Source organism: Haloterrigena gelatinilytica (assembly GCF_013342145.1).
Classification (GTDB): Archaea; Halobacteriota; Halobacteria; order Halobacteriales; family Natrialbaceae; genus Haloterrigena; species Haloterrigena gelatinilytica.
In genome coordinates this window covers 3,852,421-4,078,690 of the sequence record NZ_JABUQZ010000001.1, presented here as the reverse complement: position 1 = coordinate 4,078,690, position 226,270 = coordinate 3,852,421, and the positions used below count along the sequence as shown (strand labels likewise).

215 protein-coding genes, 1 tRNA gene and 3 pseudogenes (2 of these 219 running past the window's edge) are annotated in these 226,270 nt (G+C 66.5%); 116 read left to right on the top strand and 103 right to left on the bottom strand.

Translation table 11 applies throughout. The features are described 5' to 3' along the window. The 3 genes from HTZ84_RS20180 to HTZ84_RS20170 form a co-directional block, all read right to left on the bottom strand. Positions 1-456, bottom strand: partial view of a hypothetical protein gene (locus tag HTZ84_RS20180; protein WP_174682305.1) — the 5' portion only. 312 nt of this gene lie to the left of the window's left edge; 456 of the gene's 768 nt are visible here — the first part of the coding sequence; its start codon is at positions 454-456; the stop codon falls past the left edge of the window. Positions 457-544: 88 nt separating this feature from the next. Then, positions 545-3,106 carry a dihydropteroate synthase gene (folP, locus tag HTZ84_RS20175; protein ID WP_174682304.1) on the bottom strand — a complete coding sequence of 854 codons (2,562 nt, stop codon included), beginning with the start codon at positions 3,104-3,106 and terminating at the stop codon, positions 545-547. A gap of 212 nt (positions 3,107-3,318) precedes the next feature. Next, entirely contained in the window at positions 3,319-4,410 is a 1,092-nt protein-coding gene (locus HTZ84_RS20170; RefSeq protein ID WP_174682303.1) for an endonuclease/exonuclease/phosphatase family protein, read from the bottom strand. A 315-nt stretch (positions 4,411-4,725) separates the two neighbouring features. On the opposite strand from HTZ84_RS20170, the gene HTZ84_RS20165 reads away from it, so the two are divergent. Continuing rightward, the gene (locus HTZ84_RS20165) at positions 4,726-5,097 is read left to right on the top strand and encodes a cupin domain-containing protein (RefSeq protein ID WP_174682302.1); all 372 of its coding nucleotides are present in this window, start codon (positions 4,726-4,728) and stop codon (positions 5,095-5,097) included. 95 nt (positions 5,098-5,192) lie between these two features. Here the strand turns inward: HTZ84_RS20165 and HTZ84_RS20160 are convergent, their stop codons facing one another. From HTZ84_RS20160 to HTZ84_RS20150, 3 genes are all read right to left on the bottom strand, one after another. After that, on the bottom strand, positions 5,193-6,092 hold the full coding sequence (locus HTZ84_RS20160) for a DUF5518 domain-containing protein (RefSeq protein ID WP_174682301.1): 900 nt from the start codon (positions 6,090-6,092) through the stop codon (positions 5,193-5,195). A 73-nt stretch (positions 6,093-6,165) separates the two neighbouring features. Continuing rightward, positions 6,166-6,951 (bottom strand): ABC transporter ATP-binding protein, encoded by a 786-nt coding sequence (locus HTZ84_RS20155; protein ID WP_174682300.1) that lies wholly within the window; start codon positions 6,949-6,951, stop codon positions 6,166-6,168. Between the two features lie 163 nt (positions 6,952-7,114). Further along, on the bottom strand, positions 7,115-8,275 hold the full coding sequence (locus tag HTZ84_RS20150) for a WD40/YVTN/BNR-like repeat-containing protein (protein WP_174682299.1): 1,161 nt from the start codon (positions 8,273-8,275) through the stop codon (positions 7,115-7,117). Between the two features lie 197 nt (positions 8,276-8,472). Here HTZ84_RS20150 and HTZ84_RS20145 point away from each other — a divergent pair, with 197 nt between their 5' ends. The 5 genes from HTZ84_RS20145 (at position 8,473) to HTZ84_RS20125 (ending at position 13,257) form a co-directional block, all read left to right on the top strand. Further along, positions 8,473-10,131 carry a hypothetical protein gene (locus HTZ84_RS20145; RefSeq protein WP_174682298.1) on the top strand — a complete coding sequence of 553 codons (1,659 nt, stop codon included), beginning with the start codon at positions 8,473-8,475 and terminating at the stop codon, positions 10,129-10,131. A gap of 111 nt (positions 10,132-10,242) precedes the next feature. Next, a complete protein-coding gene (locus HTZ84_RS20140) occupies positions 10,243-10,818 on the top strand; it encodes a GNAT family N-acetyltransferase (RefSeq protein ID WP_174682297.1) in 576 nt (191 codons plus the stop codon). 158 nt (positions 10,819-10,976) lie between these two features. Then, a complete protein-coding gene (locus HTZ84_RS20135) occupies positions 10,977-11,675 on the top strand; it encodes a CDP-alcohol phosphatidyltransferase family protein (protein ID WP_174682296.1) in 699 nt (232 codons plus the stop codon). Continuing rightward, positions 11,672-12,406, top strand: a complete 735-nt coding sequence (locus tag HTZ84_RS20130; protein ID WP_174682295.1) for a CehA/McbA family metallohydrolase — start codon at positions 11,672-11,674, stop codon at positions 12,404-12,406. Before HTZ84_RS20135 ends, HTZ84_RS20130 begins: the two co-directional genes overlap by 4 nt. A 194-nt stretch (positions 12,407-12,600) precedes the next feature. Further along, positions 12,601-13,257 carry a metal-dependent hydrolase gene (locus HTZ84_RS20125; protein ID WP_174682294.1) on the top strand — a complete coding sequence of 219 codons (657 nt, stop codon included), beginning with the start codon at positions 12,601-12,603 and terminating at the stop codon, positions 13,255-13,257. Positions 13,258-13,862: 605 nt separating this feature from the next. On the opposite strand, the gene carB is transcribed toward HTZ84_RS20125, so the two are convergent. Continuing rightward, positions 13,863-17,087 (bottom strand): carbamoyl-phosphate synthase large subunit, encoded by a 3,225-nt coding sequence (gene carB / locus HTZ84_RS20120; RefSeq protein ID WP_174682293.1) that lies wholly within the window; start codon positions 17,085-17,087, stop codon positions 13,863-13,865. A 336-nt stretch (positions 17,088-17,423) separates the two neighbouring features. Here carB and HTZ84_RS20115 point away from each other — a divergent pair, with 336 nt between their 5' ends. Next, on the top strand, positions 17,424-19,766 hold the full coding sequence (locus HTZ84_RS20115) for a hybrid sensor histidine kinase/response regulator (protein ID WP_174682292.1): 2,343 nt from the start codon (positions 17,424-17,426) through the stop codon (positions 19,764-19,766). A 55-nt stretch (positions 19,767-19,821) separates the two neighbouring features. Here the strand turns inward: HTZ84_RS20115 and HTZ84_RS20110 are convergent, their stop codons facing one another. From HTZ84_RS20110 to HTZ84_RS20085, 6 genes are all read right to left on the bottom strand, one after another. Next, positions 19,822-20,358, bottom strand: a complete 537-nt coding sequence (locus HTZ84_RS20110; RefSeq protein WP_174682291.1) for a DUF5815 family protein — start codon at positions 20,356-20,358, stop codon at positions 19,822-19,824. Positions 20,359-20,449: 91 nt separating this feature from the next. After that, positions 20,450-21,208, bottom strand: coding sequence for a class I SAM-dependent methyltransferase (locus HTZ84_RS20105; RefSeq protein ID WP_174682290.1), 759 nt, complete (start codon positions 21,206-21,208; stop codon positions 20,450-20,452). Between the two features lie 43 nt (positions 21,209-21,251). Next, positions 21,252-22,136 carry an aldo/keto reductase gene (locus tag HTZ84_RS20100; protein ID WP_174682289.1) on the bottom strand — a complete coding sequence of 295 codons (885 nt, stop codon included), beginning with the start codon at positions 22,134-22,136 and terminating at the stop codon, positions 21,252-21,254. 110 nt (positions 22,137-22,246) lie between these two features. Beyond that, a complete protein-coding gene (locus HTZ84_RS20095) occupies positions 22,247-22,657 on the bottom strand; it encodes a DUF7124 domain-containing protein (protein WP_174682288.1) in 411 nt (136 codons plus the stop codon). A gap of 86 nt (positions 22,658-22,743) precedes the next feature. Next, on the bottom strand, positions 22,744-22,971 hold the full coding sequence (locus HTZ84_RS20090) for a hypothetical protein (RefSeq protein ID WP_174682287.1): 228 nt from the start codon (positions 22,969-22,971) through the stop codon (positions 22,744-22,746). A gap of 219 nt (positions 22,972-23,190) precedes the next feature. Beyond that, a complete protein-coding gene (locus HTZ84_RS20085; protein ID WP_174682286.1) occupies positions 23,191-24,429 on the bottom strand; it encodes an NAD(P)/FAD-dependent oxidoreductase in 1,239 nt (412 codons plus the stop codon). A gap of 266 nt (positions 24,430-24,695) precedes the next feature. Between HTZ84_RS20085 and HTZ84_RS20080 the strand changes: the two genes are divergently transcribed. The 3 genes from HTZ84_RS20080 to HTZ84_RS20070 all read left to right on the top strand — a co-directional run bounded on the left by HTZ84_RS20080 (position 24,696) and on the right by HTZ84_RS20070 (position 28,036). Continuing rightward, positions 24,696-25,292 (top strand): DUF6149 family protein, encoded by a 597-nt coding sequence (locus tag HTZ84_RS20080; RefSeq protein ID WP_174682285.1) that lies wholly within the window; start codon positions 24,696-24,698, stop codon positions 25,290-25,292. A 134-nt stretch (positions 25,293-25,426) separates the two neighbouring features. Continuing rightward, complete coding sequence (locus HTZ84_RS20075; protein WP_174682284.1) at positions 25,427-26,665, top strand: polysaccharide deacetylase family protein; 1,239 nt, start codon at positions 25,427-25,429, stop codon at positions 26,663-26,665. Positions 26,666-26,764: 99 nt separating this feature from the next. Continuing rightward, positions 26,765-28,036 (top strand): MFS transporter, encoded by a 1,272-nt coding sequence (locus tag HTZ84_RS20070; RefSeq protein ID WP_174682283.1) that lies wholly within the window; start codon positions 26,765-26,767, stop codon positions 28,034-28,036. Between the two features lie 144 nt (positions 28,037-28,180). On the opposite strand, the gene HTZ84_RS20065 is transcribed toward HTZ84_RS20070, so the two are convergent. Further along, positions 28,181-29,518, bottom strand: a complete 1,338-nt coding sequence (locus HTZ84_RS20065; RefSeq protein ID WP_174682282.1) for an ABC transporter substrate-binding protein — start codon at positions 29,516-29,518, stop codon at positions 28,181-28,183. 312 nt (positions 29,519-29,830) lie between these two features. On the opposite strand from HTZ84_RS20065, the gene HTZ84_RS20060 reads away from it, so the two are divergent. Next, positions 29,831-32,971 (top strand): methyl-accepting chemotaxis protein, encoded by a 3,141-nt coding sequence (locus tag HTZ84_RS20060; protein ID WP_174682281.1) that lies wholly within the window; start codon positions 29,831-29,833, stop codon positions 32,969-32,971. A 174-nt stretch (positions 32,972-33,145) separates the two neighbouring features. Here the strand turns inward: HTZ84_RS20060 and HTZ84_RS20055 are convergent, their stop codons facing one another. Next, a complete protein-coding gene (locus tag HTZ84_RS20055) occupies positions 33,146-34,534 on the bottom strand; it encodes an FAD-dependent oxidoreductase (RefSeq protein WP_174682280.1) in 1,389 nt (462 codons plus the stop codon). Positions 34,535-34,644: 110 nt separating this feature from the next. Here HTZ84_RS20055 and HTZ84_RS20050 point away from each other — a divergent pair, with 110 nt between their 5' ends. Next, positions 34,645-35,526, top strand: coding sequence for a homoserine kinase (locus HTZ84_RS20050; RefSeq protein ID WP_174682279.1), 882 nt, complete (start codon positions 34,645-34,647; stop codon positions 35,524-35,526). 42 nt (positions 35,527-35,568) lie between these two features. After that, a complete protein-coding gene (locus HTZ84_RS20045; RefSeq protein ID WP_174682278.1) occupies positions 35,569-35,919 on the top strand; it encodes a hypothetical protein in 351 nt (116 codons plus the stop codon). A 7-nt stretch (positions 35,920-35,926) separates the two neighbouring features. Here HTZ84_RS20045 and HTZ84_RS20040 read toward each other — a convergent pair whose 3' ends face one another. From HTZ84_RS20040 to HTZ84_RS20030, 3 genes are all read right to left on the bottom strand, one after another. After that, positions 35,927-36,703, bottom strand: coding sequence for a hypothetical protein (locus tag HTZ84_RS20040; RefSeq protein WP_174682277.1), 777 nt, complete (start codon positions 36,701-36,703; stop codon positions 35,927-35,929). A gap of 97 nt (positions 36,704-36,800) precedes the next feature. Then, positions 36,801-37,715 (bottom strand): pyridoxal 5'-phosphate synthase lyase subunit PdxS, encoded by a 915-nt coding sequence (pdxS, locus tag HTZ84_RS20035; protein WP_174682276.1) that lies wholly within the window; start codon positions 37,713-37,715, stop codon positions 36,801-36,803. A 101-nt stretch (positions 37,716-37,816) separates the two neighbouring features. Further along, positions 37,817-38,599, bottom strand: coding sequence for an acetoacetate decarboxylase family protein (locus tag HTZ84_RS20030; RefSeq protein ID WP_174682275.1), 783 nt, complete (start codon positions 38,597-38,599; stop codon positions 37,817-37,819). A gap of 384 nt (positions 38,600-38,983) precedes the next feature. On the opposite strand from HTZ84_RS20030, the gene HTZ84_RS20025 reads away from it, so the two are divergent. From HTZ84_RS20025 to HTZ84_RS20015, 3 genes are all read left to right on the top strand, one after another. Then, positions 38,984-40,291, top strand: coding sequence for a hypothetical protein (locus HTZ84_RS20025; RefSeq protein ID WP_174682274.1), 1,308 nt, complete (start codon positions 38,984-38,986; stop codon positions 40,289-40,291). A gap of 714 nt (positions 40,292-41,005) precedes the next feature. Next, complete coding sequence (locus tag HTZ84_RS20020) at positions 41,006-42,640, top strand: outer membrane protein assembly factor BamB family protein (protein ID WP_309138882.1); 1,635 nt, start codon at positions 41,006-41,008, stop codon at positions 42,638-42,640. A 122-nt stretch (positions 42,641-42,762) separates the two neighbouring features. Continuing rightward, positions 42,763-43,473: a DUF1405 domain-containing protein gene (locus HTZ84_RS20015; RefSeq protein ID WP_174682272.1), complete on the top strand. Its 711-nt coding sequence runs from the start codon at positions 42,763-42,765 to the stop codon at positions 43,471-43,473. Between the two features lie 7 nt (positions 43,474-43,480). Here the strand turns inward: HTZ84_RS20015 and HTZ84_RS20010 are convergent, their stop codons facing one another. Together HTZ84_RS20010 and HTZ84_RS20005 are read right to left on the bottom strand one after the other, a co-directional pair. Then, the gene (locus HTZ84_RS20010) at positions 43,481-43,834 is read right to left on the bottom strand and encodes a DUF7344 domain-containing protein (RefSeq protein WP_174682271.1); all 354 of its coding nucleotides are present in this window, start codon (positions 43,832-43,834) and stop codon (positions 43,481-43,483) included. 463 nt (positions 43,835-44,297) lie between these two features. After that, positions 44,298-46,982 (bottom strand): valine--tRNA ligase, encoded by a 2,685-nt coding sequence (locus tag HTZ84_RS20005; protein ID WP_254611790.1) that lies wholly within the window; start codon positions 46,980-46,982, stop codon positions 44,298-44,300. A 373-nt stretch (positions 46,983-47,355) separates the two neighbouring features. Between HTZ84_RS20005 and HTZ84_RS20000 the strand changes: the two genes are divergently transcribed. After that, the gene (locus tag HTZ84_RS20000) at positions 47,356-48,189 is read left to right on the top strand and encodes a DUF4097 family beta strand repeat-containing protein (protein ID WP_174682269.1); all 834 of its coding nucleotides are present in this window, start codon (positions 47,356-47,358) and stop codon (positions 48,187-48,189) included. Positions 48,190-48,307: 118 nt separating this feature from the next. Here the strand turns inward: HTZ84_RS20000 and HTZ84_RS19995 are convergent, their stop codons facing one another. Next, complete coding sequence (locus HTZ84_RS19995) at positions 48,308-48,946, bottom strand: hypothetical protein (protein ID WP_174682268.1); 639 nt, start codon at positions 48,944-48,946, stop codon at positions 48,308-48,310. Between the two features lie 93 nt (positions 48,947-49,039). Here HTZ84_RS19995 and HTZ84_RS19990 point away from each other — a divergent pair, with 93 nt between their 5' ends. Further along, the gene (locus HTZ84_RS19990) at positions 49,040-51,658 is read left to right on the top strand and encodes an efflux RND transporter permease subunit (protein WP_174682267.1); all 2,619 of its coding nucleotides are present in this window, start codon (positions 49,040-49,042) and stop codon (positions 51,656-51,658) included. A gap of 6 nt (positions 51,659-51,664) precedes the next feature. On the opposite strand, the gene HTZ84_RS19985 is transcribed toward HTZ84_RS19990, so the two are convergent. The 4 genes from HTZ84_RS19985 to HTZ84_RS19970 all read right to left on the bottom strand — a co-directional run bounded on the left by HTZ84_RS19985 (position 51,665) and on the right by HTZ84_RS19970 (position 55,018). Then, positions 51,665-52,588, bottom strand: coding sequence for an HFX_2341 family transcriptional regulator (locus tag HTZ84_RS19985; RefSeq protein ID WP_174682266.1), 924 nt, complete (start codon positions 52,586-52,588; stop codon positions 51,665-51,667). 103 nt (positions 52,589-52,691) lie between these two features. Further along, entirely contained in the window at positions 52,692-53,723 is a 1,032-nt protein-coding gene (locus HTZ84_RS19980; RefSeq protein WP_254611789.1) for a sulfatase-like hydrolase/transferase, read from the bottom strand. Between the two features lie 97 nt (positions 53,724-53,820). Beyond that, positions 53,821-54,459, bottom strand: coding sequence for a hypothetical protein (locus HTZ84_RS19975; protein ID WP_174682265.1), 639 nt, complete (start codon positions 54,457-54,459; stop codon positions 53,821-53,823). A gap of 91 nt (positions 54,460-54,550) precedes the next feature. Continuing rightward, positions 54,551-55,018, bottom strand: coding sequence for a Tfx family DNA-binding protein (locus HTZ84_RS19970; RefSeq protein ID WP_174682264.1), 468 nt, complete (start codon positions 55,016-55,018; stop codon positions 54,551-54,553). 133 nt (positions 55,019-55,151) lie between these two features. On the opposite strand from HTZ84_RS19970, the gene HTZ84_RS19965 reads away from it, so the two are divergent. Further along, complete coding sequence (locus HTZ84_RS19965) at positions 55,152-55,367, top strand: hypothetical protein (protein WP_254611788.1); 216 nt, start codon at positions 55,152-55,154, stop codon at positions 55,365-55,367. Positions 55,368-55,592: 225 nt separating this feature from the next. On the opposite strand, the gene HTZ84_RS19960 is transcribed toward HTZ84_RS19965, so the two are convergent. Continuing rightward, on the bottom strand, positions 55,593-56,585 hold the full coding sequence (locus HTZ84_RS19960; protein ID WP_174682263.1) for an MBL fold metallo-hydrolase: 993 nt from the start codon (positions 56,583-56,585) through the stop codon (positions 55,593-55,595). A gap of 211 nt (positions 56,586-56,796) precedes the next feature. Next, positions 56,797-57,306, bottom strand: a complete 510-nt coding sequence (locus HTZ84_RS19955; protein ID WP_174682262.1) for a TRAM domain-containing protein — start codon at positions 57,304-57,306, stop codon at positions 56,797-56,799. Positions 57,307-57,512: 206 nt separating this feature from the next. On the opposite strand from HTZ84_RS19955, the pseudogene HTZ84_RS19950 reads away from it, so the two are divergent. The 5 genes and pseudogenes from HTZ84_RS19950 to HTZ84_RS19930 all read left to right on the top strand — a co-directional run bounded on the left by HTZ84_RS19950 (position 57,513) and on the right by HTZ84_RS19930 (position 64,464). Next, positions 57,513-58,302 (top strand): annotated as a pseudogene (locus tag HTZ84_RS19950) (electron transfer flavoprotein subunit beta/FixA family protein). Continuing rightward, positions 58,299-59,251 (top strand): annotated as a pseudogene (locus HTZ84_RS19945) (electron transfer flavoprotein subunit alpha/FixB family protein). Before HTZ84_RS19950 ends, HTZ84_RS19945 begins: the two co-directional pseudogenes overlap by 4 nt. A gap of 462 nt (positions 59,252-59,713) precedes the next feature. Further along, on the top strand, positions 59,714-60,982 hold the full coding sequence (locus HTZ84_RS19940) for an ABC transporter substrate-binding protein (RefSeq protein ID WP_174682261.1): 1,269 nt from the start codon (positions 59,714-59,716) through the stop codon (positions 60,980-60,982). After that, positions 60,982-63,510 (top strand): methyl-accepting chemotaxis protein, encoded by a 2,529-nt coding sequence (locus tag HTZ84_RS19935; RefSeq protein WP_174682260.1) that lies wholly within the window; start codon positions 60,982-60,984, stop codon positions 63,508-63,510. The genes HTZ84_RS19940 and HTZ84_RS19935 overlap by 1 nt, the downstream gene beginning before the upstream one ends. 111 nt (positions 63,511-63,621) lie before the next feature. After that, positions 63,622-64,464, top strand: coding sequence for a polyprenyl synthetase family protein (locus HTZ84_RS19930; protein WP_174682259.1), 843 nt, complete (start codon positions 63,622-63,624; stop codon positions 64,462-64,464). A 52-nt stretch (positions 64,465-64,516) separates the two neighbouring features. Here the strand turns inward: HTZ84_RS19930 and HTZ84_RS19925 are convergent, their stop codons facing one another. The 3 genes from HTZ84_RS19925 to HTZ84_RS19915 form a co-directional block, all read right to left on the bottom strand. Further along, a complete protein-coding gene (locus HTZ84_RS19925; RefSeq protein ID WP_174682258.1) occupies positions 64,517-65,635 on the bottom strand; it encodes an NAD(P)-dependent alcohol dehydrogenase in 1,119 nt (372 codons plus the stop codon). Between the two features lie 80 nt (positions 65,636-65,715). Then, complete coding sequence (locus HTZ84_RS19920) at positions 65,716-66,837, bottom strand: DUF373 family protein (protein ID WP_174682257.1); 1,122 nt, start codon at positions 66,835-66,837, stop codon at positions 65,716-65,718. Between the two features lie 126 nt (positions 66,838-66,963). After that, positions 66,964-69,021 carry a PAS domain S-box protein gene (locus HTZ84_RS19915; protein WP_174682256.1) on the bottom strand — a complete coding sequence of 686 codons (2,058 nt, stop codon included), beginning with the start codon at positions 69,019-69,021 and terminating at the stop codon, positions 66,964-66,966. A 218-nt stretch (positions 69,022-69,239) separates the two neighbouring features. On the opposite strand from HTZ84_RS19915, the gene HTZ84_RS19910 reads away from it, so the two are divergent. Together HTZ84_RS19910 and HTZ84_RS19905 are read left to right on the top strand one after the other, a co-directional pair. Beyond that, a complete protein-coding gene (locus tag HTZ84_RS19910; RefSeq protein WP_174682255.1) occupies positions 69,240-70,235 on the top strand; it encodes a radical SAM protein in 996 nt (331 codons plus the stop codon). Between the two features lie 386 nt (positions 70,236-70,621). After that, on the top strand, positions 70,622-71,374 hold the full coding sequence (locus tag HTZ84_RS19905) for a hypothetical protein (RefSeq protein ID WP_174682254.1): 753 nt from the start codon (positions 70,622-70,624) through the stop codon (positions 71,372-71,374). Positions 71,375-71,491: 117 nt separating this feature from the next. Here the strand turns inward: HTZ84_RS19905 and HTZ84_RS19900 are convergent, their stop codons facing one another. Continuing rightward, positions 71,492-74,023, bottom strand: coding sequence for a S8 family serine peptidase (locus tag HTZ84_RS19900; protein WP_254611787.1), 2,532 nt, complete (start codon positions 74,021-74,023; stop codon positions 71,492-71,494). A 462-nt stretch (positions 74,024-74,485) separates the two neighbouring features. Beyond that, positions 74,486-75,802: a helix-turn-helix transcriptional regulator gene (locus HTZ84_RS19895; protein ID WP_254611786.1), complete on the bottom strand. Its 1,317-nt coding sequence runs from the start codon at positions 75,800-75,802 to the stop codon at positions 74,486-74,488. A gap of 192 nt (positions 75,803-75,994) precedes the next feature. Here HTZ84_RS19895 and HTZ84_RS19890 point away from each other — a divergent pair, with 192 nt between their 5' ends. After that, complete coding sequence (locus tag HTZ84_RS19890) at positions 75,995-77,281, top strand: DUF7096 domain-containing protein (protein ID WP_217468250.1); 1,287 nt, start codon at positions 75,995-75,997, stop codon at positions 77,279-77,281. A 39-nt stretch (positions 77,282-77,320) separates the two neighbouring features. After that, positions 77,321-77,839, top strand: a complete 519-nt coding sequence (locus HTZ84_RS19885) for a type IV pilin (RefSeq protein WP_309138881.1) — start codon at positions 77,321-77,323, stop codon at positions 77,837-77,839. A 60-nt stretch (positions 77,840-77,899) separates the two neighbouring features. On the opposite strand, the gene HTZ84_RS19880 is transcribed toward HTZ84_RS19885, so the two are convergent. Further along, the gene (locus HTZ84_RS19880; protein ID WP_174682252.1) at positions 77,900-78,523 is read right to left on the bottom strand and encodes a methyltransferase domain-containing protein; all 624 of its coding nucleotides are present in this window, start codon (positions 78,521-78,523) and stop codon (positions 77,900-77,902) included. 157 nt (positions 78,524-78,680) lie between these two features. Here HTZ84_RS19880 and ahaH point away from each other — a divergent pair, with 157 nt between their 5' ends. The 9 genes from ahaH to HTZ84_RS19835 all read left to right on the top strand — a co-directional run bounded on the left by ahaH (position 78,681) and on the right by HTZ84_RS19835 (position 88,616). Continuing rightward, positions 78,681-79,013, top strand: a complete 333-nt coding sequence (gene ahaH, locus HTZ84_RS19875; protein WP_008893757.1) for an ATP synthase archaeal subunit H — start codon at positions 78,681-78,683, stop codon at positions 79,011-79,013. Further along, a complete protein-coding gene (locus tag HTZ84_RS19870; protein WP_174682251.1) occupies positions 79,000-81,249 on the top strand; it encodes a V-type ATP synthase subunit I in 2,250 nt (749 codons plus the stop codon). Before ahaH ends, HTZ84_RS19870 begins: the two co-directional genes overlap by 14 nt. Before the next feature lie 2 nt (positions 81,250-81,251). Further along, on the top strand, positions 81,252-81,521 hold the full coding sequence (locus tag HTZ84_RS19865; protein ID WP_008893755.1) for a hypothetical protein: 270 nt from the start codon (positions 81,252-81,254) through the stop codon (positions 81,519-81,521). 22 nt (positions 81,522-81,543) lie between these two features. Beyond that, a complete protein-coding gene (locus HTZ84_RS19860) occupies positions 81,544-82,125 on the top strand; it encodes a V-type ATP synthase subunit E (RefSeq protein ID WP_174682250.1) in 582 nt (193 codons plus the stop codon). Further along, the gene (locus HTZ84_RS19855) at positions 82,122-83,189 is read left to right on the top strand and encodes a V-type ATP synthase subunit C (RefSeq protein WP_174682249.1); all 1,068 of its coding nucleotides are present in this window, start codon (positions 82,122-82,124) and stop codon (positions 83,187-83,189) included. Before HTZ84_RS19860 ends, HTZ84_RS19855 begins: the two co-directional genes overlap by 4 nt. Then, positions 83,186-83,518: a V-type ATP synthase subunit F gene (locus HTZ84_RS19850; protein WP_174682248.1), complete on the top strand. Its 333-nt coding sequence runs from the start codon at positions 83,186-83,188 to the stop codon at positions 83,516-83,518. The genes HTZ84_RS19855 and HTZ84_RS19850 overlap by 4 nt, the downstream gene beginning before the upstream one ends. Before the next feature lie 3 nt (positions 83,519-83,521). Continuing rightward, positions 83,522-85,285 carry an ATP synthase subunit A gene (locus HTZ84_RS19845; protein WP_174682247.1) on the top strand — a complete coding sequence of 588 codons (1,764 nt, stop codon included), beginning with the start codon at positions 83,522-83,524 and terminating at the stop codon, positions 85,283-85,285. A gap of 2 nt (positions 85,286-85,287) precedes the next feature. Continuing rightward, a complete protein-coding gene (locus tag HTZ84_RS19840) occupies positions 85,288-86,703 on the top strand; it encodes an ATP synthase subunit B (protein ID WP_174682246.1) in 1,416 nt (471 codons plus the stop codon). 254 nt (positions 86,704-86,957) lie between these two features. Further along, the gene (locus HTZ84_RS19835) at positions 86,958-88,616 is read left to right on the top strand and encodes a long-chain-fatty-acid--CoA ligase (protein ID WP_174682245.1); all 1,659 of its coding nucleotides are present in this window, start codon (positions 86,958-86,960) and stop codon (positions 88,614-88,616) included. Between the two features lie 58 nt (positions 88,617-88,674). Here the strand turns inward: HTZ84_RS19835 and HTZ84_RS19830 are convergent, their stop codons facing one another. After that, positions 88,675-88,998 carry a hypothetical protein gene (locus HTZ84_RS19830; protein ID WP_174682244.1) on the bottom strand — a complete coding sequence of 108 codons (324 nt, stop codon included), beginning with the start codon at positions 88,996-88,998 and terminating at the stop codon, positions 88,675-88,677. A 62-nt stretch (positions 88,999-89,060) separates the two neighbouring features. On the opposite strand from HTZ84_RS19830, the gene HTZ84_RS19825 reads away from it, so the two are divergent. The 3 genes from HTZ84_RS19825 to HTZ84_RS19815 all read left to right on the top strand — a co-directional run bounded on the left by HTZ84_RS19825 (position 89,061) and on the right by HTZ84_RS19815 (position 90,576). Then, positions 89,061-89,264 (top strand): zinc ribbon domain-containing protein, encoded by a 204-nt coding sequence (locus HTZ84_RS19825; RefSeq protein ID WP_174682243.1) that lies wholly within the window; start codon positions 89,061-89,063, stop codon positions 89,262-89,264. A gap of 133 nt (positions 89,265-89,397) precedes the next feature. Further along, the gene (locus HTZ84_RS19820; protein WP_174682242.1) at positions 89,398-90,150 is read left to right on the top strand and encodes a V-type ATP synthase subunit D; all 753 of its coding nucleotides are present in this window, start codon (positions 89,398-89,400) and stop codon (positions 90,148-90,150) included. A 30-nt stretch (positions 90,151-90,180) separates the two neighbouring features. After that, on the top strand, positions 90,181-90,576 hold the full coding sequence (locus tag HTZ84_RS19815; protein WP_174682241.1) for a DUF6276 family protein: 396 nt from the start codon (positions 90,181-90,183) through the stop codon (positions 90,574-90,576). 149 nt (positions 90,577-90,725) lie between these two features. Here the strand turns inward: HTZ84_RS19815 and HTZ84_RS19810 are convergent, their stop codons facing one another. From HTZ84_RS19810 to pepF, 6 genes are all read right to left on the bottom strand, one after another. Beyond that, positions 90,726-91,124, bottom strand: coding sequence for a DUF5811 family protein (locus HTZ84_RS19810; protein ID WP_008893744.1), 399 nt, complete (start codon positions 91,122-91,124; stop codon positions 90,726-90,728). Between the two features lie 71 nt (positions 91,125-91,195). Next, on the bottom strand, positions 91,196-91,672 hold the full coding sequence (locus HTZ84_RS19805; RefSeq protein ID WP_174682240.1) for a pyruvoyl-dependent arginine decarboxylase: 477 nt from the start codon (positions 91,670-91,672) through the stop codon (positions 91,196-91,198). Positions 91,673-91,962: 290 nt separating this feature from the next. Next, positions 91,963-93,195 carry a proteasome-activating nucleotidase Pan2 gene (gene pan2 / locus HTZ84_RS19800; protein ID WP_174682239.1) on the bottom strand — a complete coding sequence of 411 codons (1,233 nt, stop codon included), beginning with the start codon at positions 93,193-93,195 and terminating at the stop codon, positions 91,963-91,965. 233 nt (positions 93,196-93,428) lie between these two features. Next, positions 93,429-95,192, bottom strand: coding sequence for a hypothetical protein (locus HTZ84_RS19795; protein WP_174682238.1), 1,764 nt, complete (start codon positions 95,190-95,192; stop codon positions 93,429-93,431). Next, positions 95,185-95,988 carry an ABC transporter ATP-binding protein gene (locus HTZ84_RS19790; RefSeq protein ID WP_174682237.1) on the bottom strand — a complete coding sequence of 268 codons (804 nt, stop codon included), beginning with the start codon at positions 95,986-95,988 and terminating at the stop codon, positions 95,185-95,187. Before HTZ84_RS19790 ends, HTZ84_RS19795 begins: the two co-directional genes overlap by 8 nt. Before the next feature lie 192 nt (positions 95,989-96,180). Continuing rightward, on the bottom strand, positions 96,181-98,043 hold the full coding sequence (gene pepF, locus HTZ84_RS19785; protein ID WP_174682236.1) for an oligoendopeptidase F: 1,863 nt from the start codon (positions 98,041-98,043) through the stop codon (positions 96,181-96,183). Between the two features lie 163 nt (positions 98,044-98,206). Between pepF and HTZ84_RS19780 the strand changes: the two genes are divergently transcribed. Both HTZ84_RS19780 and HTZ84_RS19775 read left to right on the top strand, forming a co-directional pair. After that, positions 98,207-99,322 (top strand): oxidoreductase, encoded by a 1,116-nt coding sequence (locus HTZ84_RS19780; RefSeq protein ID WP_174682235.1) that lies wholly within the window; start codon positions 98,207-98,209, stop codon positions 99,320-99,322. 72 nt (positions 99,323-99,394) lie between these two features. Further along, entirely contained in the window at positions 99,395-100,774 is a 1,380-nt protein-coding gene (locus HTZ84_RS19775) for a M28 family metallopeptidase (RefSeq protein WP_174682234.1), read from the top strand. A gap of 33 nt (positions 100,775-100,807) precedes the next feature. On the opposite strand, the gene HTZ84_RS19770 is transcribed toward HTZ84_RS19775, so the two are convergent. The 3 genes from HTZ84_RS19770 to truA form a co-directional block, all read right to left on the bottom strand. Continuing rightward, positions 100,808-101,122, bottom strand: coding sequence for a NifU family protein (locus HTZ84_RS19770; RefSeq protein WP_126662268.1), 315 nt, complete (start codon positions 101,120-101,122; stop codon positions 100,808-100,810). An 85-nt stretch (positions 101,123-101,207) separates the two neighbouring features. Next, positions 101,208-101,450, bottom strand: coding sequence for a hypothetical protein (locus HTZ84_RS19765; protein WP_012944489.1), 243 nt, complete (start codon positions 101,448-101,450; stop codon positions 101,208-101,210). A 54-nt stretch (positions 101,451-101,504) separates the two neighbouring features. Then, positions 101,505-102,392 (bottom strand): tRNA pseudouridine(38-40) synthase TruA, encoded by an 888-nt coding sequence (gene truA / locus HTZ84_RS19760; protein WP_174682233.1) that lies wholly within the window; start codon positions 102,390-102,392, stop codon positions 101,505-101,507. Positions 102,393-102,516: 124 nt separating this feature from the next. Between truA and HTZ84_RS19755 the strand changes: the two genes are divergently transcribed. From HTZ84_RS19755 to HTZ84_RS19740, 4 genes are all read left to right on the top strand, one after another. Then, positions 102,517-103,272, top strand: a complete 756-nt coding sequence (locus tag HTZ84_RS19755; RefSeq protein ID WP_174682232.1) for a potassium channel family protein — start codon at positions 102,517-102,519, stop codon at positions 103,270-103,272. Positions 103,273-103,358: 86 nt separating this feature from the next. After that, positions 103,359-104,318, top strand: a complete 960-nt coding sequence (locus tag HTZ84_RS19750; protein ID WP_174682231.1) for a nucleoside hydrolase — start codon at positions 103,359-103,361, stop codon at positions 104,316-104,318. Between the two features lie 108 nt (positions 104,319-104,426). Then, positions 104,427-104,987: a hypothetical protein gene (locus HTZ84_RS19745; RefSeq protein ID WP_174682230.1), complete on the top strand. Its 561-nt coding sequence runs from the start codon at positions 104,427-104,429 to the stop codon at positions 104,985-104,987. Positions 104,988-105,163: 176 nt separating this feature from the next. Continuing rightward, on the top strand, positions 105,164-106,246 hold the full coding sequence (locus HTZ84_RS19740; RefSeq protein ID WP_174682229.1) for an RNA-guided endonuclease InsQ/TnpB family protein: 1,083 nt from the start codon (positions 105,164-105,166) through the stop codon (positions 106,244-106,246). 103 nt (positions 106,247-106,349) lie between these two features. On the opposite strand, the gene HTZ84_RS19735 is transcribed toward HTZ84_RS19740, so the two are convergent. Then, positions 106,350-107,741, bottom strand: a complete 1,392-nt coding sequence (locus HTZ84_RS19735) for a sulfatase family protein (protein ID WP_174682228.1) — start codon at positions 107,739-107,741, stop codon at positions 106,350-106,352. Between the two features lie 164 nt (positions 107,742-107,905). Here HTZ84_RS19735 and HTZ84_RS19730 point away from each other — a divergent pair, with 164 nt between their 5' ends. Then, on the top strand, positions 107,906-109,435 hold the full coding sequence (locus HTZ84_RS19730; RefSeq protein ID WP_217468247.1) for a sulfatase: 1,530 nt from the start codon (positions 107,906-107,908) through the stop codon (positions 109,433-109,435). A gap of 540 nt (positions 109,436-109,975) precedes the next feature. Further along, the gene (locus tag HTZ84_RS19725) at positions 109,976-110,926 is read left to right on the top strand and encodes a halocin C8-like domain-containing protein (protein ID WP_174682227.1); all 951 of its coding nucleotides are present in this window, start codon (positions 109,976-109,978) and stop codon (positions 110,924-110,926) included. 127 nt (positions 110,927-111,053) lie between these two features. On the opposite strand, the gene HTZ84_RS19720 is transcribed toward HTZ84_RS19725, so the two are convergent. Both HTZ84_RS19720 and HTZ84_RS19715 read right to left on the bottom strand, forming a co-directional pair. Then, positions 111,054-111,254 carry a hypothetical protein gene (locus HTZ84_RS19720; RefSeq protein WP_174682226.1) on the bottom strand — a complete coding sequence of 67 codons (201 nt, stop codon included), beginning with the start codon at positions 111,252-111,254 and terminating at the stop codon, positions 111,054-111,056. Positions 111,255-111,824: 570 nt separating this feature from the next. Continuing rightward, positions 111,825-112,049 carry a hypothetical protein gene (locus HTZ84_RS19715; RefSeq protein ID WP_174682225.1) on the bottom strand — a complete coding sequence of 75 codons (225 nt, stop codon included), beginning with the start codon at positions 112,047-112,049 and terminating at the stop codon, positions 111,825-111,827. A gap of 305 nt (positions 112,050-112,354) precedes the next feature. Here HTZ84_RS19715 and HTZ84_RS19710 point away from each other — a divergent pair, with 305 nt between their 5' ends. From HTZ84_RS19710 to HTZ84_RS19695, 4 genes are all read left to right on the top strand, one after another. Beyond that, a complete protein-coding gene (locus tag HTZ84_RS19710) occupies positions 112,355-112,663 on the top strand; it encodes an Hsp20/alpha crystallin family protein (protein ID WP_174682224.1) in 309 nt (102 codons plus the stop codon). Between the two features lie 132 nt (positions 112,664-112,795). Then, complete coding sequence (locus HTZ84_RS19705; protein WP_174682223.1) at positions 112,796-113,461, top strand: LUD domain-containing protein; 666 nt, start codon at positions 112,796-112,798, stop codon at positions 113,459-113,461. A 134-nt stretch (positions 113,462-113,595) separates the two neighbouring features. Beyond that, the gene (locus tag HTZ84_RS19700) at positions 113,596-114,987 is read left to right on the top strand and encodes a putative sodium/potassium/calcium exchanger (protein WP_174682222.1); all 1,392 of its coding nucleotides are present in this window, start codon (positions 113,596-113,598) and stop codon (positions 114,985-114,987) included. A gap of 63 nt (positions 114,988-115,050) precedes the next feature. Then, entirely contained in the window at positions 115,051-117,588 is a 2,538-nt protein-coding gene (locus HTZ84_RS19695; protein ID WP_174682221.1) for a heavy metal translocating P-type ATPase, read from the top strand. 65 nt (positions 117,589-117,653) lie between these two features. Here the strand turns inward: HTZ84_RS19695 and HTZ84_RS19690 are convergent, their stop codons facing one another. Further along, positions 117,654-119,015: a restriction endonuclease gene (locus tag HTZ84_RS19690; RefSeq protein ID WP_174682220.1), complete on the bottom strand. Its 1,362-nt coding sequence runs from the start codon at positions 119,013-119,015 to the stop codon at positions 117,654-117,656. A gap of 116 nt (positions 119,016-119,131) precedes the next feature. Here HTZ84_RS19690 and HTZ84_RS19685 point away from each other — a divergent pair, with 116 nt between their 5' ends. Then, on the top strand, positions 119,132-119,533 hold the full coding sequence (locus tag HTZ84_RS19685) for a hypothetical protein (RefSeq protein ID WP_174682219.1): 402 nt from the start codon (positions 119,132-119,134) through the stop codon (positions 119,531-119,533). A gap of 25 nt (positions 119,534-119,558) precedes the next feature. Here HTZ84_RS19685 and HTZ84_RS19680 read toward each other — a convergent pair whose 3' ends face one another. The 5 genes from HTZ84_RS19680 to HTZ84_RS19665 form a co-directional block, all read right to left on the bottom strand. Further along, positions 119,559-121,133 carry a DUF5305 domain-containing protein gene (locus tag HTZ84_RS19680; RefSeq protein WP_174682218.1) on the bottom strand — a complete coding sequence of 525 codons (1,575 nt, stop codon included), beginning with the start codon at positions 121,131-121,133 and terminating at the stop codon, positions 119,559-119,561. Between the two features lie 3 nt (positions 121,134-121,136). Continuing rightward, on the bottom strand, positions 121,137-122,297 hold the full coding sequence (locus HTZ84_RS19675; RefSeq protein WP_174682217.1) for a signal peptidase I: 1,161 nt from the start codon (positions 122,295-122,297) through the stop codon (positions 121,137-121,139). A 116-nt stretch (positions 122,298-122,413) separates the two neighbouring features. After that, positions 122,414-122,539, bottom strand: a complete 126-nt coding sequence (locus HTZ84_RS23060) for a hypothetical protein (protein WP_256403184.1) — start codon at positions 122,537-122,539, stop codon at positions 122,414-122,416. Positions 122,540-122,542: 3 nt separating this feature from the next. Further along, the gene (locus tag HTZ84_RS19670; protein ID WP_174682216.1) at positions 122,543-123,139 is read right to left on the bottom strand and encodes a hypothetical protein; all 597 of its coding nucleotides are present in this window, start codon (positions 123,137-123,139) and stop codon (positions 122,543-122,545) included. A 15-nt stretch (positions 123,140-123,154) separates the two neighbouring features. After that, the gene (locus HTZ84_RS19665) at positions 123,155-123,694 is read right to left on the bottom strand and encodes a DUF1102 domain-containing protein (protein WP_254611785.1); all 540 of its coding nucleotides are present in this window, start codon (positions 123,692-123,694) and stop codon (positions 123,155-123,157) included. A gap of 514 nt (positions 123,695-124,208) precedes the next feature. On the opposite strand from HTZ84_RS19665, the gene HTZ84_RS19660 reads away from it, so the two are divergent. Together HTZ84_RS19660 and HTZ84_RS19655 are read left to right on the top strand one after the other, a co-directional pair. Beyond that, positions 124,209-124,832, top strand: a complete 624-nt coding sequence (locus HTZ84_RS19660) for a DUF7344 domain-containing protein (RefSeq protein WP_174682215.1) — start codon at positions 124,209-124,211, stop codon at positions 124,830-124,832. A 1-nt stretch (position 124,833) separates the two neighbouring features. Then, entirely contained in the window at positions 124,834-125,763 is a 930-nt protein-coding gene (locus HTZ84_RS19655; protein WP_174682214.1) for a hypothetical protein, read from the top strand. A gap of 33 nt (positions 125,764-125,796) precedes the next feature. Here HTZ84_RS19655 and HTZ84_RS19650 read toward each other — a convergent pair whose 3' ends face one another. Both HTZ84_RS19650 and HTZ84_RS19645 read right to left on the bottom strand, forming a co-directional pair. After that, complete coding sequence (locus HTZ84_RS19650; protein WP_174682213.1) at positions 125,797-126,720, bottom strand: TIGR03571 family LLM class oxidoreductase; 924 nt, start codon at positions 126,718-126,720, stop codon at positions 125,797-125,799. A gap of 159 nt (positions 126,721-126,879) precedes the next feature. Next, the gene (locus tag HTZ84_RS19645) at positions 126,880-128,853 is read right to left on the bottom strand and encodes an aconitate hydratase (RefSeq protein WP_174682212.1); all 1,974 of its coding nucleotides are present in this window, start codon (positions 128,851-128,853) and stop codon (positions 126,880-126,882) included. A 241-nt stretch (positions 128,854-129,094) separates the two neighbouring features. Between HTZ84_RS19645 and HTZ84_RS19640 the strand changes: the two genes are divergently transcribed. The 7 genes from HTZ84_RS19640 to HTZ84_RS19610 all read left to right on the top strand — a co-directional run bounded on the left by HTZ84_RS19640 (position 129,095) and on the right by HTZ84_RS19610 (position 134,606). Continuing rightward, positions 129,095-129,577 (top strand): deoxyuridine 5'-triphosphate nucleotidohydrolase, encoded by a 483-nt coding sequence (locus tag HTZ84_RS19640; RefSeq protein WP_174682211.1) that lies wholly within the window; start codon positions 129,095-129,097, stop codon positions 129,575-129,577. 66 nt (positions 129,578-129,643) lie between these two features. After that, on the top strand, positions 129,644-130,198 hold the full coding sequence (locus HTZ84_RS19635; RefSeq protein WP_174682210.1) for a metal-dependent hydrolase: 555 nt from the start codon (positions 129,644-129,646) through the stop codon (positions 130,196-130,198). A gap of 79 nt (positions 130,199-130,277) precedes the next feature. After that, positions 130,278-130,742, top strand: a complete 465-nt coding sequence (locus tag HTZ84_RS19630; RefSeq protein ID WP_174682209.1) for a copper resistance protein CopD — start codon at positions 130,278-130,280, stop codon at positions 130,740-130,742. A 124-nt stretch (positions 130,743-130,866) separates the two neighbouring features. Next, positions 130,867-131,304: a hypothetical protein gene (locus tag HTZ84_RS19625; RefSeq protein ID WP_174682208.1), complete on the top strand. Its 438-nt coding sequence runs from the start codon at positions 130,867-130,869 to the stop codon at positions 131,302-131,304. A 295-nt stretch (positions 131,305-131,599) separates the two neighbouring features. Further along, positions 131,600-132,499, top strand: a complete 900-nt coding sequence (gnd, locus tag HTZ84_RS19620) for a phosphogluconate dehydrogenase (NAD(+)-dependent, decarboxylating) (RefSeq protein ID WP_174682207.1) — start codon at positions 131,600-131,602, stop codon at positions 132,497-132,499. A gap of 196 nt (positions 132,500-132,695) precedes the next feature. After that, a complete protein-coding gene (locus HTZ84_RS19615) occupies positions 132,696-132,995 on the top strand; it encodes a HalOD1 output domain-containing protein (protein ID WP_174682206.1) in 300 nt (99 codons plus the stop codon). A 120-nt stretch (positions 132,996-133,115) separates the two neighbouring features. Then, positions 133,116-134,606: an HNH endonuclease gene (locus tag HTZ84_RS19610; protein ID WP_174682205.1), complete on the top strand. Its 1,491-nt coding sequence runs from the start codon at positions 133,116-133,118 to the stop codon at positions 134,604-134,606. 26 nt (positions 134,607-134,632) lie between these two features. On the opposite strand, the gene HTZ84_RS19605 is transcribed toward HTZ84_RS19610, so the two are convergent. Continuing rightward, entirely contained in the window at positions 134,633-134,986 is a 354-nt protein-coding gene (locus HTZ84_RS19605) for a hypothetical protein (protein ID WP_174682204.1), read from the bottom strand. Between the two features lie 278 nt (positions 134,987-135,264). On the opposite strand from HTZ84_RS19605, the gene HTZ84_RS19600 reads away from it, so the two are divergent. Continuing rightward, positions 135,265-136,404 carry a hypothetical protein gene (locus HTZ84_RS19600; RefSeq protein WP_174682203.1) on the top strand — a complete coding sequence of 380 codons (1,140 nt, stop codon included), beginning with the start codon at positions 135,265-135,267 and terminating at the stop codon, positions 136,402-136,404. 61 nt (positions 136,405-136,465) lie between these two features. Here HTZ84_RS19600 and HTZ84_RS19595 read toward each other — a convergent pair whose 3' ends face one another. Both HTZ84_RS19595 and HTZ84_RS19590 read right to left on the bottom strand, forming a co-directional pair. Beyond that, entirely contained in the window at positions 136,466-137,710 is a 1,245-nt protein-coding gene (locus HTZ84_RS19595; RefSeq protein WP_174682202.1) for a hypothetical protein, read from the bottom strand. Between the two features lie 162 nt (positions 137,711-137,872). Then, positions 137,873-138,061, bottom strand: coding sequence for a hypothetical protein (locus HTZ84_RS19590; protein WP_174682201.1), 189 nt, complete (start codon positions 138,059-138,061; stop codon positions 137,873-137,875). 117 nt (positions 138,062-138,178) lie between these two features. Here HTZ84_RS19590 and HTZ84_RS19585 point away from each other — a divergent pair, with 117 nt between their 5' ends. Further along, entirely contained in the window at positions 138,179-138,574 is a 396-nt protein-coding gene (locus tag HTZ84_RS19585; protein ID WP_008893706.1) for a thiol-disulfide oxidoreductase DCC family protein, read from the top strand. 59 nt (positions 138,575-138,633) lie between these two features. On the opposite strand, the gene HTZ84_RS19580 is transcribed toward HTZ84_RS19585, so the two are convergent. The 4 genes from HTZ84_RS19580 to HTZ84_RS19565 form a co-directional block, all read right to left on the bottom strand. Further along, complete coding sequence (locus HTZ84_RS19580; RefSeq protein ID WP_174682200.1) at positions 138,634-140,097, bottom strand: lipase maturation factor family protein; 1,464 nt, start codon at positions 140,095-140,097, stop codon at positions 138,634-138,636. Between the two features lie 91 nt (positions 140,098-140,188). Then, a complete protein-coding gene (locus HTZ84_RS19575; protein ID WP_174682631.1) occupies positions 140,189-141,355 on the bottom strand; it encodes a zinc-dependent alcohol dehydrogenase in 1,167 nt (388 codons plus the stop codon). A gap of 11 nt (positions 141,356-141,366) precedes the next feature. Then, the gene (locus HTZ84_RS19570; protein ID WP_174682199.1) at positions 141,367-142,104 is read right to left on the bottom strand and encodes an SRPBCC family protein; all 738 of its coding nucleotides are present in this window, start codon (positions 142,102-142,104) and stop codon (positions 141,367-141,369) included. A 2-nt stretch (positions 142,105-142,106) separates the two neighbouring features. Next, entirely contained in the window at positions 142,107-142,895 is a 789-nt protein-coding gene (locus HTZ84_RS19565; RefSeq protein WP_174682198.1) for an HpcH/HpaI aldolase family protein, read from the bottom strand. A 98-nt stretch (positions 142,896-142,993) separates the two neighbouring features. Between HTZ84_RS19565 and HTZ84_RS19560 the strand changes: the two genes are divergently transcribed. Together HTZ84_RS19560 and HTZ84_RS19555 are read left to right on the top strand one after the other, a co-directional pair. Then, positions 142,994-143,506 carry a cupin domain-containing protein gene (locus HTZ84_RS19560; RefSeq protein ID WP_174682197.1) on the top strand — a complete coding sequence of 171 codons (513 nt, stop codon included), beginning with the start codon at positions 142,994-142,996 and terminating at the stop codon, positions 143,504-143,506. Positions 143,507-143,685: 179 nt separating this feature from the next. Beyond that, positions 143,686-144,129 carry a universal stress protein gene (locus HTZ84_RS19555; RefSeq protein WP_174682196.1) on the top strand — a complete coding sequence of 148 codons (444 nt, stop codon included), beginning with the start codon at positions 143,686-143,688 and terminating at the stop codon, positions 144,127-144,129. A gap of 137 nt (positions 144,130-144,266) precedes the next feature. On the opposite strand, the gene HTZ84_RS19550 is transcribed toward HTZ84_RS19555, so the two are convergent. Continuing rightward, a complete protein-coding gene (locus tag HTZ84_RS19550; protein ID WP_174682195.1) occupies positions 144,267-145,481 on the bottom strand; it encodes an MFS transporter in 1,215 nt (404 codons plus the stop codon). A gap of 113 nt (positions 145,482-145,594) precedes the next feature. Between HTZ84_RS19550 and HTZ84_RS19545 the strand changes: the two genes are divergently transcribed. Next, entirely contained in the window at positions 145,595-146,071 is a 477-nt protein-coding gene (locus tag HTZ84_RS19545; RefSeq protein WP_174682194.1) for a TIGR03668 family PPOX class F420-dependent oxidoreductase, read from the top strand. Between the two features lie 38 nt (positions 146,072-146,109). Here the strand turns inward: HTZ84_RS19545 and HTZ84_RS19540 are convergent, their stop codons facing one another. From HTZ84_RS19540 to HTZ84_RS19520, 5 genes are all read right to left on the bottom strand, one after another. Continuing rightward, positions 146,110-147,399, bottom strand: coding sequence for an MBL fold metallo-hydrolase (locus HTZ84_RS19540; protein WP_174682193.1), 1,290 nt, complete (start codon positions 147,397-147,399; stop codon positions 146,110-146,112). A 133-nt stretch (positions 147,400-147,532) separates the two neighbouring features. Next, complete coding sequence (locus HTZ84_RS19535; protein ID WP_174682192.1) at positions 147,533-147,958, bottom strand: SHOCT domain-containing protein; 426 nt, start codon at positions 147,956-147,958, stop codon at positions 147,533-147,535. 39 nt (positions 147,959-147,997) lie between these two features. Continuing rightward, positions 147,998-148,348: a hypothetical protein gene (locus HTZ84_RS19530; protein WP_174682191.1), complete on the bottom strand. Its 351-nt coding sequence runs from the start codon at positions 148,346-148,348 to the stop codon at positions 147,998-148,000. A gap of 10 nt (positions 148,349-148,358) precedes the next feature. Beyond that, on the bottom strand, positions 148,359-149,357 hold the full coding sequence (locus tag HTZ84_RS19525) for a polyprenyl synthetase family protein (RefSeq protein ID WP_174682190.1): 999 nt from the start codon (positions 149,355-149,357) through the stop codon (positions 148,359-148,361). A gap of 275 nt (positions 149,358-149,632) precedes the next feature. After that, positions 149,633-149,917, bottom strand: coding sequence for a hypothetical protein (locus HTZ84_RS19520; protein ID WP_174682189.1), 285 nt, complete (start codon positions 149,915-149,917; stop codon positions 149,633-149,635). A gap of 345 nt (positions 149,918-150,262) precedes the next feature. Here HTZ84_RS19520 and HTZ84_RS19515 point away from each other — a divergent pair, with 345 nt between their 5' ends. Together HTZ84_RS19515 and HTZ84_RS19510 are read left to right on the top strand one after the other, a co-directional pair. After that, positions 150,263-150,661, top strand: coding sequence for a 30S ribosomal protein S6e (locus HTZ84_RS19515; RefSeq protein WP_008893692.1), 399 nt, complete (start codon positions 150,263-150,265; stop codon positions 150,659-150,661). A gap of 19 nt (positions 150,662-150,680) precedes the next feature. Further along, the gene (locus tag HTZ84_RS19510) at positions 150,681-151,118 is read left to right on the top strand and encodes a DUF7112 family protein (protein WP_174682188.1); all 438 of its coding nucleotides are present in this window, start codon (positions 150,681-150,683) and stop codon (positions 151,116-151,118) included. Between the two features lie 127 nt (positions 151,119-151,245). Here the strand turns inward: HTZ84_RS19510 and HTZ84_RS19505 are convergent, their stop codons facing one another. From HTZ84_RS19505 to HTZ84_RS19470, 8 genes are all read right to left on the bottom strand, one after another. After that, positions 151,246-151,746 (bottom strand): PadR family transcriptional regulator, encoded by a 501-nt coding sequence (locus tag HTZ84_RS19505; RefSeq protein ID WP_174682187.1) that lies wholly within the window; start codon positions 151,744-151,746, stop codon positions 151,246-151,248. 345 nt (positions 151,747-152,091) lie between these two features. Continuing rightward, the gene (locus HTZ84_RS19500; protein WP_008893689.1) at positions 152,092-152,550 is read right to left on the bottom strand and encodes a FlaD/FlaE family flagellar protein; all 459 of its coding nucleotides are present in this window, start codon (positions 152,548-152,550) and stop codon (positions 152,092-152,094) included. Between the two features lie 118 nt (positions 152,551-152,668). Continuing rightward, complete coding sequence (flaJ, locus tag HTZ84_RS19495; protein WP_174682186.1) at positions 152,669-154,390, bottom strand: archaellar assembly protein FlaJ; 1,722 nt, start codon at positions 154,388-154,390, stop codon at positions 152,669-152,671. Positions 154,391-154,414: 24 nt separating this feature from the next. Further along, complete coding sequence (locus HTZ84_RS19490) at positions 154,415-156,094, bottom strand: type II/IV secretion system ATPase subunit (RefSeq protein ID WP_174682185.1); 1,680 nt, start codon at positions 156,092-156,094, stop codon at positions 154,415-154,417. Continuing rightward, on the bottom strand, positions 156,095-156,823 hold the full coding sequence (locus tag HTZ84_RS19485; protein ID WP_008893686.1) for an ATPase domain-containing protein: 729 nt from the start codon (positions 156,821-156,823) through the stop codon (positions 156,095-156,097). Beyond that, on the bottom strand, positions 156,820-157,284 hold the full coding sequence (locus HTZ84_RS19480) for a flagellar protein G (protein WP_174682184.1): 465 nt from the start codon (positions 157,282-157,284) through the stop codon (positions 156,820-156,822). Before HTZ84_RS19480 ends, HTZ84_RS19485 begins: the two co-directional genes overlap by 4 nt. 3 nt (positions 157,285-157,287) lie before the next feature. Next, on the bottom strand, positions 157,288-157,728 hold the full coding sequence (locus HTZ84_RS19475) for a flagellin (RefSeq protein WP_174682183.1): 441 nt from the start codon (positions 157,726-157,728) through the stop codon (positions 157,288-157,290). A 20-nt stretch (positions 157,729-157,748) separates the two neighbouring features. Then, a complete protein-coding gene (locus HTZ84_RS19470) occupies positions 157,749-158,891 on the bottom strand; it encodes a FlaD/FlaE family flagellar protein (RefSeq protein WP_174682182.1) in 1,143 nt (380 codons plus the stop codon). A gap of 476 nt (positions 158,892-159,367) precedes the next feature. Here HTZ84_RS19470 and HTZ84_RS19465 point away from each other — a divergent pair, with 476 nt between their 5' ends. The 6 genes from HTZ84_RS19465 to HTZ84_RS19440 all read left to right on the top strand — a co-directional run bounded on the left by HTZ84_RS19465 (position 159,368) and on the right by HTZ84_RS19440 (position 163,429). After that, positions 159,368-159,967 (top strand): archaellin/type IV pilin N-terminal domain-containing protein, encoded by a 600-nt coding sequence (locus tag HTZ84_RS19465; RefSeq protein WP_174682181.1) that lies wholly within the window; start codon positions 159,368-159,370, stop codon positions 159,965-159,967. Between the two features lie 4 nt (positions 159,968-159,971). Continuing rightward, the gene (locus HTZ84_RS19460; RefSeq protein ID WP_174682180.1) at positions 159,972-160,568 is read left to right on the top strand and encodes an archaellin/type IV pilin N-terminal domain-containing protein; all 597 of its coding nucleotides are present in this window, start codon (positions 159,972-159,974) and stop codon (positions 160,566-160,568) included. 29 nt (positions 160,569-160,597) lie between these two features. Continuing rightward, positions 160,598-161,029: a DUF7500 family protein gene (locus HTZ84_RS19455; protein ID WP_174682179.1), complete on the top strand. Its 432-nt coding sequence runs from the start codon at positions 160,598-160,600 to the stop codon at positions 161,027-161,029. Between the two features lie 296 nt (positions 161,030-161,325). Continuing rightward, positions 161,326-162,027 carry a hypothetical protein gene (locus tag HTZ84_RS19450; protein WP_217468245.1) on the top strand — a complete coding sequence of 234 codons (702 nt, stop codon included), beginning with the start codon at positions 161,326-161,328 and terminating at the stop codon, positions 162,025-162,027. A gap of 195 nt (positions 162,028-162,222) precedes the next feature. Beyond that, a complete protein-coding gene (locus tag HTZ84_RS19445; protein WP_174682177.1) occupies positions 162,223-162,657 on the top strand; it encodes a DUF5807 family protein in 435 nt (144 codons plus the stop codon). Between the two features lie 76 nt (positions 162,658-162,733). Continuing rightward, entirely contained in the window at positions 162,734-163,429 is a 696-nt protein-coding gene (locus HTZ84_RS19440) for a hypothetical protein (RefSeq protein ID WP_174682176.1), read from the top strand. 282 nt (positions 163,430-163,711) lie between these two features. Here the strand turns inward: HTZ84_RS19440 and HTZ84_RS19435 are convergent, their stop codons facing one another. Together HTZ84_RS19435 and HTZ84_RS19430 are read right to left on the bottom strand one after the other, a co-directional pair. Beyond that, a complete protein-coding gene (locus HTZ84_RS19435; RefSeq protein WP_174682175.1) occupies positions 163,712-164,983 on the bottom strand; it encodes a DHH family phosphoesterase in 1,272 nt (423 codons plus the stop codon). 127 nt (positions 164,984-165,110) lie between these two features. Beyond that, positions 165,111-165,581: a universal stress protein gene (locus HTZ84_RS19430; RefSeq protein WP_174682174.1), complete on the bottom strand. Its 471-nt coding sequence runs from the start codon at positions 165,579-165,581 to the stop codon at positions 165,111-165,113. 102 nt (positions 165,582-165,683) lie between these two features. On the opposite strand from HTZ84_RS19430, the gene HTZ84_RS19425 reads away from it, so the two are divergent. After that, complete coding sequence (locus HTZ84_RS19425; RefSeq protein WP_174682173.1) at positions 165,684-166,145, top strand: universal stress protein; 462 nt, start codon at positions 165,684-165,686, stop codon at positions 166,143-166,145. 42 nt (positions 166,146-166,187) lie between these two features. Here the strand turns inward: HTZ84_RS19425 and HTZ84_RS19420 are convergent. From HTZ84_RS19420 to HTZ84_RS19405, 4 genes and pseudogenes are all read right to left on the bottom strand, one after another. Then, a pseudogene (locus HTZ84_RS19420) lies at positions 166,188-166,627 on the bottom strand (zinc ribbon domain-containing protein). A 275-nt stretch (positions 166,628-166,902) separates the two neighbouring features. Next, positions 166,903-166,972 (bottom strand) — tRNA-Gly (locus tag HTZ84_RS19415). A gap of 187 nt (positions 166,973-167,159) precedes the next feature. Continuing rightward, complete coding sequence (locus HTZ84_RS19410; protein WP_174682172.1) at positions 167,160-167,720, bottom strand: GNAT family N-acetyltransferase; 561 nt, start codon at positions 167,718-167,720, stop codon at positions 167,160-167,162. A 2-nt stretch (positions 167,721-167,722) separates the two neighbouring features. Next, entirely contained in the window at positions 167,723-168,091 is a 369-nt protein-coding gene (locus HTZ84_RS19405; RefSeq protein ID WP_174682171.1) for a universal stress protein, read from the bottom strand. A gap of 160 nt (positions 168,092-168,251) precedes the next feature. On the opposite strand from HTZ84_RS19405, the gene HTZ84_RS19400 reads away from it, so the two are divergent. The 8 genes from HTZ84_RS19400 to HTZ84_RS19365 all read left to right on the top strand — a co-directional run bounded on the left by HTZ84_RS19400 (position 168,252) and on the right by HTZ84_RS19365 (position 175,574). Beyond that, complete coding sequence (locus HTZ84_RS19400; RefSeq protein WP_174682170.1) at positions 168,252-169,691, top strand: ATP-binding protein; 1,440 nt, start codon at positions 168,252-168,254, stop codon at positions 169,689-169,691. Positions 169,692-169,835: 144 nt separating this feature from the next. Then, on the top strand, positions 169,836-170,642 hold the full coding sequence (locus HTZ84_RS19395) for a histidinol-phosphatase HisJ family protein (RefSeq protein ID WP_174682169.1): 807 nt from the start codon (positions 169,836-169,838) through the stop codon (positions 170,640-170,642). A 106-nt stretch (positions 170,643-170,748) separates the two neighbouring features. Further along, complete coding sequence (locus tag HTZ84_RS19390) at positions 170,749-171,156, top strand: DUF2237 family protein (RefSeq protein WP_174682168.1); 408 nt, start codon at positions 170,749-170,751, stop codon at positions 171,154-171,156. A 73-nt stretch (positions 171,157-171,229) separates the two neighbouring features. After that, positions 171,230-171,373: a hypothetical protein gene (locus HTZ84_RS19385; protein ID WP_174682167.1), complete on the top strand. Its 144-nt coding sequence runs from the start codon at positions 171,230-171,232 to the stop codon at positions 171,371-171,373. A gap of 2 nt (positions 171,374-171,375) precedes the next feature. Beyond that, positions 171,376-172,200, top strand: a complete 825-nt coding sequence (locus HTZ84_RS19380; protein WP_174682166.1) for an MBL fold metallo-hydrolase — start codon at positions 171,376-171,378, stop codon at positions 172,198-172,200. 123 nt (positions 172,201-172,323) lie between these two features. After that, the gene (locus HTZ84_RS19375) at positions 172,324-173,802 is read left to right on the top strand and encodes an ATPase domain-containing protein (RefSeq protein WP_174682165.1); all 1,479 of its coding nucleotides are present in this window, start codon (positions 172,324-172,326) and stop codon (positions 173,800-173,802) included. Positions 173,803-173,827: 25 nt separating this feature from the next. Beyond that, entirely contained in the window at positions 173,828-174,919 is a 1,092-nt protein-coding gene (locus HTZ84_RS19370; RefSeq protein ID WP_174682164.1) for a sensor histidine kinase, read from the top strand. A gap of 109 nt (positions 174,920-175,028) precedes the next feature. Beyond that, positions 175,029-175,574: a cupredoxin domain-containing protein gene (locus tag HTZ84_RS19365; RefSeq protein ID WP_174682163.1), complete on the top strand. Its 546-nt coding sequence runs from the start codon at positions 175,029-175,031 to the stop codon at positions 175,572-175,574. A 72-nt stretch (positions 175,575-175,646) separates the two neighbouring features. Here HTZ84_RS19365 and HTZ84_RS19360 read toward each other — a convergent pair whose 3' ends face one another. The 3 genes from HTZ84_RS19360 to HTZ84_RS19350 form a co-directional block, all read right to left on the bottom strand. Next, positions 175,647-176,081: a universal stress protein gene (locus HTZ84_RS19360; RefSeq protein ID WP_174682162.1), complete on the bottom strand. Its 435-nt coding sequence runs from the start codon at positions 176,079-176,081 to the stop codon at positions 175,647-175,649. A gap of 90 nt (positions 176,082-176,171) precedes the next feature. Then, on the bottom strand, positions 176,172-177,167 hold the full coding sequence (locus HTZ84_RS19355) for a DUF5787 family protein (RefSeq protein WP_174682161.1): 996 nt from the start codon (positions 177,165-177,167) through the stop codon (positions 176,172-176,174). A 225-nt stretch (positions 177,168-177,392) separates the two neighbouring features. Beyond that, positions 177,393-178,388 (bottom strand): phosphate signaling complex PhoU family protein, encoded by a 996-nt coding sequence (locus HTZ84_RS19350; protein WP_174682160.1) that lies wholly within the window; start codon positions 178,386-178,388, stop codon positions 177,393-177,395. A gap of 205 nt (positions 178,389-178,593) precedes the next feature. On the opposite strand from HTZ84_RS19350, the gene pstB reads away from it, so the two are divergent. Together pstB and phoU are read left to right on the top strand one after the other, a co-directional pair. Continuing rightward, positions 178,594-179,442 (top strand): phosphate ABC transporter ATP-binding protein PstB, encoded by an 849-nt coding sequence (gene pstB / locus HTZ84_RS19345; protein WP_174682159.1) that lies wholly within the window; start codon positions 178,594-178,596, stop codon positions 179,440-179,442. A gap of 6 nt (positions 179,443-179,448) precedes the next feature. Then, a complete protein-coding gene (gene phoU, locus HTZ84_RS19340; RefSeq protein ID WP_174682158.1) occupies positions 179,449-180,126 on the top strand; it encodes a phosphate signaling complex protein PhoU in 678 nt (225 codons plus the stop codon). Here phoU and HTZ84_RS19335 read toward each other — a convergent pair. Next, on the bottom strand, positions 180,120-180,431 hold the full coding sequence (locus tag HTZ84_RS19335; protein WP_174682157.1) for a hypothetical protein: 312 nt from the start codon (positions 180,429-180,431) through the stop codon (positions 180,120-180,122). The two genes, phoU and HTZ84_RS19335, sit on opposite strands and share 7 nt — an antisense overlap. A gap of 129 nt (positions 180,432-180,560) precedes the next feature. Here HTZ84_RS19335 and HTZ84_RS19330 point away from each other — a divergent pair, with 129 nt between their 5' ends. From HTZ84_RS19330 to HTZ84_RS19265, 14 genes are all read left to right on the top strand, one after another. Next, a complete protein-coding gene (locus HTZ84_RS19330; protein WP_174682156.1) occupies positions 180,561-180,959 on the top strand; it encodes an ArsR/SmtB family transcription factor in 399 nt (132 codons plus the stop codon). Next, complete coding sequence (arsB, locus tag HTZ84_RS19325; protein WP_174682155.1) at positions 180,952-182,112, top strand: ACR3 family arsenite efflux transporter; 1,161 nt, start codon at positions 180,952-180,954, stop codon at positions 182,110-182,112. Before HTZ84_RS19330 ends, arsB begins: the two co-directional genes overlap by 8 nt. Positions 182,113-182,127: 15 nt before the next feature. Then, a complete protein-coding gene (locus HTZ84_RS19320; RefSeq protein ID WP_174682154.1) occupies positions 182,128-182,571 on the top strand; it encodes a low molecular weight phosphatase family protein in 444 nt (147 codons plus the stop codon). A gap of 287 nt (positions 182,572-182,858) precedes the next feature. Next, positions 182,859-183,845 (top strand): PstS family phosphate ABC transporter substrate-binding protein, encoded by a 987-nt coding sequence (locus HTZ84_RS19315; protein WP_174682153.1) that lies wholly within the window; start codon positions 182,859-182,861, stop codon positions 183,843-183,845. A 148-nt stretch (positions 183,846-183,993) separates the two neighbouring features. After that, positions 183,994-184,968, top strand: coding sequence for a phosphate ABC transporter permease subunit PstC (gene pstC / locus HTZ84_RS19310; protein ID WP_174682152.1), 975 nt, complete (start codon positions 183,994-183,996; stop codon positions 184,966-184,968). Between the two features lies 1 nt (position 184,969). Then, a complete protein-coding gene (pstA, locus tag HTZ84_RS19305) occupies positions 184,970-186,733 on the top strand; it encodes a phosphate ABC transporter permease PstA (protein WP_174682151.1) in 1,764 nt (587 codons plus the stop codon). 205 nt (positions 186,734-186,938) lie between these two features. Continuing rightward, positions 186,939-187,085 carry a hypothetical protein gene (locus tag HTZ84_RS19300; RefSeq protein WP_012944568.1) on the top strand — a complete coding sequence of 49 codons (147 nt, stop codon included), beginning with the start codon at positions 186,939-186,941 and terminating at the stop codon, positions 187,083-187,085. Positions 187,086-187,428: 343 nt separating this feature from the next. Beyond that, positions 187,429-187,668 (top strand): DUF7511 domain-containing protein, encoded by a 240-nt coding sequence (locus HTZ84_RS19295; RefSeq protein ID WP_174682150.1) that lies wholly within the window; start codon positions 187,429-187,431, stop codon positions 187,666-187,668. A 241-nt stretch (positions 187,669-187,909) separates the two neighbouring features. Continuing rightward, complete coding sequence (locus HTZ84_RS19290; protein WP_008893651.1) at positions 187,910-189,142, top strand: translation initiation factor IF-2 subunit gamma; 1,233 nt, start codon at positions 187,910-187,912, stop codon at positions 189,140-189,142. A 30-nt stretch (positions 189,143-189,172) separates the two neighbouring features. Next, entirely contained in the window at positions 189,173-189,565 is a 393-nt protein-coding gene (locus tag HTZ84_RS19285; protein ID WP_008893650.1) for a PIN domain-containing protein, read from the top strand. 1 nt (position 189,566) lies between these two features. Further along, positions 189,567-190,142, top strand: coding sequence for a DNA-directed RNA polymerase (locus tag HTZ84_RS19280; RefSeq protein ID WP_008893649.1), 576 nt, complete (start codon positions 189,567-189,569; stop codon positions 190,140-190,142). A gap of 2 nt (positions 190,143-190,144) precedes the next feature. Continuing rightward, positions 190,145-190,342, top strand: a complete 198-nt coding sequence (spt4, locus tag HTZ84_RS19275) for a transcription elongation factor subunit Spt4 (protein WP_008893648.1) — start codon at positions 190,145-190,147, stop codon at positions 190,340-190,342. A gap of 7 nt (positions 190,343-190,349) precedes the next feature. After that, positions 190,350-190,985: a GTP-dependent dephospho-CoA kinase family protein gene (locus tag HTZ84_RS19270; protein WP_174682149.1), complete on the top strand. Its 636-nt coding sequence runs from the start codon at positions 190,350-190,352 to the stop codon at positions 190,983-190,985. 117 nt (positions 190,986-191,102) lie between these two features. Beyond that, positions 191,103-191,570, top strand: a complete 468-nt coding sequence (locus tag HTZ84_RS19265; RefSeq protein ID WP_174682148.1) for a DoxX family protein — start codon at positions 191,103-191,105, stop codon at positions 191,568-191,570. 90 nt (positions 191,571-191,660) lie between these two features. On the opposite strand, the gene HTZ84_RS23135 is transcribed toward HTZ84_RS19265, so the two are convergent. Both HTZ84_RS23135 and HTZ84_RS19255 read right to left on the bottom strand, forming a co-directional pair. Further along, positions 191,661-192,656, bottom strand: a complete 996-nt coding sequence (locus HTZ84_RS23135; protein ID WP_174682147.1) for a fumarylacetoacetate hydrolase family protein — start codon at positions 192,654-192,656, stop codon at positions 191,661-191,663. After that, positions 192,653-193,516 (bottom strand): cyclase family protein, encoded by an 864-nt coding sequence (locus tag HTZ84_RS19255; RefSeq protein ID WP_174682146.1) that lies wholly within the window; start codon positions 193,514-193,516, stop codon positions 192,653-192,655. Before HTZ84_RS19255 ends, HTZ84_RS23135 begins: the two co-directional genes overlap by 4 nt. Before the next feature lie 123 nt (positions 193,517-193,639). Here HTZ84_RS19255 and HTZ84_RS19250 point away from each other — a divergent pair, with 123 nt between their 5' ends. Both HTZ84_RS19250 and HTZ84_RS19245 read left to right on the top strand, forming a co-directional pair. Then, on the top strand, positions 193,640-194,728 hold the full coding sequence (locus tag HTZ84_RS19250) for a geranylgeranyl reductase family protein (RefSeq protein ID WP_174682145.1): 1,089 nt from the start codon (positions 193,640-193,642) through the stop codon (positions 194,726-194,728). 150 nt (positions 194,729-194,878) lie between these two features. Then, on the top strand, positions 194,879-196,306 hold the full coding sequence (locus HTZ84_RS19245) for an MATE family efflux transporter (protein WP_174682144.1): 1,428 nt from the start codon (positions 194,879-194,881) through the stop codon (positions 196,304-196,306). Between the two features lie 52 nt (positions 196,307-196,358). Here the strand turns inward: HTZ84_RS19245 and HTZ84_RS19240 are convergent, their stop codons facing one another. Beyond that, positions 196,359-197,792, bottom strand: coding sequence for an FAD-binding oxidoreductase (locus HTZ84_RS19240; protein WP_174682143.1), 1,434 nt, complete (start codon positions 197,790-197,792; stop codon positions 196,359-196,361). 219 nt (positions 197,793-198,011) lie between these two features. Here HTZ84_RS19240 and HTZ84_RS19235 point away from each other — a divergent pair, with 219 nt between their 5' ends. After that, a complete protein-coding gene (locus HTZ84_RS19235) occupies positions 198,012-199,415 on the top strand; it encodes an FAD-binding oxidoreductase (RefSeq protein WP_174682142.1) in 1,404 nt (467 codons plus the stop codon). Between the two features lie 111 nt (positions 199,416-199,526). On the opposite strand, the gene HTZ84_RS19230 is transcribed toward HTZ84_RS19235, so the two are convergent. From HTZ84_RS19230 to HTZ84_RS19205, 6 genes are all read right to left on the bottom strand, one after another. Further along, on the bottom strand, positions 199,527-199,778 hold the full coding sequence (locus HTZ84_RS19230; protein ID WP_174682141.1) for a hypothetical protein: 252 nt from the start codon (positions 199,776-199,778) through the stop codon (positions 199,527-199,529). Positions 199,779-199,982: 204 nt separating this feature from the next. Continuing rightward, positions 199,983-201,332 (bottom strand): TIGR00341 family protein, encoded by a 1,350-nt coding sequence (locus HTZ84_RS19225; RefSeq protein WP_174682140.1) that lies wholly within the window; start codon positions 201,330-201,332, stop codon positions 199,983-199,985. A gap of 84 nt (positions 201,333-201,416) precedes the next feature. After that, complete coding sequence (locus HTZ84_RS19220) at positions 201,417-201,836, bottom strand: hypothetical protein (RefSeq protein WP_174682139.1); 420 nt, start codon at positions 201,834-201,836, stop codon at positions 201,417-201,419. A gap of 83 nt (positions 201,837-201,919) precedes the next feature. Beyond that, positions 201,920-203,107, bottom strand: a complete 1,188-nt coding sequence (locus HTZ84_RS19215; RefSeq protein WP_174682138.1) for an MFS transporter — start codon at positions 203,105-203,107, stop codon at positions 201,920-201,922. Positions 203,108-203,184: 77 nt separating this feature from the next. Continuing rightward, a complete protein-coding gene (gene ygfZ, locus HTZ84_RS19210) occupies positions 203,185-204,303 on the bottom strand; it encodes a CAF17-like 4Fe-4S cluster assembly/insertion protein YgfZ (protein ID WP_174682137.1) in 1,119 nt (372 codons plus the stop codon). A gap of 39 nt (positions 204,304-204,342) precedes the next feature. Next, entirely contained in the window at positions 204,343-204,642 is a 300-nt protein-coding gene (locus HTZ84_RS19205) for a DUF6432 family protein (protein ID WP_174682136.1), read from the bottom strand. A 155-nt stretch (positions 204,643-204,797) separates the two neighbouring features. On the opposite strand from HTZ84_RS19205, the gene HTZ84_RS19200 reads away from it, so the two are divergent. Together HTZ84_RS19200 and HTZ84_RS19195 are read left to right on the top strand one after the other, a co-directional pair. Further along, entirely contained in the window at positions 204,798-205,811 is a 1,014-nt protein-coding gene (locus HTZ84_RS19200) for a DUF7093 family protein (protein ID WP_174682135.1), read from the top strand. A gap of 128 nt (positions 205,812-205,939) precedes the next feature. After that, on the top strand, positions 205,940-206,323 hold the full coding sequence (locus HTZ84_RS19195; RefSeq protein WP_008893631.1) for a DUF5611 family protein: 384 nt from the start codon (positions 205,940-205,942) through the stop codon (positions 206,321-206,323). Positions 206,324-206,394: 71 nt separating this feature from the next. Here HTZ84_RS19195 and HTZ84_RS19190 read toward each other — a convergent pair whose 3' ends face one another. Beyond that, positions 206,395-206,850, bottom strand: coding sequence for a hypothetical protein (locus tag HTZ84_RS19190; protein WP_174682134.1), 456 nt, complete (start codon positions 206,848-206,850; stop codon positions 206,395-206,397). A 98-nt stretch (positions 206,851-206,948) separates the two neighbouring features. On the opposite strand from HTZ84_RS19190, the gene HTZ84_RS19185 reads away from it, so the two are divergent. After that, complete coding sequence (locus HTZ84_RS19185; RefSeq protein ID WP_174682133.1) at positions 206,949-207,116, top strand: hypothetical protein; 168 nt, start codon at positions 206,949-206,951, stop codon at positions 207,114-207,116. 165 nt (positions 207,117-207,281) lie between these two features. Here the strand turns inward: HTZ84_RS19185 and HTZ84_RS19180 are convergent, their stop codons facing one another. Continuing rightward, the gene (locus tag HTZ84_RS19180) at positions 207,282-208,805 is read right to left on the bottom strand and encodes a heme-binding protein (protein ID WP_174682132.1); all 1,524 of its coding nucleotides are present in this window, start codon (positions 208,803-208,805) and stop codon (positions 207,282-207,284) included. Between the two features lie 207 nt (positions 208,806-209,012). Between HTZ84_RS19180 and HTZ84_RS19175 the strand changes: the two genes are divergently transcribed. Continuing rightward, positions 209,013-209,588, top strand: coding sequence for a PadR family transcriptional regulator (locus tag HTZ84_RS19175; protein ID WP_174682131.1), 576 nt, complete (start codon positions 209,013-209,015; stop codon positions 209,586-209,588). Between the two features lie 94 nt (positions 209,589-209,682). Here HTZ84_RS19175 and HTZ84_RS19170 read toward each other — a convergent pair whose 3' ends face one another. From HTZ84_RS19170 to HTZ84_RS19155, 4 genes are all read right to left on the bottom strand, one after another. Continuing rightward, the gene (locus tag HTZ84_RS19170; RefSeq protein ID WP_174682130.1) at positions 209,683-211,506 is read right to left on the bottom strand and encodes a site-2 protease family protein; all 1,824 of its coding nucleotides are present in this window, start codon (positions 211,504-211,506) and stop codon (positions 209,683-209,685) included. Between the two features lie 92 nt (positions 211,507-211,598). Beyond that, complete coding sequence (gene lysS / locus HTZ84_RS19165; RefSeq protein ID WP_174682129.1) at positions 211,599-213,257, bottom strand: lysine--tRNA ligase; 1,659 nt, start codon at positions 213,255-213,257, stop codon at positions 211,599-211,601. Then, entirely contained in the window at positions 213,254-213,979 is a 726-nt protein-coding gene (gene pyrH, locus HTZ84_RS19160) for a UMP kinase (RefSeq protein ID WP_174682128.1), read from the bottom strand. Before pyrH ends, lysS begins: the two co-directional genes overlap by 4 nt. 134 nt (positions 213,980-214,113) lie before the next feature. Next, positions 214,114-215,178 carry a CapA family protein gene (locus tag HTZ84_RS19155; RefSeq protein ID WP_174682127.1) on the bottom strand — a complete coding sequence of 355 codons (1,065 nt, stop codon included), beginning with the start codon at positions 215,176-215,178 and terminating at the stop codon, positions 214,114-214,116. Positions 215,179-215,361: 183 nt separating this feature from the next. On the opposite strand from HTZ84_RS19155, the gene HTZ84_RS19150 reads away from it, so the two are divergent. From HTZ84_RS19150 to HTZ84_RS19140, 3 genes are all read left to right on the top strand, one after another. Further along, the gene (locus HTZ84_RS19150; protein ID WP_174682126.1) at positions 215,362-216,189 is read left to right on the top strand and encodes a molybdopterin synthase; all 828 of its coding nucleotides are present in this window, start codon (positions 215,362-215,364) and stop codon (positions 216,187-216,189) included. Between the two features lie 249 nt (positions 216,190-216,438). Continuing rightward, on the top strand, positions 216,439-216,684 hold the full coding sequence (locus HTZ84_RS19145) for a DUF7123 family protein (RefSeq protein ID WP_008893620.1): 246 nt from the start codon (positions 216,439-216,441) through the stop codon (positions 216,682-216,684). Positions 216,685-216,944: 260 nt separating this feature from the next. After that, entirely contained in the window at positions 216,945-218,108 is a 1,164-nt protein-coding gene (locus HTZ84_RS19140) for a site-2 protease family protein (RefSeq protein WP_174682125.1), read from the top strand. A gap of 63 nt (positions 218,109-218,171) precedes the next feature. On the opposite strand, the gene thiL is transcribed toward HTZ84_RS19140, so the two are convergent. Beyond that, positions 218,172-219,095, bottom strand: a complete 924-nt coding sequence (gene thiL, locus HTZ84_RS19135; RefSeq protein WP_174682124.1) for a thiamine-phosphate kinase — start codon at positions 219,093-219,095, stop codon at positions 218,172-218,174. Between the two features lie 162 nt (positions 219,096-219,257). Here thiL and HTZ84_RS19130 point away from each other — a divergent pair, with 162 nt between their 5' ends. From HTZ84_RS19130 to HTZ84_RS19120, 3 genes are all read left to right on the top strand, one after another. After that, complete coding sequence (locus tag HTZ84_RS19130; protein WP_174682123.1) at positions 219,258-219,713, top strand: 30S ribosomal protein S19e; 456 nt, start codon at positions 219,258-219,260, stop codon at positions 219,711-219,713. Positions 219,714-219,818: 105 nt separating this feature from the next. Continuing rightward, complete coding sequence (locus tag HTZ84_RS19125) at positions 219,819-220,166, top strand: DNA-binding protein (RefSeq protein WP_174682122.1); 348 nt, start codon at positions 219,819-219,821, stop codon at positions 220,164-220,166. Next, entirely contained in the window at positions 220,166-220,768 is a 603-nt protein-coding gene (locus tag HTZ84_RS19120) for a DUF7411 family protein (protein WP_174682121.1), read from the top strand. Before HTZ84_RS19125 ends, HTZ84_RS19120 begins: the two co-directional genes overlap by 1 nt. A 51-nt stretch (positions 220,769-220,819) precedes the next feature. Here HTZ84_RS19120 and HTZ84_RS19115 read toward each other — a convergent pair whose 3' ends face one another. Continuing rightward, on the bottom strand, positions 220,820-221,860 hold the full coding sequence (locus HTZ84_RS19115; protein ID WP_174682120.1) for a sensor histidine kinase: 1,041 nt from the start codon (positions 221,858-221,860) through the stop codon (positions 220,820-220,822). A gap of 195 nt (positions 221,861-222,055) precedes the next feature. On the opposite strand from HTZ84_RS19115, the gene hisS reads away from it, so the two are divergent. From hisS to HTZ84_RS19100, 3 genes are all read left to right on the top strand, one after another. After that, positions 222,056-223,360, top strand: coding sequence for a histidine--tRNA ligase (gene hisS / locus HTZ84_RS19110; protein ID WP_174682119.1), 1,305 nt, complete (start codon positions 222,056-222,058; stop codon positions 223,358-223,360). A gap of 222 nt (positions 223,361-223,582) precedes the next feature. Then, complete coding sequence (locus HTZ84_RS19105; RefSeq protein ID WP_174682118.1) at positions 223,583-224,110, top strand: DoxX family protein; 528 nt, start codon at positions 223,583-223,585, stop codon at positions 224,108-224,110. Between the two features lie 102 nt (positions 224,111-224,212). Beyond that, positions 224,213-225,712, top strand: a complete 1,500-nt coding sequence (locus HTZ84_RS19100) for a sulfatase-like hydrolase/transferase (protein ID WP_174682117.1) — start codon at positions 224,213-224,215, stop codon at positions 225,710-225,712. A 173-nt stretch (positions 225,713-225,885) separates the two neighbouring features. On the opposite strand, the gene HTZ84_RS19095 is transcribed toward HTZ84_RS19100, so the two are convergent. After that, positions 225,886-226,270, bottom strand: the 3' portion of a protein-coding gene (locus tag HTZ84_RS19095; RefSeq protein ID WP_174682116.1) for a desampylase. The gene runs 53 nt beyond the window's last position; the window shows 385 of its 438 coding nt (coding positions 54-438); its start codon lies beyond the right edge, outside the window — the gene reads right to left on this strand; the stop codon is at positions 225,886-225,888.

Sequence of the window (226,270 nt, the reverse complement as noted above, 5' to 3'; positions counted from 1 at the left end):
CTCGATCCGCGATCCCGTCTCGCCCTCGTCGCCGAGCTGTGCCGACTCGTGAACGTCTCCGCTGGCGTCGATCTCGGATTCCTGTCCGGAATCGGGGCGCTCGGCGGCCGCGTGGGCCGCGTCGGAGACGTCTTTCCCCTCGGTGCCGCCCTCGATATCGTCTAAGGTCGGCTGGAACGTCTCCGCCTCGTCCCCGCCGCGGTTGCGCAGCCCGTAGCTGAGCAGGCCGGCGGCGACGGCGGCTTTCGGGATCGCCCGGAGTTGGCCCTTGCCGAGCGATCGGAGCGCCGAGAGGAGCGCCACGCCGCCCCCCAACAGCGACACCGCGGCTTTGAGGTCGCCACCGACGACCGACAGCACCGCGCCTATCGGATCGTCGACGTCGTACTCGTCGAGTTTCTCGGTCGCTTCCGTCGGGAGCTCCGTCGACAGATCGTGATCGTGTTCCTCGGACATTGGATGAACCTCCGCGCACGCTGCGCTCGTGGTGGCTACACCCCCCGGACGGTTGAAGCTTGGACCGGCAACTGAAGCGGAACGTCGATCAGCCGCTCCAGTCGAAGCGGTTCGGATCCCGGGCCGCGAGCGCCGTCCGGACCGCGGCGACGTTCTCGGGGACGTCGTGGACCCGGACAATATCGGCGCCGCGATCGGCCGCGATCGCGGTCGCGGCCACGGTCGCCGGGCCGCGCTCGCCGGCCTCGCGGCCGACGCGGCCGTACATCGATTTGTGGGAGTGGCCGATCAGAATCGGACAGCCGAGCGCGCGGAACTCGTCGGTGCGACCGAGGAGTTCGAACTCCTCGCCGGCTGACTTGCCGAAGCCGATCCCCGGATCGACGATGATATCTTCGCGGTCGATGCCGGCCTTCTCCGCGAGCAGAATCCGCTCGGAGAGGCGGTCGATCACGTCCTCGACGACGTCGTCGTACTCGATCTCGCGGCCCGGCACGACCGGTGCGTCGATGCTGTGCATCAGCACTACCATCGCGTCGTGATCGGCGACGACGAAGCGCATCTCGGGATCCTCGAGCCCCGAGACGTCGTTGATGATGTCGGCGCCGGCCTCGAGGGCGGCCTCGGCGACGGCGGCTTTTCGAGTGTCGATCGAGACGAGGGCGTCGAGGTCGGCGATCTCCTCGACGACGGGCACGACGCGGTCGATCTCCTCCTCGATCGGAACCGGGTCGGCGCCGGGCCGGGTCGACTCGCCGCCGACGTCGATCACGTCGGCGCCGGCCTCGATCATCGCCTCGGCGCGGGCGACGGCGGCCTCGAGGGCGTCGTACTCGCCGCCGTCGTGGAAGCTGTCCGGCGTGACGTTCAGGATGCCCATGACGGCGGTGCGGTCGGCCCAGGGATAGCCCGCGTCGGCGGCGTCGGCGCCGTCGGCGCCGGTGGTCGATCCCTCCGCCTCCGTTCCAGAGGGGCCGACACTCGAGTCCGCCGCCGGATCGATACCGAGGCTCTCCCGAAGCTCCCGGGCGACCTCGAGCAAGCCGTGGGCGGTCGCGTCGGCGTCCGAGCCCGCCGGTCCGGAGTCGGACTCGAGGCGCTCGACGAGGCGTTCGAACTGGGAGACGGTGCCCATCAGGACGGCCTCGACCGACTCCTCGTCGCGCTGGAGCCCCGAGAGGGCGCACTCGCCGCCGAGTCGCAGCAGCTCCCGTTCGACGGCCGTGGCCCGTCGATAGCCGAGCGAGAGCGAGACGACGCGGTGGACGGCGTCGCCCTGCAGCGTCGTATCGCCCGCGGCGGGAACGTTCGCCGTCGCGAGCGTTTCACGGGCGTCCTCGCGGTCGCGAATCCGCTTCGGTACGCCGGCGTTCGTCCAGCGCGAGCGGGCCTCGGCGACGGCGAACAGCGAGCCCGTCACGAGCACGCAGTCGCCGGCGTCGGCCTCGCGGAGGGCGGTCTCGAGGGCGTCCTGGACGGCGGTCGACGTTCGGACGTCGGTGACGCCGGCGTCTTCGAACACGCTCGCGAGGACGTCGCGGTCCTCGGCGCGGTCGAGGGGCGGCTCGGTCGCGACGACCGCGTCGGGCGTCGGCAGCGTCGCGGCCATCTCGCGGTGGTTCTTGTCGTGCATCGCCCCGAAGACGAGGTGGAGGTCGTCGTAGTCGTAGGTGCCGAGCGTCGCCGCGAGCGTCGCGCAGGCGCCGGGGTTGTGCGCGCCGTCTAAGACGACCAGCGGCTCGGTCTCCATCACCTCGAACCGGCCGGGCCAGTGGGCGCTTCGCAGCCCGCGCGCGAGGTCGTCGTCCGAGACGTCGGCGACCTGCCGGGCCAGGACGGCGGCGATCCCCGCGTTTTCGGCCTGGTGGGCCCCCAGCAGCGAGAGCCGCGTCTCGAGGGTCCAGTCGCCGCGTTCGACGGTGACGGCGGCTTCGGTGTGGTTCACGCGGCCGCCGTACTCGACGCGGACGTCGGGTTCGTCGTCGCGGTCGGCGTCCGCGGCCCCGACGGTGATCACGTCGCCCGCGACCTCGCGGACCCCCTCGAGGGCGTCGCCGGTGGTCCCGGTCACCAGCGGCGCGTCGGCGGGCGCGACGTGGGCCTTGTCGCGGGCGATCTCGCCGACCGTGTCGCCGAGGATGCCCGTGTGCTCTAACGTGACGCTCGTGACCGCGCTCGCGACGGGGTCGACGACGCTCGTGGCGTCGTACTTACCGCCGATGCCGACCTCGAGGACGGCGACGTCGACGTCCTCGCGGCCGAACTGCCAGACGGCCATGGCGGTCATCGTCTCGAAGAACGTCGGCGACTCGCCGTCGGCGCCCCGGTCGGTGATGTACTCGCGGGTCGCCTCGACGAACTCGCCGACCGCCGAGCGAGGGATCTTCCGGCCGTCGACGCGGATCCGCTCGCGTAAGTCCTCGAGGTGGGGCGAGGTGTAGAGGCCGACCGAGAGCCCGGCTTCCCGGAGGCTTCGCTCGACCATCCGCGCCGTGCTCCCCTTGCCGTTGGAGCCGGCGATCTGCACGAACGCGACCCCGTCGTGGGGGTCGCCGAGGTGGGCGAGCAGCCGCGCCGTCGACTCCGTCCCGGGTTTGGGGCGGAACCGCCGCAGATCGAATAAGAAATCCGCCGCCTCGTAATACTCCATACCCGAACCACAGAGTCCGCGCGCTTAGGAATGTCGGACTCCGCTCTCGAGTCGCGGTCGCGTCTCGGTCGGATCGCGATCGGAGCTCGAGAGCGATCGATAGTCGGTCCCGTTCGGGCGAGCGCGTTCCGTGATTCGCGGACGCCGAAGACTTCGCTCAGTGTGTGCTGTCTCCGCGAGGCGGAGACGCCGATTGCAGACCGGACAGCGACTCACGCGTCGGTCGCCGTCAGCGACAGGTCGAGTCCGACGTGATCGGCCAGGTAGTTCGGCACCTCGCCGTTATCGTCCGCGTAAAACTGGTCCGGCGGCGCGAGTTCCCGCCAGAACACGCGGCGCTCGAGCGCGTCGACGCGCAGGTCCAGCTCGTGGTCGGCCGTCGGCTCCTCGAGGAAGACGTAGTCGATTCGCTCGCCCGCGTCGTCGGCGGGACAGTACGCCGGCGGCGCGCCGCTCGGATCGAAGGCGCAGCCGTCGACGATCGCGTCGTCGTTCGTGCCGCCCGGTCCGCGCCCGTGGTCGAGCCACGCGTCGTATAGCCCGGCGGTCGACGCGAACGACTCGAGGGCGTCGGCCGCCGCGCCGTCCGGTGCGATGTTGAAATCGCCCGCGACGAGGGTCACGTTCTCCGGGCTGGCCCGCTCGGCGACGAACGCGCCCAGTTCCTCGAGTTGCCGGCTTCGGAGCGCCGGGATGTCCTCGTCGCCGCCGTCGGTCCACGGCAGGAGCGAACCGGACACCAGGTGCGTCGTAAACAGGTCGACCTTCCCGGGGCCGAGGTCGAGTTCGACGTAGTTCGCCCCCTTCCCGACGTGGGCGTCGACGTAGGTCAGATGGTCGCTCGGTTCGGCGTCGTACTCGAGCGTCGCGTGGTCGGTCACGGTGACGCCCGCGACCAGATCCAGCAGTCCCGCACCCTTCTCGCCGCCGTCCGGTTCGGGGCCCGGGATCGCCGTCCCGGTTCCGGCGCCGTCGGCGTACTCGGCTTCGACCGTCTCCTGTTCGTCGTTGAACACTTCGCAGAGGCCGACGACGTCGTAGCCCTCCTCGCCGAGTCGTCTGCCGAGTTCGCTCGCCCGCTCCTGGTACTGCGGTTTCGCCGCGACGGTAAAGGGAAGGCCCGCGACGCCCTCCAAGCCGTCGGCGAGCCACGCGTTCACCCAGAGGAACCGGTAGGACTCGGAGGCCGCCCGGACGGACTTCGAAGCGCCCGCCGCGCCGAGAAGTGCGCCGCCGAGACCGGTCGCGCCGGCTTTCAGTGCCGTTCGCCGTCGAAACGTCGGAGAGTCCGCGCTGTCAGTCATGCGTCAACGACTGATCACCCGACGAGAAATTTTACATTTGATATTTTATCTATATCTACTAAAATTTGTGTCCGTATGGGTACGTTACTGGAATAGCCGGCCGCGAGAGATCGGTGCGCCGGTTCTCTCGCGGCGGAGACGCCAGCGGATGCGAACGGCGTCCCCCCGCGCCTCGTCCGGACGAGACGGCCGACGATCGACCGAGTGTCCCGTTCCGATCGCGACGGACTAACACGTTCGGGAGAAAAGCGACCCGTTCAGCCCGCTTACGCTCCCGTACCCGTAATTTCGGGAGCCGCCGGAGGACGATCACCGATGCCAGCAACGGACTTCGAAACCGAACGGACGTACGACGAGGAGCGATTCAGCACCGCGCCGGCCTTCCGGAGCGATCGGATGAAGGTCGTCCTCGGCTACTTCGGGCCGGGGCAGTTCATTCCGGTCCACGCGCCGGGTAGCGACGTGGCGATCTGCGTCCGGTCCGGACGCGGAATCGTCCGCGAGGGCGACGCCGAACACGACGTCGAACCGGGCGACGTCGTCGTCGTTCCGGCCGACGTCGACCGCGGCGTGCGCGCCGCCGACGAGGGCCGACTCGAGGCGCTGTTAGTTACGGCGCCGCCGCCGACGGACGAGGAACACGAGCCCGTTCGCGAGGGGCTTCAACGGGGCATCTTCGACCCCTAACTCCGACGGTCACGTCGTCATCGCAGCGTCATCGCCGCCGTTACCGCAGCAGTCGCCGCTTGGACCACCGAAACGTCGCGTCGACCGCTCCCGGTTCATCCCAGTTGGCGGACCGCCGAGCCACCGGCGTCGAAGTACCGATGTCGATTGAAGAGGTAGACGACGGCCGCGATCCAGAGAACGCCGATGAACGCGTAGATGGCGTAGCCGTCCGGATGACCCGATCCGCGGAGCGCCGCCACCGCGTAGACGAGCGCGTACGTCCCGATCGGGGCGCCGACGTACGCCAGCGCGTTCGGCACACAGTCCGTTTTCGAACTCCGGGGGGCGGTCGCATCGGCGAAAAGCGCACCGAGGGCGACTACCGACAGGGGAACCAGAACCAGGAGCCCGAGCACCGAGAAGACGAATCCGGCACCGCCGGCGGGAATCTCGAGGAGCACGGAGCCCACCACGGGCGGTGCGACGAGAACGTACGCAGCGAGGATCGTCCGCCACTTCGGATCGGGGACGGTCGACCCGCCGTCGTCCGATACGTCCGGGGCTCGGTGCGCTCGCCGGAGTCTCGTCGTCACCCAGTCGGCAAACTGCGCGGCGACCATCGAGAACAGAACGACCACTCCGACGCCGAGAGCGAGGACGAACGGCGTCCCGATCACGGCGACGACAGCCCATTGCGACGGTTCGGAGACGATCGTCGCGACCGTGTTAGCGACGACGACCAGTACCGCCGCGATCGAGGCGGCGAGACCGGTCCAGATACCTGCGCGACGACTCTCCGTTTCCCGATCGCTGTAGTAGTAGCCGACGAGCAATCCGGCCAGCAAGAGCGGCGCACCCGAAACGGAGCCGCCGGCGACGAGATCGTCCGCAATCGGATCCCAAGAGAGGGCGACGGTGAACGGGACCGTCGCGAGGCCGACGAGAATCGCGACCCGCAGCGAGTCGTCGGTCACGCCGTCGCGGAGAGCGTGGAGGGCGCGGAGTGGGCGCATGGTGTCATTGGAATTATACCACTTCCAAACCCATTAATGTATTGACGGATGGAGCCGGAACGTCCGCACGGGACTACTCGATCGACGGCTCCGCCGACCGCTCCTCGGCCTCGGGCGTCTCCTGGGTCACCTCGAGGAACGCCTCCTCGAGACTCCGGGCCTCGCCGGTCTCCGCGCGGGATTTCAGCTCTTCGGGATCGCCCTGTGCGACCAGTTTGCCCTCGTGGAGGACGCCGATCTCGTCGGCCAGTTCGTCGACGACGGGGAGGATGTGCGTCGAGAGGAAGATCGTCATCTCCTGGTCGGCCAGATCGGCGATCGTCTCCCGCATCGTCCGGGCCGCGCGGGGATCGAGTCCGCTGGTCGGTTCGTCGAGGAAGGCGACGGCCGGTTGGTGCAACACGGCCTGAATGACGCCGACCTTCTGGCGCATCCCCTTCGAGTAGCCCTCGATCCGCCGACCGGCGTCCTCGCGCAGGTCGAACCGCTCGAGCATCGATTCGATCCGTTCGGACGACTCGGCTTCCGGCAGATCGCGGAGTCCGGCGGCGTACTCGAGTTGCTCGCGGCCGGTGAGTTCGTCGTAGATCGGCGGCTCCTCGGGGAGGTAGCCGATGTGGGGCGTAACGGCGTTGCGATCGGTGATCGGCTGGCCGGCGACGCGGGCCGTCCCCGACGTCGGTCTGGTGAGCGTCGTCAACATCCGCATCGTCGTCGTCTTCCCGGCCCCGTTCGGGCCGAGGAAGCCGTAGACCGTCCCGCGGTCGACGTCCATCGTCAGGTCGGAGACGGCGGTCGTCTCCCCGTATCGTTTGGTTAACCCGTCGGTCTCGATCGCGGGAACGTCAGCGGGGTTCATGCGCGATTCTTCGTCCGGATAGGGTTAAAGGTATGTCATTTCGAACGGTCCGCTCACCGACCTTTCCTCCCGGTCAGTTCGCCGCGGGAATGGCCGGTCGGCGCTCGCGAGCCGAGCGCCGCTGTTCGCGGACGGATCGCGTGGCGCCGGCGGAGCGACGAGCCTACCGGTCCGGTGTCGTCCAGACTCCCTCGACGTAGTTCTCGACCGAAAGCGGCTCGACGGCGTCGAGCGAGACGGTCGCAGCGTCGAGCGCCGCCGAGTCGCTCTCGTTTGCCGTCGCGTTCGTCTCGGTCTCGTTGCCGTCGGTCCCGTCGTCTCCACCGGTCTCCGATCCGACGGCCCGTCGCTCGAGGATCGTCCCGTCGTCGCCGACCGCGACGTCGTACGACGACCCCGTCGCGACGCCGTCGAGTTTCGATTCGACGCCCGTTTCGTGCCGGCGCCACTGGCCGGCGGACCGGCGCTCGTAGACCGTCCCGCCGTCGCCGGCCGCGAGTCCGTCGGTTCCGTCGCGATCGACGGCCCGGATCGCCCGTCGCCTGTCGTCGACGACGTGGGGCGTCCAGCGGAAGCCGTCGTAGCGATACACGATCCCGGAGCCGGCGGCGACGTTCACGTCGCGCCGGTCCCGACTCGCCAAATCGAAGAACGCGCCGCCCGCGAAGTCGATGCCGATCTGCTCCCACGTCTCGCCGCCGTCGGCAGTCTCCCCGACGAACTGGCTCGTGGTACAGACGTGGCCCGCCTCCCGGGCGTGGAAGTCGATCCCCGGAATCGTCGAGCCGCCGCCGGGTTTGATCACCTCCTCGTACTGCATCGCGCCGCTGTCCTGTCGGACGCCGACGAGGAGTTCGCCGGAGCCGTTGACGAAGTATACCCGCTCGTTCTCGCCGGCGGTCCCCCGCACGGCGCAGTCCTCCCAGGTGCTGGTCTTCCCCTTCGGCGCGGAGTAGTTGGTCAACGTCTGCGTCTCGACGTCGTACTCGCCGATGACGCCGCTGCCGCCGACGAACCAGACCGCTCGGCCGTCGTCGGTGGCGTCGATTCCGGTCAAACGACGGCTCCGGGCCTGCGGGCCGTACGCCACGACCGTCTGCCAGCCGTCCTCGCGACGAGCGATGACGTTTCCGTCGGCGCCGGCCGCGAACGGTCCCGCCGCGGTATCGACGGCGTCGTTCAACGCCTTTCCGGTCGGCGAGTCGACCCGTTCCCACTCGCTGTCGTCCGATTGCGCGGCGGCCGTCGAACCGAGCCCGAGGACGCCGGCGGTCGTCGATACGGTCGCGAGCCGAAGCACATCGCGTCTGGTCTGTCGGGGCATCACGACCCGGAGTAGCGCTCGAGGGCCTATAAGGACCCGAGACGTTCCAACTCGGTAGACTAAACGAGGGCGGCGACGCGCTCGATCGACGTCCGGCCGAATGACAATATCCGAACTATTTACTGGGTACGGCGCGCGTTTCCGACCATGATCCCCGAATCGACGGCACGTCGAGACGAGAACGGAGGCGATCACTGATGGCGGGAATTCCCGTGCTCGTCGCCAAAACGGAGTTTCGGCGGACGGTGCGAACGGTCGCGTCCGATACGACGAAACTCCTCGTAACGGGATTTCTGGCGTTGGTTTTTGGCGGATCGATCCTTCTGACGGGCGGCTATATGCTCCCGCGGCTGGGAGCGGAACTCGCCGACGGGGTGACGTCGGACACCGCCGCGTTCGCGACGGACCTCGTCACCGGCGGCGTCGGCGTCGTCTGGTTCTTCCTGGTTTTCTTCACGACGCTCCGCGCGTTCTCGACGGCCGCGGATCCGGACGAACCGGAGTTCCTCCTGACGTCGACGTCGCTTCGAAACGCCGTGATCGGCGTCATCGGCGCCGAAATCCTGCTGTTCGGGAGCTGGCTTCTGCCCGCATCGCTCGTGCTCTCGGGCGCGTTCGCCTACGGCTCGGGAACGATCTGGCCCGTTCTGGCCGGTCCGCTGCTCGTCTGTCTCGCCCTCGCAACCGCCGTCCCGATCGGTTTCGTGATCGGCATCAGCGTCCGACACCTCGTCACCGTCTACGAACCGATCGCCCGCTTCCGCATCGCGGTGTTCGCCGCGTTCTGGGTCGCGTACCTGTGGGTGTTCGCGACGGGCCGCATCGACGGGCTCACGAGCTGGTTGTTCTCCCTCCTCCAGGACACGCCGCTCGGCTGGCCCGGCCACATCCTGCTCGCCGCCGTCCCGAACGTCGACGCCTCGAGCACGGCGATCCTGGGCGGCGTCGTCGGCGCCGTCGCCGTCAGCGCCGCCGCGTTTGCCGCCGCGATCGCCATCGCCGGCGTTCACTGGTTCGCCAATCCGGCCCGGTTCGAGGAGGAAGAAGCGACCGCGACGGAGTCGTCGAACCGGCTCGCGGCCCTGCTCGGTCGCGGCCTCTCGCGGCCGGTCCGAACGGTGGCCGTCACCGCGATCCGGCGGACGAAGCGAGCGCCGATCCGGCTGGCGTACGCCGCCTACCCGCTGTTCGGCTCGATCGCGTTCTTCCAGGAGATCGTCCAGACCGGACGCGTACCCGCGTACATCGCCGTGATCCTCTCGGTGTACCTCGCCTGGGCCGCCGGCGCGCTGTTCACGCTCAACCCGTTGGGCGATCTGGGCCGCGGGCTGCCCGCCGTCGTGGCGTCGCCGCTGTCGGGTCGGCAGGCGATCACCGGGCTAGTCGTCGCCGGCGCGCTCGTCGCCGGCCCGATCGGCCTCGTCGGTTCGCTCGCCCTCGGCCTCGCCAGCCCGCTCTCGCTCGAGCGGACGGCCGCGCTGGCCGCGGGCACCACCGTCGGCGCCGTCGTGACGCCCGCGCTCGCGACGGGTATCGGGACGGCGGCGCCCCGCTTCGGCAGCGTCAAGGTCACGAACAACCGCGAGGCGGTGATGCCGAGCAAGACCGCCTTCGTCGTCTACTCCCTGGCGATCGTCCTCCCGGCGATCGCCGCGGTCGTGCTCTACGCCGACGCCCCCGAACTGATCGCCGAGACCGTGGTCGCCGTCTCGTCGTGGGCCCCCGGGCCGACGGTGTCGGTCTCCGCACGCGGGATCACGATCGCCGCGTGGGCCGTCCTCGTGACCGGCCTGATCGCGCCCGTGGTCTCGTACCTGTACGCCGTCGAGCGGTTCGACTGGTACACGCTCGACTGAATCTCCGACCCCCTTCGAGCGCGGTTGAATCGTCGTCGGCGCCGGCGACCGTCTGCGCCCCGGTGTCGGCGACCCAATACTTATCTCGCGGGCCGAGAAACCGCTCGCGCAATGCCACGGCTGTGGCGGCTGACACGGAATCGGTACGGTCGCGCCGTCTACGACGCGCTCGCACGGCGCGGAATCACGGCGACGGAGATGATCGAGTACGTCGCCGACCTCGAGGACGCGCCGGCCGCCGACGGCGGGAGCCGGCGCAGTGCGTACGCGGTCGAGACCTGCGACCCATCGACCGTCGCACCGCTGGAGGCTCCGGTCGAGGAACTCCAGTCCGACGAACTCGTCGTCGCCGCGCTCGAGGACGGCCGTCCCCGCGGCTACCTGTTTTGCTCCGTCGACGCGACCCACGAGATCCATCCTCTCGAGCGGGAACTGCACTTCGAGGGGGCGTACATCAGGCGCGTCTTCGTCGATCCGGACCACCGCAACCGCGGCATCGCGACGGCGCTGGTCGGCGAGACCTGCCGGCTGGCCCGGGAACGGGGTGCGGAGCGCGCGACGGCGCTGGTCGCGCTCGACAACGGCCCCTCGCGAGCCCTGTTCGAGCGCCGCGGCTTCGATCCGCGGCGGCGCCGCCGCTACGTCAGGGTCGGGCCCCTCTCCCATCGGTCGGTGCGCCCGTCCTGACCGGAACGCGCCTCGAGAACGGTGCGTTCGCCGCTTCGCGCCGATTGCCTGGAGGTCCGTACCGGTACGTAGCGACCAAGAACTATATAGATACGTACTAAGTAAATAGTTCTCGGAGCAGCTTTATTCCGGTTCGGGTGGAGGTGTCACTCGAGCGGATGACCAACGAACTGCGAGAGGCGATACGGGGCGTCAGGAACCGACTGGATCTCGCCGATCGACGGGTCGGGACGGCGGCGGACCGAACGAACGTGCTCGAACAGTTGACGGGCGCCGACTACATCAGTCTCGGGGCGCTGTTCGTCGGCTGGGCCAGCGCCCTGCTGTTCGTCGGTGGCGAACCCAACTGGGCGCTGCTGGCCATGTTCGGTGCGTTCCTGCTGGACAAGGCCGACGGCTGGTACGCCCGCCGCACGGGGACGTCGTCGCCGTTCGGCCGGCAGGTGGACTCCTTCATCGACATCTTCGCCTACCTGGTGCCGGCGGTGCTGCTCTATCACTTCGTCCTCGCGCCGCACGTGCTCGCCAGCCTCGTCGTCGGCTTCCTCGTGCTCGCCTTCGGCGGCCTGCGACTGGTCCGGCACAACGAGGAAGGGTTCGGCTCCGACGGCGGCGCCAGTTACTACCACGGGACCACCGTCGTCCACACGAACCTCCTCGTGGTCGCGAACTACTTCGTCGCCGCCCTCGTCTCCCCGTGGAACGGCTGGATCGCGGGACTGCTCGTCGCCGCCGCCTGCCCGCTGATGGTCTCGGACTACAAGGCCTACAAGACCGACGGCACCCACGTGCTGGCCGGCCTCGCCGCGGTCGCGGCCGTCGGACTGGCGCTGGGCCTCGAGTTCGGCTACCTATGACGAGTCGGGCCGAGTACGCCGCGGTCGATCCGGGGCCGCAAACGCTTCGAATCGATCCCCACGTACACACCGCGGCGTCCTACGACGGGACGACGACGCCGACGGAACTGGTCGACGCGGCCCGCCGCGCCGGCCTCGACGGCATCGCGGTCACCGACCACGACACGATCGAGGGCGCCCGCGAAGTCGCGCGGCTGGCGCCCGACGACCTCCTCGTCGTCGTCGGCTGCGAGGTCTCGACCGCCGACGGCCACCTGCTCGCGCTCGGCGTCGACGCCGCGCCGGAACCCGGCCGCCCACTCCCCCAAACGGCTCGAGCGGTGCGAGACGCCGGCGGCGTCGCGATCGTCGCCCACCCGTTCCAGCGCTCGCGCCACGGGGCCCGCGAGGCCGCGATCGAGGACGTCGACGGCATCGAGGTCTACAACGCCCACGCCGTCACGAACGTCCGCAACCGGCAGGCAGACCGGTTCGCGACCCGCCGCGACTACCCCCGATTCGGCGCCAGCGACGCCCACCGGCCCGGGAACGTCGGCCGCGCCGCCACCGACGTTCGACTCCCCGCTGACGCCGCCCCTTCCACCGCCGACGCGCCCCCGACGGAGACGGTCCTCGAGGCGATGCGCGCCGGCCGAACCGAGCCCGTCGGCGACCGGACGACGACCTGGCAGTACCTGACCAAGGTCGTCGGCAACGCCCGACGGAAGACCACGTCACTCTCGCTGTTCTGACCCTGTGACCCTGTCTCGCCGCGGCGAACGCGGCCGGCGATACGGTCGCGACGTTCCTCTCGTCGCGCTGTCGTCATGATTTGAGGGCCCTCGCTCGAGTGCGGTTTGATCGACTGTCATCGCTCGAGTCCATCCCGACCGTCAAAAGGGACTTCTTTATCAGGATTGAGAGCTACGTACCGAACAGTATCGCTATGATGGCGCTCACCCACGGGTTCGTGGCCCTCGCGGCCGCCGTGTTCCTCCTGCCGGCCGTCGGCGAGTACGCCGGACCGGCCGTGCTCGCGGCCGCGTTCCTCGGCGGCCTCGCGCCCGACGCCGATCTGGTGGCGCGCCACCGGAAGACGCTGCACTTCCCGGTCTGGTTCTCGGTCGCGACGCTCGCGCTCTCGGCGCTCGCCGTCCTGACGGGGTCGGCTGCGCTCCTGGTGCTGACGGTCGCCGTCGGGGCCGCCGCCCTCCACTCGCTCTCGGACGTCCTCGGCGGCAGCGCCGAGCGCGAGCCGTGGAATCCCACGACCGAGAACGGCGTCTACAACCACGTCCTCGGGCGCTGGCACCGGCCCCGCCGGTACGTTCGCTACTCGGGCGCGCCGGAGGACTTCCTCGTCTGCTTGGCGTTCGCGGCCGTCGCGATCGACTCCGGGCTGACCGCGCCGGCCGCCGACCGCGTCCTGCTCGGACTGGTCGCGTTCGCGGGCGGCTACGCGCTGTGTCGGAAGCGACTCGCGACGATCGGCGCGGTCGCCGGCGGGCTCGTCCCGACGCGACTGCGCGCGATCCTCCCCGCGGTGCGCGTCGAGGAGTCGGAAACCGACGGGACGACGGTGGATATTCGGTTCGGTCGCTGAAGGTACGCACGACAAACGTGATCGGATATCGGGCCCGTCAGCCCAGCCACGAACGATTACGCGGTGGTAGAGAGGGAGTCATTAAGCGCTTCGTCCGGCGGTTCGACTCTTGGGGAGGAATTCACGGTAGTGTTCGTTCAGACCGAACTAGGAACTCACTCGCGATAGTCACTTCAAGTCAATTGTAGCCGTCCTTCGTGGATCTATGCCGCCAATAGAGTTTGAGAAGGACCTTTGTCGAAAGTGCACCGACGATAGCACTGATGACGATTCTTGTAGCACTTTTGGCGCTTATACTGCTGACTCTCCAGATAATTGCTCCAAAGATGATCGGAAAGAGAACCCAAACAATTACGAAGTCACAGTCAATTTCGGACATCCTCTGCCGTCTCATTTAACAGTGACTACCCTATATTATGGATTTTTCTATGATATCTATTGTTGACACGGGCCCAATATACAGATTGGTTAGGTATAATACAACAATTAATTAAGTAGTGGGGGACGAGTACCGTCTTCAGTGGACGAATAGCGCTATCCCCGAACAAAATAAAGAAAGTGAATTGCAGGCAACCAGCGCTTAGATTGACTTGGTTACGGCCTGGTCAGTCCGAGCGGCCCCACTCGGCCGTGCGCTTCGGGCGGTCGGTGATCGCCTGCACGTCGATCGGTTCGTCCTTCGCCTCGAGCGCCTCGAGCGCGGCCGAGGCGCTGGCGGGCGTCGAGAAGTAGGTGATCTCCTCCTCGACGGCGACCTCGAGCAGGTCGCGGTCGCGGGAGACGATGAGGTCGACCTTCCCCTCGCGGACGGCCTGTGCGAGGTCGACTTCCTCGCAGAGGTCGAAGTGCTGGGTGAAGCCGTCGACCAGTGCCTCGCCGTCCTCGGTCTCCGGATCCGGGAACTTGTCGGCCGAGAGGTCGATGATCGCGGTGCCCGACTCGGGGATCGGCTTGCCCGTCGCGTCCTGGGCCTTGTCGTAGGCCTTGCCGAAGGTGTCGGCGCTGCCCATGACCTCGCCGGTGGACTTCATCTCCGGGCCGAGACGCGGGTCCGAGCCCGGCAGGCGGTCGAACGGCAGGACGACCTCCTTGATCGAGGTCTGCTCGGGGATCTGCTCCTCGATCGCGAGGTCCTCGAGCGTGTTGCCGGCCATGACCTTGGCGGCGATCTTGGCGATCGGGACGCCCGTGGCCTTCGAGATGAAGGGGACGGTACGCGAGGAGCGCGGGTTCGCCTCGAGGACGTAGACCTCGCCGTCGCGGACCGCGAGCTGGACGTTGAGCAGCCCGACGGTGTCGAGCGCGGTCGCGATGTCCTCGGTGACCTCGCGGACGCGCTCGAGCGTATCGTCGTCGAGCGAGCGCGGCGGGATCATACAGGCCGAGTCGCCGGAGTGGACCCCCGCGGCCTCGACGTGTTCCATCACGCCGCCGATGAGCACGTCCTCGCCGTCGGCGACGGCGTCGACGTCCAGTTCCACGGCGTCGGCGAGGAAGTCGTCCACGAGAATCGGCTTGTCCGGGGAGACGCGGACGGCCTCCTCGATGTAGGTCTCGAGTTCCGCGTCGTCGTAGACGACGTCCATCGCGCGGCCGCCCAGCACGTAGGAGGGGCGCACGAGGACCGGGTAGCCGATCTCGTGGGCGAGTTCCATCGCTTCCTCCTCGCTGTGAGCGGCGCCGCCCTCGGGCTGGGCGATTCCCAGTTCGTCCATGAGCGCGTTGAAGCGGTCGCGGTCCTCCGCTAAGTCCATCGCTTCGACGCTCGTACCCATGACCTCGCAGTCGAGTCCGCGGCGCTCGAGTTCGTCCTCGAGCGGTTCGCCGATGTTGACGGAGGTCTGGCCGCCGAACTGGACCATCACGCCGTCGGCGCCGGTCGCCTCGGCGACGTCGGCGACCTCCTCGGCGGTGATCGGTTCGAAGAAGAGGCCGTCGGAGGTGTCGTAGTCGGTCGAGACGGTCTCGGGGTTGTTGTTGACGACGTGGGCCTCGATGCCCATGTCACGGAGCGCCTGGACCGCGTGGACCGAACAGTAGTCGAACTCGACGCCCTGCCCGATACGGATCGGCCCGCCGCCGACGACGATCACGCTCTCGATGTCGCGGTCGACCTCGAGTTCGCCGGCCGCGGCGTCGCCCTTCAGCGGCCCCGACTCGAACTCGTTCTTGCGCGCGGAGTAGTAGTACGGCGTCTCGGCCTCGAACTCGCCGGCGCAGGTGTCGACCTGCTTGTAGGTGCGACCCGGCACTTCCTGTTCGACGGCGCCGACGTCGGCGCCCGCCGCGGCGGCGATCGTCGCGTTCGTGTGACCGGCGATCGCGGCCTCGGTGAAGTCGCCCTCTTGGGCGGCGACCGTGGCGTCGGCGATGCGCTTGAAGCGCTCGGTGTACCACTCGTAGATGTCCGTCAGCTCGCAGATCTCGTCGACCGTGTAGCCGCGTTCGAACGCCTCGAACATGGCGTAGGGACGGTCCGGCGACGGACGAGCCAGATACCGCTCCTCGAGTTCCTCGTCGCCGACCTCGTCCCAGTCGACGTCGGGTTCGTACTCGGAAGAGCGCAGCGCCTTGAGCAGCGACTCCTCGAAGCTGCGGCCGATGGCCATCGCCTCGCCGGTCGACTTCATCGCCGTCGTCAGTTCGAAGTCGACGTCGTCGAACTTGTCTTTGGGCCAGCGCGGGACCTTGGTGACGACGTAGTCGATCGCGGGTTCGAAGGCGGCGGTCGTCTCGCCGGTGATCTCGTTTTCGATCTCGTGGAGGCGCTTGCCGAGCGCGACCTTCGCGGTCACGCGGGCGATCGGGTAGCCCGTCGCCTTCGAGGCCAGCGCGGAGGAGCGGGAGACGCGCGGGTTGACCTCGACGACGCGGTACTCGCCGCCGGGGGTGCCGTCGTCGCGCCAGGCGAACTGGATGTTACAGCCGCCCTGAATGCCGAGTTCGCGGATGACCTCGAGCGCGGCGGTGCGCATCTCCTGGTGGCCCTCGTCGGGGACGACCTGCGAGGGGGTGACGACCGTCGACTCCCCGGTGTGGATGCCCATCGGGTCGATGTTCTCCATGTTGCAGATGATGATACAGGAGTCGTCGGCGTCGCGCATGACCTCGTACTCGTACTCGACCCAGCCCGCGATGGACTCGGTGATCAGCACCTCGCTGTTACGCGAGAGGCGCAGGCCCTTGCGAACGCGGCGCAGCAGTTCGTCCATCTCGTGGACGACGCCCGAGCCGGAGCCGCCCAGCGTGTACGTCGTACGGGCGATGACCGGCAGTCCGCCGACCTCGTCGACGGCGGCCTGGACGCGCTCTTTCAAGCCCTCCTCGGTCATCTCCGAGACCTCCTCGTCCTCCTCGAGCGAGATGGTCGTCGACCGCGGAACGGGCTGGCCGATCTTCTCCATGCGCTGGCGGAAGAGGTCGCGGTCCTCCGTGGCGTAGATGGTGTCCAGCGGCGTTCCCATGATCTCGACGTCGTACTCCTCGAGAACGCCTTCCTCGGCCAGTTCGGCCGTGACGTTCAGGCCCGTCTGGCCGCCCAGGCCGGCGATGACGCCGTCGGGCTGCTCCTTGCGGATGATCTCGGAGATGGCCTCGGTCGTGATCGGCTCGATGTAGACCTCGTCTGCCATCTCCGGATCCGTCATGATGGTCGCGGGGTTGGAGTTGACGAGCACGACGCGGGCGCCCTCCTCCTGCAGCGCCCGGCAGGCCTGCGCGCCGGAGTAGTCGAATTCGGCTGCCTGTCCGATCTGGATCGGGCCGCTCCCGATCAGCAGAATCGTGCGTCCGTCCCCTGTCTCGCCCTCGCTTGGCTGGTCCGTACTCATTTCTCTTGTTCGTCCGGAGTTCGCACATCGTAATAAGCCCCACGATACAGTACGAATCTCGAAACGGCTTTTCGAAATTCGAACCCAACCCTCGATACGGGTCGTCGACGACGCGACCCGTCGTGCCGTTTCGACGGAAATTACCCATATTTTATCTCATCTCCGGCGCGATCCGCCCTGCCGTTTCACGGATCGGCGTCCGTCCGCGCCCTCCGTCTCGAGGTCGACAGTTCGGCGATCGAGCGGGCGAGTCCGCTTGCGCCGGCCGAATCGCTTATCGTGGCCGCGTTACTGTTCGGACGCAACGAGATGGTCGACGCCGGACGCACACGTTCGATGCCGTCGAAAGCCGTGCTGTACGTCGATCCCGACGAGACGGCTCGGCGACGGCTGTCGCGCGACCTCGCGGCCGACGCCGCGATCGAACTCGAGGCGGTGGCGACCGCGGCCGCCCTCCGCGACGCGCTCGCGGACGGGTCGAGCGCGTACGCCTGCGTCGTCACCGAATACCGCCTCGACGGTCCAGAGACGGACGCGCTCGCGCTGTACGATTCGCTGCGAGCCGACGGCCTCGCGACCGCCCCGTTTCTCCTCTACACCGCCGACGGAAGCGAGACGCTCGCCAGCGAGGCGATCACGGCCGGATTCTCGGGCTACGTTCCGAAGGGACGGACGGATTCGGTCGAGCGACTCCGCGAGCAGTTGCAAACCGTGGGCGGACCGGACGCGAACCGAGCGGGCCGCGCTCGGACGGACCAGCGGGCGGCGCCGCGGGACCCGAACCGAGACCGCGAGCACGAGCAGGACCTCGAGCGGTACCGAACGCTCGTGGAGACGGTCGGGGACTCCATGTACGTCCTCGACGCGGACGGCCGCATCGAGATGGCCAACGAGGCCATGGCCGACGTCCTCGAGACGACGCGCGACGAACTCCTCGGACGGCCGGTGGACGACTTCGTCGCCGACGGAGACGCCGGCCGCATCCGCTCGACGCTCGACGAGCTTCGGACGGCCGGCGATCGGGCGTGGGAGACCACCGACGTCACCGTCGAGTTCACCGACGGAGCGATTTGCGACGCCGAAGCCAACGTCGCGCCGCTGATCGAGGACGACGGCGCGTTGGCGGGAAGCGTCGGCGTGGTCCGCGACGTTTCGGACCGTAAGGAGCGCGAACGGCGGATCCGGAAGCTACACGACGGAACGCGCCGGCTGATGGCGGCGACGGAGACCGACGAGATCGCCCGCGTCGTGACCGAGATTGCCGCCGACGCGCTCGATTTCGATCTCAACTCCGTTCACCTGTACGAACCGGACGTGCTGACGCGATCGACGGCCGACTCCCCCGGAGACGGATCGGCCGACGAACCAGCGGCAGCGGACGGGACGGCGGATCCGACGGATCCGGCGGCATCGGACGGCGCGGATCGGGGCGGGCTCGTTCCCGTCGCGATGAGCGACCGCGTGCTCGAGCTGTTCGACGGGATCCCGTCGAACATCGAACCCGGCGGCGGGATCGCCTGGGACGCCTACGAGGCCGGCGAGGCGATCGTCCACGGCGACGTCCGGCAGGCGCCGAACGTTCGCAACCCCGAGACGCCGATCCGCAGCGAGGCCCACGTTCCGCTCGGCGATCACGGGGTCTTCATCGTGAGTTCGCTCGAGACCAACGACTTCGATCCGGAAGCGCTGACGCTGGCGCGGATCCTCGCGGCCAACGCCGAAGCCGCCCTCGACCGCGCCGAGCGCGAGGGCGAACTCGCGGAGCACGGCCGCGAACTCGAGCGCCAGAACGAACGGCTCGAGGCCTTCGCCAGTACGGTTTCACACGACCTCCGAAATCCGCTGACGCTCGCGACGGGCCACCTCGAACTCCTCGCGGGCCGGATCGACGGCGACGACGAGACCGATCGTCACGTCGACGAACTCGAGTGGGCCCTCACCCGAATGGACGAACTCGTCGAGAACGTCCTGACCTTAGCCCGGAGCGGCCGGCGGTTGACCGAGACCGAGCCGGTCGACCTCGCCGCCGTCGTCGAGCGCGCCGAGCGGACGGTCGAGGGCGACCTCGAGGTGGTGTGCGACGGATCGCTGCCGACGGTCGACGGCGACGAGGAGCGGCTTCGGGTCCTCTTCGAGAACGTGTTTCGTAACGCCGTCGAACACGGTTCGACGAGCCCTCCTTCGCACGCTCAGGAGGACGCTGTGGAGCACGGCTCCACGAGCCCTGACTCGCACGCTCGTCAGGACGACGGAAGACACACCGCGTCTTCCGAGTCCTCGGTCGCTGATGCTCCCGAGGACGCCGTCGAACACGGTTCGACGAGCCCTCCTTCACACGCTCAGGAGGACGCCGTCGAACACGGCTCCGCGACCCTCGGCTTCCAGGGGACCCAGGAGGACCTCGACGAAGAGACGACGAACCGCGGCGAACGCGACGGGGAGACCGTGACCGTCACGGTCGAGCCGACCCTCGAGGGGTTCGCGATCGCCGACGACGGGCCCGGAATCCCGCCCGGCGAACGCGACCGCGTCCTCGAGTGGGGTTACAGTACGGACACCGAGGGAACCGGCTTCGGGCTGGCGATCGTCGCCGAGGTCGTCGAGGCCCACGGCTGGTCGGTCGCGGTCGAAGAAAGCGACGCGGGCGGGTTGCGGTTGGCCGTCTCGATCCCGTCGTGACGGATCGTGCGGGCCGCCATCGGACGCGGCTCGCCAGAAAACGGGCCCGGAGCCGTTACAGCGCGCGGTCGTGTTCGCTCTCGAACTCGCGCTGGCGGCGGTACTGGTCGACGAACTCCTCGACGTCGAACTCGAGCATCTGGGTCTCGAACTCGGAGATTGCGGCGTCGTCGGCGGCGTGGCTGACCGCGTGTTCCATCAGTTCGACCACCAGTTCGACGACGATCTCGTGGAGCCGCCGGGAGTCGAAGTCGGTCACCCACAGCATCGCGTAGCCGACGGCGCCGTCGTCGCTGGCGTCGTAGGTGCGGACCTTCTCGGGGAACTCCTCCATGACGACGCCCAGCAGGTGGGGCGTGCCGAACTCCTCGAACTCGTCGGCCGGCTCGATCGTCTCCCGCAGGACGGCGACGAGCGATTCGGGGAAGAACCGCGAGGGCGGGTGGACGTCCGTGACGACGGCGTGGGACGCGCCGCAGGGACAGGAGTACTCGCGCATCCCCAGATCGATCTCGTGGGGGTCGATCGAGTTGCCGCAGGGAAGCTCGAGGTGCCGGTCGCCGCCGGATCCCGGGACGCGGGGCTCTGCCATTGCCCCTCGTTGGGGGGGACGAGCCAAAAGGGCGACGACTCGAGACGTGTGCCGACGGCCGCAGTCGTCGCTCGAGGCGCGCCGACGGCGCTCACTCGGGCCGGCGCAGGGCGAGGCCGTACATCTCGCCGGCCGACTCCGAGCCGATCGCTTCGACGAGGGTATCGGCCCGTCCGAGCAACGCGGCCCTCAGTTCCGACTCCGCGGGGAGCGCGTCGACCCTCGAGCGGACCACCTCGGCGTGGGCCTCGAGGTGGCTTTCGGTCCACGGGACGGGGTCCAACAGCGTTCGGTGCCGATCGACGGTCCATCCGTAGCCGGTGAACAGCCGACCGAGCGCGTCCGCCGGGTAGAAGGTCAGCATCGGCTCCCCGTCGGCGAGCTGTGCGGCCGCGTTCTCGAGGGCGAAGAGGTCGCGAACGGCGGCGTCGTCGGGCGGCGGCTCGTAGTCGTCGACGAGGAGATGACAGCCCGGCGCGGCGACGCGAGTCAGCTCGCGGGCGATCGCGTCGAGGTCGGCGGGTGGAACAACGTTGAACAGCCCGTGTGCGGTGATGACCTCGACGGCGTCGTCGGGAAGGGGGATCGCCCGCAGGTCGGCCTCGAGGACGGCGAGTCGGCCGCGCGCTCGTCTCGGATCGTCGGTGTCATCGTCGTCGGTGGGCGATCGGACCCGTTCGAGCGCGGTCTCCGCGTGCGTTCGGTCGTCGGTCACGGCGTAGACGCGCGCCGCGCCGCTCGCGAGCAGCCCCGCCGTCGCGTTGCCGACGCCGGCGCCGGCTTCCAGACAGACCGCGCCCTCGATCGGGCGATCCTCGAGGGCGGTCGTGACGGTGCGTGGGACGTCCATGTGGTCTCGCGGGTCGGCTCGCCGTCGCGGGCGGTTCAGGGATTCAGTGGTGGAGCTGTTCGGGGACCGGGCTGTCGTCGTGGCGCGCTTCCTCGACGAGCGAACGCTGTTCGCTCTCGGCCATCCCGTCGTACCGGGTGGCGGCGTCGAGCACCATCGCGACGAGCTTCGGATCGCCGGGCGTGACGACGGTCGAGAGCCCTTGCGACGCGGCGAAGTCGAACCGTTCGCGGATCTCGTCGGGCGTATCCACCGGCTCGTACCAGTTGGCGTACGGCCGATCAGCTTCGGGCAACTCCTCGGTCGAGGGCCACGATCCCTTCGCGAAGGCCTTGATCCCGAGCGTGCCGATTCCTTCCTCCTCCGCGCGCTCGAGGACGGCCTCGTAATCGTGGTCGTCGTCGCCCTTCGCGGCGACGACCGGATTCAGGGGGAACATCACCGTCGCGAGGTCGTCGATCCGATCCATCGCGTCGAGGATGAGTTGGGGGTTCCCGTGGCTCGTGAGGCCGATATCACCGATCAGACCCTCCTCCTTGGCGTCGCGAAACGCCGCGAGCGCGCCGTCGTCGCCCGTGATCTCCTCGAGTTCCGCCTCGTACTCGAGGCCGTGGACCTGATAGAGGTCGATGTGATCGACGCCGAGCCGATCGAGCGAGCGCTCGAGTTTGCGGCGCGCGCCGTCGTAATCCCGTTCCTGGGTCTTGCAGCCGAGGTAGATCTCCTCGCGGTGCTGGCGGAGTTTGGGACCGAGCTTGCGTTCGGCGTCGCCGTAGGTCGGCGCGACGTCGACGTGGTTGACGCCGCGGTCGAGGACGAGTTCGACCATCTGGTTCGCGCCCTCCTGCTCGAGCCAGTTGAGCGCGATCGCACCGAAGGTCGCGACCGTGCTTTCGTGGCCGGTCGAGCCCAAGTCACGTGTTTCCATACCGGCCCATTGGCGAGGCTGCACATAAGTCACGGGCCATCGGCAGCACGGTCCGACCCGCGTGAGTAGAACGAGTGAACGAAGCGAGACGCCGCGATCGGACCGAATCCTCAGGGCCAGTCGTCGCGGACCGGTTCGGCGTCGTCGTCGCCCGTCTCGGTGTTCGCGGCGATGATCCAGTCGGCCGCCTCGGCGGCGTCCTCGACGTCTAAGTACTCCCAGTCGACATCGTCGGCGAGCTGTTCGTCCTCCTCGGTCGAACCGATGAAGACGTACCGGTCGGTGTCGAACTGGTCTTTGACGCCCTCGAGGCTCTCGGCTTTGCCCCGCGGTCCGGAGAAGAAGTCCTGGCGGATGCGGTTCTTCCGGGTGAAGTTCGTCACGACGTACGTGGGTTTCTCGGAGACGACGCCGATGTACTCCGTCCAGCCTCTGGCGTCTTCGAAGACGCTCTCGGGCGAGGCGAGCTCTTTCAGCGCCTCGAGCTCGAACGCCAGGGTCATGTCGCTGTCGCCGTTCATAGGTCACCGAAGGCGCGCACGCGGGAAAACGACTTCGATACTTTCGACGGAGCGGGAGCCGACGAACCAAAGCGGCGGCGAGCGGCCTAGGCGCAGACGACCCGATAGTACTCGGTGAAGACGATGATATCGCCGGCCTCGAGATCGACGTCCGATTCCGCTAGCGGGCGATTCGCCTCGAGACTTTCGTAGAACGCCTCCAGCGTGTCGGTGTCGAGCTGGTCGACGTGGCGGACGGTCGCGCCCGTCGAGACGGAGTCGGCGCGCTCGAGTCGGAGCTGTCGTTGGAGAAGTTCGCCGGAAGCCATGTTCATCGTTACCAAATGTCGTGGTGCTACTTAACGATTCCGCCGAATCGACCGGAAATCAAAAGCGCAGCCACGAGTCGGAGCCGACGAAGCGGTGACGAACGCGGGGGTGACCCTCGGTACGACGGCGTTGGTACCCGAGCGCAGGGGAGCAAAAGACGCGTAAACGGACGAACGAGCGCCTCGAGTGCCGGCCGTCGGTCGGCCGGCTCCCGTCGGCGGCCGTTACTGTTCCTGTGCCGGCGCGAGTTCGTCGAGATCGACCTGCTGTTGGAGGAGGACCTCGGCCTGGTCGGCGACCTCGCGCTGTTCGCGCATCAGCTGTTTGAACTTGCTCTGGGGCGAGAGGTCGCCGATGAGGACGCCGCCGACGATCTTGCCGTCCTTGAAGGCGATGCGGCGCCACTCGGTGTCGCTGTACTTGCGCTCGGCGTGTTCGTCGCCGAGCGTCGGGTGACCGAACGAAAGGAACGGGAAGTCGAAGTGCGTGATGGAGTACGAGGAGACCCACTCGAACTCCTCTTCCTCGGCGTCGTTGGCCATGTTGACCGCGGCGACGCGACCCTGCTCCTTGGCCGAGCCCCACGAACCGTTCTGGGCCTGATCGCCCAGCAGGACGTCGTAGAAGCGCGTGATGTCGCCGGCGGCGTAGACGTCGTCGACGTTGGTCTGCATGTACTCGTCGACGACGAGTCCGTTGTTCTGCTCGAGGCCGGCTCCGCGGAGGAACTCCGTGTTGAAGGTGAGGCCGATGGCGACGCCGGCGAAGTCGCAGTCGTAGCGGTCGCCGTTGGGGTCGACCGCGGCGGTGACGTGGCCGTCGTCGTCGACTTCGAAGCGGTCGACGCCGCTGTCGAAGACCGGTTCGACGCCGACCTCGCGCATGCCCTCGTGCATGATCTCGGCGCCGTCGTCCGAGAGCGCGTAGCGCCACCAGCGGCCGCCGCGCATCAGGTAGTCGGCCTCGATGCCCTGCGCGCCGCAGACGGCCGCGAAGTCGATGCCCAGCAGGCCGGCGCCGACGATGACCCCGCGGTCGGACTGCTCGGCGTGCTCGCGAATCCCGCGAGCGTCCTGAAACGTCCAGAAGTGGTGGATCCCGTCGGCGTCGCTGTTTTCGACCGGGAGCTGCGTCGGCGTTCCGCCGGTCGCGACCAGGAGCTTGTCGTACTCGATATCGCCGTTGTCGTGAGTGTGGACGACCCGCTCGTCCGTGTCGACGCTCGTGACGTGAGTGTTCAGCGAGAGGTCGATATCGCGCTCGTCGTACCACCCTTCGTCGTGAATCGAGATGGGAGCTTCCGGCAGTTTGCCCTTCGCGTGTTCCTTGATGAGAATGCGGTTATACAGTGGCTCCCCCTCATCGGTGATGACGGTAATCGTCGCCTCCGGATCCTCCTCCCGGAGGGTCTCGGCAGCCGAGCTGCCGGAGATTCCGTCACCGATGATCACGTAATGGGTCATATTCGGACCGTTCGTAATGCGGGTTAAAGTGGGTTGCTATCTCGTCTATTTTACCCAACGGGAGTTTCCCTGCAACAGTTGTATGCTGAAATTGGATGTGAACCTTCAAAGCGGTAATCACACGTCGAGCTTTCGTTTCCGATAGTTGACTTCGCAAGGTTTGCTGTTATCTCTGACGCACCTCGTCCGAGCGAGCCGTCGGTATCGCGGCCGGCCCTTCATAGTTGTCCGAACCGTTCTTTAGGCGCTGCTCCCTACATCGTCGCATGAAACTCCGCCAAAACGCGAAACACTTCGCCTATCGGAAGGCCCTCGAGACGCCGGGCGTCCGTTCGGTCGCCAACGCGGGCCTGGTCAGACTGCACACGAAGATCTTCACTGGGAAGGCAGATCCCGCCCACGCCGAGGAGCGAACGGCCCACCTCGACGGCCTCTTCGACGCGACGATGGACAGCTACCTGCGAGCGCTGCAGGAAGGGTTCTCCGAGGCCGAAGCCCGCGAGATCACCCACATTCAGGCCAACTTCGACTTCTACAACCACGGCTGGACCGAGATGATGGAGATTCCGGTCGACGAACTCGAGGCCCACCACGAGCGCTACGGCGACTTCTTCGAGCGATGGGATATCACGATCGACGACCCGCTCGGCCAGTTCGAACCGCCGGAGGGACTGCCCGAGGCGCCCTCGACGCCCGAAAAACTCGACGACCCCGAACACCCCCACGCGGAGGGCGGGTTCGCCGACGACGTCTACGTCGAGACCGAGGACGGTGACCTCGTCGTGGGCGGCCAGGACGAGCCGGACGACGCCGACGTCTCGTCGGCGGTCGATCTCGAGGACGAGGATATCGAAGCCGACTGACCGACTTCCGGTCAAAGCTCCGTCGCACCCGCTCGCGATCGAGGCGTTTCGCACCGACGTTTTCGCCGTTTGTTTTCGTCTACTGGATAGTAATTCAATCGTAACAATATCGCTTGCAGATTTGTTCTCCGTCGATGAACCGACGAACGTATCTCGCGGCAGCAGCGTCGGCGGCGGGACTCGGGCTGGCGGGCTGTACCGACTCGCCCGCGCTCGACGATGACGCCGGGAACGGCGACGACTCGTCGCCGCCGGCGAGCGATCCCCCCGCGGATCTCCCCGACGCCGCCGGAACCGTCGACGACTTCGAGGACCTCGAGGCGTGGACGGTCGCCGGCGGGACGCTGACGGCGGATCCGGACCGCGCCGCCGTCGGCTCGCAGAGCGCCCGACTGACGGTCGGCGAGACCGAGCAAATGGCCAGACTCACGAAGACGTTCGCCGACCCGCGCGATCTCACCGACGTCGTTCCCGGCGTCGCCGTCGCGGCGGACGAACTCGTCGTCCCGTGGCTCCGACTGGTCGACGACGAGGGCGCCGCGATCGAGTACCGTCGCGGGATCGTCGGCGACCTCCCCCTCGATCGGTACAACTTCGGCGTCAGCGAGATCGATCCGGCGTTCGACGCGGCGAACGTCCGGACGGTGTCCCTGCGCCTCTGGACGGCCGAAGGGGAGCGACGGACGGTCTGGTTCGACGACCTTCACTTCACCCCGCGGCCGGAGACGGGGCAGGTGATGATCCAGTTCGACGACGCACACGTCACCGACTACACGGAAGCGTTGCCGCGCCTCGAGTCGTACGACTATCCCGCGACGACGTTCGTCAACTCAGGGTACATCGGCGGCGGCGACGTCGGCGGCGATCCCCGATTGACGGTCGACCAGCTCCGCGAACTCCGGGACGCCGGCTGGTGCGTCGCGAACCACGCGAAGAACCACCCGAAACTGCCCGAACTCGACGCCGACGAACAGGAGTCCCAGATCCGGGCGGGCAAGGAGTGGCTCGTCGAACGCGGATTCGAGGACGGCGCCGACTACTTCGCCTACCCGTTCGGCCAGTACGACGCGACGTCGATCGAACTCGTCGACGAGTACCACTCGATCGGCTTCGGCGGCGGTCCGCCGGCGCAGGGGTATACGACGAATACGAAACTGGCCTCCAGAATCGGCAACCCCAGCGCCGAACGCGTCCGAACCGCGCTCGAGCACACCGTCGAACGGCGCGGGATCACCGGTCTCTTCTTCCACCGCCTCGAGGACGACCACCTCGAGGCCTTCGAGACGATGATCGAGACGATCCGCGAGTACGAGTCGAAGGGCAAACTCGAGGTGATTCTTCCCCGGGACCTCGAGGAGCGGTTCCTGTTCTAAGGGCGGTCGACCTCCCGCCCGTCGGCGAGCGTTCGGGCGGTGTCGGGATCCAAGCCGCTAAGTGTCCGGAGAGACCCGTTTCAACAACGAGACGATTCGATGGCACTCGATAGCAATGACCGATCGATCGCCGGCTTCACCATGGCCGGCCACGCGCTCGTCCACTGGTTCGAGACGTCGATCCCGATCTTCCTGGTGGTCTGGCTCGATACGTTCGACACCGGCGTCGCCCTGTTCGGACAGGTCGTCGCGCTCGGCTACGCGCTCTTCGGGATCGGCGCGCTGCCGAGCGGCATCCTCTCGGATCGATACGAGACCAAGCGACTCATCCTGTACTGTCTCGCGGGGATGAGCGGGGCCTTCCTCGTCCTCTCGTTCGCGAGGTCGGTCTACGCGATCGCCGTCGCCCTCGTCCTGTGGGGGGTCGCCGCCAGTATCTACCACCCCGCCGGGCTGGCGCTCATCAGCACCGGCGTCGAGGAGCGCGGGACGGTCTTCGCCTGGCACGGGATCGCCGGGAACGCCGGCATCGCTCTGGGCCCGTTCGTCACGGCGACGCTGCTCGTCGTCCTCGAGTGGGAGCTCGTCGCGGCAATTCTGGCCGTCCCCGGCGTTCTCGCGGTGCTGTACGGCCTCAGCGCGTCGTTCGATCCGACGGCAGCCGTCGACGACGACGTCGACGCCAGCACCGACGAGGCGCTGTCGGTCTCGGAACTGTTCGCGGAGACGCGGACGCTGTTCGCGAGCGCCTTCGCCGTCGTCTTCGCCATCGTGATGTTCGAAGGGCTGTACTACCGCGGGATGTTGACCTACCTGCCCGAGATCCTCCACGGCCTCGAGGCGATGGCCGGCTTCGCCGTCCCCGCGAGCCTCGAGGGGATCGAGCCGGCCGATTACATCTACGTGGGGCTGCTGGTCGTCGGGATGGCGGGGCAGTACGCCGGCGGGAAACTGACCGACCGCGTGGCGCCGGCCCGCGGGATGATCGCCATCTTCGCCGTCCTCGCGGTGCTTGCCGTCGCCTTCGTTCCCGTCACCGGCATGGGGATCGGCGCGATCGCGGCGCTCTGTGGCGCCTTCGGGTTCTTCCTGTTCGCGATCCAGCCGTTCTATCAGAACGCCGTCGCGGTCTACACGCCCGCGGACAGTCGCGGGCTCTCCTACGGCTACACCTACCTCGGCGAGTTCGGCCTCGGCTCGGCGAGCATCGCCATCGGCGGCTTCGTCCTCGGCGGCTTCCCGCTCGCGGCGTTTTTCCTCCTGGTCGCCAGTTTCGCCCTCGTCGGACTCCTGCTCTCGGCGGCCCTGCTCGCCGGCCTCGACAGGTTCGTCGATCTCGATCGAACGGTCGATACCCGGGCAGACGACTGAGGGGACGTCGTCGACGGAACACTCGGGCCGACCGGGCTCGACCGAATCGACGGCCGACCGGAGTCGCCCGAAACCGTCTCGATCAGTCGTCCGCAGAAAAACCGTGCCGATCAGTCAACGCTGGTCGCCAGCGGACTTCTCGCGTTAGGCCTCGGTCTCGAGCCACGGCGGCGTAACGTAGTCCCCGGTCTTCTTATCCGGCGGCCAGATGGCCTCCTGGACGCCCTCGCCGTCCTCGTTTTCCTGCCACTGGAAGTAGACCGTCTCGCCGTAGTTGTAGACGAGGTCGTGGGGCGTCTCGGAGTCGTTGTCGTAGAACTCGACCGTCGCGGCGTAGCCGGGATGGGACGCGTTCTCGAGGGCGCCGACCATATCGTCGGAGTCGAGCGAGTTCGATTCCTCGGCGGCGTAGGCGATGGCTCGGACGCCGTCGTACGTGTGGTACCCCGTGTAGATCGGGTTCTGCCCGCCGTACTCGTCCTGATAAGCGGTCACGAACTCCTGCGTGTTTTCGGTAATCGACGTCTTCGCCGTCGAACTGGTCTGCGTGACGGCGTACCGGCACTGCCCGCCGACCAGGTCGTAGTACGCCGGCAGCTGCATGGGGACGTGGACGCCGCCGAACCCGAACGATCGCTTGGCGGGTAACTTCCAGTCCATGAGCGCAGGGGTTCCGGTGTGTGCGGTCGTGATGAACACCGCGTCTGCGTCCGCCTCTTCGGCCTGGTTGTACTGTTCCGTGAAGTCATTGCTCGCCGCCGGATACCGCTCCTCGTAGACGACGTCGATATCCGTGTCGGCGAGTCGGTCCTGGTAGACCTCCCACGGTTTCTCGGTCCAGTCGTAGTCCTCGGCCAGCAGCGCGATCGAGTTCCAGCCGAGGTCCTCGTACATCTCGGTCAGGAAGTCCATCTGGATCCGCCCGAGGTCGATGTCGTTGTTCGGGCCGATCCGGAAGTGGTACTTGTACCGCTCGTAGTCGTCGCGGACCATCCGACTCACTTCGCTCGTCGCCGCCGCGCTCGTGAGGTGGAGCGTCTCCTGTTCGGCGACGTCGTCGATGATGCTCAACAGCGCCTCGCTCGAGAAGACGCCGGTCGTCGCGTCGACGCCCTCCTCGAGGATCAGTCGCTGGTACTGGCGCCTGGCCTCGAGCGGGCTCTCCTTCGTGTTTCCGACGACCAGTTCGACCTCGCGGCCGAGGATCCCACCCTCTTCGTTGAGGTGCGTGACCGCCAGTTCCGCGGCCTGGACCATCGAACGCCCCATCCGGTTGCTGTTCGGATTCGGCGCCAGCACGCCGATCTTGACCGTCTCTTCGTCGCTGTTGCCGCCGAGTACCTGATACTGGCCGAGACAGCCGGTAAGAGAGACGCCGGCACCCACGCCGGCAGTCGCCTTGAGAAATCGTCGCCTGTTCGAGGATATGCGTCGGCTCCCCGCCGTTCCCATCCGCAGTTGCGGCCGATTCGAATCGGTCATCTTGACAGCTGTTGTTACTAATCCGTCTTAATGATTGTTGACGACGCCGATACATCATTCAGATGTGAGATACTGGAGTTTCAGACGTGACACGGACGAATTAGTGCGGTTCGGCCGTCGATCCGCCCGATCTCTGATCGACATCCGCGACGGACCGCCGGTACGAGCGAACGCAGTGCGATTAGGTAGCATCGCTGATGGATCGCCACCTATCTCAAATTAAAAATAACGAAATCTGCCCGACACACGTTATCAGCTTCGATAATAGTGGATCATCATTTATATATCGACACTCAGACGCGTACTGTATCCATGGACGGCCTTCGACGATTGGTACCAACAGCTATTCGCCGCAGATACGCGGTCAAGTTCGGGATCATGTTATTAATACTCGCTCTGGGGGTGGGAGTGGTCGGGATGGCCGCAACCGCCGGGATTACTGGACAGGTCGAAGAGCGGGTCCAGAACGACCAGACGTCCCTCGCAAGCCAAGAGGCACAGAACCTCCAGATGTGGAACGAGCAGAACGAACACACGGTCGGGGTCATCGCCCGCTCCGACGTCGTCGAGAACGGCGACCCGGCTGCTGTCCAGAGCCGGTTCCTCGACTGGGAGGAGCATCTCGACGCGGATATCCACTCGATCAGTTACGTCGACACCGCCAACGACACGGTCCTCGCGAGTACGGATTACGACGGCGAGGAAACGGCGGCCAGCGAGATCGACGGCATCGAATCCGGAACCTACGAACGGGTCCACGAGAACGACGACGTCCCGTGGGTCTCCGACGCCCACCTCGTCGAACGGGAGCTGGGCGACGGCTCCGTCGTCGTCATGACCTACGTCCAGTCCGTCCCGGGCTCGGACGACGAAGCGATCGTCTACACGGCGGACCTCGAGGCGTACGCGGATCGCCTGAACGACGAGTCCGGCGTCACGACGATGCTTCTCGACGGCGACAACGAGGTGATGCTCGATAACGTGGGCTACGGCGAGGACCACGAGACGCTCGGCACCACCTACGCCACGCCCGACGGCGAGCGAAACGAGATCGTCCAGTCGGCCCGCACCGAAAGCGCCGGCACCCACCAGATCGCGGGCTCCTCGCTGGACCTCGGAACCGACGCCTACGGCTTCGAGGACGAGGATTACGTCGTCAGTTCCGCCCGCGTCTTCGGTACCGACTGGGTCGTCGTCACTCACGAACCGGAGAGTCAGGCCTACGGGTTCGTCGACACGGTCGGCCAGTGGGGCGGCATCGCGACGATCGCGGGCGTGCTCATGATCGGCGTGATCGGCGTCGTCCTCGGTCGGAACACCGCCGTTTCGATCGACCGTCTCACCGAGAAGGCCAGCAAGATGGAAGAGGGCGACCTCAGCGTCGACCTCGAGACCGAACGCATCGACAACATCGGCCGGCTCTACGAGGGCTTCGACTCGATGCGCGTCGCCTTGGGCGAACAGATCGAAGAGGCCGAATCCGCACGCGAGGACGCCGAACGCGAGCGCGAACGCATCGCGGAGATCAACGACCAACTCGAGCGGACGGCCGACGAGTACAGCGACGTGATGGAGGCGGCCGCCGACGGCGACCTGACCGCCCGGATGGACGCCGAGACGGACAACGAGGCGATGGCGGAGATCGCCGAGGACTTCAACGACATGCTCGAGGAGATCGAGGAAACCGTCGCCGATCTCAACCGGTTCGCGACCGACGTCGCGACCGCCTCCGAGCAGGTGACCGCCTCCAGCGAGGAGGTTCGCTCCGCCTCCCAGCAGGTCACGGAGTCGATCCAGGAGATTTCCGACGGCGCCGAGCAGCAGAACCAGTCGCTGCAGTCGGTCAACCAGGAGATGAGCGGGCTCTCGACGACCACCGAGGAGATCGCCGCCTCCTCGAACGAGGTCGCGGACATCGCCGAACAGACCGTCGACACCGGTCAGGAAGGACAGGAGGCCGCCCAGGAAGCGGTCACCGCGATGGACCAGATCGAGACCGAGGCGGAGGACGCCGTCAGCGAGATCCGCCGCCTCGAGCAGGAGGTCCAGCAGATCGACGAACTGATCAACACCATTTCCGAGATCGCCCGCCAGACGAACATGCTGGCGCTGAACGCCAACATCGAGGCGTCCCGCTCGGCCGGCGGGAAGGACGACGAAGGGTTCTCCGTCGTCGCCAAGGAGGTCAAGGCGCTCTCCGAGGACGTCGCCGAGGCGGCCGACGAGGCCGAGGACCGCCTCGAGGCGATCCGCGAACGCACCGAGCGGTCCGCGGACGAGGTCGAGGGTACCAGCGACCAGATCGAGGCCGCCAGCGAGCAGGTCACCGAGGCCGTCGAAGCCCTAGAAGAGATCGCCAATCTCGCCCAGGAGACCAACGTGGGCGTCCAGGAGATCTCCGCCGCGACCGAAGAGCAGGCCGCCTCGACGCAGGAAGTCGTCGCGATGGTCGACGACGCCGCGACGATCTCCGAGGAGACGACCACCGAGGCCGAGAACGTCGCCGCCGCCGCCGAAGAGCAGACCACGGCCCTGACCGAAGTGACCCGGTCCGCCTCCGACCTCTCCGGCCAGGCCGCGGAGCTCTCCGAAGCGCTCGACCGCTTCGAGACCGACATCAGCCGCGAGCAGCTCGAGGACGACCGCGATTCGGACGGCGACGGCGCTCCGACCGCCGCGACGAGTACGTCCGAGTTCGACGCCGCGGTCGACGCGGACGGAGACGAGTCACCGTCCGACGAGCAGACGCAGGAGTCCGAGCGCGACCAGCGAGGACAGGGGATCACCCTCTCGACCGACGAAAGCGAGACGTTCGAGTCGCCCGAGACGACCGGCGAGCAGGCGACCGAACGCGACGCGGCACAGCCGACCGAGTCGGTCGAGACCGAGCCGGCGGAGGCCGAGTCCGCAGACGACGTCGAGCCGGCCGCTGAGGCGGCCGATGTCGAACCCGCGCCGGCTCCGGACGCCGACGCGCTCGAGGCCGAATCGGGCGAGCAGGCGTCGATCACGGACAGCGGATCGACGACCGAGAGCGGGATCGACTCTGAGCCGACGCCGGCCCCTGCTCCGGACGATCTCGAGGAGTCTGACCGGTCGAACCAAGAGCGGACGGCCGACGATGAGCCGACCGCCGGCGACGAACTCGGTGCCGAGGAGATCCTCGGGATCGACGACAGCACGGCCGCCGGCGAACCGGCAGCCGACGCCGACCCGACCGACGACTCCGAGGACGCCGCGGCGGACGCGACGGATCCCCTCGCGGACGACGCGGACTCGGCGGTGGCGATCGAGCCGGTCGAAGACGGCGAGTCCGACGCGACCGGCGACGAAGACGCCGAGTCGGATGCCGCTGAGACGGCTGCGACCGACGAGACGGGGACGGCCGATACCGACGACACCGACACCGACGAGAACGACGACGTGTTCACGTTCGGCAACACGGACGAGTAGAGCGAACACGCGACTCGAGTCGTTTCGCGGCGATCGCTTCCGGCGGTGATTCGCCGCCGGGCATCGCTGTCATTTTCTCCACGATCGAAACGGGATCCGCGCTGAGCCGGGGCTCTAGCCGCGGCGAAGCCACTGCTCTCATCGGGGACGTCAGTACCAGTACCTACTCACCGCTCAGTGGTCCGCCGGCTGTCGGACCGAGACGCGACGATTCGGTTCGGAGACCGCCCGCGCACAACGCAGGCCGGCCTCGAGTGCGCCGCCGGCCCGCCGCTGGGGGAACTGCGGCTGCCGGACGACCGTCGCGTCGTAGAGTCCATCGAGAGTGTCGACCGTGCGCGCGTGCGGAGACGTCCCGTCGACGCTCGAGTGAACGCCGTCGGGAACCGGCTGCCGGATCCGCGTCGAGTCGACGGCGACGAGGTCGTTCCGGTCGAACGCCGAGAACCGGGTCGCCAGCGCCTCGAGCCACCGCCGCTCGACCGCCGCGCTCGATCGACCGTCGGCGACCGCTTCGCCGCCGTCGAGCAGGTAGTACTGGTACCGGTGCCCGCCGGGCGCGTCGGGCGAGCGCAGCAGCGTCGGCGCGACGAGTTCGCCGAACGGGGCATCGTCGACCATCGTCACGCGATAGGCGTCGGTCAGCGCCGTCTCGGCGGTCGTCGAGACGCGCAGACAGGTCCGTGTACGGAACGTCACCGACGGAGAGCCGAGCGACGACTCGAAGCCCTCGGGGACGGTCGCCAGCACGATTGCGTCGACGGCGTGGCACTCGCTCGCGCCGTCCCGATCGACGGTGATCGACTCGACGGCGCCGTCCGTCGTCCCGAGTTCGCTCACGCGCGCGTTCGTCGTGATCCGCTCGCGACCGACGGCGTCGACCAACGACTCGACGAGGACGCCCGCGCTCTCGGCGAAATAGCCCCGCTTCTCCCGGCCGAACCGGGTCCGATCCCGCCGCCCGCGGCAGTGCTCGAGCACCCACGCGGCGCTGACGTCCGACGCCGCCGCCCCGAATCGAGCCTCGAGCAGCGGTCCGTAGAACCGCTCGTAGACGGCGTCGCTCGCGTGCTCGCGAACGAACGCCTCGGCAGGGACGTCGCTGTACTCCGACGGTTCGTAGGCGTCGAATCGCGGCCGTCGACGAGGGAGGCCGCGACAATCGATCCCGCTCTGGAGGGTGGCGAGACGCGCGGTATCCGACAGCGACAGCGGCGGGTAGGCCAGAAACTCCCAGGGCGCGTCGACGGGGTGGACGGTGCCGTCGACGTACATCGCCGTCCGGATCGGGCCCCACTCGAGGCGATCGGACAGGCCGAGTTCCGCGAGCAACTCGAGGGCGGTCTCGTCCCCGGGACGGGTAAACGAGACGGGGACGCGCTCGAGCGGCGCAGCGGGGGTTTCGGACGACGAAGACGGATACTGGGATGGTGAAGACGAAGTCGTGGCCGCGATGCCGCCCAGTTCGTCGCCCGGTTCGAAGACGCGAACGTCGTAGCCGCGCTGGCGGAGGCGATAGGCGGCCGCGAGTCCGGACAGCGATCCGCCGACGACGCCGATCATATCGAGTGAACGGGGGTAGCGACCCTTTGCAATTGCGGTCGGCCGGTCGGCGGGCCGGCGGGCCGTCGCGGTCCGCTACCTTTTTGCCTGCCGTCTCGGAAGGAATCGGCATGCTCACCGTGCGGGCACCCGCGACGAGTGCGAACCTCGGGAGTGGCTTCGACGTCTTCGGTGTCGCCCTCGGCACGCCCGCCGACGTGGTCCGAGTCGAACGCGCGCCGGAAACGCGGATCACCGTGACCGGCGCCGGCAGCCAGTACATTCCGGAGGATCCGGCCCAGAACACCGTCGGAGCGGTCGCCGACGCCCTCGACGCGCCGGCCCACATCAAGATCGACAAGGGCATCCGTCCCGCCTCGGGGCTCGGCTCCTCGGCGGCCAGCGCGGCCGCCGCGGCCGTCGCCCTCAACGCGCTCTACGACCGCGGACTCTCCCGGGCGGAGCTCGTCCCCGTCGCCGCCGAGGGCGAGGCGCTCGTCTCCGGCGAAGCCCACGCCGACAACGTCGCCCCCTCGCTGCTAGGTGGCTTCACCGTCGTCACCGACGACGGCGTCACGCAACTCGACGCCTCGATCCCCGTCGTCGCCTGCCTCCCGGAAATGTCCGTTTCCACGCGCGACGCGCGCGAGGTCGTCCCCGATTCGGCCGCCCTCGAGGACGTCGTCGACACCGTCGGCAACGCCGCGACGCTGACCGTCGGGATGACCCGGGACGATCCCGACCTCGTCGGCCGCGGGATGGAAGACGCCATCGTCACCCCCGAACGCACCGCCCTGATCGACGGCTACGACCGCGTTCGAGACGCCGCCCTCGAGGCTGGCGCGACGGGCGTCACCGTCAGCGGCGCCGGGCCGGGCATCCTCGCGGCCTGTCACCGCCCCGACCAGGGCGCGATCGCGGCGGCGATGATCGACGCCTTCGACGCCCTCGGCATCGAGAGTCGCGCCTACCAGACCCGCATCGGCGAGGGCGCGACGCTGTATCGGGACTGATCGTCGATTCCTGTCTCCAGTCCTCTCGAGTCGAACGAACCCATGGGGACCCGAACCGACGCCGCGCTCGCGACACTCGTTCTCGCCGCCGTCGGGATCGCGTTCGTCCTCGTCGACGCGTCGCTATCGCTCCTCGCAGTCGCTCTCGGTGGACTCGGCGCGGTCGTCTTCGAACTCGTGGCCGCTCGGGCGTACGAGACCGTTCGGGACTACTGGGAACGACCGCTCGTGGAGGGACTGTCCCTCGCCGCGGCGCTGATCGTCGTCGCCGTCGGCGCCACCGCCGCACCGGAGGTCGTGCTGTCGCTGTTCTGTGGCGGAGCGGTGACGTATCTCGCGTTTCTCGCGCTCGTCGAAGCGGGGTTCGTTTCACCGCCGGAGACGTGGTGGTAGCCTCGAACTACCGCGGTCTGCGAGCCGTCTTCCAGCGACGTCCGTAGATCCGCGGAAGCGCGTTGACTTTGGCCCCGCGAACGTTCCCCGGCACGGTCGACACGCGCGTGGAGATGCCGGCCGGGAGCGGGCCGTAGGGGACCGACGAGACCGCAGTCGGGTTATTCGACACCGGTTTCCGGCCGGCGTAGCCGGAGCCTCGTTGCTTCGACTCGTACAGGGTCTCGAATTTCGAGTGTCCCTCGATGACCCCGTTCCGCGCCGTTTTGGCGGCCTTTTTCGCCTTCTGCTGGATCGCCGCGTCCGCCGCGTCGGGTTTTATCTCGTCGACGAACGACCTCACTTCCGCTGCTGCCTCGGAGTCGCCCGAGGAGTCAAGCGCGTCGGGACCGACGACGTCCTCGAGTTCAGCCTCGAGTTGTCGTAGCTCCCTCTGGAAATCGACGAGGTCGACGGTGTTCCAGAGTTCGCGAAGGTTGACGGCGCGTCGAATCGTGCTGAGATCCAGCACCTGGTCCAGATCCTGCTCGCGAATCGCGTCGGAAAGTTCGTCTAGCTCGAGGAGATCCGGTAACGCCGACGTCTCGACGACGTCCGGCAGATTCTCGAGATCGATCGTCTCGATGAGGTCGTCGACTTCCGCGACGACGTCCCATAGTTCGGCCGCCGTCGCCGACAGCGAATCGGACGGCTCGCCGTCGGTGGTTTCCCGGATCAACCGTGTGGTTCCCGCTTCGAGCCGGTCCGACAGCTGCTCGCCGGTAGATGGAGACATCTGACTCATACGGAATAGAGGCGCTAGACGGAGATAACGGAGTCGCTTGCCGATCGGTCGCACGTCGGGACCGTCCGTACCGAAAACGGGGTTCGCCGCCGGTCGGTTAGACGCCGCGACCCTGCAGCTTCTCCTCTTCGGGGAGATCGGCGTTCGCGTCGCCTTTCATCCCCTTGCCGAGGTTCTTCGAGATTTCGGCGAGTCGCTCGGGGTCGTCCCAGTTGTTCGTCGCCTCGACGATCGCTTCGGCCATCGCGGGCGGGTTCTCGGCGCCGAAGATGCCGCTGCCGACGAAGATGCCGTCGCACTCGTGGTGCATCATGAGCGCGGCGTCGGCCGGCGTCGCGATGCCGCCCGCCGCGAAGTTGACGACCGGCAGCCGGCCCATCTCGGCGGTCTCGTGGACCAGTTCCGCGGGCGCCTCGATCTCGCGGGCGTAGGCCTCGCGCTCCTCGTGTTTCATGCCCTCGAGTTCGCGGATCGCGCCCTTGATCGTCCGCTGGTGGTGGACGGCCTGGTTGACGTCGCCGGTGCCGGCCTCGCCCTTGGTGCGGATCATCGCCGCGCCCTCGTCGATCCGGCGCAGCGCCTCGCCTAAGTCGCGGGCGCCGCAGACGAACGGTGCGGTGAAGTCGCGCTTGTCGATGTGGTAGGCGTCGTCGGCGGGCGTGAGCACCTCGGACTCGTCGATCATGTCGACGCCGACGGCCTCTAAGATCTGGGCCTCCTTCGTGTGGCCGATCCGCGATTTGCCCATCACCGGGATCGACACTTCGTTCACGATCTCCTCGACGTCGGCGGGGTCGGCCATCCGGGCGACGCCGCCGCGTTTGCGGATGTCCGCCGGGACCGCTTCCAGCGCCATCACGGCGACCGCGCCGGCGTCCTCGGCGATGCGAGCCTGCTCTTTGTTGACGACGTCCATGATGACGCCGCCCTTCTGCATCTGAGCGAAGCCGCGCTTGACGAGGTCGGTCCCGCGTCGGAGTTCGTCGAGATCGGTCTCGGTTTCGTCAGTCATAGTACGCAGTTGTGAGCCACTGCACTTACGCGTGTCCGTTCGCGTCCGAGCCACAACGTGACGGATCTCCGACACCGTATTCGCGGATCGAACGCCGCCGGTCACACGTCGCCGACCGGTTCGCCCGGATGCAGCCGTGCACGCACTCGAGACCCGGACAGTCGCGCGATCGGTCGAGGCCGACAGCCCAGTTCCGCGCGCAGTTCGGGATCGACCTCGAGCGTCGCGCCGATCGGGGTTCCGAGCGCGATTTCGCCCCAGATCTCGGCCCGCGTCCGCAGGAGGTCGCCGTCCTTGGTCGTGTAGCTCCACAGCGTCCGCTCGCGGTGATCAGTGCCGACTCGAGTGCGGGGCGGAGCGACCGCGAGTCGAACCCGTTCCCGCCCTCGACCGTCGTCGGAATCCTCGGCGACGACGCACTGGAACCGCTGGGACCCGTCGTCGATTTCGATGTCGGCTCGCTCCTTCGGATACCCCCAGATCTCGCGGCCGAGCGCGACCGAAGCATCGGTCGTGACCGGCAGCCAGTGGACGTAACCGCCGACCTCGCCGCCGGCCAGTTGTGCGATCGGGGCGTCGGTCCGCCCGTTCCGGACCGCGGGGACGATGACCGCGAACTCGTCGTAGGGCTCGAGCGCGCCGTCGCCCTCGGTATCGTCGAACCGACCGCCGACGCGGTGATACCGGATTCCGACGAACGTCACGCAACTGAGTCCGGGTGCGACCGCGAGCGCGGAGAGGCCGTCCGGCAGGAGCGCCTCGAGTCGGTCGCGTCGGGCCGGCACGGTCACGCCGCCCATCGCGAACTCGAGCTCGAGCGGGAGATCGATCTCGTGGCCGGTCGAGAGCGCGACTCGAGTTCGGCCGGCAGTTCCGGGGTGCATGCGACGATCGACATCGTCTACCCGCTAAAGGGCGATGGTCGGTCGGAGTCGTTTCCCTCTCCCTCGACGCTTCGGACCGATACTCCCCCGGCAGCGAGACTATCGATCCGAGTCGTGTACGACACGGCAACCGGGGGCGTCTTTTCGGACACCCGTATTCCGCCGGCTCGCGGCTCGTCGCCCCGCCTGGAACAGTTGTTAGATTAAAAACTATTCTCTACCAACTGGATAGTGATGGCAATTGCCCTCCTCACCGACGAGTGCATGGCAAAATGGCATCGCCGTTCGGTGCTGGCGACAGGTGCAGCGCTTTCGGCCAGCGGACTCGCTTCGATCGGAGTCAGTGCAGCAGATTCCGATGATAACGTCCAGAGGAAAGGGACTGTGGACAGGCCCGCTGACACGCGAGTCACGCCCGACACGACCACCCCGAGTGGCGTTCGAATCGCAGTCAAAGAAGACCTCGTCGGACTCGAGTTGACGATCTCCGAGCAGACCACGGGCGCGGATACCGCAGAGCTCGCCGACGGGCTCGGCAGCACGCTCACGACGACGGACGTCTCCGGTCTCGGTCCCGGCGACACGTTCCAGATCGAGCACGATTTTCAGGCCGGCGAGGAGTACCTCGTCCTCATCAACGCCGATGGAGAGTACGACCGCGGCGCCTACAACGAGAATCCCGACTGGCCCTACGACGGCGGCTCCTTCGAAGTCCTCGAGGGTATCTGGGCCCGCGACAGGAGTTCGACCCAGAACTTCTACGCCTACACCGAGCTAACCGCGATCGCGGAGAGCGACGGCGACGGAGACGGAGACGGAGACGTCACAGGGACCGTCGACAGGCCCGCGGACACGCGAGTGACGCCCGACACGACCACTCCGAGCGGCGTCCGGATCTCGGTCGAAGAAGACCTCATGGGCCTCGAACTCACAATCTCCGATCAGACAACGGGTGCGGACAGAGCCGAGCTCGCCGACGGGCTCGGCAACACGCTCACGACGGTCGACATCTCGGATCTCGGTCCCGGCGACAGCTTCCGGATTGAGCACGACCTCCGGGCCGGTCAGGAGTACCTCGTCCTCATCAATGCCGACGAAACGTACGACCGCGGTGCCTACAACGAGGACCCCGACTGGCCGTACGACGGCGGTTCCTTCCAAGTCCTCGAGGGCATCTGGGCCCGCGATAGATCCTCGACCGCTAACTTCTACGCCTACGCCGAGCTAACTGCGCTCCCGGACGACGGCAACGATGATGACGATAACGAGGGCGTCGCAGGGAGCGTCGACAGGCCCGCGGACACGCGGGTGACGCCCGACACGACCACTCCCAGCGGGGTTCGGATCGCGGTCGAAGACGACCTCGCAGGCCTCGAGTTGACGATCTCCGAGCAGACCACGGGCGCGGATACCGCGGAGCTCGCCGACGGGCTCGGCAACACGCTCACGACGACGGACGTCTCCGGTCTCGGTCCCGGTGATACCTTCCAGATCGAGCACGATCTTCAGGCCGGTGAGGAGTACATCGTCCTCATCAACGCCGATGGAGAGTACGACCGCGGCGCCTACAACGAGGACCCCGACTGGCCCTACGACGGCGGTTCGTTCCAGGTTCTCGAGGGCATCTGGGCCCGCGATAGATCCTCGACCGCCAACTTCTACGCCTACGCCGAGCTGACCGCGCTCCGATAGCCACGGAAACGAGACGCGCTCGAGGCGTCGAGTGAGACTGCGGCGCGAGAGCAGAACGCGTCGGCCGCGTTCGTCCGCCGTACGCGGCCGACCGGCCGTATCGAAACCGGTTGATCGTTATCGATCGGACCCGTCCGCCGTCCGAGCGACACACGGGCTCACCTGACGGTACATCGGTATAACGATCGTGGCGGATAGTCGCGGCTCACTACTGTTTTGCGCGTTTCGAACGTCACGCCGGTGAAACGATTCCGTGACATGCCGGCCGTCCGACCGCGATCCGTTGCCGAGCTATCGCCGGATTCGCTGCCGCCGCGGCGGTACCGGATGTCGGAACGTCGCACAGCCGACTCGGGTGTGATCACGAACACAGAGAGCGGCCGTTCAGAGGTGTGACCCGACCGACTACGTCGAACCGGGACCGTCATCTCGCCCATCCCGAAGGCGAACTCGAGCGTGAGGACCTCTCGCGGCCAGTCGAGAGGAATACTCGAGATCGGCCGTCGGGACTGCGCTGCATGCGCCGATCGACGAACGCTACCCGCTAAAGTACAAGGGTGTCGTTCGAAACGGTTCCGTGAGCTATAATTATAACTTAGATACCAGATAGTAACGACAGTATCCCGTACGGATAGCGGTATGGAAGAATGGCATCGCCGTTCGGTACTGGCGACAGGTGCAGCGCTCTCGGTCGGTGGGCTCGCGTCGATCGGTGTGGGAGCGTCCGAAACCGACGACCTCCCGAACCCGGAGTTGGATCCGAATCCCGAGATGGCGGACGAAGACTGGGCGTCCTACCGCGGTGACGCCGGTCATGCGAGGTTCATCCCAGACGGCTACGAGTTCGACGGCGACCTCGAGGCCGCTTGGACCGTCGACCACGACGGCTCCGTCGCGGTCGCCGACGACACCGTGTACACGACGACCGCGGACGGTGTCGTCGCCCTCGACGCGGCCGACGGCTCGCTCGTCTGGGAGAACACCGACGTCGACGCGGGTGACCCCGCGGTAGCCGGCGAGATGGTATACCTCAACGGCGGCGATATCGTGGCGATCGATCGAGAAGACGGTAGCGTCCGCTGGGAGAGCGACCTCGACCCCGGGGAGAGGACGAGTAGCCACACGGTGGCGTACGACGGCGTCTTCGTCGTCGTCGACGGGACGCTGTACGCCCTCGAGGCCGACGACGGATCGGTCCGATGGCAGAGAGACACGGCTGTCGTCGAGTCAAGAAATGGTGACGAACAGGAGTCCGAATTCACCCCCGGACCCGCCGCGATGAACGGCGTCGTGTACGCCGAAACGCAGTACGGCGTTCTCGCGTTCGATCCCGCGACCGGAGAGACCATCTGGCAGACATGGCACTGGACAGGAGGAGATGCCCTCTACGCGACTGAGACGGCGGTTCTCGCCGATCTTCCGGGGGAGGAACTCCCCTTCTACGATGCACAAACCGGCAGTGGGTTGGGTCTGGTCGGGCCGTATTCCACAGGGACGCTCGGCAATGAATCCGTGCTTTCAGCAGGCGATTACGGCTACGGCAGTACTTCGATCCACGGCGACGAGTACGACTGGGAGCTCGACGTTACGTACACCTACGGACAGGCCGTTATCAGCGGCGAGACCGTCTACGTCTACTTTTGGGCGGACGCGCACAATTACGGAGACCGGGATTACGATCAGAAACTCGTCGCGCTCGACAAACGCGACGGGAGCGAGAAGTGGACGCTCTCGAAAGACGACGCACCGGTCGGACACATTCGCGCGATCAGCGGCGAGACGATCTACGTCGATCACGACGGCGAACTCGTCGCGCTCCGCGAAGAAACGGACGCCGACGAGGATGGGGCCGATGAAGACGGTGCGAACGGAGACGACGAACAGGACGACGGTACCGAGGACGGAGACGCGGACGAGAGCGACGACTCCGACAGCGATGATGACGGCCGTGGAGACGCTGACGACGACGGGAGCAGTGGCGATGAAAACACCAGTGACAACGAGAGCAGCAACGATGGGGGTGCTGACGACGAGAGCAGTACCGACGACAGCGCTGACGATGGGAGTCGTAACGAAAGCGGAAGCAGTGACGACGGAAACGCCGGCAGCGACGACGACGGCTCTCTCGAGGACGACGGTGACGCGGGCAGCGACGGCGAGAACACCGGTACCGCGGACGAGACGGAAAACGAGACGACCGACGGCGGGGACGGCGACGACGGCGAGGACGGCGACGACGGCGCTGACGACGGTGTTCCGGGCTTCACGACCGGAACGGGGCTCGTCAGCGGCGCGCTCGGTCTCGAGTGGCTGCGCCGACGGGTCGACGCGGACGAACCGGCAGAGTGACGGACGGAGTCGTCGGGATCTCGAGTCCGACGGTGCTGCCGTTGCCCACTCGACCGCGACTCGACTGAGAGTCACCAACCGCTACTGTTTTGCGAGTGTCGACCGTCACGCCGAGTGAACCGATGTTCGCGTCGTCCACGCTGCCCGACCGGGAGCCGCTGCCGACCTATCTCACGCCAGTTCCGAAGACCCTCGAGGACCTCGGGCTGCGGTTCGCGTGGCTGGTCGTGGCGATTAACCTCGCGGGGACGGCCTTCGGCTTCTGGTACTACGGCCCCCAGCTCGGCGAGACGCCGGCGGTGATGTGGCCGTGGGTGCCCGACAGCCCGATGGCGACGCTGCTGATCGCGCTGGCGATCGCCTGCTGGAAGCTGGGGTACGAACAGCCGTGGCTGACGTCGCTGGCGTTCTTCGGCAACGTCATTCTGGGTCTGTGGACGCCGTACACGCTACTCGCGTTCGCCGACGCCTACAGCTATCTCGACCCGCTGATGTACCAGTTCCTCTTCTGGAGTCACCTCGCGATGGTCGTCCAGGCGTTCGTCCTCCACCGAATCTCCGATTTCCCCGTGTGGGGCGTCGCTGTGGCGGTCGCGTGGTACGGCAGCAACCTGATCGTCGATTACTTCGTGCCGATCGTCGGCGGGCCACACCACACGGCCGTCCCCGTCCCGGGGGACGAGCCGATGTTCCTCGGCGCGGACGCGCTCGGCGTCGTCGCCGCCGGCGAGGTGACGTTCGCGCTGCTCGCCGTCTTCCTCGCGCTCGCGATCCGCGTCAAAAAGTGCGAAGCGGCCCGCGGGGGCGTCTCGGCGGATCGCGCGGGTCGATAGCGGGCGATTACGGTTCGTATCGCCGCGCGAGCTGGAGGAACGGATCGAGCGCCGCCGCCTCCGGACGGCGTTCGACCGTCCCCGCGTCCGTGTCGTACCGCACGACCGCCGCGTCGATCAGTTTCGGCAGGTGATTGTGACGGAACCCGGCCGTGATCGCGTCGACTCGCGTCCCCGACGCCTCGCCGTCCCGGAGTGCGACCTGCGCCACGAGGTCCTCCAGGGCGACCGCGCCCACTTTCCCCGACAAGTAATACAGCGCGTCGCGCCGCTGCTCGTCGAGCAACAGCTCGAAGATCGTGTTCGCTTGGAGCGAGTCGGTACCGGTCCGTGATTCCGCGTTCGACGTCTCTGTTGTCATGGTGCTCTGTACTCGGCTTACGCGACTACCCGCGACTCGGCGGCGACGAACGACTTCAGCAGAGCACGATAGACGAATGGGCGATTGGGACGATAAACGTTTCTTTACAACCGTACTTATTTCTTGGACGTTGGGTAATATCGCGTATTCGCACAGGATAGTCGGACATACCTGGAATTGTGATCGGCCAGTTTCGGAGACCATCGGCGGGGCACGTCGGCTGCCGGTCGAAAGCACCCGAGACGGTCGTCCTCGGCACCAGTCCGCTCAGAAGTCGCTCGATCGCCCTCGTTCACGGTCGTCAGCCGTCCGATCGACGGAGAACGCGACGAGAAACTGTTCGCCGACACCCACAGTCACTGACGATTACCGACGCGGTCGGGCGACGCTGTCGGTCGCAAAACGGTGTCTCGAGTCGAACGACGAGAGAAGCGGAGCGACCGGTTCGCCGAGGTCGACGTAGCTACTCGAGGATGACGACCGCCGACTCGGTCTCGATCATCTCGCCCGCGCCGGAGTAGGAGCGCTCGCGTTCGACCTCGAAGAGGTCGGCCTCGAGTTCCTCGCCGGCGACCCGAAGAACGCCCTCGTCCTCGTCGATTTCGTAGTCGCCGCTCTCGATCCCCGAATCGATCTCGCCGACCTTCGAGCCGAACTTCGGCCCGAGCGTCGAGTAGTCGAGGTCGATCGACGCGATCTCGGTGGTGACCTCGGGTTCCTCCTCGAGGACGGTCAGGTCCCGGACGTGCATCACGTTCTGGATGGCGTCCTCGAAGCCCTCGATGGGGCCGTAGACCGACACCGACTCGAGGTCGGCGTTCAGCGGCAGCTGGTTCTCGCTCTTGTAGCGGCGCAGCGCCGAGATGACCTCCATGGCGGCCTCGCCCGCCTCGAGGTCGGCCTCGTGGCCCTGCGGGCTGGGCCAGTCGCGGACGTGGATGCTGCTGTCCTCGAGGTCGCTCCCGTCGTCGGCGTAGACGGCCTGCCAGATCTCCTCGGTCGCGTGGGGCAGGAACGGCGCCCACAGCTCGAGGAAGGTCCGGTGGGCCGTCCGCAGCGCGTACTGCGTCGAGGGCTCGTCCTCGCGGGTCTTGGCGATCTCGAGGTAGTCGTCACAGAACGTGTTCCAGAAGAACGTGCGCAGGCGGTCGCGGGCCTTCGCGAACTCGTACTCCTCGAGGTGGGCGGTGAGGTCCTCGACGGCGTCGTCGAGTTCCGCCAGCAGCCAGCGGTCGATCGCCTCGAGCGCCGCGGGTTCCTCGGGCTCGCGGGGCGCGAGCGTGTCGACGAGCTTCGAGGCGTTCCAGAGCTTGCGCAGGAGTTTTTCACCTGCCGTCAAGTCCTTCTCCTGGTACGGGAAGTCGTCGCCGACCGCCGCGCTCGCGGCCCAGAAGCGGACGGCGTCGACGGGGAAGTCCGCGAGCACCTCGTCGGGTTCGACCACGTTACCGCGGGACTTGGACATCTTCTCGCGGTTCTCGTCTAAGACGTGGCCGTTGATCATCGTCGCGTCGAAGGGCACCTCGCCGGTGTGCTCGTAGCACTTGACGATGGTGTGGAACAGCCAGAACGAGATGATGTCGTGGCCCTGTGGACGGAGGTCGAACGGGTACAGCTCCGGTTTCTCCATCGCGAACTCCTCGGCGTCTTCGTCCCAGTCCCAGCCCGCGTTGATCAGCGGCGTCAGCGAGGAGGTCGCCCAGGTGTCGAAGACGTCCTCTTCGGCGACGAAGTCGTCGTGGCCGCACTCGGGACACGCGTCGACCGACGGCTCGTCCGAGAGCGGGTCGACCGGCAGCTCCTCGCGGTCGGCCATGATCTCGTGGTCGCACTCCGCGCAGTACCAGACCGGGAACGGAATCCCCGAGTCGCGCTGGCGGGAGATCAGCCAGTCCCACTCGAGGCCCTCGATCCAGTGCTTGTAGCGGCTGAACATCTTCTCGGGGTACCAGTCCATCTCCCGGCCGGCCTCGAGGTACTCCTCTTTGTGGTCTAAGATTTCGACGTACCACTGCTTGGAGACGCGGTACTCGACGGGCGTGTCACACCGCTCGTGGACCTGGACCGCGTGGGTGATCTCCCAGCGGTCGCGCAGGTAGCCCTCGTCGTCTAAGTCCTCGACGATGGCCTCGCGGGCCTCCTCGGTCGAGAGCCCCTCGTAGTCGCCGGCGAGGTCGGTCATCGTCGCGGACTCGTCGATGGCCACGCGCAGCGGCAGGTCGTGGGCCTGGTACCACTCGATGTCGTTCTGGTCGCCGAAGGTACAGCACATCACGACGCCGCTGCCCTTCTCCATGTCGACGCGCTCGTCCGCGATGATCGGCACCTCCTGCTCGAAGATCGGGACGCGAGCGGTCTCACCGACCAGATCCTGGTTGTCCTCGTCGTCGGGGTGGACGAAGACGGAGACGCAGGCGGGGATGAGTTCGGGTCGGGTCGTGGAGATGACGAACTCCTCGCGCGGGGCGTCCTCGCCGACGACCTCGAACGCGATGTCGTTGAAATGCGAGCCGCGCTCGTCGTCCTCCATCTCGACCTGCGAGATCGCGGTCTCGCACTCGGGACACCAGATCGCGGGGGCCTTCTTGCGGTACTCGCGGCCCTTCTCGTAGAGGTCGAGGAAGGAGAGCTGCGAGATGCGCTGGACGCGGGGTTCGATCGTCTTGTAGGTGTTGTTCCAGTCGATCGAGGTGCCGAGATCCTGCATCTTCTCCGTGAACTCGGCCTCGTACTCCTGACAGACCTCGCGGCAGAGCTCCTGGAACTCGCGGCGCTCGTAGTCCTGATGGCGGATGTCGAGTTCCGACTCGGTCAGTCGCTCGCTGGCGATCCCGTTGTCGTCGTAGCCGAAGGGAAAGAGCACGTCGCCGTCGTGCATCCGCTGGTATCGTGCGGCGAAGTCCTGCAGGGTCGAGCCGTAGAGGTGGCCCATGTGCAGGCTGCCCGAGACCGTCGGCGGCGGCGTGTCGATCGCGTAGACCGTGTTGGGGTCGCGCTCGGCGTCGCTCTCGTAGGCGTAGACGTCCGCGTCGATCCAGCGCTGCTGCCAGCGTTCCTCGACCGCTTCGGGGTCGTAGCCGCCCTCGAGGGTCGGCTCTCGAGCTGCGGGATCGCTCTCGGCGTCCGTTTCGGGCGCGTCCGTACTCATGCTCTCACCGCCCGCGGGGGGCGTCGGCCGTGCGTCGTCGTCGCGTCGAAGGTGTGCGTACTCATTGCTGATACCGGTCGTTGCTCGGTGAATGCTGGTCGCCGACAATACATCCGTCGAATCGGGGTGGGGAATGCGGGGCTAGGACGCCCCTACGAAAACCGCCTCTCGCGGGCCGTCGAACGCGTCGACCATACCCGCGACCGGACGGAACATACGTATTTCGGAGTTACCGCCCGGGACGGTGTTAGGTTTTTCGTCACGCTGAGATCGACCGGCGACGGATCGATCGGTACACAAAAATCACGGGGGTCGACTGGCCGATCGCCAACCGACCGACCCCTTAACGTCGGACCGGTCCGTGCAATTACGTATGAGCGCCGACACGACTAGGCGGAAACTGCTCGGGAGCGTCGGAACGGCGGGTCTCCTCGGACTCTCCGGCTGTCTCGGAGCGACTCCGGTGGTCAACAACCGCAGCGAGGAGCGCGAGACGATCCCCCTCGAGGACGCCGCGTCGATCGCGATCGTCAGCGAGATCGGACGGATTTCGGTCGCCGGCGCCGATCGGGACGACGTGGGCCTCGAAATCGTCAAGGAATCCGACTCGGTTCGGACCGATCTCGAGGAGCTGACCCTCGAGACCGAGCTCGCCGACGGCCGACTCGAACTCCGATCGGAGTGGGACGGCAGCGAGGGGTGGCTCGCCAGTCGCCCCTCGATGGAGGTCGACGCGGAGATCCCCCGCGAGGTCGCCCTCGAGCGGATCGAAACGAGTACGGGACGGATCACCGTCCGCGACGTCGCGGGCGATCTGCACGCGGACGCGGACACGGGCCGAGTCGATATCGCGGGCGTCGACGGGACGGTCTCCGCCGAGGCGAGCACGGGCCGGGTCGAAATCCGGGACGCGGAGCGACTCGGCGACGTGTCCACCTCGACCGGCCGGATCAACGTCGAAGTGCCGGCGATCGACGGCGAGACGACGATCTCGGCGTCGACTGGTCGGGTAACCGCCGCCGTGAGCGAGGCCGTCGACGCCGACCTGCGCGTGGAGACGAACACGGGGCGGATCGACGTCGACGACCTCCCGCTCGAGGACGTGACCCGAAGCGAGGAGCAAGTAACCGGGCGACTCGGTGACGGCGGGCCGCAGCTTCGAGTCGAAACGGACATCGGACGGATCACGGTTGAACCGCTCGAATAATCCGAATCGCCCTGCTCGTCGGCGGTCGCTGATAGGTCCCGGCGATGACTGGTGGTCGCCGGCGGTCGCAGCCGGTCTCACGTCTCGGCCGGGTACGCGTATCGAAGCGGTACCGGACTCACTCGCCCTCGAGGTCGATGACCGCCCTCGAGTCGGTCACGTACCGTAGTTCGCCGCCGAGATACGTCGCCAACCGCTCGAGAAACCCGTCCCTGAGATCGTCCGCGTCCGCGTCGGCGATTACAACCCGGTCGTGAACCGCCGGATCGCGATCGCCCTGCATGACGACGGTGAAGAGTTCGCGCGGCGTGACCGGCTCGCCGGCCTCGAGCCGCGAAACGACGCCAGACAGGGAGGACTCGACGGTCGTCTCGACGTCGAAGGTCACGTCGACCGAGACGCGCTCGTCGCCGCTCGCCGCGAGGAACTCCTCGCAGCTTCTGACCGCCGGCTCGAGGACGGTTTCGAAGTCGGCGCCCGACTCCTCGAGCCCCAGATAGGCGAACGCGAGCATCGCCCGGAGCCCGGCGCGGAACTCCTCGTCGGTCGCCGCCCCCTCGAACACCTGACGGCGGTCCTTCTCGGCCAGCGTGTGCAAGAACAGATCGAAGTCGAGGATCGCGGCGCGGATGCGCCGTCGAATGCGGGCCTCCGCGTTCCGCTTCGACTGGTCGTGACTCATCTCGCGGTCGCCGAGCAGGTAGGCGCGATCCGCGGGGCTGAGAACCCCCCGTTCGCGGTCGATATCGGTGTTCATAATCGGATACGGATTATACGACACCGATTTCTATCCGAACCGTTATGAGCGGTCCGGTCGGAGCCGGAGACGATGATCGAGCGTGAGTGACGAATGAGCGGCTCCGTCGCGACGAAGTACGCAGAGTGGATCGTTTCTCATAGTCGGCTCGTCGTCGTCCTGGTCCTCTTGCTCACCGCCGTCGTCGCCGCCGGCGCTGCGGTCGGCGACCCCGAGGACGGCGGGATCGGCCAGTTCGAGACCGACTCCGAGGAAACCGACGCGCTCGAGGAGATCGAGGCGACTTACGGCACCGACGACGCGATCGTCGCCCAGCTGGTCGTCCGCGACGAGGGCGGCGACGTGCTCACCCGCGAGTCGCTGCTCGAGGGGCTGCGACTCCAGCGGGCGGTTCGCGACGACGAGGAGCTGAACGCTACGCTCGACGAGCAGGGGTTCGCCGGCCTCGAGAACGTCGCCGGGACGGCCGCCGTCTACGAGGACCGAACGGAAGCGGGGGCGGAGCCACCGGAGACGGGCGCGCCCGCGCTCGAGGAACAGATCGCGGCGCTCGAGTCGCGCTCCGACGAGGAGGTCGAAGCGCTACTGGCCGACGTGCTCGACCCCGATAGCGACGCGGGGCAACAGGGCCAGTCGGGGGGAGCGGGTGCGGAAACGGACCCGTACGAGTTCCTCCCGACCGACTACGAGCCCGGCGAGACGACGGCCGACGCGCGCATCACGTTCGTCTTTCAGGTCGACGGTAGCGGCCCGGAGGAAGAGCCGCGGAACGCCTACGACGCGCAGGTCGAACTCGCCGACCGGGTCGACGAGCGCTTCGACGACGCGTTCGTCTTCGGGCAGGGGATCACCGACGAGGCGTCGTCGAACGCCGTCGGCGACAGCTTCGCGATCATCACGCCCGTCGCGCTCGTCCTCGTGTTGGGCGTGCTGGCGGTCACCTACCGGGACGTCGTCGACGTGCTGATCGGACTCGTCGGGATCGGGGTCGTGATGGCCTGGCTCGCCGGCGTGCAGGGCTGGCTCGAGATCCCCTCGAGCCAACTGCTGATCGCGGTGCCGTTTCTCCTGATCGGGCTCAGTATCGACTACGCCCTCCACGTGGTCATGCGCTACCGGGAGGCCAGAGCCGGGGAACTCGAGGGGGCCGCGGCGCCGGAGCCGACGGCGAGCGCGACCGCGAACGGCGGTCCGGTCGGTCCGCGGGCGGGCATGACCCTCGGACTCGCGGGCGTCGTCCTCGCGCTCGGCGCGGCGACGGTCTCGACGGGCGTCGGCTTCCTCTCGAACGTCGTCAGCCCGCTCGGGGCGGTGCGGGACTTCGCCGTCCTGAGCGCCGGCGGCATCCTCGCGACGTTCGTCGCCTTCGCCGTCTTCGTGCCGGCGCTGAAGGTGGAGATCGACGACGTCCTCGGGTCCCGGTTCGACCGGGACCGCGCGAAGCGCCCGTTCGGCTCGGGACCGGGTGCCACCGGCCGGGCGCTCTCGCGACTGGTCGCGATTCCCCAGCGGCTCCCGCTCGCGGTGATCCTCGCGGCGCTGCTCCTCGCCGCCGGCGGCGCCTACGGCGCGACGGGGATCGATACGGAGTTCAACCAGGCGGATTTCCTCCCCGAGGACGCGCCCGGGTGGGCCAAGTCCCTGCCGGGACCGCTGGCACCCGATACGTACACGATCCGCGGCGACGCCGCGTACCTCGGCGAGCACTTCGCCGAGCGGGGCGAGGGAAGTCGGACGCAGATTCTGATACGCGGGCCCGTCACCGATCCCGACGCGCTCGCGGCGATGGACGAGGCCGGCAGCGCGGTCGGCGAGGGCGACACGGTCGTCGTCGGCCCGGACGGCGAGACCGCGGTCGAGGGGCCGCCGTCGGTCGTCCGCGAGATCGCCGCCGAGAACGCGTCCGTCGCGGCCGCCGTCGCGGAGCGCGATACGGACGGCGACGGGCTCCCCGACGAGGACGTCGCCGGCGTCTACGACGCCCTGTTCGACGCCGACGCGGACCGCGCGGGAGACGTCCTCTACCGGACGGACGAGGGAGCGTACGAATCGGCGCGCCTCCTCGTGACCGTTCGGGGGGACGCCCCCGCCCAGACCGTCGCCGACGACAGTCGCGACGTCGCGGCCGCCGTCGAGCGCGCGGGGCCCGTCGCGGCGATCGCCACCGGCGGACCGGTGACGACGGCGGTCGTTCAGGACGCGCTCCTCGAGACGCTCGTGCAGGCTTTCGCGATCACGCTGGTAGTCATCCTGGTCTTCCTGACGGCCCTCTACTGGGTGCGCCACCGAGCGCTCTCGCTGGGTGCGGTCACGCTCGCTCCGGTCGTGATCGCCCTCGCGTGGCTGCTCGGGACGATGGCGCTGCTCGACCTGCCGTTCAACAGCGAGACGGCCGTCATCACGAGCCTCGCGATCGGGCTGGGCGTCGACTACAGCATCCACGTCGGCGAGCGGTTCGTCGACGAGCGCGACCGCCGGCCGACGCTCGAGGCGGCGCTCGCGGCGACGATCACCGGCACCGGCGGGGCGCTCCTGGGGAGCGCGGCGACGACGGCGGCGGGGTTCGGCGTCCTCGCGCTGGCGCTCGCCCCGCCGCTCCGGCGGTTCGGACTGGTAACGGGCCTGAGCATCGCCTTCGCGTTCGTCGCCTGTCTGACCGTCCTGCCGTGTCTGCTCGTGGTTCGCGAGCGGCTGCTGGCTCGAGTAGGGTAGGTACCGTTACCGCGACTCGTCGTCGGAGTGGGCTCGCACCCAGAGCTCGCCGATCCGGGAGAGCCGCGTCCGGTAGGATTTCCCGTGCTCCTCGCGTTCGATGTATCCCTTACCGCCGGGGCCGAGCCGATCGACGTTGTAGATGACCTTCGACCGGAAGCTGTCGGTGTACTCCTCGTTCAGTTCGCGGGCCAGCGACTCCGCGAGTTCGGAGACCGAATCGAACTCGCCGTCCTCGCCGAGTTTGAACAGGATGAGTTCCTCGAAGGGTTTGACGTTCGAGAAGGAGGCGACGGGCAGTTCGACGATGTGGCGGCCGTCGATCTCCTTGGCGCCGATCGTCGTCCCGCGCTCGTCGAACTCCGAGAGGAGGTCGCGGGCGCTCTCGAGGCGGTCGTCGATCCGGTCGCCGTCGAGGGGGTCGTCAGCCTCTCCCTGCACGCCCGCCCCGGCGTCCAGATCCTCGAGCAGCTCGATCTGCTCGCGGAGTTCCTCGGCCAGTTCCGTCTCGAGGTACTTCTCGGGGGCCGTGTAGTAGGTGTGGATCCCCTCGCGGTCCTCCTGGCGCTCGACCATCAGCGAGTGGGCGGCGTTGGCGAAGGCGAAACTCACCGTGCGGGGCATCGCGGCGACGTTGACCCAGACCTCGTTGCCGTCGTCGAGTTCGGCGGTGATGAGGTCGTAGGCCTGCTCGAAGGCCGCGTCGTAGTCGTAGACGTCTTCGAGGACGAACCGCTCGGTGGTCGCCCCCAGCAGGTTCTTGAAGTCGGTCTCGAGTTTGTCCGAGAGGTGCCGGGAGTACTCGACGTTGGCCTCGCTCCCGACGGCGCCCTCGAGGAGGATGACGCTGTCGACGTCGATCTGATCGCGCACCAGCGGCGCGATCAGCCGGTCGTAGTCGAAGCCGACCGGGACGATGTGGGTTTGCATACGCGGTACGTGGGGGCGGCGCTAATAAAAAGCACCAGTCTCCGGTCCGCCGGTTCGCGCGGCCAGCGGTGCGGTGATGCGTTCCCCGTCCCATCAGCGCCAGTCAGGACTGGTAGCCGAGCGCCCGGAGGTGGTCCTCGACGACCTCGTCGTCGACGTCGCCTCGTCCGACCGGCTCTTCGGCGACGATATCGCGTCGGTCCTCCCAGGGGACGACGAGCCAGGGAACGAGTCGGAGCTCCGGCGTCCAGACGTAGCCCGGATGTTCGTACCGGTCGCCGGTGAGTCGAGAGTAGAGGTTCGACGTCTCGCCGAGCAGTTCGCCGTGATCGGAGCTGATGACGGTCTTTCCGTCGAGTTGGTCGACGAGGCGTTCGACGTGCTCGAGGACCAGCTTCAGGTTTTCGACGTACACCTCCCGGAGTTCGGCCGGAGAAACGTAGCCCGCCTCCGCGGCGTCCATCAGATACACCATCCCCTCCGAGCGACTGGTGACGTCGGCGTCGGACTGCCAGGCGGAGAACTCGAGCCCGTGGTTCGTCCGGAGCCGCTCGCGCAACGCCTCGGCTTTCGGCCCGAAGTACGGGCCGTGGGGCTGCATGAAGTGGACGAGCAGCCGTTTGTCCGGATGGCGTTCGTAGGTCTCGAGGGCCCGCTCGCGAACGATCTCCGGGCGGTAGTTCCGATAGAGTTCGCTGTCGAGCACGTCCCGCTGGGACTCGGGATACGTCGAGACGAACTCGTGGAAGGTGCCCTCCTCGAGGTGGTGGGAGAACCCGTTCGCGGAGACGTAGACCGTGTCGTGGAACGTCTCCCCGGCGAACGTCTTCTCCATGAATTCGTTGCTCGTCGACGCGACGGAGACGGCGGCGTCTAGCTCCCCGTCGATCGTATTGTGGGCGGAGAGGTAGTCGAACCGACAGGCGTCCAGCAACATGAGATTGTCCCAGTCCGCGTCCATGACGTTCGTCGGACGCCCGTGCTCCCGATAGAAGACGTGTTTCTGCACGTCGCCGTACCGCTTTTTGAGTTCGTGTTTGAACGATTCGGGATTCTTACACGCCTCGATAAAATTGGAGAGGGTGTACTTCTCCGGGGAGAGGTCCATCGTCTCGAGGTGCAACTGGACGATCAATCAATTTTAGCATCCGATAGGCTGAAATTCACTATATCAGGAAGGTATCGAACTCGGTCGAGCGGGCGATCCAGACAGTGCAGCGAGTCTCCGAGCGTTAGGAGGCGTCCGACGCGTCGCCGTCGAAGTCGACCGTTCGGATCAGTTGTGCGATCGTCTCCCGGTCGCGCTCGGGATCGATATCCAACCCGCCGTTCGGCGACGGCGAGTCGGCGGTCTCGGTGCGAACGCCGTTCTCGAGCGGGAGCACCCCGCCGGCCATCCCGAACGTCGATTCGAGCGGCCAGACGGCGACGTGGGCCTCGGCGTCGATCCGGTCCGGTTCCTCGTCCGTCTCCCCGTCGACGGGGTACCCCACGTCGAGGACGTACCACGAGCCCCCGTTGCCGTTTGACGCCTCGAATTCGAGGCTGTTCCGGGTGCCCTCGACGGTCAGTCCCTCGGACTCGAGGGTATCGACGAACTGGTCTTTCGCCTTCGGAGCGGCCTTCGAGAAGACGGACGTCGTCGACAGCCCGAGATCGTCGGGCGAGGGGGAGACGGTCACGTCGACGACGAACACCGAGCGGGCCGGAATGTCGCTCGCCTCGAGCGCAGCTACGCCGGCCGCGGGCGTGACGCGCTCGTAGACCGTCGTCTCGGCGGTGATCGAGGCGAGCATGGCGCTCGTCTCGCCGGTTCGCGTTCCCAGCGGTCGCCACGAGTCGGCTACTGCCTCCGGCAGATCGAACGTCATCACCCTCGCGTATGCCGCCGTCGCCTTTCGGTCTTCGGACTGCTGACGCTGCCTGCAATTCGGAGTCGCGCGACGCGGCGTCGAACGGCGATCACTCTCGGCGGTCCTGGTGGCGGACCCGCACCATCCCCTCGGAGGTGACGCCGACGATCAGCGGCGTCGACACCTCGCGTCCGGTCACCGCCGACCCCGCGGCATCGCTGACGACCTTCATCAGGTCCGGCGCGGTGTGATCGACCTTGACGCCCTGCTCGTCGCAGGCGTCGTAGACCAACTGCGGAACGTCGTAGAGGTCGGTCCCCGCCGGCACCCGGACGCGAACCGGCGCCCGCAGCGCCTCCGCGAAGGCCACCGTCTCGCGAGCCTTCGCCAAGTTCTCGCGCGCGCTCGACTCGATCGAGGAGACGTTCGCCCGCGAGGTGCCCAGCGCGTCGGCGATGTCGGCCTGCGAGACGCCGCGTTCGCGGAGCGCGAGCACCTGCGCCTGACGGTGTGTCAGCACGCTCGTCTCGGCGTCGAACCCGATCTCCTCGAGCAGTTCCTCGATCTCGTCGATCACGGCGATCGCCTCCACTCCCGTTCCCGCTCGAGTCCGCTCATATCCCTGTCTAAGACGACGGCAGGGTCAAAGCTTCCCCGGTCCCGTCCCCGTCGGTCGCCGACCGGACGGCGGGAACTCGGCCGAACGTTATATGCCCGAGGACGTCCACGCGGTCGTCCACCCCGCGCTGGCTCATCGGATCGTCCTGACCACCGAGGCGGACGTCCGCGGCGTCGATCCGCGGACGGTCGTCGAGGGCGCGGTCAACAGCGTCCCAGTGCCCTCGATGGACCGCCGAGGGCTCGAGCGAACGGCGCCGTTCGATCAGAACGCCATTGAAATCGACACGTCGATCGATCGGAACTAACCAATAGAGATAACAGTCGGTATGACGGAGTGTATACTGCGCACCGGCTGCGCCACGGCGAGTCCGTGCCTCTGACATCGCCTCTCGCCGTGTCTCACGCGGCTCCCGCGAGGGGAGTGAGAGGTCACCCTAGGGGGGAACTCTTTCGCCGCGTCTTTCGCGTCCCGCTTCGAGCGTGAGCGACTGGTTCTCGCGGGAAATAGCGACCGATGGGTCGCGCCGCCGTCAGTACTCGAGGTGCCAGCGCCGTTCGTCCTTCGCGGCGAGTACTTCCGCGACGCCGTCGGCCAGGCGATACTCGGTCTCCTCCCGGACGACGGTCCCGGCTCGCTCTAAGTGCTCCAAGTGCGCGTACGATTCGCCCGGACCGTGGAGGATGTGGATGTCCTCGAGGTCGCCGAACAGGGCCGCGCTCACGGACCAGGTGTCGCAGGGTCCCTCGCGATCCAGCGCGTCGAGGACCCGCCAGGCGCGTTCCGCGTGGTGGTCGATGATGTGCTGGGCCCGGTCGGCGGGCTCGTCGATCGGATCGCGGTGGCCCGGCCACGCGCGATCGTAGTCGGCCTCGACGATCCCCCGCAGCGCCCGCAGGTAGCGCTCGAGCGGCCGATCGACGCGGACGTCCGCGCCGCCGACGTTGGGCGTGTAGACGGGCAACAGCGCGTCGCCGGAGACGACCTCCCGCCGGCCCTCGAGGGTCGTCTCGAACATGCACAGCCCCGCGGCGTGGCCGGAGGCGTGGACGACCTCGAGTTCGCCGCCGGGGACGGGGAACGTCTCGCCGTCGGCGAACGTCGTGACGGTCGGCGACGCGGCGCCCGTCTCGGCGTCGGCCATCCGCTCCCGGAGGACGGCTCGCTTCTCCTCGGGCATCCCCCACTGCTCGAAGTACTCCTCCTGGAGTTCGTACATCGCGTTCCAGGCGTCCTCGTCGCCCTCGACGAGCGGCGCGTCGGCCTCGTGGACGTAGACCTCGGCTCCGCCTTCGGCCTGAATCGCGCCCGCCAGTCCGGTGTGGTCGCCGTGCCAGTGGGTGAGGAAGACCCGATCGACGTCGGCGAAGGCGAGGTCCCGTTCGGCGAGGGCGGCCTCGAGTTGCTCCCGCGTCGTCGCCGTCCAGTCGCCGGTGTCGACCAGCGCCGCCTCCGACCCGTCCGCGAAGAGGTACGCGTTGTTGTCGCCTTCGAACGCCGAGTTCGACAGGGGAATCCGCTCCATGCCGTTGTGTCGCACAAGCGACGGGAAAACCCTTGCGTCGCGACGGTCGCGGCGCTCTATCCGCGAAGCACCGTATCCGCCGTCCGCTCCCCGAACCGGCTCCCGTCGATTACCGAACAGTTGTTGCAACTGGTACTTCGGTCTTATTGCGGTACGGGTGCTAAACTGCGCGAAAACGGACCGATCGACGACTGTCCACTCGACGGGTCGACTACGAGCCCCAGAAGTTCTCTCGGCTGCCGAGCCGCTCGCGGGCCGGCTTGCCTTTGTCCTCGCCGTCCGTGTCGGCGTCAGACTCCGCCTCCTCATCCTCGCCCTTGCCTTCGCCCTCGTCCTCGTCGTCGGCCGACGTCGTGTCGGCGTCGGACTCCGGGTCCTCGTCGGGATCCATCGGGAGGAGTTCGAGCTCCTCGGCGCGGGCGTGGTTGCTGTGGACCTGGGTCACCTGAACGCGGGCTCGGGCCTCCGGCAGAATGCCGTCGACTAGCACGATAAACCCGTCTTCCGTCCGCCCGACGCCGGCGCCGCTCTCGTGCATGTCGACGACGTCGATAACGATTTCCTCGCCCGCCTTGACGGGCTGGGTCTTCAGATCCTCGATGGGCTGGCTGTAGTGCTTACACCATTCCTTGCCCCCGCGGTCGCCGTAGTGTTGACACCCCATTCCCGAGATCCGCTCGGAAAAGCTCGGGCAGTCGTCGGCAAGTGGACAGTCTGCCATATCGCGTACTACCAGTGGCGTCGTTAAACCGTTTCCGTCTTGCGGATCGATAGCGGCACGATGAGCAACGTTGGTAGTTTTTCCCCTCGCTACCAAATGGTCTGTAATCGATTTTAGAGATTCAATTATGGATTGTTAAATGAACTGGTCCCATAAGAAAGCGCGTTTCGAAAAGGTTTACGGTACGGGCGTGGCAGTGATAAATGATGAAAATCCTCGTTACGGTCAAAGAAGTCGCGACCGTCGAAGACGAGTTCGAAATCGAGGGTACTGGGATCGCCGACCAGTATCTGGGCGCCGACTTGAACGAGTGGGACGACTACGCCATCGAGGAGGCCGTCCAGCTCCAGGAGGCGGGCGTCGCCGACGAAGTCGTGACGGTCACGATCGGTCCGGAGGAGTGCGAACAGACCATCCGGCAGGCGCTGGCGAAAGGCGCCGACCGCGCCGTCCGCATCTGGGACGACTCGCTCGAGGACGTCGACCTGCTGGACGTCGGCGCCAAGACGGAGATCTTGAGCGCCGTCGTCGAGGAGGAAGACCCCGATCTCGTCCTGACGGGCGTCCAGGCCGGCGACGACAGCTTCGGCGCGACGGGCGTCTCCGTCGCCGAGTCTCGGCTACCAGTGGGGCGCCGTCGTCAACCACCTCGAGCACGGCTTCGACGACGACGCGGCCTCCGTGCGACGCGAACTCGAGGGCGGGGTCGAGGAGCTGACCGAGATCGAGCTCCCCGCCGTCCTGACGATTCAGACCGGGATCAACGAGCCCCGCTACGCCAGCCTGCGCGGGATCCGGCAGGCCCAGCGCAAGGAACTCGACGTCAAGGCGCTGGCCGATCTCGGCGTCGACGAGAGCGCCGTCGACTCCGACCTCGAGCTGACGGAGATGTACGAGCCCGAAAGCGAGAGCGACGTGACGACCTGGGAGGGCAGCCCCGAGGAGACGGCCGGAGAGCTCGCTGAACTGCTTCGCGACAAGGGGGTGGCACAATGACGGATATCCTCGCAGTGACGGACCACCGCCGCGGCGAACTGCGCGACGTCAGCTACGAGATCATCACCGCGGGTCGCCAGCTGGCCGACGAGACCGGCGGCGACCTCCATCTGGCGGTCATCAGCGGTACCGTCGACGAGTTCGCGGAGAAGCTCAACCGCGAGGGCGTCGACGCCATCCACACCGTCGACTACGGCGAGGAGTTCAACCACGACGTCTACGCGCAGGCGATTACGCAACTGTACGACGAACTCGCCCCGCAGTACGTCCTCGCGCCCAACAGCGTCAACGGCCTCGACTACGCGCCGGCCGTCGCCACCCAACTCGACCTGCCGATCGTCACCGATACGATCGACCTCGAGACCGACGGCGAGACGCTGATCGCCACCCGCGAAATGTACGGTGGCAAGGTCGAGACGACTAACGAACTCGAGGGGAACGCGGTCGCGACGATCCGCAGCGCCGAGTGGCCCCAAGCTGAGGGCACCGGCGACGCGGCGATCGAGGCCTTCGACGCCGACATCGACGAGGACGCCATCGGCTCGACGGTCAACGGCTTCGAGGAGGTCGCCGGCGGCGACGTCGACATCACCGAGGCGGACGTCCTCGTGAGCGTCGGCCGCGGGATCGAAGAGGAAGACAACCTCCCCTGATCGAGGAGCTCGCGGACGCCCTCGGCGCGACGGTCTCGTCCTCGCGGCCGATCGTCGACAACGGCTGGCTGCCCAAGAACCGGCAGGTCGGCCAGTCCGGGAAGGTCGTCACGCCGGACGTCTACATCGCGATCGGGATCTCCGGGGCCGTCCAGCACGTCGCCGGGATGAAGGGCTCGGATACCATCGTCGCGATCAACACCGACCCCAACGCCCCGATCATGGACATCGCCGACTACGCGATCGTCGACGACCTCTTCGACGTCGTGCCCGCGCTCACCGAAGCGTTCCAGTAAGCGAGACTCGCGCGACGCGAGCGTGCGGCTCTTCTCGGGACGTCGGAGGCGAACGCTCGAGAGGAGATCCGTTTCCGCCGGTTCCGAACGACTAATTCGTTCGAATTCAATTCGCTTCGGTTCCTCACGGGCAAGCGTGGCTACTCGCGGTTCAGCGGTCCGTGTTTCGTATCGATGAGATGGTACGTTCCCGCATCGAACGAATGGGTCCGTATTTCAGATGGATTATATTTGGGCCGCGATAATAATTCGCTACGACCATGACGTGTGAGTTTTCTAGCGATAGCGTATCGATCTCGAGAATTGAGTCCCACAAATACTGGTTGTTAGTCCCTAACAAATGCGACTTCGTATGATAGAATAGTAACCATTCATCGTTATACCGAACCGAATTGTGGTTCATTCTGGTAAGTATGGAAATACAGACAGTATCGTTATATGTGATGAGTGAAATACGCAGGTATGTCCGTTCACTTGAATCGTCGAAAACTACTGACCGGTCTCGGTGGAGCCGGTCTCGGTGGCTTCGCCGGCTGTCTCAGTTCGGTACCCGGGCTCGACTCGAACGACATCGAGGACGGGAGCGACGTCGGCGGAACCGACCGAACGCTCAGACTCGGAATCATGCAACCGGTGAGCGGCGATCTCGAGACCGTCGGGAAGCCGATGCGAAACGCCGCGGAGCTCCCGATTCGGCAAGTCGAAGACGAGATTTCGCTCGACATCGAGTACGAAGTCGTCGACACCGAGACGTCGCCGTCGGCGGGCGTCCAGGGTGCGGCCGCCCTGGTCGACGAAGGATACCCGATGGTCAACGGCCCGGCAGCCTCGGACGTGACGCTGCAGGCGACACAGCAGGTCCTCATTCCGTACCGGACCGTCTGCTGTTCGCCCGGCGCGACCACGCCGACGATCACCTCGCTCAACGACGCCGGGCTGGTCTTCCGGACCGCGGTCTCCGACTCGCTGCAGGCGGTCGTGCTCGCCGACCGGGCGGCGAACGATCTCGGCCACGACAGCGCCGCGACACTCTACGCGAACAACGACTACGGCTGGCAGTTGAGCCAGGCGTTCGCGCGCTCGTTCCGAAGCGATCACGGCGGGACGGTCTCGGAGCAGGTCCCGCTAACGGAAGAGCAGGACACCTACGAAGCGGCTATCGAGCGGGTCAGGAAGAACGACCCCGAACTGCTCGTCGTGATCGGCTACCCGGAAACGGGCGGACAGGTTCTCAGAGATCTCGGAGCCGACGCTCCGGAAGACATCCTCGTCACCGACGGCCTGCAGGACAGCGATCTCCACGACCAGGTCGACTACTCGCTCGACGGCATCCGCGGCACCGCGCCGCTGGTCGACGGACCGGGGACCGAGACGTTCACGGAACTGTTCGAGGACGCCTACGACGCCGAACCGGGCGTCTTCACGCCTCACTCCTACGACGCGAGCGCCGTCCTGTTGCTCGCGAACGCCTACGCCGGACAAAACGACGGGACCGCCATTAGAAACGCTATGCAGGCGGTTGCCACCGGCGACGGCGAGGAAATCACGCCGGAGTCCCTCGCCGACGGGATCGAACTCGCGGCCCGAGGTGATCCCGTCACCTACCAGGGCGCCTCGAGTTCGGTCGGCTTCGACGAGAACGGCGACGTGACCGACGCCGTCTTCCAGTACTGGGAGTTCGACGAAAGCGCGGATGGCGGCATCGCCGAACTGGACAGGGTGAGTTCGTAATGGCGTCGCTTTCCTCCCTGGTGCCGTCGTTCGTCAGGCGGCGGTACCTCGTGAAGTTCGTGGTGTCGATTCTGGCGGTCGTGCTCGTTATCGGGGCCGTCGGGGCGGTCAGCTACGTCGATATCGACGAGACCGTTCGGGCGGACTCGAACGAGCAACTCGAATCGACCGCCGAGATGCAGGCCGACGCGATCAGCAACTGGGTCGAAACGATGCGGGTCCAGACGCGGACCGCCTCCGATTCGCAGATCCTCCAGGCGGGCGATCCGCAGGAAGTCCAGGGCCAGCTCGTCGAAGAGCAAGCCCGGATGGACGTCGACGTGCGCGCGATTCACTACGTCGACACCGAGAACGATGAAATCGTGACGAGTACGAACGCCGCCTACCGCGGCGAGTCGTTCGAAAACCTGACGGAGCCGTGGGCTGCCGACGGCTTCGAGGAGGAGCTCGGGCTCGAGGAGTCCGTCTGGCATTCCCAGGAAGCGTACCAATCGCCGACCCTCGACGACCAGGTCATGGCCTTCGCCAGCCCGGTGACGGAACGCGAAGATCGAGCCGTCGTCATCATCGGCACGCTCGAGTATCAGGTCGAGCAACTCCACCAGGAGAACACGTCGGCGTCGACGGCCATTCTCGATAGCGACGGCTCGGCGGTCTTCCAGGCCGACTCCGCGTCGATCGACGAGGGATCGATCGACGACGAGGCGATGGCTGCCGCCCTGGGCGGCCGACTCACCCGCATTCAGGACGACGACGTGGTGCGGGCGTACGTTCCCGTCGGGAACACGCAGTGGGTCGCCGTCACGACCGTTCCGAACGAGCAGGCGTACGGCGTCGTCTCCGACGTCGAAACGAACGTCATCGCGATGGTGTTGACGAGCCTGGTCGCGCTCGGCGTCGTCGGCGTCGTTCTCGGCCGGCAGACCGTCGTCCCGCTGGCCAGATTGCGCGATCGCACGACCGAGATGGAACGGGGCAACCTCGACGTCGATCTCGAGACGGACCGCGTCGACGAGATCGGACGGCTGTACGACGGCTTCGACAGCATGCGAAACTCGCTGCGCGACCAGATCGAAGCCGCCGAGAGCGCACGCGAGGAGGCCGAAGCGGCCCGGGACGAGACCGAGTCGATAAACCGCCATCTCGAGGCGAAAGCCGAGGAGTTCAGCGACGTGATGGACGACTGTGCGGACGGCGATCTGACCCGCCGGCTCGATCCCGAAAGCGAGAGCCAGGCGATGACGGACATCGCCGAGGCGTTCAACGAGATGATCGCGGACCTCGAAAAGACGACCGCCGACGTCAAAGCCTTCGCCAACGAGGTGGCGGCGGCCAGCGAACAGGTAACCGCATCCAGCGAAGAGGTCCGCTCGGCCTCCCAGCAGGTCTCCGAGTCGGTACAGGAGATTTCCGACGGCACCGACCGACAGAACGAGAACCTCCACTCGGTCAACCGGGAGATGAGCGGTCTCTCCACGACGACCGAAGAGATCGCCGCCTCATCGAACAACGTCGCCGACTTCGCCGAGCAGACGGCCGAAACCGGTCGCCTCGGCCGCGAGGCGGCCCAGGAGGCGATCGACGGGATGCACGAGATCGAAGCGGAGTCGACCGAGGCCGTCGAGGCCATCCGAGAGCTCGAAGCGGAGATGGCGCAGGTCGACGAACTGGTCGAGTTCATCACCGAGGTCGCCCGCGAGACGAACATGCTCGCGTTGAACGCGAACATCGAGGCCTCGCGGGGCGGCGACGGCGAGGGCTCCGGTTTCGGCGCCGTCGCGACGCAGGTCAAAGAGCTCGCCGCGGACACGAAATCGACCGCCGAGGACATCGAGCAGCGACTCGAGCGGATCGACGAACAGACGGCCGAGACCGCGACGGAGGTCCAACAGACCGCCGATCGGATCGCCGAACACGTCGACTCCGTCGAGAACGCCGCCGAAGCGCTCGACGAAATCGCCGACTACGCCGACCGGACCAACGAGGGCGTCCAGGAGATTTCCGCGGCGACCGAAGAGCAGGCGGCCTCGACCCAAGAGGTCGTCGCCATGGTCTCGTCGGCGACCGAGATCTCCGAAACGACCGCCGCCGAGGCCCAGCGCGTCGCCGCGGCCGCGGAGGAACAGACCTCCGCCCTCTCGGAAGTCACCGAGAGCGCGAGTTCGCTCACCGATCAGGCGGCGTACCTGAGCGAGACGCTCGATCACTTCGAGACCGACGAGGTGGCGGCCGTCTCCGTCGACGACTACGACACCGACGGCGAGACGCTCTCGTTCGACGAGGTAGATGTCGACGGCGGCGACGGCGACGGCGACGACGATGATGTCGGCGGTGTCGAGACCGACACGAGCGAGGATCCCGCCGGGAGTACCGGCGGGTTCGAGCCCGAAGCGAACGGCGGGATCACGGACGCGAGCGGCACCGATGGAGACGCCGAACCGACGCCGGACACCGACGCCGACGAGGACGGTACCGTCCCGTCGGACGGCGAGAACGGGTTCACGTTCAGCCAGTTCGACGGCGAGTGAGGCCGCTCCAGGACTGACGTCGCGAATTCGCTCCCGTTTCCCGTGTAAACGGTCTAACTACTACACCGCTGAACCGTCACGTACTTTTCACCCCCGTCCTAAGCGCGTGTGATGGAATTGCTGGAGCGCCGTCGGGCGCTGATCGAGGATCGGCTCGTCGAGGTAGTCGACGGCCTCGAGCCGGACGCGCTCAGAGCGGAAGTCGAACACACGGCCCTCGCCGGAGGCAAGCGCGTCCGGCCGATGGTGACGGTGCTGGCCTGCGAGACGGTGGGCGGAACGGCCGAGGACGCCGTCGACTTCGGCGTCGGAATCGAACTCGTCCACGCGGCCTCGCTGGTCGTCGACGACATCATCGATCGGTCGGAGCTGCGCCGGGGCACGACCAGCGCCTGGGCCGAATTCGGCTACGGCCCGGCGATCGTCTCGAGCGACGGCTTGCTCGGCGAAGCGTTCGCCCTCTTTTCGTCGGATCCCGACGCCACGCGCGTCGTCGCCGAGGCCATGGTCGAACTCGGCATCGGCGAGGCGACGGAGCTGTCGGCCGAACCCGAAACCGAGGCCGAGTACATGACCCTCGCGCGCCGGAAAACCGGCGCACTCTTTCGCGCCGCCGCGGAGCTCGGGGCGATCGCCGCCGGCTCGGACGCGGTCACCGTCGAGGCGCTCGGCGAGTACGCCGAACGGGTCGGGATCGCCTTCCAGATCCGCGACGACGTCCTCGACGCGATCGCCGACGCCGACGAACTCGGCAAGCCGACCGGCCACGACGCCGCCCTGGAACGGCCGTCGGTGGTGCAAGTGACCGACCTCACGCCCGACGAGGCCAACGCCCGCGCTCGAACCGAATCGGATCGCGCGATCGAGGCCCTCGACCGGATCGAGATCGCCGACCCGACGGCGCGAGACTACCTCGTCGAACTGGCGGAGTTCGTCGTCGAACGCGAGCGCTAACGGGGCGGCGAGTCGAGACCGGACTCGAGACGAAACGATGGGGTGGGAGCGTTCAGGGCTCGCTGATCTGCAACACGGGCTTGATCGTCTCCCCGTTCTCGGAGTCCTCGACGGCCTGTTCGATCTCGTCGAAGTCGTAGTAGGTGACGAGTTCGTCGAACGGGAACTTCCCGCGCCGGTAGAGATCGACGAGGTCCGGAATGAACTCCTGGGGATTCGAGTCGCCCTCGACGATGCCCGTGATCGAACGCCCGTTGAGGAGGAGGTCGTTGACGTCGTAGCTCGCTTCGGTTCCCAGCGGCGGCGCGCCGACGATTCCCAGCGTTCCTCGCTGGGTGAGCGTCTGGACGGCCTGTTCGGCCACGTCCGCGACGCCGGTCGTCTCCAGCGCGTAGTCGACACCGCCACCGGTGTACTCGTCGACGGCCGCAATCACGTCGTCGACCGCTTCAGGGTTGACCGTCTCGGTCGCCCCGAATTCGGCGGCGGTCTCGAGTCGGTTCTCCTTCAGGTCGATCGTGATGACCTCCGTACACCCCTTGAGATCGGCGGCCATAACCGCCGAGAGGCCGACGGATCCGGCACCGAAGATCGCGATCGACGATCCGGCCTGGGGGTCCAACGAATTGATGACGGCGCCCGCGCCGGTCTGGATCCCACAGCCGAGCGGCCCGAGCAGTTCCAGCGGGACGTCACCGCCGGTGTCGACGGGAACCACGTTCCGCTCGGTCGCGATGGCGTGGGTCGCGAACGACGATTGGCCGAAGAACCGTCCGCTGAGTCGTTCGCCGTCCCGTGAGAGCGGGGAGGTGCCGTCCTCGGGGCGCTGCCCACCGAAGTTGTGTTCGAAGAACGACTCGCAGTAGGCCGGGTGGCCGTCCCGACAGCTGTGACAGTCGTCGTCGTAGTCGAAGCTCAACACCACGTGATCGCCGGGTTCGACGCGGCTCACGCCGTCACCGACCGCTTCGACCACGCCCGACCCCTCGTGGCCTAAGACCGCGGGTAAGGGCGTTGGATACAGCTGGTCGCGGACGATCATATCGGTATGACAGACGCCGGCCCCGACGACCCGGACCAGCACCTCTCCCGCCTGTGGCGACTCGAGTTCGACGGTTTCGATGTCGAACGAACCGCTCTCCTCCTCGACGACCGCTGCGTCGATCTCCATACTGCAGAGAAACCGAACGGCAAAGTAAAGCTTGGGGCGGATCGTCGACTCGCTGGATCTGAATCGGCCGATATCGGGCGTCAGGCGCGCTCTGCCGAACGCGTGCCGCTCGCCTCGTCGGCATCGTCATCCGCGTACCGCGACTCGATGACGGCGAAGGCGAGGGTGCTCGCGATGCCGAGCAGCGTGCCGACGGTCAGCGCCGTCGCGAGGAAGCTGATCCCGACCTCGTCGAGGAAGAACGCGCTCACCGCGTAGAGGACGACGGCGATCGAGAGCACGTAAAACGGCGCGTTGAGGTAGCGCCACTCGAGGGAGCCGGCGATGTACTCGTCGGTGATCTGGCCGAGGCTGGTGGTGACCCCCGCGGCGGCGATCCACTGGATCGACCCGTAGACGAGCGCGGAGAGCATCACGGGCACGCCGACCTCGCCGGGCGTCGCCTCACGGACGGCCTCGAGTTCGTTCCGGCCGCTGACGCCGCCGAGGGCGAACAGGGCGGCGGCGACGACGTAGGCGAGCAGGGTCGTCCGGCCGGCGTACAGCGACCGGCGGGCGCGCTCGACGGCGGCGTCGAGGCGGTCGCCCAGCCCGAGTCCTCTGGAGATGAGATACAGTCCCAGCAGCGCCGAGGTCGTTCCCAGCACGAACCCGGGCATGTCGAGGACGGTCCCGACCAGGGCGAGCGGGTAGATCAACAGGAGGATCCCCAGCGGGATCAACACCGTCCCTCGCGTCTCCGGATCGTTCAGCACCTGCTTGATCGTGTAGTACATCGACTCTAAGTTCTGGGCCTGCCGAACGACGACGCGACGGACGCCGTCGATGGGCACCCGCGACCGGATGATCGGAATGACGGACTCGTCCTGCGCGCCGTCGGTGACCACGAGCGCGGTGACGTCCTCCGCGGTCGAGAGGCTCGCGAGGACGGTGTCGACCTCGTCGCCGACCTCGCGGTTCGCCTTCACGTCGCCCTCGTCGTTGCCGGTGACGACGGCGACTTCGACGCTCTCGTCGCGATCGGCGAGGTCGTCGTAGACGTGCAACCCCTGGAAGATCACGTTGACGTCGGAGTCCTCCGGGTCTTCGGTCGCCAGCGCAACGGCCGCTTCCTCGACGGGGTCGCGGCCGATCACCGGCGTCGAAAAGCCGGTCTTGCGACCCAGATCGTCGTCGAGGTCGACACAGAGGACGAGCAGCATCTATCGACCGTTCGACCGGGAGGTATTTCCATCTTCTGGGGACGACAGAATTCCCCGGACGTCCGCGAGACGGGCCGCTCGCCGATCGACGGCGCCGAGCGCGAATCGGCCTCTGCGAGCGCGGCGTTACGTCGGCCCCGACCGATCGTCGCGAACGTCGACGCCGCTGATCTCGACGCGCGCGCCGCCGTCGTCGCCGTTTCGCGCGGTCACGGTCCAACCGTGGGCCTCGGCGATTCCCTCGACGATCGCCAGCCCGAACCCGGTGCCGTCCTCGGCGGTCGTGTAACCGAACTCGAACAGGTCGTCGGGCTCCGAGTCGAACCCCGGTCCGTCGTCGGCGACGTAGAACCCCCGTACCGGTCGATCGTCGCCGGCGTCGGTCTCGAGGGGACCGACGGTAACGGTGACGCCGGATCGCTCCTGTTGGGCCCTCGAGTCGGCGTCCGAAGATCCGTGTTCCACGCTGTCCGCGGGAGCGTCAGCGACCGAGGGCTCGGAAGACGCTCCGCGTCTTCCGGTGTCCTGACGAGCGTGCGAGTCAGGGCTCGTGGAGCCGTGCTCCACGGCGTCCTCCTGAGCGTGCGAAGGAGAGCCTGTCGAACCGTGTTCGACAGCGTTCCGAAACAAGTTCTCGAGCAGCGCTTGCAGACGGCCCTCGTCGGCGACGATCGTAGTCTCGACGGCGCACTCGAGGGTGGCGTTCGCGGTATCGACGGCGTTCCAGGCTCTGTGGACGCTGCTCGAGAGCGAGACCGGGGTCTGCTCGCCGATCGTTCGTCCGTGGCGGGCCAGCGACAGGAGCCGGTCGATCAGGTCGTCCATCCGCTGGAGCGACCAGCGGATTCGATCGATCGACTCCCCCGACTGCGGACAGTCCTCGGCGTGGAGGTCGAGCGTGCCCCGCGCCACGTTCAACGGATTGCGCAGGTCGTGGCTGACGACGCTCGCGAACTCCTCCAAGCGATCGTTCTGACGCTCGAGTTCCCGCTGGGAGCGCCGTCGTCGGGTGATGTCGCGGATCGCGTGTATCGTGCCGACGAACTCTCCGTCCTCGAGCGGGAGGAGCTCGGTGTGGACGTCGTGGATCCGCTTCTCGTCGTCGTTCGACCGGAATCGGACCTGGTACTTGGCTCGAGTGCGGTCGACCGACGAAGAGAGGAGCGCTCTGACCTCGTCGGTGTACTTACCGATCACCCGCTCGTCGTAGTAGCCCCGCTCGATGAGCTCCGGAAACGGCGTTCCGATCAGGGCGTCGATCTCCTCGGTGAACGCGTCGGCGAACTCGTCGTTACACCAGGTGATCGTCGCGTTCGCGTCGAGGACGAACAGCGCGATCGGCGCGAGATCGACGATCCGCTCGTACCGGGCGAGTTCGCGTTCCCGACGCTTCCGCGCGGTGATGTCTCGAACGACGGCCGTAGAGCCGGTGAACCGACCGTCGCCGTCCGTGAGGGCGGTCACGTTCGCCTCGCCGACGCGCTCCGTGCCGTCCTCGGTTCCGATGGTGAATTCGAAGCGATCGGACGTCCGGTCGCTCCCGTGGAGGTGATACACCGTCTTGGCGCCGCGCTCGAGCGCCTCCCTGGAGATGAACTCAGAAATCGATTCACCGACGATGCGGTCCCGATCGACGCCGAGCAGTTCGCAGAAGGCCTCGTTGACGATCGTGCAGTTCCCCTCCGCGTCCAGGACGTACATGGGGTCGTCGACCGTTTCGACGAGCGTCCGATACCGCTCGAGTTCGCGTTCGCTCTCGCGTTTGGCCCGCTCCGCGCGGCGTTTCTCGACGGCGTTCTCGATGCGGTTCGCGAGGACGGCGTACCGATCGGTCCCCGTCCCCTTCCGGAGGTAGTCGGTGACGCCGGCCGAAATCGCCTCGCTGGCGATCGCTTCGGATCCCGTTCCGGTGAACAGGAGAAACGGCATCTCCGGGTCGCGCTCGCGAACCGCCGCGAGGAACTCGAGGCCGTCCATTCCGGGCATCTCGTAGTCGCTGACGATACAGTCGATGGCGGGGCGCTCCGGCTCGCTCTCGGTCCCGTCCAATCGCGACAGTCCGTCCCGTCCGGAGGTCGCCGTCGAGACGACGAACTCCGATCGGGCTCGCTCGAGTGTGGCGGCAGTTACCGAACGGACGTCCGGGTCGTCGTCGACACACAGGACGTGGATCCCGGCTGCCATTGATGGCCCATCGTTCGGGCTAATCGTATAATAGCATACTGGGCACCGAGAGGCGACGCGAGACGCAGTTCGGGTCCGCACCGACGGGCCGCCATCCGGCGGTCGCGACCGCGGTGTTCGCGTGACGTCGCCGCGCGACAGCGGCCCACGGTGACGGGGCCCACCCGAGAACCGCGTTTCGCACGGCTTTTGTGAGTCGGGCCAGTACGTTCCCTCGAATGATCTCGAAGGGCTGTGAGCAGTGCGCGAAAGGCGGCAAGATGGTGCTGTTCGTCTACGGTTACTGCGACCAGCGCGACTGCTTCTACTGCCCGCTCGGCGAGAACCGCAAGAACGTCACCGACGTCTACGCCAACGAGCGACTCGTCGAGTCCGACGAGGACGTCATCACGGAGGCAAAGCGGATGGACGCGCTGGGAACGTCGATCACCGGCGGCGAACCCCAAGAGGCCCTCGATCGGACCTGCCACTACCTCGAACTCCTGAAAGACGAGTTCGGCGAGGACCACCACACCCACCTCTATACGGGTATCACGGGCGGTCGCGAGAACATGCGACGGCTCTCCGAGGCCGGCCTCGACGAGATTCGCTTCCATCCGCCCTACGAACAGTGGGGCGACCTCCACGGCACCGAGTGGGAGGAAATCCTTCACATCGCTCGCGAGGAGGGGCTGACCCCCGCGTTCGAGATTCCCGGCATCCGCGCCGAAGAGGAGTTCCTCGAGTTCTTGGACGAGGGCGCAGCGGAGTTCTGCAACGTCAACGAGTTCGAGATGAGCGACGGGAACTACCGCCGGATGCAGGAGCAGGGCTTCGAACTCAAAGAAGACCACATGAGCGCCGTCGAGGGCTCCCGCGAGGAGATCCTCGAGGTGATGGGCGACCACGAGAAGGTCTACTTCTGTACGTCCGTGTTCAAGGACGCGGCCCAGCACCGCCGCCGTCTCAAGCGCATGGCGCGGAACATCCGCCGCGAGTTCGACGACATCACCGACGACGGCACGCTCGTCTACGGCAAGACCCGTGCGGATCCCGAGGAGTTCGAGGCCCTCGGCGTCCCCGAAGAGTTCTACACCGTCAAGACGAACCACGTCGAGGTCGCCTGGTGGCTCTTAGAGGAGATGATCGAAGAGGGCGACCTCGAGGACGGTGAAATCGTCGAGCAGTATCCGACCTACGACGGGCAAGTGGTCGAGCGGACGCCGCTGGCGTAAGTACCGCGAGTGAGCGGAGCGAACGAGCGGTCTTCCTCGTGAACGAAGTGAACGAGGGCTCGGAAGAACGGAGTTCTTCCGGTGTTTTTGGTCGAGATTTTTTGGAGGAGGGTGAACGGAGTGAACCCGACGAGAAAAAGGTCCGCGTAGATCTCGAGCGGACCCCGTTGGCGTGAGTGGTCGGTCCGCCTTGGGTACGAACAGCCAGAAGTTCCGTCGAACACCGCGCTCGTGTCGGTTGGGAAGTGCATAAAGACCGTTCCGCTGCGCTCAAACTTTCGAAAGTATCCGATACGGCCGCGTAGGACCCGTATTACCACCGATTCGGGAAGCGCCGCTTATCAGGGCTGTAATAATGGGTCGTCCCTCGGTACGACCGGTCACTGATGCAATTCCGAACGCTCGCTGTCGTCGCGATTGCACTGCTCGTGGCCCTGTCGGGGTGTGCCGCCCTCGACGGGGTGACGACCGACGAATCGCCGAACGAGACGGACGCCGATAACGGGACGGACATCGCGTCCGAGAACGGTAACGCTCAAGATAACGACCAAAACACCCAAGATAACGACCAAACCGGGACGGACGTAACGGATCCCGCCGACGAAGACGATACGGCGACCGCGGAGTGGCGGCCGCCGGAAGAACCGAACCGGCCGCTGGAGAACAAGCGCGAGGACCGGATCGAAGACGTCTCGGTCGTCGATACGGAGCCCGCCGAGGACGGCGACGGCTACTCGAACTTCAACCTCGAGGTCGTCGCCAACACGAGCATGGAGAACGTCGACCCGCCCGAGCACGGCGACGTGATCGGCGAGCCGTACTTCTTCGTCAAGATCAACGAGGGACCGGACAACCGAAAGATCGTCGAGCGGACGGGTGAGGTCCGGATGGAGGAGAACGGCACGTTCCATATCGACGTTCGACCGGCCGGACTCGAAGAGTTCGGCGAAGGGTCGCTGACCGTCGAAGTCTTCCTGATGGACGAGGACAAGGACTGGGACGACATCTACGACGCCACGGCGACGGAGGTCGAGTTCGACCCGGGGACGGACAGTGACAGTGATGCCGAGTCGGAAACGGACGATGGAAGCGAGAACGAATCGGAGACGAACGACGATACCGACGAAGCGGAAGACTGAGACGAGGTCGAAACTAGCGCGTAACTGACCGCGCTCGCATGGATTGGTCCGTGGTTTGCTGTTTTCCCTTCACAACGCACTACGTGCGGTTCCTCCTCGAGCGACGTTCAGAGCTGTCTATGCCCGCCCCCGCGAAACGCTGACCGCGAGCGTCGCCAGCAGTGCGACGGCCGCGACCGGGACGCCGAACCCGGGGACGCCGTCGACGGTCGCCACGGTCACGGTAACGGATTCAGTCGCCCCGCTCGGGACCGAATCCGTCGAGACGGTCTCGCTCGCGTACCCCTGCGCGTCGACCGTGAGCGCGTAGGCCGTCCCGGACCCAGGAACGGTCGCTTCGAGCGTCCCGTTCGCGTTCGATTCCTCGGTAGCGGTGAACGACGCGCCGTCCGGACGTTCGATCGTAACGGTTGCGTCACCGACCGGTTCATCGGCTTCGTCGACGACGGTCACCAAGAGCGTCGCGTCGCCTTCGAGGACGATCCGGTCGCTCGCCGCTCCGTTCGTCCCGACCGAGACCGTCCGAGCATCGTTGACGTACCCTGCTGCGGTTACGTTAATCGCGTACTCGTCGCCCCCGGGAACGGGTTCGAGGACGTACTCGCCGTTCCCCTCGTGTGTCCCCGAATACGTCCCCCGGTCGCCGGTTGCTTCGACGCTCGCTTCTGTAATCCCGTCGCCGAACTGCGCGTCTTCGAGGGCCACCGCAATGACGGCGTCGCCCTCGAGCGAGACGTTGGCCGTTACGGTCTCCCCGCTGGCGACGGTGACGGTCGCCGTGGCCGTCTCGTACCCGTCGGCAGCGACGCGGACGGTGTACTCGGTGTCGGTTCCCGGAACCGGTGTCGTGAGCACGCCGTCGTCAGCGGTCGACTCGTCGACGTCGAACGCGGTTCCATCGGGCCGTTCGATGGTAACGCTCGCGTTCGAGACGGCGGTTCCCGTCATCGCATCCTCGGCGACTACCTCGAGCGTCGCGTCGCCGGTGAGTTCGAACCGCTCTGTCGCTCGTTGTCCGTCCGTCACCGCGACCGCCCGCCGTTCGCTCTCGTAACCCGGTGCAGTGGCGGTCAGCGTGTACTCGTTCGCGCGTCCGCGACTGGGGACGTGGTCTGCGGTGTAGACGCCATCGCCCTGATAGACTAGCGGATACGTTCCGTACGCAGTCGCGTTGACGGTCCCGTTGGCGAGACCGTTGCCGAACTGGGCGTCCTCGAGGACCGCCTCGAGTTCGCCGTTCCCCGCGAGCGAGACGTCTCGTCTCGTCCTCTCGTCAGCTGGGAGGAACACCGTTTCGCTCGTCGACTCGTAGCCGGGCGCAGTCACGGTCAACGTATACTTCCGATCCCCCGGAACGCCTTTGAGATCGTACCCGCCCCCGAAGTCGGCCGTCGTCTCGTAACTGGTTCCGTCGGGAGCCTCGAGGGAGACGGTCGCGGATTCGATCGGATCGTCCGTTACTGTATCGGACACCGTACCCTCTACCGTCGCGAACGAACCGCCCTCTTCGAGAGCGGCGGTCGCGTCGACGATCCCGTGACCGTAGCGGGTATCCGGTTCGCCGGTCGACCCCGCGGCCGTCTCTCTCAATACCGTTTTGATCTCTTCGGATTCGAGCGATCTGTCGGTCGCCCCCTGAAGCAGTGCGATCACCCCTGCGACGTGGGGTGTCGCCATACTGGTTCCCCGCTTTCGCACGTAGCCGCCGTCGGCGGCGGCACTGAGGACGCGATCGCCGGGCGCGACAATCGTCGGAACGAGATAGCTGTTCGGCCACTCCGAGGGAGCGTCCCGGCCCCATGCATCGGAGGTGTCGATCGTCTCGCCGCTCGAGAACGCCGTGACGCGGCCGTACTCGTCGACAGCACCGACGCTGATCACGTCGTAGACGTTCCCCGGCGACGTGGAGATCCCGTCGCCGCTGTTCCCGGCGCCGGCGACGACGACGGTCCCGCTGGCCTCCGCGTTCCGGACGGCACTGATGTAGCTCGCCGTGTATCCCTCCGATCCGAGGCTCAGACTGATGACGTCGGCGCCGTTGGCGACGGCCCACTCCATGCCGGCGATCACGTCGGATGTCCGGCCGACGCAGCTGCCGTCGCTGCAGTCCGTCAGGACGGCGCCGACGAGTAGCGTCGCCTCGGGTGCGACGCCGATTTGGGTGCCGCTCGCCGACCCGCCGGCGACCGTGCCGGCGACGTGGGTACCGTGCGTGTTGTAGTCAATCGGCGTCGACGAACCACCGGAGAAGTCCCGCCACCCGTCGACCTGTACGTCCGGATGGGTGTCATCGGCGCCCGTGTCGAGGACGGCGACCGTCGCTCCCGCGCCGCGAGCGCCGTACTTCTCGTGGACTTCGGGGATCGACAGCTGCTCGAGACCGTTGGTGTACGAGCCGCCGAGCCGCCTCGCGGCTTCGGCTGGCCCGGCCGTCGACGCAGTCGCATTCGTAGTCGTCGTAAGTTCGACGGCCGCATCGGCGTGGATCTCGACGACCCCGTCGATCGCAGCGACCGATTCGAGGTCGACCCGATCCGTATCGATCCGCACCTGCGCGGCGTTCGTCAGCCAAAATTGCTGCTCGATCTCAAGTCCGGCGGTCGTCTCGGCAGCGCGCTCGAGGGGCGACTGCGAGCGGTTCGCCGTCATCCGCAACGCCGTTGGTTCTGTCTGGTCGGTCGAGATCGGAGTCGGTGCGGTCTCGCCGGCTTCGAAGCGGACGATGGCTTCAACGACACCGTCTGTCCCCTCGAGTGTCGAATCGATCTGCGCTGATCCCGATCGCTCGGGAGAGATTACATCGGTTTCGGTAGCAGTCGAGACGTATCGATCCGTATTCCCTGGTGCAACCGTGTCCGCAACGGAGTCGCCTGCGGCCGCGACGGCGACCGGGAGTAGTAACGAGGTACACAGAAGCGCCACTAGAGAAAGGGCGAAGAGGCGGCGCCTGCCTATCGGAAATTTAGACATTACCTATTACCAGAAAGTCACGGGGCATAAGCAATCTGGCAGCCCGTTCGATCAGCCGCTGTTAGCGGATCGTCTCAGATCGGGAGCCTCGAACGGAGCGAGAAACGGGCAGGTGATCGGTGAATCTCGAAAACCGGGGCGTCAGTCGAGTTCGGTTGGATCGACTTCAGGCAGTGTGATTAGGTTCTCGCGACCGATACGGAGCTTCTCAATCTCGCCATCCTCGTCCATCTGTGAGAGCAACTGCGAAACCTTGGCGTTCGACCAGCCGGTTTCTTTGACGATCGAGGCCTGTTTCATCCGGCCGCCGTTTCGATTGATCATCCGGAGAACGCGCTCTTCGTCGCTCAGCAGTTCGGGATCGATCCCCTCATCGACTTCTTCCTCGAACTCGAGGATCATGTCGTCCACCGATTCGTCCTCGTCCATGGCAGGTGACCGATTCGTGCCGCCGTCGACGCTCGCCCGCGCCGCGGACCGCCGTTCGTCGGTATCCGTCGTTTGCGAGCGAGTCCGATCGAAGAGACCGGCAAAACCGATCGCCGCTGCGATATCGCGAACGCGTCCTCGCCAGGCGGAGAGATCTCTGTCGGAGTTGCGACGCGCGAGGAGATAGCTGCCTATGCCGACACCTACCCCGATCACGAAAAGGAAGAGTCGATCGACTAGCCAATTTGAGGACTCGGGATCAGGAGAGGGACTCTCGCCGCTACCGCTTTGAACGAAGACGATATCGAGTTCCTCCTCGTCGAACTCCTCCGGACCGTCCCATTCGAGTTGGGTCGGCGTCTCGAGTGCATAGTTCTCCGGCGGCGAGAGAACGAGTCGTTGGGTTTCAGTGAGCCGGAACCAGACCCCAGTATCCGTCTTGAAGGCGTCACCGACGCGTAACCGATCGTCGTCGACGGTCGCGAAGTTAGTCCACGTGAACGAGTATCTGATGACACCGACACGGACGTCGTCGTTCTCGACGTTCACTGAGCTGACGACTGAATCGTTTTCGACGGAGTGTACCTGGGAATCGTCCCACCCAGCGTTCTCGATCGACATCTCGCGGCCGGTTCGGTCTGTCGCTTCGTTGGCGTAATATCGGAAGAGTTCCGGATCGTACGCGACGTCTCGCTCCCCGGCTGCGACGGCAGCGGCGTAATCGCGAAACTCTTCGACCTCCTCGTCGTTAGACAGAAGAAATCGACTCTCGATAACCCAATGGCCGGTTCCATCTTCGTCGATAGTTATTCGAAAGACCTGCTTTGGATTGTTCTCTGTGGATTGGATACTAGACGCGAGGTATGGCGATCCGTCGGAAGCCCTGCCTGTCGTCGCAGTAGCTGCGGTTGACTCGGCTGAATCGAGTGAGAGCTGAACGGCGTCCGCCTGCGTGGACTCGGACTCGAGTACAGCGGGGGACGACGTAGTAGCAGCCGCCCCCACGGAAGACGTTATGAGGAGGGCCATGAGGGCGAATGTAGTGGCGGTGAATAACCGCATGCGTACCAACCGGTGGTTTCCCCGGGGAAAAAACACTTTCCATCGAATAATGGGGCGTTAATACCGTTGTGGAATGTAGAGGGAGACGGTTAAACCTCTCTTAGAACGGCATCCGACGGTCCGACCGTCTTTTGTATAAGGAGTCCATACAGTACTCCGATGAAGAGCGCGCCACCCGTCCTCCTCGCAGTGTTGCTCGGAGTCTCGCTCGTCGCGATGCCGGTTATCGCAGCGGGACCGGAAACTACCGAGCCAACGCAGGAGACGATTTCCTCCGCATCTCCTCAGTTACTGTCCCACCAGTCGGGAACGGTCGACGCCGAGAATACGACGAACCGTCTTCCGCTTACCGGTGACGTCACGAACGAATATACTACGTACGGATCCGACATCGGGTTGGCATTCGCAAGCGTGGACGACCAGCTTCGTGTCGATCACGAACAGTACACAGTCATCGACAGCGAGTTCGATGATGCAACACTCGAGGAACGGAAGAATATGGTCCGCGCGGCCTACGATTGTATCAATAACCGAACGGAAGCGATCGAAGAACGGGAACGCGAAGCGATCAGGAAACATGAAACCGGCTATATGACCGACACCGAACTGATCCGAACGCTCCTTCGCAACCAGAACGAAGCGGAAAGGTTGTTGGAGGCATTAAGAGAGCTCCGAGACAGCCGTACGGAGGAAATCCCGGGCTATTCGCTCTCTCCTCAACAGGTTCGCGCTGACGAAGCGTCGCTGGAGCTCTATCAAACCTCGCTCCGATCGGAACTCGAACAGGCGAGCCAATCCTCTCAGCAAGACGCGGGAACCGTCGTCCGGATCCGAACGTTTGCCGACACTGAGACCCCAACTGATTCGAAGGATTGGCACGGTGGCTACAGCTTCTCGGTGATCGATGGAGACACGTATGTCCTCGAGACGACCAGGTTCGATAACCGTCGCGCTGATGCCGTAAATCAGTTCGAAGACTATTCGAACTACGAGACGATTCAGGCCGCAACGGAGTTCTACCCCTGGGCAGGCGAGGAAAAGCGGTGGTCGGAGTTCAACGACTACGGGGAAGAAAACCTCTACTTCGTCAATCTGGAAGTCGATCAGACACAGCTCGAAGTGTACCTCGACGGCGGAACCGGTCAAGTTTACCGCGAGAGACAGGAACTCACACTCGAGTCGTTGCCGAAAGTCGATAACGAAACGTACGCCAATGACAGTCTCAACGTGTCGCTTACGGAGACGCCGGTGAACGGACCGACGAAAGTGGCAGTTACGGACGCGGAGACGAAGGAACCGGTCACCGCAACGGTGACAGTCGATGATACAGAGATCGGTCGGACCGACGACGACGGTACGCTATGGATACTCCCCCCTGTCGATGGATACGACCTGGAGGTCCAATCGAACGCCGGCAGTGTCGACGTGACGGTTAGCGACGACTGAGACGAACCTTTATCCGAGAACGGGCGGCTCAGAACGAGCGTGTCTAAACGCCCGAAAATACGCGATTACCTCCATCACAGTAGCACTCGCCGGATCGACGATCGAGCCGTCAATCCTCTCGTCGGTAGCCTGCTGCTAGTCGCGGTTACCGTTCTGTTGGCGACGGCTGTGACTCTCGGCGCCGGGATGTGGACGCTCGAGTCCGGAGGGCCGATCGCGACGTTCGAACTGACGGCCGACAGTAACGAGTCGGAGATCACGATCGACCACGTTGGCGGCGATCCGATCGACGTGGCGGAGCTTTCGATGACTGTCGCGATAGGTGGCAAAGAGTTGACACACCAGCCGCCCGTTCCGTTCGTCGGTGCGAAGGGATTCAACGGGACGCCGACCGGACCGTTTAACGCGGCGGCCGATTCCGAGTGGCGAGTCGGCGAGCGGGGATCAATAGCGGTTGCGGAGACGAACGATCCCGAACTCGAGCGGGGTGAATCCGTGACCGTCATTCTGGCGGTCGACGAGAGACGGATAGCAACGCTCGAGACGACAGTAAATTAACGGCGGTCGAAAAGCAGCAGCGTATCGGTGTCGGTACGACAGGATCGCAGTACCGTGTACCTATTCGGGCGCGCGACCGATCGTCGTAATCGCGACCTCGGGGTCGTAGGACGGCCCCATGAAGGCGTGCTTGACGTCCTCGAAGCCGGCCCGCTTGAACATGCGGTCGGCCTCGTACTCGTCGTAGAAGAGCATGATCGAGTCGGCGAGCTTCTGGGCGAGGAACGTATCGGGGTAGTTCGGGCCGACGACGAGCACCTGCCCGCCGGGTTTCAGCACGCGGCGGAACTCCCGCAGCGCGAGGATGGGGTTCGGCCAGTACTCGATCGAGCCCGACGACCAGACGACGTCGAACGTGTCGGTCGCGAAGGGGAGGCGTTCGGCGTCCCCGCGGTGGAAGTGGACCGGCGGAGCGCGTTTCCCGAACTTCGCGTAGGCCTGTTCGAGTTGGTGTTCGCTCTGGTCGAGCGCGTACACTTCGTCGACGCGCTCGAGCAGTCCCTCGGTCGCGAAGCCGGTGCCACAGCCGACGTCCAACACCGTCATCTCGGATTCGATGTCCAGCAGGTCGAGCGCCTCGGTCCGCATCTCCTCGTTCCAGATGAAGGGGTTGACCTGGTCGTAGACCTTCGAGAGGTACTTGTAGAACAGTCGCGCCCGAGCCTTGTTCTCGAGGATTCCCATTAACGGCTGCTTTCGCACCGATCGGGATATGTCTACTGTTCGCCCGGTCGCCGCCGTCGAGTAACCGATAACTTCGGGCGATCGAGCCCGAACGAGGGCTGGCGCACTTTCGCAACTACCATATACGCGCTCTCGCAAACTTTCAAGCGCTTAGAGTATGCCGAGGCCAGAGGTTCTCGAACGAATACAGTCGGCGGAGGAAGAGGCCGACGAGATCGTCGCATTGGCAGAGAACGACCGCGACGAGCGAATCGCCGAGGCCCGGGAACGAGCCGAGGAAATTCGCTCGGAAGCGGAACAGGAGGCGCGCGAGCTCAAAGAGCAGCGCCTCGAAGAGGCGCGCGAGGAGATCGACGCCGAGTGTGAACGCATCCTCGAAGAGGGCGAGCAGGAGCGAGAGGCGCTCGCGGAGCTCGCCCGGGATCGGGTCGACGAAGTGACCGATCACGTCGTCGAACTGTTCCAGGAGGACATTCATGCTCAGACCTAAACAGATGAGCAAGGTCTCGGTGACCGGCTCCAAGGGCGTCATGCCCACGGTCATCGAGACGATCCACGGACTGAACCTGGTCCACCTCTCGGACTACGACGGCTCCTGGGCGGGGTTCGATAACGGGAACCCGATCGAGGGCGCCGACGAGGCGTCCGAGAAGCTGGTGACCGTCCGCTCCCTCGAGAGCTCCCTGGAGCTGTCCGACGAGGACGTCGACCCGAGAGCCCTCGAGGACGACTGGGAGCAGCGACTCGAGGAGGTCCGCGAGCGAGTCACCGAACTCGACGACCGCCGCGGAGCGGTCAACGACGACCTGCGATCGGTCACGGAGAAGATCGACCGCGTCGAGCCGTTCGCCGAACTCGGTATCGACCTCGACCTGCTGTCCGGGTACGAGACGGTCGATGTCGTGGTCGGCGAGGGGAACGTCGGCGCGATCGAAGACGCCGTCGCGGCGTCGGACGACATCCGCGCCTTCGAGACGTTCACCGGCGGTGACGTCGTGGCCATCGTGGCCGCGCCGACCGCGGACGCCGACGAGGGCGCCCTCGAGGACGCGCTGGTCGGGATCGAGTTCTCGCGCCACGAGGTGCCCGAGACCGAACAGAGCCCGAGCGCGTACGTCAACGAGCTCGAGGAGCGACAACAAGAACTCGAGTACGAACTCGAGGAGATCGACGCGGAACTCGAGGAGATCGAGGCGAACCACGGCGAGTTCCTCCAGCGCGTCGAGGAGCAACTGACCATCGAGGTTCAGCAGGCGGAAGCGCCCCTGCAGTTCGCGACGACCGACCGCGCGTTCGTCGCGGAGGGGTGGCTCCCGACCGAGGAGTACGACCGCCTCGTCGCCGGCCTGAACGACGCGGTCGGCGACAGCGTCGAGGTCGAAGAACTCGAGCGGGCGGACTACGACCGCCACGGCGCCCACACCCACACGGAAGAAATCCAGAAGGGTGCCGAAAGCGCCGCGGAGGACGAGTCGTCCGCCGCCGCGACCGACGAAGACGAGCAACAGCAAAAGGCCGTCACCGACGGCGGATCGGCGGTCACGATGGGCGACGAGCCCCCGACGGTCCAGGACAACGCGGGGCCGGCGAAACCGTTCGAAGTGCTGGTCCAGGCGGTCAACCGTCCGAAGTACAGCGAGCTCGATCCGACGATCTTCCTGTTCCTGACGTTCCCGGCCTTCTTCGGCTTCATGATCGGCGACGTCGGGTACGGGATCATGTACATGGCCATCGGCGCGTACCTGGTCACGCAGTTCGACAGCGACGGAATCACCAGCCTGGGCGGCGTCGCCATCTGGGCCGGTGCGTTCACCGTCCTGTTCGGGATCATCTACGGGGAGATCTTCGGACTGCACGTGCTCGGAGAAGTGCTCTGGCACGACATGCTCCACTCGGAGCTCTTCCCGCTGAACAAGGGGCTCGAGCCGGCAGCCGCCGACTTCGCGCTCGGCTGGATGGTCGTGAGCGTGCTCGCCGGGATCGTCCACCTGAACATCGGGTACATCCTGGACTTCTACGAGAACCTCAGCCACGGCGTCAAGGACGCCGTCCTGCACAGCGGTACGTGGATCCTGATGCTCAACGGCGTCTGGGTCTGGATCTTCTCTGCACAGGCTGAGTCCTCGAAGCCGGAGTTCCTGTTCACGACGTTCGCCAGCGACGGGCCGTTCCCGATCGGATTTACCGGGTTCCCGGAGTGGGGACTCGTAACGATTCCGCTGGGAATCACCGACTTCCTGCTTACGGCGCCGCTGCTCGTCTTCCTGATCGGGTTCGTCCTGCTGATCGTCAGCGAACCCGTCGAGGCGATCGAGGCGCTCGACGTCGTCGTCAACGTCTTCTCGTACACCCGAATGGGCGCAGTGTTGCTCGCGAAGGCCGGCATGGCGTTCGTGGTCAACCTGCTGTTCTTCGGCGGGTACCGGGACCCCGACGGCGCGTTCCACTTCCTTCGGAACCACGAGCCGAGCTACGTCGCCGAACACTACGGCGAGGGCGCTGAAGTCATCTTCAGCGGCCTCATGCACTCGGGGACCGCGGCGCTCATCGGCGGCCTCGTGATTCTCGTCGTCGGCCACATCGTCGTGCTAGCGCTTGGCGTGACGAGCGCCGGCTTACAGGCTGTGCGCCTCGAGTACGTCGAATTCTTTAACAAGTTTTATGAAGGCGGTGGGAAGAACTACGAACCGTTCGGACACGATCGAACTCACACGGAGGACTACTAACAATGGCAATTGAGAACGCAGCAGTTGACGCTGGTATCGCACTTCAGCAGACCGTCGAAGAAAGTCCGTTCCTGACCGACGCGGGCGCGGCCGCACTCGCCGTCGGCCTCGCCGCACTGGCGTCCGGCTATGCAGAGCGTGGTATCGGTGCGGCTGCCGTCGGCGCGCTCGCCGAGGACGACAGCCTGTTCGTTCAGGGCCTGATCATGACCGTTCTCCCGGAGACGCTCGTGATCCTGGCGCTGGTCGTCGTCTTCATCGTCGGCGCGTAACCGCATTCACCCTTCTTTCACAATGAGTTTGGACACAGTCGTAGAAGACATTCGAGAAGAGGCCCACGCGCGTGCGGAGGACATCCGCGCTGAGGGCGAAGCGCGCGCTGACGAGATCGAATCGGCCGCCGAGGAGGACGCCGAGGAGATTCGCACCGAGGCCGAGCGGGAGGCCGACCGCGAGGTCGAGCAGTTGCGCGAACAGCGTCTCTCCAGCGCGAAACTGGAGGCGAAGCAAAAGCGCCTGGAGGCTCGCCGCGACGTGCTCGGCGACGTCCGCGAGGAGGTCGAAGACGAGCTCGCCGCCCTCGACGGGGACACCCGCGAGGAGCTGACGCGTGCGCTCCTCGAGGGCGCCAGCGACGAGTTCGACGAGGGCGACGACGTCAACGTCTACGGCCGCGCCGACGACGAGGAGCTGATCGAGTCGATCCTCGCCGACTACGACGGCTACGAGTACGCCGGCGAGTACGATTGCCTCGGCGGCGTCGTCGTCGAGAGCGACCAGTCTCGAGTTCGGGTCAACAACACGTTCGACTCGGTGCTCGAGGACGTCTGGGAAGACAACCTCCGGGAGATCAGTAACCGACTCTTCGAGCAATGAGCGCAGGTGCCTCGAATCCGGAATACGTGAACGCTCGCGTGCGGTCCCGACGAGCGTCGCTGTTCGCGGACGAAGACTATCGGAAGCTGGTCCGGATGGGGCCGAGCGAGATCGCGCGGTTCATGGAAGAGACCGAGTACGAGCGCGAGATCAACGCGCTCGGTGCGCGGTTCTCGGGCGTCGACCTGATCGAGTACGCCCTGAACCGCAACCTCGCGAAACACTTCCAGGACCTGCTGGACTGGTCTGAGGGGCGCCTCTACGACCACATCGCACGGTATCTCCGGAAGTTCGACGTCTGGAACCTGAAGACGATCTTCCGCGGGATCTACACCGACACCGATCCCGAGGAGATCCGGACCGACCTGATCCGGGCCGGCGAACTCGAGGACGCGACGATCGAGCGCCTCCTCGAGACCGACTCCATCGAGGACGCGATCGAGTTCCTGCGCGCCACGAGTTACTACGAGCCGCTGACCGTGGCCTACGAGGAGTTCGAGGACCACGGTGCGCTCGTTCCGCTCGAAAACGCCCTCGACCGGGAGTTCTACGAGAACCTGCTCGCGGACGTCTCGCGGGGCCCGGGCGCCGAACCCCAGGAGGGGCCGGAGGCGAAGTACGTCGAGTTCCTGCAGGCGGAAATCGACTTCCGGAACGTCCGGAACGCCCTGCGGCTGGCCCGCAGCGGAGCGGACCTCGACCCCGCCGCCTACTACATCGAGGGCGGCGTCCTGTTCGATCGGGCGGATCTGGGTCGGCTCGTCGGCGATTACGACGCACTCGTCGATCACATCGCCGAGAACAAACGCTACGGCGACCGCCTCTCGGGGGCGCTGGAACGGCTCCGCGACGCTGACAGCCTTATCCAGTTCGAGCACGCACTAGACGCTGCGTTGCTCGAGTACGCCGATACGCTCTCGAGCATCTACCCGACCTCCGTTTCGGCCGTGCTCTCGTACATCCTCGCGAAGGAGCGCGAGGTCGAGAACATCCGTGCGATCGCGCGCGGTCGAGAGGTCGGCCTCGACGAAACCGAGATCGAAGAGGAGCTGGTGATCCTATGAGCCAGGAAATCGCAGTCGTCGGCAGTCCGGAGTTCACGACCGGCTTCCGCCTCGCGGGGGTCCGTCGCTTCGAGAACGTCCCGGACGACGAGAAGGACGATCGACTGGACGAGGCGGCGACGGCGGCCCTCGAGGACGAGGGCGTCGGCATCGTCGTCATGCACGACGACGACCTCGAACACCTGTCGCGCAACGTGCGCCAGGAAGTCGAGACGAGCGTCGAACCGGTCGTCGTCACGATCGGGAGCGGAACCGGTGGCGGCGGACTGCGCGAGCAGATCAAACGCGCGATCGGTATCGACCTGATGGACGAGGACGAACAAGAGTAAACTATGAGCCAGGCAGAAGACATCGAATCCGTCGACGAAGACGGTGTAATCGAAAGCGTGAGCGGTCCGGTCGTAACCGCCACGGACCTCGACGCCCGGATGAACGACGTCGTCTACGTCGGCGACGAAGGACTGATGGGCGAGGTCATCGAGATCGAAGGGAACCTGACCACCATTCAGGTCTACGAGGAAACCTCCGGCGTCGGCCCGGGCGAACCCGTCCAGAACACGGGCGAGCCCCTGAGCGTCGACCTCGGACCCGGCATGCTGGACTCCATCTACGACGGCGTTCAGCGTCCGCTCGACGTTCTCGAGGGGAAGATGGGGACGGCGTTCCTCGACCGCGGGGTCGACGCGCCCGGTATCGACCTCGAGAAGAAGTGGGAGTTCACCCCGGAGGTCGAGGAAGGCGATACGGTCGAACCCGGCGACATCGTCGGCGTCGTCGAGGAGACCGTCACGATCGACCACAAGGTCATGGTCCCGCCGGACTACGAGGGCGGCGAGGTCACGGCCATCGAGGCCGGCGAGTTCACGGTCGAGGAGACCGTCGTCGAACTCGACAACGGCGAGGAGATCCAGATGCACCAGGAGTGGCCGGTCCGAGAGGCCCGTCCCGCCGGTGACAAGGAGACGCCGACCGAGCCGCTGGTGACGGGCCAGCGCGTTCAGGACGGTCTCTTCCCGCTCGCGAAGGGCGGGACGGCGGCGATTCCCGGTCCCTTCGGCTCCGGGAAGACCGTCACCCAGCAGCAACTCGCCAAGTGGTCCGACGCGGACATCGTCGTCTACATCGGCTGTGGCGAGCGCGGCAACGAGATGACCGAGGTCATCGAAGACTTCCCGGAACTGCCCGACCCGCAGACCGGGAACCCGCTGATGGCCCGGACCTGCCTCATCGCCAACACGTCGAACATGCCCGTCGCGGCCCGCGAGTCCTGTATCTACACGGGAATCACGATCGCGGAGTACTACCGCGACATGGGGTACGACGTCGCGCTGATGGCCGACTCCACCTCACGGTGGGCCGAGGCCATGCGCGAAATCTCCTCCCGACTCGAGGAGATGCCCGGCGAGGAGGGCTACCCCGCGTACCTGGCGGCCGCGCTCTCGGAGTTCTACGAGCGCGCCGGCAAGTTCCAGCTGATGAACGGCGGCGAAGGGTCGATTTCGGTCGTCGGCGCGGTCTCGCCGCCGGGCGGCGACTTCTCCGAGCCGGTCACCCAGAACACGCTGCGTATCGTCAAGACGTTCTGGGCGCTCGACGCCGACCTCGCGGAACGTCGGCACTTCCCCTCGATCAACTGGAACGAGTCCTACTCGCTGTACAAGGACCAGCTCGACCCGTGGTGGGAGTCAAACGTCGCCGGCGACTGGTCGGACATCCGCCAGTGGGCGGTCGACGTGTTAGACGAGGAAGACGAGCTCCAGGAGATCGTTCAGCTCGTCGGGAAGGACGCCCTGCCGGAGGACCAGCAGCTGACCCTCGAGGTCGCCCGCTTCCTGCGTGAGGCGTGGCTCCAGCAGAACGCGCTCCACGACGTCGACACCTACTGCGAACCCGAGAAGACCTACCGGATGCTCGAGGCCATCAAGACGTTCAACGACGAGGCCTTCGACGCGCTCGAGGCCGGCGTCCCGGTCGAGGAGATCACCGACGTCGACGCCGCCCCGCGTCTCAACCGGATGGGCACCGCCGAGGAGTGGGAATCGTTCATCGAGGAGATCGAGAACGACCTCCAGGAACAACTGCGAGCACTGTACTAACAATGAAAGAGTACCAGACAATCACGGAAATCAGCGGTCCGCTGGTGTTCGCCGAGGTCGACGAACCGGTCGGTTACGACGAGATCGTCGAGATCGAGACGCCACAGGGCGAGACCCTGCGCGGACAGGTGCTGGAATCGAGCGAGGGACTCGTCTCGATCCAGGTGTTCGAAGGCACTGGCGGTATCGACCGCAACGCCTCCGTTCGCTTCCTGGGCGAGACGATGAAGATGCCCGTCACCGAGGATCTGCTCGGACGGGTGCTGGACGGCTCCGGGAACCCGATCGACGGCGGTCCGGAGATCGTCCCCGAGGACCGCCACGACATCGTCGGCGAAGCGATCAATCCCTACTCCCGGGAGTACCCCGAGGAGTTCATCCAGACCGGCGTCTCCGCCATCGACGGCATGAACACGCTGGTCCGCGGCCAGAAGCTGCCGATCTTCTCCGCGTCGGGGCTGCCCCACAACGACCTCGCACTGCAGATCGCCCGCCAGGCGACCGTGCCGGAGGAAGACGAGGGCGGCGACGACGACGAGGGCTCCGAGTTCGCCGTCATCTTCGGCGCGATGGGGATCACCGCCGAAGAGGCGAACGAGTTCATGGACGACTTCGAGCGCACGGGCGCCCTCGAGCGCTCGGTCGTCTTCATGAACCTCGCGGACGACCCCGCAGTCGAGCGACAGGTCACGCCGCGACTCGCCCTGACCACGGCCGAGTACTTAGCCTTCGAGAAGGACTACCACGTGCTGGTCATCCTGACGGACATGACCAACTACTGCGAGGCGCTGCGCGAGATCGGCGCCGCACGCGAGGAGGTCCCGGGCCGCCGTGGCTACCCCGGATACATGTACACCGACCTGGCGCAGCTCTACGAGCGTGCCGGTCGTATCGAGGGCAAGGAGGGCTCGGTCACGCAGATTCCGATCCTGACCATGCCCGGCGACGACGAGACCCACCCGATTCCGGACCTGACGGGCTACATTACCGAGGGCCAGATCATGATGGATCGGGACTTAAACAGCCAGGGGATCGAGCCGCCGGTCAACGTCCTGCCCAGCCTGTCGCGGCTGATGGACGACGGGATCGGCGAGGGCCTGACCCGCGAGGATCACGGCGACGTCTCCGACCAGATGTACGCCGCCTACGCCGAGGGTGAGGACCTGCGCGACCTCGTCAACATCGTCGGTCGCGAAGCGCTCTCCGAGCGCGACAACAAGTACCTCGACTTCGCCGACCGCTTCGAGGAGGAGTTCGTCCAGCAGGGGTACGACACCAACCGCTCGATCGACGAGACGCTCGAGCTCGGCTGGGACCTGCTCTCGATGCTCCCCAAGGAGGAACTCAACCGGATCGGCGAGGACCTCATCGAGGAGCACTACCGCGAAGAAGAGCCGGAAGCCGTTCAGGCCGACTGAACTCGCGATCGCGGTTGCAGTTTCGATTTTTCGGTCGCTCGAGACGCGAGCCGTCGGTTCGTCGATCCGGACGAGCGGTCGCACGTCGCGCTCGCCGCTTCACTCGACGTGTGACACTGCGTCGGCCACGTACTCAGTAACGAAGCCGGGCGACGCTCGAGCCGAAGCGAAGCCGTAGCCGAACGTATCGATCGAAGCCACAGTTCGGAACGAACCGCAATGAACTTAATTATCGTTAATGTCGTACATCGCGTATGCACAAACCACTGCTCGTGACGGACTTCCTCGATCGGGCGCGCAAGCACTACGGGGACGAGGAAGCCGTCGTCGCGACCACGGGGGAACGGTACACCTACGACGAACTCGGCGAGCGGGCCGATCGGTTTTCGGCGGCGCTGCAGCAACGCGGTATCGAGAAGGGCGACCGCGTCGCGGTGCTCGACCCGAACACGCACTACCACCTCGAGGCGGCCTACGGGAGCATGCAACTCGGCGCGGTGCACACGCCGCTGAACTACCGGCTGACGCCCGAGGACTTCTCCTACATGCTCGAGGACGCGGAGGTCGACGCCATCTACGCCGACTACGACTTCGCCGACGAGATCGAGCCGATCCGCGACGAGGTGCCGACGGAGACGTTCATCACGAACGACGCCGACGCGGTCGAGGGCGACTGGGAGGAATTCGACGCGGTGCTCGAGGACGCGAGCACCGAGTACGACCGCCCCGAGATGAGCGAGGACGAGATCATCACGATGAACTACACCTCGGGGACGACGGGCGATCCGAAGGGGGTCTGCCGGACCCACCGCTCGGAGACGCTTCACGCCTACCTGGTCACGGCCCACCAGGAACTGCGCGACGACGACGTCTACCTCTGGACGCTGCCGATGTTCCACGTCAACGGCTGGGGCCACATCTACGCCGTGACGGGGATCGGTGCGAAACACGTCTGCACGCGCGGCGTCGACGCCGGGGACATCTTCGAGGCCGTTCGGACCGAGGACGTCTCCTACATGTGCGGCGCGCCGACGGTGCTGAACATGCTGATCGACTACTACGAAGAGCGCGGTGCCCCTTCGGGGCAGCGAGGCGAAGGCGGCGAAGCCGCCGGAGCGCCCGAGACGACCGGGGCCAACGACGTCCGCATCGCGACTGCCGGCTCGGCGCCGCCGGAGGCCACCATCCGCACCGTCGAGGACGAGTTCGGCTGGTACCTGAAACACGTCTACGGCGCGACCGAAACGGGGCCGCTGATCACCACCTCCGACGCGCGTCGCACGTTCGACGACGACGATTCGGACCGCTTCGCGATCAAGAAACGCCAGGGACTGGGCTATCTCGGCACCGAGATCCGCGTCGTCGACGAGGACGGTAACGACGTCCCCCGCGACGACGCCTCGATCGGCGAGATCGTCGTCCGCGGCAATCAGGTCATGGAGAAGTACTGGAACAAGCCCGAGGAAACGGAGGAAGCCTTCAACGACCGCGTCGAGGGCTACTACCACACCGGCGACCTCGCAGTCGTCGACGAGCACGGGATGATCTCCATCCAGGACCGCAAGAAGGACATCATCATCTCCGGCGGCGAGAACATCTCGAGCATCGAACTCGAGGACACGCTGTTCGACCATCCCGAGGTCTCGGACGTGGCCGTCATTCCGGCTCCCAGCGAGGAGTGGGGCGAGACGCCGAAGGCCTTCATCGTGCCGGGCAACGGCGACCCGGACGACCCGAGCGTCACCCGCGACGAACTCGTCGAGTTCACCCGCGACAACCTCGCGGGCTACAAGGCCGTCCGGGAGGTCGAGTTCGTCGAGGAACTCCCGACCACCGCGACCGGCAAGATCCAGAAGTACGAACTCCGTCAGGAGGAGTGGGAGGACGAGGATCGGATGGTCGGGCAGGGCTAATCCGGTTCGGTCACACCCTATTCGTTCGGGACCATCCCGACTAGTCGCGCAGAACTACCTACCGCCAGCGATCGTCGCGGTCCGACTCGTCCGAGTGGGTCCCCCACCGTCCGTCTCGCTCCGTCGAAGATCGATCGTCGGTCCGTGACCGCCGGTCGGACTCCGCCTCGCGGTCGTCGGTAGCCGTGTCTGCGCTCGCAGGAGGATCGTCGCTCGAGTCCGTTCGGGACCGACCCCGGCCGCCGCGGTCCTTCGCGATCCGTTCGGCTTCCGCGCGGTCGACGACGGTCGGGTTCGACGTTTCGCTCTCGATCGCGATCCAGAGCGCCAGTGGAACGGCGATCGCGAACAGGAGGAAGACGGTGACGACGGCGCCGAACATCACTGGTCGATCCGACGGGTCGTGAGCACAAAATATCTGTCACCTAACACGAATTCGGCCGTATGAAAGACGACGACCGCGGCTGTCCCAAGTGCGACCACACCGAGACGGAGATCGACGAGATCGCGACCAGCGGGACGGGGCTGTCGAAGCTCTTCGACATACAGAACCGACAGTTCATGGTCGTAAGCTGTACGAACTGCGGCTACTCGGAGCTCTATCGCGGCCAGTCGTCGGGGAACATGGTCGATCTCTTCCTCGGGTAGCGTCAGGTGCCGAGCCGAGTCGGTTCGTCGTTCGGTCGTGAACGGCCCACGCACACTGCAGGGTCCTCCCGTCGGCCGATACCCGCCAAAACTGTAAACAGTTATCCGACTGGGGGCGCAAACCCTCCACAAGATGGCCAAGGACGTCAAGCCCACCCGCAAGAACCTGATGGAGATCGAGGATCGGATCGAACTCTCCGAGCGGGGACACGGGACGCTCGAGAAGAAACGGGACGGGCTGATCATGGAGTTCATGGACATCCTGGACAAGGCCCAGGACGTCCGCGGGGACCTCGCACAGGACTACGAGGACGCCCAGAAGAAGATCAACATGGCCCGAGCCATGGAGGGCGACGTCGCGGTCCGCGGGGCCGCCGCCGCACTCCAGGAACATCCCGAGATCACCACCGAATCGAAGAACATCATGGGCGTGGTCGTGCCCCAGATCGAGTCCTCGCGCGTCTCGAAGAGCCTCGATCAGCGCGGCTACGGGATCATGGGGACCTCCGCACGCATCGACGAGGCCGCCGAGGCCTACGAGGATCTGCTCGAGAGCATCATCCTCGCCGCCGAGGTCGAGACGGCGATGAAGAAGATGCTTCGGGAGATCGAGACCACCAAGCGCCGCGTCAACGCCTTGGAGTTCAAACTCCTGCCCGACCTCTACGAGAGCCAGGAGTACATCGAGCAGAAACTCGAGGAGCAGGAACGCGAGGAGACGTTCCGACTGAAGAAGATCAAGGAGAAGAAAGAGCAGGCCGAGAAGGAAGAGCGGGAGGCCGAAGAAGAAGCAGAAGACGAGGTTGCTCCCGAGGACGAGGGCGGAGACACGGCCGAACCCGACATGGAACAGTCGACCGCGGGCGGCGTTCCGGGCGGCGACTGATCGCATCCGGTCCGCACATCCGATACGACCATGGCCTGTACGGCATGTAGCGCATCGACGGTCGTCTTTTCGATCCCCGAGGAGTACCGCGAGCACGCGCCGGGGGAGTCGCCGGCCGGGACGCTCTGTACCCGCTGTTTGAACGTCGATCCCGAAGGCGGCAGCCCGCTCGAGGAGCCGGACTTCACCCGAGTCAGCGACGCGTATCCGTCCGACCCCGACGCGGCGATTCCGCTGGCGCTCGCCGTGGACCTGTGTTCGTCGCTGGCGACGAACCGGACCGCGATCGAGGCCCTCTTCGACGCCGTCGAGCGCGCGGGGACCGACCCGCTGCTCGTACTCGACCGGCTGATCGACGATCCCGACGTCGAGCCGACGATCGATCTCGAGCGACGACGACACCAACTCGAGCAACTGTTGTACTGATCGCCGCGACCGTGGCGGCGGTGATTCTAGGAACGCTGGATAGTCCGCACTGGGGGAAGGAACGTCAGTTCGACTCGATCAGCGCCGTCGATCGTGAGGGGAGCGACTCTCGGTCTTCGTTCGGTCGAAAACGGCGACGAGGCTCGGCGTTACTTCGCGGTCGGCGTCACGTTGTCGCTGATCGCCTGTTTGACCTGTAGGGCGGCGCTGGCTGCCAGTCCGCGGGCCACTTCGTCGCGTTCGTCGGCGGTGATCACCGCGTCGCCGGCCGCGACCTCCTCTAAGTCGGGCGTGAAGCCGGCGCTGACGGCGTGGCCGATCGGCGGCCGGACGGCGACGGTGACCTGCGGGCCGGTCATGCTCTGGGAAACCTCGGAGTCGACGACGTATTCGTCGGGGAGGAAGTCACGGGTTCGAGCGGCGATTCGGGAGACGTCGCGGTGGAGGGAGCGTTTCTGGGTCCGCGAGAGGTCCGGAACGTCCGCCGCGGCACGCTGACCAGCACCCGTTTCTCCCGGCAGCCCGGCGTACGGCGTATTTCCGTTCATGAGAAGTGTGTACTGGTAGCAACGCACCGACGCGTCAAAAGGATTCGCTTTCGGGAAATTCCGACAGTACGTCAACAGATCGGCTCGCTCTCGCCGTACACCGCGAGGACGACGGCGGTCGTGTGCTCGCCCGGTTCGGCCTGCTCGGACTCGAGAACGACGTTCGGGTCGGCGAACGCCCAGTCGCGGAGTTCCTGCCCGGCAGCCAGTCCCTCGCGAACCCGTCGTTCGACGTCGGCCTGATCCGTCTCGCCGGCCGTCTCGTAGAACAGCCCCGGTCCCTCGGCCGATTGGGCCCACGCCAGCGCCGCGCTGACCTGTCCCGGCCCCGCGGTCGTGGCCCGCGCCTCGACGACGGTCAGTCGGTCACCGACGGGGCCGAGGTCGGGTGCCGTCCCGACGGCCTCGACGTCGACGTCGGCCGGGATCACCGAGGAGACGGAAACCAGATTGTAGTTCTCGACACCGGCCTCGGCGAGCGCGGCGTCGTAGGAGGCCATCTCGGTAGGCGCCGAGGCGGACCCCCAAACGACTCGAATCGTGCTCATATCCGGTCTCGGGGACGAGCGGCGTAAGGGCTTGCGATCCGAGCGCGACTCGAATCGACGAACCGAGAATGAACCCGTGGCCACGAGCGACGCCTGAAGAAGTGAGGGCGTCGCGAGTCGGGGGAGGGCAGGCGATCGCATAACAGTCACCGCGAGTGAGGCCGAAGGCCGAGCGAGCGGGCCGACGACTGATTCGAAGTGAGCAACGCGAACGGAGAAGAAGGAGGAGTGCTTTTCATCGAAGTTTTGCCGAGGGCGCGGCTTCGCCGCGCCCGCAGAGCAAAAGTTCGTTACTGGTAGAAGTACCCGGGCGACGAAATCACGTCGCTCGAGTCGTCCTCCTCGATCTTCTCTAAGGCCTCGACGAAGTCCTGATGGGTGACCTCGTTGCGGTCGTTGCGGATGGCGAACATGCCGGCCTCGGTGGAGAGGCTCTCGATTTCGGCGCCGGAGTAGCCCTCGGTGTCGTCCGCGAGGGCGGCGAAGTCGACGTCGTCGGCGACGTTCATGCCGCGGGTGTGGATCTCGAGGATCTGCTCGCGACCGTCGCGGTCGGGTTCGGGCACCTCGATGAGGCGGTCGAACCGGCCGGGGCGCAAGATTGCGCGGTCGAGCATGTCGAAGCGGTTGGTGGCGGCGATGATGCGGATCTCGCCGCGGGCCTCGAAGCCGTCCATCTCGGAGAGGAGTTGCATCATCGTCCGCTGGACCTCGGCGTCCCCGGAGGTCTTGGACTCGGAGCGGCGGGTCGCGATGGCGTCGATCTCGTCGATGAAGATAATGGCGGGTTCGCGCTCGCGGGCCATCTCGAAGAGATCGCGGACGAGCCGCGAGCCTTCGCCGATGAACTTGCGAACGAGTTCGGAGCCGGCCATCTTGATGAAGGTGGCGTCGGTCTCGTTGGCGACCGCTTTGGCGAGCATCGTCTTGCCCGTCCCCGGCGGGCCGTACAGCAGGACGCCGCTGGGCGGTTCGATCCCGACCTCGTCGAACAGTTCGGGTTCGGCCAGCGGCTGCTCGACGGCCTCGCGGACCTCCCGGACCTGCTCGTCGATGCCGCCGATATCGGCGTAGGTGACTTCGGGCCGCTCGGTGATCTCCATCGACTGAGCCCGCGCGTCGGTCTCGGCGTTTAACACCGTCTGAATCGCGAAGGAGTCGTTGACGGCGACGCGGTCGCCGGGCTCGATCTGCTCGACGATCCGCGGCGAGACGTCGGTCAGCACCTCCTGGTTGTTGCCGTGCTGTTTGACGATGACCTCCTCGTTCTCGAGGACGTCCTCGACGGTGGCGATGTACAGCGAGGAGCTCTTGAGCGTCTCGTTTTCGCGCTCGATGCGGTCGACTCGTTCGCGGAGTTGCTCCCGGCGCTCGTCGGCGTCGTCCAGTTGTTCGGAAAGCTGGTCGTTGACGTCCACGAGGTCCTGGTAGTGATCGCGGAGCGCCTCAAGCCGCTCGTCGTCGGGGAGATCCGGATCGATATCGCGGTGAGGTCGGTCGGGGATAGACGGGCTTCGAGACATCCTGACGTACGCTCGTAAGTCCCCGACGATAAATGTGCCTTTGGGTCCCGGATGGTTTTCGAACCCCACGAACGATGGCTTAGCCCCGCGATATACGGGGACTCAGAGCGAACTGCAGGGCCGACGAGGACGACTCGAGCGGGCGTCTCGAGTCGACTCGAACCATCCGGTTCGAATTCGATCCGCTCGAGCGACCGAGCGACGCGGCAGCCGCTCGGAGTATCCGGCTCCCGTCAGGCCGTCGTGTACCGCTCGAAACGGCCGATCGCGCGGCGGTACGAGAGCACCGCGACGAGGAGGCCGCCGACGAGAACGAGACCGCTACCGCCGAATCGCAGGGCCGCGAGGTCCAGGGTTCCGATCCCGTCGCCGAGCGCGGCGAACCAGTCGGCGGGCGCCGCGACGACGTCGACGGTCGCGGCCGCGAGCAGTTCCAACAGGACCGCCGGAAGGCTTCCGAAGAGGCCGGCCAGCGCCGCGCGCGTCAGTTCCGGGGCGAGGACGAGTCCCGCGAGAACGGTTCCGGGGACGACCGTCAGCGCGGCGTGGAGAGTCACGGCGGTCATCCGCGGCGGGATCACGTCGCGGCTCCGCCCGACGGAGATGGCGCTGAACCGGGGAAACGCCATCCCGATCGCCGGCGCGATCGCGACCGCGACGCAGGTCAAGAAACCGCTTAGCGCGATCAGGCCGACGCGCTCGAGCAGCGCGTACGGCGAGACGAGCGTCGCGAGCCCGGTCGCGAGGGGGACGAGCGGGAGGCCGATCAGCAGGCCCGGCACCAGGAGGCCGCGGACGTACTGGCGGCCCGGAACGGCCGTCAGCGTTACCGGGAGCACCGCGCCCTCGTCGCCGAAGGGGTTCATCGCGAACAGGGAACCGACGGCCCACGGGAGCGCAACGGCACACAGCGGCGCGGCCACCGTCTCGATCGAGCCGGACTGAACGGCCACATTGCCGACTGCGCCGCCGATGGAGAACAGCGGGATCATGAGGAACGTCAGCCGGTTGGGATCGCGTCGCGTTCGAAGGAGCGCCCACTCTGCAACGCGTCGCGTCGGCGTCGACAGCAGGCGTGGAACCGGCAGCGGCGCCGCGGCGGCCGCGAGCGCGTCGCGACGAGCGGTCGGTTCCGCCACGCCGTCCTCGTTGCGGTCCGACTCGTCCGCGACGACGTCCACCGGGTCGATAAACCACAGCGTCACCGTCAGCCGATCGACGGCGAGTCCGCCGACGGACAGCACCGCCGCGCTACTACAGAGGGCGCCGACCCACCGCAGCGGTGCCGATATCAGTCCGGTGCCGGCCAGCGCGAGGTCGGCGAACCACCCGACCGGCAGCCACGCGAGCGACGACTGGTCGAAGGAGAACGGACCGATCCCCATGAAAAGGAGGTAACAACCCATTCCGAGCAGCGACGCGACCGTTCCGAGGACGGTCCGGTGGCGGGCGACGAACGGCGACGTCGCCACGAGCAGGGCCACCGCGTAGCCGGCGGCCGATCCCGTGACGACCACGGTCGCCGCGAAGAGCAACGCCGCCAGCGGCACGAGAACGAGAGCCGCCGGCGAGCCGAACAGCACGACGCAGATTCCGGTTACGAGTATCGCCGGCGGCCCGAGATAGGCGAGCAGCCGGAACGTCTCCGCGACGACCAGCCCGATCGCGGCCGTTCGGGCCGGAACGCTCGTCAGGACGAACGGTTCGGCCTCGATTCGCGTGCGCGCGGAGACGACGCGCTGACCGACGAGAAACGCCCCGAACAGCCAGAAGAGCGCGATCAGTCCTCGGACGTGATCGGGTGCCGGGAGCGCCTCGAGGTCCCCGAGTTGGTCGGCGAACGCGACCGCGACCAGGCCGCCGATCAGCGTCGGAACGAGCGCGCCGAAGCCGATCATGGCTGCCTGAAGCGGATTCCGGCGGAGCGCGCGCACCGATCGCCGAAACTCGAGGACGCCGATACGGAGGCTCGTCCAGGGCCAATTCGAGTCAGTCACGAATCGCCTCCGCATTTTCGGTATCGCCACGGTCTTTGTCACGGCCGGAGTCGGAGGAGTCGGAGGGGTCGACGTCGGTCAGTTCGAGGAAGACGTCCTCGAGCGTGCCCTCGTCGCCGGCTTCGGCCCGTCGGACGAGCGCATCGGGCGCGCCCTCGGCGACCAGTTGCCCGTCCGAGAGGATGCCGACCGCGTCGGCGACCGCCTCGACGACCGGGAGGATGTGCGTCGAGAGAAAGACGGTCGTGCCCCCGTCCGCGAGGCCGCGAATTCGCTCCCGGATCGTCTTGGCCGCTCGCGGGTCCAGCCCGGACGTCGGTTCGTCGAGGAAGACGACGTCGGGGTCGTGGAGCACGGCCTGCACGAAGGCGACCTTCTGACGCATCCCCGTCGAGTAGTCGTCGATGAGCGCGTCGGCGTCGGCCAGCAGGTCGAGGTCCGCGAGCAGCGACTCGATCCGCTCCCGGGCGGCCGCCGGTGAGAGGTCGCGCAGCCCGGCGACGTACTCGAGTTGCTCGAAGCCGGTCGCCTGTTCGTACAGCGGCGGCGTCTCCGGGAGGTAACCGACGCGCGGGCGGAGCGCGGTCCGGTCCGTGATCGGGACGCCGGCGACGGTGCCGCTCCCCTCGGTCGGCCGGGTGAGACTGGTCAACAGCCGCATCGTCGTCGTCTTCCCCGCGCCGTTCGGGCCGAGAAAGCCGTAGACGGATCCCTCGGGAATCGAGAGCTCGAGGTCGTCGACGGCGACCGTCGCTCCGTACCGTTTCGTCAGTCCCGTCGTCTCGATCGCTGCCATTCGTTACGTCGATATACTTATCAATACAAGTAGGTTTTGTGGTTTGGTTACAGCATTTTCATGTCGGTTTAGATAGTAAATTGTCGCGGTACCGAGCACAGCGGCGCGAAAGGTGCATCGCGAAAAGCGAGACGGACGGAAACGAGAGCGTGAGAGCGGGGACCAACCGCTCGAGTCGTCGGCCGACTCGATCTACTCCATCAGCGCTTCCATCTCCTCGAGTCGCCGCCCGTAGGTCTCGAGGGCGCGGTCGATCGGTCCCGAACTGCTCATGTCGACGCCGGCGATCCGCAGGAGTTCGAGCGGGTACTCCCGGGAGCCCCGCCGGAGGAACTCGAGGTAGTCGTCGGCGGCGTCGGCGTTCCGGTCGCCGCCGGCGCCGTCGGGGAGCACGTTGTCGACGATGGCCAGCGCCGCGGAGATGCCGGTCGCGTACTGGTAGACGTAGAACGCGCGGTAGAAGTGGGGGATGCGCATCCACTCGCGGGCGATGCGGTCGTCGACGACCGCGGGCTCGTAGTAGTCCTCTTTCAGCCCGCGGTAGAGTTCGTCCAGTCGGTCGGCCGTCAGCGGTTCGCCCTCCTCCTCCAGGCGGTGGGTCCCGTGTTCGAACTCCGCGAACAGCGTCTGGCGGTAGAGCGTCGAGCGCACGCGCTCCAGGAATTCGTTCAGGACGTGCTTCTTGAACTCGGGGTCGTCGACGGTCTCGAGGAGGTGGCTGGTCAGCAGGGCCTCGTTGACCGTGCTCGCGACCTCGGCGACGAAGATCTCGTAGCTCGAGTAGACGAAGGGCTGTTCCTTCTTGGTGAGTTCGGAGTGCATCGAGTGACCGAGTTCGTGGGCCAGCGTGTACATCGAGGAGATGTCGTCCTGATAGTTCATCAGGATGAACGGCTGGGTGTCGTAGGTGCCCCCCGAGTAGGCGCCCGCTTGCTTGCCCTCGTTCTCGTAGACGTCGACCCAGTTCGACTCCAGTCCCTCGGCGACGCGGGACTGGTACTCCTCGCCCAGCGGCGCCAGCGACTCGACGACGTACTCGGTGGCCTGATCGTACTCGACGTCGGGCCCCTCGTCGCCGGTCAGGGGCATGTAGACGTCCCACATCTGCAGGTCGTCGACGCCCAGCGCCCGCTCCTTCAGCTCGGCGTGGCGGTGGAGTTTGTCGATGTTGTCGTGGACCGTCTCGACGAGGGTGTCGTAGACGTCGACGGGCACGTTGGGGCCGTCGAGGGCGGCCTCGCGGGCGGTGTCGTAGTTGCGGGCTCGCGCGGTCTTGACGTCGGCCTTGACGCTGTTCTTGTAGGCCGACGCGACGGTGTTTCGCATGGCCGACCACTCGTCGTAGTACTCCTCGTGGACCGTTCGACGGAACTCGCGGTCGGGCCGTTTGAGCAGGTTGACGAAGTTGCTCTGGGTGATCTCGACGGCCTCGCCGTCTCGCGGCTCACCGCCGCTCGACTCGTCCGAGGCGCTTCGCGCCTCGCTATCGGGATATTCGACGGTCGGGAACGCCATGTCCGCGTTCGCGAGCATGTTGTAGACCTCGCCCGTGGCGCCGGTCACCTCGCTCAGGTCGGCGAGCAGTTCCTCGACCTCCGCCGAGCGGGTGTGGGGCTTCATCCGGAGGACGTCGTCGACGTAGTGGTCGTAGGTCTCGAGGGCGGGTACCTCGTCGACCATCGCGTCGAACTCCTCGCGGGTCAGCTCCTGGATTTCGGGATCGATGAACGACGCCGCGGACTGGGCGTCGGCCCCCAGCGACTGCGCCCGGGCGGTCAGCGCCTGGTACTGCTGGTTCGTCGTGTCCTCGTCGCGGCGCATGCGGGCGTAGGCGGCGACGGTCGACACCTCGCGCATGATCTCGTCGCGCAACTCGAGGACGTCCCGGAGCGTTTCGGCGTCGTCGGTGACCTGCCCCTCGTAGGCCGCGAGCTCGTCGACGCGCTCGGCGACCGCCTCGTAGGCGGCCTCCCAGTCGTCGTCGGTCGCGTAGATGCTCTCGAGGTCCCAGGTGTATTCCTCGTCGACCTCGGAGCGTTCGGGAACGGAACTCATAGGACGCGTTTCGGAACGTAGGTGGTAAAGCGTATCGGAGAGGGAAACCCGACCGCGGCAGCGCCGGTGAGACGCCGTCAGTCCGCACCGGTTTATGATCGCTATTTCGCGGCCGATACACGACGGCCCGCCGCTTTTAGGCGTCGCCGGTCAACCGTGCTCGATGAACACTTCCGACGACAGCCTGTTCGATTCGGTCGACCTCGGCGACGAAACGCTACCGAATCGGGTCGGTCTCGCACCGATGACCCGAACCAGTGCGACGGCGGACGGCCGCGCGACGACCGAGATGGCGCGCTACTACGCGAAGTTCGCCCGCGGCGGCTTCTCGTTTCTCATCACCGAGGGGACCTATCCCGACGAGGCGTACGGGCAGGGGTACGACGACCAACCGGGAATCGCGAACGACGACCACGTCGAGGCGTGGCGGCGGGTTACCGACGCCGTTCACGACGAGGGCGCGCCGATCTTCGCCCAGTTGATGCACGCCGGCGCGCTCTCGCAGGGGAACCGCTACGCCGACGAGCGGCTCGCACCGTCGGCGGTCCGACCGAAGGGAGAGCAACTCGAGATGTACGGCGGTCGCGGCGAGTTTCCGGAGCCCCGCGCCGCGACTGAGGAGGACATCGATGACGTGATCGAGAACTTCGCTACTGCGGCGGAGCGCGCGGTCGACGCGAACTTCGACGGCGTCGAAGTCCACGGCGCGAACGGCTACCTGCTCGATCAGTTCCTCACGACGTACACCAATGAACGTGACGACGAGTACGGCGGCGACGTCGAGAACCGAATCCGCCTGACGGCGGAGGTCCTCGAGGCGGTCCGGGCCGCGACGCCCGACGGGTTCGTCGTCGGCGTTCGGATCTCCCAGAGCAAGGTCAACGATCCCGACTACCGGTGGCCCGGCGGCGAGGACGATGCAGCAGTCATCTTCGAGAGACTCACCGACGCCGGCGCCGACTACCTCCACGTCACCGAGGAGGACGTGACGACGCCCGCCTTCGAGAGCGGGCCGACGCTCACGGAACTCGCCGACCGATACGGCGACGTCCCGGTGATCGCCAACGGCGCGCTCGAGGATCCCGACGCGGCGCGCGCGACCGTCGACGAGGGCGCCGACCTGATCACCCTCGCGAAGGGCGCACTCGCCAACCCCGATTGGCCCCAGCGCGTCGCGGAGGACCGTCCGCTCGAGGACTTCGACTTCCAGCGCATCCTCCAGCCGGACGCCACCATCGACGAGTCCGAGGTGCCCGAACCGGCGGACGCGGACGACTAGGCGCCCGCGGAAGACGGTCGCTCGATGGAGTGCAGCCCCGCGGCTTTTCTCGCTTACCGACGAAAGGCGGATATGAACGAGAGCGAGCCGACGCTCGAGCGCGCGCTCGGTCGCGCCTGGACCGACGACCGAGCCTGGACGCTGCTGACGCGGCTGACCGAACTGCCACACCGGATGGGCGGCTCGCCCGCCGAGCGCCGCGCGGCCGAGATCGTCCGCGAGACGCTCTCAGACGCGGGCCTCGGGGACGTGCAGGTACAGGAGTTCCCGATGCAGTACTGGGAACGGGGCTCGACCGAGTTCGCCGTGGTCGGCGGCGAACACGGGGGAGACGACGAACCGGACCGCCGCGAAATCCCCGATCGCTCCTTCGAGGCGATCGCGCTCCCGTACTCGCCGGCCGGTGACGTCGAGGGGCCGCTGGTCGACGTCGGCTACGGCACCCCCGAGGAGATCGCGGACGCCGAGTTGCAGGGGGCGATCGCCGTCGCCAGCACCACGACGCCGCGTGACCAGCGGTTCGTCCACCGGATGGAGAAGTTCGGCCACGCGGTCGCCGCGGGCGCGGAGGCCTTCGTCTTCGCCAACCACGTGTCCGGACAGCTGCCGCCGACGGGTGCGCTGACGTTCGACGCCGAGGCCGCCGCCCCCGGCGTCGGCGTCAGCGCCGAAACCCGCGACTGGTTGACCGACTACGCCGAACGGGGCGCTCGAGCCCGGATCCGCGTCGACGCGACGACGACGGACGGCTCGAGTCGGAACGTCCACGGCGTTTTCGGGCCGGAAACGGACGAGGAGGTGCTCGTCGTCGCCCACTACGACGCCCACGACGTCACCGAGGGCGCGCTCGACAACGGCTGCGGGATCGCGACCGTCGCCGGCGCGACGGCGATCCTGTCGGCCCTCGAGGAAGACCTCGACTGCCGGGTCCGGATCGCGGGCGTCGGCTGCGAGGAGATCGGCCTGCTGGGCGCCGAAGCGATGGCCGAGAAACTCGACCTCGAGTCGGTTCGCGCGGTGGTCAACGTCGACGGCGCGGGCCGGTTTCGCAACCTGCGCGCGCTCTCCCACGGCTCAGAGGACCTCGAGGAACTGGCCGAGGACGTGACGTCGACCGCGGGCCAGCCGGTCGTCCACGAGCCGGACCCTCACCCGTTCAGCGACCACTGGCCGTTCCTGCGGGCGGGCGTGCCGGCGCTGCAACTCCACAGCGAACCCCCCGAGGGCGGCGAGCGCGGCCGCGGCTGGACGCACACGACGGCCGATACGCGCGACAAAGTCGATCGGCGAAACCTGCGCGAACACGCCGTGTTGACCGCGCTACTGGTGCGAGAGCTCACCCGAACCGACGTGGCGCGGATCGAGGCGGGCGACCTTCGCGAGCGACTGCGAGAACAGGAGTACGAGCCGGGGATGCGCGCCGCCGATATCTGGCCCGATTCGTGGGACTGACCGAAACGGAGCCTCGAGGCGGAACCGCGAGGATCAGAACGGCACGTCGTCCGAGATATCTCGGGAGGTTCCCTCCGAGAGGCCGTCGAAGCCGGTCGTCACCGAGACGTAGTCGATCTCGTCGATCTCGCCGGGGAGGCGACGCTGGATCGCCTGGGTCGTCATCGGACTGACGCCGCAGCCGCTACAGGCGCCGGTCAGATTGATTTCGACGTGACCGTCCTCGAGGTCGACGGCGGTGATCGACGAGTCGCCGCCGTGGGCCTGAATCTGGGGGAAGTTGCGCTGGAGGAACAGCGAGACGGCTTCGCGAACCTCGTCTTCCGGGGATTGGGCGGACTCGCTCATACCGAGGTCGAGGATCCGAACGGATTTATCTCTGTTCACCGATCGGTTCGGTCGCGGGGGAGCGGGAGCCGAGTCGACCCGACCGTTACCCGCGCATCTCGGCGTCGACGGCGGTCCGGACGACGCGGGCGACGCCGAGCATCGCGACGAACGAGCCCGCGAGGATCAGCGCGGCCAGCAGGAAGACCGCGAGCCCGATCGCGCCGGCGGTCGGCCCCGACAGCAGCGGCGAGACGAGTTGCATGCCGAAGACGACGATACAGACGCCCGCCGCGACGCGGATCGAGCCCCGCCAGTAGGCGCCGTACTCCTCGGGAGACAGTTCCATACGACTGACTGTCGGTCCCGACCGTAAAAAGCGTCCGTCCGCCGGCCGGTCCGCTCACCGGACGCCGTCCGCGATCTGGCCCGCGACTCGAGCCCTCGTCCGGCGCTCGATCCGGCGCTCGCGGAAGATCTCGCGGGCGCTCGCGGCCGCCGTCTCGTCGATCTCGAAGGCGAGATCGGGATAGTCGACGGCGGTCAGGACCAGCGGCTCCGGCGGCGCCGGCGCGACTCCCTCGTGGCCGGGGAGGGGTTCGGGGTCGAACGCGCGGTCGATCTTCTCGAGGGGCGCGTCGCCGGTCCCGACCGCGCGGGCGAGCGAGACCAGCCGGCGGACGAGTTCGCGGGCGAAGCCGCCGGCGGTGACGGTTACGACGAGGAAGTCGCCGTCGCGGGTCGCCTCGAGGGTCGGCGAGCGCTCGGTGTTCCGGTCGTCCGGCGTGAGGTTGTGGAAGTCGTGGCTGCCGGAGAGAGCCTCGCAGGCGGCCCGAAAGCGGTCGTCGTCGACGGCATCTTGGCTGAGGGAGCCTCGACCGCCGGCGCGATCGCTCGCTGGTGCGGCTCGGTCGCGTCGACGCGAGTCCGCCGCCGGCGCGTGCAGGTGATACACGTACTCGCGGCGCTCGGCGCGGTGAGTCGCGTGAAACTCCGGGGACGGGTCGGCGGCGGCCCACGCGCGGATATCGGCGGGGAGTTCGCCGTTCACGGCCCGCGGCGTCAGCCAGTCGGGCGCCTCGAGGGCGACCGTCTGGGCGAGCGCGGAGACGCCGGCGTCGGTCCGCCCCGCGGCGGCGTAGCCGTCGGGTCTGTCGGCGTCCGCGGCGAGGACCCCGAGATCGCGCAGGGCGTCGAAGATCGCGTCCTCGACGGTCGGGACGTCGGGCTGGCGCTGGAAGCCGTGGTAGCCGGTGCCGTCGTAAGCGATCCGGAACGCGCGGGTCGGCATCGACTCGAGGGTGGTCGGCCAGCGTGTTAGGGCCGTCGACCCGCGCCGACCCGCGCGGTGCGGAGTCCTCCCGATAATTGACGCGGTCGTGACGTTCATGATCACCATTTCCGCTATTGCAGGTATGTCCGCCGACGAGGGCGGGGTGCTGTCGAAGCGGCCGCTGTTGCGACGAGCGCTGTTGCCGATGGTCGCGTTCGTCGGAGTGGTCGCGGTGACCATCGCCGGCTTCGTCGCGCTCGCCGGGGTCGATATCGTCGAAGCGGCCTACTGGCTGATCACGCCGGAGAACATCGGGATCCACTTCCGGGGCAACGAAGGGCCGGAGACGGTGACCAAGGGGTTTGCCGTGGTCTCCCGACTGGCCCAGATCGTTACCGGGCTCTGGATCGGCCAGACCGTCGCGTCGGCCCTGTTCGGGGGACAGCTCACGGAGGAACTCAAACGCGTGACCCAAGAGAAGAAGATAGCGACGTTCTCCGACCACGTGGTGATCTGTGGCTACGGCATGTTCGGAGAGACCGTCGCGTACCAGTTGAACGAAGCGGGAACGGACGTCGTCGTCATCGAGCAGGACGACGACAAAGTGAGTCAGGTCGAACGCGACGGCCACCTCGTCGTCGACGGCGACGCGCGCCAGGAGCCGACCCTCGAGCGCGCCGGGATCGAGGACGCGGCGACCGTCGTCGCGGCGATCGACGACTCGAACGTCAACCTCCAGATCAGCGTCCTCGCGAGCCAGCTCGCGCCCGACGCGACGCTCATCGTCCGCGTCGGCGAGCAGACGTACGCGTCGACGGCCCGCCGCGCGGGCGCCGACACCGTGGTCATCCCGGAGATCATGAGCGGGAGCGACATCGCCGGCGAACTGACGGACTGAGCGACGAGGCGCTCTCGCGGAGCGTGCGACTCGTCCGGCGACTGCCATCCGGCCGCTTATCCGCCGGAAGCCCCGACCGTTCCCGCATGAGCCGCCCCGTGCTGATCGATACGGATCCGGGTTGTGACGACGCCGTGGCGCTCCTGGCCACCCTCGAGCACGACGCCCTCGAGGTCGTCGAACTGACGACCGTCCACGGGAACGCGTCGGTCGACGACACGACGCGAAACGCCCGCGCGATCCTCGAGGCGGTCGACCGGACGGACGTCCCCGTCGCGCGGGGCGCCGACCGACCGCTGCTGGTCGACCTCGACACGTCCGAGGAGATCCACGGCGAGGGCGGGCTCCGCGGCGACCTTCCAGATCCGGGGCCGGCGACCGAGCCGGGCGACGTCCACGCCGCACGGCGCATCGTCGAGCAGGCCCGCGCCCACGACGGCGACCTCGCGCTCGCGGCGATCGGCCCGCTGACGAACGTCGCGCTCGCCCACGCGATGGAACCAGCCTTACCCGAGTTGCTCGACGACCTGCTCGTCATGGGCGGCGCGGCCTTTACGTCGGGAAACGTCACGCCGCTGGCGGAGGCGAACTTCCACTCCGACCCCCACGCCGCCCGCCGGGTCGTCCGGGACTGCGAGCCGACGATCGTCGGGCTGGACGTGACGGCGCGAGCCGCGGTCCCGCCCGAACGAATCGCAGGGCTCACTCGAGACGCGCCGCTGGGACGGGCGCTCTCCGAGTGGCTCACCTACTACGACGCCGACCGCCTCGAGCGCTACGGCATCGACGCCGCCGCGATCCACGACGCGCTCGTGCTCGCCGAACTGATCGACGACGGCGTGCTCGAGACCGCGAGCTACCCCATGGAGGTCGGAACGGACGGCGACCTCGCGCGGGGCGCGCTGGTCGTCGACGAGAACGGCGTGACCGGGGACGCGGCCACCGGCGAGGTGGCGGTCGAGGCCGACTACGAACGGTATCGAGAACTGATGAGCGCGTCGCTCGAGCGCGTTCTCGAGCGGGTCGGCGCGGAGCTAAGCGGATGATGTGCGACGAACAATCCGGTTCCAGGCGTTCGAATTACGAGTCGAATTCCGACCGTCTCGAGTGGAGTCACCGGAATGATTATGATATTAGTTAGACATTATTTCGGCGTGATTTGGCCCTCCTCGCGCCGTCGCTTTCTGTCGATGGCGACCGTCGCCGCAGTCGCCGGCTGCCTCGGCCGGTCGTCCAGCGAGAGCCCCGAATCGCCTGACGATGAAACCGAAGACGAGCCTCGAGACGACCGCGCCGACGATACCGACGAGGATTGCGAGATGGAGACGGGCGAGTGGATCGGGGAAGCGGCGCCGATCGAAACCGCGGTCGAACGCGAAACGGTAGACGACGTCGAGAAGGCGTGCGCGGGAGCGGCCGCCGAGGCCGCGTTCGACGAACTGAACGAGCGGACCGATCTCGATCTGACGGACCGGAGCTGGATCGAGCACGGCTGGACGAACGACGGCGCCTACGGCGCCCGCGTGACGGTGGTTTCCGAACGGGACCGCGACGGAACCGTGGTCCGCTGTCCCGACCCCGCGTTCGACGTCGCGGCGGCACGCGCCGCGCTCCCAGCCGAGGTGACCGTTACGCTCCACCTCGATGGTGCGGACGAACCGCACGAGTGCACCCACGAGATCGCGTTCGCCGCTCTGGAAGCCCACCGCGATTGAGATCCGCGTCCGATAACCTCGAGCGCACGCTCGATCGCCTCGCGGTCGGGAATCGCGTACTGGACGCCCTCGGTCTCGGTCTCGGTCGCGAGCGATCCCGCGACGGTCGCGTCGACCGCAACCGCGCGCGATGACGGCCCAACATATAAGTAACATTAAATATGTGTGAAAATATAGTGGAATACCGTCGCACCGCCGTCATCAAACTCGACACTCCCGAAGGTGCCGACGCATCCCTTCGAGAGACTGTCGAGCAGTTCAAACACTGCGCCAACACCGCGAGCGAGTGGTGCTGGCACGGCGACGACGGATACCACGTCACTTCCAAAGCCAAAGCCGAACGCGCCCTCTATGACCGACTCCGCGACGAAACTGACCTAACTGCGAACCTCGTCCAGAAAGGGATTCGCAGGGCGGTCGAAGCCATCAAAAGCGGAGTCGAACGGCTCAAATGTGGCGAGAACACGTCGCAACCGCACTTTTCTGCCGATAGCGCGGTGTACGACAAGCGGAGTGCGACGTTCCACCGTGACCACGTTTCCCTTTCGACTGTGGACGGACGCGTTGAGTGCGACTACATCCTCCCCGACGACTCGGAGACGCCACCCACCAAGTACGTCTCCGAGGACTTCGAGTTTCGGATGGCGCACTTGCAGTACCGCAACGGTGACTGGTATCTCCACGCTTCAATGCGGAACGTCGAGGCAGACGAGGAATCGCCCGAATCCGAGTCCAAGCACAGAACAGTCCTTGGTGTGGATTTGGGCGTGAACAACCTCGCTGTTGCTTCAACGGGACGATTCTGGTCGGCAGACGAGTTCAACCACTGGCGTCGAGAGTATGAGAAGCGTCGTGCATCCCTACAGCAATGCGGGTCTCGCCACGCTCACGAGAACATCGAGTCAGTCGGGCGGAAAGAGTACGGACGCTTTGAGATACACCTGCACACGGTGGCGAACGAGCTTATCGAGGAGGCCGTCGAGAACGACTGTTCGCACATCGTGTTCGAGGACTTGACCCACATTCGGGAGAAGATTCCCGAAGCGAACGACGACAATCGGTCGGGCGAATCATTCGAGTGTCAGCAGTGCGGGTATGAGAACCACGCCGACTACAACGCTTCCAAGAATATTGGCTTGCAGTATCTCCGTCGCAGGCAAAACGCAGGTGACGGAGGCGCACCCGTAGATGTGCGCTTGAATCGCGGGACGTTGAACGTGAGCGGGGAGTACGTGCCTCCTGCCTCTGTTGAGGCATAGAACGGGAGCCCACGCGAAAGCCTCGGGGTCGTTCGGAAGACCGGAGGTCTTCCGTGATGACGAGAGAGCTTTGCTCTCTCGAACCACTTGACCCCGAGGCGATTTACGACCAGATGTCGTCGCGGTCGTCCGCCAGCCGCGGGTGGACCGTCTCCCAGTTGTTCGGCAGGACGGGGCCCTCGAGCAGCGGATCGTCGGTGGCGGCCATCCACTCGAGCAGTTCCTCGCGCAGTTCGTCGCGGACGGTCGCGGTGGCCGGGTCGTCGGGCCCGTCCCCCGCCGCGAGGTTCTCCCGCTCGAGCGGATCGGCCTCGAGGTCGTACAGTTCCTCGTAGGGCCGCTGCCGGCCGTAGTACTCCTCGTGTAGCTCGCGGCCGGCCGCGCTGCAGAAGACGTCCGTCGTCATGTAGACGACGGGTAGGTGCCAGAAGTTCCGGATGTACTTCCAGCGGTCCGTGCGGATCGACCGGATCGGGTTGTATCGATCGTGCCAGGTCATCCCCGAGAAGACCCGATCGCGCGGGTCGTACGCGTCCTCGTCTTCGAACAGCAGCGGCCCGAAACTCCGGCCGGCGATATCGTCGCCGTCGGTGTCGACGCCGGGGATCGGCGCGTCCGCGATATCCAGCAGCGTCGCGAAGACGTCGACGTTGCTCACGAGGTCGTCGACGACCCGCCCCGCCTCGAGGGTTCCCGGTTGGGCCATCAGCAGCGCTGCCTCGAGGCCGGCGTCGAAACAACAGCCCTTCGCTCGCGGCATGGCCAGCCCGTGTTCGGTCGTAAACACGAGGAGAGCGTCCTCGGCCAGTCCCGCGGTCTCGAGGGCGTCGACGATCGTGCCGACGCCGTCGTCGATCGCTCGGACCATGCCGTTCATTTCGGCGATATCCGACCGGATTCCGGGCCGGTCCGGCAGGAACTCGAGCGGGGCGACGTCGTTCGGATCGGGACCCTCGTAGCGCTCGCTCTCGAACCCGAAGCCGCCGTTTTCCTCGACGCGGTGGAGTTCGAAGAAGCCGACCGACGCGAAGAACGGGTCCTCGTAGTCGCCCGACTCGAGGAACGTCGCGACGTCCTCGGAGACTTCGCGTGCACGGGAGGTCTCGTGAACCGACGTCGGGACCTCGTCCGTCAGGGGCTCGTCGCTGTGGCTCCGATCGAAGCCGAGTCGGTCGGGGTGTTCGGTGACGTGCTGGAGACCGAAGCGGTGGGTCTCGTAGCCGGCCTCGCCGAGGAGTTCGGGCAGGAACCGTTCGTGAGGGCCGACCTCCCAGTTGCCGTGGGCGAGCCCGAGCATCCCGTTCTGGTGCGGGTGCCGTCCCGTCATGAGACTCGAGCGACTCGGCGAACACTGCGGGGCGGTCACGAAGTGCCGATCGAACCGAACGCCGCTGGCCGCGAGCGCGTCGATCCTGGGGGTGTCGACGGCCGCGCCGTAACACCCGACGTACCGCCCCAGGTCGTGGCAGTGAACCAGCACGATATGCGGTGGCATGATCGCCGTCTACGGCGACGAGGGGAGTAACCATTTGGACGCGCCCGCTCGGGAGAGCCTCTCTCGATGCAGAGTGTCGATGGGTCGAACGCGTTCCAATATCGTGAACCACCTGCATACTCCGGGCTGATGACCTTCCCTCCGAGGGTGGGAGTAATGGCAGTATGGCTGAGTCAGTCGATTCATCCGATTCTGCAGATGTCGACGCAGCGTCGGCCAACGGACGTGATCCGAAGTCACATCCCACCGTGCGGAACGTCGCGCTCGTCGTCCTCGATACGGCGCGTTCGACGAGCACCGGTCCGGAGACGACGCCGGCGCTGAACCGACTCGCCGACGACGGCACCGTTTTCGATTCCGCCTTCGCGACTGCCCCCTGGACGCTCCCGTCTCACGCCTCGATGTTCACCGGGACCTACCCCTCCGAGCACGGCACCCACGGCGGCCACACCTATCTCGACGACGAGTTGCGGACCCTCCCGGAGTCCTTCGCTGACTCCGGATACGAGACGATCGGCGTCTCGAACAACACCTGGATCACCGAGGAGTTCGGCTTCGACCGGGGCTTCGACGACCTCCGGAAGGGCTGGCAGTACATCCAGTCCGACGCCGACATGGGCGCCGTCGTTCGCGGCGAGGACCTCCGGGAGAAACTGCAGGCGACCCGCAACCGGCTCTTCGACGGCAATCCGCTGGTCAACGCCGCGAACATCCTCTACAGCGAGGCCCTCCAGCCCGCGGGCGACGACGGCTCCGACCGGTCGACGGCCTGGATCGCCGATTGGCTCGACGACCGCGACGACGACCGACCGTTCTTCCTGTTCTGTAACTTCATCGAGCCCCACGTCGAGTACGATCCGCCCCGCGAGTACGCCGAGCGGTTCCTCCCCGACGGCGCGAGCGTCGACGAGGCGCTCGCCATCCGACAGGATCCCCGCGCCTACGACTGCGAGGACTATCACCTCTCCGAACGTGACTTCGACCTGCTTCGCGGGCTCTACCGGGCCGAACTCGCCTACGTCGACGAGCAGCTCGGACGGCTCCGAGAAGCCCTCGAGGACGCCGGCGAGTGGGAGGACACCCTGCTCGTCGTCTGCGGCGACCACGGCGAGCACATCGGCGAACACGGCTTCTTCGGCCACCAGTACAACCTCTACGACACCCTGATCAACGTCCCGCTGGTCTGTCACGGCGGTCCCTTCACCGACGGCGGGCGGCGCGAGGACCTCGTCCAGTTGCTCGACCTCCCCGCCACGCTGCTCGAGACCGCCGGTATCGACGACCCCGAACTGCGTACGCAGTGGTCCAGCCGCTCGTTCCACCCCGCGTCGGACGACGACCCCCGAGACGCCGTCTTCGCGGAGTACGTCGCCCCACAGCCCTCGATCGACCGCCTCGAGGCCCGCTTCGACGACCTTCCCGACCGCGTCTACGAGTACGACCGACGCCTCCGGGCCGTCCGCACGCGCGAGTACAAGTACGTCCGCGGCGACGACGGGTACGACCGACTCCACGACGTCGAGACCGACCCGCTCGAGCGCGAGGATCTCTCTGGCCGCGAGCGCGAGCGGGTCCGAGCGATGCAGCGGCGCCTCGAAGAGCGGTTCGACCCGCTCGCCGAGGCCGGCGCGAGCGGCGAGGTCGAGATGCGCGAGGGGACCAAGGAGCGACTCGCGGATTTGGGCTACCTGTAGCGATCAGCGTTCGTCTCGGTAGCGATTGCGGCGTTCTCGAATCCCACTATCTATCGGCAGTTTGTACTCGAGAAGTCGACGTACAGCGACGCGTGCTGTCGCTCGCTCGAACGGCAGCGTACTGATCGAGACACATCGTACGAGGACCGTTCGAGTGTACCGAGCGAATTGGTTTGGAGAGATGTCGAAGCCGACGGTAGCAACCTTCTAGAACTGCACGACTGAACGGTTTTTGCGAATGTAATCGGTACCGGAGTTGAAGTCCTGAGTTCGGTCTCGACGCGAAAGGGAAATACGTCGAAAGAATGACCGACTCGAGTGAAAGTAACTGTCGTCGAAAACGGTGGTCTCGAGTTAAATAACTATACATATGTATTCGATAGCGGAGTGAATCATCTAATAAATAGTTATTAAATACTGAGTGATTTAAACTGGTTATTCTAACCATAGAATCTTATTTATATATTATTATAATAGACTACTACTAAAATAAATTCAATTAGAAAATATTAAGTTATAGTGTAATAGCTTTATTCATGTATGTCAGAAGACGACATCAATAGGAGGAATGCTCTGAAAAAGATTGCTGGAGGCGCAACAGCAACTGGTGTCCTTTCGACAATGTCGCTTAACGTTGCAGCCGCTGAGGCAGTTGATGGGGATGTCGTTGAGGAAGACCCTGTCGAAATTTTCGAAGGTGACCAGAAACTTTCGCTTGCCAGTGACTTGGCTCGAACGCCAGAATTCGGTGAGTTGCTAAACAAAGCTCAGTCGGAAGGCTATTATCTCGAATGGAGCCTCGATAATATTTATGCTGGACAGACTGAATCTGGATCCTTCCGACGTGAAGTCGCTTCCTATAACTTGGTAGGCAGCGATAGTGATGAGCACGCTGCGATTCATATTGGTCGCGACCTGAACGATAATAGTATAATTTTCGCTAATTTCGATATCGAGCATCTGGACAGGAACGGTATTCCTGAGGAAACTATCCGTTTCGAGGTTGTCGATTCCAGCGCTGAAGCGGGGACAGAAGTGCAGGCGTTTGGAGGACACACAGCGGATGATGCAGAGCAGGAAATCGAGCGAAAAGTAATCGAATCCGATCCCCGTGCTAAGGAACAATTCATTACGGAACTTGATCAGCAGTCGTTATCGGTTCAGGGGATCACCCCTGCCGCCAGCATTCCAGACGATTTCCCGGCTGAGTTGGATATTAGCACGTGTAACGGCTGCTATTATGCTTCGACTCTCGTCTGTCGGAACCTCTGCGGTGCAGGCGGTGGATTCCTCTGTGGTCTCCTCGGAATCTCTATCGTCGGTGGATTTAGTTGCGTAACTTTCGTCGGAGCTGTATGTTGGGTGGCCAGCAAGGCTCCGCAGTGCGCTGAACCCGTCGCTGCGACCATCTGTAAGGGAACTGGACTTGATATCTGTGGGCCTAACGAGAAGCCCGGAAGTCCGCTTGACGTCGACATTCCACAATTCTAGAACCAAAACGAAATTATATATTCTGTTTTTACTGATAATGTGCAGTATATTTGGCCATCTATTACCAGATACAGTGAATCGGTAATCGAACTTCAGTACTTGAAAGAGCAGAACGCATCGTTTTTTCTTATGAGCGTTTTCTGAGACCGAGATAGTACGCAGTCCCCATTACAACACCGCTAAGGATTACTTCGAAGAGGCTCAGGACGGGATTCCGTCCGATTAGGAGAAAAAATGCCAACAATACTGTTGAACTCGCGATCGCGACGATGAGTGCACCGAGTTCAATCGAGACCTCATTCCCGAATCCAGTATCAAGCATTGCCATTATTTCATCTATACACAGACTCTGTATAAAAATTTTTGGGACCTCCGGCCATGGATTTCATTACGGTCCGTGAGGCTTATTTAATACCTCTGTACGTGCCAAGTTTCCAGTTCTCCCATCCTTGGCACCGTTGAGTCTGCCTGTTGTTTTGCCAGTACGGAGTCGCTGGAACGTCGATGGACATAGGTTATCGTAGGTTTGTTCAAACAACAGAGCACAAAGACGTTTCCTTTAGGGATTCATGTTTACTACACCAATGTCTTGGACAGTGCCTTGTTGAGTAGACAGGTAGACCACCTCCGAGGTTGTTCAGAATCTGCTTCGTTCCAGACCAATCTTGCCATAGTATAGAGGCTCTTACAAATTGATGGATAAATTAGATACGCAGGCAATACGATTGTTGGAAGACCATGATCTTAAGCGACGGCGCAATACCACGGCCAAAAAATAGTAGAATTGTTCCGGTTCAACAGAGGACCGATATTTAATTTGAAAGCCCAGTTATTCACGGATATAGTTATAAATTGTGGAATATCAATTCCTATTGACTACTAAATATAATTTAGGCGACTATATCTGCCCCTCGAATACCTTCCTAGCATTTCCTGAGATATCATAGAGAAGAGACAAAATTGCACAGAGATTTATTACAATAATCTCTATAACTAGTCCTACCAGCCCAATTTTGTCCAATATCCACGCCCCATTTATAAACATGCCTGCTGCAATACTACCACTTATTGCAAATGCAACCAAGACTAGAACTGAACCATATGCTTTAATCCTTTCTCCCATATTTACACCATAGTAGAGTTGGATTAAATAATCTATCGATCACTCTCGTACCCATTGCTCGGGTACGAGTTCGAGACTATAACAGCGATCGTTCGCTGCTTTACAGCAAACGGAAATCAGTCGCTGCATCGATAGATGTTCGCTACCTGACGGTTTGGGATAAAGTGATCGGAGTGACGAACGTCGAAGTCACATGACGGTTCATGGATACCCCACGAACTGTCGATCGCTCCGCTCCTCGTAGCCTATCAAACGGCCAGTCGTACACGCGGAGCCATTTGGCGCTCGAGTCGAACCGTCGTCGCATGTCCGCGTTCGGCGCCGCCGAAACGACGCCCCTCCCGTTCCCCGTTCGGATCCTCCACGACCGCACCGCCGACCGCCTCGAGATCGTCGCCGACGTCTCGCCGGCCGAAATTGATGACCTCACCGTCGAGGCGGGCGCGACTCGAGTCCAGATTGCGATCGACCGCGACGACGAGCGCGACGCCTGTGTCCTGTCGCCGCTGACGTCGATCCCCCTGCGGCGGGCCTTCGGCGGGGATCGCAGCGCCGTCTACAACAACGGCGTGCTGACGATTTCGCTCGAGACGACGGGTCGTCGAACGCGATAGTCGCTCGCCGCCACCGAGCCGCGGCGATCGAATCGCGTCCGAGCACGAGAGAGTCAACTGCTCGAGCACCGGGACCGGTATTGCAAGGCAAGGCCGGCGTTTGATCGGTCGGGCGGTCGAACGAGCGAACGGATGAGCGACGACTACTACACGAAGGGCGATTTCGTCGACGACCTCGAGGTGGACGCCTCAAGGTTCGATACAGACCCGGACGAGGAGACGATCGAGACGGTCGTCTCGAACGTCGAGGACCGGAACATCGACGTCCACGTCTTCGACGACGGCGACGCGGCTCGCGAGCACCTCCGCGAGCAGATCCCCGACGGCGCGTCGGTGATGGACGGCCACTCGACGACCTTAGAGGAGCTCGGCTTCACCGACGACCTCGAGGACGGCGACGGGTTCGACTACCTCAGCCACCGGATTCAGGGGACCGACGACGACGACGATCGCGCCGACGCCCGCCGCGAGGCAACCACGGCGGACGTCTTCTTCGACAGCGTCAACGCCATCGCGGAGTCCGGCGAACTGCTCGGCGCCAACGCGCTGGGCAACGGCGTCGGCGCGTGGGCCTTCGGTGCGAAGAACCTCGTGTTGGTCGGCTCGACTAACAAGATCGTCGCGGACTTCGAGGCCGCCGTCGAGCGCGTCCGGGAGTACGCCTATCCGCTCGAGGACGCCCGCGCACAGGAGGTCTACGGGCAAGGCAGCGTCGTCGGGAAACTCGTCTCGATGGAGTACGAGCGGGTCGACGACCGGACGCAACTCGTGTTGCTCGAGGGGGACCACGGCTTCTGAGCGGACGGCATCGAGGACGTCCCGCGAAGCCGTCGTGCGCGTGCCTGCAGCACCCTTTTGCTCGCGAGTCCGATACGGTGGACCTAAGCCGATCGACCGAACGCCGATCCGCCGACACCGCGACCGAACACCCGATGTCATCACAGAACGCTCGTCTCGAGACCGGCGGCTTCGTTCCCTTCTATCGGTCCTACACGAAGACGTGGATCCACGCCGTCGCGACGGCCGGCCTGACCGCGTTCGGGACGCTGACCATCGTCCACCGATGGTTCGCCGCGCTCGCGCTGGCGTCGTACGTCGTGCCGCCGATCGTGCTCTACCTGCGCCACGGCCGGAACGACGACCGGGCGGACGCGGACCGAGGCGCGTCGACGCCCGAACGCGACGAGTCACCGACCGAATCCGAGCCGGAATCCGACACACCGAAATCCGAATCGAACCACGCCGAACCGGAATCCGAACCGTCGGGATCGAGCCGCGCCGAACCGGACGCGACGGACACGAGGGACGCGCTCGAGTCACCGCCCTCGAGCGACGACGATGGCGAATCGATCGCGGCCGATGGGACGGCAGACGCCGCGGTGCGAGACGCTCGAGAGAAACCGGAACCCGAATCCGAGCGGGAGTGGCACGCCGTCGAGGCGCCCACGGACGCGACGCTACGAGACGCCGCGGTCGCCGCAGCCGACGACACGGCAGAGTCGAGCGCCGCCTACGCGGTCGGCGACGGCGGGATCGTCCTCGCCGACGACGGCGACGAGTGGACGACCGTCCTCGAGGACGGCCCCGCCGCGGGGGGCAACGACCTCCGCGGGGTCGACGCGACGGCCGACGGCGCGGCCGTCTGGATCGCGGGCGACAGCGGCGCGGTGGGACGGATCGACGCCGAGACGGGCCGTCACACGGACTTCACGGCCCCCGAGGACATCACCGACAACTGGCTGGGGGTCGCCGTCGGCGGCGCGAGCGGCGCGGAGACGGTCCTCCTGATCAACGGCTCCGGCGCCGTGCTCCGCGGGACGTACGGCGCCGACGGCGACGGCCGCGCTCTCGAGTGGACCGGTCCCGAGAAACCCGGCAGCGGCTCGAGCCTCTCCGGCGTCGCGTTCGCCGACGACGCGGTCGGCTACTGCTGTGACACCAACGACGGCGTCTTCGAGACGACCGACGGCGGCGAGTCGTTCGATCGAGTCGGACTCGAGGGCGCCGACGGGACGCTGACCGACGTCGCGACCGCGGGCCGAGACGACTGTCTGGTGAGCGCAGACGACGGCGTCGTCCACCGCTACGACGGACCGACCTGGACGCCCGAGCGGGTCGCCGACGACGCGCTGACCGGCCTCGCCCGCCGAGAGGAGCGGGCAATGGCGTGTGCGGCCGACGGCGCGGTCCACGAGCGCGCCGGCGGCGCCGCCGGCTGGAAACGCACCGATACCGACGCCGCCGGCGCGCTGTTGGCCGTTTCGCTCGGCGCAGCGCGGGCGGTCGCCGTCGGCGAGGACGGAACGATCGTCGCTCGAGGGTGAAGACGGAACGACCCTCGACCGAGGTTGACAGCGTTATGTCCCTCGAGTCCGACTGTTCGGACAGTGAGCGAAACGCGAACGGACCGGGAGCGGTGTCGCCTCTGTGGAACCGCACTCGAGGAGTCGCCCGGCGAGCCGGTGGCGGACGCGGGAGCCGACGGGCCGTTCTGCTCGACGGGGTGTCGGGATATCGCCGCGGACCTCGGCGTCGGCGAGGGCGGTGCGGACGGGACGGTCGACGCGGACGAGACCCCCGATGACGATCGCTCCGCGGACCTCGAGCGGTCGTTCTTCCGGATCGACGGGATGCACTCGGCCCAGTGCGAGGCGTACCTCGAGTCGGTCGCCGAGGGTCGCGACGGCGTCGCGGACGCGGCGGCCAGTTACGTCACTGAGACGGTCCGCGTCGATCACGATCCAGACCGGATCGCGGCGGAGACACTCGAGGACGCGCTGAGCACGACCGGCTACACGGCCTACCGCCGCGAGGAGGCGGCCGAGGACGACGACGCGGCGAGCGACGAGAGCGCGACCCGCCGGTCGCGCGAGATGCAGGGGGTCCGAAAGCGCCGCTCGGAGAACGTCCTCGAGGTGCGCTACATCGTCGGGATCGTCTTCGGCTCGTTCCTGCTGGTGCCGTACGTCACGACGTTCTACCCGATGTATCTCGCCGCGTTCACCGACTACTGGCTGTTCGAACAGTTCGCACAGCAGTTCGACAGCTACGAGGTCAGCCTCTACGCCCCGCTGTTCATGGGGATGACCGGCGCCATTCTCTACCTGACCGGCCGGCCGCTCCTGCGGGGTGCGTACGTGAGCCTGAAGCTCCGCGAACCGAGCACGCACTTACTGGCGACGCTGACCATCGTGGCCGCCTACGCCGCCGGGGCGGTCGCCTTCGTCCGCGGCGGGCCGGATCTCTACTTCGACCTGACGATCCTCGTCGCCGCGATCGTGATGGGCGCGATCTTCTACGAGGAGACGGTCAAACGCGACGCCTTAAACCGGCTGACCGACCTCACGATCTCGCAGGTCGGCACGGCCCGGGTCCTCGAGTCCGACGGGGCGACTCGGGAGGTGCCGGTCGCGGACGTCGCGGCCGACGACCGCCTGCTCGTTCGCGCGGGCGAGCGCATCCCGGTCGACGGCCGCCTCGCCGAGGGGCTGTGTACCGTCGACGAGGCGGTCGTCACCGGCGAGTCCCTGCCGGTCTCGAAGGCCGACGGCGACCCGGTGATCGGCGGCTCGGTCGTCACCGACGGCGCCGCGGTCGTCGCCGTCGACGACGAGACGACCAGCAGCATCGACCGGCTGACGCGGACCGTCTGGAACCTCCAGAGCGCGGACCACGGCGTCCAGCGCCGGGCCGACGCGCTCGCCGGCACCGCGCTTCCGATCGTCGTCGCCGCGGCCGTCGTCGCGGGACTGGCCGCCCTCGTCCTCGACGGGACCGCAGTCGGCGTCGCGGCGGCCGTCTGCCTGGCGCTCATCGCCGCGAGCCCGTGGGCGTTCGCGTTCGCGACGCCGATCTCGATCGCCTCGAGCATCCGCGACGCCCTCGAGCGCGGGATCGTCGTCTTCGACGAGAGCGTCTTCGAGCGCCTGCGCGAGATCGACGTCGTCGTCTTCGACAAGACGGGGACGCTGACGACCGGGGAGATGACCGTCCTCGAGGCCGACGCGCCCGAGGATCTCCTGCGGGCCGCCGCCGCGGTCGAGCGCCGGGCCTCGCATCCGGCGGCCGCGGCGATCGCGAACGCCTTCGGCGACTCGACGGACGCCGCGTCGGACGCTCGAGCCGACGGCGGCGTCGTGGACGACGCCGAGGACGCCGCGGGCGGCGAGGGCGCCGAACCCGGAACGGTCCGGGAGTTCGAGCGCCACGCCACCGGCGTCGGGGGGGTCGTCGACGGGCGGCGAATCCTCGCCGGCCACCCCGACCTCTTCCGAGAGCGAGGCTGGGACCTCGAGGACGGACTGACGGACCGCATCGCCGAGGCGCGAGAGGCCGGCCACCTGCCCGTCGTCGTCGGCCGGGACGGTCGCGCGGAGGGAGTCATCGTCGTCGGCGACGAGCCTCGAGAGGGGTGGGCGGAGACGGTGACGGCGCTGGCCGACGAGGGCGTCGACGTCGTGGTTCTCACCGGCGACGACGGCTCGGCGGCGGCCGCCTTCCGAGAGCACTCGGGCGTCACGCGGGTCTTCGCGAACGTTCCGCCCGCGGGCAAGACCGCGGCGATCCGTCGGCTGCGCGCCGAGGGGCGCGTGGCGATGGTCGGCGACGGCACCAACGACGCACCGGCGCTGGCGGCGGCGGATCTGGGGCTCTCGCTGGGCGGCGGGACGGCGCTGGCCGCCGACGCGGCCGATCTCGCGATCGTCGAGGACGACCTCGCCGCGGTCGAGCGCGCGTTCGCCCTCGCGCGGGCCGCCCGCCGTCGGGTCGTCCGGAACCTCGGCCTGGCGCTCGGTTACAACGCGATCGTGATTCCCGTCGCGCTGGCGGGCCTGTTGAATCCGGTCGTCACGACCGGCGCGCTGGCCGTCACCGGGCTGGCGATCACCGGCAACTCGCTGCGCGAACTGGTCGGCGACGAGTGAGGCTGTCGCTCGAGGCCGGTTCTCGGCGCCGATCGACGAAAGAGTGACCGGCCGACGGACCCGAGCTAGACGAGCCCGATCGAACTCGCGACGAAGAACGTCGCGAGCAGCGCACAGAGGACGCTTCCGACGGCCAACGGGACGTTCTCCGTGGCCTTCTCGTGGATCGCCATGGCCGCGTACTCCTCGCGGAAGGCCTCGAGGTTCGCCTCGTCGTAGAAGTACTTCGTCTCGAGCGCGAACCGTTCGGTGACGGCACAGCCGGTACAGACGGGGTCGCCCTCGAGTCGCTCCGTTTTCGTGTGCTCCTCGCAGTTGACGCTCCCGCAGTTGTCGCAGTAGGTGTAGGTCTCGCTCGCGCCCGCCGTCTCGCAGTGGACGCACTCCCGGAAGTCGTTTCGCGTGGTCGCCCGCGAGGGGCCGGCGGCGCGGTAGGCGTACCGGTAGTCGTACTCGCCCAGCGAGAGGCGAGACCGGACGTGCGGGACGTAGACGGGGTCGATATCGCGGACCGAGATGTCCGACCGCTTGGGCGTGCAGGTCTTCTCGTAGTCGACGTTGTTGTCGCCCGTGTAGTGGACCGTCGTCGTCTGCGCCTGCCGGAGGCGGTCGACGGCCCACTCCTTGTACTCGGTCTCAGTTTGTCCGAACCGGCGGCGCTCGACGCCGTCGAAGGTCGACTCGAGGTCGGCCGCCTCGAGGTCGATACGGGACGCCGAGCGGTTGGCGGCGAGGTCGCGAACGTCGCCGGTCGCGGCCCGCGGCTCGTCGCGGTCGGCGCGGATCGCGAGGTCGGTCGCCTCGTCGATCCGGTGGATGACGCCGACGGAGGTCTCGAACGTCGCGTCGGTCGTCGCGCGGACGGTGACCACCGGCTCGAGCGCGACCGTCGTCTCGGGCGTCGGAATCGTCGCGGCCTCGAGGTTCTCGATTTCGCGGACGGCCTCGAAGACCGGCGCGTCTCGACCGGCGGTGGGGTGGGTCGGCCGGAGCGCTTCCTCGCAGAGGATCTCGATCCGACCGTTGTAGAGATCCAGACCGATCTCCGCGCCGATCTCCCGGAGGTCCCGTCCGTCGAGGAGTTCGACGCCGCCCTCCCGGTTCGACCCCAGGTTCGCGGCGTACTCGCGTGCGGGCTCGGTGAACCGACCGGTCGTCACGACCGTCCCGCGGACCGGCCCGTCGTAGTCGTAGGTCGCGACCGCCGAGTGGAGTTTCTGGATGACCGGCCGGCTGACGGTCCCCGTGTGCTTGCACTCGACGACGACCGCCCGGCGGCGGCCGTCGACGACTTCCTCCATCAGGATGTCCCGTCCCTCGTCTGCCGTCCGCCGCGACTGGCGGACGTTCTCGTAGCCGCAGTGTCGAAACACGTCCTCCATCAGGTCCTCGAACTCGTAGCCCGAGAGGTCGTCGAGTATCGCCATCGCGTTCACGACTCCTCTCGAGTCGACCGCCGAGAGTGTTGCGGCTCCGGTATCGGCCGCGAGAATCGGACGCTGTTTGGCCCAAGGGCTTTCCTCGCGGTCGGCGTCCGACCGGTATGGAACGCGACCCGGACGACCTCGAGTTGAGCGACGTCGAAGCGGACGCGCTGCACGAACTCCAGCTCGGGATCGAGTACGTCCACCGAGCCTACGGGACCCTCCTCGAGTTCCACCACGAGCTGGGCCACGCGATGGACCGAATGGGCGACGCCGAGGACGCCCTCCGCGAGGCCGGCCACGAGGAGTGGGCCGACGCCCTCAGGGACGACCACCTCCCGGCCGGCGCGGTCAGCGACCAGTGGACCTTCGAACTCGTCGAGGAGTTCTCCGACGAGTTCGTAGCGGAGGTCGACGCCTTCGAGACCGAGGTCCGCGAGGAACTGGCCGACGGCGTCGATCACGTGACCGAACGCCGGCAGAAGCGGCAGCTTCGCGATCGCGCGGACGGCGAGGACTGAGCCGACGGCCGCCCCGACCGTCCCGTCAGTGATCGGGCCCGCCCTCGGATCGATCCGCCCGCTCCTCGTCGCCGTCTCCCGTCGACTCGAACAGGCGGGGCCCCGAAAGGTCCCTGGGCTCGAGTCCGGCGAGTGCGAGCAGGTCCTCGTCGTCGATACCGGCAGTCGAGTCGGACGCCGGCTCCGACGACTCCGACGACGACTCGAGCGGCGGCTCGCGGCTCGTCTCGCTCGACGGGCCGCGGGGCGCTTTCGTCGCCGATTCGACGGCGGGAGCAGTCGGTTCGACAGCGACCTCGGCCGTCTCGCTACGCGCCGATCGGTCGGAGTCCGCGTCGCGGCCGTCGGAAACAGTCACCGGCGCGGACCCGGTATCGGATTCGGTCGCCGACGCGTCGGATCCGTCGGTCTCGCCGACTGCGATCCCCTCGCCGCCGGTGTCGGTATCGTCGTCTGCCGCCGAATCAGTCCCCATCGTCACGGGGGCGAGCAGATCGTCCCCGGTCGGCGGCCGCGGCGGCTCGAAGACGTATCGGACGCCGTCGCCGCGGACGACGTAGCGGTTCTCGTCCGAATCGAAGAGCACCGCCGCCTCGAGATCGATTCCGAGGCGCGCGAGCGCCGCCAGCGAGTCGACCGTCGCACGAGGCTCTGCGAGTCCCGACGCGGGTAGACTGACCGTCGTGATCACCTCCTCGAACTCCGAGCGGTCGGCCCGGTAGGCCAGCCACTCGCGCTCGGTCTCCGTCAGCTCCGGGAACCGGCGCGTTACAACTCCCACGGCACCGATACCGGTCGCGCCCAGCCCCAGCAACAGGGGTCCGCCGACGGATCGAAGCGGCCCCGCCGAGACGGGGACCTCGACGGACTCGTGCTCCTCTCGTGGTTCGTCGTACGAGCCGTCGGCCTCGAGGCGGTACGCCTCCCCGTCCGTCGTGATCGGCACCTCGTAGCTGTGGTTCGCCGAGCGGCGCTCGCCGTCGATCCGGCCGTCGACCGTCCGCTCGAGGTCGAGGACGATCTCGGTCTCGCCGGGGCCGGTCCCGACCTCCCGCTCGATCTCGGCGATCGACTCCCTGACCGCCGTGACGTTGACGGCGAACGACGCGGTGACCGCCTCGCCCGGCGCGACGTCCGTCGCCGTCGCCGACTCGAGTTCCGTTCGTCGGCTCCAGTAGACGCCGTCGCCGTTCGGGTCGACCGATCGATAGACGAGGTCGACCGCGACCGAGACGCGGACGTCCTCGCCGCCGCCGGCGTCGTATCCGCCGGCGAACTCGCCGTCGACCGTCGGCGCGATCCCCTCGTAGTACAGCGACTCGTTCTCGAGGCGCGTCCCCTCGGGATGGACGGGGTTGGACTCGGTGACGACGGCACCGTGAGAGAACTCCCCCGTCGCCGTCCAGCGGTGCTCGAGCTGTTGCTCGGTCGCCGTCTCCGAGGTGGCGTAGGCGCCGTAGCTCAGCCACGCGCCGAGGCCGAGCAGGACGACGAACGCGATCAGTAGCACCGTCCGATACTCCGCGAACAGGGCGCGAAGCCGCAGCCGTCGCTCCCGCCCCGTTTCGTCGCCGTCGGCGTCCGTCAGTAGCGATACCATGTGTCAGTAGCGTCTCCGGATGAGCGAGCGCGTCTTCGTCTGCCGGTCGCGAGCCGCGTCCCGCCGCGAGCGCGGATCGCGGGGGCCACAGAGCCGACGGCCGACACCGTACGTGAGCCCGCCGAGCAGCGAGACGATGACGACGACGGGCGACCACGGATGGACGTCGTGGAGGGCGTCGATCACCGGCAGCGGGAGCACGTGCAGGTACCGGTACTCGGTGACGTAGGCCGGGTAGTGGCCGGTCTCGGCGGGCGCCGAGATCGACAGGGGGACTTCGGCGTCGTCCCGCGGACCGACGGTCGCGGGTCCCTCGTCGACCGCGACGCGGTCGCTCTCCGTTTCGACGTACGAGACGACGGGGACGGCCCCGTCGTTGGCCACGACGTACGGCACCGTCTCGGTGGTTCCCCGTTCGATCACCAGCGCCTGCTCGGAGTCGAACTCCGCGCTGACGACGCCGTACGACTGGGTCCCGGCGGGGACGAGCATCGCACCCGCGGCGGCGACGACGACCAGCAGCGCGAAGGCGCCACAGAGGAGTCGCGGATCGAGCGCCGTCCCGTCGTCGCCGCCCAACCGCGACTCGTCGGACGCGCTGCGGCGCTCGCGGACCGTCTCGATGGCGTAGAGGGCTCCCGATAGCCCGAGACCCAGATACGCCAGCCCCGACGTTCCCCGGATCGATCCGAGCCCGAACGCGACCGACAGTCGACTCTGGGTGGACTCGACGACGTCGCCGACCGTCATCACGGCGGTCCCGAGATGGGGTATCGTGACGACCTCGCCCGTGGGTCGCCAGGCGCTCGCGACGATCTGTCCGTCCTGAACGGGCGGTTCCCCCGAGTCCTGATCCGTAACCGGGTTGGCGTCGCCCCGCGTGACGTACCCCCGCTCGGTCTCCTCGACCACCCGGTGAGTCGTCAGCCCGCCGCCGTCGATCGCCTCGGCCTCGAAGACGATCACGTCGCCGGGCTCCGGATCGTCCGTCACGACGGCCGGAACCGCGACGAACCCGTGGCCGGTCTCGATAGTCGGCTCCATGCTGCCGGTCTCGACGAACCCCAGCAGGATCGGCTGTCCGAGTATCTGCCCCGCGAACAGGGCGAGAATACTCGCGAGTACGAGCCCCTGGAACACCCGCGTCACCCCCCGGTGAATCATTCGTACACCTGAACTAATTTTATAAAATTACTTGTATATTTCGATTTATAACATGTGTTCGAGGTATCGGTGACAGTCGAACGCGGCTCGTTACGGCGAAAATCGGCGTCGCGGCGCTACGCGGAGAAGAGTCGCTCTAGCTCCGCGTTGATCGTCTCCCGGTCGAGTTCCTCGTCGGATAGGTCGAATTCGATACCCGCTACCGTCTCGTAGTCGTCGAGCGTGGGTGTCGTGTCCGTCATCTCTTAGACCTCCTCCGCGGTGATTTCGATCTCGTCGTTGACGGCGACCGAGTCCACCGCCGTTTCCGGGAGGGCGAACGCCGCCAGACTGAACTCGATCTCCTCGCCGGGCGACAGCGTCGAGATCGAGACGAAGTTGCTCTCCCACGGCGGCCACTCGAGGTCGATCCCGACTTCGCCGGCCTGGGGCACGAGCAGGACGCCCAGCACGCCGTCGAAGTCCTGCCAGTCCACGTCGCCGAACGCCAGCGGCGTGACCCGGAGTTCGACCTCCTGAGTGCCCTGGTTCTGGATCTGGAAGATGTCCTCGATTCCCGTGACCGCGTTGGCGTTCAGACCCTGGCCGCCGGCGATGCTGTCACCGACGTTGTCGTTGTCGCCGGTCAGGGTGATCGCGAGCGCGTCGCTGTCGGTCGTGTCCGCGTAATTGCCGTTCGGCCCGTCGCCGGGCTGGACGCCGAGGTACGCGCTGGCGTCCTCGGAGACGGTGACGGCGACGTCGCGCTCGGCCCGGACGCTGCTGAACGCGCCGGTACCGAGGGCGAGTCCGCCGCCCGCCGCGAGCGTACCGATACTCAGGACGAAGTTGCGTCGTTCCATCTGTTATCCACCCAGTTACGCGGTCGCGCTGAAGGTCACCGAGTCGAGCAGTTCGTCGCCGTCGCCGAGGCCGCTGTCTTCGGTATCGATTTCGAGACAGATCGTCGTGCTCTCGCCGGCGCCGAGCGTGACCGCGCTGTCGGTCAGCGAGTCGCCGTCGTAGGCCTCGCCGTCCGGGTAGAACGCGACGAGGTCGGCGTTGTCGCCGTGTTTGGCCACGGTGACGTCGACTTCCTGCGTCCCCTGGTTCTCGATGTCGAACAGGTTCCCGATCTGCGTGACCGCATCGGGGTTGACCCCCTCGCCGCCGCCCGCGACGCCGTCGTTGCTCGGACTGAGGTCGATCGTCAGCGTACCGCCGTTCCCGTCGTCGGTGACGTAGTCCGCGTTGTCGCCGCCGGTACCCTCGAGTCGCAGGTAGGCCGAAGCGTCGTCGGCGACTTCGACGTCGATGTCACGATTCGCGCTCACGCTCGAGAACGCCCCCGTCCCGATCGCGGCGGCGGTTCCGGATGCCAGTGCGCCCATTCCGATGACGAATTTGCGTCGTTGCATGGTTGGTGGTGTGGTGAGCGGAACCTCGCGGACGGTCGTCCGCGAGACCCCGTCGCCCCGCTTCTCGCGGGAACCACGATTCAGCGATGGATAGCAGGGAATATTGTAATACAGTCGTGGAGTTAATTCTGCTACTGGTTTACCTTCTATCAACGAGCGGCGGAGCGAACGTGCTGCGTCGCATGGGGGCGGTTGACTCGAGTCGCGTGCGGGTCAGCGGTCCGTAGACTGCGATCGGCGCATCGGTGGCTTTCGGTCAATCGACCCCTGAGTACGATTCGGAGGCGGTCTCGATCCGATTGACTCTCGGTCAACCGGTGACTGACCCCGCATCGCGAGAGAATCGAGCGACGACGACTGTTCCGGGAAACTCCCGAAAGCGGGTCTGTGACCGTCGATCGGAGGACTATCGAAGCTTATCACGGGAACAAATATATCTACTCCAATATAATTTAATTAGTGAAGTTCAGGATTTCAATAGTTTTATTTCCGGACGCGTCCTACGTCCGATTGAATGGGGGGATGCCACGCGGAACAGACTCGGGACCGGAACGTCCCGCGACGAAACCGAGACGAATTGACCGAAGACGAACTCTTCGAGCTCCTGTCGAACCGACGACGACGACACATCCTTCACACGCTGATGGACGAAGCGGAGACGATCGACATCGGCGACCTCTCGCAGGAGATCGCCGCGGCGGAGGACGGACTCGCCTACGAGGAGGTCTCGAGCACCGATCGAAAGCGAGTCTATACGGCGCTCCAGCAGTCGCATCTACCGAAGCTGGATAAGGCCGGCGTCGTCGAGTTCGACCGCGATCGGGGGGTCGTCGAACCCACCCCGGCGCTCGAGAACGTCGAGATCTACATGGACGTCGTTCGCGGACGAGAGATCCCGTGGAGCGACTACTATCTGGGACTGACGGCGGTGGCCACGCTGTTGCTCGGGGCGACCGTCGCCGGCTTCCCGCCGTTCGCCGACCTCCCGTCGTACGCGTGGGGCGTGTTCGTCGTCGTCGCCTTCGGCGTCTCCGCGCTCGCACACCGCTACTACGCGCGGCGCAACCGGCTCGGGATCGCCGACGAACCGCCGGCCGTGGAACTCGAGTACCGGGACCGAACGGAAGGGGGGCGATGAGATGAAGCGAACCAGACGCGCAGCGCTGCTGTTGATGGCCGCCTCGAGCGGAACCCTTGCCGTCGAGACACTCGGCCTCTCGCGATCGGCGGCCCGGCGAGACGCGGTCGTCGACGCCGCCGGCGATGCCGCCGCCTACCTGGGACTGACCGAGGACGGCGTCGAGGCCGGCGGTACCCTGTTCGAAGACGGCCCCCGGCCGTCGCCCGCGACGTTCTCCGTCGTCAACGGGCTCTCCGCGCCTATCGCGCTCACCCTCGCGTCCGATCAGTTTCGGCTTCGGACGGCCGACGAGGCAGCGGCCGTCGACGGAGACGGACTGCTCGTCGGCGGTGACGCGGGCGATCCGCTGGACCCGGGCGACCGCCTCGCGGAGATTACGGTCGAGCCGACGCCGGCAGCGATCGGATCGTCGGTCGGCTCGACGATAACCGGAACCGTCGACGTCACGGCGACGGGCGCGGAGACGCGGGTCGACGCCGAGCGCGACCTCTCGCTTTCGGTTCCCGGCGTTTCGGTCGAACGGGCGCTGCTGTCGGTGTCCCAGCGAGGCGGCGGCGTCTTCGAACACCGGTGGCTACTGGAGGGCGTCGACACCACGACGCACGGCCTCGAGGCGCTCCGACTCGATTACCGCGACGCCGAGACCGCCGGCGCGATCGACTTCACCGACGCGGACGGGCCGTCGGTCTCGGTCACTGTCGACGGCGCCGACCGTCCGGCGACGATCGAGACGCTGGAGCCGAACCGACTCACCGTCGCGCTCGCGAACCCGCTGGCGCTCGACGGAGCCGCCGTCGAACTCGTACTCGCGGAACTCGGCGGACCGGCGAGTCCGGGCGGTCAACCCGGTAGTCCGACGGGTGCGACGGTCGAACTGTTCGACGCCGGATTCAGCGCCGTCACCGAGGCGACACGGGACCGCCCGTGATCGACCGCTACGTCGCGACTGCGGATCCGGAAGCTACAGCGTCGCCATGATCTCGTCGGCGAACGTCGACAGCGCCGCCTCGCGATCCTCGTTTTCGAACCCGATGATGGCGTGGTCGAGGCCGTACTCCTCGAGTCGCCGGAAGTAATCCCGGAACCACTCGACGCCGGCCCGAAAGCCGAGGTGCAGCGGTTCGGCGTCGGCCGTCGGATCGTCGGCGAACTCGACGCGGACGGCGATGGCGAACGGTTTCTCGCCGGCCGACTCGCGCCACTCGACGAGGTACTCCTCCAGCGTGCGTTCCGGGAGGTGATAGAATAACCAGCCGTCGCCGTGCTCGGCGATCCACTCGCGGGACTGACGGGCGTTGCCCGTCGGGAGGAGCGGGATCGTCTCGGTCGTGGGCTCGGGGACGACCTCAAGGTCGCCCTCTAGGGAGCCCCACTCTCCTTCGACGGTCGGAAAGTCCTCCCGCCAGACTGTGCGGACGGCCTCGAACCGTTCGCGAAACGCCCGGCCCCGCTCCTCGCGGTCGACGCCGAAGGCGGGGTACTCGGGGTCGCGGTCGCCGGAGGCGACGCCGAGGACGAGCCGGCCGTCCGAGAGCCGGTCGACGGTCGCGGCGGACTTGGCGACGTGGATCGGGTGGCGCAGCGTGAGGACGATACTCGAGGTGCCGAGCGCGACGTCGTCGGTGCGGGCCGCGACGTGGGAGAGCCACGGCCACGTGTCGAACGTCTGGCCGGCGTCGCCGAACTTCGGCCAGTAGGTCGGAACGTCCCGCGCCCAGAGGCCGTCGAAGCCGACCCGCTCGGCGTGCTCGGCGAGTCGCAGTTCGGACTCGATATCGGGGGTCGAACGGTTCGCTCCCGTCAACGGGAAGCCGGCGCCGAAGGTCAGGCCGTCGCGGTCGAACAGGCGGCGGTAGCCGGCGTTTTCGTGTCCTGCCGGTGGCATTCGCTCGTGCTATCGGCCGCTCGCTCAAGACGGTGACGCTCGACCCGCGGGGTCGCTCGACTCCGGTAGCGCGGGGAGCGCTCACGCTCGAGCGGCGAGATCGCGCATCGAAAGAAAGAGGAAATCAAACGGCGGTAACGGCCGCGTCGTCGCGTCCGATCAGTCGTCGGCGGGGGCGGCGCCGGAGCCGCTCTCGGCCTGTTCTTTCGTCCAGGCGAGCTTGCCGCCGGCCGCGAGGATGTCGCGTTCGCGCTCGGAGGCGTCCAGCGTCGCGGTGTACTCCTCGTCGCCGTTGACGCGGACCGTGAACTCCTCCTGACCGGAGGTGACGGCGTCGTAGACGTCGTCGACGATCTCGACCTCGTCGCCCTGATCGATGTCGGCGTAGGTGTCCTCGTCGATCGTCAGCGGCACGATGCCGAAGTTGAAGAGGTTCGCGCGGTGGATGCGCGCGAAGCTCTGTGCGAGGACGGCCTCGATACCGAGGTACATCGGACACATCGCGGCGTGCTCTCGCGAGGAGCCCTGACCGTAGTTCTCGCCGGCGACGAGGACGCCGCCGTCGGCCTCTCGAGCGCGCTCGGCGAACGTGTCGTCGACGCGGGAGAGGGTGAACTCGGAGAGCTTGTCGATGTTCGACCGGTACATCAGGATGTCCTGGGTCGCCGGAATGATGTGGTCGGTCGTGATGTTGTCCTCCATCTTCAGGAGGGCCTCACCCGCGATGTCGGAGCCGAGTTGGTCCTTCAGCGGGACGTCGCCGATGTTCGGGCCCTTGACGAGCTCGTCGTCGACGGCCTCGTCGGGCGTGATGAGGTCCGCCTTCGAGCCGTCGTACTCGTCGGGGAGTTCGATGCCGGGCGCCTCGAGGTCGCCTTCTTCCTCGGCGAGGTCGCGCGGGTCGATGATCTCGCCCTTGATCGCCGCGGCGGCGGCGACCTCCGGCGAGCAGAGGAAGACGTTGTCGTCCTCGATACCCGAGCGGCCCTCGAAGTTGCGGTTGAACGTCCGCAGCGAAACGGAGTCGCTGGCGGGGACGTGACCGATGCCGATACAGGCGCCGCAGGTGGCCTCGGAGAAGTTGACGCCGGCGGCCATCATCTCCGCGACCCAGCCCTCGCGGGCGAGCATCTCGGAGGCCTGCTTGGAACCGGGCGCGACGATCATCTCGGTCTTCTTGTTGACCTCGCGGCCCTCGAGCATCTTCGCGGCCGGAAGTATGTCCTCGTAGCCGCCGTTGGTACAGGAGCCGACGATGACCTGGTTGACGTCCTGGCCCTCGACCTCGCGGACGGGGACGACGTTGTCGGGCATCGAGGGCTGGGCGATCAGCGGTTCGAGGTCGGAGAGGTCGACGACGATCTCGTCGTCGTACTCGGCGTCCTCGTCGGGCTGGAGCTCCTCGTACTCGTCGGCGCGGCCGACGCGCTCGAGGTAGTCCTCGGTCTGCTCGTCGGTCGGGAAGATCGACGAGGTCGCGCCGAGCTCCGTGCCCATGTTGGTGATGGTCATGCGCTCGGGCGCGGTCAGGGTCTCGACGCCCGGACCGGTGTACTCGAGGATCTTGCCGACGCCGCCCTTGACGCTGAGGCGACGGAGCAGCTCGAGGATGACGTCCTTCGCGGTGGCCCACTCGGGGAGTTCACCCTCGAGGCGGACGTTGACGATCTCGGGCATCTCGATGTAGTAGGGCGCGCCGCCCATGGCGACGGTGACGTCGATCCCGCCGGCGCCGATGGCGAGTTCGCCGAGCCCGCCGGGCGTCGGGGTGTGGGAGTCGGATCCCAGCAGCGTCTTGCCGGGCGCCGCGAAGTTCTCGCGGTGGACGTTGTGACAGATACCGTTGCCGGGCCGAGAGAAATATGCGCCGTACGTGCCGGCCGCAGAGCGGAGGAAGCGGTGGTCGTCAGTATTCTTAAAGTCGAACTGGTACGTCTGGTGGTCACAGTACTGGGCGGCGATTTCGGTCTGGACCTCGTCCAGTCCCATGGCTTCGAACTGGAGCCAGACCATCGTCCCGGTCGTGTCCTGTGTGAGCACCTGGTCGATCTCGATCCCGATCTCCTCGCCGGTCTCGAGTTCGCCCTCGACGAGGTGGTCGTCGAGAATCTTCTCGGTGAGAGTCTGTCCCATAGCACCCAAAACTCGGCTTTCCGTCGTGATAAATCCAGCGTGTTTCCGCGAGCCAGCGCGGGGATAAGAGCGGCGAACACGACAGTTTTCCCGTAATTATTGCCGGGCAAGCGAACGGACGCCGCGGGGTGCGCGGCCGCGTCTGTCGGGGCCCGATACCGCCCGGCATGTGACGCGTGGTCGTCCCGTACGGGCCGTCCCGAACGGTACGCTTTTCTCCGTCCCGAAGCGTCTGCAGTACATGTTCCGCTCCGGTACGTTCGTCGCCGAGCACGTCTCGCCGACGGCCGCCGATCAGATCCAGCCCAACGGCGTCGACCTCACGCTGGACGTCGTCTTCGAACAGCTCGAGCCGGGTCGAATCGGCCGGGACGGCAAGCAGGTCGGCGACCGCGTCGCCCGCCCCCTCGAGGAACTCGAGCAGAAGGATCCCGACACCTACTACCTGCCACAGGGCGCCTACGTCGCCCGCTACGGCGAGCGGATCGAAATTCCGGAGGGCCACATCGGCTTCGTCTATCCTCGCTCGTCGCTGATGCGCAACTCCTGTATGCTGAACACGGCCGTCTGGGACGCCGGCTACGAGGGCCGCGGCGAGGGCCTGTTGCAGGTCCACCACGACGTCGAGATCGAACGCGGCGCCCGGATCGCCCAGCTGGTCCTCGCGGAAGCCGACCACGAGGGCGTCTACGACGGGAGTTATCAGGGCGAAGGCCTCGAGTGAATCGATGGCGGCGGCGTGCCGGTTCGCGTATCCGTTTGCGATCGTCCGTCTGCGGGAGCCGTACCGATGATGGCGACGACGCACGTGTTCGCGGGACTCGCCGCCGTCGCCCCGGTCGCCTACCTGCTGCCGGAACTGGCGACGCCGCTGGCCGTCGGGGCGATACTCGGCGGACTCGCCCCCGATTTCGACCTCGTCTTCGACCATCGACGGACGTTTCACTTCCCGGTGGCGGGCGCCGCGGTCGCCGTTCTCGCGGTCGGCGTCGCCGTCGCCGCCCCCGGCTCGCTCACGGCCGCGCTCGCTGCCTTCGCCGTCGCCGCGTGGCTCCACGCGGTCAGCGACGCCGCCGGCAGCGGCCCCGAGATGGACCCGTGGAACCACCGACACGACCGGGCCGTCTACGACCACGTCCGCGGCCGGTGGCTCCGACCGCGGCGCTGGATCCGGTACGACGGCGCCCCCGAAGACGCCGCGCTCGCCACCGTCCTCGCGGTGCCCGCGCTGGCGGTCTTCGACGGCCCGATCGCCGTCGTCGTTCTCGTCGGCGTCGTCCTCTCGATCGTCTACGCGCTCCTCCGGCGACGGCTGGTCGCGTGGCTCCCCGACTGGCTCGAGTGACGGGACTCGGCGCCCGAGTCGACATCGCGCTCGACCGCGAGTCGGAACGCTGATACTCCATCCCTCCGAGGCAGTCGGTATGGTTGATGCGTTCCTCGCCCAGACGATTCACCTGATCTTCGCCGGGATCTGGGCCGGCAGCGTCTTCTACGTCGCGTTCGTCGTGTTGCCCCTCGCGCGGGACGGGGCGTTCAACACGACCAAGCCCCTCGAGGCGATCTCCGGAAAACTGACTACGATCTCGCGCGTGAGCGCCCTCGTCTTGCTGCTCTCCGGCGGCCACCTCGCCGGCCAGCGCTACACGTCGGAAACGCTCTTCGAGACGACCAACGGTCACCTGGTGCTCGGAATGGTGATCCTCTGGGCGCTTCTGGCCGGTCTCGTCGAGATCGGCGCGAAGCGACTCGAGACGGGACTCAACGGGAAGAAACTCCGCGAGCCGGCGGCCAACGCGCTCCCCGTGTACCGGGCGGGGGCGGTCGTCGCCATCGGATTGCTCGTCGTCGGCGGCGCGATCACGTCCAACGCCGCGGCGCTTCTCTGAATACCGTCGAACGGCGACCGTCGGCCGAACGGGACAGTTCGCGCCGCAATTCTGTCGTCCGGACGCCAACGAAAGCCGGACATTCTTGCGAAAGATACTTAATCAGTTACTGTAAGGTACTCCCATGATGATCAGGGGCAAAGAAATGGCGCTGTCGCTGCTGGCGGTCGGAACGGCCGCAGTCGCCGGATACGCGCTTCGCTCGGGTCAGCGCACCGATTCGCCGTCGCGATCGAAAGCGAACCTCGGCGCACGAATCATCGGCCGCGACGAGGTTCCCGACGGCGCGACCGTCGTCGACAGCACCTCCCAGCGGCTGGCCGAGATTCCGGGCGCGCGACGCGCCATCGACCGCGCGGTCCGCAACGACGCGCGCGAGGAATGGGAACACGTCACGATCGACCGCGACGGCGCCTGGTCCGTCGTCGACACCGTCCGCGGCTCGCTGCCCTACTACAGCGGCTCCGGCGGGGAGTACAACGGCGTCTACGTCCACTACAACGACCGCATCGTCGTCCTCGACGCGATCGGCTGGGCCCGACTCGAGGAGCCGCTGCACTGATCGGTCGGCTGACTCGGGTCACTGCACCGGTTGCGAGCGAGACGGTATGCTAGCGGTACGTGGCAGTTCGTTCCTTCTCCGTCGATAGCGTCGGCCAGCGACACCAGCGGATCGCACGGAGGCGGTGCCGGCGCGTCTCCACCGGGAGCGACGCCACGTCGCGCGCTCGAGTGAGCGACCGAACAGCAAAACGCGCTCGAACGGGCCGTCGAAACGCGCACGAGTCGACGCGCCGGGTACGGCCGCAGCCCGCGAAATCACAACCACTACCTCGCAGCCCCGCCGAGTGGTCCCCATGCAACTGGGCGTAATCGGACTCGGACGCATGGGACAGATCGTCGTCGACCGCACCCTCGAGGCCGGCCACGACGTCGTCGCCTTCGACCTCGATGCGGAGGCCGTCGCGACGGCCGCCGACGCCGGCGCCGAGCCGGCGGAGTCGATCGCGGACCTGACCGACCGCCTCGGCGACGACAAGCGCATCTGGCTGATGGTTCCCGCCGGGGAGGCCGTCGACGCGACCCTCGAGGAACTCGAGAGCCACCTCGGCGGCGACGACGTCGTCGTCGACGGCGGCAACTCCTACTTCGAGGACTCCGTGCGCCGCGCGGCGTCCTGTCCCGCGGCGTATCTGGACTGTGGCACCTCCGGCGGCCCCGCGGGCGCGGAACTCGGCTTCTCGCTGATGGTCGGCGGCCCCGAGTGGGCCTACGACGAGCTGACGCCCGTCTTCGACGCGGTCGCGACCGGTCCCGACGGCCACGAGCACATGGGGCCCGCCGGCTCGGGCCACTACGTGAAGATGATCCACAACGGCGTCGAGTACGCCCTGATGCAGACGTACGGCGAGGGCTTCGAGTTGCTCCACGAGGGTCGCTACGATCTGGACCTCGAGTCAGTCGCGTCGGTCTGGAACAACGGCGCCGTCATCCGGTCGTGGCTGCTCGAACTCTGCGAGGAGGCGTTCCGCGAGGAGGGGAACGACCTCGGAACCGTCGCCGATCGTATCGAGGGCGGCTCGACAGGGACCTGGACCGTCCAGGAGGCCTTAGAACAGGAGGTGCCGCTCCCCCTGATCTACACGGCGCTCTCCGAACGGTTCGGCTCGCGGGCCGACGACGGACGCTTCTCGCGGCGCCTCGCGAACCGGCTCCGGTACGGGTTCGGCCGTCACGAGGTCCCGCGACGGGATTGACGGACGCGACCGCCCATTGAAAACGGACGCGTCATTCCGAAGTCCATATATGGCCGTTCGAAGAAGTTCGATACGAACGCGTTCGAGAGTAGCGACGGGAGCGACAGTTCGTCCGAGCGAACTGTGATTTTGCCTGTTGGACGCGGGCCGAAAAATTGAGTCATTTTCTTTACTCCCGGTCCCAACAGCGTTAGTTATGAACTCCGAGTATTCGACGACAGTGGCGGCCGACGACGATAACCCGAGTATGGCCGTCATCGAACTCGTTGCCGACGCCTCCGGAATCGATCCGATCGAACTCGATCCGCTCTACAACGTCATCGATCCCGAAGTCATCGACACCCTCTCCTCGAGTTCCGGGTTCTCGTCCCTCGAGTTCGAGTACGCCGGTCACACCGTCGTCGTCGACGGAACGGGCAACGGGATCGAGATTTCGCTCGAACCCGTCACGATCGGCTCCGATCGGTCCTCCGGCGTTTCCGGTCCCTCCCTGTAGGCTGTTTTCGAGGTCGTACGCAACCGTTCGGTCGAACGTCGAGTCGTTATTTTCGTCCTCGTTACTGCCAAGACTGTCCCGTTGATTTATCTCTCGTGGGGCTAACCGATAGCCACGCGAATGGGTGGAGACAAACGGAACATCGCCGTCCGGTTCTTCGGCGGTGCGGGGAACTACACGACCGTCCTCGAGGAGTGCTGTCACTACGTGCTCACCGAGGAACCGGAGTTGCCGGCGCTTCTCGAGTGGGTGAAAGCCAACACGCGAGCGACCAGCGACGCGGGAATCGCCGACCGACTGCGGTTTCTCGAGGCGATCGGGCTGCTCGCACTCGACGAAGCGCAGGTCGAACTCACCGATCGGGGCGTCCAGTGGGTGGCGGAGTCGGACCCCGAGATCCTGTTCGACGCGCTCGCGGAGAACGTCCGCGGGTTCGAGACGCTTCTCGAGGCGCTGTTCGACGGGCCGAAGACGGACGCCGAACTCGGGGCGGCGATCGCAGCCGACCATTCGGAGGTCGAGTGGACCGACCCCTCCGGTCCCGCACAGCACCGCGGCTGGCTGCAGAGCCTCGGCTACGTCGAGCGGTCGGACGGGCTGAACTCGCTGACCGAGAGCGGCGAGCGACTGGCGCAGCGGGTCGCGTCCGGGCTTCCGGCGCTCGAGCGCGGGACCGGTTACTCGCAGTCGGAACTCGAGGCCGCGTTCGACACGAGTTTCGGCTCCTACATCAAGGGGATCAACCCGCGGACGGACGACGACGGAGAACCGGCGTACATCATCGTGAAGGCTCGCGAGGACGGCCCGTACGGCGACGACCTCGAGGGCGAGCGCTTCACCTATATCGGCGAGGGCGTCCCCTCGAAAGGTGACCAGCAGTTGACGCCCGCGAACGGGGCGCTGGTCAATCTCGCCGAAGGGGCCGTGGTGCCGGTTTACTTCCTCTACCAGCCGGCGGACGAGGACCGGCTCCGGTACGAGGGGTTGGTCGACGTCGTCGACGCCGAGTACGTGGCCGACGCCGACGGTGATCGACTGGTCTACCGGTTCACGCTGGAACGACTCGAGATCGACGATCCGGCCGAATTCGCGGCGCTCGCCGACTCGGTGGTCGACGGCGGCGCCGGAATCGAGAACGAGTCGTCCGGAACCGACGCCGGCGACGGAGGCGATGCGGACGAACCCGCGCTCACGGCCGACGAGGCGGAGTTCACCGCGACGCAGCGGCGCGTCCGCTCGAGCGCCTTCGCGAAGCGAGTGACAACCGCCTACGACCGGCGCTGTGCGATCTGCGGCGCGTCACGCGAGTCGCCCGCCGGGACCGTCGACATCGAAGCGGCCCACATCTACCCGAAGAAGGAGAACGGCCGCGATACCGTCCGGAACGGGCTCGCGCTCTGCCGGCTCCACCACTGGGCGTTCGACGCCGGGTGGCTCGCGGTGACCGACGACTACCGCGTACTGGTCGCTGACCGTCCCGACCTCGAGGGGTACGAGGAGTTCGCGCGACTCGAGGGCGAGGAACTAACGCTCCCCGACGAAACGGAGCATCGGCCGCACGCGACGTTCCTGGCCGCCCACCGAGAGCGACACGGGTTCGAATCGCCGTAGGACCGCCGGCGGATACGCTTCCGCGCTCAGTAGCCGTCCCGAACCGCGTCGATCTGACACTGGACGCAGAGATCGTCGGGGAAACAGGAGACGCTGTCGTACGGACAGTCGTGGTCTTCGACCTGCACCGACTGCCGACGTTTCTCCCGTCGCCAGACGCTCTCCCAGTCGTCGATGTCCATCTCGGCGGAGGTGAACACGACGGAGCCGTCGCCGGCGACGATCTTCGCCGCCGTGACCGCGTGCTGGCGTTCCCTGACGCGGTCGATCGCGTCCTCGTAGGACGAACAGCGGATCTCCTCGGTTCCCGACCGGTCGTCTAAGAGCCGCACCGTGATCGAGCCGTCGTACTCCTCCGTCGGCTCCAGCCCGTGGGTCATGGTTGATACTATCCGAACGGGGTGAAAAATGGCGGGGAAGAACGTCCCCGCGGCCATCAGTCGGTGGCTCGCCGTCGTGACACCGTGGGCGTCTACTCTCGTTCGACGGTCGGAGACACGTACGAGTCGCTCGAGGTCTCACGGCTACCCGGTAAAGCGTCTCATCGATCGCACGCCGACCGAGAGACCGTTCTAATGGCCGATCCGATGGAGACTCATCGGGCCACCAATACTTTCACAGATCAATTCGTAGAAGAGTTAACCGAGTTGGGGGAACGATGGGGCGAAACCGACGCAGACGATCGAGGAGTGGACCGACGAGACGCTCGTTTCTCGCCGGCGGCGCGCTTATCGCCGGCGGAGTCGCGATCCGCAGCGACACGGGCGCGTTTTCGCAGGTCAGTGCGGGCCGACTCACACACCTCGCCACTAGCGACGACGATAGCGCGTTGCTCGGCCTCCAGCGGACCGACGCGGTCCGCCCCGGCATCGACGACCAACACCTCGTCGACCTGACGAACAATACCGACGGACTCCTCGAGGTCTCCATCTCACTGTCCAATCCCGGGCAGGGAGAGCTTTCGGACACCGGATTCGCACTCGCCGACGGAGCGACCCGATCGGTCGCTGTCTCCGTCGACCGCGACAGTTCGACCGGGGAGGCGGCGCTGCCGTTCGAGGTCACCGCCTCGGGGGACGCGGTGGAGATCACGCTGACGAGGGCGGTCACGGTCACGGACCCACCGGTCGTCAGCGAACAGATTCGCGATCGCACGCGAAACGGGAACGCGGCGTTTACGATCTCCTATCGGGTGCGGCGGCTTCCCGACTTCAACCGGATCGAAATCGAGGTCGAGAACCTCGATGCAGGCTACATCGGGAAAGAGACGTACGTTCAGACGACGAAAGAGGGGTCCGTTTCATATCCGCGGGGAGGCGGGGGCGACGGCGGCGCCGATGGCGATACCTACGAGTTCCGGTTTCGCGTCTACGACCAGTCGGGTGAGGTCACGGAACTGTATACGGAGACGACGACCACCGCCGACGGTGAGAATCCGCCGGGCGACGATCTCGGGAGCGAGGATGATCCGAAACTCGTCGGATTCTCCGTCACGAACGACGAGCAATACACGAACAACCGGTTTACCGTCGACTACGAGGTAACCCGACTCGAGGAGTTCGACGAGGTACAGGTCGAGTTCGATAACACGGAACGGGACTGGGCAGATCGGACGAAATCGAGCGACGACGCTCCGACCGGAACGGTCGTCTACCCGGCTGAGGGCCAGCGACAGGGCGGAGTCGACGGAAATACGTACGACGTCACGGTCGAGGTCTACAATCAAAGCGGGATCCCCGTCGACAGCGGGACCGTCGAGATCGAGGCCGGATCCGACGAAACCGTCGAGTGGCCGTAACCGAACGCTCGGAGCGGTCTCTCGCCTTCCCTCGGCACGGACGACGGTCGCCCCCTCAGCCTCAGACCGGCTCGCGGAGCGCCCAGACGTCCTCGAGGGGCTCGAGTTCGCTCGGTTCGTCCCCTCGCGTCGTGAGGATGCCAGCGTGATACAACATCGCCTTCAGCTGAAAGACCGTCGGCGAGTGGTACACGTTTCCGTCCTCGAGTTCCGCGAGCCGAAGCTCCCCGTCTTCGGTGAGTACGCGGCTCCGGATATCCTCGTCGCCCCGAATGAACAATTCGACGGTAAACGATGGGTGAAACTCGTGTACCCAGGCAACGACGTCGACGAGCGACGGCGCTTCGATACCGTCCTCGTGCATGTCCTGCAGCTCCCGAACGAGCAATTCCGTCGCCTCGTAGTCGAAAACAACGCGTCGCGCTAGCATTCCCCATTCCGGGGCCAGCTCGCTGAATCGCTTCGGCGATCCGTGCCAGTCTTCGAATTCCTCGAGTGCCCGCTCGACGGTCCCGTAGCGAGCCTTCGCGAAGCGAATCACCTCGTCTCCTAACGACGTCAATTCGATCCTCGTCCCGTCGTCGATCAGACCGAGGAACGCCGCTCCGCGTCGCGCATCCGTAACGGCGTTTACCACCTGGTACTCCGACAGCAGGTCCGCGGTCTCACCGTCGGCGTAGTGGGCCAGCGGGTAGCCGAGGTAGTTCTTCGGATGGTTCAGCCCGAACGACTTGTCCGCTACGCCCTGCGCGCCGGCCTGGAACCGCAGCGCCGTCGCCTCGCTCGAGGTCCGATTCCCGACGATTCGGGGCACCTCGAGCGCCTCGACGTCGCCGGCGGCGTCGACGCCCAGTACGCCGACGTTCAGCTCCCGGGCCAGCGTCCGATCGGTTTCCGAGATCGCCGCCGCCGGCGCCGCGAGGTACGCCGCGTTGGCCTCGTGGAGCCGGTCGTAGGCCTGGACGATGCCGCGTTGCGTGTCCACGCCGCCGCTGGCGTACCCCTTCGCCTCGATGGCGATCAGCGGCGGTTCCTCGCCCAGCCGTTCGACCGCGAGCAGATCCGACTCGAGGTCGCGAACGCCCACGAGATCCGGGTAGCCGCCGCCGACCTGCACGTGGTTGAACGGCGCCAGCCGGTCCCGGATCGCCGGTTCGATGGGGCGTCCGGGCAGCCACTCGTCCTGCGAGAACTGCGTGTCGGCCACGACGTACGAACGCTCCGCGCCGCCCTCGGTCGGAAAGAGCCGCCGCTTGGTGTGGGCCAGCACCTGCGGTTCGGAGAGGGGTCCGGCCGCGCTACTCATGAGTCACGATTCGTCACTGCCGTCAATAATGTTCCGGCGGATCGACGGGTCGACAACCGCGATAGTACTGCCGGTGGACCGCACCGCCGTCGGGCGGGACTGGAAGGGGCGAGGACTCTCGGGGCTTTCGAGGCGTTCCCGCGAACGTACTCGAGTACGCCGCTACTCGACACTGAACGCATCGGACTCGAGTTCGCTGAAGATCCCGGCCATAACGCCGACGAACCCCAGAATCGCGAGCGCGACGCCGACGAGCCACTGCGGCGAGCCCCGCGCGAACAGGTCGACGAGCCAGAGCGCGCCGACGAGGACGAGGCCGCCGGCGACGATCAGTCGGACGAACCGCTCCATACGCCCGTGTTCACGACCCCGGCTCAAGTATCCGACCGTTCGACGGCCCCGCCTCGCGTGCCGTCCCGGCGGCGAATCCGAGTCAGCGGTTTGTGTCTCGAGCCCGTACCGCTAGCCATGCTCGAGCCGACCCTCGTCTACGACGACGACTGCGGCTTCTGTACCTGGTGGGCCGACTACTTCGACGAGCGGACGGACCTCCGCATCGTGGGGTTTAGCGACCTGCCGGACCACCCCGAACTCCGCGAGCGGTTGCCGGAGTACTACGAGGAGTGCTCCCATCTCGTGACCGAAACCCGCGTCTACTCCTGCGGGGCGTCGATCGAGGAGGCGCTGCGCCGGTATGACAGCGGCGGCCCCGTTGCCGAAACGCTCGGCTTCCTGCGGAACTTCGAGGACTACGCGCGGATCCGCGAGTGGGGCTACCGGCAGGTGGCGGACAACCGCGACAAGTGGGGCCAGTTACTGTCGAAGACGCCGCCGGCGCGCCAGCAGTCGGACGACGAGCGGTAAGCCGGCCGATAAGCGCTCGAGCGGGGAGCTTCGATTTCGGCCGCGTGGAGTCCCGCCGCTCACAGCCCCGGCCCGCGGAGCCGCAGTTCCTCGAGCGACGCGGGCGCGACGTAGGTGCCGACGCGCTCGCGTTCCCACCACCGGCCGGTCTCCGCCCGTTCCTCGGGCGTCGTGAACCGATAGCGGTACCGGACCGCGCGAATGTGCGTCGGCGACTCTTCGCGCTCGGCGAACGGGTCCGCGGCCAGCAACGCCCGCGTGTCGTCGTCCTGCTCGAGCAGTTTCGCCAGCAAGCGAGTGAACCACGGGTGGCGGCGCGGGGAGGGCGCCATAGCGGCGAACCAGAGCTGCCAGTCCAGCCGGAGGTGGTAGGGCGCGAGTTGAGGCGGCCGCCGCTCGAGGTCGGTCGGCTTCCCCTCGAACCGGTAGGGCTCCCACTCGGTCTCCTCAGTTATTTCATCGTCGCTGGTCCCCTCGATGACGATCTCGTAGCGATCCCGCGTGATCGAGCCGAACGCGCCGTAGGTGTTGACGAGGTGGAGCGGATCGTAGGCCGTGTTCATCGTCTGGCTCTCCGAGAGCATGTTCTCGATCGGTCGGACGCTCATCGCGACCACGACGATCGCGACCAGAATCGCCGCGCCCTCGAGGGAGAGCGGCGTCGCGACGGTCTCGGGCGCCGTCACCGGCAGCGCCCACTCGAGGGCCCCGTCGCTGAACGTCGCGATCGCCAGTACGATCGTCAGCGCGTTCAGCCATGCGAAGTTGCCGGTGAGCATCAGCCAGCCCATGAAGCCGATCGTCGCCGCGCCCGCCAGCGACGAGGCGGGGTGCGGGGCGAAATACAAGAAGGGGATCAGCAGTTCGACGACGTGATTCCCGAACGTCTCGAACCGGTGGAACCGCTTCGGGAGGTGGTGGGCGAACCAGCTCAGCGGGTTCGGAATCGGCTGGGTCTCGTAGTGGTAGTCCATGCAAGAGAGGTCGCGCCAGCAGTCGTCTCCGCGGAGTTTGATCAGGCCCGCACCGAACATGTTGCGAAAGAGCACCCACTGCAGGAGCAGGAGGATGACGACCGGCGGTGCCACCGCTCCGGCGCCGAGGAAGATCGCGAGAAAGCCCGTCTCGAGCAGCATCGACTCCCAGCCGTAGCCGTAGAAGGTCTGCCCGGCGTTGACGAACGACTGGTAGAGCGCCCACATGAAGGCCCAGAGCACCACCGAGACCGGCGTCGGATACGGCTCCGGCAGCCAGTATGGCAACCCGACCAGCGCCAGCGCCGAGAGGACGACGCCGGACCACGCGACGACGGCGATCGCCCGATCGCTCGGGACGAAGTAGAAGAGGCTCGGCCGCTCGCGGAAGTCGGCGCCCTCGGCGTACCACTCGAGGGGCAACAGGCCGTCCTCGCCGGCCAGCGGCCGGAACTGGAACGCGGCGACGAGAAACGCCAGCAGGTACAGCAACGCCAGCCCCCGCTGGAAGAGGAAGCGAACGAGCCAGAACTCCTCGCCGTGGAACATATCGGGCGTGAATCCGCGCAGCGCAAAAGGGTTGGCGCGTTCGTCGCAGGACGGCGGGGACCGACCCGTTACGCCGCCGGCCCGAATCGCCTCAGGGCGTCATCACGACCTTGATGCAGTCGTCCTCCTTGTCGTTGAACGTCTGGTACATCTCCGGCCCGTCCTCGAGGCCGACCTGGTGGGAGATGATGAAGGAGGGGTCGATCTCGCCCTCCTCGATCTTCCCCAGCAGCGGGTCGAGGTAGCGCTGCATGTGCGTCTGTCCCGTCTTGACCGTCAGCGCCTTGTTCATCAGCGGGCCGAAGGGGACGTTCGCGCGCCCGAGGTAGACGCCGGGCACCGAGAGGGTGCCGCCCTTGCGACAGCACTTGATGGCCTCGCGGAGCACGTACGGGCGATCGTCCTGCAGCTTCGCGCCTTCCTTGACGCGGTCGGAGACGCCGTCGAGACCCGTCCCGTGGGCCTCCGTCCCGACCGCGTCGATACAGCGGTCCGGGCCGCGACCGCCGGTCATCGACATCAACTGGTCGTAGACGTCCGCGTGCTCGTAGTTGATCGTCTCCGCGTCGCCGTGTGTCCCGGCCATCTCGAGGCGTTCGGGGACGCGGTCGATGGCGATCACCTGGTTCGCGCCCATCATCTGTGCGCTCTGGACGGCGAACTGGCCGACCGGGCCACAGCCCCAGACGGCGACGGTGTCCTCCGGCTCGATATCGGCGTTCTCGGCGGCCATGTACCCCGTCGGGAAGACGTCGGAGAGGAACAGCACCTGCTCGTCGGGAACGTCGGACTCGATCTTGATCGGACCGACGTCGGCGTAGGGTACCCGCAGGTACTCCGCCTGGCCGCCGGCGTAGCCGCCCAGCAGGTGGGAGTAGCCGAACAGGCCGGCCGGCGACTGGCCCATCATCTTGCGGGCCATCTCGGCGTTGGGGTTCGAGTTGTCACAGAGCGAGTAGAGGTCCTCCTCGCAGAACCAGCAGGAGCCGCAGCTGATCGTGAAGGGGACGACGACCCGGTCGCCGACCTCGAGGTTCTCGACCTCGTCGCCGGTCTCGACGACCTCGCCCATCGGCTCGTGGCCGAGGACGTCGCCCTCGCGCATTCCCGGCATCCGGTCGTTGTAGAGGTGGAGGTCAGAGCCGCAGATCGCGGTGGCCGTGATCTCGACGATCGCGTCGGTCGGCTCCACGATCTCGGGCCGGGGAACCTCGCTGACTCGAACGTCCTTTTCGCCGTGCCACGTGAGCGCTCGCATCGTTTCGTCGGTCATAGCAGATCACCCCGTCCGCGAGCGGACGGTCGATTCTCGGTCGTCGGCACCGTGCCTGTCTCCGCGAGACTCTTGAAGCGATCCAGCGCCGTCCCGACGAGCGACTCGGGGACGACGTCGAGTCGCTCCACGGCCGCGCTGCCGGCCGTCCCGCCCGGCGGATCGAGGCGGACCTCGAGGGTCACCTCCGTCCCGCGGTCGCCCGGAGCCGAGTCGAACGACAGCGACCAGGCGTCGAACAGCGCGCCGCTCGCGTCGTCGTCGACCGTCTCCCAGCGGAGCCGCTCGCCGGACTCGTCGGTCGTGATCTCCATCTCCCACGACAGCTCCCGGGCGAGCGGGCCGGCCGCGCTCCACCGGTAGCGCTCGTCGCCGACCGCGGAGACGTCGGCGAAGTGGCCGACGATGCGCTCTAAGTTCTCGGGGTCGCGAGCGAGGTCGGACAGTTCGTCCGCCGGTTTGTCGATGGTGATCGACCGTTCGACCGGTTCCGTCCCGCCGGCGTCGGACAGATAGTCGCTGAGCGTTCGGTAGGAGAGCGCGCCGCCGACGAGCGCGAGTACCGTCCCGCCCAGCGAGCGGCGCCGGAGCCCGAACGCGACGAGGGCGCCGCCGAGGGCGACGGTGCCCACTCGTTTCCACCGGGATCGGTTAGATTCCGCTCCCGCGGACGCTCCCGGATGCATCGAGTTCGATACCTCCTCGACCGCCGAATCGAACGAGTGTTCGGACATGATCAGGACCCTCCGTATTCGTTCAGCCACGAGCGCACGGCGCCGCCCAGCGCCCCGGTCGTACTCCCCAGGTTGAGGATCTGGTAGCCCGACTCGGCCTTCTCGTTGACGTCGTCCATTCCGAACCCGAGCCCGCCCAGCGGGACCTCGGCCTCGAGGGCCGCCTCCCGAATCTCCTCGATTCGCTCTTCGACCTCGTCGTGGGTGGGCTCGCCGGGGTGGCCCAGCGAGACGGCCAGATCGAGCGGGCCGGCGAAGACGAACCCCAGCCCCGGCACCTCGAGGATCTCCTCGATGTCGTCGATCGCGGTCGGGTTCTCGATCGTCACGCCGACGACGATCTCGTCGTCCTCGGTGCCGGCGTAGTCGTCGGTCGTCCCCCACCGACTCGCGCGGGGGCTGGCGAAGCCGCGTTTGCCCGGCTCGCCGTCGTACTCGAACCGCGAGGCCTCGATCGCCCGCCGCACCTCGTCGGCGGACTCGATCCGGGAGACGAACAGCGACCGGACGCCGGCATCGAGCGTCTTCCGGACCATTCCGGGGTCGGGTTCCGGTAATCTGACGAGCAGTTCCGTTCCCGTCACGTTCGCGGCCCGAGTCAGCTCCTCGAGTCGGTCCCCGTCGAACGGGCTCGGCCCGGCGTGCTCGAGGTCGATCCAGACGAAATCGAGTCCGAGTTCGCCGTAGAACTCGACCAGCGTCGGATCGTACGCGTTCTCGAGGACGCCGAGCGCGACGTCGCCGTCCGCGAGCGTCTGCTGTAAGAGGTTCGTTCGTGGCGAGGTCGCCATAGGCCTCCGACACGAACCGAATGGATAAAGCTTCGCGCTGAATTAGAAGTCCGCTTCGCTCTCGAACGGTTTTGTGCCGACGCGCCGAACGGAGATCCATGCGACACCTCGCGATCGACGACGTCGACTCCGATCCGTACGACGAGGAGCTCCACACCGATCGCCGCGCCCTCGCCGACCCCCTCGGGACGGACCACCTCGCGATCACGCGCTACGTCCTCGAGCCCGGCGAGCGGTTCAGCGGGTCCGTCCACGCTCACGCGGATCAGGAGGAGGTGTTCCTCGTGCTCGAGGGAGAGGCGACGTTCGAACTCCGAGCGGACGACGGCGACGAGCGAGGCGAGGTGACCGTCGCCGAGGACGAGGCGGTCCGATTCGCGCCCGGCGAGTTCCAGTCGGGGTACAACGCCGGGACTGAGCGCGTGGTCGCGATCGCGCTGGGTGCACCCCGAGAAAGCGACGACGTTCGCATCGCTCGGATACCCGTCCTCGAGGACAGAGACGTCGCCTGTCCCGGCTGCGAGTGCGACCACATGCGGATCTCGCGGACCGACGGCGTCGACTTCGAGTGCCCGGACTGTGACGCGACGCTGGTACTCGAGGACGCGTGATGCCTTTCACTGATCCGTTTTCCGAGTATTCCGTTCTCCCGGTAGCGGAGAGCCGCGATACCGACTCCCGGCCCCAGTTTCAGAGAACGACGAAGAGATCGTAGCGTTTACTCGCATCCGCAATATCGTGGTAGTAAGTAGCACAGACCTAAGTCGCTATTCATCGAAATTAGACCCGTATGCCAATCGTCGCAGCGGTCGATCGGTCGGATCGAGCGAGATCAGTGATCAGACAAGCCCGCGAACTCGCCGACGCGTACGGCGTCGAACTCCACGCCGTCCACGTGCGGGACGCGGCGGAGACCACCAGCAACGAGGCCGCCAGGTACGCCCTCGAGGAGGTCGACGCGATAGTCGAAGACGACCGCGACCAGCGGGCGACCGAAATCGCCCGCGAGATCGTCGAAGGGATCGAAGGATCCGGCGAGTTCACGCCCGTCGGATTGACCGGTGATCCCGCACCGACACTGCTCGATTACGCGAAGGAACGCGACGCCGAGTGTATCGTCGTCAGCGCTCGCAAACGCTCCTCGTTCGACCAGGTCCTGTTCGGCAGCGTCACCCAGTCGCTGCTCTTGAACGCCGATCGGGCCGTGGTCGCTGCACCGCACGAAGCGGCCTGATCTCCGGTCCCTCTCCGGACCGGGCTCACCGGATCGAAGCCGAGCGAACGGCTCTCTGACAATCTCGAACGACCGTCCGAGGCGTCCCGAGAACCGGGGGACGGAGGCCGTTGATCGCTGGTATCCTCGAGTCCACCTTAATTCTCGAGCGAGTGCAACGCCCACCCCGCGAGGACCACGACGAGCGCGCCGGCCGCGAGGACGACCAGTCCGGGGACGAACGAGCCGGTCGCGTCGCGTAACGCTCCGACGAGCATCGGGCCGAAAAAGCCCCCGAGCTCGCCGACGGCGAAGATGAAGCCGACCGCGGTGCCGGTCAGGCGGGCGCCGATTCCCTCGAGGTCCGGCGGGATCGCGCGGACGAGCGGCGAGATGCCACCGACGCCGATCCCGGTGACGACGATGCCGACGAGGACCAGCGGGCCGGTACCGCCGACGATCACGCCGGCGACGCCGACGAACGCGACGGCGCCGCAGGCCATCAGCGCGGGCCGTCGCAGTCCGTATCGGTCGGCCAGTTCCGGGACGGTGAGCACGCCGACAACGTAGGACGCCACCAGTATGCTCGTGGTCTGTCCGGCCGGGCCGGCCGCGAGCCCCCGGGACTCGAGCAGCGTCGGGAGCCACCCCTGCAGCCCGTGGTTCAAGAGCAGGTACATCGTCCCGATGACGACGACCAGTTGCAGTTCCCGGTGAGAAAGGACCAGCCGGAGGTCCTCGAGAATCGACTCGAGGGAGAAGCCGCCGTCGCCGTCCATCCGGTCGTCGATTCCCGCCCGGAGGGTGACGACCAGCCAGACGAGCCCGTAGGCGACGGCGACGACGCCGCTCCAGAAGAACAGCGGCCGCCAGCCGCCGAGCCACGGTCCCAGGATCGGCCGTCCGACGGCGAAGACGAGCGCGGAGCCCGTCGACGCGCCCACGAGGTAGACGGCCGACGGGCGGCCGGTCTTCTCGGGCGGGAACAACACGCCGACCAGTTTCGGGAGGCCGAAGGTGATCGCCGTGGCACCGACGCCGAGCAGCAGCGTCACGACGAACAGCGACGGAAAGCCGGGCGCGAAACTCCGGGCGATCTGTGCCACTCCGTAGATCAGCACGCCCGCCGCGAGGCTCCGGCCGGGCCCGATCCGGTCGACGGCGACGCCGGAGAACAGCGCCAGCGGGATGTAGGTCAGCGGCACCGCGCCCGTGAGAATCCCCGCCTGCGTGCTCGAGAGTCCCACGTCGTCGATGATCACCGACAGGTACGCCGGCAGCGAGAACCAGACGAACATCAGGCAGGTGTAGCTCAGCGCTCCGAACGCGACGAGTCCGTACTCCCGACGATAGCCGGCGCTCGAGCGCCTCATTCGGACGAAGTGAGTGTCGGGCCACTCGAGTAGTTTGCTTTTCCGGTGGATAGCCCCGGGTTCGGGCGACGGGCCCCACCGACCGTTTTCCCCGTCGGCGCCGTTCGTTCGGTATGACGCCCGAAGAGCGAGCCGTCCTCGAGCGCGCCCGCGTCGCGTCGCTGGCGACGGCCGACGGCGACGGTCGCCCCCACGCGGTCCCGATCTGCTACGCGGTGCTCGAGGACGCCGACGGCGACTCGGCGTCCGACTCCGATCGCGACCTCCGACTCGTCTCGGCGATCGACGAGAAACCGAAGTCGACCCGCGACCTCCGGCGCGTCCGCGACGCACGGGCGAACCCGCACGCGACCGTGCTCGTCGACTACTACAGCGAGGACTGGTCGCGGCTCGCGTGGGTGCAGGTCCGGGGCCGCGCCACCGTCATCGAGGCCGAAGACGGAGACAATACCGCCCACGGCGCCGCCGTCGCCGCCCTCGAGTCGAAGTATGACCAGTACGCAGACCACGACCTATCCGAGCGCGCGGTCCTCGAGATTCGCGTGGAGCGGACGCTCTCGTGGGGTGCGCTCGAGGAGTACGCGGAGTGAGGCGAGGACGCGGCGGACGGCCGTAGCGCGGCGGAAGACTACGACGCGGAGCGAGGCGACACCGAGACGGTCTCGCCGCGTTCGGGCGCCGCTGCGTCGAACCCGTCCGCCCGCAGTTCCTCGGCGAACGCCTCGCAGCGGTCGCCGTGGTTGATCAGCACCTCGGCGTCCCGGTAGGACTCGAGGAATCCGAGGATCCCGTCCCGATCCGCGTGGGCTGAGAAGTCGTACTGCTCGACCCGGGCGCTGATCGGCATCCGGCGGCCGTCGATCTCGGCGCTCCCGGTCTCGAGGAGGTCGCGGCCGGGGGTGCCCTCGACCTGATAGCCGGTCATCGCGATCTTGTTCGTCGGGTTCGCGCGGATCTCGGGAATGTAAGTCATCGCCGGACCGCCCGAGAGCATCCCGCTGGTGGTGATGATCGCGGCTTTCTGGTCGGTGATGCGCTTTCGCTGCCCGTTTCGGCCGGTGACGAACCGCGCGTGGGAGATCGCCCGCCGGAACGCGTCGGCGTCGCGGACGAAATCGGGATACCGGCGCAGCATCTCGGTCACTCGCTTGCCCATCCCGTCGACGTAACAGGGGATGTCGTGTGCGTCGCAGACGAGCATCAGCTCCTGCGTGCGGCCGATCGCGAACGCGGGGACGACGACCGTGCCGCCCTCCCAGAGGGTCGTCTGCACGCTCTCGGCGAATCGCTCCTCGACGACGGCCCGGTCGTCGTGTTCGACGTCGGAGTAGGTGCTCTCACAGAGAACGACGTCGGCATCGGGCCGCGCGGTCGTTCCCGGAACGAGCCGCTGGCCGCTCGGGGACGTCGTCTCGGCCGCGTCGCCCCGACGATCGTCGACGTGGAAATCGCCCGTGTAGAGCAGGCGCGTCTCGCCGTCGTCGACGAGGACGTGCGCGCTCCCCGGGATGTGGCCCGCGTTGTAGAACGTCACCTCGTGGCCGGCCGCCTCGAACGTCTCCCGGTAGCCGTGAGTCTGCGAGACCTGCGTGACGCGCTGGACGTCCGTCTCGGTGAACGGACACTGCATCGTTCCGCCGTGGAGGTTCAGCGTGTCCCGAGCGAGCGTCAGCGTCAGTTCGTACGTCGGCGGCGTCCAGTGGATCGGCGGCCGCGCGTCGCCCGAGAGCAGCGCCGGCACGGCGCCGACGTGGTCGAGGTGGCCGTGGGAGACGACGACCGCCTCGGGCGTCGGCGTCTCGACGGGAAACTGCGGCGGGTTCGCCGTCAGCATCCCGAAATCGAGCAGCAGGGCGTCGTTCACGAGGATCGCGCTGCGACCCACCTCGCGAGCGCCGCCGAGAAATCGAAGCTCCATCGTTCGCACTGCGGCCTCGAGTCGAATAAGGGGTTTCAAAATCGACGCGGCGGCAGGGCCACGGCGGACCAACGACGGCAGGGTGTAGTGACCCGACGGGACAGGGCGGCGACGGGACGGCGCGGGACCGCGGCTACCGATCCCAGAGCCGCGTTCGATCGGTCGTCGAGTCGCGCGAGCGCCGCGCGTCGAGACCGTCGGTTCGACCGTTTCCGTCCTCGAGCAGACGGTCGAGTTCCCGTTCGAACTCGGCCTCGCTGAGTTCGCCATCGACGTACTGCGAGCGGAGGCGTTCCTCGCGAACGTCGGTCGACCGGGCGCCGTCGCGTCCGTACTCGGTCTCGAGACCGTCTCCTCCGCCGTCGTCTCGGAGCAGGGAGACGAGTCCGACGGCGGCGAGGACGACGACGGCGAGCATCGCGAGCGTCGCGACGGCCGTCACGACGGTCGCGACGACCGAGAGGACGATACCGACGACCGTCGCGATGACGCTGAGCGCGATGAACGCGAGCAGGAGGGCGCCGGCGCTCTTGAGCAGGAGTGATCCGAGTCGGGGCATACCTGTAATTCGACGCACACGCACAAAAATCTACAGACGCTACGAGCCGTTGGAACGCGGTTCGCCGGAGACGGCCGCGAGCGTGGCCGTTCGCTTCGTGAGCCCGATGAGATAGACGTCGAGCAGGCAGACGATCAGAACGGCGAGGGGTACGGCGACGTCCAAATAGCTGACGGAGTCGAACTGCAACGCCGTGACGAAAAACGGCTCGCTCACGGCGAACGCGCCGGACAGCGTCCGGGCGGAGAGGAAGGCGAGCGAGAGGACGTACAGCCCGAACCAGCTCGCCCCGCGTTTCCACTCGCCCAGATAGCAGTGGCCGAGCCCGGCGACGAACGCCGAGAGCGGGTACGCAGGCCAGATCGGCCGCGAGAGTTCGCCGTCGCTCATCGGTCGTGACTCACCCGGAAAACGGCAGCCGCGTCGCTCGCTCGAGTCGGTCCAGCGGCGTCGAACCGGAGCCGGTCGTCTCGACGGCGTCGGCCAGCGATTCGAGCGCTCCGCGGGCTCGCTCGAGGTGGGACTCGACGGTCGGACCGCCCGACTCGGCCCCGTCGCGCGGCGCCGTTCCCGCGGGCGTCTCGGCCTCGCCGGCGAGGATGCGAGCGGCGCGCGACCGGAGATCGGTGTCGGACGCGACCGAGGTCCGGGACGTGAGTGCGGTCATCACCGCGTGACTATACGTCCGCAGCGCCGTCCGTGTTTCGGTCGGCGCGCCGACGACGGTCGCGCCGAGCGCACCGGCGGTCTCGGCGAGCGTCGCCTCGACGGCCGCGGAGTCGATGGCGCCGCGTCGTTCGTCGACCGGCGCGGCGTCGGACAGGAGCAGGAAGCGGCGCGCGAGCGCCGAGGACCCCTCGGTCAGCAGGCGGTACAGTTCGAGCCGGCGCTCCGCCGGAAGCGGCGCGTCGGCGACCGTCGCGTAGGCGCCGGCGTGGAGGTGATCGCTCGCCAGGAGGACGGCGTCCCGGTCCGCCGGGAACCGAACGTTCTCGAGGAGGACGGACAGCCACTCGGGTGTCGCGTCGGCCGTTTGGACCCGGGCGTCGTGATCGCCGCCGTCGGCGCCCGCCACCAGCGCGAGCCGGAGTCGAACGTAGCCCTCGAGGAGGACGACGGACGTGGCGACGGGTTCGAGGAGGCGACCCAGTCGGTCTGAATCGGGTCGCGTGTGGGAGTCCGCGGCCTCGAGCCCGACCTCGCCGGCGTTCGTACACAGCGTCGCGGGCAGCGATCGGTCCCGGGGCGGCAGCGATGCGGTAGCCAGCGCTCGGATCGGCTCCGCGAGGCCGCCGGTCGGCCCGGCGGGAGGCTGATCTCGGGCGTTCCGAGCCGTCTCATCGGCCTCCCGTCCCGTCACAGATCCGTCGGTAGTGGTGGGGTCGCTGTACCCGGTCATCCGGAGGAACCACCGTCCTGTTCCGGACACAGTGTGCCACTGGCCAGCGAGTCGGAGGGCGCGAACGGCGCGGCCGTGCTGCGATCGGTTCTATCGGCGGCGATCCGGGCAGTGAGGTCGATGTCGGCGACTTCGCAGTGAACTCTGTCGGTCGTACCCATGATCGCATCACGAGCGTCTGTGCTGGTCACTTACCGAATAGTCAGTCAGGACGGAGAAAGTCGTTTCGGTTCACACGAATACCGATGGCGCGGGGGAAACTCCGACGCTGGCCGCTACTCCTCGTTTCGATACCGTCGGATTCCGAACTGACCGTAGCCGCCGTAGGCGATCTCGAGCGACCCGATCCACCAGTTCCACCGGTCGGTCGGCGGCCCGTCGGGCGCGTCCGCGAGTTCGTCGAGGACCACCTCGTTCGTCAGCGGCACCCCGACGTCGTCCTCGTACCGTCCGGCGTCGGCGAGGTCGACGGCCTCTCGAACGACCACGCGGGACTGGCCCATCGTACCGCCGAACTCGTCGCGCAGGCGGACCTCGAGTTTCCCGGGATCGATGAACACGGGTTGTCGTAAGCGTTGCAAGTACTTGACTGTTCGAGCGACGGTGATCGTGACGGTCGACTCGAGGGCGGCTCCGGACTAATTTCCACGGTCGGGAGGACGGCTCGAGCACCGCGAGAGCCGTCCGACTCGGGGAAGGGCAGGCGAATCACGATAACGACCGCGAGTGAGCGCCGCAGGCGCGAACGAGCGGGCCGACGACCGATGTGGAGTGAACGTAGTGAACGGAACGGAGGGAGGAGTGCTTTTCATCGACGTTTTGCCGAGTGCGGTCGCTTCGCGACCGCACGCAGAGCAAAAGGTCGTATCGATGTTCTTTTGACCGACGGTCCTCTTCCGTCGGGTATGGCAAGTTTCACTGTCGTCGTCGGCGACCCCGACTCCGGGTCGTCCTATCAGCTCGAGGCGGAGGAACAGGACGCGAATCGGTTTATCGGCAAGTCGATCGGCGAGGAAGTCGACGGCGGCGCGGTCGGTCTCGACGGCTACACGCTCGAGATCACCGGCGGCTCGGACGACGCCGGGCGACCGCTGAACCCCGAGGTCGCGGGCTCGAACCTCAAGGAAGTCCTGATGAAGGAGCGCCAGACGGGCTACAAGCCGTCTCGCGACGGTGAGCGCCGCCGCATCACGGTTCGCGGCCGCGAGGTCTCCGACGCCGTCGCACAGATCAACGCCTCGATCGTCGACCGCGGCAGCACCGACGTCGACGAGCTGCTCGGCGACGCCGAGGACGGCGAGTAACAGACGAGTTTTTTCGGTTATGGCAGATCGAATTGCGAGCGACCATCCGTCAGTGCAGACGGTTCGGTCGACCTGCGCGGAGACGACGACGGGCGTGCGCCTCGAGATCCCGGCCGACGACCGGGAGGCGTTTCCGACCGACGAGGTCGTCCGGATCGTCATCGAGGGCGAGGAGCTGTTCGGCCGAGTCGAACGGGCGTTGACCGGCGACGACCTGTCGATTCCGGGCGTCTACGAGACGCCGGACGCGGCGCGCGATCCGAGCGAGGCGACGGATCGGCTTATCGAGTGGGTCGACGCGGGAAGCGTCTCGAAGGGCGGCTCGGTACTGATCGACGTCGTCGAGCCCGACTTCCTCTACGGACTGCGTGCACCCGGCGAGACGACCTACTACGACGCGTACGAACCGCCGAGCAACAGCTTGAGCGACATCGCAAAGGATCTCGAAGAGCAGTAACGGCTCGAAGCCGTCGTCAGCGAGCCGATCTCCGAGGGAGCACCACCGGTCGACAAACGGCGTCGCTACTGCGTTCCGGTATCGGTGCGATCGGTAAAAATTCGATAGCGCGGCGGGTAGCCGCCGCTCAGAGCCGCGGCAGGAACGCGTACAGCAACAGTCCGAAGGCCAGATGCTGGACCATCGTTCGCTCGACGGTCGATCTGACGAACTCCTCGTCCGCGATGGAGTACTCCTTGGTTCGAACCTTCGCGTGCATCGACAGCACGCCCTCCTCCTCCAGCGCGTGGAGGCACGGGTAGACGGTGCCGGGACTGAGCTGGGCGCCGAAGAGATGAGTCAGATCCGAGAGGAGTTCCTTGCCGTGGGTCTCCTCGTGTAAGGCGATCAGCATCAGGAGAATCTCGTCCAGGTTCTCCTTGATCAGCGCCTCGTCGAACGTGACGTCGTCGGTCGGCAGCGCCGCGTTGACCTGATCCATTAGCTCGTCGAGCTCGCGCTCGACGTCCTTGGTCGACTCCGCCGTCGTTCCAAGCGAGATATCGTACGATTCCGACTGTGAATCCGCAGTCGCCGCCCTCGACAGTTCGTCGAAGACGGACTCGGTATTGTGGGTTTCCTCACGCATTGACGATCACCAGTGGGGGGTACGTGACTGGAACCGTCAACGCCACGCGTCGGCCACGCACTGCCGCCGGTGACAGCGGCCCCAGTCACGACTACTGTGACCCTGGCACTGATACGTATTAAACGACAGGGAACGGAACAGACAGCGTGTTCGTAATTAGAACATATCCTGAGTTACAAAATAACTGTTTTATCGGCTATTGGATATTACTGCGGCCTGTGCGGACTCAATAACGATGCGTACGACAGTGTATTTTCAGAATAGGTTGTATTGTTCTGATTGTATCTCAAAACGAACTAGTTCTTGCGGATTATGTCAGAAACCGAAGAGGGGAGGAGGGGAGGATCAGTACGTCGACGGACCGTCCCGGATGATGCTCACCATCTCGTCGGGATCTCCGTCCTCGTCGTCCTCGTCGATCTGCCGTTCGACGCGTCGTTCGGCCATCCGGGCGATCATGACGTGTTCCTCGAGATCGTCGCCGCGGATCGTCGCGATGTACTCGAGACTCTGGGCGTGGGTGCTAAACAGCGTTCCGCTGAGCGACTCGAGGGGGTACTCCAGGGTCGTCGGTTCGTCGTACCGTTTGTTGTGGATCTCTCCCAGGGAGAGGCCCCGCAGATAGGAGACCATCTGTTTGCGCACGAGCGGACTGATCCAGCCGAGGTTCTCGTAGTAGCGCAGGCAGTTGAGCGCCCCCGTCGTCCCGAATGTTTCACCGAGAAAGCGGGCCCACTGGATGGTCGCGTCGGTCCGCCCGGCCGATTGTTCGAGCGTCTCGAGGTACGGTTTTGATCCTATCATGATGAGTGGCCGGCGTCTCCGGTCTATACGGTCAGCAGTCGCGGTAGTATCAAGAAGGTTCGGCCGATTACGAGCGGTGAGTCGCCCGTCCCCACGATCGGTCACAGGCCGGCCGAGGTCACATCACGAAGTTGACCACGTACTGCGTGCTGGTCGCGACGAGCGCGCCGAGCCACGTGAGGAAGACGAAGTGGACCAGCCCGCTGAGCAGGTGGCCGCGGTCGGTGATCCGGATCATGACCGCCGACAGCGCGGCGTTGACCAGGACCGTCCCGAGCAGCAGATACTCGATAGTGACGAGGTCGTACTGTTCGGTGTGCATGAGGTCCCCCGCGACTCGGCTCTGCTCGCCCAGATCCATCTCGCCGGTGATGTCCATCATGATCTCGACGACCTCGAGGCCGATGAAAAACGAGAAGACGCTCGCCGCGGTGATCCCGTAGAGGACGCCGATCAGCGTCGTCGTCGCCTGCTGGCGCTTCTCGCGGACCTTGAGCACCTCGTTCTGGTTCTTGCTGATCACGTTCCCCAGCACCTGCGGATCGCCGCCCATCTGTCGGCCGACGACGTACATGTCACCGAACTTCTGGATGAGGTACGACCCGGTCTCCGCGGCGAACAGCCGCCACGAGCGAACGTTGTCGATCCGCATGTTGAGTCGCTTGTAGAGGGCGTCGACGTTCGCGGTCAGCGCCCCGAAGTCCTTCTTGCGTAAGCTCTCGAGGACGCTCCCCGTCGAGGTTTGCTTGACGCTCTCGACGGTCCCCAGCGCCCGGATGAAGCTGGGGAACTCGCTGTCGCGGTCCTTGACCTTGCTCTCTTCTTCGCGGATGCGCCACCCGGGCAGGAGCAGCGGCGTCACGGGGATCGCCGCGAGGATCGGCAGCGGTACTCGATCGGCGACGAACGGGAGGTAGCCGAGGATAACGAGGAGGACGCCGATAGCGAGGACGAGGGTGCCGCCGATACCGATCGCGAGCGCGCGCGGGATTCGTTTCATCGGACCCTCCCCGTCCGTCTCCTCGATGTACCACGTCGGATCGTACGGCGACACCACGTGGATCGCGTAGACGAACCCGACTTGGACGATCGCGAACATGGCGATCGTCCCGGCGATGAGCAGCGTCGGACTCGTCCCGATCAGGATCGGCAGGACGATCGCGAACACGAGCACGAACGCCACCGACAGCATCATCGACATGTACAGTTCCTTCATCACGTCGAGTTTCGCCAGATCGGCCTCGTACCTGGTGACGAACTGCTGGATGATCGTGTCCTGTTCGTCCATCAGGAACTCGCTGATCTGCTGGCCGCCGCCGACCGTGTAGGCGAGTCGCTCGAGGAAGTCCGTCAGGAGCGGACTCGGCGTCTGCTTGGCGCGGATCCGGCAGGCGTCGTCGAGACTCTGGTTCCACGTGTCGACCAGCGCGACGAGGTAGCCCATCTCCTCGGCCAGCGCGTCGTACTCGTCTTCCTCGGCTAAGGTGCGGAAGATTTCGACGCGGTTGATGTTCGTCATCGAAAGGACCGTGATGTGGGTCAGAAAGAGGTGAAACCGCTGGCGGACCTGCTTTCGCTTCCGATCCTGAGAGAGTTTCGGGTAGATGATCGCGACGACCATCGCCAGCAGACTCAACAGGACGACCGGCAGGCCGACGAACAGCGGCAGCCCCAGCGCGATTATCAGCGCTACCCCGCCGATGAAGATCCCGAACGCCGGGGTGATCGCGAGGAGGAGATACCGCCCGGAGGACATCTCCATGGACGCGTACGCCGTGGCGAGCGACTCGAGGAACGATCGAGCGCTGGTGTCCGGCGCGGATTGGGTCTCTGTGGACATGTGCGGTGAGAAGCGGTGCGGTACTCAGGCGAACTGGTTGAGGTTGCGGATCCGAATCGGGAGACCTTCGATGCCGTCGCGCTGGAAGTCGGCGATGGCCTTGTTGACCTCGTGGTAGCCCAGGATGTCGGCGTCGATCAGCTGTCGGATGATCTCGGCGCGCCGGTCGAGTTCGTCGTAGATCTCGCGGGTGTCCTCGTACCCCAGCAGCGTCGCGATCTGTTCCTCCAGGACGTAGGAGTTGTTTCGGCCGGTAAAGGAGACGTCGTCGTCGCGGGGGTCCCACTTGAACGCCTGCCGGGTGACCACGCCGCCCTCGTAATCGGAGTAGCCCTCGATCTCCTGGACCGAGGTAACCCGTCGGAGGACGTCGTCGCCCTGCTTGACCCGGTTCTGGAACAGGGCGACGTCGCAGTTGTCCATGAACGTCTCGGGGACGTTGATCGGGGCGCCGGTAAACCGCTGGATCATCGAGACGATGTCGCTGGCGTGGAAGGTCAGCATGACCGGGTGACCGGTCTGGGCCGCCTGGAACGCCATCTGCCCCTCCGCTCCGCGGACCTCGCCCACGATGATGTAGTCGGGACGTGAACGCAGCGCGGCCGCGACCAGGTCGAACATGTCGACGTCGGCCGACTCGTCGCCCGATCCCTCGCGGGTGAGCAGTTGCTGCCAGGTGTCGTGGGGCGGGATGACCTCGGCGGTGTCCTCCGCGGTGTAGATCTTCGCGTCCCGGGGGATAAAGGAGAGCGCGGCGTTCAGCGTCGTCGTCTTCCCCGACGCCGTCTCGCCGACGACGAACACCGTCTGCTCGTTCTCGAGACAGAGCCAGAGGTACGCGGCCAGTTCCGGCGAGATCGTCCCCCACTTCGTGATCTGGAAGACCGACAGCGGGATCTCCTCGCCCTGACGGATCGTCAGCGAGGGCCCCTGCACGGAGACGTCGTCGGAGTAGATGATGTTGATACGCGAGCCGTCGGGCAGCGTCGCGTCGATCACCGGGTCGGAGTCGCTGACGGGGTGGTTCATCCGCTCGCCCATGTTGCGCAGCCACTGCTCGAACTCCTCGGGCGTGCCGAAGTCGACCGTCGCCTCGATCATGCCGTAGGTGCCGTGATCGAGGTAACACTGCTTGGGTCCGATGACGTGGATGTCCTCGTTCGCCGGGTCGGTCATCACGGGCTCGAGCGGTCCGAGCCCGACGATGTCCCGCTGGAGCTGGTAGCGCAGCCGATCGAACTGGTCCTGCGAGAGGGAGATCTTGCTGGTCCCGAAGGACTTGAGCCGACCGATCGACTGGCCGGTGATCCCCGACGTGACCTCGACGACGTCGTCGAGGAGTTCGTCCAAGTGCTCCTCGAACTCCTCGTTGTCGCCGGGCGCCGGTCGCGTGACGCTCTTGTCGAGGATCCGGCGGCGGATGCGGTCGTACAGCTCCTCGTCCTCGCCCTCGAGGGTCGGTTCGACGCAGTAGTAGGTCGTGCTGATCCCCAGATCGCCGTAGACGTGACAGAAGATCGGTTCCTCGGCCACGTAGATGACGTTGGGCCGGTGGGATTCCCACTCGCTCGAGGGTTCGTCGATGAGTTTCGGGTACTCGTTGTACTCCTCGTAGAACCACTCGAGGTGTTCCCGGAGGTGGGGGTACTCGTCGGCCAGCGCGTCCAGTTTGTTCTCGAGTCGCGCGGTTCCGAAGTCCGACATTTACGCCACCGTCCTACTGACGATCGAGATGCCACGGCCCTGCTGAACGCTGAAACCGATGGAGTCGTCGACCGGGCTCTTCATGTTCTGGAACCGTCGCACCAACACCTTCCGTCGGATCTCCTGGCCGACCGTGTTCGTCTCGATCTCGAAGTAGACGTCGGCCACGTTCCGCAGCGGCCGTAACGCGTCGTCGCCGACGCTCGACGGATCGACCGTCAACACGACCGTCTTGTCCTGCATCGTGACCTGCCGGAGAAACGAGACCAGCCGCTGGATCACGTGGTCCTCGTCACCGTCGTCGATAACCGCCTCGTAGTTGGGGTCGTTGCGCAACAGCGCCGAGAGCGTGTCGACGTAGACCACGTCGGCCTTCCAGAGCGTCTTCGCGCTCGCGAAGCGAGCCAGCAGTTGCCGCTTTTTCCCTTCGTCGTGCGTGTCGACGTTCGCGTGGAGGAACAGCAGCTGTTCCTCTAACAGGAGGTCGACGACGTCGTAGGACAGCGAGTTCATCTGCTGGACGAACTCCCAGGACTCGAGTTCCGTCGAGATGTAGGTGACGTAGGTCCCTTCGGTGGCCATCCCGTAGGAGAAGCGCTGGGAGAGCGCGCTCTTGCCGGCGCCGTCGACGCCCTCGATGAGCACGACGCTGCCCTCGGGGATGCCGCCGCCGATGGCGTTGTTCACGCGGTCCCGCCCTGTCAATCCGATGGAGTGGTAGTCGGTCATGGCACGTAGAATCGGAGCGTTTCCTCGTCGCCGTTGACGATGACGACGATCCGGTGCTCGGTCTCCGGTTCGAGTTTCTGCTCGAGTTCGAGTTCGGCGACCTCGCCGCGCCGCCACGTGTCCGAACTCCCTTCGTGGACGGTGAACGTAGCTGATTCGCTCGAGACGTACTCACCGTCGATCAGTACGTCGAGTGCAGAGCCGTCGCTGGCAAGGGTCTTTTGGCCGGTGTTCTTGATGAGCACGGAGACGTTTTCGCTCGTGTCGTTGTATATCGCATCGCTGCCCGGATCGCTGATGATCTCGACGTCGGTGTCGATCTTCTCTTTGACCTCGCCGCCGTAGGTGTCGATCGAGCCGCTGATCTCGGTGACGTTGGTCACGAGGGTCCCGGCGACGCCGGCCGCGACGAGCATCGCCGCGATAAAGAGGATCAGCGACGAGACGGAGTCACTCGCCATCGATCACACCTCCGTCGTCGTCGCGGCGACGCCGTGTTCGGTCACGAGCTTCACTCTGTCCGGTCGGTCGGCGGTCGAGACGACGATCGACAGCGTTTCGCCGGGCTGCCACAGCTCCCGGCCGGTGGTGCCGTCGACTCGAACCTCGAGCCACTCGCCGTTGGGCTCGTACTCGCCGTCGATCAGCAGATCCGTCTCGGAGACCGACAGCGTCGTCGAGCCGACGTTCGTCGCGTTCACGGTGAGATTGTCGCTCGAATCGTTGTAGGTCGTCTCCTCGAGTTCGAGATCGGTGTTGCGCAGATCGAGCGACCGGTCGTCGCGGTCGTCGATCGCGGCCCGGCGGTCCTCGTGGGCCGTCTGGATAACCGGATACGCGATCCCGACGGCGACGAGCGCGCCGACGAAGAGGATCGCGGCCGCGCCACTGGTACTGAATCCCATTCCTGGTCACCTCCGATCGGTCACGGGGTCGACCCCGCCTCCGTCGGGCCGTCGGTTTCGACCTCCCGTCTCGTCTCGTGGATCTCCTGTAGCTTCATGATGTACGTGTAGCTGTCCGCGTGGTCCTCGGCGGTCAGCTCCTCCGGCGTCGAGCCGGGATCGACGTTCATATCGAGGTCCGGCCCGCTGAGCACGCTCTCGAGGTGCGTCTTGACCTCCTCGTCGATCCAACCGATCTCGGCGTAGTAGGAGATCGCCCGCAGGGTCGCGGCCGATCCACCCGTTCTGACTAACTGGGTAAGCCACTCGAAGACGATGATGTCCGTCGCGTACGTGTCCGCGAGCGTCGTCAGCGTCGCGTCGTCCGGCTCGTCGCCCGTCGACTCGTCGTCGTGCTCGCCGTCCGCGGCCCCGGACGACGCGTCCGAATCGTCGACGCTGTCCGTCGCCCGTACCGCGACGTGCGTATCGTCTCCGTCGACCGCCTCCTCGTCGAACGTGATCGTCTCGCCGTCCGACGGCTGGGCCGCCGCGGCGTCCTCGATCACGCCCTTGAGGTCGTCGAACGAAACCGTCTCGTCGCCGTCGGCGTTCGACTCGATGTTGGCCCGGATCCCGGCTCCGTCCGTCGCCCGCGTCTCGGCGCCCGCTTCGTCCTCGCCGAAGACGCCGAAGCCGTTCTGGGCTTCGCCCTCGCCGGTGAACGGGTTCACGTCGTCCGTAACCTGATCGTAGACGCCCAGCAGCTGCTGGACGCGATCGTTCATCTCCTCGACCTGCTCCGCGACGTGTTGCTGGGAGTCCTGGACCGACCCCAGCTCGTTCTCCTTGTCCTCGAGTTCCTCCTCGAGCTCCTCGATCCGGTAATAGAGGTCGTCGATATCGTCCTCGTCGTCTCCGTCCGCGGAGCCGCGTCCGAACAGGCCGCTCCCACCGCTGCTTTCTTCCTCGGCATCGGACTCGGTGTCGTCGTCGGCAGCTAGATCAGCGGGGGATTCCGCGGATTCGTCGCCGGATTCCGGCGCGCCGGCCGACCCGGCGCCCTCTTCCCCATCGAACTCGTCGCTCTCTCGGTGCTGCTCGCGCTGGCGGCCGCGACGGCCGCCGCTGTTACTGAGGAAGTCTTCGATGAGTTCGCGGAGGGTTGCGAGTCCGAAATTCATAGGCTCCTACACGAAGTCCCGACGCGGCGGGCTCGTCGTCGCGGGCGGCTCGAGCGCGAGCTCCGGCTCGCAGACGCCGGCGGCAACGGACGATGGTTCCCCTGATACACGTCGCAGACTCATACTACTCCTCAGTAGCGGGCACGGTCCTAAAGGTGTACGCTCGAGTTCGCGCCGCGTTTCGAATCGTGAGTCGAGTCTCGATACGCCGACTGAAGTGATACAGAGCTTGATAGTCCGACTATCCGTTGTCACCACCGGGGTGCATCCCCAGATACTGTGATGCCACCGATCTCGCCACACGCCGGCCTTCGACGGGACAGCGATCGAGTCCCGTCGCCACGCCCCTCGAGGGAGCGACGGGCTCGCCCCGTCAGGTCGGCGATCGGCGTCCGCGATGTGGACGGCCGGACGCGTCGCACGCGGTGTAATCGCGACCCGTCGTGGGCGAGCGCGGCACGCAGGGTGTACGCACTATGTTCGAAACTATAACAGAAACCGAAGACCGCGGTCAGGTGGGTATCGGTACCCTCATCGTGTTCATCGCGATGGTCCTGGTCGCAGCGATCGCAGCAGGAGTATTGATCAATACGGCCGGAACGCTACAGAGTCAGGCGTCCGACACCGGTTCCGAGACGCAGGAAGCCGTCGCGAACCAGGTCGAAGTCGTTCACGCGAGCGGTTCTGTCAATGGAGACTATGTTGATCAAGTCAATATGACGATCATGAAATCGGCAGGTTCCGGAGCAATCGACCTGTCCTCAATGACCGTGCAGTATACCAGTGACAAGGACGACGTGACACTTACGTACAACGATAGTGCAACGCCGGCAACTCTGTCCAGTGGGACAGAATTCGCCACCGCAAATATCACTGGCTCTGGTGATGATACTGAACTACTAAACACAAACGACCGCGTCAAACTTTCCATCGACGTTGCGACGATCAACGGCGGTAATGGTCTCGCTGGTGGCGACAGCGCGACAGTTTCGCTCGTCGACCAGTCTGGTGCACAATTCACGTACGGTATCAGCGTGCCGTCGACCTTCGGCGACAAGCAGGTCGTGGAGGTCTAAACTGATGTTCGAGAAAATCACAGAGGCTGAAGACCGCGGTCAAGTGGGTATCGGTACCCTCATCGTGTTCATCGCGATGGTTCTGGTGGCAGCGATTGCAGCGGGCGTATTAATCAACACGGCCGGAACACTGCAGAGCCAGGCCTCCGATACTGGCTCCGAGACTCAGGAAGCCGTCGCGAACCAGGTTGAGGTCGTTCACGCCAGCGGCTCCGTTAACGGCGACTACGTCGAAACGGTCAACATGACAATCATGAAGTCGGCAGGTTCCGGAGCGATCGACCTGTCCGCGATGACCGTACAGTATACCAGTAATGAGGCCGACACGACACTGGTTTACGACGATGGTGGCGATACTGTCGCGGGCGCGAATGCAGACAATTTCGCCACAGCAAACATCACCGGCTCCGGTACCAGTACCGAACTGCTGAACACAGACGACCGCGTAAAACTCTCGATTTCCGTCTCGGACATCCAGACTAATGGTCTCGCGGGCGGAGAGAGCGCGACAATCAAACTCATCGACCAATCCGGTGCACAGTTCAGCTACGGTGTCAGTGTGCCGTCGACCTTCGGTGACAAACAGGTTGTCCAGGTCTAAGCGATTCACAGTAACTGACTAACTGACACATGACCCCGGAACCGACGCAGGACGACAGCGTGCTCACCCCTGACGAGTTGCAGTTAAACGACGACACTGTCGCCGACCTCGGTGAGAACCGCTATCTCGTTCGCTCGGACGAATCGCCCGCCGCGGACGCAGTCACAGGGACTGCCGACGCCGCGAGCACCGACGACTCGAGTCGCCTCACGCAACTCGAGTCCGAATCGTCCGATCACGCACACGATCCACGCGAACGACTGTCCGACGCGTCCGAACCGCACGGGGTCGATATTACGTTAAAAACCGACGGGGAGATCGCACATCACCGCGCGGCGTCCCACGATGTCCGCGAGGTGTTCGTTGATCTCTTAACGTGGTACGCCAGCCAGCTCGACGATGATATGACGCCAAGCGAGGCACTGCAGGTCATGCTGGCCGCATCCGATCTCGAGACCTGACCTCCGTCGGCTCGAGACGGTCATTACAGGGAATACAGCAGACGGCGTGTTTCATTTTCGGCGGTCATCGTAGTCCGCCGCTCTCGTCTCCATAGTGGAGCGCGGTCCAATTCGGTTCTTGCGGACGGATTCGCACAGTACTGCGTCCAACGGCAACGATTCAATACGGCCGCTCGGTTCGTGGGTGCTACGTACTACAGTAGCTGACTCACATGGCAACCGAGTGCACTGCGAGGCACGACTCAGTGTTCGATATCGTCCGCGTCTTTTTGCGGGTGCCGTTGCGACTGAACGGTATGCAACACGAGTCCTCCCCGTCCAGACGACGATTCCTCGGCGCGACCGCCGGGAGCGTCGCGACGGTCGCGACCGCCGGCTGTCTCGGCTCGCTGGTCGGCGGCTCCTCGTCGGCGACCGTAATCGAACCCGTCGAACCCTCCGAACCCCGGGAGGGATCGCCGGGCGAGTTCTACTACTTCCTCGAGGAGAACGGGATCGCGGTCGACGAACTCCTCGAAGACGACGGCGAACTCTACCTGACCTATCGATCAGACGCGGAAACGGTCGACGAATCTAACGAGGAGATCCGGATCATCTACGAGGTCTACAGGCAGGCGCTGATCGACCGCGGCTCGGATATTTCCTTCCTCTACTCCGAGATCGCGAACCCCTTCGACGAACAGGCGCTCGGCTGGGGAATCAATTCCGAGTGGCTCACCCCGGCCGATAGCGGCAATACCGGCGGGAATACGTCGGCCGGCAACGAGACGCCTGACGACTCGGCCGATAACGAGACCGCCGAGAACGAATCGGCCGCTAACGAGCTCGATATGGTCGAGGTGATGATCTGGAGCAACATCATGAACTCGAAGGTATACGAGGAGGATCTCGAGAACGGTAACTCCGACCTCGAAGAGGAAGGGAAGAACGTCGAGAACGGCGACGACCTCGAGAACGAGAGCACTGCTCCCGGCACGAACGAGTCCGACGAGCGCTGACTACGTCGTAGCTGGATCCCCCGAGTCTTTTTCGTCGTCTGGGCCGCCACCGACGGCCGTCGATCGACGGCCGTGGATGAGATCCGTTTCCCGCAGTTATCGCGGCGACCAAATCGGAGTTGGACCCATAGCCTGCGATCCCAGGGCCACCCCGATGACGCGTCCTTTTTCCACCTCGAGCGACAATCCCGGTCTATGACCGACCCACGCGAGGAGTTTCTGGCCGGCGAGCGGCCCGACGACGTCGCACTGTTTCTGGCCGACTCGTACGTCTCCGACGACCGCTTAGCTGAGTTCGGCGAGCGCGTCGAGGACGGCGTCCTGATCGTCGTCGACGGCGAGCGCGGCCGCAACGCCTTCGAGGCGGCGACCGGCACGCAGGCGATGCAGTTCGCCAAGTCCGCGATGGAACTCGAGGGAATCATCGAGGACGACCTCACCGGCGGCCAGTGTCCGGAGGCGCCGACCGACGAGGACCACGCGGTGCAGTTCGTCTTCGCCTTCGCGGAGGAACAGAACGAGGACGTCGGCGGCATCTACGCCGAGGGCGACGTCGTGCACGCGTACGCGAAGTGTACGTGCGGGACGGCGTACTCGGACAAGTGGAACGTTCCCGACGCCGACGCCTGACCCCGGCGGACGGCCCGCACGCGGGTTTCAGCGGTAGGGCGCAGGCTTTTGCGGCCCGCACGGCTAGGGTCGGGCTATGAGTTCGTTCGAAACGCCACACGAGACCGGACGGGGATTCGGTCTCTCGAGTCGCGAGGTGCAGGTGATCGGCGGCGCGAGCGTCCTGATGGCGATCAACGTCGCGGTGATGTACGCCGTCGCGACGACGCCGCTGGCGCAGGTCAACGAGTACCTGTTCGCGGCCCCGATCATCGGCGCGGTCGTCTACGGCGCGGCGATCATGGCCGGCCAGTACGTCGCCCAGCGAGGCGTCGAGGGCGGGGATATGGGCATCGCATTCGTCGGAATGGTACTCCTGCAACTCGCGTTCGGGATCTTCGGCGCGGGCGTGCTCCGTTTCGCTCCGCGGGAGAGTCAGCTGACTATTCTCGGGATAACGGCGGTCGTCGTCGCGCTCATGACGGCGGTGATCTCCGGCTACGTCTACGCGCGCTCGAAGACGTTCGAGAGCTGGGGGACGTACGCGGGTTACGCCTTCATCGGCGGGCTCGTCGCGATCCTGATCGGCACATTCGTCCAGCCCGTCCTGCTGGCCGGGTTCGTCCTGATCTTCCTCGGATTCCTGCTCCGGCTGGGGTACGAGATCTGGCGAGTTCGGGACAATCGCGACGCCTCGGTCGCGCTCCAGACGATCGGCGTCTACGTCGCCGTCGCCGGCGTCTTCGTTCACGTCCTGCAGCTCGTGATGCGGTACGCGCTCTCCCAACGGTGACGGTTCCGCGGTCGTCGGAACGAACGGATGGATAGGAGTGGGAGTCGGAACTGAAGTGACAGTTGACGGGGGTGCGGGCAGGATGCAGGAGCTCGGTTCGACACGGCCAGTGGTGGTTATGAAGTCACTTCCTGCCGCAGTTTTGCAGACCACACTCTCTCCATTAGCGGTGACTCCTAACTGATTTGGATTCCCACCAACTGATGGGTATGCGCGGGACGACGCCGGAGAGCGGGCGGTGTCGGTATTGCTCGACTCGGCAGTGGAACGGAAAAGGACCGCTTACGTTTCGTCGGTGTCCGTGCTGTTCTCGTCTTCGGCCTCGTCCGCGACGACTTCGCGGAACGCGTCGAGAATGACCTGCTTCGTCACGGCGCCGCGGGACGTCCAGTGGTTCGCGTAGTCGAGCATGTCGTCGTAGATGTCGGGTTTGCAGCCGGCGGCCTTGGGGTGGCCCCCGCCGTTTACCTTCCCCGCGACCTCGTGGCAGCGGTCGAACGCGTCGGTGCCGCGGATCGAGGCGGAGCCGGCGGGTTTGACGACGACTGAGGCGTCGGCGCCCTGCTCGCGCATCCCCTCGGCGACCTCGTTTTGCGAACAGCGGCCGTAGGTGACGCCGACCGTGTAGCCGCCGATTTCGCGGAACTCCGCGCGGGCCAGCGCCCGGTCGATCAGCGCCTCCTTCTCCTCGCGGCGCTCGGTGAGGAACTCCCGGACCCACTCGGGGAGGTCGACGCCGTACTCGCGGACGACCTCGACGTACTCCGCCGGATCGGTCCAGTAGGCGTAGTCCGCCAGATCGTCGCTGCGCGGGTCCTCGCGCAGCCAGAGGTCGTGGTCCCGGGTCACGGCGGCCAGTTCCTCGTACATCGGCGAGAAGTCGTACTCGAGCGACCGGTAGACGACGTCGGCCGAACACTCCTCGTCGGAGTCGCCGACGACGAGGTCGACACCGGCGTCGCGGACCGCTTGGGCGACGTCGTCGTTCCACTGGTGGTGGTCGTACCACGAGACGCGGTCGGCGGTCTCGAGCGCCGCATCGAGTTCTTCCTCGACGTACTCGTATCTGTCCGGCGCGAGATCGCAGACGAAGAGGTCGATCCCCTCGTCGCCGAACTCGGCGACGCGGGCCAGCGCGTCCTCGACGTCGTGGGGGCTGGCGGGAATCAGGGCTACCTCGTGGGGCGTGGGCTCGGGGTCCTCGAGCGGATCGACGGTCTCGTCGGCGAGTCCCGCCGCCGCTTCGTCGGCGTCGTCGACGGCGTCGGCCGCGTCCGTCGCCTCGGTCGGCGCGTCGCCGTCGCTCTCGTCCTCCTCGGCGGGTTCCGGGACGTTCCGCACGTCGTCGTAGGCCTCGCGGAGCAGGGCGACGCAGGCCAACCCGTCCGCGTCGGGGTCTGCGATGACGGCGACCCGAGCGCCCTCGAGGGCGGCCGCGGCCTGCTCGTCCTCGACGTCCTCCTCGAGCGCGTCGGGCAGGAAGAAACCGGTTCCCGGGAGCACGGACTTGCGGGCGAGCGGGAGGTCGCCGCTGTCGATGAGTTCTTCGTCCATAGCAACGACTGCGTGGCGGGTCCGGAAGTAATCGCCGGTCTCGGCCGTCGCGGCGCGGCGGAGTCAGCGTCTCCTATTTCGGCCGTTGCGACGCGATGGCGCCCGGCGTCGTTCTGCTGCTCGCCGCTCAGGCGGCGCCGACCGCCTCGTCGTCGGCCCCCTCGCCGGCGGGCTCGAGTTGTCGAACCGTCAGGACGGGGACCGGCGAGGTGCGGACGACTCGCTCGGCGACGCTCCCCAGCAGCAGGCGGTTCTCGCCGTGGCGACCGCGGGTCCCGGTCGCGACCAGATCGGCGTCGATCTCGCGGGCGTACTCGCAGATCTGGGCGGCCGGCCGGCCCTCGCGGACGGCGGTGTCGATCTCGAGGTCCGCGTCGGCTCGCTCCTCGACCGTCGCGAGCGCGGCGTCGGCGGTCGTCTCGAGGGCGGTCCGCAGTTCCTCCCGGAGCTGTTGGGGCGAGGCGTCGACCTCGCTGGCGTCGACGACCGAGAGCGCGTGGACCTCGGCGTCGAAGCGGTCGGCGAGATCGAGCGCGACGTCGACGGCTCGCTTGACGCTCTCGGAGCCGTCGGTGGCGACCACGACCGTATCGAACATGCACGGGGGTTACGGCCGAGACGGCTTAAACACCGGCGGCTCCGCCCCGCGAGCGGGCGGTCGTGGGGTGGCTTTTTTGTGACGGGGGACACACCACCGCGTATGGTCGCCAGTGAGCCGGTTACCGTCGACACCGTACTCGCGCCGGTCGACGGGAGCGAGGAGTCCGCCACCGCCGTCGAGTACGCCGTCGCCGTCGCCGAGCGCTACGACGCCGAAGTCCACGCCCTGTACGTCCTCGGCAGGGGCGTCGTGCAGGGGATGAACGCCGGCACCCTCGAGGAGGACGCCGTCGCGGAGGACACGCAGGGATTCTTCGCGGACATCGGGATCATCGCGGACGAGGCGGACGTCCCGCTCGTGACCTCCGTCGACGACGGCTTCTCGCAGACGCGCAAGACGCGCCACCCCGGCAACGTCGTCCTCGATACCGCCGACGCCGTCGACGCCGACTTCATCGTCCTTCCGAGGGAGCCGGTCACCGAAACCGCGTCGGCCGAAGTCCTCGAGCGGGCCGCCGAGTACGTGCTCTCCTACGCGAGCCAGCCGGTCCTGTCGGTGTAAATCGCCTCGGGGTCAACCGAGGCTTTCGCGTGGACTCCCGTTCTATGCCTCAACAGAGGCAGGGGGGACGTACTCCCCGCTCACGTTCAGCGTCCCGCGATTCAAGCGCACATCTACGGGTGCGCCTCCATCGTCTGCGTTTTGCCGACGACGGAGATACTGCAAACCGATGTTCTTCGCAGCGTTGTAGTCGGCGTGGTTCTCGTACCCGCACTGCTGACACTCGAACGACTCTTGGTGGCGATTGTCGTCGTGGGTAAACCACACGTTGAGCAATGCTTTGACGTGTTTTGAGGGTCAACCTGTACGGCTTCGATGTCGTGTTCTTCGGCCTTGTATTCGACGTACTCGTGGAGTCGTCGGAACGCCCAGATGTGTTGCCACGTCGCCTCGGGAATGTTCTCCCGAATGTAGGTCAAGTCCTCGAACACGATGTGCGAACAGTCGTTCTCGACGGCTTCCTCAATGAGTTCGTTCGCCACCGTATGCAGGTATATCCCGAACCGTCCGTACTCTTTCTGCCCAACGCTCTCGATGTTTTCGTGGGCGCGGCGAGAGCCACACTGCTGGAGCGATGCACGGCGTTTCTCGTACTCCCGACGCCAGTGGTTATTATACGTTTAGGGGGTCGGCCTGCCATCGTGACGTGGTTTGTGTCATCGGGTGTCGGCTTCCTCCCCGGCCCCAAGGGCCGGGGCATCCGCCTTGTACCGCCTGTGAAAGCGTCGGCACTGGACGGGTAACGGACCGAGAAGGATGTGACGGGAAGGATTCGAACCTTCGGCACACCCGTGGAACGGGCGTGTGTTACGCTACACCACCGCCACGCCGACTGCATCCGATACGACACCGGCGTTCTCGATATAAGTGTGGGACGGTTCTCAGCCAGTGATTTCTGGGGAGCGCAACGGGTTCCCGATGGCCGGGTAGCTCGGATCCTCGAGACCGAGTTCGCGAACGAGACCGCGGAGACCTGCGATCCGATCGTCGAGACTGCAGAGAGATGCCCGTTCGCTACAGCCGGATCGCCATCTCCTGTTCGAAGCTCTCCGTGCCGGTCGCCTCGAAGCCGACCCGTTCGTAGAGCGCGATCGCGGGGTTGTTCCAGCGCTCGACGGTCAACCAGACCTGTTCGATCCCGATGTCGGCGGCGTGACCGAGCAGGTGCTCGAGCAGTTTCGTTCCGATGCCGGCCCGCTGGTACTCCTGGAGGACGAAGATGGCGAGTTCCCACTCGACGTCGCTGCGGTCCTCGACCGCCGACGGATCGTCGGTATCGGGGACGAGCATCGCGTGGGCGACGACGTCCGCTTCGTGGTAGGCGACGACGTTGACGCTCTCGTCGGCGATCGTCTCGAGCCAGTTGCGGATGCGCGACTCGCCGGTCGGCGGGATCCCCTGGGCGCGGTCCGTGGGGTCGAACGCGACGTACATCTCGACGACGTCCGCGAGCGTCTCCGCGAAGTCGTTCGTGGCCCGAATCTCGATCGAGCGACCCTCTCGGTCCTCGACCGTCGTCGGCGGCGAGGGGAACGGTCCGGCCGGGTCGTCCGGATACGGTCTCGTTCCGGCCATCGTTATCGCACCAGTTTGACGGTCGTCGGGGCGTTCAGCAGGACGAACTCCGTGATCGGGCCGAGCTGGATCTTGCCCATCGGGCTCAGGGTGCCGCCGCCGATCACGAGCTGGTCGAACTCGCCCTGTTCGGCGTGGTCGACCAGCGCGCTGCCGGGATCGCCCTCGAGGGTGACGATCTCGGCGTCGATGCCGGTCTCGGTCAGCAGCTCCTCGGTCCGCTCGACCATCTCCGCCTGCGAGCGTTTCGACTCGGGCTTTTCGACGACGGCGACGGTGAGGTCGTCCCCGACCTCCCGCGTGCGCTCGATCGTCTGTCGGAGCGTTTTGAGCGATTCGTCGCTCCCGACGAGGCCCACTAAGACGTTCATATCCATGCATGTGCGCCGGTGGACGAAAACCGTTGTGCCGCAGTCGGGTACGCGGCGGCTCGAAACGGCTACTCGAGTGCGAGTGAGACTGTGGCAAACGGTGGCGCAGACCTTGCGCAGGACGACGACGTTAAGAACGTGTGGTGAGTACGTTGACCGAATGAGTGATGCGGCGCTCGATGTCGTGGAGTTCCTGCTCACGACGAGCGTGTATTCGGACGACCGAACGCTGGACGAGAACGATCTGCCGCCGGCGTATCGCCGCGTGTTCTGGACCGGCGGCGTCGAGAGCGACGACGACGATGACGACGAGTCGGGACGCACTCCCGCCGGCATCAGTCGTCCGCTCTCGGTGACGACGACGACGGCCCGGGAGGCGACCGACGTCAGTCGGCCGTGGGAGGCCGTCTCGGAGCTGATGTTCACCGAGCGCGACGAGTTCTCGGGGACGATCACCCTCGCCCAGCAAGGGATGGCCGAGAAATGGTTCGCCGAGCGCGTCGACGACGACCGACTGCGCGAGAACCCGACGCTGGCGAAACACCTCGCCGAACACGAGGAGTTCGGCGAGACGTTCGACGTCACCCACGAGGAAGCGCGAGAGCGGAACCGCCCGATCCAGGCCGATCGGGTCTGGATCGACGGCCTCCTCGAGGAGTACTTCGACGAGGAGGAAGACGAGGAGATGCTGGATCTCGTCGAAGTTCGGGCCCCCGAGGAGGTCGACATGTCCCTCGACGACCTCGTGTTGACCGAGGATCAGGAGAACGAACTCGACAAGATCTCGAAGGCGATCGAACACCGCGACTACCTCTCGAACATCGGGCTGCGCGAGATCGGGAAGCTGCTGTTCGTCGGCCCGCCGGGTACCGGGAAGACCTCCACAGCGCAGGCGCTGGCCCAGGATATGGACCTGCCGTTCGTCGAAGTCAAACTCTCGATGATCACGAGCCAGTATCTCGGCGAGACCGCGAAGAACGTCGACAAGACCTTCGAGGTCGCCAAGCGCCTGTCGCCCTGTATCCTCTTTATCGACGAGTTCGACTTCGTCGCCAAGACCCGCAGCAGCGACGAACACGCCGCGCTCAAACGCGCCGTCAACACCCTGCTCAAGAGCATCGACAACATCTCGCTCATCGAGGACGACGTCCTGCTGATCGGTGCGACCAACCACCCCGACCAGCTCGACGACGCCGCCTGGCGGCGCTTCGACGAGATCATCAACTTCCCCAAGCCCGACAACAACATGCGGGCGGACATCCTCTCGCTGATCACCCGCCGGATGGAGATCGACGAGTTCGATCCCCACCTCATCGCCGAGGCCACGCAGGGGCTGACCGGCAGCGACCTCCGGATGGTGCTCCGCGAGGCCGTCCTCGAGGCCCTGACCGAGGACCGGACGACGCTGACACAGGAGGACTTACTCAACGCCGTCGAGGAGTTCGAGGAGCGGGACACGCTGAAGAACATGGACATGATGGGCGGCGACCACGACGCGCTGGTCGCCGGCGGCGATCTCGGAAAGGCCAGCGACGGTGGCGAGCCGAGCGGTCACTCGCACGACCACGACCACGACCACGACCACGATCACGATCACTGACCGTCTGCCGGCGCTCGACCGACGTACCGGCGTTCATCCGCAGTCGACCGGCGTGGTACCGTCCACCCGCGACGCGTCGCATTCTCGAGTCGCGCGCGGACTCTCCTGCGTAACTGTCAACTGCTCGCTCCGTGTCGTACCCGTATGAGGGATTTCCACGCCCACACGAACTATTCCGACGGGAAGTTTCTGCGCGGGATGGTACAGGCCGCGGCGGCGGCCGGCCTCGAGGGGATCGGGTTCACCGACCACTGCACGGTTTCGTCCCGCGAGAGACCCGCGACCGTCCGGAACGTCTACGGCTTCAATCTGGATCTGACCTACGAGCGCCGCCGTCGAGCGATCGAGACGGAGCGCGAGCGCGAGGACATCTCGATCGAGATCTACGACGGCGTCGAGATGGATTACGACCCGCGAGACGAGCGCCAGATCCGCGAGTTCCTCGCCGAGGCGAATTTCGACTACACGATCGGGAGCGTCCACGGCGTCGACGGGCTGAACGTCCAGGTGCCGAGCAACTTCGCGCAGATGACCGAGGCGGAGCTGGACGGGGTCGTCGACGACTACTTCGCGACTCTCGTCTCGCTCGTCGAGTCGGAGCTGTTCGACGTCGCGGCCCACCTCGATCTGGTCGAGCGGACCGCCCCCCTTCGCGGCCGGGCGACGATGGACCACTACGAACGCGTGGCCGAAGCGCTCGCGGCGTCGCGGACGGTCCCCGAGATCAACGCCGGGCGAGCGGTCTCCGACGCGGCGCTCGTCCACCCGTCCGACCCGTTCCTCGAGACGCTGCGGGCCCACGACGTCTCCGTCACCGTCGGCACGGACTCCCACCGCCCGAACGAGATCGGTGAGCGCGCGGCCTTCCTCGAGGAGTATCTCGCCGAGCGCGGCATCGAGCCGGTGGCGCCGCCGGGGCTGGAACCGGAACCGGGGTCGGACCGCGAGTGAGCGCAGACGACTCGCCGCCGTCACGGCTCGTCCGCCCGCCTTCGTCGGCCCTCCGCGGTCGGCCGCGACGCACACCCTTTTCCCGGCGGCCTCCGACTGCCCGCCTATGACCGACGACCTCGAGGACCGGAACGTCTACGGCACCGAACTCGAGCCCTGCAGCACTGACCCGATGGCGGGCTTCCTGCGGGACGGCTGCTGCCGGCGCGTCGAGGGCGACCGCGGCCGCCACGAGATCTGTGCGGTGATGACCGAGGAGTTCCTGCGGTTCAGCCGAGCGCGGGGCAACGACCTCGTCACGCCGCGTCCGGAGTTCGAGTTCCCCGGCCTCGAGCCCGGCGACCGGTGGTGTCTGTGCGTCGCGCGGTGGCTCGAGGCCGTCGAGGCAGACAGCGCGCCGCCGGTCGTCCTCGAGGCGACCCACGAGGCCGTCCTCCGGGACGTCGAACCGGACCTGCTGCGGGATCACGAGCACGAGGGTCGCGTCGACAGCGAATCCGGAACGGTGGAGTGAGCCAGCCGATTCGACCGACGGGGGCGGGAGATGGGGGAATACCCTTTATGCGACGGCTGCTAATCACACCTCGATGAGCGATGGATCGCCACAGGACGACGCGGCGGCCGACGGCAACGCGATCCGTCCGCACCCGCGGCGACGAGTCGACGGCCTCGAGGACCGGACCGCAACACAGCCCGCGCCCGCCGGAGTCCCCTCATTGAGGTGGGCGTAGCGATGCGCGTAACCCTGCTCGGCGCCGGCGACACCACCGGCACGCCGACCGTCGGCTGCGACTGCGACACCTGCGAGGCCGCCCGCGAGCGCGGCGTCGAGCGCACCCGATTTTCCGTCCACGTCGAGAACGAACGGGTCGACGAGTCGCTGCTGATCGACTTCAGCCCGGACTTTCGGTACCAGTTCCTCCGCGAGGACGTGCCGCTGCCCGACGCCGCCGTCATCACCCACATCCACTTCGACCACCTCGACGGGCTCGGCAACGTCTTCCGGGTCTTCGACTCGCTTTCCGTCTACGCCGCCGACGAGACCGACCCGCAGACGGGAAAGAGCGTCGCGGAAACGGTCCGCGACGACTACCACTACCTCGATCCGCTCGAGGTCCGCCCGACGACGCCCCTCGAGACGATTCACGTCTGCGGGTTCGACGTCACCCTGGTGCCGGTCGAACACCCGCCGCTGGTCTGTTACGGACTCGCGATCGAAGACCCCGTGACCGGATCGAAGCTATCGGTCTCCGGCGATACGAGCTACAACGTTCCCGAAGAGTCCCGCGAGGTATTGGCCGACCCAGACCTGCTGCTGGCCGACGCTATCGTCCCCGCCAACCTCTGCGAGTACCACCCCGCCGGCGGACGCCACGAGACCGACGACGGCGTCCCTCGGACGTTCGGGACGAAGCACATGACCCGGGAGGGCGCCCTCGATCTGGCCGCCGAACTGAACGCCGAGCGGACGCGGCTGGTCCACCTCGCCCACTACTACCCCGCCGACGAGGCGTTCGAGGAGCCGCTGGCGGTCGACGGCGAACGGTACGAACTGTAGCTCGCTCCCGACCGCCGTCCGGATATAATACCGGTGGTAATTCACGCTAAAATACCGGTACGGCCGCTGTCATTCGATTCGCGAAGGAATCCATTCATTACGACCACTCTCGTGAGCGGGTGTATGGATTCTCGCGTTACATCGATACGGAGCGGGGTCGACGGTCTCGACGAACTCCTTTGTGGCGGCCTCGTCACCGGTCGGATGTATCTCGTGCAGGGAAAGCCCGGAACGGGAAAGACCCTGCTCGGGATGCACTTCCTCGAGGAAGGACTACGGAACGACGAGACGGTGCTGTTCATTCACGGCGAGGAGTCGCGCGAGGAGATTCTCGCGAACGGCGAGGCGGTCGGCGTCGATATCTCGGACGCGGCGTTTCTCGATCTGGGGCCGGACTCCGAGTTCTTCACTGAGGATTACTCGTACGATCTGGTCGACCCGAGCGATATCGAGCGGGAGCGGTACACGCAGGATATCCACGACGCGATCCGCGAGATCGATCCGGACCGCGTCGTCATCGATCCGATCACGCAGTTGCGCTACGTCGAGGCGAACGACCACCAGTTTCGCAAGCGGATCCTCTCGTTCATGCGGTTTCTCAAGCAGGGGGAAGTGACCGTCATCACCACCGCGACGCCGTCGCCGGAGCAGGAGTACGACACGGAGATCCGATCGCTCAGCGACGGGATCATCGAACTGGATCGGGGTGCGGGCGGTCGCCGGATACAGGTCTCGAAACACCGCGCGCTCGGCCAGCGAGAGGGCGATCACGGCATGGAGATCCGCGGCGACGGGATCGAGGTCTATCCGCAACTCGTGCCCGAGCGAACCGACCGGCCGTTCGAATCGAACCTGCTCCGGTCCGGCATCGACGGGCTCGACGAGCTGATCGGTCGCGGCTTCGATCAACGGACCGTGACGTTCATCAGCGGGCCGACGGGCGCCGGAAAGACGTCCACCGGGACGCAGTTCCTGGCGAAAGCGGCTGAAAACGGACTCAAGTCGGCGATCTATCTCTTCGAGGAGGACGTCCAAACGTACGAACACCGCTCGGAGTCCATCGGCATTCCCGTCTCGAGGCTCCGCGAGGAAGGGACGCTGTCGACGACCGAAATCGAACCGCGCGCGCTCTCGAGCGAGGAGTTCGCACACATGGTCAAACGGCAGATCGACCGCCAGGAGACGGATATCGTGATGATCGACGGGATCGGCGGCTACACGGTCTCGATTCGCGGCGACGAGACGGAGTTGATCCGGGAACTCCACGGACTCACGCGGTACCTGAAGAGCCGCGGCGTGACGGTGTTGATCACCAACGAGATCACCGAGATCACGGGCATCTCGAGCGCGACGGACAGCAACCTGAGTTACGTCGCCGACAACATCGCGTTCCTGAGTTACGTCGAGATGGACGGCAGCCTCCGGAAGGTCGTCGGCGTCCTGAAAAAGCGCACCGGCAGGTTCGAACACACCCTGCGCGAGTTCGAGATCGCCGAAGACGGGATCCGCGTCGGCGATCCCCTGACCGGGCTCTACGGCATCCTGCAGGGAACGCCTCGAACCGACGATCCGTCCGATATCAGCCGCCTCGAGCGTTCGTAAGCGACCCTCTAGTAACTCACCACACATGAAATCGAGTGAGAGCACCATCCAGTTGCTCATCGGAGAACGGGGGAACCGCGCCGCGGTCCGAGAACTCCTCGGCGACCAGTACGAGGTCATCACGGACCGGTCGGTTAGCGACGCGGACCTCTATCTCGTCGACGACCGCACGTTCCCCGAGTACCACGCCGCGCTCCGCGAACGCGTCGAAGCGACCGATCCCGTCTTCTGTCCGGTGGTCCTCGTTCGCCGCCGGGACAGCACGGTTCGGATCTCGCTACCGGACCCGGAGACCCGCGACTCGCCGCTGCTCGTCGACGACGTCGTCGACGCGCCGATCGATCCGGATCCCCTCTTCCGGCGGATCAACACCCTCCTCGTTCGGCGAAACCAGTCGATGGAGCTGCGCCGCTACATCACGCGCCTCGAGGAGTCCAACAGATCGCTCGAGCAGTTCGCCTACGCCGCCAGCCACGACTTACAGGAGCCCCTGCGGATGGTCTCGAGTTACCTCAAGCTGATCGAGGCCCGATACGGCGACGATCTCGACGGCGACGCCGACGAGTTCCTCGAGTTCGCCATCGGCGGCGCCGACCGCATGCGCAGCATGATCGACGCCCTCCTCGAGTACTCCCGGGTCGACAGCGAGGGGAACCCGCTGGAGCCGACGGATCTGGACGCCGTCCTCGAGGAGGCGCTCGCGGACCTCCAGGTGAAGATCGACGAGCGCGACGCCCGGATCACGGCCGAAACGCTCCCCCGCGTCTCCGGCGATCCCGACCAGCTCCGACAAGTGTTCCAGAACCTGCTGTCGAACGCGATCGAGTTCAGCGGCGACGAGCCGCCGCGGATCCACATCAGGGCGGAACGCGACGGGACGGAGTGGCGGGTGGCCGTCGAGGACGACGGGATCGGGATCGAACCGGCCGATCAGGAGCGGATCTTCGACGTGTTTCAGCGCCTGCACAGCCACGAGGAGTACGAGGGCACCGGGATCGGACTGGCGCTCTGTCAACGGATCGTCGACCGCCACGACGGGCGCATCTGGGTCGAGTCCGAACCGGACGCGGGAGCGACCTTTACGTTCACGCTCCCCGCCGCCGACACCGATTGTTGACGGCAACGGAGCCGAATCGGGCGATTTCGAGAGCTCGTCGACCGTTCCCCGTCGCCGCCGGACCGTTGCCGGCCCGACCCTCAAGGGTCTCGAGGTCGCATCGGTTCCTATGGAGTGGACCAGACGGCGCGTGGTCGGAACGACCGCGGCAGTCGCCGCGATTGCGGGCTGTCTCGGCGAGGACGGGAGCGACGCCGACGATCCCGACAGTTCGGACGGCGCCAACGCTTCCGCCGAATCCGACGACGGCTCGGACGGAGCCGACGAGTCGAACGAGACGACGGAGCGCAGCGCGTCGGCGGCCCTCGAAGAGGCCGATCTCGAGGACCACACCGGCCAAGGGGAGGTGACGATCACCGTCGATCCCGAGGGAGGGGGCTTCGAGCCCGCGGCGTTCGAGATCGATCCGGAGACGCTCCTCGTCTGGGAGTGGGCGGGCTCGAGTACGGAACCCTACCCGATCGACATCCCCGAGCGGTGTATCTGGGACCAGGAGGTCGACGAAGAGACGGTCGAGGAGCGGTCCGACGGCGACGAGTTCGACCGGCTCTTCACCGTCCCGGGCGCGTATCGCTACGGCAGCCGCGACGCCGACGGCGAGGAGTTCACCGGTGGGTTCCGGGTCGTCAAGAGCGGCGAGAGCGACGACGAATGAGCGGCCGGAAACGCGGCCGTAGCGGCCCCCGCCCGCGGGCCCTCACTCGAGTTAGTTCTCGGGGCAGGACGGTCAGCTAGCCTCGTGGACGACGACGACGGTCATCGGAGCGCGTCGAACGACCGATTCCGCGACGCTTCCGAACAGGAGCCGACTGGCGCCTTGCCGTCCGTGACTGCCCATGACGATCTGGTCGACGCCGTTCGCGACGGCGTAGTCGACGATTTCCCGCGACGGATCGCCTCTTTCGATCGTCGTATCGACGGAATGGTCGAAGGAGGATGCGGTGTTCTCGGCCGCTTCCAGGAGCGTGCGAGCGTGCTCCTCCGCTCGCTCGTGTCCGGGGAACTCCGTTTCCGATTCGGCCAGAACCGACCAGTAGCCCTTCGGGAGCCGGATCACGTGGAGGACAGTGATCTCCGCCTCCGGAAACTCTTCCAGCGCGTATCGAAGCGCCGCGTCGGCCTGCGGTGAGCCGTCGACCGGAACGAGTGTCTTCCTCGCCATGTTCAAACATAGCACATCCAACAGCTTAAGCTAGACACTGCGGAGAGTAGAACGACGGATCGCAGCGGGTCTCTCGCCGAACGGTCCGATTTAGCCGAACTGATCGAGTCCGGACTGCCGGCGCTGCGTCCCCTCCGGCCGGGCCACCCAGGGCGTTCGGCGGTCGCGCTCGGCCTCGAGGTCGACGTCGGCGTCCGACGGCCGGGGATCGTACCCCTCACAGGACGGCCCGCACTCCGACCGCGCGTCGACGACGCGCCCCTTCCAGGCGCAGTCGGGCAGCGTCGCGCCGCTCGAGTCGTCGGACCGGCAGGCCCCGCAGTCGGGGAAGCCGTAGGTCCGCCAGCCCTTGCCGTAGGCGCGTTCGGCGAGGCGCCGGCGCGCTCGCGCCTTCGCGTCGGCGTCGACGACGTCGATCTCGGTCCGGCCGGGGTGAGACTCGAGCGGCTCGATTCCCGGCCGATCGACGGGAAGTCGCGTCGGTTCACGGACGACCTCGATCTCGAGCGACGACGCGTCGGCGTCGCGGTGGACCCGCCAGACGCCGACCTCGTCCGGGATCCTGTGCAGGTGCGCGCGCGTAACGTAACTCTCGGTCGCCAGCACGATCTCGTCGACCAGCGCGAGGCTGACGTCGGTCCGCAACTGCGCCTCGAGGTCGCCCGGCCGCTCGAGATCGGGTTTGTTCTCGATGCCGACGATGCGGCCGTACCAGTCGGGATACCGGGCGGTCTGCCGGACGTAGTCGCGCCCGTTCCGGAGTTCGCGTTCGAAGAAGCCGACCTCGCAGGCGCGCTCCATCGCCCGCTGTGCGCGGTCGGGGTGGCAGTCGAAGGCGTCCTTCCAGTAGCGAGCCCGGCCGGTGCCGACGTCGGCCGCGATCGCCGCGTCGGGGATCGCCTCGCTCGTGATCGCGGCGCGCTCGTCGAGCTCGGGGCCGGGCTCGACGCGGACGACGTCGAGGATCCGCCCGCCGGGGTCGGCGACGCTCGCGCCGAGCTGGCGGGCGACGATTTCCTCGCGGCGCCCCTCGAGACGGGCGCACAGTTCGAGTTCGAACGCGAACTCCGAGACGGACGCGGACACGGGTACGCGTGGAAAGGGACGCGCTCGAGAAAAGCGCGTCGGGGGCGCGGGACGGCCGCCCGATCGGTACGCTCGCGACGTCGAGACCGCGGTCGTCGTGAGCGTCTTCGTTCCGCCGAGCTTGCTCGCGCTCTGAGTGCGCCGCGCGCTGCCGGGATACGACGGAGACGGACCCGTCACGGAAAGCGGAGAGCAAAACGGAACTCGCGGGGGAGTCGGCGGGCGCTACGGCCGCGGCGCGGCCTTCTGGAGGGCCGTCTCGGCGATGTTGCCGCCGTAGTCGGCGCTCCGGGACAGCGAGTCGACGATCAGCCCCAGCGACTGGGCCTGCACCGGCTCGAGTTCACGGAGCATGTCGTCGATGCGGCGGGTGTGTTCGTCGATCTCCCGGACCGACGCGAGGGCGTCGTGACCGAGGTCGGTCGCTTCGTCGCTGTCCTCGGCGAACAGGGCGTCCATCGATTTCTCGAGGATAGTCGCGACGTCGGCGTGAACCTCCAGCAGCGCCTCGGCGACGCGCTCGGGGATCTCGTCGAGCTTCTTCGCGATCTGGCTGATCTTGACGGCGTGGTCGGCGACCCGCTCGAGCTGGCGGGCGCTCGAGTGGAAGTCGAAGCAGTCCTCGCGGGAGACGCCGAGTCCCTCCGCGGCCCGCGGGGAACGCAGCGTCGCGCGGAAGATCCGCGAGACGACGAGGAAGAGGCGGTCGACGTCGTCGTCGCGCTCGATGACGTCCTGGGCGATGTCGTCGTCGTTCTCGACCAGCGCCGTGACGGCGTCCTCGAGCATCGAGGTCGCGATCAGGCGCATGCGCGTCACCGCGTTGACGATCGACAGCTCCGAGGAGTCGAGTAGGTCCTGAATGACGACGCTCTCCGTTCCCTCCTCGACGACCTCGACGCCGACCAGTCCCTGCACGGCGCTGCGGATCGCCCGTCGCTGGTCGGTCGTGATGCGGCCCGATTCGAGGCGGATGACGTCGAAGCCGCTGACGTACATCGTCAGGACGGCCCGGACGAGCTGTTCGTCCTCGAGGGTGGAGACGTCGAGCGTCCCCTCCTGGTGGTCGGCCTCGCGCTGGGGGGTGACGAGCAGCGTATCGTCCTCCGAGTAGATCTCGACCGTCGCGCCGCTACTGATATCGTTGTCGGTAGCCCACGTCTTCGGAAGCGACACCGTGTACGTCGATCCGCCGGTCACCTGGACCTTTCGGGTCTCCATATGTGGCGCTTTCTATGGATACAACATAAATCTACCCGAGTCTATTGAGAAAACCTATAGTCGCGTATTTGGGCCCAGTATCGCTATATTCCCGTATATTTTGTCTACACCAAAACATACTCGTACCCCAATAACAGTACACAAATATATCTCTATATAGAGAACATAGCGGAGTATTTAGTTACCCCACCGGTAGCGGACCCAAATGGGATTGGACGCACCGACCGGGTCACTGCACGCTCCCGACGAGACGGTCGCGGAACCGGAGTCGACGACCGAGACGCGAGCCGGAACCGAGCCGGAATCGATCGCGCTCGAGGCGCGGGATCTCGACGTCTACTACGGCGACGATCAGGCGCTCCAGAGCATCGACATGGAGATTCCCGAGGGGGAGGTAACCGCGCTCATCGGGCCGTCGGGCTGTGGGAAGTCGACGTTCCTACGCTCGATCAACCGCATGAACGACCTCATCGACATCGCCCGCGTCGACGGGGATCTGTACTTCAACGGGAAGAACGTCTACGACGACGACGTCGACCCCGTCGCCTTACGCCGGAAGATCGGGATGGTCTTCCAGAAACCCAACCCGTTTCCGAAGAGCATTCGGGACAACGTTGCCTTCGGGCTGAAGGTCCAGGGGAAAGACGAGAACGTCGACGCGAAGGTCGAGCGGGCCCTCGAGCGGGCGGCCCTCCTCGAGGAAGTCGAGGGTCAACTCGACTCGAGCGGACTGGATCTCTCGGGCGGTCAACAGCAGCGACTCTGTATCGCTCGAGCGATCGCCCCCGATCCGGAGGTCCTCCTGATGGACGAGCCCGCGTCGGCGCTGGATCCGATCGCCACCGCGAAGATCGAGGAGCTGATCGAGGAGTTATCCGAGGAGTACACCGTCGTCGTCGTCACCCACAACATGCAGCAGGCCGCCCGCATCTCCGATAAGACGGCGGTCTTCCTCACCGGCGGAGAACTCGTCGAGTTCGACGACACCGAGAAGATCTTCGAGAACCCCGAGCACGACCGCGTCGAGGACTACATCACCGGCAAGTTCGGCTGACCGGCGATGCCCCGGGACGAGTACCAGCGGCAACTCCGGCGGCTGCGCGAGGACGTCCTCGAGATGAGCGACCGCGTCTGCGAGCGCCTCGAGCAGGCGCTTGCGGCCCTCGAGACCCAGGACGAGAACCTCGCGACCGCCGTGATCACGGGCGATCACGCGATCAACGAACGCTACCTCGAGATCGAGCAGGCGTGTATCGAGTTGGTCGCGCTCCAGCAGCCGGTCGCCACCGACCTGCGCGTCGTCGCCGCCTCGTTCAAGATCATCACCGACCTCGAACGGATCGCCGACCTCGCCGTCAACCTCGCCGAGTACGCCCGGCGGGCCGAACGGCGGCGCTACGCCGACGTCGACATCGGCTACATCGGCGAGCGGGTCGTCGAGATGGTCGAGGCGGCGATGGCGGCCTACGCCGCCGACGACGCGGCCGGCGCCCGCGACGTCGCGACCGAGGACGACGAGATCGACCGCCGCTGCGAGAGCGCCAGCGAGTTCGTCGTCCGGGACCTCCTCGAGACCGAACTCGAAGCGGAGATCGGACTCACGCCCGACGCGCTCTCCGACGAGGTCTCCCGGATGTTGCTGACGATCCGGGACCTAGAGCGGGTCGGCGACCACGCGGTCAACATCGCCGCGCGGACGCTGTACATGGTCGAAAACGACGACCAACTGATCTACTGAGTCGCGTCTCCGACGTCGGCTACTCGATCGCGACCGCGGCGTCGACGGTCACGGCCGCGCCGCTCCGGTTCCGACTCGAGGGTCGCCAGACGGCGCTCGAGCTGTCGGGACGGCGGCTCGTCGAACCGGAGCCGGCCGTCGGATTCCGGGAGCCGTCCCTCGACGAAGAGGAGGTCCGAGCTCCCCGTTTTGTTTCCGAACGCGCCGGTAAACGCCGTTCCGTCGCGTTGCCGTCGGCCGCTCTCGCTCGCTCGAGCGGGAGTCGTTCGAACGGGACGCGGGTCGTCGGCTCGGTCTGTTCCCATGGAATGGTTTAGTAATAGCTCAACTGGAAGGATTCTGGTGGCGGTCGATAACTGGTATATCGGCCCACTATTCGGCTCCAATGATATCACCCGGAATAGTTAATTGAATGGCTTCTCAACTCATTCCCGATGGCACAAGCGACGGACCGACTACAGCGATACCTCGAGGACGAGCTCGGCGAGTGCCGAAGCGAGGACCTCGAGTGTCGCCTCGCGGAGCTCGACGCGCTCGAGGAGACGATCGGGACGGCTCGAGTCGAAACTGAACTGGACGTGCTCTCGGCGCTGGCCAACGAGACGCGCTACGCGCTCGTTCGCGTCCTCGTGGCGGCCGGCGAGGAGCTGTGCGTCTGCGAGCTCAACGCGGTCGTCGACGTCAGCGAGAGCGGGCTCAGCCACGCCCTCTCGAACCTCGTCGACGCGGGGCTGGTCGACGCCCGGAAGGACGGCCGCTGGAAGAAGTACCGGGCGACCAACCGCGCCGTCGCGCTCGTGACGGTCCTCGAGGGGAGCGTCAGCGATGAGTAACGCGACTCGCGAACACGGCCCGGACTGCGACTGCGAGGGCTGCGGCGATCCGCAGTCGATGGACTTCCTCGACAAGTACCTGACCGTCTGGATCTTCGCCGCGATGGCCGTCGGCGTCGGCCTCGGCTACGCGGCGCCGTCGGTGACCGAGCCGATCCAGGAACTCCACCTCGTGGAGATCGGGCTCGTCGCCATGATGTACCCGCCGCTGGCGAAGGCGGACTACGGGCGGCTCCCGACGGTGTTTCGCAACTGGCGCGTGCTCGGGTTGAGCCTCGTCCAGAACTGGCTGATCGGCCCGACGCTGATGTTCGGGCTCGCGGTGTTCTTCTTCAGCGGCCTCGTTCCCGGCCTGCCCGCGCGACCCGAGTACTTTCTGGGACTCGTGTTCATCGGGATGGCCCGGTGTATCGCGATGGTGCTCGTCTGGAACGAACTGGCGGAGGGATCGACCGAGTACGTGACCGGGTTGGTCGCCTTCAACAGTCTCTTCCAGATCGTCACCTACGGCGTCTACGTCTGGTTTTTCGCCCTGTTCCTGCCGCCGGTACTCGGCATGGAGTCGCTCGCCGCCGAAATCACGACGTTCAACGTGACGCCCGAACAGGTGTTCTGGGCGATCGTCGTCTTCCTCGGCATCCCCTTCGCCGGGGGAATCCTCACCCGATACGTCGGCACGCGAGCGAAGAGCGAGGAGTGGTACGACGAGGAGTTCGTCCCGACGATCGATCCGCTCACGCTAGTCGCCCTGCTGTTTACCGTCGTCGTGATGTTCGCCACACAGGGCGAGAACATCGTCGCCGCGCCCGCGGACGTGCTGCTGATCGCCGTCCCGCTGACGATCTACTTCGTCGTCATGTTCCTCGTGAGCTTCGGCATGGGTCGAGGCGTCGGCGCCGACTACTCGACGACGACGGCCATCGGCTTCACCGCGGCCTCGAACAACTTCGAACTCGCGATCGCCGTCGCCGTGGCGGTGTTCGGCGTCGGCTCCGGCGTCGCCTTCGCGACCGTCGTCGGCCCGCTCATCGAGGTCCCCGTGTTACTCGCGCTGGTCCACGTCGCGCTGTACTTCCAGCGGAAACTGGACTGGGGCGGCCGCGGCGCCGGCGAACCGACCGTATCGACTCGAGAGACGCCCACCGACGACTAACCGATACCGAGACCGATGACATCCACCACCGATTCCACCGACACGACCCGTATCGCCCTCATGTGCGTCCGCAACGCCGGCCGCTCCCAGATGGCCACCGCCTTCGCCGAGCGCGAACGCGAGGCCCGCGGCCTCGAGGACCGCGTCGAGATTCTGACCGGCGGGACCGATCCCGCCGACGCGGTCCACGACGGCGTCCTCGAGGCGATGGCCGACGCCGGCTTCGACCTCTCCGATCGCGCGCCGCGGGAGATCACGGCGGCCGAGCTGCGATCCTGCGACTACGTCGCGACGATGGGCTGTTCGACGCTGGACGTCGGGACGGTCGGCGAGGACGTCGACGTCCGCGACTGGGCGCTCGAGGATCCCGGCGGGAAGGGGCCCGACCGGGTCCGCGAGATCCGCGACGAGGTCGAACGGCGGGTAACGGCGCTGTTCGACGAACTCGAGGCCGAATAGACCGCCACATCCTCGAACGGGACTGATTCTCGAGGCGAGTCGGAGCGCTCCAATTCGGGTATATAGAATCGCCGTTCCGCCCTCGAGCGATCGATCTGTTCCCCTTCAGACACTGTCTCGAAACACAACCAGTAGTTCCGGTATTATCCCTAACAGGTCCTCTTGGGCCAATTTTCACCGGTTGGTCGATTCGCGTACCGATCGGCCTGTACCGGGATATACAGGTACGTACGAATATATATCAGTCATAGCATCGCTTTTCTATAATCTGTGGAACCGTTCTGGTGATGGCAGACGACAAGTCCGGCCGTTCGACGCAACGCGTTTCACGACGGAAATTCATCGGTGCCGCCGGCGCCGTCGGCGCCGTTGCGATCGCTGGGTGTACTGAAGAGACGAGCGACGAAGACAAGGAGATCGACATCGCGGGCTCGAGTACCGTCTACCCGCTGATGCAAGCGGTCAGCGAGAAGTACAAGGACGAAGAGGACGACAGCGTCGGATTCAACATCAAATCGACCGGTTCCGGCGGCGGTTTCGAGGAGCACTTCTGTGTCGGAGAGACCGATTTCAACAACGCGAGTCGGGCGATGAAGGACGAGGAGAAGTCGAAGTGCGAAGAAAACGACGTCGAGTGGATCGAACTGGTCGCCGCGACGGACGCGCTGACGGTCGTCATCAACAACGAGAACGACTGGGCGACCGAGATGACCGTCGAGGAGCTGGCCCAGATCTGGGAGGCCGACGCCGCCGAGACCTGGAGCGACGTCAACTCCGACTGGCCCGACGAGGAGATCGGTCGCCACGGCGCCGACGACACCAGCGGGACCTACGACTACTTCATGGAGAACGTCATGGGCGAGGATCGGGGCCACACGGACGACTACCAGGCGACCGAAAACGACGACAACATCGTCACTGGCGTCCAGGGCGACCAGTACGCCATCGGTTACTTCGGCTTCTCGTACTACTATCAGAACCCCGATCAGGTGACGGCCGTAGCGATCGACGACGGCGACGGCCCCGTCGAACCGAGCCTGGATACCGCGGCCTCCGGCGAGTACCAGCCGCTGTCGCGCTCGCTGTACACCTACCCCTCGGTCGGGTCCCTCGAGGACGAGGATCACGTCGCCGACTTCGCGCGCTTCTTCGTCGAACAGACGACCAACGAGAGCCTCGTCGCCGATGACGTCGGCTACGTGCCCCTCACCGAGGACCAGCAGTCCGAACAGATGGACACGCTCGTGGAAGTAATCGGCGAGGAAGACGAGTAACCGATCACGATGACTCGGTGTATTGTCGGAAGCCAGGCAACTCGATTCGGTGGGGAACGGCAGCGTCTCCCTCGGTTGTTCCTTTTTACCGACGTGATTGCGGAGTCGACCACCGTCCGAGCGGATCGCCACTGCGCGGTGATCAGCCGTGAGTGACGCATCGGCAACGCCGGATCTCCAGCGGTCCCGGGGTATCGAGGCCCTCAAGGAGCGCTCCTACGGGAGTTTTTTCGTCGTCTGTGCGGTGATCACCGTCCTCACGACGATCGCGATCTTCGTGACGCTGCTTTCGGACGCGACCGCGTTCTTCTCGGAGTACGCGATCGCCGACTTCCTGACCGGGACCACGTGGAGTCCGAACCCGAGAGGCGACGGCTACATCTTCGGGATCCTTCCGCTGGTGATCGGAACGATTACCGTGACCCTCATGGCCGCGCTGGTCGCGCTGCCGATCGGGACGCTGACGGCGATTTACCTGAGCGAGTACGCGAGTACGCGCGTTCGATCGGTTCTCAAGCCGATGCTGGAGATCCTCGCCGGGATCCCCACGGTCGTCTACGGCTACTTCGCACTCGTGTACATCACGCCGGTGTTGAAGGCGACGCTGTTCCCGTCGCTGCAGACGTTCAACGCGCTCTCGGCGTCGCTGATGATCGGGATCATGATCATTCCGATGGTCTCGTCGATCAGCGAAGACGCCATGAGTGCGGTCCCGGACGAGCTCCGGCAGGCCGGCTACGGCCTCGGAGCCACCAAATACGAGGTCTCGACGAAGGTCGTTCTCCCGGCGGCGGTATCTGGGATCGCCTCCTCGTATATCCTCGCGATCTCGCGGGCGATCGGGGAGACCATGATCGTCGTCGTCGCGATGGGGTCACAGGCCACCTTCCCCGAGGTCTACACCGGTCTCGGCGGGATCCCCTACATCCACCCTGGGGACGTGCTCCTCGAGTCCGGAATGACGATCACCGTCGCGATGGTCAATATCGCCGGCGGGGACCTCACTGGGGGAACGCTGCCCTACGACGCGATGTTCGCGCTCGGACTGCTGTTGTTCGTCGTCACGCTCGTACTGAACGTGATCAGCGATTGGATCGCGCAACGATACCGGGAGGAATACTGAGATGGCTGTCGAACACGATCAACAGACGACCGGATTCGGCCAGGTGAGTCGGCTCAAGGGACTCGTCTTCGAATACCTCTCGTTCGGTGCGTCCGTCGTCGGCATCCTCGCGCTGGCGGTGTTGTTGATCTACGTCACCGTCGACGCGTTCGAACTCAACAACGCCAGCCCCGAGTGGCTGCTGACCTACGTCGCTACGCTGGTCGTCCCGTACGTCGGCTTCTGTCTCTACAGCGCGAACGACCGCGAGGTGACGCGACGCGTGGCGCTCGCGCTCGGCGGCGGACTGATCGCCACGCCGCTCATCATCAACGGGTTCGAACTGCTCGTGCGACCGATCCCGCGTCTCGGCTGGCACCTCGTCTATCTGTTCGTCGTCGTGATACCGGTTACGTGCTACAGCACCTACGTCGGCAGCCAACGACCCCTCGGCCGGGTCGGCTTCGGGTTCGTCGGCCGGCTCCTCGGGGGGACGGCCCTCGGAATCGCGATGATCCTCCTGTTCGTCGTCTTCGACCAGTACCTCTGGCTGTTGACGTACACTTTCGGGCTGATTCCGGCAGCCGCCGCGTTGGCGTACAGTCGGTACCGCGAATCGGATCTGGCGGCGCTGCTGGCCTATCCGATCGGTGCGGCCGGTCTCGGCGCCGCGTTCTACGTGCGCGGACTGTTCGACGTGTATCCGACCACGTGGTTGATCTTCGTCTGGACGCTGGCGATTCCGGCCTCCGGAGCCGTCGCCGCGGTCGTCGCCCGCGACGAGGATACCCGGACCGGCCTCGTCCTCGGCGGCGTCGCGTTCCTGTTGGCCGTCGGCGGGAGTTTCGCGGCCGGGCAAGTCGGTATGGAGTCGAAAAACGTACTGCTGGTCCTGCTGACGACCGGCATCCCGACGGTCGCGTTCGGCCGACGGATGGTCACCGCCGAGCGGGAGCGAATCGGACTGCTCCTGCCGGTGCTGATCGTCGCCGGCGCGGTCCTCGGTACCGTCCTCGTTAGGACGATGGGATTCCCGGGTCCGAACTCGTGGCTCGACCCGTCGTTCGTGACGGGAAGCGCCTCGTCGACGCCGCGGAAAGCAGGGTTCTACCCGCCGATCGTGGGCTCGGTCATGATCATCGCCTTCGTGGCGCTGGTCTCGTTCGTGCTCGGCGTCGGCTCCGCGGTGTTCCTCGAGGAGTACGCCAGCGACAGCGGGATCACCGGCACGATCACTCGCGTGATCCAGATTAACATCGCCAATCTGGCCGCCGTTCCGTCGGTCGTCTACGGACTGCTCGGGCTCGGGCTGTTCATCAATCTGCTCGGGCTCGGCATGGGGGCAATCGTCACCGCGGTGCTCACGCTGTCGCTGCTGATCCTGCCGATCACGATTATCTCGGCCCAAGAGGCGATCCGGTCCGTTCCGGACGATCTCCGCAACGGCTCATACGCGATGGGTGCGACTCGGTGGCAGACGACCAAAAACGTCGTCCTCCCCGAAGCGTTCCCGGGCATTCTGACGGGGACGATCCTCGCACTCGGCCGCGCGATCGGCGAAACGGCGCCGCTGATCATCATCGGCGTTCCTCACCTCACCTACTCCCCCCCGAACGGAATCTGGGACCAGGCGAGCGCCATGCCGCTGCAGATCTACGTCTGGTCGCATTCGGCGATCGGCGAGTTCCGGTACGGCGTCCTCGCCGCGGGGGTCGTCACGCTCCTGTTCGTGCTGATCGGGATGAACGCGACCGCGATCATCCTCCGGAACCGCTTCGAACGCTAACCGACCGCGACACGCGGGCGTCGATCGTTTGCGAACGGTCGGCAAACCGATTTTCTTCGAACTACCGTCCTCGAGTCCAGTTTCGCGATCGTCTCGCGATATCCGCGTGGAGACGGCGGCCACGCAGTAGCGCTACAGCGGTCGCAAAACCGGTCCGTACCGCTCCTAGAAACCGTCTTCTATCGTCCCGGTGTCGTCTCACGTGATGCCCGAACGGATCGACACCTGTCCCATCTGTGCGTTCACTCCGGACGCGGAGACGGACGTCTACACTCACGTACTGACCAGCCACCGGAAACAGGCCATCGCCGAAGCGTTACTCGAGCGCCGGCCGGCCCAACCGGTCCGCTGAGAGCGCGGCCGGCGAGCCGTCCGGAGCATCCGTTGCGCGCATCCTCACCCCCACCCCCACCCCCACCCCCACCCCCACCCTGTCGTTTTCGTCCGGCCGAACCGCCCTCGAGACGGCAGTCTCGACCGTCTCAGCTGTCGCCGGCATCGAACACGCGGAGCGACAAACGAAAGAGCGACCGCGCCGAAGCGATTCGGATCGACGGCGCCGGCGTTCGGTCCGTCGAAGCCGGTCGTACGGATCACCTCGAGCGGATACCGAGGTCTCAATACCCCAATTAGCAGCAGCTATGTGCGTTTCCGAAGGTCCACTAGGTACGGACCATCCGCGAGGCCAACAAGTCATGAGCGAATCCGCAAACGGCTACGACGATCGCACGATCAAACAGCGACTGGCCAGCGCCCAGGCCGAGGCCGAGGGCGAATCGGATCGCCGGAAACAGCTCGAGTGTCTCGTCGTTCGCTACCGAAACCGACCCGATCGGTGCACGATCACGCCCCGGGAGTGTTCCGAGGAGGAGCGGCTCACCCACTGGCTGTCGGCCGATTTATCGGCGGTCGTCGATCTCGAGGACGTTCGCTGACGGCACCGAGTCCGCCGGTAACGGCGCCGCGCGAGCGATTCGAAACCGGGCCGCTGCCCCGGGGCTCGTGCGGGCCGTTCGTCGCTCGCTTCGCCCGCCAGTCACGACGCGTATCCGAACGTTCGGATATCGGTGTACGAATAGCCGACACGACGCGCCGTCGGCCGGCTCTCGGCGCGGATAGCTCGCAACCTTTATCAAGCGCACGGGGGAAGCTACAGCCAAGATTACTCATCGTCTTATGGAAGGAAATGGACAACCGGAGGTGAACATCGGGCTCGTCGGTCACGTCGACCACGGCAAGACGACACTGGTGCAAGCACTCAGTGGGTCGTGGACGGACCAGCACAGCGAGGAGATGAAACGCGGTATCTCCATCCGACTGGGGTACGCGGACGCGACGTTCCGCTACTGTGACGGACTCGAGGAACCCGAATGTTACACCGTCGAGGAGGAGTGTGCGGACGGCTCGCCGAGCGAGCCGCTCCGGACCGTGTCGTTCGTCGACGCCCCGGGTCACGAGACCCTCATGGCGACGATGCTGTCTGGCGCCTCGCTGATGGACGGCGCCGTGTTGGTGGTCAGCGCCAACGAACCCGTCCCGCAGCCCCAGACAGAGGAGCACCTGATGGCGCTCGACATCATCGGCATCGATAACATCGTCATCGCCCAGAACAAGGTCGACCTCGTCAGCAGCGACCAGGCCCGCCAGAACTACGAGGAGATCCAGGAGTTCGTCGAGGGCACCGTCGCCGAAGGCGCGCCCGTCGTTCCGGTGTCAGCCGGCCAGGAGGTCAACCTCGACCTGCTGATCCAGGCCATCGAGGAGGAGATTCCCACGCCGGACCGGGATCCAGACGCCGATCCGCGGATGCACGTCGCCCGGAGTTTCGACATCAACAAGCCGGGGACGAGCGCGAAGGATCTCGCCGGCGGCGTCCTCGGAGGCAGCCTCGTGCAGGGCCAGCTCGAGGTCGGCGACGAGATCGAGATCCGCCCCGGCCGCGAGGTCGAGGAGGGCGGCCAGACCGAGTACGTGCCGATCGAGACGACGGTTCGATCGTTACAGGCCGGCGGGGAAACCGTAGACACCGTCACGCCGGGCGGCCTGCTCGGCGTCGGGACCGGTCTCGACCCCTCGCTGACGAAAGGCGACGCACTGGCCGGTCGACTCGCCGGACCGACGGGATCGCTCCCGCCGACCTGGCAGTCCTTCACGATGGAGGTCGACCTGCTCGAGCGCGTCGTCGGCGCCGAGAGCGGCGAGACGGTCGACGAGATCAGCACGGGCGAACCCCTGATGATGACCGTCGGCACGGCGACGACCGTCGGCGCCGTCACCAGCGCCCGCGAGGGCGAGTGCGAGGTCAACCTCAAGCGGCCCGTCGCCGCCGAACCGGGCGCGAAGATCGCGATCAACCGCCGCATCGGCGCGCGCTGGCGGCTGATCGGGCTCGGAACGCTCACAGAATAACACGACCGACGACGAGACATCCGACAACGAATGGCTACGCCGACGCAGGTCGCCCTCGACACGAGCGCGCTCATGATGCCCGTCGAACTCGACGTTCGGCTGTTCGACGAACTCGAGCGGTTGCTCGACGACTACGAGGCGACGGCTCCGCAAGCCGTCCTCGAGGAACTCCGTCGCCTCTCGGAGAAAGGCGGCGAGGAGGGAACGGCCGCGAACGTCGGCCACGATCTGGCGACCGAGCGCTGTCTCGTCGTCGACACGGAGGCGTCGTACGCCGACGACGCGCTGGTCGAACTCGCCCGCGAGGACGTCGTCGACTACGTCGTCACGAACGATCGCCCGCTGCGCGACCGGGTGCTCGAGGCGAGTGTACCGGTAATTGCATTACGCGGGAGAAACAAGTTAGCGATCACTCAACCATAGAATGTACAAACGGGTCAGACTGAAAGACACGGTAGAAGTACCGCCGGAGGAGCTCGGCGACGTCTCGCCGGACCTCGTGAAGCGACTGCTACAGGACAAACTCGAGGGGCGCATGGACGAGGAGGTCGGTAGCGTCGTCTCGGTCACCGAGGTTCACGACATCGGCGAGGGGACGGTCCTCCCGAACCGCCCTGGCGTCTACTACGAGGCCGAGTTCGACGCGGTCACCTTCGATCCGCAGATGCAGGAAGTCGTCGACGGCACCGTCGTCGAAGTCGTCGAGTTCGGCGCCTTCGTCGGCATCGGCCCGGTCGACGGCCTGCTGCACGTCTCGCAGATCAGCGACGAGTACCTCGCCTTCGACGGCGAGAACCAGCGGCTCTCCTCGAACGAGTCCGACCGCGCGCTCGGCGTCGAGGACGCCGTCCGCGCCCGGATCGTCACCAAGAGCATCGACGAGCGCAACCCGCGAGACTCGAAGATCGGCCTCACGGCCAAACAGCCCGGCCTGGGCAAACACGGCTGGCTCGAGGAGGAACACGAGAAACGCGAAGCCACGACGGCCGAGGGTGAGTAACCATGGCATCGGATCGTCTCGTCTGTCGCGAGTGTCACCGGGTCAACGAACCCGACAACGACACCTGCGAGAGCTGTAACTCCTCGTCGCTGACCGAGGACTGGGCGGGCTACGTCGTCATCGCCCACCCCGAGGAGAGCCAGATCGCCACCGAGATGCAGGTCACCGAACCCGGCGCGTACGCGCTGAAGGTCCGCTGACGGCGTCGTGACCCGCGACGATTCTCCCGCCGAGGCGGGCGCGGACACGAACGCGAACGCGGATGGGAACGAAGACGCGGCGTCGACGCCCGACATCGACGAGCAGTTACTGGTCCTGCCCGATGAACTCCGCCACGAACTCAAGGAGCCGATGGGACCGATCGAGACCGACGCCGACCGGCTCCTCGAGGACGTCGACGGGCCGCTGATCGCCGTCGGCGACGTCGTCACCTACCACTTCCTGCGAGCGGGTCGCCCGCCGGACGTCGCGCTCGTCGACGAGCGGACCAAGCGGTCGGCCGTCGACGAGGAGATCCGCGAGACCGTCACCGAGGGGACGACCGTCGAGGTCGTCAACCCGCCCGCGGAGATCTCGCAGGCGGTCGTCGAGGCCCTCCTCGAGGGGCTGGTCCGCGACGAACCGACGACCATCCTCGTCGAGGGCGAGGAGGATCTGGTCGCCCTGCCGGCGATCGTCGCCGCCCCCGAGGGCGCGAGCGTCGTCTACGGCCAGCCCGACGAGGGGATGGTCCACGTGAAGATCACCGACGAGCACCGGGCGGACGTCCGCGAACTGCTCGGTCGGTTCGAGGGCGACGTCGATCGCTTCTGGGAGATTCTCGAGTCGGGTACCGACGCGTGAGCGTCCGATAGCCTCGAGGAGCGCGCAGTCGCCGATCGTCGGCCGAGATAAACAACATCTTTCGTCATAGTTTCGTCCGTAAAATTATTACGCCGAGTCGTGGGGCCTGCACAGTGTATGAGCCGTCAGAAAGCACGATCCATCGGCGCACAGTGGAACCCGGTCGTCCTCCGACTCGCACTCGGTATCGTCCTTCTCGTCTCCGGTATCGGAAAGGTATTCGCCGCCGGCCCGAAGGCGGTCGGAATCGGCAACTTCGCCGGAATGCTCGCGTCGCTCGGCGTTCCGGTGTCGACGGTCGTCGCGTGGCTGGTAGCGCTCGGCGAAGTGGGCTGTGGAGTGCTGTTACTCCTCGGGTTGTTCACGCGGTACGCGGCGGCGGTGTCCGCGGCGATCACGTTCGCCGCGATGACGCTCGTTCACCTCCCGGACGGATTCGCCGCGTCGGACGGCGGCATCGAGTACACGATGGTCCTGGTGCTGGTATCGATCGCCCTCGTCCTGAGCGGTCCCGGCGCGCTCTCGGTCGAACGGACGGTGCTGGGCGACGAACTGTTCGTCCCGATCGAAACGAGCCGAAACTGACTCGAACCGGGACGGATCGTTCCGCGTTCCGTTTTCGGTCGGCGAGACCACGACGCGCGGAACGAACCGTCGGTCGATAGTCGCCACCGATCACTCGACGACCGTGTGCGTGAGCGTTCCGATTCCCTCGATCTCGAGTTCGACCGTGTCCCCATCCTCGAGGAACGTCCCCAGTTCGAGCCCGCAGCCCTCGCCGACGGTGCCGCTGCCGATAACGTCGCCCGGATGCAGCGTCTCGGACTGCGAGACGTGTTCGATGATGTCCGCGAAGGAGTGGTACATCTCGTCGACGGTCCCCTCGGACCAGACCTCGCCGTCGACGCGGGCGGTCATCGGCGCCTCGAGGACGTCGATATCGTCCGCGGGCACGATGTAGGGACCGAGACCGTTCGCGAAGTCCTTCCCCTTCGCCGGACCCAGTCGCCCCTCCATCTCCTCGCCCTGGATGTCGCGGGCGCTGAAGTCGTTGAAGACGGTGTAGCCGGCGATGTGCTCCGCCGCGTGTTCGGCGTCGATGTCCCGACCGCGCGTTCCGATCACGGCCGCGATCTCGAGTTCGTAGTCCATGATCGACGAGTAGTCGGGCCACCGGATCGTCTCGCCGGGCGCGACCACGCTGTCGGCGTTGCCCTTGTAGTAGACCGGCAGCTCGTACCAGACGTCGGGGATCTCGCCGTCCATGCTGTTCCGCACGTGCTCCTCGATGGCCATGAAGTCCCGCAGCGAGTTCGGGCGGGGAAGCGGCGCGAGCAGATCGTACTCGTCGGGCTCGTACCGGAGTTTCGCGCCGCCGGGGCCGCGCTCGGCGTCGGTCTCGGCCGCGTACTCGAGGGCCTCGCGGGCGTCTTCGATCGCCCGATCGCCGCGCTCGAGGAAGGCGATCATCTCCGGCGGGACCTGGGCGCGCGCGAGGTCGGCGGGCGCGGGTTCGCCCTCGGCCTCGAGGGCGGCGCCGTAGGCGGCGGTGAGGTCGACCAGCGTCGCCGTTCCCGCAGGCGCGTCCTCGTCCTCGGTCGCTTCGGCGACGGCCCCGATGCGCTCGACGGGACCGACGGGGGTCTCGACCTCGAAGGTGGCGAGTTTCACGCCGTCTCACCTCCGCTCTCGGTGGCGTCGCCGTCGGCCTCGCGTTCGCCGTCCGCGTCCGCCTCGACGAAGGCGACGGGCCGCACCCAGCCCGCGCTGCCGTTCTCGATCTTGATCGGGAACGCGACGATCGGGATATCCGTCTCGCGCGGGAGCGCGTCGAGGTTCGCCATCTTCTCGATCTGGCAGTACTCGACCTCGCGACCGGCGAAGTGGGCCGGCCACAGCTCTCCCTCGTCGCCGGAGTCGACGTACCGACGCCCCATCTCGGCGAACGGCTTGTCGAAGCCGTAGGCGTCGGTCCCGATCACCTTCACCCCCTGCTCGACGAGGAACGTCGTCCCCGCGGCGCTCATCCCGGGGAACTGCGTGAGGTACTCGGGCGTGCCCCACAGCTCGTCGGCGCCGGTCTGGATCAGGACGATCTCGCCCGGCGAGAGGTCGTGGTGCAGGTCGTCGAGGGCCGCCTCGAGGTCGGTGACGCCGATCTCTTCGCCCGCGTCCTTTTCGCGGAAGTCGAGGACGACGGCGTTCCCCCGACACCACTCCAGCGGGATCTCCTCGATCGTCTTCGCCGGTTCGCCGTCGACTTCCGGGCCGTAGTGCCACGGCGCGTCGAGGTGGGTACCGGCGTGCGGAACGACCTCGAGGTCCTCCCACGCGAGCCCCATTTCCTCGGGGAAGTCCGCGGCGTCGACGTCGTGGCCCAGCTCCCGGAGGTTCTCGGCGAGCCGTTGAGCGCCGGCCCCGTGGTCGAACGCGTCGATCGACGGCGGCATCGGTTCGCTCGGCGGGCCGTCCTCGAGGCCGATGCTCAGGTCGATCAGCGTAGTATCGTCGGATGTCAACAATCCGCTCATAGTAGCCACGATTCCGAGCTCCTATTTGAAAGTGACCCGGTAGCGAACGGTCACCGCCGTCGATCGTTGGCCGTCGAGAGAATCTCGAGAAACTATTTACTGCCCGGCGTGAACGTGCCGGACATGTACGATTTCGTCGTCGTCGGCGTCGGTCCGCCGGGCGCGCGGTTCGCCCGCCGGGCCGCCGAGGAGGGGTACGACGTGCTCGCCCTCGAGAAGGGGCGGATCGGGAAACCGCTGGCCTGTTCCGGCCACGTGAGCACGGATATCTGGGAGTTCGCGGGCGAAGGCGCCCGCGAGGAGCTGTTCCAGAACGAGATCTACGGCGCGCGGTTTCACGTCGGCGGGCCGCGAAGCGACGCCTACCCCTTCTACAAGCGCGAGGTCGCCTCGAACGTCATCGACCGCGTCGGACTGGACCGCCACCTCGCCGACCTCGCTCGCGAGGCGGGCGCGGACGTTCGCGAGGAACACACCGTGACCGACGTCACGGAGCACCGCGACCGCGTCGAAGTCGTCGCCAGCGGTCCCGACGGCGCCGTCGAGTTCGAGGCGAAGATGGTCGCCGGCTGCGACGGCCCGCGCTCCCGCGTTCGGGACGAACTCGGGCTGCCCGAGCCCGAGGAGTTGCTCCACGGCGTCCTCGCGTTCTCAGACGAGGAGGACCACCAGGACTTCGTCGACGTCCACCTCACCGCGCCGACGTTCTTCGCGTGGCGCATCCCGCGGGGCGACGCCGGCGTCGAGTACGGACTGGCCGCGCCGCCGGGCGTCCAGGTCACCAAGCACTTCGAGGAGTTGATCGACGGCTACGAGATCGACGTCTCCCACCGCTGCTCGGGCGCGATTCCGATCGGGCCGCCCGATCGCGTCACGTCCCGCCGGGCGTTCCTGATCGGCGACGCGGCCGCCCAGACCAAGCCGTTTACCGGCGGCGGCATTCTCTACAGCATGACCAGCGCCGACCACGCCGTCCGCGAGATCGATCCCGATCGGCCGACGACGCTCGCGGCCTACGAACGCGCCTGGCGCGAGGACTTGGAGCGGGAACAGCGACTCGGCCACTGGCTCCGCCGGGCCTACTCGCTGCCGGAGCCGGTCCAACACCTCGGGCTGGGCGCCCTCTCGGGCGAGATCGGCGTCCACATGGACCGGCCGACGTCGCTCGTCTCGCCGTCGCACCTGCGGGCGGTGCTCTCGCGGCTTCGGTGAGTTGTCGGTCCTTTCCCGTAGTTTTGCGGTTTTCTCGAGTCGCTCGAGACGACTCACTCAGTGCGCGCCACCGCACACCGATTGAATCGTCAGAAGGGAAGCGAACAGGAGCCGACAGACCGAAGGCTCCCCTCCGGTAACGCCCAGTAGATGACGGGCCGGGAAACTGCCGCGCTCGAGTACGTCGCGAGCGCACTCGAGCGCTGCGGAATCATCGACGCCGAGCGGTTCCGCCCGACCGTCGACCTCGCGTGGCCGCGGATCGTCACCGGCTTCGCGATCATGTCCAAGCAGACGGCCGACCTCGCGATGGTCGGCGTCGCCGTCGGAACGGCCGGCACCGCGGGGCTGGCGTACGCGCTCGCCTTCTGGGAGATCGTCACGATGCTCGGGCTCGGGCTCGCGGGCGGCACCGTCAGCCTCGTCTCGCAGAACTACGGCGGCGAGGAGACCGGCCGCGCCTCGCTGGTGGTCACCCAGAGCGTCCTGTTGGCCGTCGGGATCGCGCTCCCGCTCGCGGCCGCGTTTCTGTGCTTCGCCGACCCGCTGATCGGGCTGTTCGACGCCGAGCCGGAGTCGATCGCCCACGGCGCGACCTACCTGACCTTCGTCGCGCCGGCGGTCCTGTTCGAGCTGCTCAACCTCATCGCCAGCCGCACCTACACCGGCGTCGGCGACACGTTCACGGAGATGGTCGCCCGCGCCGGCGGCGCCGTCCTCAACATCGTTCTCAGCGGTCTGCTCATCTTCGGGTTCGGGACGGGCGTCGCCGGGGCGGCGATCGGCACGACGCTCTCGACGGGGTTCGTGACGGTCGTCCTCGCGTGGGGGATGGTCGGCAGATCCTACGGCGTCCTCGGGATGGAGTCCAGCCCGGTTCCGCTCACGCGATCGGGGCCGTGGCTCGAGCCGACGCTGCTGGCCCAGCTCGTCGAGATCTCCGCGCCGGAGATCGGCCGCCGGCTCGCCCAGGGGATCGTCGTCTTCCCGCTGCTGTGGGTGGCCGGCTCCTTCGGACCGGTAGTCGTCACCGCCCTCGAGGTCGGCCGGCGGGTGCGCGCGCTGATCAACAGCGTCAACTGGGGGCTCTCGCTGGCCGCGAGTTCGCTGGTCGGGCAGCGACTCGGCGCGAACGACGAGGACGCGGCCGGCGCCTACGGCAGGGGGATCATTCGGCTCTCGGCGGTCTGTTACACCGGGCTCGCCGCGCTGGTCGTCGTCTTCGCGGATCCGATCGCGGACCTGTTCGTCGGCGCGGACGAACTCGCGCTGGCGGCCGCGTTCGTCGCGGTCGGCGCCGTCAGTTCGATCGGCTACGGAATCGACGGCGCCGCCTCCGGCGCGCTGCTCGGCGCCGGCGACACGCGGTGGCCGTTCGTCGCCTCGCTGGTCGGCCGCTACGCCTTCGCCCTGCCGGCGGCCGCGCTGGGGCTGGTGACCGCGCTCGATGTTACGGGCCTCTACCTCGCCTTGCTGCTCGAGACCGCCGTCCCCGGCGGGATCAACTACTGGCTGTTCCGCAGCGGTCGTTGGAAGGTCGTGAGTCGGCGGTACCGGCCGGCGTCCGAAGCGAGCTGACGCCGGTTCCCAGTGCCGATGTAGTCGCGGACGATCGCGGAGAACGGGACCGTCAGTCGGCCGCGGTTCGCGGCGCGACGGTCCCGGTCGTTCCGAACAGGTTCGTCGGATCGTACTCGGTCTTGAGGTCGACCAGCCGCTCGTAGTTGTCCCCGAAGCGCCGTTCGACGGGGTCCTCGTTCAGCCCCGGGAAGTTGCCGTATCGGCCGGACGCGACCGGCAGTCGCTCGACCTCGGCGAAGGCGGCCCGCGCCCAGTCGACGTTCGCGTCGTCCCCGGCCGGGTCGTCCCAGTTCGCTTCGATGGTGAGCATGTACGGCTTGTCGCGGTGCCGGAACGCGGTCGCGTCCGGCGGTACCTCGCCGACCGCGCCGTCGAGGTGCCAGAGGTCGATCGTCGAGAGCGCCGACGGCGTCGACTCGTTGTACCGGAGCATGATCTCGACGACCTCGTCGGTGACGTCGGTGAGGTAGATCGACTTCCAGTAGTACCGGAGGCCGTCGGGGTAGTCCTCGTCGAGCATCGACTGCAGATCGGCGTACGCCATCGGGCCGCTGAAATCGACGGTAGGCGTCGCGCTCGTTCGCAGCGGCTCGAAGACGTCGGCGGCGTCCTCGCGGTCGCCGCGGGAGGAGCCGAGCATGGCGACCGCGGGTTCGCCCCACGTCTCCTCGGGGAACTCCTCGAGTTCCGGGACGTGCGCGGCGAAGGCGAGCACGCCCGCCTCGCGGGGCGCGTCGGCGGTCCACTCGAGGTAGCGATCCATCACCGCGGCCGCGTCGTCGGCGTGGAACCAGACGAAGAACGCGTCCACCTCGGGTCCGACCTCGTGGCAGTCGAACTCGAAGGACGTGACGACGCCGAGGGCGCCACCGCCGCCGCGGAGCCCCCAGAACAGGTCCGCGTTCCGGTCGGCGCTGGCGGTGCGAACTCGCCCGTCCGCGGTCACGACGTCGACGCTACGGAGGTTGTCCAGCGCCAGCCCGTACTGCCGGCTCAAGTGGCCGTAGCCGCCGTTGAGCGTCAGCCCGGCGACCCCGGTCTGCGAGACGGCGCCCAGCGCCGTCGCGAGGCCGAACAGTTGCGTCTCGCGGTCGACGTCGCCGAGCGTCGCGCCGCCTTCGACGCGGACCGTCCGCTCCTCGGGATCGACGCGGACGCCGTTCATCGGCGTCAGGTCGACGACGATGCCGCCGTCACAGACGGCCGTCCCGGCGACGTTGTGGCCGCCGCCCCGAACCGCGAGCGGCAGTTCGTGCTCGCGAGCGAAGTTCACCGTCGCGACGACGTCGGCGACGCCGGTACAGCGAGCGACGATCGCCGGATACCGGTCGATCATGCCGTTCCAGACCTGCCGTTCCCGGCCGTACTCCGGGTGCGCCGGAAGAATCACGTCGCCGGCGAATCCGGCTTCGAACGATCGAACCGCGCTGCCCGGGACGTCCGAGAGCGCTTCCTCACCGGGTGTCTTGTGTACTGTTCCCATAGAACATGCTACGTCGTCAGCGGCGATAAACTAGTTTGGTCGTTTACACGACGATCACCCGGCCGGATATGACGGGCGAGCGACGACCCGGAACTCGACGGCGGCGCTCGAGGAGCGATCGGTCGACGCTGTACTCGAGAGCGCCCCGATAGTAGCCATTGATCGTTATTTATTATGGAACCTATATCGTCGTCGGCGACCTATCTCTAGCGAGGGACGATGGCAGTAACAACCACACCCGTAGACGACGGTGCAATAAACGGATTCGGCGAGGAGCTTCGCGGCGACCTGCTCCGACCGGCGGATCCGAACTACGACGAGGCCCGGTCCATCTGGAACGGGATGATCGACCGGTCGCCGGCGGCGATCGTACGCGCTATGGGCGTGTCGGACGTGATCGCGACGGTGAATTTCGCCCGCGAACACGAGATGCGCCTCGCGATTCGCGGCGGCGGCCACAACATCGCCGGCAACGCGGTCTGCGACGACGGTCTGATGCTCGACCTCTCGGCGATGCGTTCGGTTCGCGTCACCCCCGAACGCAAGACGGCTCGAGTCGAACCCGGTGCGACGCTCGCCGATTTCGACCACGAGGCCCAAGCGTTCGGCCTCGCGACCCCGCTGGGAATCAACTCGACGACCGGCGTCGCCGGGCTGACGCTGGGCGGCGGCTTCGGCTGGCTCACTCGGAAGTACGGCATGACCGTGGACAACCTGCGATCGGTCGACGTCGTCACGGCGGACGGCGAACTCCGCCGCGCGAGCGAGGACGAGAACCCGGATCTCTTCTGGGGGATCCGCGGCGGCGGCGGCAACTTCGGCGTCGTCACGTCCTTCGAGTTCGATCTCCACGAAGTCGGTCCGGCGGTGCTCGCCGGGATGGTCGTCTACCGCGGCGCGGACGCCCCGAACGTCCTCCGACACGTGCGCGACTTCAACGCGGACGCGCCGGACGAGTCGACCGTCTGGGTCGTCCTCCGCAAGGCGCCGCCGCTCCCGTTCCTGCCGGAGGACATCCACGGCGAGGACGTGATCGTGGTGGTGCCGTTCTACGCCGGCGATATCGCCGAGGGCGAAGCGGTGCTGGCCCCGATCCGGGAGTACGGCGACCCGGTCGCCGACGGCGTCGGCCCGCACCGGTACGCCGAGTTCCAACGGGCGTTCGATCCGCTGCTCACCGACGGGGCCCGAAACTACTGGAAGTCACACAACTTCAGTACGATCCCGGACGAGGCGATCGATACCGTCGTCGAGTACGCGCGGAACCTGCCGACGGCCCAGTCCGAAATCTTCTTCGGACAGATCGGCGGCGCGATGGGACGAGTGCCGACGGACGCGACGGCCTTCCCGCACCGCGACGCGGAGTACGGGATGAACGTTCACACCCGCTGGGAGGATCCCGCGATGGACGACGCGTGCATCGCCTGGTCCCGCGAGTTCTTCGACGCCATGGCGACGTACGCGACCGGCGGCGTCTACGTGAACTTCATCAGCGAGCGCGAGGGCGAGGAGACCCTCGGCTACGGGGAGAACTACGACCGACTGGTCGACGTGAAGACGACGTACGACCCGGAGAATCTGTTCCGGATGAACCAGAACGTCGAACCGGAACCGGCCGCGTAACGGACGCGAGACTGGCAGTAGCGGTTCCGGATCGTCACTGAGTCGATGAGAATGGCCGGTTCACCGCGTCGGCGAGCACGGGCGTCTCGTCGACGCGGCGAGCGTCGACGGTTACTCGAGGACCGGGAGACCGTTTGCCTCGAGGGCGGTGAACAGGCGCGTGAGTGCGAGTCCGACGGCGACGATCCCAACGGTCGCGACCGCGATCGTGACGACGTCTTCGGGGGCGCCGATCGACGCGGTCAGCAGCGACGCCGCGAACGCGAGGGCGAGGACGGTCGTCAGCGCCGAGAGCGTCTCGCAACTCGCCGCCGTCCACGTCGACCGCGGGACGTATCGATCTCGAGCAGTGTTACGTTCCATGCACAAACATTAGAATTCTATCACTATAAATCCTTGCCACCGGACACCCACCGGTCGCTGGCGAATCGGAGGCCGCCGACAGCTACCGTTCCCCGACGACACCGTGCGGTATGGGCGAACTTGGCGGGGAAGTCGCGATCGAAGTGACGATCGGGGCCGCCGTCGGCGTCGCGCTGAGGGTGAAATCGAGCGCACGCGAATGAGTTACGTCCCGTCGGCGGTCCGAATCGCCACCCGCTGAGCGTCGGCCTCGTCGTTCTCGCCGCGTTCCTCGGCGACGACGTACTGCACCTCGACGATCAGCGAGTCGTCGCTGTGGGATTGGATCTCCTCGTAGAGCCGGTCCGCCAGCTCCGACTCCGGTTCCGGGTTCCGAGTGCTGACGGTGACGACGACCCGCTCGACCGACTGGATCGGGTAGTCGCCGTCGAGTTCGACCGCGACGTCGTCGGCCTCGAGGTGGTCGTACTGCGGTTGCGCGAGCACCGCCTCGACCTCGTCTTCGGCCGCCGACTCGAGTTCCGTCGTGTGGAACTCGAGCAGGGTGACGCCCGCCAGCGGCGCGGCCAGCACCAGCAGTCCGACGCCGAAGATCGCCGCGTAGGTGTAGGTCGGCGTCCGCGTTGGTGAGACCTCGAACAGACCCTGCGGACGGTAGCCGGCGATCCACAGGGTGGCCAGCGCGGCGAGGTTGATCGACAGGAGGTTGACGATCACGAGGACGGCGGCGCCGAGGGCCGCGCCGTACATCCCCCAGGCGACCGTGATCCCGACCGCGGCCGACGGCGGAATGAGCGCCGCGGCGATCATGACGCCGACGATGGCCTCCGAGAACCCCCGCGTGAGACTCAGGATGCCGGCGATGCCGGCGCCCAGCGCGACCGCGAGCGAGAACAGGTTGGGCGCGACCCGCTCCTCGAGTTCGGTGGCGACGACGATGTCGACCCCCGCGGGCTCGAGGCCGGCCAGTCGGGCGAGCGTGGCGAGGGCGATCGAGGCGCCGACGACCATCGCCACGCCGACGATCTGGTACCTGAAGCCGGTCGACTTGAGGCGACCGTCGCCGGTGACGATGCCGACGTTGGCGGCGAGGGCCGGCCCGAGCAGGGGCGCGATGACCATGGCGCCGATCACGACCGCCGGCGAGTCGGCCAGCAGCCCGGCGGTGGCGACGACGGCGCTGATCAGCAGCATGACGGTGTAGATCGAAAACGGGGGCGTCAGTTCGTCGGCCTTCGTGCGCAACACCTGCCTCGAGGTGCGAGCGCCCAGCTGGCCGCCCTGGCTGTATCGATCCCGGAGCGTCGAGAACTGCTCGGAGAGGACCGTCTCCGCGTTGATCACGACGACGCTGGCGTCGTCGCCGATCCCCGCCCGCTTGAGCCGGTCGAGCAGCGGTTCGACGGCCCGCGTCGGAACCGGAAACCGGACGACGGCGGCGTACCCCCGACCGCTGGTCTCGTCGCTGACGACGTAGTCGATCCCCTCGTCCTCGAGGATCTCGAGGACGGTCCCTCGCTTCCCCTCGGGCACTGTCACCTCCAGGTAGCGCATACTGAGGTCACAGCGAAGTCGTAGAAAGTACCACGGGCGGCAGCAGACGGGTTCCGAAGCGTCGACGTCGTCGTCCGAACCGCGTCAGTCGTCGGTGCCGACGATCCCGCAGGCGATGGCGTCCGGATCGCGGATCTCCTCGGCGTCGACCGCGTCCGGATCCAGCAGGAGGATCGTGTCGTCGGGCATCTCGTCTTCGACCTGGACCGTCCGCCCCAGGGCGTCCTCGAGTTCGTCGACGTCGTCGATGTCGAACTCGCGCTCGACGAGCAGTTCGGCGTTGGCCCGCGAGAGGACGAAGACCAGGTCGCCCGGCGCGGTCCCCTCGCTTTCCTCCGCCTCGAGCAACTCGGACAGCGCGTCGGCGGTGACGCCCTCGAGCGAGCGGATCGTCACGCGCTCGGTGTCGGAGCCTGGCGCGTTGTCCGACTGGGTGCGCAGGCGCGCGGCCAGTTCCTCGAAGTCGGTGGCGGCGTCGATCGGGGTGTCGCTACTCGAGCCCATAGGGAAGCGACAGTCCCGCCGGCCTTGAGGGTGGGGCTGGCCAGTTCCGGCCGAAACGGGACCGACCGACGTCCGCACGGGGATCAGGAACGACGCGTGCCGACCGAGATCGCCCAGAATGAGGCGACGGTGACGACGAACGTGAGGGCGACGGCGAGGGCGTAGCCGTCGGTGTACGCGACGCTCGCGGTCCCGAGCGGCGGCATCGCCAGCGCGCTGGTCCCGATGGCGACGTTGAACGTGCCGACGATGGCGGTCCCCCTGTCGGCGCCGTAGATCCCCATCAGCAGCGGGATGTACAGCGTCGCCGTCCCGCCGAGCCCGATCCCGAGCAGGAAGACGCCGACGGCGAGCACCGGGAACTGCGGGGCGAACAGCAACAGGACGCCGGCGGCCGCGGACGCGAGCGAGGCGAGAAACGCCCGTCTGGCACCGACGCTGTCGGCGATGTAGCCGCCGCCGATCCGCGAGATGATGCTGACGCCGCCGACGAGTCCGAACGCCGTCGAGGCCCCGGCGGCCGTCAGCCCGCGGGCGGCGAAGAGGTCGATCGCGAACGCGGCGAGCAGCTGGTACCACGAGAACGCGAGCGCGATGCCGACGAACAGCAGTTGGAACGTCCGCGTTCCGGCCAGCCGGCCGATCCACTCGAGGACGTCGCCGCTCGAGTCCGTCGCGCCGTCCGTCCACGGCGGACGCCGGCACGCGATTCCGGCGAGGAGGAACGCGACCGCGGTCGCCGCCATGACGGCGGCGAATCCCCGACGGACGCCCAAGCGCGCGATGACGACCTGCCAGATCGGCGGCAGGAGGGCCAGTCCCAGTCCGTTGCCGACGAAGATCAGTCCCGTCGCGGCGCCCCGTCGCTCGTCGAACCAGCGCGGGACGATCGACGCGAGCAGGACGTACACCGTCCCGAGCGCGAGGCCGAGCAGCGCGAACACGAGGCTCAGCCCGAGGTACGACCCCGTGAGGAACAGCGCGGGTGCGATCGCAGCGGTGACGGCCGTACAGGCGAGCAACAGCGGACGGGCCGGCAGCCGCGCGGCGAAGACGCCGACCGCGCCGGCACCGATGAAGAAGGTAAACAGCATGATCGAGAAGACCGTCGAGAGCGCGACCGGCGAAACGGCGAACGCCTCGCTGAACGGCTGTCGGAGGATGCCGTAGGAAAACGGCGTGCCGAACGTGAACACCATGCCGATCGCGCCGGCGACCGCCACGAGCCAACTCCGTCGGCTATCGGGCCGCTCCGTCTCGTCGTTCGTCACGGCGAATCGTACCCCTCCGGCCGGCGAAAACGTTCTGTTTCGAACCGGGTTCGAGGCGGCCCGACACGGCGATCGGGTTACTGGTACGCGGGCAGGCGATCCGATCGATCCGACCCCTCGACGAACGGCAACTCGGTCACCGTCGCGGGGACCTCCTCGCCGCCGACCCGGACCGTCAGCGCGTCGCTCTCGAGGCCGTAGTCGACGACGGCGAGCGCGATGACCGCCTCGAGCAGCGGGCTCTCGCCGGCGCGGGTCACCTCGCCGACGGTGGCGTCGCCGTCGAAGACGGCCGCCTCGGCGTCGGGAACCGCCGGCGAGTCGTCCTCGTCGCCGTCCGCGGCGCTCTCGAGCGTCAGCCCGACCAGTTTCCGGCTGGGCTGGCCGCGGTTCTCGACGCGGGAGACGACCTCCTGGCCGACGTAACAGCCCTTCTCCCAGTCCAAGGCGTTGCGCAGGCCGAGCACGTTCGGGAGCGTCCCCTCGAGTTCGGTCTCGAAGAGGGGGGAGCCGGCCTCGAGCGCGAGGCTCTCGAAGGTGCGATAGCCGAAGGGGGCGGCGTTGAGCCCCTGGGTCTCGAGGATGTCGTAAACGTCCGCGGCGGCGTCGGCCGCGCAGATCACTTCGTAGCTCTCCTCGCCGGTCAGCGCGTCGGTGCGGATGACCGTCACGCCCTCGTCGCCCATCGTCCCGCGGACGAACGAGTAGCGTTCGTCGGGCGAGGCGGCGCCGTTGAGGACGCTGGCGACCTTCTCGGTGGCCGTCGGACCGTGGATCCCGAAGACCGCGTAGTCGTCGGTCGCGAGGCGGATATCGACGTCCTGAATGAAGACCTTCTCGGACCAGTCCTCGACCAGCGGTTCGGCCGTCGAGGCCGGCGTGAAGAGGAGCAGTCGCTCGCCCGCGTTGTAGACGTACAGTTCGATCTCGATCCCGCCCTGCGGGTCGAGGACGAGCGCGTAACAGCCCCGGCCGTCCTCGGCCGGCACGCGGTTCGAGACGACGTTATCGACGTACTCGAGTCGATCGTCGCCCTCGACCACGACGACGCCGTAGGCCATCTCGATCAGGCCGACGCCGTTGCGGACCGCCCGGTGGGTCCGTTCCGGGCGGCCGAAGTGTTCGACGATCGTCCGGCCGTCGCGCTCGCCGAACGCGGCCCCGTGCTCCGAATGAATCGCCTCGATAACGGTCATATCGTGGTTCAGGTGCCTGCGCCTCTCAGGCGTTTCGATTCAAAAGGGGAATCGATCTCGAAGCCACTCGCCGATCGTCTGGTCGTCGTCCTCGTCGGTCGGCGCCTCGGGGATCACCTGCTCGTCGGGCTTGATGACGGTCTCGCTGCCGCCGGATTCGACGACGATCAGTCCGTCCTGCTTCAGCGTCGAGAGCGCCGTCTCGAGTTCGTCGATATCGACTTCGACCGCCGCCCGGAGTTCGAAGACGCTCATCCCCTCGTCGGCCCGATCGACGAGCGCGTCGAGTACCGCCACCTGCGTCCCCGTTCGGTCCCGGTACTCCCGCTTTGCTCTCATTCGTCGGCGTATTCAACGACCGGGGATTTGACGTTTGTCGTTGCTCGGTCGAGGGCGGATCGAGATCGTCCCCGCGCCGATCGGTCGCGTCGCCGTCACGATCGGGTTCCCGGAGGCAGCACGTTTTTTATGTGATGACTGGGTACGGTGGGACAATGGCCCTTCGATGTTCGTTGCTCGGACACGACTACGGTGACCCCGAAGTCGAACGCGAGCGCGAAGAACGGGGCAGCGAGGTCGTCGTAACCGTCCAGGAGTTCGAAGAGTGTGCCCGCTGTGGCGACCGAAACATCCTCAGCGAGAACACGGAGGTCACGAGCCTCTCCGCCGCGACGGACGCCGATTCGCTTCCCCCCGAGCCCGAACCCGAAACAGCGATACCCGACAGCGACGCCGAGGCTGTCGAACCACCGACCGGCGCGGCCGACGAGGTCGGCACCGAGGTCGCCTTCAGCGACGACGGTGACGACGACTTCATCGACGCCGAAGCGGACGAACCGGCGGCCGCCGCGGACGAGTCGACCGACGACTTCGACGTGCCGACCGACGAGAACGGCGACCCCGTGACCGACGACGGGGAGATCCTCGACGACGATGACGACGACCCCGTCGCCGCCGACCGCGAGCGCGACCACGGCGAGTGGCCCGACTCCGACGACGTCGGGCCGCCCGTCGGGAGCGAGAACGAGCCCTCGGGGTGGCCCGACTCCGACGAGGACGGCGACCGCGAGGACGACGCCCCGATCGACGCCGAACTCGAGGACCCGGTCGAGCCCGACGAGCCGGTGACCGACGACGCGGTCGTCCTCGAGGACGACACCGGGACCGTCTCCGGCGGGCGAGGCGAGTCGACCGCGGCGGCCGACGCCAGATCCGTGACCGCGGAGCCGCCGAACGCATCCGAAACGCAGGGGTCGGCCGCGGCCGACGCGGGCCCAGCGACGGGCGACGAGTCGGCCGAGGGCGGAGCCGCCTCGGGCAGCGGAATCGAACGAGCGGGGTCGGCGCCGACGCCAAGCCAGAGCGACGGGCCGCGCGAGGACGTCCCGACCGAGTTCTACTGTCCGCGGTGCGACTTCGTCTCGGACGGCGACCGGGGGTCGCTGCGCGCCGGCGACATCTGCCCCGACTGCCGAAAGGGATACCTCGGCGAACGGGAACGCCGCTGACAGGTCCGCTCGAACCCGCGGCCGCGGCGCGGGGAGCGCGCGCCCGTCACTGTTCTCGAGGCGCGTGTTGGCTGGTCGTAACGTCGGCTATGAAAAGAGGTAAACACTCCGCCGTGTATCTCCAATCCATGAAGGAGTACAAGATGCGACGCGGTGAGTATCTCGAGGAGCGAATCCCCGATATGGAGTCGACGGTCGAGGAGTACTTCGGTCCCATCACGGGGACCGAGGAGTACAAGGGGAGCGACCTCTACGTCATCGGCGAGCCCGACAACCCCGTCTTCGAGAAGATCGTCGTCGGAACCGTCGAGTACTCCGGCAAGAAGGACAAGCTCGCCGTCGAATTCTACGAGCGCGATCCGACCGAACTCGGCCCCGAAGAGCTCGAGGCCGCCGCCGACGCCGTCGACATCAAAAACGACTTCCTGCTCGAGGCGACCGCACGGGACGCCAAGGCCCGCCGCGACTCGATGAAACGGGCCGTCGAAGACGATCCGGATCACGACTTCTAACGGATTCACAGCGGCAGTAGAACACCGCTCGAGGGAGAGTCGCCGTCTCGCGACGAGACCGAGAGCGACGGCTAGTCGCGCTCCTCGCGTCGTTCGTGAATGTTGACCAGCCCGGCGCCGGAGCTGCGGCTGACGATATCGACGACGTCGCCGGCCTCGACCGCGTTGAAGTCCTCGCGCACGAGCGTCGTCTCCCGGCAGTCGTCGCCGTCCAGGGCGCAGGCGTAGATCCGGTACTCGACGATCTCGTACTCGGCGGCGAGTCGATCGGCTACCGAATCGGAGACGACCAGCGGCTCGTCGGGATCGATCTCGTCGGCGAGCGCCTCGTGGGGGTCGTCGTCGTAGGCGACCCCCTCGTCGGGATCGTAGCGTCGCACGACCGCGTCGATCGGCTCGTCGTCGTCCCACGGGTGGAGCCGAACGAACTTCCGCGTGATCTCGACGCGATCGGCGATCCCGAGGCGGGTCGCACACCCCGCGAACGCGATCGACGGCACCGCGGCGAGCAACGCGCGTCGGTTCACTACTCAGGGGGTATTCGGAGGACCCTCGAGTAGCTTTCGCCGGCAGTGGGAGACGACGCTCCGAAACGGCTATTATCGGCCCGTCAAATCTCCGGATAATGGATTTCGTCTCCTTCCTGACCGCGACGCTGGTCGCCCACGTCGGATTCGCGATCTTCGTCGCCGGCCACGCCGCGCTGACCGATCGCGACGCCGGCTACTGGCCGTACCTAACGCTCGCGCTGGGCATCGCGGGACTGGCCGGCTACTTCTTCTACGACGGGTAGTCGTCGGCCGACGGGTCGTCCCGAAGACGGAGCGCTCGCTGACGAGCGTCGGGGTATCGAGGACTCGCCTCGAGATCGAGGCGCTCGAGCGAGAAACGGAACCGAGACCGCGACCGAACGGAGGCCGAGACGGCGGAATCGCTTATCGGCCGGCGGTCGGTCCGATCAGGCGAGGAAGACGTGTCGCGGCCGGTCGGCGAGGACGTCGCGGCCCCACTCGACGGTCTCCGAGAACTCGTCGCTGCGGAAGAACGCCATGGCGTCTTCGCGGGAATCCCAGCGGCTGGCGATGAACATGTCGTTCTCGTCCTCGCGGTTCGCGAGGAGGTCGGTCTTGCGGTGGCCGTCCATCTCCGCGAGCAGTCCGGCGACGTCGCTGAAGGTGTCGACGAAGTCCTCGGTGTGCTCGGGTTTGACGGTGTAGAACATCCCCATCGTTCCCCACGAGTCGTCGCCATCGTCGTCGCCCGCCTGACGAACAACCTCGGGGAGATCCGAGAGGAAGCCGGCAGCCGTGCTCGCAGCGCGCTCGGTTTCCCAGAGGCTGACGACTGCCGTTTCGGCCTCACTGTCGCCTTTTGGTTCGTACACCGCCGTCTTCACGTGCGTGTCGTAGTGATCGAAGTTGCCGCGGAGGCCGTCGACCTCCTCGAACAGCTCCTCGGAATCGGCCGCGGAGTAGAGCACGACCGCGTGGACGTCCTCGCCGTGAGGCTGGCCCGCGTAGACGCCCATGTCCTCGAGTTCGCTGCGGAGGTCCTCGTCGTCGTCGCCGTGCGGGCCGCCGGAGCCACCGTGGTCGCTCGAACTCGAGTCGCCGTGGTGGCCACCGGAGTCGCCGTGGTGATGACCGCCGCTCTCACCGCTCGCGTGGGGATGGCCGCCGTGGGCGTCCTCGCCCTCCCGCGGGATCCGCTCGCCGTCGAGGAAGGCGCCGAGGTCTTCCGGCGGGAACCGGCGGGCCGAGAGGAACCGACCGAACTCGGCGAAGCGGGAGCTCGAGGGGTCGAAGCGCATCTCGTAGAGCAGGTCCTTCACGTCGGTCGGGTCGTCGCCGAACAGGGTGACGCCCCACTCGAAGTCGTCGAGGCCGATGCTGCCGGAGATGATCTGGGTGACCCGGCCGGCGTAGTCTTTCCCGATGTCGCCGTGCGAGGAGAGGTGCTCGGCGCGCTCGTCGAAGGGCAGATCGTACCAGTTGTCCTCCGACCCGCGGCGCTTGTCCATCGGGTAGAAGCTCAGGAACTCGCTGTCGGGAATCTCGGGTTTGAGCCGGGTCTCGATGTAGCGCGCCATGCCGGTGTCCTCGACCTCCGCGTCCTCGTCGAAGTAGTCCTGGGACATGTAGCCCGAGACCTCCGTCACGGAGAGATAGGAGTCGGCGCGCTCGGTGAACTCGGCCAGCGCCGTCCCTTCGAACTGACGCTCTAACGCGTCGAGATCAGCCAACGTCGGACGGAGGTGGAGCACGAGGAGGTCGGCCTTGTGGCCGAGCACCGCGAACGTCGCCGACTCGCCTTCCTCGGCGTCCGCGACCGACTCGGCGGCGGAGAGGTACTCGATTCCCTCTTCGATCGCCCGCGAGCGCCGGCGTTCGGGGGCGTCTCGCCAGGCGTCCCAGTCGATCGACCGGAAATCGTGCAGGACGTACCAGCCCTCTTCGGTCTGTGGCGGCTGCCGTCGTTCCATGGGCGACGATTGGGACGGCGAGGCTAAGAAGGACGGGGTTTCGGTTCGACGGACGGGATTGCCGACCGGCGCGAATCCGGGCCTGGACGCCGAACGCGTTCGGTTTCCGACGCAAGGATCGGCGGTTCGGCGACGAATTTCGATCGACTGCACCGCTTCCTCGGCGACAGAACGCCTTTCCGTCTGCCCGTGTAATTCACGGCGCACATGCGGAAAAGTGGGCCGCCGAAAGGACTCATCGCCTATCTCGTTCTCGAGCTACTCGAGGAAAAGCCCCGCTACGGCTACGAGATCTTGAAGGAGATCCGCGAGATCAGCGGCGGTCACTGGGAGCCCTCCTACGGCTCGGTCTACCCCATCCTCTACAAGTTCGAGGAGAAGGGGTGGGCCGAACGCATCGAGCGGGAGGACGAGCCCGACCGGAAGTACTTCGAGCTCACCGAGGCGGGCCACGCGGAACTCGCGGACCGGCGGGAGAGCTGTACCGAGAAGGCGCGGGACTTCGCCGACGTCATCCTCGGCTTCTTCCACGTCTACGCCGCCTTCTCGACCGACGAGCGGTTCGAGATCCCCGACCGGGACGGCGAGTGGCGGTTCGACGAGGCGTTCAGCGCGTGGATCGTCGAACAGCTCGTCCGCCACCACGAACGCTACTTCGACACCGCGTTCGAGCGCATCGAGGCGACGCCCGAGGAGTTCTACGAGTGCCACGGCATCGCGACGGATCCGGACGAGGAGACGCCGACCGACGCCGGCGACGCCTCGGACGCCGAGACGGAGTGACCGTCGGCGACGAGCGCGATACCGAGCCGTAGCACGCCGTCGATCGTGGTTCAGAAACAGTCCGGAGAGCGGCGGCGCGAGCGCCCGATCCGGACTACTGGAGCAACGGAACGGCCAGCATGAGCACGAAGCTCCCGAGCATCGTCAACCCGACGGCCGTCGTGACGGTGCGGACGTGCCCGCGGGTGGTCTCGAAGGGGAGCCGCGAGACGATCGCCTCGGTGCTCGTCCGGAGGATGTGGCCGCCGTCCAGCGGGAACGCCGGAATGCAGTTGAAGAAGCCGAGCTGGACGTTGATCCAGCCGGTCCAGAACAGGATGTTCGCGAGGAAGAAGACCGTCCCGTCGCCGAGCGCCGCCAGCGCCCCCTGGACCTCGTAGAAGTTCTGGACGCCGCCGGTGAAGCCGGCGAAGTTGAACGGGAGGAGGCCGGCCACGGCGCTGACCGGGAGCATCACCGCGAGGACGATTTTCCCGATAAACGAGTTCATCAGGGCGTTGCCGGTGCCGTCCCCGCCGCCGAGAATCGCCAGGTAGTCCTCGGCGGGGTAGAGCTGGACGCCGATATCGCTGAGTTCGAAGCCGGACGCCCCGGTGTGGCCGACGACGCCGAGGTAGCTCCCGTCGTCGCGCGGGTGCTCGCCGAGCGTGACCTCGTACTCGACGCGTTCCCCGTCGAGATACCCCGCAACGGTGACCTCGCTACCGGCCTCGCGTTCGTTGACCAGCGACGTGAGATCGTCGTAGGTGTAGGTCCGCTCGCCGTCGAATCGGGTGACGATCAGCGACTCGTCGAGCGAGCCGGTCGCCTCCTGGAGGGGGCCGTCGTCGGTGACGTCGACGGCGGCCCCGATCGGCAGTTCGCGCTCGAGTTCCTCCCCGTCGCGTTCGATCGTCACGGAGACGCGCTCGTCGTCGCCGACGGCGTCGAGGAAGTCGCGTTCGGTCGCGACCGACTGGTCGCCGACCCGGAGGATCCGATCGCCGACCGCCAGGCCACCCGGCCCGTTCTCGATCGCGGCGGTCACCAGCAGCGCCCGATCGACCGTCACCGTCCGCTCGCCGTTGAGTTCGAGTTCGACCTGCTCGCCCTCGGCGGCGTCCAGGCGATCGGCGAGCTCGTCGTTGGTCTCGACGGGCTCGCCCCCGACGGCGGTGATGCGGTCGTGGGGCTGCACGTCGGCCTCATCGGCCGGGGAACCGGGAGCGACGCCGCCGACGGCGGCGCCCGGAGCGACGGCGATCGATCCCGCGATCGGGCCGAACAGCAGAGCGAAGACGAGGATCGTCACCGCGAAGTTGTTGGTGACGCCCGCGGCGAACATCCGCGTCTGGCCGCCTCGAGAGGCCTCTTTGCTGCCTTCCTGGTCGGGTTCGACGAACGCGCCCATCGGGATGAACGCGAGCATGGCCACGCCCATCGACTCGATCTCGATGTCCTCGACGCGACAGAGCAGGCCGTGGCCGCCCTCGTGGACGACCAGTCCCACCAGCAGTCCGGTGACGATCCCGGGCGTCGCCGACACCGGGAGGAAGTCGTTGACCCCGGGGAACGGGATGACGTTTCGCGGCTGGTTGATGCTGCTGGCCGGCTGCGGCGACGTCAGCGCCGAAATCGCCCCGAGCGCGAGGACGACGAACATCGCCGCCATCACGACGATGGCGATGCCGACGCCGAGGTTCGACCAGGCGCGCCAGAACCGTTTGGGCCGCGCGAGGCGGTCGAGAAACCGCCGCCCGCGCTTGGTGTGGAAGGTCAGAATCGGCCCCTGTGTTCCGACGTACGACGGCAACAGCTCCGCTCGGCGGAGCGCGATGATCCCGAACCAGTAGACGAGCAGGCCGGCGACGACCCAGGTCAGGGTCTCCGACCCGGCGAGTTCGGGTACCGAAACGACAGCAGGGAAACCGTAGTCCATCGGTCCTATCTCCGGGAGGCGTTCTCAAAGGGCTTTTGTCTATCCTGTCGGCAGAACGGGACTCGAGGAGGAGGAGGACGCGGACCGCGCGGTCAGCGTTCCCGGCGCAACCGGGCGACGACGAACTCGCGGTCGACCTTCGCGAGGAACGGGCCGAGTTTCGGCCCCTGATCCTCGTCGAAGAACAGGCGGTAGCCGGCGCCGAAGAAGTCGCCGACGTCGACGTCGTGGCGCTTGGCGGTCTCGTAGATCTCGCCCTGAATCTCGTCGGGTTCGTGGCCCGCCTCGATGAAGTCGGCGAGTTCCGCGAGGGCGTCTTCGGTCGCGGCGTCGAAGTCGTGGTCGGGAATCTCCGTGCGCTTGAGTTCGTAGTCGAACTCGTTTGCGGTCCGTCGGGCCCAGTTGCGGGCCTTCTCGACCCGCGCGAGGGCGTCCTCGACGGCCCACTCGGGCGCGTCGTCGGGAACGTGTCCCTCCTTGCGAGCGACGTCTTCGCGCAGGTCGGGGTCGTCGAACATCCCGAGGACGGCGGCGAAGGTGTAGGGGAGGCGGATCCGCTCTTCCTTCGGTTCGTCCACGAGGAGGGGATAGACCCGCTCCGCGAACGCCGTCTCGTCCTCGTCGGCCTCGATCTCGTCGAAGTAGATCGCCTCGAGGCGGTCGAACTCGTCGACCAGCTGGTCGAGTCGCTCGATGCTGAAGTCCCGGGCCTTCGAGGGGTCCTTGGCGAAGAAGTACCGCAGGACCTCGGGCTCGAGCAGTTCGAGGACGTCCGAGACGAGGATCACGTTCCCCTCCGAGGAGGAGAACGGCTGGCCCTCGAGGGTGAACCACTCGTAGACCATCGGGACGGGGGGCTCGATCTCGAAGACGTTTCGCGCGACGTCCTGGCCGCTGGGCCAGGAGCCCTCGGCGTGGTCCTTGCCGAAGGGCTCGAAGTCGACGCCGAGGGTCTGCCACTGGGCGGGCCACTCGAAGCGCCACGGGAGTTTCCCCTCCCGCAGCGTGGCGGTTCCCTCGTGGCCGCAGCCGTCGATCGTCTGGTCGCCGGCGTCCATGTCGGTGCACTCGTAGTCGACGGTCGGCGTCTCCCCCTCGAGGTCGACGCTCGTCACCGTCTCGGTGATCTTCCCGCACTCCTCGCAGATCGGGTTGAACGGGACGTAGTCCTCGTCGACCTTGTCCTGGTACGCCGAGAGCACCTCGCGTGCGCGGTCCCGATGTTCGAGGACGAAGCGCGTGACGTCCTCGAGGTCGCCGTTCTCGTACATCTCCGTGTTCGACACCAGGTCGATCGGCACGTCGACGGCGTCGGCGCTGTCCTGGATGATCGTCGAGAAGTGGTCGCCGTAGGAGTCACAGCAGCCGAAGGGGTCCGGAATGTCCGTGTAGGGGGCACCGAGGTTGCGCCCGAGCGCGCCCGCGTCGACCTCGCCGAGATCGACGAGGTTCCCCTCGAGGTCACAGAGGGTGCGAGGCAGCTTGCGGAGCGGGTCGCGATCGTCGGCGGTGAACACCTGCCGGACCTCGTGGCCCCGCTCGCGGAGCACTTCGGCGACGTAGTAGCCCCGCATGATCTCGTTGACGTTCCCGAGGTGCGGAACGCCGGACGGCGAGATACCGCCCTTGACGACGATCGGCTCGTCGGGATTGCGCGACTCCACGCGGTCGGCGACGATATCCGCCCAGAACGCGTGGCGTTCGTCTTCCTCGAGGTCGCGTTGCAGCGTGTAGGGGCTCTCGTCGCTCATTGCTCGTCGGCGGCCCAGTAGGTCGGTTCCTCGCCCGCTCCCTCGGGGATGACGTCGGTCCCGTCGTGGTCACCGTAGCGAACGGCGCGGGCGATCCGGTCGGGATCGGTGCCGTCTAAGACGATCGTCCGCATCCCCGAGCGCTCGATGATCTTCGCCGCCAGCAGGTCGACGGGCGCCGAGGCGCCGGCGTTCATCTCGAGGCCGGCGATGGCGTCGACCAGCTCCGCCGCGGAGAGGGAGTCGTACTTGGTCGCGTCGTCGTCCTCGTTCGGGTCGGCGCTGTAGACGCCGGGGACGCTGGTCGCGTAGACGAGCAGGTCGGCGTCGATGTACTCCGCCAGCGCGGCGCCGACCGCGTCGGTGGTCTGGGCCGGCGCGACGCCGCCCATGATACAGATCTCGTCCCGGCGGAGCGCCTCGCTGGCCTCCTCGTAGTCCAGCGCCGGCGCGGTCACGGACTCCTCGCTCAGCGCGGCGATGAGCAGGCGCGCGTTGAGTCGCGTGACGTCGATTCCGAGCTGATCGAGTTCGATTTCGTTCGCCCCCAGATCGCGGGCCGCCGAGATGTAGTCGCGGGCGACGCCGCCGCCCCCGACGACGGCACCGACGCGACAGCCGTCCGCGATGAGGTCTTCGACGACGGCCGCGTGTTCGGCCACCCGATCCGCGCCCGGCTCGGGCACGAGCACGCTCCCGCCGATAGAGACGACCACTTTCATACTACACCGGTGTAACCGGGTTGCTATCTTAAGGGTTGCCAACTCCGGATCACCGCGCGTGTCTCACTCTCACGGGACGATTCTCGAGGCGGCGGCCGGCCCCGAAACGAGAGCGATTCGACCCGGCGTCGGCGCTACGACTCGAGCGCCAACACCAGCGCCTCGCCGTCGCGATCGAACGCGGTTCCGAAGGGGGCCGACAGCTCGCGCATCCGGTCGCGAGCCCACGCGGCGGCGTCGGGGCTCGCCTCGTGGACGACACAGCCGTCGATCTCGGTCGGACGAAGCCGCAGTTCGGTCGGCGTCCCGTCTTCGGTCACCGCGAGTTCGAACAGGAACCCGCGGTCGTTGCGCAACTCGTCGTCGACCGCGTAGTCGTCGACGAAATCGCCTGCGTCGTAGACGATCGGCGCACCGTCGTGGACCTCGATCCCCTGGAAGACGTGGGCGCTGTGGCCGTGGATCACGTCGACGCCCTCCTCGACCAGCCAGCGGCCGAACGCCCGGAACGAGTCGGGCGGCTCGGTGACCATGTTCGGCCCCCAGTGCAGCGAGGCGACCAGCAGGTCGGGATCCGTTTCGTGGGCGCGGGAGAGCGCCTCGCGGACCCGTTCGCGCGTTCTCTCGTCGTCGACGGTATCGTCGGACTGTATCCGACTGCTCGAGTCGCGTCGAGACTCGCTGACGTCGATCCACGCGGTTCCGGGCGACTCCTCGTCGGCCGCGTACTCGGGCGTGTTGTCGGTGAACGACACGACGGCCAGCTCGAGGCCGTCGGTTTCGTCGCCCTCGTCGCCGTCGACGGTCACGACCGCCGGATCGAGCGCCTCGTCGATCGTCTCCCCCGCACCGGTTCGCGCGATCCCGGCCTCGTCCAGATGCTCGAGGGTGTCCCGCAGCGCCACCTCCTCGTAGTCGAGCACGTGGTTGTTCGCGAGCGCGCAGACGTCGACGCCGGCGCGCTCGAGGGCCGGGACCGCCCAGTCGGGGTCCGCGCGGAAGTGAAACGGTCGGTGGGTCCGCCGCCACTCGCTCCCGCGCGTCGAGAGCACGCACTCGAGGTTGATCACGAGCGCGTCGAGATCCCGGAGGCGCTCGCGGACGTTCCCCCAGACCGCGTCGACCGACCGTCGGCGCTGGCGGTCGTCGACCAGTCGCCCGAGCATGACGTCGCCGGTGAAGCCGATTCGCCGAGTCATATGTGCGACTCGGTGGCGCAGTTCCAAAGTCCCTGCAGTACGTGGCCCCTCGTTGAACAGAAACGATAGCCGGCCGATCGAGTGCGGCGGGCAGTGCTGAAAGAGGCGCGTGGGTGTGCGCTGGACCCCCACCCGCGCGGCTTTGTCGACAGCTACAAAGCCCGACGCCGCCATGTCACGACTATGCACGTACTCGGCATCTGCGACCGCGGCGCGGACCGCGACGCCGTCGAGCGGGTCTGCGATCGCCTCGTCGATCGCCTCGAGCGGGAGGGACGCGTCGGCGTGGTCAGATACGACGCGACGATCGCGGACGGGACGGCCGTCCACGACTCGACGACGGTCGGCGGCGACGTCAGCTACGAGCTCGGCGCCGACGGCGACTGGGCCGCGTCCGGGACGGGACTGGGCGTCGGCGACGCCCTCGATCGGCTGGCGTCCGACTGCGCGTACGCCGTCGTCGTCGGCGTCGAAGACCTCCGCCATCCGACGGTCGTCGTCGGGACGGACGAGGCGGACGAGGAAGGCGTCGTCGCGGCCGTCGAACAGTCCGGCGACCTCGATCCCGACGCCGTCGCGGCCGAACTCGAGTCGCGCGAGCCCCACGAAACCCTCCACTCGCTGGTCGATCGCGTCAAGCGGTCGCCGAAGGCCGATCAAGCGGGGGCGATCGCGACGTTCACCGGCCGCGTCCGCGCGAAAGACGACGCCGACGACGCGCGCACCCAGTACCTCGAGTTCGAGAAGTACGAGGGCGTCGCCGACGAGCGGATGGCCGCCCTCGAGACGGACCTCGAGGCCCGCGACGGCGTTCTCGAGGTCGAACTCTACCACCGAACGGGTGTCGTCGAGGACGGCGAGGACATCGTTTTCGTCGTCGTCCTCGCCGGACACCGCGAAGAGGCGTTTCGAACCGTCGAAGACGGGATCAACCGGTTGAAAGACGAGGTGCCGCTGTTCAAGAAAGAAGTAACAGTCGAGGACGAATTCTGGGTTCACGAACGAAGTTAGTGCTTTATTCCATGAATCTTCCGTTCAAAATAGGTCAAGCCTCCCGGAACGGAACACTCTATCACCTATGATAATCGAATGCGCGATAATAAGTTAGCGCCGGTTTTAAAAGGTCTCGAGCTCGCTCATCGTTCGATAAATAATCACCGAATCGAGAATAAAACGTCCATTACCCCCCAGATTCCTGAACACAACCGAAATTTCGCTAACCATCCTCCCTTTATAACATATCCCGGCAACAAGCAGCGGATGTCGATGAGCACGACAGCCCAACCCTCCACGGACAGCAAGGAACGACGCCTGAAACGCTACCTCCGCGACCGCGCCGAAGACGGAGAGCTCTACTTCAAGGGTAAGTTCATTGCTGACGACGTCGGGATGTCTCCCAAGGAGATCGGCGCGCTAATGGTCAAACTCTCGGAGTCGGCCACCGACCTCGAGATCGAGAAGTGGTCGTACACGAGCGCGACCACCTGGCGCGTCGAACCGGCCTGATCGTGCCCTCGCTTCGCTCGAACAGTCCCAGGTCCCCGGTAGCGGCCTGACGAACGCCCCTCGAACCACGTTAGCAGCCTGACGAACGCCCCTCGCACCCACGCGACACCCTGTCGGCCGGCGCGTCTCCGACGCCATCCGGCCCGCCCTGAGGTCCCCTTCCTCCGTTTTCGTCGACCCGTACTAGCACTTGCATTCGGCTCGCCGAAGACCCTGCCGACGACAGTCGATTTATACGCTGGGCTCCTCAATCACGGATGATGGACGACGCCGATGTCCCCCGGGTCGGTCCGTCGATCGACGACGACCCCTCGCTCGGGGACGGCCCGCCGCTCGAGCGTATCGAGTCGGTCTTTCGGGTCTACGAGATGCGGGCCGAGGACGATCAGCTGGTGTACTACGGCGATCCGCGTACACATCCGGAACGGGCGATGGAGGAGCTGTGGCCGGTGTTTCGCGAAGCGGGGTACGACCCGCAGTTGACGATTCGCCACGGCGAGTACGTCCTCGTCGCCGAGCCGATCAGCATCGGGATCGACGGCATCCCGTGGACGAACATCCTGCTGCTGTGTGCGACGATCTGTTCGACGCTGTTCGTCGGCGCGTTCTGGTGGTATCCGGGGATCGATCCGTTCGGGAGTCCGATCGAGATCCTCGGCGCGTGGCCGTTTTCGGCCGCGGTGTTGACGGTGCTCGGCGTCCACGAGCTGGGCCACTACGTGATGAGCCGCTACCACCAGGTCGACGCCTCCCTGCCGTACTTCATCCCCATCCCGACGATCATCGGGACGATGGGAGCGGTGATCAAGCTGAAGGGGCGGATGCCGAACCGAAAGGCCCTGTTCGACATCGGCATCGCCGGTCCGCTGGCGGGACTCGTCGCGACGGTCGCTATCGCCGTCGTCGGACTCCACCTGCCGCCGGTGACGATCCCCGAACCGGTCGTGCAGCAGGCCGAAGAGGGCGGCTTCCGACTCGGGATCCCGCCGATGCTCGAACTGATCGCGGCGGCGATCGATCAGCCGCTGTACGGCGACGATCCGACGCGCAACGTCAACCCGGTCGTCATCGGCGCCTGGGTCGGCATGTTCGTCACCTTCCTCAACCTGATCCCCGTCGGCCAGCTCGACGGCGGCCACATCCTGCGGGCGATGATCGGCGACCTCCACGAGACGGTCAGCGCGCTCGTCCCCGGCGCGCTGTTCGCCCTCGCCGGCTACCTGTACTACATCGGCGGCTACGGGCTACAGACGGTCTTCATCTGGATCCTCTGGGGGTTCCTGGCCACGCTCCTCGCGTCGGCGGGCGGAGCGCAGCCGGTCACCGACGGCCGGCTCGGTACCTGGCGGCAGCTACTGGGTGTCGTCACCTTCGGGCTCGGACTGCTCTGTTTCATGCCGGTCCCGCTCGAGGTCATCCAATAGTAATGCACCGACGGGCGGGCTCAGTCTCCGATCGCCAACAGCCTGCGTTCCGCCCGTAATAGGTCACGTCCCGTGGGTATAGCCGCGATCCGGCAGTTTCTCGCCGTCCATCGTGATCCCCTCGACGGGCTCCGTGACCGACCCGATCGCCGAGAGCTCGACGTCGATCGCCGCCCGCACCGTCTCGAGGGCCGACTCCGGCAGCGTCACGACGAGTTCGAAGTCCTCGCCGAAGGTGATCGCGCGCTCGAGCGGCTCCGCGTCCGTCCCCTCGTCGCCAGCTAGTTCCGAAAGCGCCTCGGCGACGGGAACCGCCTCCGAGTCGACCGCGAAGCCGCAGTCGCTGGCCTCAGCGAGCTGGTGGAGCGACCGGGCGAGGCCGTCGCTCGAGTCCATCATCGCCGTCGCGTGGGGCGCGAGGGCCGCGCCGGCTTCGACTCGAGGCTCGAAGCGAAACAGCTCGTTCGCTCGCTCGACTATGCTGTCTTCATCGCTCCCGGCGTCATCCCGAGCGCTGCGTTCGAACAACTCGAGGCCGGCCGCGCTGCGGCCCAGCGTCCCGGTGACACAGAGCAGGTCGCCGGGTTCGGCCCCGCTACGGCGGACGGGGTCGTCGCTCCGGCCGACCGCGGTCGTCGAGACGGTGAACTCGGAGTGGCCGTCGAGGTCGCCGCCGACGTAGGTCGCGTCGACGCGGTCGCAGACGTCGCGTGCGCCCCGAACGAACGCGAGGAGTTCGTCGCGGTCGAATTCGGGGGCGGCGTAGGCCGCGACCGCGGCGGTCGCGTCGGCGCCCATCGCGGCGACGTCCGACAGCGACGCGCCGACCGCGCGCCAGCCCGCCGTGTAGCGGGTCGTCCCCGTCGGGAAATCCGTCCGCTCGTGGAGCATGTCCGTCGTGATCACCAGATCGTCGACGACGGCCGCGTCGTCACCGGCGGCCTCGAGTTCGCCCTCCAGCAGCGACAGGGCGGCGCGTTCGTCCATACGTCCCGTTTCTATTCCAACACGAAAAACCGCCCGGACTGGAGGCTGGACGCCTCGAGGCACCGCGGCCCGCCGGTCGCCGAGCCCCTGCGAGCGGTCGCCACACCACCGCTGCGCGGGACAACGATGGCCTTAAATGCCGGCGACGGGAACCACACGCCAATGGCTACGATGTACGACGTTCCGGCAGACGACCTCATCGAGGCGCTCGCCGACGATCTCGAGGAACGGCTCGACGAACCCGACTGGGGCAAGTTCGCCAAGAGCGGTGTCGCCAACGAACTGCCGCCCGAACAGGAGGACTTCTGGGCGACCCGCGCCGCGAGCCTCCTGCGGAAGGTCGCCGACCGCGGCCCGATCGGCGTCGAGCGACTCTCGACCGAGTACGGCGGCGCGAAGGGCGGTTCGAACCGCTACCAGGTCGCCCCGGACAAGCGCGCCGACGGCTCGAAGAACCTCATCCGAACGATCCTCCAGCAGCTCGAAGAGGAGGATCTCGTCGAGACCGCCGAGGGCGAGGGCCGACGCATCACCGCCGAGGGACAGAGCCTCCTCGACGACACCGCCGGCGAGGTCCTCGAGGAACTCGACCGTCCGGAACTCGAGCGCTACGCGTAACGCGAGACGAATCCAGTTTTCACGCCGAACACCCCTCGAGCGCCGACAGTATCGCCTGTCGTCCGAAATCATTTTCCGCCGCGCGAAACAACAGTCAGGATAGCTATGAGTGACACACCCGACGAGGAGAAACTCGAGGAGCTGCGACAGAAGAAAATGGAGCAGCTACAGGAGCAGGCCGACGGCCAGCAGGGCGGCTCGCAGGAGGCCGCCAAACAACAGGCCGAGGCCCAGAAGAAGGCCGTCCTCCGCCAGCACCTGACCGACGACGCTCGCAAGCGGCTCAACACGGTCAAGATGAGCAAACCGCAGTTCGGCGAACAGGTCGAACGACAGGTCATCAGCCTGGCCCGCAGCGGCCGCATGCAGGGGAAGATCGACGACGAGAAGATGAAACAGCTCCTCCAGGAGCTGAAACCCGACTCCCAGAGCTTCGACATCAAGCGGCGCTGATGGAGCTGGGACTGCTCTACAGCGGCGGCAAGGACTCGACGCTCGCGGCCCTTCTCCTCGAGGAGTTCTACGACGTCACGCTGGTGACGGCCCACTTCGGCGTCAGCGACGACTGGAAACACGCCCGCGAGACCGCCGCCTCGATGGGATTCGAGTTCGAGCGACTCGAACTGGACGCCGATATCGCTCGCGAGGCCGCGGCGACGATTCGAGAAGACGGCTTCCCTCGCAACGGCATCCAGCGGGTTCACCAGCACGCACTCGAGCGACTGGCCGACCGCGAGTACGACGCCATCGCCGACGGGACGCGCCGGGACGACCGCGTGCCGACGATCTCCCGCGCGCAGGCCCAGAGCCTGGAGGATCGCCACGACGTCGACTACATCGCGCCGCTGTCGGGCTTCGGCCGCACCGCCGTCGACCGACTCGTCGACGCGCGACTCGAGGTGACCGTGGGTCCGAGCGAGGAGATCGATCGCGCCGACTACGAGGCGGAACTCCGGACGGTCATCGCCGACGAGGGCGGCCCCGGAGCCGTCGACGACTGCTTCCCCGATCACACGCAGACGTACGTGACGGGCGTTCGGCGAGCGAGCGAATAAGCCCGCGTTGTGCCGGCGCGCTCGAGCACGAGCGGGGAGAGGCGCCGAGCGCTACCGCGTGAACTCGAACCGCGCGCCGCCGCGTTCGCTTTCCGTGACCGCGACCGACCAGCCGTGCGCGTCCGCGATGGCGCGGACGATCGCGAGCCCGAGTCCGGACCCGTCCTCGGCCGTCGAGTACCCCTGCTCTAAGATCTTGTCGCGTTCGTCCTCGGGAATCCCGGGGCCGTCGTCTTCGACGAAAAAGCCCCCCGAACAGGCGCCGACGCGGATGGTGACGTCCTCCCGGCCGTGCTCGATCGAATTCCGAAAGAGGTTCTCGAAGAGCTGTTTCGCCCGCAGCGGATCGACCTGGAGCGTTCGGTGGTCGACCACCTCGTAGGTCGCCTCGTCGGTCGCGGTCGACGACCAGGCGTCGCCGGCGAGTTCCTCGAGGGGCACCTCGTAGGTCTCCTCGACCTGCGTCCCGCTGCGGGCGACCGACAGCGACTCCTCGATCAGTTCGTCCATCCGCGTCAGGGCGGCGTCGACCTCCTTGAGGTGGTCGGCGTTCCCGGTCTGGAAGGCCGCATCGAGGCGCCCGCGCGCGACGCTGAGGGGGTTCCGGAGGTCGTGGCTGACGACGCTGGCGAACTCCTCTAAGCGCTCGCTCTGCCGGCGCGCCTCGCGGGTCGCGGCCCGCTGTTTGATGTCGTAGATGCCGGCGACGGTGCCGGCGCCGACGCCCATCGTCCCGCTCATCAACAACAGGTACAGCGGCGAGCGGGAGCCGAGTCCGTCGAGGTAGGCGATGTAGAGGTGTAACGCCGCCACGATGAACGCGGCGAGAAAGCCGCCGAGACTGTACGCGAAAACGGTGAGTCGATCCCGCGCCGAGACGTCCTGCGCGACGAGGAACCGGTCGGCGAGGACGACCGCCGTCGCGATCACGAGCGGAAAGATGCTCTCGAGGATCGTCCTCGTCGAGAGGGTCTCGCCGGCGATCCGCACGCCGATGGTAGCGGCGAGGACGAATCCGAGAATCGACAGCGGCGAGACCGGGAGCTGTTTACCGACGTCCGCGACCCAGTCATCCTCTTCGAGCCGTTGCACGGGCGTATCTCAGCACCGAGCGAGCTATCAATGTATTGGAGAATCTCGCCGCGAAGCGAGTCGAACTAACGCCTCCAGCAGTCGAACCAAACGGACGACGGCGAGAACGCCGAACGCACGGACGCTGACGGGGGGCGAATCGCCACCCGAGCGACAAAGGACAGTTTGAAGCGCGGCCTGAACGAATCGGGGGACATGTACGACCACCTCAAGGGATTTCGTGACTTCTACCCCGCCGAGATGGGGGCGCGCCGGGAGGTTATCGACAGCCTGGAGGCCGCGGCACGACGGTACGGCTTCCGGGAGGTCGGCACCCCCGCACTCGAGCGCACCCAGATGTACGTCGACAAGAGCGGCGAGGAGATCGTCGAAGAGCTCTACGCGTTCGAGGACAAGGGCGGCCGCGAGGTCGCGCTGACCCCCGAATTGACCCCGACCGTCGCGCGGATGGTCGTCGCCAAACAGCAGGAGCTCTCGAAGCCGATCAAGTGGGTCTCGACGCGGCCGTTCTGGCGCTACGAGCAGGTCCAGCAGGGCCGGTTCCGCGAGTTCTACCAGACCAACGTCGACATCTTCGGCTCGAGCGAGCCCGAGGCCGACGCCGAGATCCTCGCGTTCGCCGCCGACGCGCTGACCGACCTCGGCCTGACCGGCGAGGAGTTCGAGTTCCGCGTCTCCCACCGCGACATCCTCGGCGGACTCTTCGAGTCGTTCGACGCCGACGTGGACACGGCCGCGGCCATCCGCGCCGTCGACAAGTCCGAGAAGATCAGCCACAACGAGTACCACGACCTGCTCGTCGACGCCGGCCTCAGCTACGATCAGGCCGCCGAGTTCGACGACCTGCTCGCGGTCGGCGAGGACGACCTCGACGAACTCGTCGACTTCGCCGGCACGGACCGCGTCGAGGCGGCCGTGACTAACCTCCAGAACGTCCTCGAGGCCGCGGCGGACTTCGGCGCCCGCGAGTACTGTACGCTCTCGCTGGAGACCGCCCGCGGACTCGATTACTACACCGGCGTCGTCTTCGAGTGTTTCGACTCGACCGGCGAGGTCTCCCGGTCGGTCTTCGGCGGCGGCCGCTACGACGACCTGATCGAGAGCTTCGGCGGCCAGCCGACGCCCGCCGTCGGCGTCGCGCCCGGCCTCGCGCCGCTCTCCTTGCTCCTCCAGCGGGCGGACGTCTGGCCGGACGAGGCGTTCACGACCGACTACTACGTCCTCCAGATCGGCGACACGCGGTCGGAGGCCGCCCGGATCGTCCGCGACCTCCGCGAGCGCGGCCACGTCGTCGAGACCGACGTCGCTGATCGCTCCTTCGGATCGCAGCTGAACTACGCCGACTCGATCAACGCCGAGACGGTCGTCGTCGCCGGCGAGCAGGACCTCGAAAACGACGAGGTGACGATCAAGGAGATGGCGTCGGGCGACCAGACGCAGGTCCCGGTCGACGAGTTCCCGGGCGACCTCGAGCGACCGACGTACGACGACTTCGCCTGACGGTCGCCGCTTGCCGGCACTGGTTTTCGATTCCGATTTCCGAACGGACGCGCGTGACGGGACGAACCGACGGGTTCGAAGACGGCGAACGGCTTGCGATTGCAGCCCGTCTTTTAAACACCCGCTATTACAGGGGAGATTCGGGCTCGTTCCACTCGAGCGAGAATTTGAGCCCGTCTTAAGCCCGTATAGCGCCGAGTAGTGACTGTAAGGTGACTCACAATGGCAACTAACGAAGCGACCGTGCAGTGGCTGGGGAAGCGACAGGAGTTCGACTACGCCGACGGGGTCGCCGGCTACGTGATGGTGGGGATCCGGCTGATCGTCGGCTACTGGTTCCTCCACGCCGGGTGGGGGAAACTCGCGGCCGCCGAGCCGTTCGACGCGGCGGGCTACCTGCGACACGCCGAGACGCCCATCGCCCCGCTGTTCGAGTTCGTCGCCGGGACGCCCTGGCTGCTCGAGCTCACGAACGTCATGATCCCGCTCGGTGAGTTCCTGATCGGACTGGGACTCGTCCTGGGGGCCCTCGTGCGCCTGGCCGCCTTCTTCGGCGGCGTCCTCATGGCGTTGTTCTACCTGGGCAACGCCGACTGGGCGAACGGCTACGTCAACGGCGACCTGCTCGGACTCCTCATGTTCGTGCTCGTCGGGGTCTTCGCCGCGGGACGGCTCCTCGGCGTCGACGCCTACCTCGAGGAGACCGAGTTCGTCCGACGGCGGCCGTGGCTGGGCCACCTCCTCGGGTGATGGCTCGAGGTAGCTCGGCCCGGTTCGATCGGTTTCGGTTTCCCGCTGTGTTACTCTGCGGCAGGGCCCACCATTAACTACGGCGTCGGTGTACGACGCCCGATGGCCGACAGCCGCCCGAACGTTCTGTTCGTTCTCACCGATCAGGAGCGATACGACTGCACGGCGCCCGACGGGCCGCCGGTCGAGACGGAGGCGCTGGATCGACTCTCGAGCGAGGGGATGCGCTTTTCGCGGGCCTGCACCCCGATCAGCATCTGTACGAGCGCCCGCGCCTCGCTCATGACCGGCCTGTTCCCCCACGGCCACGGGATGCTGAACAACAGCCACGAGGCCGACGCGATCCGGCCGAACCTGCCGGCGGGCCTGCCGACGTTCTCGGAAGCGTTGGCCGAGAGCGGCTACGACTGCAGCTACACCGGAAAGTGGCACGTGGGCCGCGACCAGACGCCCGAGGACTTCGGCTTCTCCTATCTCGGCGGCAGCGACAAACACCACGACGACATCGACGAGGCGTTTCGCGAGTACCGCGAGGAACGCGGCGTCCCGCTCGGCGAGGTCGACCTCGAGGAGGAACTCTACACCGGCGACGACCCGCGGGATCCGAGCGAGGGGACGTTCGTCGCGGCGAAGACGCCCGTAGACGTCGCGGAGACCCGCGCCTACTTCCTCGCCGAGCGGACGATCGACGCCATCGAGGACCACGCCGACGGCAGGGGCGAGAACGGAGACGGAAGCGAGGGTGACGACCCATTCTTCCATCGCGCGGACTTCTACGGTCCCCACCACCCCTACGTCGTCCCCGAGCCCTACGCCTCGATGTACGACCCCGCCGAGATCGACCCGCCCGCGAGCTACGCCGAGACCTACGACGGGAAGCCGCAGGTCCACGAGAATTTCCATCACTATCGAGGCGCCGACGGCCTCGAGTGGGACCACTGGGCGGAGGCCACCGCGAAGTACTGGGGGTTCGTCTCGCTGATCGACGATCAACTCGAGCGGATCCTCGAGGCGCTCGAAGAGCACGGCCTGACCGACGAGACGGTCGTCGTCCACGCCTCGGATCACGGCGACTTCGTCGGCAACCACCGCCAGTTCAACAAGGGCCCGCTGATGTACGACGACACCTACCGGATCCCGCTGCAGGTGCGCTGGCCCGGCGTCGTCGAACCGGGATCGACCTGCGAGGCGCCAGTGCATTTGCACGATCTCGCGGCGACCTTCCTCGAAATTGGCGGCGTCGACGTCCCGGACTCGTTCGATTCCCGGAGTCTGGTGCCGCTACTCGAGGCCGGCGGCGATCCGGACGCCGCACCCGACGACTGGCCCGACTCTACCTTCGCCCAGTACCACGGCGACGAGTTCGGCCTCTACACCCAGCGGATGGTCCGCACCGAGCGGTACAAGTACGTCTACAACGGCCCCGACATCGACGAGTTGTACGATCTCGAGGCCGACCCCGCGGAACTGCAGAACCTGATCGATCACCCGGGATACGCGGACGTTCGGGAGGAGATGCGGGATCGACTCGTCGACTGGATGCAGGAGACGGACGATCCGAATCAGGGGTGGGTGCCGGACGTGCTCGAGGACGTCTCGTGACGAACCCGACCGAAATATGTGCGGCGGCGCGCGCTGTGCCGCGGCGAACGGATAGTGAGCCGTGGCTCGAAGCCGTGCGAGGGACGAACGAACGAAGTGAGTGAGTCGGCTGGGGAGGGAGTGGCCATCCCCGTTGCCATGCGAGAAGAACGCTCGTCGTCGGTGGTCATCGTTCACTCGAGAGCGAGCCGTTCGCTCTCGAACCGCTCGCCAGCAGCATCCTCCCGCCACCGCCACGAGCCGATCTCGAGGGGCTCGAGCGAGACGATCAGATACGACCGATCGGGCCAGGTCGCCTGCGCCTCGTCGGTCGCGCTGGGGCGGGGCGGTCCGCGGGGATGGGAGTGATAGAAACCGACGATCTCCTCGCCGCGGTCCTCGAGGCGCTCGAAGACCTCGAGTTGCTCCTCGGGATCGATTCGATACCGCGTCCGCGGCGTCTCCGCGACGTTTTCGGCGGGATACTGCGAGCGAACCCGACTCTGTCCCTCGGGCTCGAAGTCGCCGCCGAAGATCCCGCAGATCTCCGCGGGTCGGCCCTCGCGGGCGCGCTCGAGG

Bases quoted from the DNA above. Each gene is read 5' to 3' on its own strand.
- folP (WP_174682304.1), bottom strand. From the start codon at position 3,106: ATGGAGTATTACGAGGCGGCGGATTTCTTATTCGATCTGCGGCGGTTC.
- HTZ84_RS20170 (WP_174682303.1), bottom strand. From the start codon at position 4,410: ATGACTGACAGCGCGGACTCTCCGACGTTTCGACGGCGAACGGCACTG.
- HTZ84_RS20165 (WP_174682302.1), top strand. From the start codon at position 4,726: ATGCCAGCAACGGACTTCGAAACCGAACGGACGTACGACGAGGAGCGA.
- HTZ84_RS20160 (WP_174682301.1), bottom strand. From the start codon at position 6,092: ATGCGCCCACTCCGCGCCCTCCACGCTCTCCGCGACGGCGTGACCGAC.
- HTZ84_RS20155 (WP_174682300.1), bottom strand. From the start codon at position 6,951: ATGAACCCCGCTGACGTTCCCGCGATCGAGACCGACGGGTTAACCAAA.
- HTZ84_RS20150 (WP_174682299.1), bottom strand. From the start codon at position 8,275: ATGCCCCGACAGACCAGACGCGATGTGCTTCGGCTCGCGACCGTATCG.
- HTZ84_RS20145 (WP_174682298.1), top strand. From the start codon at position 8,473: ATGGCGGGAATTCCCGTGCTCGTCGCCAAAACGGAGTTTCGGCGGACG.
- HTZ84_RS20140 (WP_174682297.1), top strand. From the start codon at position 10,243: ATGCCACGGCTGTGGCGGCTGACACGGAATCGGTACGGTCGCGCCGTC.
- HTZ84_RS20135 (WP_174682296.1), top strand. From the start codon at position 10,977: ATGACCAACGAACTGCGAGAGGCGATACGGGGCGTCAGGAACCGACTG.
- HTZ84_RS20130 (WP_174682295.1), top strand. From the start codon at position 11,672: ATGACGAGTCGGGCCGAGTACGCCGCGGTCGATCCGGGGCCGCAAACG.
- HTZ84_RS20125 (WP_174682294.1), top strand. From the start codon at position 12,601: ATGATGGCGCTCACCCACGGGTTCGTGGCCCTCGCGGCCGCCGTGTTC.
- carB (WP_174682293.1), bottom strand. From the start codon at position 17,087: ATGAGTACGGACCAGCCAAGCGAGGGCGAGACAGGGGACGGACGCACG.
- HTZ84_RS20115 (WP_174682292.1), top strand. From the start codon at position 17,424: ATGCCGTCGAAAGCCGTGCTGTACGTCGATCCCGACGAGACGGCTCGG.
- HTZ84_RS20110 (WP_174682291.1), bottom strand. From the start codon at position 20,358: ATGGCAGAGCCCCGCGTCCCGGGATCCGGCGGCGACCGGCACCTCGAG.
- HTZ84_RS20105 (WP_174682290.1), bottom strand. From the start codon at position 21,208: ATGGACGTCCCACGCACCGTCACGACCGCCCTCGAGGATCGCCCGATC.
- HTZ84_RS20100 (WP_174682289.1), bottom strand. From the start codon at position 22,136: ATGGAAACACGTGACTTGGGCTCGACCGGCCACGAAAGCACGGTCGCG.
- HTZ84_RS20095 (WP_174682288.1), bottom strand. From the start codon at position 22,657: ATGAACGGCGACAGCGACATGACCCTGGCGTTCGAGCTCGAGGCGCTG.
- HTZ84_RS20090 (WP_174682287.1), bottom strand. From the start codon at position 22,971: ATGAACATGGCTTCCGGCGAACTTCTCCAACGACAGCTCCGACTCGAG.
- HTZ84_RS20085 (WP_174682286.1), bottom strand. From the start codon at position 24,429: ATGACCCATTACGTGATCATCGGTGACGGAATCTCCGGCAGCTCGGCT.
- HTZ84_RS20080 (WP_174682285.1), top strand. From the start codon at position 24,696: ATGAAACTCCGCCAAAACGCGAAACACTTCGCCTATCGGAAGGCCCTC.
- HTZ84_RS20075 (WP_174682284.1), top strand. From the start codon at position 25,427: ATGAACCGACGAACGTATCTCGCGGCAGCAGCGTCGGCGGCGGGACTC.
- HTZ84_RS20070 (WP_174682283.1), top strand. From the start codon at position 26,765: ATGGCACTCGATAGCAATGACCGATCGATCGCCGGCTTCACCATGGCC.
- HTZ84_RS20065 (WP_174682282.1), bottom strand. From the start codon at position 29,518: ATGACCGATTCGAATCGGCCGCAACTGCGGATGGGAACGGCGGGGAGC.
- HTZ84_RS20060 (WP_174682281.1), top strand. From the start codon at position 29,831: ATGGACGGCCTTCGACGATTGGTACCAACAGCTATTCGCCGCAGATAC.
- HTZ84_RS20055 (WP_174682280.1), bottom strand. From the start codon at position 34,534: ATGATCGGCGTCGTCGGCGGATCGCTGTCCGGACTCGCGGCCGCCTAT.
- HTZ84_RS20050 (WP_174682279.1), top strand. From the start codon at position 34,645: ATGCTCACCGTGCGGGCACCCGCGACGAGTGCGAACCTCGGGAGTGGC.
- HTZ84_RS20045 (WP_174682278.1), top strand. From the start codon at position 35,569: ATGGGGACCCGAACCGACGCCGCGCTCGCGACACTCGTTCTCGCCGCC.
- HTZ84_RS20040 (WP_174682277.1), bottom strand. From the start codon at position 36,703: ATGAGTCAGATGTCTCCATCTACCGGCGAGCAGCTGTCGGACCGGCTC.
- pdxS (WP_174682276.1), bottom strand. From the start codon at position 37,715: ATGACTGACGAAACCGAGACCGATCTCGACGAACTCCGACGCGGGACC.
- HTZ84_RS20030 (WP_174682275.1), bottom strand. From the start codon at position 38,599: ATGCACCCCGGAACTGCCGGCCGAACTCGAGTCGCGCTCTCGACCGGC.
- HTZ84_RS20015 (WP_174682272.1), top strand. From the start codon at position 42,763: ATGTTCGCGTCGTCCACGCTGCCCGACCGGGAGCCGCTGCCGACCTAT.
- HTZ84_RS20010 (WP_174682271.1), bottom strand. From the start codon at position 43,834: ATGACAACAGAGACGTCGAACGCGGAATCACGGACCGGTACCGACTCG.
- HTZ84_RS20005 (WP_254611790.1), bottom strand. From the start codon at position 46,982: ATGAGTACGGACGCGCCCGAAACGGACGCCGAGAGCGATCCCGCAGCT.
- HTZ84_RS20000 (WP_174682269.1), top strand. From the start codon at position 47,356: ATGAGCGCCGACACGACTAGGCGGAAACTGCTCGGGAGCGTCGGAACG.
- HTZ84_RS19995 (WP_174682268.1), bottom strand. From the start codon at position 48,946: ATGAACACCGATATCGACCGCGAACGGGGGGTTCTCAGCCCCGCGGAT.
- HTZ84_RS19990 (WP_174682267.1), top strand. From the start codon at position 49,040: ATGAGCGGCTCCGTCGCGACGAAGTACGCAGAGTGGATCGTTTCTCAT.
- HTZ84_RS19985 (WP_174682266.1), bottom strand. From the start codon at position 52,588: ATGCAAACCCACATCGTCCCGGTCGGCTTCGACTACGACCGGCTGATC.
- HTZ84_RS19975 (WP_174682265.1), bottom strand. From the start codon at position 54,459: ATGACGTTCGATCTGCCGGAGGCAGTAGCCGACTCGTGGCGACCGCTG.
- HTZ84_RS19965 (WP_254611788.1), top strand. From the start codon at position 55,152: ATGCCCGAGGACGTCCACGCGGTCGTCCACCCCGCGCTGGCTCATCGG.
- HTZ84_RS19960 (WP_174682263.1), bottom strand. From the start codon at position 56,585: ATGGAGCGGATTCCCCTGTCGAACTCGGCGTTCGAAGGCGACAACAAC.
- HTZ84_RS19955 (WP_174682262.1), bottom strand. From the start codon at position 57,306: ATGGCAGACTGTCCACTTGCCGACGACTGCCCGAGCTTTTCCGAGCGG.
- HTZ84_RS19940 (WP_174682261.1), top strand. From the start codon at position 59,714: ATGTCCGTTCACTTGAATCGTCGAAAACTACTGACCGGTCTCGGTGGA.
- HTZ84_RS19935 (WP_174682260.1), top strand. From the start codon at position 60,982: ATGGCGTCGCTTTCCTCCCTGGTGCCGTCGTTCGTCAGGCGGCGGTAC.
- HTZ84_RS19930 (WP_174682259.1), top strand. From the start codon at position 63,622: ATGGAATTGCTGGAGCGCCGTCGGGCGCTGATCGAGGATCGGCTCGTC.
- HTZ84_RS19925 (WP_174682258.1), bottom strand. From the start codon at position 65,635: ATGGAGATCGACGCAGCGGTCGTCGAGGAGGAGAGCGGTTCGTTCGAC.
- HTZ84_RS19920 (WP_174682257.1), bottom strand. From the start codon at position 66,837: ATGCTGCTCGTCCTCTGTGTCGACCTCGACGACGATCTGGGTCGCAAG.
- HTZ84_RS19915 (WP_174682256.1), bottom strand. From the start codon at position 69,021: ATGGCAGCCGGGATCCACGTCCTGTGTGTCGACGACGACCCGGACGTC.
- HTZ84_RS19910 (WP_174682255.1), top strand. From the start codon at position 69,240: ATGATCTCGAAGGGCTGTGAGCAGTGCGCGAAAGGCGGCAAGATGGTG.
- HTZ84_RS19905 (WP_174682254.1), top strand. From the start codon at position 70,622: ATGCAATTCCGAACGCTCGCTGTCGTCGCGATTGCACTGCTCGTGGCC.
- HTZ84_RS19900 (WP_254611787.1), bottom strand. From the start codon at position 74,023: ATGACGGCGAACCGCTCGCAGTCGCCCCTCGAGCGCGCTGCCGAGACG.
- HTZ84_RS19895 (WP_254611786.1), bottom strand. From the start codon at position 75,802: ATGGCCCTCCTCATAACGTCTTCCGTGGGGGCGGCTGCTACTACGTCG.
- HTZ84_RS19890 (WP_217468250.1), top strand. From the start codon at position 75,995: ATGAAGAGCGCGCCACCCGTCCTCCTCGCAGTGTTGCTCGGAGTCTCG.
- HTZ84_RS19880 (WP_174682252.1), bottom strand. From the start codon at position 78,523: ATGGGAATCCTCGAGAACAAGGCTCGGGCGCGACTGTTCTACAAGTAC.
- ahaH (WP_008893757.1), top strand. From the start codon at position 78,681: ATGCCGAGGCCAGAGGTTCTCGAACGAATACAGTCGGCGGAGGAAGAG.
- HTZ84_RS19870 (WP_174682251.1), top strand. From the start codon at position 79,000: ATGCTCAGACCTAAACAGATGAGCAAGGTCTCGGTGACCGGCTCCAAG.
- HTZ84_RS19865 (WP_008893755.1), top strand. From the start codon at position 81,252: ATGGCAATTGAGAACGCAGCAGTTGACGCTGGTATCGCACTTCAGCAG.
- HTZ84_RS19860 (WP_174682250.1), top strand. From the start codon at position 81,544: ATGAGTTTGGACACAGTCGTAGAAGACATTCGAGAAGAGGCCCACGCG.
- HTZ84_RS19855 (WP_174682249.1), top strand. From the start codon at position 82,122: ATGAGCGCAGGTGCCTCGAATCCGGAATACGTGAACGCTCGCGTGCGG.
- HTZ84_RS19850 (WP_174682248.1), top strand. From the start codon at position 83,186: ATGAGCCAGGAAATCGCAGTCGTCGGCAGTCCGGAGTTCACGACCGGC.
- HTZ84_RS19845 (WP_174682247.1), top strand. From the start codon at position 83,522: ATGAGCCAGGCAGAAGACATCGAATCCGTCGACGAAGACGGTGTAATC.
- HTZ84_RS19840 (WP_174682246.1), top strand. From the start codon at position 85,288: ATGAAAGAGTACCAGACAATCACGGAAATCAGCGGTCCGCTGGTGTTC.
- HTZ84_RS19835 (WP_174682245.1), top strand. From the start codon at position 86,958: ATGCACAAACCACTGCTCGTGACGGACTTCCTCGATCGGGCGCGCAAG.
- HTZ84_RS19830 (WP_174682244.1), bottom strand. From the start codon at position 88,998: ATGTTCGGCGCCGTCGTCACCGTCTTCCTCCTGTTCGCGATCGCCGTT.
- HTZ84_RS19825 (WP_174682243.1), top strand. From the start codon at position 89,061: ATGAAAGACGACGACCGCGGCTGTCCCAAGTGCGACCACACCGAGACG.
- HTZ84_RS19820 (WP_174682242.1), top strand. From the start codon at position 89,398: ATGGCCAAGGACGTCAAGCCCACCCGCAAGAACCTGATGGAGATCGAG.
- HTZ84_RS19815 (WP_174682241.1), top strand. From the start codon at position 90,181: ATGGCCTGTACGGCATGTAGCGCATCGACGGTCGTCTTTTCGATCCCC.
- HTZ84_RS19810 (WP_008893744.1), bottom strand. From the start codon at position 91,124: ATGAACGGAAATACGCCGTACGCCGGGCTGCCGGGAGAAACGGGTGCT.
- HTZ84_RS19805 (WP_174682240.1), bottom strand. From the start codon at position 91,672: ATGAGCACGATTCGAGTCGTTTGGGGGTCCGCCTCGGCGCCTACCGAG.
- pan2 (WP_174682239.1), bottom strand. From the start codon at position 93,195: ATGTCTCGAAGCCCGTCTATCCCCGACCGACCTCACCGCGATATCGAT.
- HTZ84_RS19790 (WP_174682237.1), bottom strand. From the start codon at position 95,988: ATGGCAGCGATCGAGACGACGGGACTGACGAAACGGTACGGAGCGACG.
- pepF (WP_174682236.1), bottom strand. From the start codon at position 98,043: ATGAGTTCCGTTCCCGAACGCTCCGAGGTCGACGAGGAATACACCTGG.
- HTZ84_RS19780 (WP_174682235.1), top strand. From the start codon at position 98,207: ATGAACACTTCCGACGACAGCCTGTTCGATTCGGTCGACCTCGGCGAC.
- HTZ84_RS19775 (WP_174682234.1), top strand. From the start codon at position 99,395: ATGAACGAGAGCGAGCCGACGCTCGAGCGCGCGCTCGGTCGCGCCTGG.
- HTZ84_RS19770 (WP_126662268.1), bottom strand. From the start codon at position 101,122: ATGAGCGAGTCCGCCCAATCCCCGGAAGACGAGGTTCGCGAAGCCGTC.
- HTZ84_RS19765 (WP_012944489.1), bottom strand. From the start codon at position 101,450: ATGGAACTGTCTCCCGAGGAGTACGGCGCCTACTGGCGGGGCTCGATC.
- truA (WP_174682233.1), bottom strand. From the start codon at position 102,392: ATGCCGACCCGCGCGTTCCGGATCGCTTACGACGGCACCGGCTACCAC.
- HTZ84_RS19755 (WP_174682232.1), top strand. From the start codon at position 102,517: ATGTCCGCCGACGAGGGCGGGGTGCTGTCGAAGCGGCCGCTGTTGCGA.
- HTZ84_RS19750 (WP_174682231.1), top strand. From the start codon at position 103,359: ATGAGCCGCCCCGTGCTGATCGATACGGATCCGGGTTGTGACGACGCC.
- HTZ84_RS19735 (WP_174682228.1), bottom strand. From the start codon at position 107,741: ATGCCACCGCATATCGTGCTGGTTCACTGCCACGACCTGGGGCGGTAC.
- HTZ84_RS19730 (WP_217468247.1), top strand. From the start codon at position 107,906: ATGGCTGAGTCAGTCGATTCATCCGATTCTGCAGATGTCGACGCAGCG.
- HTZ84_RS19725 (WP_174682227.1), top strand. From the start codon at position 109,976: ATGTCAGAAGACGACATCAATAGGAGGAATGCTCTGAAAAAGATTGCT.
- HTZ84_RS19720 (WP_174682226.1), bottom strand. From the start codon at position 111,254: ATGGCAATGCTTGATACTGGATTCGGGAATGAGGTCTCGATTGAACTC.
- HTZ84_RS19715 (WP_174682225.1), bottom strand. From the start codon at position 112,049: ATGGGAGAAAGGATTAAAGCATATGGTTCAGTTCTAGTCTTGGTTGCA.
- HTZ84_RS19710 (WP_174682224.1), top strand. From the start codon at position 112,355: ATGTCCGCGTTCGGCGCCGCCGAAACGACGCCCCTCCCGTTCCCCGTT.
- HTZ84_RS19705 (WP_174682223.1), top strand. From the start codon at position 112,796: ATGAGCGACGACTACTACACGAAGGGCGATTTCGTCGACGACCTCGAG.
- HTZ84_RS19700 (WP_174682222.1), top strand. From the start codon at position 113,596: ATGTCATCACAGAACGCTCGTCTCGAGACCGGCGGCTTCGTTCCCTTC.
- HTZ84_RS19690 (WP_174682220.1), bottom strand. From the start codon at position 119,015: ATGGCGATACTCGACGACCTCTCGGGCTACGAGTTCGAGGACCTGATG.
- HTZ84_RS19685 (WP_174682219.1), top strand. From the start codon at position 119,132: ATGGAACGCGACCCGGACGACCTCGAGTTGAGCGACGTCGAAGCGGAC.
- HTZ84_RS19680 (WP_174682218.1), bottom strand. From the start codon at position 121,133: ATGGTATCGCTACTGACGGACGCCGACGGCGACGAAACGGGGCGGGAG.
- HTZ84_RS19675 (WP_174682217.1), bottom strand. From the start codon at position 122,297: ATGATTCACCGGGGGGTGACGCGGGTGTTCCAGGGGCTCGTACTCGCG.
- HTZ84_RS23060 (WP_256403184.1), bottom strand. From the start codon at position 122,539: ATGACGGACACGACACCCACGCTCGACGACTACGAGACGGTAGCGGGT.
- HTZ84_RS19670 (WP_174682216.1), bottom strand. From the start codon at position 123,139: ATGGAACGACGCAACTTCGTCCTGAGTATCGGTACGCTCGCGGCGGGC.
- HTZ84_RS19665 (WP_254611785.1), bottom strand. From the start codon at position 123,694: ATGCAACGACGCAAATTCGTCATCGGAATGGGCGCACTGGCATCCGGA.
- HTZ84_RS19660 (WP_174682215.1), top strand. From the start codon at position 124,209: ATGGGGGGATGCCACGCGGAACAGACTCGGGACCGGAACGTCCCGCGA.
- HTZ84_RS19655 (WP_174682214.1), top strand. From the start codon at position 124,834: ATGAAGCGAACCAGACGCGCAGCGCTGCTGTTGATGGCCGCCTCGAGC.
- HTZ84_RS19650 (WP_174682213.1), bottom strand. From the start codon at position 126,720: ATGCCACCGGCAGGACACGAAAACGCCGGCTACCGCCGCCTGTTCGAC.
- HTZ84_RS19645 (WP_174682212.1), bottom strand. From the start codon at position 128,853: ATGGGACAGACTCTCACCGAGAAGATTCTCGACGACCACCTCGTCGAG.
- HTZ84_RS19640 (WP_174682211.1), top strand. From the start codon at position 129,095: ATGTTCCGCTCCGGTACGTTCGTCGCCGAGCACGTCTCGCCGACGGCC.
- HTZ84_RS19635 (WP_174682210.1), top strand. From the start codon at position 129,644: ATGATGGCGACGACGCACGTGTTCGCGGGACTCGCCGCCGTCGCCCCG.
- HTZ84_RS19630 (WP_174682209.1), top strand. From the start codon at position 130,278: ATGGTTGATGCGTTCCTCGCCCAGACGATTCACCTGATCTTCGCCGGG.
- HTZ84_RS19625 (WP_174682208.1), top strand. From the start codon at position 130,867: ATGATGATCAGGGGCAAAGAAATGGCGCTGTCGCTGCTGGCGGTCGGA.
- gnd (WP_174682207.1), top strand. From the start codon at position 131,600: ATGCAACTGGGCGTAATCGGACTCGGACGCATGGGACAGATCGTCGTC.
- HTZ84_RS19615 (WP_174682206.1), top strand. From the start codon at position 132,696: ATGAACTCCGAGTATTCGACGACAGTGGCGGCCGACGACGATAACCCG.
- HTZ84_RS19610 (WP_174682205.1), top strand. From the start codon at position 133,116: ATGGGTGGAGACAAACGGAACATCGCCGTCCGGTTCTTCGGCGGTGCG.
- HTZ84_RS19605 (WP_174682204.1), bottom strand. From the start codon at position 134,986: ATGACCCACGGGCTGGAGCCGACGGAGGAGTACGACGGCTCGATCACG.
- HTZ84_RS19600 (WP_174682203.1), top strand. From the start codon at position 135,265: ATGGGGCGAAACCGACGCAGACGATCGAGGAGTGGACCGACGAGACGC.
- HTZ84_RS19595 (WP_174682202.1), bottom strand. From the start codon at position 137,710: ATGAGTAGCGCGGCCGGACCCCTCTCCGAACCGCAGGTGCTGGCCCAC.
- HTZ84_RS19590 (WP_174682201.1), bottom strand. From the start codon at position 138,061: ATGGAGCGGTTCGTCCGACTGATCGTCGCCGGCGGCCTCGTCCTCGTC.
- HTZ84_RS19585 (WP_008893706.1), top strand. From the start codon at position 138,179: ATGCTCGAGCCGACCCTCGTCTACGACGACGACTGCGGCTTCTGTACC.
- HTZ84_RS19580 (WP_174682200.1), bottom strand. From the start codon at position 140,097: ATGTTCCACGGCGAGGAGTTCTGGCTCGTTCGCTTCCTCTTCCAGCGG.
- HTZ84_RS19575 (WP_174682631.1), bottom strand. From the start codon at position 141,355: ATGCGAGCGCTCACGTGGCACGGCGAAAAGGACGTTCGAGTCAGCGAG.
- HTZ84_RS19570 (WP_174682199.1), bottom strand. From the start codon at position 142,104: ATGTCCGAACACTCGTTCGATTCGGCGGTCGAGGAGGTATCGAACTCG.
- HTZ84_RS19565 (WP_174682198.1), bottom strand. From the start codon at position 142,895: ATGGCGACCTCGCCACGAACGAACCTCTTACAGCAGACGCTCGCGGAC.
- HTZ84_RS19560 (WP_174682197.1), top strand. From the start codon at position 142,994: ATGCGACACCTCGCGATCGACGACGTCGACTCCGATCCGTACGACGAG.
- HTZ84_RS19555 (WP_174682196.1), top strand. From the start codon at position 143,686: ATGCCAATCGTCGCAGCGGTCGATCGGTCGGATCGAGCGAGATCAGTG.
- HTZ84_RS19550 (WP_174682195.1), bottom strand. From the start codon at position 145,481: ATGAGGCGCTCGAGCGCCGGCTATCGTCGGGAGTACGGACTCGTCGCG.
- HTZ84_RS19545 (WP_174682194.1), top strand. From the start codon at position 145,595: ATGACGCCCGAAGAGCGAGCCGTCCTCGAGCGCGCCCGCGTCGCGTCG.
- HTZ84_RS19540 (WP_174682193.1), bottom strand. From the start codon at position 147,399: ATGGAGCTTCGATTTCTCGGCGGCGCTCGCGAGGTGGGTCGCAGCGCG.
- HTZ84_RS19535 (WP_174682192.1), bottom strand. From the start codon at position 147,958: ATGCCCCGACTCGGATCACTCCTGCTCAAGAGCGCCGGCGCCCTCCTG.
- HTZ84_RS19530 (WP_174682191.1), bottom strand. From the start codon at position 148,348: ATGAGCGACGGCGAACTCTCGCGGCCGATCTGGCCTGCGTACCCGCTC.
- HTZ84_RS19525 (WP_174682190.1), bottom strand. From the start codon at position 149,357: ATGACCGGGTACAGCGACCCCACCACTACCGACGGATCTGTGACGGGA.
- HTZ84_RS19515 (WP_008893692.1), top strand. From the start codon at position 150,263: ATGGCAAGTTTCACTGTCGTCGTCGGCGACCCCGACTCCGGGTCGTCC.
- HTZ84_RS19510 (WP_174682188.1), top strand. From the start codon at position 150,681: ATGGCAGATCGAATTGCGAGCGACCATCCGTCAGTGCAGACGGTTCGG.
- HTZ84_RS19505 (WP_174682187.1), bottom strand. From the start codon at position 151,746: ATGCGTGAGGAAACCCACAATACCGAGTCCGTCTTCGACGAACTGTCG.
- HTZ84_RS19500 (WP_008893689.1), bottom strand. From the start codon at position 152,550: ATGATAGGATCAAAACCGTACCTCGAGACGCTCGAACAATCGGCCGGG.
- flaJ (WP_174682186.1), bottom strand. From the start codon at position 154,390: ATGTCCACAGAGACCCAATCCGCGCCGGACACCAGCGCTCGATCGTTC.
- HTZ84_RS19490 (WP_174682185.1), bottom strand. From the start codon at position 156,094: ATGTCGGACTTCGGAACCGCGCGACTCGAGAACAAACTGGACGCGCTG.
- HTZ84_RS19485 (WP_008893686.1), bottom strand. From the start codon at position 156,823: ATGACCGACTACCACTCCATCGGATTGACAGGGCGGGACCGCGTGAAC.
- HTZ84_RS19480 (WP_174682184.1), bottom strand. From the start codon at position 157,284: ATGGCGAGTGACTCCGTCTCGTCGCTGATCCTCTTTATCGCGGCGATG.
- HTZ84_RS19475 (WP_174682183.1), bottom strand. From the start codon at position 157,728: ATGGGATTCAGTACCAGTGGCGCGGCCGCGATCCTCTTCGTCGGCGCG.
- HTZ84_RS19470 (WP_174682182.1), bottom strand. From the start codon at position 158,891: ATGAATTTCGGACTCGCAACCCTCCGCGAACTCATCGAAGACTTCCTC.
- HTZ84_RS19465 (WP_174682181.1), top strand. From the start codon at position 159,368: ATGTTCGAAACTATAACAGAAACCGAAGACCGCGGTCAGGTGGGTATC.
- HTZ84_RS19460 (WP_174682180.1), top strand. From the start codon at position 159,972: ATGTTCGAGAAAATCACAGAGGCTGAAGACCGCGGTCAAGTGGGTATC.
- HTZ84_RS19455 (WP_174682179.1), top strand. From the start codon at position 160,598: ATGACCCCGGAACCGACGCAGGACGACAGCGTGCTCACCCCTGACGAG.
- HTZ84_RS19450 (WP_217468245.1), top strand. From the start codon at position 161,326: ATGCAACACGAGTCCTCCCCGTCCAGACGACGATTCCTCGGCGCGACC.
- HTZ84_RS19445 (WP_174682177.1), top strand. From the start codon at position 162,223: ATGACCGACCCACGCGAGGAGTTTCTGGCCGGCGAGCGGCCCGACGAC.
- HTZ84_RS19440 (WP_174682176.1), top strand. From the start codon at position 162,734: ATGAGTTCGTTCGAAACGCCACACGAGACCGGACGGGGATTCGGTCTC.
- HTZ84_RS19435 (WP_174682175.1), bottom strand. From the start codon at position 164,983: ATGGACGAAGAACTCATCGACAGCGGCGACCTCCCGCTCGCCCGCAAG.
- HTZ84_RS19430 (WP_174682174.1), bottom strand. From the start codon at position 165,581: ATGTTCGATACGGTCGTGGTCGCCACCGACGGCTCCGAGAGCGTCAAG.
- HTZ84_RS19425 (WP_174682173.1), top strand. From the start codon at position 165,684: ATGGTCGCCAGTGAGCCGGTTACCGTCGACACCGTACTCGCGCCGGTC.
- HTZ84_RS19410 (WP_174682172.1), bottom strand. From the start codon at position 167,720: ATGGCCGGAACGAGACCGTATCCGGACGACCCGGCCGGACCGTTCCCC.
- HTZ84_RS19405 (WP_174682171.1), bottom strand. From the start codon at position 168,091: ATGAACGTCTTAGTGGGCCTCGTCGGGAGCGACGAATCGCTCAAAACG.
- HTZ84_RS19400 (WP_174682170.1), top strand. From the start codon at position 168,252: ATGAGTGATGCGGCGCTCGATGTCGTGGAGTTCCTGCTCACGACGAGC.
- HTZ84_RS19395 (WP_174682169.1), top strand. From the start codon at position 169,836: ATGAGGGATTTCCACGCCCACACGAACTATTCCGACGGGAAGTTTCTG.
- HTZ84_RS19390 (WP_174682168.1), top strand. From the start codon at position 170,749: ATGACCGACGACCTCGAGGACCGGAACGTCTACGGCACCGAACTCGAG.
- HTZ84_RS19385 (WP_174682167.1), top strand. From the start codon at position 171,230: ATGAGCGATGGATCGCCACAGGACGACGCGGCGGCCGACGGCAACGCG.
- HTZ84_RS19380 (WP_174682166.1), top strand. From the start codon at position 171,376: ATGCGCGTAACCCTGCTCGGCGCCGGCGACACCACCGGCACGCCGACC.
- HTZ84_RS19375 (WP_174682165.1), top strand. From the start codon at position 172,324: ATGGATTCTCGCGTTACATCGATACGGAGCGGGGTCGACGGTCTCGAC.
- HTZ84_RS19370 (WP_174682164.1), top strand. From the start codon at position 173,828: ATGAAATCGAGTGAGAGCACCATCCAGTTGCTCATCGGAGAACGGGGG.
- HTZ84_RS19365 (WP_174682163.1), top strand. From the start codon at position 175,029: ATGGAGTGGACCAGACGGCGCGTGGTCGGAACGACCGCGGCAGTCGCC.
- HTZ84_RS19360 (WP_174682162.1), bottom strand. From the start codon at position 176,081: ATGGCGAGGAAGACACTCGTTCCGGTCGACGGCTCACCGCAGGCCGAC.
- HTZ84_RS19350 (WP_174682160.1), bottom strand. From the start codon at position 178,388: ATGGAGACCCGAAAGGTCCAGGTGACCGGCGGATCGACGTACACGGTG.
- pstB (WP_174682159.1), top strand. From the start codon at position 178,594: ATGGGATTGGACGCACCGACCGGGTCACTGCACGCTCCCGACGAGACG.
- phoU (WP_174682158.1), top strand. From the start codon at position 179,449: ATGCCCCGGGACGAGTACCAGCGGCAACTCCGGCGGCTGCGCGAGGAC.
- HTZ84_RS19335 (WP_174682157.1), bottom strand. From the start codon at position 180,431: ATGGGAACAGACCGAGCCGACGACCCGCGTCCCGTTCGAACGACTCCC.
- HTZ84_RS19330 (WP_174682156.1), top strand. From the start codon at position 180,561: ATGGCACAAGCGACGGACCGACTACAGCGATACCTCGAGGACGAGCTC.
- arsB (WP_174682155.1), top strand. From the start codon at position 180,952: ATGAGTAACGCGACTCGCGAACACGGCCCGGACTGCGACTGCGAGGGC.
- HTZ84_RS19320 (WP_174682154.1), top strand. From the start codon at position 182,128: ATGACATCCACCACCGATTCCACCGACACGACCCGTATCGCCCTCATG.
- HTZ84_RS19315 (WP_174682153.1), top strand. From the start codon at position 182,859: ATGGCAGACGACAAGTCCGGCCGTTCGACGCAACGCGTTTCACGACGG.
- pstA (WP_174682151.1), top strand. From the start codon at position 184,970: ATGGCTGTCGAACACGATCAACAGACGACCGGATTCGGCCAGGTGAGT.
- HTZ84_RS19300 (WP_012944568.1), top strand. From the start codon at position 186,939: ATGCCCGAACGGATCGACACCTGTCCCATCTGTGCGTTCACTCCGGAC.
- HTZ84_RS19295 (WP_174682150.1), top strand. From the start codon at position 187,429: ATGAGCGAATCCGCAAACGGCTACGACGATCGCACGATCAAACAGCGA.
- HTZ84_RS19290 (WP_008893651.1), top strand. From the start codon at position 187,910: ATGGAAGGAAATGGACAACCGGAGGTGAACATCGGGCTCGTCGGTCAC.
- HTZ84_RS19285 (WP_008893650.1), top strand. From the start codon at position 189,173: ATGGCTACGCCGACGCAGGTCGCCCTCGACACGAGCGCGCTCATGATG.
- HTZ84_RS19280 (WP_008893649.1), top strand. From the start codon at position 189,567: ATGTACAAACGGGTCAGACTGAAAGACACGGTAGAAGTACCGCCGGAG.
- spt4 (WP_008893648.1), top strand. From the start codon at position 190,145: ATGGCATCGGATCGTCTCGTCTGTCGCGAGTGTCACCGGGTCAACGAA.
- HTZ84_RS19265 (WP_174682148.1), top strand. From the start codon at position 191,103: ATGAGCCGTCAGAAAGCACGATCCATCGGCGCACAGTGGAACCCGGTC.
- HTZ84_RS19255 (WP_174682146.1), bottom strand. From the start codon at position 193,516: ATGAGCGGATTGTTGACATCCGACGATACTACGCTGATCGACCTGAGC.
- HTZ84_RS19250 (WP_174682145.1), top strand. From the start codon at position 193,640: ATGTACGATTTCGTCGTCGTCGGCGTCGGTCCGCCGGGCGCGCGGTTC.
- HTZ84_RS19245 (WP_174682144.1), top strand. From the start codon at position 194,879: ATGACGGGCCGGGAAACTGCCGCGCTCGAGTACGTCGCGAGCGCACTC.
- HTZ84_RS19240 (WP_174682143.1), bottom strand. From the start codon at position 197,792: ATGGGAACAGTACACAAGACACCCGGTGAGGAAGCGCTCTCGGACGTC.
- HTZ84_RS19235 (WP_174682142.1), top strand. From the start codon at position 198,012: ATGGCAGTAACAACCACACCCGTAGACGACGGTGCAATAAACGGATTC.
- HTZ84_RS19230 (WP_174682141.1), bottom strand. From the start codon at position 199,778: ATGGAACGTAACACTGCTCGAGATCGATACGTCCCGCGGTCGACGTGG.
- HTZ84_RS19225 (WP_174682140.1), bottom strand. From the start codon at position 201,332: ATGCGCTACCTGGAGGTGACAGTGCCCGAGGGGAAGCGAGGGACCGTC.
- HTZ84_RS19220 (WP_174682139.1), bottom strand. From the start codon at position 201,836: ATGGGCTCGAGTAGCGACACCCCGATCGACGCCGCCACCGACTTCGAG.
- ygfZ (WP_174682137.1), bottom strand. From the start codon at position 204,303: ATGACCGTTATCGAGGCGATTCATTCGGAGCACGGGGCCGCGTTCGGC.
- HTZ84_RS19205 (WP_174682136.1), bottom strand. From the start codon at position 204,642: ATGAGAGCAAAGCGGGAGTACCGGGACCGAACGGGGACGCAGGTGGCG.
- HTZ84_RS19200 (WP_174682135.1), top strand. From the start codon at position 204,798: ATGGCCCTTCGATGTTCGTTGCTCGGACACGACTACGGTGACCCCGAA.
- HTZ84_RS19195 (WP_008893631.1), top strand. From the start codon at position 205,940: ATGAAGGAGTACAAGATGCGACGCGGTGAGTATCTCGAGGAGCGAATC.
- HTZ84_RS19185 (WP_174682133.1), top strand. From the start codon at position 206,949: ATGGATTTCGTCTCCTTCCTGACCGCGACGCTGGTCGCCCACGTCGGA.
- HTZ84_RS19180 (WP_174682132.1), bottom strand. From the start codon at position 208,805: ATGGAACGACGGCAGCCGCCACAGACCGAAGAGGGCTGGTACGTCCTG.
- HTZ84_RS19175 (WP_174682131.1), top strand. From the start codon at position 209,013: ATGCGGAAAAGTGGGCCGCCGAAAGGACTCATCGCCTATCTCGTTCTC.
- HTZ84_RS19170 (WP_174682130.1), bottom strand. From the start codon at position 211,506: ATGGACTACGGTTTCCCTGCTGTCGTTTCGGTACCCGAACTCGCCGGG.
- lysS (WP_174682129.1), bottom strand. From the start codon at position 213,257: ATGAGCGACGAGAGCCCCTACACGCTGCAACGCGACCTCGAGGAAGAC.
- pyrH (WP_174682128.1), bottom strand. From the start codon at position 213,979: ATGAAAGTGGTCGTCTCTATCGGCGGGAGCGTGCTCGTGCCCGAGCCG.
- HTZ84_RS19155 (WP_174682127.1), bottom strand. From the start codon at position 215,178: ATGACTCGGCGAATCGGCTTCACCGGCGACGTCATGCTCGGGCGACTG.
- HTZ84_RS19150 (WP_174682126.1), top strand. From the start codon at position 215,362: ATGCACGTACTCGGCATCTGCGACCGCGGCGCGGACCGCGACGCCGTC.
- HTZ84_RS19145 (WP_008893620.1), top strand. From the start codon at position 216,439: ATGTCGATGAGCACGACAGCCCAACCCTCCACGGACAGCAAGGAACGA.
- HTZ84_RS19140 (WP_174682125.1), top strand. From the start codon at position 216,945: ATGGACGACGCCGATGTCCCCCGGGTCGGTCCGTCGATCGACGACGAC.
- thiL (WP_174682124.1), bottom strand. From the start codon at position 219,095: ATGGACGAACGCGCCGCCCTGTCGCTGCTGGAGGGCGAACTCGAGGCC.
- HTZ84_RS19130 (WP_174682123.1), top strand. From the start codon at position 219,258: ATGGCTACGATGTACGACGTTCCGGCAGACGACCTCATCGAGGCGCTC.
- HTZ84_RS19125 (WP_174682122.1), top strand. From the start codon at position 219,819: ATGAGTGACACACCCGACGAGGAGAAACTCGAGGAGCTGCGACAGAAG.
- HTZ84_RS19120 (WP_174682121.1), top strand. From the start codon at position 220,166: ATGGAGCTGGGACTGCTCTACAGCGGCGGCAAGGACTCGACGCTCGCG.
- hisS (WP_174682119.1), top strand. From the start codon at position 222,056: ATGTACGACCACCTCAAGGGATTTCGTGACTTCTACCCCGCCGAGATG.
- HTZ84_RS19105 (WP_174682118.1), top strand. From the start codon at position 223,583: ATGGCAACTAACGAAGCGACCGTGCAGTGGCTGGGGAAGCGACAGGAG.
- HTZ84_RS19100 (WP_174682117.1), top strand. From the start codon at position 224,213: ATGGCCGACAGCCGCCCGAACGTTCTGTTCGTTCTCACCGATCAGGAG.